Annotated in this window: 189 protein-coding genes, 7 tRNA genes, 6 rRNA genes, 2 pseudogenes and 2 riboswitches (2 of these 206 running past the window's edge); of the genes and pseudogenes, 126 read left to right on the top strand and 78 right to left on the bottom strand. The window is 54.5% G+C overall.

The features are described from left to right. Positions 1-256 carry the 3' portion of an AbrB family protein gene (locus GC090_RS19490; RefSeq protein WP_054688546.1) on the top strand. Its footprint begins 797 nt before the window's first position, so only the last 256 of its 1,053 coding nucleotides appear in the window; its start codon lies beyond the left edge, outside the window; the stop codon is at positions 254-256. On the opposite strand, the gene rarD is transcribed toward GC090_RS19490, so the two are convergent. Both rarD and GC090_RS19480 read right to left on the bottom strand, forming a co-directional pair. Beyond that, entirely contained in the window at positions 227-1,126 is a 900-nt protein-coding gene (gene rarD / locus GC090_RS19485; RefSeq protein WP_054688544.1) for an EamA family transporter RarD, read from the bottom strand. The two genes, GC090_RS19490 and rarD, sit on opposite strands and share 30 nt — an antisense overlap. 119 nt (positions 1,127-1,245) lie before the next feature. Next, a complete protein-coding gene (locus GC090_RS19480) occupies positions 1,246-1,623 on the bottom strand; it encodes a winged helix-turn-helix transcriptional regulator (RefSeq protein ID WP_324020651.1) in 378 nt (125 codons plus the stop codon). Between the two features lie 233 nt (positions 1,624-1,856). Here GC090_RS19480 and GC090_RS19475 point away from each other — a divergent pair, with 233 nt between their 5' ends. Next, positions 1,857-2,330, top strand: a complete 474-nt coding sequence (locus GC090_RS19475; RefSeq protein ID WP_006121456.1) for a nuclear transport factor 2 family protein — start codon at positions 1,857-1,859, stop codon at positions 2,328-2,330. A gap of 53 nt (positions 2,331-2,383) precedes the next feature. On the opposite strand, the gene GC090_RS19470 is transcribed toward GC090_RS19475, so the two are convergent. Then, a complete protein-coding gene (locus GC090_RS19470) occupies positions 2,384-2,854 on the bottom strand; it encodes a thioesterase family protein (protein WP_006121457.1) in 471 nt (156 codons plus the stop codon). 190 nt (positions 2,855-3,044) lie between these two features. On the opposite strand from GC090_RS19470, the gene pldA reads away from it, so the two are divergent. From pldA to rhtC, 3 genes are read left to right on the top strand one after another with little or no spacing between them, the layout of a single operon-like run. After that, entirely contained in the window at positions 3,045-3,920 is an 876-nt protein-coding gene (gene pldA, locus GC090_RS19465; protein ID WP_033737373.1) for a phospholipase A, read from the top strand. A 23-nt stretch (positions 3,921-3,943) separates the two neighbouring features. Continuing rightward, complete coding sequence (gene recQ / locus GC090_RS19460; protein WP_324020650.1) at positions 3,944-5,770, top strand: ATP-dependent DNA helicase RecQ; 1,827 nt, start codon at positions 3,944-3,946, stop codon at positions 5,768-5,770. Between the two features lie 12 nt (positions 5,771-5,782). Next, entirely contained in the window at positions 5,783-6,406 is a 624-nt protein-coding gene (gene rhtC / locus GC090_RS19455; protein ID WP_006121460.1) for a threonine export protein RhtC, read from the top strand. Positions 6,407-6,470: 64 nt separating this feature from the next. Here rhtC and rhtB read toward each other — a convergent pair whose 3' ends face one another. After that, complete coding sequence (rhtB, locus tag GC090_RS19450; RefSeq protein ID WP_033737374.1) at positions 6,471-7,094, bottom strand: homoserine/homoserine lactone efflux protein; 624 nt, start codon at positions 7,092-7,094, stop codon at positions 6,471-6,473. Between the two features lie 114 nt (positions 7,095-7,208). Here rhtB and pldB point away from each other — a divergent pair, with 114 nt between their 5' ends. Further along, on the top strand, positions 7,209-8,201 hold the full coding sequence (gene pldB / locus GC090_RS19445; RefSeq protein WP_006121462.1) for a lysophospholipase L2: 993 nt from the start codon (positions 7,209-7,211) through the stop codon (positions 8,199-8,201). 54 nt (positions 8,202-8,255) lie between these two features. Continuing rightward, positions 8,256-9,056, top strand: a complete 801-nt coding sequence (yigL, locus tag GC090_RS19440; protein WP_033737375.1) for a sugar/pyridoxal phosphate phosphatase YigL — start codon at positions 8,256-8,258, stop codon at positions 9,054-9,056. A gap of 41 nt (positions 9,057-9,097) precedes the next feature. Here yigL and glpT read toward each other — a convergent pair whose 3' ends face one another. Then, on the bottom strand, positions 9,098-10,438 hold the full coding sequence (glpT, locus tag GC090_RS19435; protein ID WP_324020649.1) for a glycerol-3-phosphate transporter: 1,341 nt from the start codon (positions 10,436-10,438) through the stop codon (positions 9,098-9,100). Between the two features lie 357 nt (positions 10,439-10,795). On the opposite strand from glpT, the gene GC090_RS19430 reads away from it, so the two are divergent. Next, positions 10,796-11,659 carry a carboxylate/amino acid/amine transporter gene (locus tag GC090_RS19430; protein ID WP_006121466.1) on the top strand — a complete coding sequence of 288 codons (864 nt, stop codon included), beginning with the start codon at positions 10,796-10,798 and terminating at the stop codon, positions 11,657-11,659. 188 nt (positions 11,660-11,847) lie between these two features. On the opposite strand, the gene GC090_RS19425 is transcribed toward GC090_RS19430, so the two are convergent. The 3 genes from GC090_RS19425 to GC090_RS19415 all read right to left on the bottom strand — a co-directional run bounded on the left by GC090_RS19425 (position 11,848) and on the right by GC090_RS19415 (position 14,594). Next, a complete protein-coding gene (locus tag GC090_RS19425; protein ID WP_033737377.1) occupies positions 11,848-12,327 on the bottom strand; it encodes a YehS family protein in 480 nt (159 codons plus the stop codon). An 84-nt stretch (positions 12,328-12,411) separates the two neighbouring features. Next, positions 12,412-13,329, bottom strand: a complete 918-nt coding sequence (gene metR, locus GC090_RS19420) for an HTH-type transcriptional regulator MetR (protein WP_006121468.1) — start codon at positions 13,327-13,329, stop codon at positions 12,412-12,414. Positions 13,330-13,757: 428 nt separating this feature from the next. Next, the gene (locus GC090_RS19415; protein WP_282498308.1) at positions 13,758-14,594 is read right to left on the bottom strand and encodes a dienelactone hydrolase family protein; all 837 of its coding nucleotides are present in this window, start codon (positions 14,592-14,594) and stop codon (positions 13,758-13,760) included. Between the two features lie 302 nt (positions 14,595-14,896). Between GC090_RS19415 and udp the strand changes: the two genes are divergently transcribed. The 9 genes from udp (at position 14,897) to tatD (ending at position 23,030) form a co-directional block, all read left to right on the top strand. After that, on the top strand, positions 14,897-15,658 hold the full coding sequence (udp, locus tag GC090_RS19410; protein WP_006121470.1) for a uridine phosphorylase: 762 nt from the start codon (positions 14,897-14,899) through the stop codon (positions 15,656-15,658). Between the two features lie 144 nt (positions 15,659-15,802). Then, entirely contained in the window at positions 15,803-17,302 is a 1,500-nt protein-coding gene (rmuC, locus tag GC090_RS19405; protein ID WP_033737379.1) for a DNA recombination protein RmuC, read from the top strand. A 76-nt stretch (positions 17,303-17,378) separates the two neighbouring features. Next, a complete protein-coding gene (gene ubiE, locus GC090_RS19400; protein WP_033737381.1) occupies positions 17,379-18,137 on the top strand; it encodes a bifunctional demethylmenaquinone methyltransferase/2-methoxy-6-polyprenyl-1,4-benzoquinol methylase UbiE in 759 nt (252 codons plus the stop codon). A gap of 11 nt (positions 18,138-18,148) precedes the next feature. Further along, complete coding sequence (gene ubiJ / locus GC090_RS19395) at positions 18,149-18,754, top strand: ubiquinone biosynthesis protein UbiJ (RefSeq protein WP_039339260.1); 606 nt, start codon at positions 18,149-18,151, stop codon at positions 18,752-18,754. Continuing rightward, the gene (gene ubiB / locus GC090_RS19390; protein ID WP_006121474.1) at positions 18,751-20,388 is read left to right on the top strand and encodes a ubiquinone biosynthesis regulatory protein kinase UbiB; all 1,638 of its coding nucleotides are present in this window, start codon (positions 18,751-18,753) and stop codon (positions 20,386-20,388) included. Before ubiJ ends, ubiB begins: the two co-directional genes overlap by 4 nt. A gap of 110 nt (positions 20,389-20,498) precedes the next feature. After that, complete coding sequence (tatA, locus tag GC090_RS19385) at positions 20,499-20,753, top strand: twin-arginine translocase TatA/TatE family subunit (RefSeq protein ID WP_006121475.1); 255 nt, start codon at positions 20,499-20,501, stop codon at positions 20,751-20,753. 3 nt (positions 20,754-20,756) lie between these two features. Then, complete coding sequence (gene tatB, locus GC090_RS19380) at positions 20,757-21,392, top strand: Sec-independent protein translocase protein TatB (RefSeq protein ID WP_324020648.1); 636 nt, start codon at positions 20,757-20,759, stop codon at positions 21,390-21,392. Continuing rightward, a complete protein-coding gene (gene tatC, locus GC090_RS19375; RefSeq protein WP_006121477.1) occupies positions 21,392-22,150 on the top strand; it encodes a Sec-independent protein translocase subunit TatC in 759 nt (252 codons plus the stop codon). Before tatB ends, tatC begins: the two co-directional genes overlap by 1 nt. 97 nt (positions 22,151-22,247) lie before the next feature. Further along, positions 22,248-23,030 (top strand): 3'-5' ssDNA/RNA exonuclease TatD, encoded by a 783-nt coding sequence (gene tatD / locus GC090_RS19370; protein ID WP_006121478.1) that lies wholly within the window; start codon positions 22,248-22,250, stop codon positions 23,028-23,030. On the opposite strand, the gene rfaH is transcribed toward tatD, so the two are convergent. After that, positions 23,027-23,515 carry a transcription/translation regulatory transformer protein RfaH gene (gene rfaH, locus GC090_RS19365; protein WP_006121479.1) on the bottom strand — a complete coding sequence of 163 codons (489 nt, stop codon included), beginning with the start codon at positions 23,513-23,515 and terminating at the stop codon, positions 23,027-23,029. The genes tatD and rfaH overlap by 4 nt on opposite strands. 303 nt (positions 23,516-23,818) lie before the next feature. Between rfaH and ubiD the strand changes: the two genes are divergently transcribed. Further along, positions 23,819-25,303 (top strand): 4-hydroxy-3-polyprenylbenzoate decarboxylase, encoded by a 1,485-nt coding sequence (gene ubiD, locus GC090_RS19360; protein WP_324020647.1) that lies wholly within the window; start codon positions 23,819-23,821, stop codon positions 25,301-25,303. Positions 25,304-25,345: 42 nt separating this feature from the next. Next, positions 25,346-26,047: an NAD(P)H-flavin reductase gene (gene fre, locus GC090_RS19355; protein ID WP_033737387.1), complete on the top strand. Its 702-nt coding sequence runs from the start codon at positions 25,346-25,348 to the stop codon at positions 26,045-26,047. 68 nt (positions 26,048-26,115) lie between these two features. Here fre and fadA read toward each other — a convergent pair whose 3' ends face one another. Continuing rightward, positions 26,116-27,279 carry an acetyl-CoA C-acyltransferase FadA gene (gene fadA, locus GC090_RS19350; RefSeq protein ID WP_324020646.1) on the bottom strand — a complete coding sequence of 388 codons (1,164 nt, stop codon included), beginning with the start codon at positions 27,277-27,279 and terminating at the stop codon, positions 26,116-26,118. Positions 27,280-27,289: 10 nt separating this feature from the next. After that, positions 27,290-29,473 carry a fatty acid oxidation complex subunit alpha FadB gene (gene fadB / locus GC090_RS19345; RefSeq protein ID WP_324020645.1) on the bottom strand — a complete coding sequence of 728 codons (2,184 nt, stop codon included), beginning with the start codon at positions 29,471-29,473 and terminating at the stop codon, positions 27,290-27,292. 185 nt (positions 29,474-29,658) lie between these two features. Between fadB and pepQ the strand changes: the two genes are divergently transcribed. The 9 genes from pepQ to rrf (GC090_RS19300) all read left to right on the top strand — a co-directional run bounded on the left by pepQ (position 29,659) and on the right by rrf (GC090_RS19300) (position 39,288). Beyond that, positions 29,659-30,990: a Xaa-Pro dipeptidase gene (gene pepQ / locus GC090_RS19340; protein WP_324020644.1), complete on the top strand. Its 1,332-nt coding sequence runs from the start codon at positions 29,659-29,661 to the stop codon at positions 30,988-30,990. Then, a complete protein-coding gene (locus GC090_RS19335; protein WP_054634709.1) occupies positions 30,990-31,607 on the top strand; it encodes an IMPACT family protein in 618 nt (205 codons plus the stop codon). The genes pepQ and GC090_RS19335 overlap by 1 nt, the downstream gene beginning before the upstream one ends. Before the next feature lie 31 nt (positions 31,608-31,638). Beyond that, entirely contained in the window at positions 31,639-33,090 is a 1,452-nt protein-coding gene (gene trkH, locus GC090_RS19330) for a Trk system potassium transporter TrkH (RefSeq protein WP_033737393.1), read from the top strand. Between the two features lie 18 nt (positions 33,091-33,108). Then, positions 33,109-33,645, top strand: coding sequence for a menaquinone-dependent protoporphyrinogen IX dehydrogenase (gene hemG, locus GC090_RS19325; protein ID WP_054688524.1), 537 nt, complete (start codon positions 33,109-33,111; stop codon positions 33,643-33,645). Positions 33,646-34,051: 406 nt separating this feature from the next. Further along, positions 34,052-35,593, top strand: a 16S ribosomal RNA gene (locus GC090_RS19320). 73 nt (positions 35,594-35,666) lie between these two features. Beyond that, positions 35,667-35,743: transfer RNA gene (locus tag GC090_RS19315), tRNA-Ile, on the top strand. Between the two features lie 142 nt (positions 35,744-35,885). Then, positions 35,886-35,961 (top strand) — tRNA-Ala (locus tag GC090_RS19310). 202 nt (positions 35,962-36,163) lie between these two features. Beyond that, positions 36,164-39,069, top strand: a 23S ribosomal RNA gene (locus GC090_RS19305). A gap of 103 nt (positions 39,070-39,172) precedes the next feature. After that, positions 39,173-39,288: ribosomal RNA gene (gene rrf / locus GC090_RS19300) — 5S ribosomal RNA — on the top strand. Together the 16S, 23S and 5S rRNA genes with 2 tRNA genes alongside form the textbook arrangement of a ribosomal RNA operon. Positions 39,289-39,545: 257 nt before the next feature. Here rrf (GC090_RS19300) and GC090_RS19295 read toward each other — a convergent pair. After that, positions 39,546-39,680, bottom strand: coding sequence for a hypothetical protein (locus tag GC090_RS19295; protein ID WP_263757183.1), 135 nt, complete (start codon positions 39,678-39,680; stop codon positions 39,546-39,548). A gap of 172 nt (positions 39,681-39,852) precedes the next feature. Between GC090_RS19295 and murB the strand changes: the two genes are divergently transcribed. Together murB and birA are read left to right on the top strand one after the other, a co-directional pair. After that, on the top strand, positions 39,853-40,890 hold the full coding sequence (gene murB, locus GC090_RS19290) for a UDP-N-acetylmuramate dehydrogenase (protein ID WP_324020643.1): 1,038 nt from the start codon (positions 39,853-39,855) through the stop codon (positions 40,888-40,890). Then, positions 40,887-41,846 carry a bifunctional biotin--[acetyl-CoA-carboxylase] ligase/biotin operon repressor BirA gene (gene birA / locus GC090_RS19285; protein WP_006121490.1) on the top strand — a complete coding sequence of 320 codons (960 nt, stop codon included), beginning with the start codon at positions 40,887-40,889 and terminating at the stop codon, positions 41,844-41,846. The genes murB and birA overlap by 4 nt, the downstream gene beginning before the upstream one ends. A 44-nt stretch (positions 41,847-41,890) precedes the next feature. Here birA and coaA read toward each other — a convergent pair whose 3' ends face one another. Then, positions 41,891-42,838 (bottom strand): type I pantothenate kinase, encoded by a 948-nt coding sequence (coaA, locus tag GC090_RS19280; protein WP_006121491.1) that lies wholly within the window; start codon positions 42,836-42,838, stop codon positions 41,891-41,893. Between the two features lie 1,472 nt (positions 42,839-44,310). Here coaA and GC090_RS19275 point away from each other — a divergent pair. The 13 genes from GC090_RS19275 to rpoC all read left to right on the top strand — a co-directional run bounded on the left by GC090_RS19275 (position 44,311) and on the right by rpoC (position 58,606). Next, positions 44,311-44,386, top strand: a tRNA-Thr gene (locus GC090_RS19275). A 7-nt stretch (positions 44,387-44,393) separates the two neighbouring features. Continuing rightward, positions 44,394-44,478 (top strand) — tRNA-Tyr (locus GC090_RS19270). 192 nt (positions 44,479-44,670) lie between these two features. Next, positions 44,671-44,745 (top strand) — tRNA-Gly (locus GC090_RS19265). 5 nt (positions 44,746-44,750) lie between these two features. Further along, positions 44,751-44,826: transfer RNA gene (locus GC090_RS19260), tRNA-Thr, on the top strand. A 106-nt stretch (positions 44,827-44,932) separates the two neighbouring features. Then, on the top strand, positions 44,933-46,117 hold the full coding sequence (tuf, locus tag GC090_RS19255) for an elongation factor Tu (RefSeq protein ID WP_006120578.1): 1,185 nt from the start codon (positions 44,933-44,935) through the stop codon (positions 46,115-46,117). Positions 46,118-46,346: 229 nt separating this feature from the next. Then, the gene (gene secE / locus GC090_RS19250) at positions 46,347-46,730 is read left to right on the top strand and encodes a preprotein translocase subunit SecE (RefSeq protein ID WP_006121494.1); all 384 of its coding nucleotides are present in this window, start codon (positions 46,347-46,349) and stop codon (positions 46,728-46,730) included. A gap of 1 nt (position 46,731) precedes the next feature. Beyond that, positions 46,732-47,277, top strand: a complete 546-nt coding sequence (gene nusG / locus GC090_RS19245) for a transcription termination/antitermination protein NusG (RefSeq protein ID WP_003848088.1) — start codon at positions 46,732-46,734, stop codon at positions 47,275-47,277. A gap of 145 nt (positions 47,278-47,422) precedes the next feature. Continuing rightward, positions 47,423-47,851, top strand: a complete 429-nt coding sequence (gene rplK, locus GC090_RS19240; protein WP_006121495.1) for a 50S ribosomal protein L11 — start codon at positions 47,423-47,425, stop codon at positions 47,849-47,851. Positions 47,852-47,854: 3 nt separating this feature from the next. Beyond that, positions 47,855-48,559: a 50S ribosomal protein L1 gene (gene rplA / locus GC090_RS19235; RefSeq protein ID WP_006121496.1), complete on the top strand. Its 705-nt coding sequence runs from the start codon at positions 47,855-47,857 to the stop codon at positions 48,557-48,559. Between the two features lie 421 nt (positions 48,560-48,980). After that, on the top strand, positions 48,981-49,478 hold the full coding sequence (gene rplJ, locus GC090_RS19230; protein WP_003848098.1) for a 50S ribosomal protein L10: 498 nt from the start codon (positions 48,981-48,983) through the stop codon (positions 49,476-49,478). A 63-nt stretch (positions 49,479-49,541) separates the two neighbouring features. Beyond that, entirely contained in the window at positions 49,542-49,904 is a 363-nt protein-coding gene (rplL, locus tag GC090_RS19225; protein WP_006121499.1) for a 50S ribosomal protein L7/L12, read from the top strand. A 330-nt stretch (positions 49,905-50,234) separates the two neighbouring features. Continuing rightward, complete coding sequence (gene rpoB, locus GC090_RS19220; RefSeq protein ID WP_033737970.1) at positions 50,235-54,263, top strand: DNA-directed RNA polymerase subunit beta; 4,029 nt, start codon at positions 50,235-50,237, stop codon at positions 54,261-54,263. 119 nt (positions 54,264-54,382) lie between these two features. Then, positions 54,383-58,606 (top strand): DNA-directed RNA polymerase subunit beta', encoded by a 4,224-nt coding sequence (gene rpoC / locus GC090_RS19215; RefSeq protein WP_033737967.1) that lies wholly within the window; start codon positions 54,383-54,385, stop codon positions 58,604-58,606. 175 nt (positions 58,607-58,781) lie between these two features. Here the strand turns inward: rpoC and GC090_RS19210 are convergent, their stop codons facing one another. Next, the gene (locus GC090_RS19210; protein ID WP_033737966.1) at positions 58,782-58,967 is read right to left on the bottom strand and encodes a DUF1127 domain-containing protein; all 186 of its coding nucleotides are present in this window, start codon (positions 58,965-58,967) and stop codon (positions 58,782-58,784) included. Between the two features lie 174 nt (positions 58,968-59,141). On the opposite strand from GC090_RS19210, the gene GC090_RS19205 reads away from it, so the two are divergent. Next, positions 59,142-60,680 carry an aminotransferase-like domain-containing protein gene (locus GC090_RS19205; RefSeq protein WP_324020642.1) on the top strand — a complete coding sequence of 513 codons (1,539 nt, stop codon included), beginning with the start codon at positions 59,142-59,144 and terminating at the stop codon, positions 60,678-60,680. A 113-nt stretch (positions 60,681-60,793) separates the two neighbouring features. Here the strand turns inward: GC090_RS19205 and thiE are convergent, their stop codons facing one another. From thiE to GC090_RS19190, 3 genes are all read right to left on the bottom strand, one after another. Continuing rightward, positions 60,794-61,426 carry a thiamine phosphate synthase gene (gene thiE / locus GC090_RS19200; protein WP_324020641.1) on the bottom strand — a complete coding sequence of 211 codons (633 nt, stop codon included), beginning with the start codon at positions 61,424-61,426 and terminating at the stop codon, positions 60,794-60,796. After that, on the bottom strand, positions 61,427-63,349 hold the full coding sequence (gene thiC, locus GC090_RS19195) for a phosphomethylpyrimidine synthase ThiC (protein WP_039343278.1): 1,923 nt from the start codon (positions 63,347-63,349) through the stop codon (positions 61,427-61,429). It lies immediately after the preceding gene. A gap of 86 nt (positions 63,350-63,435) precedes the next feature. Beyond that, a riboswitch (TPP riboswitch) is annotated at positions 63,436-63,535 on the bottom strand. 133 nt (positions 63,536-63,668) lie between these two features. Beyond that, positions 63,669-64,172 (bottom strand): Rsd/AlgQ family anti-sigma factor, encoded by a 504-nt coding sequence (locus GC090_RS19190; protein ID WP_033737958.1) that lies wholly within the window; start codon positions 64,170-64,172, stop codon positions 63,669-63,671. Positions 64,173-64,368: 196 nt separating this feature from the next. On the opposite strand from GC090_RS19190, the gene nudC reads away from it, so the two are divergent. The 6 genes from nudC (at position 64,369) to GC090_RS19160 (ending at position 68,762) form a co-directional block, all read left to right on the top strand. Beyond that, complete coding sequence (gene nudC, locus GC090_RS19185) at positions 64,369-65,139, top strand: NAD(+) diphosphatase (RefSeq protein WP_033737957.1); 771 nt, start codon at positions 64,369-64,371, stop codon at positions 65,137-65,139. Between the two features lie 40 nt (positions 65,140-65,179). Continuing rightward, positions 65,180-66,250, top strand: a complete 1,071-nt coding sequence (gene hemE, locus GC090_RS19180; RefSeq protein WP_039343272.1) for a uroporphyrinogen decarboxylase — start codon at positions 65,180-65,182, stop codon at positions 66,248-66,250. After that, positions 66,250-66,918 carry a deoxyribonuclease V gene (gene nfi / locus GC090_RS19175; RefSeq protein ID WP_033737954.1) on the top strand — a complete coding sequence of 223 codons (669 nt, stop codon included), beginning with the start codon at positions 66,250-66,252 and terminating at the stop codon, positions 66,916-66,918. The genes hemE and nfi overlap by 1 nt, the downstream gene beginning before the upstream one ends. Before the next feature lie 62 nt (positions 66,919-66,980). After that, complete coding sequence (locus tag GC090_RS19170) at positions 66,981-67,571, top strand: YjaG family protein (RefSeq protein WP_006121510.1); 591 nt, start codon at positions 66,981-66,983, stop codon at positions 67,569-67,571. A gap of 188 nt (positions 67,572-67,759) precedes the next feature. Beyond that, on the top strand, positions 67,760-68,032 hold the full coding sequence (hupA, locus tag GC090_RS19165; RefSeq protein WP_006121511.1) for a nucleoid-associated protein HU-alpha: 273 nt from the start codon (positions 67,760-67,762) through the stop codon (positions 68,030-68,032). Positions 68,033-68,099: 67 nt separating this feature from the next. After that, positions 68,100-68,762, top strand: coding sequence for a DUF1481 domain-containing protein (locus GC090_RS19160; protein WP_033737951.1), 663 nt, complete (start codon positions 68,100-68,102; stop codon positions 68,760-68,762). Positions 68,763-68,800: 38 nt separating this feature from the next. On the opposite strand, the gene purD is transcribed toward GC090_RS19160, so the two are convergent. Both purD and purH read right to left on the bottom strand, forming a co-directional pair. After that, entirely contained in the window at positions 68,801-70,081 is a 1,281-nt protein-coding gene (purD, locus tag GC090_RS19155; protein ID WP_324020640.1) for a phosphoribosylamine--glycine ligase, read from the bottom strand. Between the two features lie 16 nt (positions 70,082-70,097). Beyond that, positions 70,098-71,687 (bottom strand): bifunctional phosphoribosylaminoimidazolecarboxamide formyltransferase/IMP cyclohydrolase, encoded by a 1,590-nt coding sequence (gene purH / locus GC090_RS19150; RefSeq protein ID WP_054634702.1) that lies wholly within the window; start codon positions 71,685-71,687, stop codon positions 70,098-70,100. A 634-nt stretch (positions 71,688-72,321) separates the two neighbouring features. Between purH and GC090_RS19145 the strand changes: the two genes are divergently transcribed. The 4 genes from GC090_RS19145 to rrf (GC090_RS19130) all read left to right on the top strand — a co-directional run bounded on the left by GC090_RS19145 (position 72,322) and on the right by rrf (GC090_RS19130) (position 77,368). Beyond that, positions 72,322-73,863, top strand: a 16S ribosomal RNA gene (locus tag GC090_RS19145). A 92-nt stretch (positions 73,864-73,955) separates the two neighbouring features. Continuing rightward, positions 73,956-74,030 (top strand) — tRNA-Glu (locus tag GC090_RS19140). Positions 74,031-74,243: 213 nt separating this feature from the next. Continuing rightward, positions 74,244-77,149 (top strand): 23S ribosomal RNA (locus GC090_RS19135). Between the two features lie 103 nt (positions 77,150-77,252). Continuing rightward, a 5S ribosomal RNA gene (rrf, locus tag GC090_RS19130) occupies positions 77,253-77,368 on the top strand. A 570-nt stretch (positions 77,369-77,938) separates the two neighbouring features. Here the strand turns inward: rrf (GC090_RS19130) and GC090_RS19125 are convergent. Further along, a complete protein-coding gene (locus GC090_RS19125; protein ID WP_006122329.1) occupies positions 77,939-78,157 on the bottom strand; it encodes a YdgH/BhsA/McbA-like domain containing protein in 219 nt (72 codons plus the stop codon). A 583-nt stretch (positions 78,158-78,740) separates the two neighbouring features. Between GC090_RS19125 and GC090_RS19120 the strand changes: the two genes are divergently transcribed. The 6 genes from GC090_RS19120 (at position 78,741) to aceK (ending at position 86,665) form a co-directional block, all read left to right on the top strand. Further along, complete coding sequence (locus GC090_RS19120; protein WP_110268089.1) at positions 78,741-79,811, top strand: ABC transporter substrate-binding protein; 1,071 nt, start codon at positions 78,741-78,743, stop codon at positions 79,809-79,811. Then, positions 79,780-80,538 (top strand): substrate-binding domain-containing protein, encoded by a 759-nt coding sequence (locus GC090_RS19115; RefSeq protein ID WP_324020639.1) that lies wholly within the window; start codon positions 79,780-79,782, stop codon positions 80,536-80,538. Before GC090_RS19120 ends, GC090_RS19115 begins: the two co-directional genes overlap by 32 nt. 138 nt (positions 80,539-80,676) lie before the next feature. Next, a complete protein-coding gene (metA, locus tag GC090_RS19110) occupies positions 80,677-81,606 on the top strand; it encodes a homoserine O-acetyltransferase MetA (protein WP_033738928.1) in 930 nt (309 codons plus the stop codon). Between the two features lie 262 nt (positions 81,607-81,868). Beyond that, a complete protein-coding gene (gene aceB / locus GC090_RS19105; protein WP_324020638.1) occupies positions 81,869-83,467 on the top strand; it encodes a malate synthase A in 1,599 nt (532 codons plus the stop codon). A 17-nt stretch (positions 83,468-83,484) separates the two neighbouring features. After that, on the top strand, positions 83,485-84,786 hold the full coding sequence (aceA, locus tag GC090_RS19100) for an isocitrate lyase (RefSeq protein WP_058702324.1): 1,302 nt from the start codon (positions 83,485-83,487) through the stop codon (positions 84,784-84,786). A 58-nt stretch (positions 84,787-84,844) separates the two neighbouring features. Beyond that, complete coding sequence (aceK, locus tag GC090_RS19095) at positions 84,845-86,665, top strand: bifunctional isocitrate dehydrogenase kinase/phosphatase (protein WP_324020637.1); 1,821 nt, start codon at positions 84,845-84,847, stop codon at positions 86,663-86,665. Here the strand turns inward: aceK and uxuR are convergent. The 3 genes from uxuR to GC090_RS19080 all read right to left on the bottom strand — a co-directional run bounded on the left by uxuR (position 86,623) and on the right by GC090_RS19080 (position 90,497). Beyond that, positions 86,623-87,393 (bottom strand): Uxu operon transcriptional regulator, encoded by a 771-nt coding sequence (uxuR, locus tag GC090_RS19090; protein WP_033738931.1) that lies wholly within the window; start codon positions 87,391-87,393, stop codon positions 86,623-86,625. The genes aceK and uxuR overlap by 43 nt on opposite strands. 207 nt (positions 87,394-87,600) lie before the next feature. Further along, a complete protein-coding gene (uidC, locus tag GC090_RS19085) occupies positions 87,601-88,863 on the bottom strand; it encodes a glucuronide uptake porin UidC (RefSeq protein WP_006121536.1) in 1,263 nt (420 codons plus the stop codon). Between the two features lie 104 nt (positions 88,864-88,967). Next, positions 88,968-90,497, bottom strand: a complete 1,530-nt coding sequence (locus tag GC090_RS19080; RefSeq protein WP_054634679.1) for an MFS transporter — start codon at positions 90,495-90,497, stop codon at positions 88,968-88,970. 586 nt (positions 90,498-91,083) lie between these two features. Between GC090_RS19080 and GC090_RS19075 the strand changes: the two genes are divergently transcribed. Further along, positions 91,084-92,262 (top strand): serine hydrolase domain-containing protein, encoded by a 1,179-nt coding sequence (locus GC090_RS19075; protein WP_033738936.1) that lies wholly within the window; start codon positions 91,084-91,086, stop codon positions 92,260-92,262. Positions 92,263-92,352: 90 nt separating this feature from the next. On the opposite strand, the gene iclR is transcribed toward GC090_RS19075, so the two are convergent. The 6 genes from iclR to pgi all read right to left on the bottom strand — a co-directional run bounded on the left by iclR (position 92,353) and on the right by pgi (position 99,663). Beyond that, positions 92,353-93,183 (bottom strand): glyoxylate bypass operon transcriptional repressor IclR, encoded by an 831-nt coding sequence (iclR, locus tag GC090_RS19070; protein WP_039339083.1) that lies wholly within the window; start codon positions 93,181-93,183, stop codon positions 92,353-92,355. 359 nt (positions 93,184-93,542) lie between these two features. Then, on the bottom strand, positions 93,543-95,633 hold the full coding sequence (locus tag GC090_RS19065) for a YjbH domain-containing protein (protein WP_324020636.1): 2,091 nt from the start codon (positions 95,631-95,633) through the stop codon (positions 93,543-93,545). Continuing rightward, positions 95,633-96,376: a capsule biosynthesis GfcC family protein gene (locus GC090_RS19060; RefSeq protein WP_324020635.1), complete on the bottom strand. Its 744-nt coding sequence runs from the start codon at positions 96,374-96,376 to the stop codon at positions 95,633-95,635. The genes GC090_RS19065 and GC090_RS19060 overlap by 1 nt, the downstream gene beginning before the upstream one ends. Next, the gene (locus tag GC090_RS19055) at positions 96,373-97,020 is read right to left on the bottom strand and encodes a YjbF family lipoprotein (protein ID WP_324020634.1); all 648 of its coding nucleotides are present in this window, start codon (positions 97,018-97,020) and stop codon (positions 96,373-96,375) included. Before GC090_RS19055 ends, GC090_RS19060 begins: the two co-directional genes overlap by 4 nt. Positions 97,021-97,212: 192 nt before the next feature. Next, positions 97,213-97,458, bottom strand: a complete 246-nt coding sequence (yjbE, locus tag GC090_RS19050) for an exopolysaccharide production protein YjbE (RefSeq protein WP_006121543.1) — start codon at positions 97,456-97,458, stop codon at positions 97,213-97,215. A gap of 558 nt (positions 97,459-98,016) precedes the next feature. Next, on the bottom strand, positions 98,017-99,663 hold the full coding sequence (gene pgi / locus GC090_RS19045) for a glucose-6-phosphate isomerase (RefSeq protein WP_006121544.1): 1,647 nt from the start codon (positions 99,661-99,663) through the stop codon (positions 98,017-98,019). A gap of 399 nt (positions 99,664-100,062) precedes the next feature. Further along, a riboswitch (Lysine riboswitch) is annotated at positions 100,063-100,256 on the top strand. Positions 100,257-100,366: 110 nt separating this feature from the next. Between pgi and lysC the strand changes: the two genes are divergently transcribed. Together lysC and panS are read left to right on the top strand one after the other, a co-directional pair. Continuing rightward, positions 100,367-101,719, top strand: coding sequence for a lysine-sensitive aspartokinase 3 (gene lysC / locus GC090_RS19040; RefSeq protein ID WP_006121545.1), 1,353 nt, complete (start codon positions 100,367-100,369; stop codon positions 101,717-101,719). Positions 101,720-101,834: 115 nt separating this feature from the next. Next, a complete protein-coding gene (gene panS / locus GC090_RS19035) occupies positions 101,835-102,767 on the top strand; it encodes a ketopantoate/pantoate/pantothenate transporter PanS (RefSeq protein WP_039339079.1) in 933 nt (310 codons plus the stop codon). Between the two features lie 39 nt (positions 102,768-102,806). On the opposite strand, the gene GC090_RS19030 is transcribed toward panS, so the two are convergent. Both GC090_RS19030 and GC090_RS19025 read right to left on the bottom strand, forming a co-directional pair. After that, on the bottom strand, positions 102,807-104,432 hold the full coding sequence (locus tag GC090_RS19030) for a Na/Pi cotransporter family protein (protein ID WP_006121547.1): 1,626 nt from the start codon (positions 104,430-104,432) through the stop codon (positions 102,807-102,809). A gap of 380 nt (positions 104,433-104,812) precedes the next feature. Continuing rightward, positions 104,813-105,625 carry an alkaline phosphatase family protein gene (locus GC090_RS19025; protein WP_033739245.1) on the bottom strand — a complete coding sequence of 271 codons (813 nt, stop codon included), beginning with the start codon at positions 105,623-105,625 and terminating at the stop codon, positions 104,813-104,815. A 574-nt stretch (positions 105,626-106,199) separates the two neighbouring features. Here GC090_RS19025 and psiE point away from each other — a divergent pair. The 3 genes from psiE to ubiA all read left to right on the top strand — a co-directional run bounded on the left by psiE (position 106,200) and on the right by ubiA (position 108,102). Next, positions 106,200-106,610: a phosphate-starvation-inducible protein PsiE gene (gene psiE / locus GC090_RS19020; RefSeq protein WP_006121549.1), complete on the top strand. Its 411-nt coding sequence runs from the start codon at positions 106,200-106,202 to the stop codon at positions 106,608-106,610. Between the two features lie 83 nt (positions 106,611-106,693). Beyond that, positions 106,694-107,206, top strand: a complete 513-nt coding sequence (gene ubiC, locus GC090_RS19015; protein WP_006121550.1) for a chorismate lyase — start codon at positions 106,694-106,696, stop codon at positions 107,204-107,206. Positions 107,207-107,235: 29 nt separating this feature from the next. Then, positions 107,236-108,102: a 4-hydroxybenzoate octaprenyltransferase gene (gene ubiA, locus GC090_RS19010; RefSeq protein ID WP_191091184.1), complete on the top strand. Its 867-nt coding sequence runs from the start codon at positions 107,236-107,238 to the stop codon at positions 108,100-108,102. A 102-nt stretch (positions 108,103-108,204) separates the two neighbouring features. On the opposite strand, the gene plsB is transcribed toward ubiA, so the two are convergent. After that, positions 108,205-110,631, bottom strand: a complete 2,427-nt coding sequence (plsB, locus tag GC090_RS19005) for a glycerol-3-phosphate 1-O-acyltransferase PlsB (RefSeq protein ID WP_039339074.1) — start codon at positions 110,629-110,631, stop codon at positions 108,205-108,207. 128 nt (positions 110,632-110,759) lie between these two features. Here plsB and GC090_RS19000 point away from each other — a divergent pair, with 128 nt between their 5' ends. The 4 genes from GC090_RS19000 to GC090_RS18985 all read left to right on the top strand — a co-directional run bounded on the left by GC090_RS19000 (position 110,760) and on the right by GC090_RS18985 (position 113,665). Further along, positions 110,760-111,128 carry a diacylglycerol kinase gene (locus tag GC090_RS19000; protein WP_006121553.1) on the top strand — a complete coding sequence of 123 codons (369 nt, stop codon included), beginning with the start codon at positions 110,760-110,762 and terminating at the stop codon, positions 111,126-111,128. Between the two features lie 106 nt (positions 111,129-111,234). Next, on the top strand, positions 111,235-111,849 hold the full coding sequence (gene lexA, locus GC090_RS18995) for a transcriptional repressor LexA (RefSeq protein ID WP_006121554.1): 615 nt from the start codon (positions 111,235-111,237) through the stop codon (positions 111,847-111,849). A gap of 109 nt (positions 111,850-111,958) precedes the next feature. Further along, positions 111,959-113,281 carry an MATE family efflux transporter DinF gene (gene dinF, locus GC090_RS18990; protein ID WP_205953849.1) on the top strand — a complete coding sequence of 441 codons (1,323 nt, stop codon included), beginning with the start codon at positions 111,959-111,961 and terminating at the stop codon, positions 113,279-113,281. 171 nt (positions 113,282-113,452) lie between these two features. Then, on the top strand, positions 113,453-113,665 hold the full coding sequence (locus GC090_RS18985) for a CsbD family protein (RefSeq protein WP_006121556.1): 213 nt from the start codon (positions 113,453-113,455) through the stop codon (positions 113,663-113,665). A 71-nt stretch (positions 113,666-113,736) separates the two neighbouring features. On the opposite strand, the gene zur is transcribed toward GC090_RS18985, so the two are convergent. Beyond that, positions 113,737-114,258, bottom strand: a complete 522-nt coding sequence (zur, locus tag GC090_RS18980; RefSeq protein ID WP_033738958.1) for a zinc uptake transcriptional repressor Zur — start codon at positions 114,256-114,258, stop codon at positions 113,737-113,739. 423 nt (positions 114,259-114,681) lie between these two features. On the opposite strand from zur, the gene GC090_RS18975 reads away from it, so the two are divergent. From GC090_RS18975 to pspG, 3 genes are all read left to right on the top strand, one after another. Further along, positions 114,682-115,953, top strand: coding sequence for a conjugal transfer protein TraF (locus GC090_RS18975; protein WP_033738961.1), 1,272 nt, complete (start codon positions 114,682-114,684; stop codon positions 115,951-115,953). Between the two features lie 99 nt (positions 115,954-116,052). Next, a complete protein-coding gene (gene dusA / locus GC090_RS18970) occupies positions 116,053-117,048 on the top strand; it encodes a tRNA dihydrouridine(20/20a) synthase DusA (protein WP_058702334.1) in 996 nt (331 codons plus the stop codon). Between the two features lie 161 nt (positions 117,049-117,209). Next, positions 117,210-117,476: an envelope stress response protein PspG gene (pspG, locus tag GC090_RS18965; RefSeq protein WP_006121560.1), complete on the top strand. Its 267-nt coding sequence runs from the start codon at positions 117,210-117,212 to the stop codon at positions 117,474-117,476. 181 nt (positions 117,477-117,657) lie between these two features. Here the strand turns inward: pspG and GC090_RS18960 are convergent, their stop codons facing one another. Next, a complete protein-coding gene (locus GC090_RS18960; RefSeq protein ID WP_324020633.1) occupies positions 117,658-118,641 on the bottom strand; it encodes a quinone oxidoreductase in 984 nt (327 codons plus the stop codon). A 96-nt stretch (positions 118,642-118,737) separates the two neighbouring features. On the opposite strand from GC090_RS18960, the gene dnaB reads away from it, so the two are divergent. From dnaB to GC090_RS18930, 6 genes are all read left to right on the top strand, one after another. Further along, positions 118,738-120,144 (top strand): replicative DNA helicase, encoded by a 1,407-nt coding sequence (dnaB, locus tag GC090_RS18955; protein ID WP_006121562.1) that lies wholly within the window; start codon positions 118,738-118,740, stop codon positions 120,142-120,144. 126 nt (positions 120,145-120,270) lie between these two features. Then, positions 120,271-120,762, top strand: a complete 492-nt coding sequence (locus GC090_RS18950) for an Lrp/AsnC family transcriptional regulator (protein WP_039339069.1) — start codon at positions 120,271-120,273, stop codon at positions 120,760-120,762. Between the two features lie 182 nt (positions 120,763-120,944). Beyond that, the gene (locus GC090_RS18945) at positions 120,945-121,559 is read left to right on the top strand and encodes a YitT family protein (RefSeq protein WP_033738971.1); all 615 of its coding nucleotides are present in this window, start codon (positions 120,945-120,947) and stop codon (positions 121,557-121,559) included. A 42-nt stretch (positions 121,560-121,601) separates the two neighbouring features. Further along, positions 121,602-122,795, top strand: coding sequence for an amino acid aminotransferase (locus tag GC090_RS18940; protein ID WP_133745551.1), 1,194 nt, complete (start codon positions 121,602-121,604; stop codon positions 122,793-122,795). A 124-nt stretch (positions 122,796-122,919) separates the two neighbouring features. Then, positions 122,920-123,336 (top strand): secondary thiamine-phosphate synthase enzyme YjbQ, encoded by a 417-nt coding sequence (locus GC090_RS18935; protein WP_033738976.1) that lies wholly within the window; start codon positions 122,920-122,922, stop codon positions 123,334-123,336. Positions 123,337-123,338: 2 nt separating this feature from the next. Beyond that, positions 123,339-123,662, top strand: coding sequence for an MmcQ/YjbR family DNA-binding protein (locus GC090_RS18930; protein WP_006121520.1), 324 nt, complete (start codon positions 123,339-123,341; stop codon positions 123,660-123,662). A gap of 38 nt (positions 123,663-123,700) precedes the next feature. Here GC090_RS18930 and GC090_RS18925 read toward each other — a convergent pair whose 3' ends face one another. Beyond that, on the bottom strand, positions 123,701-124,765 hold the full coding sequence (locus GC090_RS18925) for an NAD(P)-dependent alcohol dehydrogenase (protein ID WP_033738979.1): 1,065 nt from the start codon (positions 124,763-124,765) through the stop codon (positions 123,701-123,703). A 227-nt stretch (positions 124,766-124,992) separates the two neighbouring features. Beyond that, complete coding sequence (uvrA, locus tag GC090_RS18920; protein WP_033738980.1) at positions 124,993-127,821, bottom strand: excinuclease ABC subunit UvrA; 2,829 nt, start codon at positions 127,819-127,821, stop codon at positions 124,993-124,995. Positions 127,822-128,045: 224 nt separating this feature from the next. On the opposite strand from uvrA, the gene ssb1 reads away from it, so the two are divergent. Then, the gene (gene ssb1 / locus GC090_RS18915; RefSeq protein WP_006121517.1) at positions 128,046-128,588 is read left to right on the top strand and encodes a single-stranded DNA-binding protein SSB1; all 543 of its coding nucleotides are present in this window, start codon (positions 128,046-128,048) and stop codon (positions 128,586-128,588) included. A gap of 256 nt (positions 128,589-128,844) precedes the next feature. Here ssb1 and GC090_RS18910 read toward each other — a convergent pair whose 3' ends face one another. Next, positions 128,845-129,417, bottom strand: coding sequence for a DUF1349 domain-containing protein (locus tag GC090_RS18910; RefSeq protein WP_054634664.1), 573 nt, complete (start codon positions 129,415-129,417; stop codon positions 128,845-128,847). Positions 129,418-129,510: 93 nt separating this feature from the next. Continuing rightward, positions 129,511-130,029, bottom strand: a complete 519-nt coding sequence (locus tag GC090_RS18905; RefSeq protein ID WP_033738983.1) for an isochorismatase family protein — start codon at positions 130,027-130,029, stop codon at positions 129,511-129,513. Positions 130,030-130,155: 126 nt separating this feature from the next. Here GC090_RS18905 and GC090_RS18900 point away from each other — a divergent pair, with 126 nt between their 5' ends. Together GC090_RS18900 and GC090_RS18895 are read left to right on the top strand one after the other, a co-directional pair. Beyond that, positions 130,156-130,989 (top strand): AraC family transcriptional regulator, encoded by an 834-nt coding sequence (locus GC090_RS18900; protein WP_054634663.1) that lies wholly within the window; start codon positions 130,156-130,158, stop codon positions 130,987-130,989. Positions 130,990-131,060: 71 nt separating this feature from the next. Beyond that, positions 131,061-132,041 carry a DMT family transporter gene (locus GC090_RS18895; RefSeq protein ID WP_324020632.1) on the top strand — a complete coding sequence of 327 codons (981 nt, stop codon included), beginning with the start codon at positions 131,061-131,063 and terminating at the stop codon, positions 132,039-132,041. A 901-nt stretch (positions 132,042-132,942) separates the two neighbouring features. On the opposite strand, the gene GC090_RS18890 is transcribed toward GC090_RS18895, so the two are convergent. Next, positions 132,943-133,338, bottom strand: a complete 396-nt coding sequence (locus GC090_RS18890) for a transposase (RefSeq protein WP_033738988.1) — start codon at positions 133,336-133,338, stop codon at positions 132,943-132,945. Positions 133,339-133,861: 523 nt separating this feature from the next. Here GC090_RS18890 and GC090_RS18885 point away from each other — a divergent pair. Then, positions 133,862-135,118, top strand: coding sequence for an oligosaccharide flippase family protein (locus GC090_RS18885; protein ID WP_324020631.1), 1,257 nt, complete (start codon positions 133,862-133,864; stop codon positions 135,116-135,118). Between the two features lie 8 nt (positions 135,119-135,126). After that, on the top strand, positions 135,127-136,077 hold the full coding sequence (locus tag GC090_RS18880; RefSeq protein WP_039339061.1) for an ATP-grasp fold amidoligase family protein: 951 nt from the start codon (positions 135,127-135,129) through the stop codon (positions 136,075-136,077). 52 nt (positions 136,078-136,129) lie between these two features. On the opposite strand, the gene GC090_RS18875 is transcribed toward GC090_RS18880, so the two are convergent. Further along, positions 136,130-136,411 carry a YjcB family protein gene (locus GC090_RS18875; RefSeq protein ID WP_006121568.1) on the bottom strand — a complete coding sequence of 94 codons (282 nt, stop codon included), beginning with the start codon at positions 136,409-136,411 and terminating at the stop codon, positions 136,130-136,132. A gap of 244 nt (positions 136,412-136,655) precedes the next feature. Then, positions 136,656-137,081: a superoxide response transcriptional regulator SoxS gene (gene soxS / locus GC090_RS18870; RefSeq protein WP_006121570.1), complete on the bottom strand. Its 426-nt coding sequence runs from the start codon at positions 137,079-137,081 to the stop codon at positions 136,656-136,658. A gap of 155 nt (positions 137,082-137,236) precedes the next feature. Here soxS and soxR point away from each other — a divergent pair, with 155 nt between their 5' ends. From soxR to GC090_RS18850, 4 genes are all read left to right on the top strand, one after another. Beyond that, the gene (soxR, locus tag GC090_RS18865) at positions 137,237-137,722 is read left to right on the top strand and encodes a redox-sensitive transcriptional activator SoxR (RefSeq protein WP_205952488.1); all 486 of its coding nucleotides are present in this window, start codon (positions 137,237-137,239) and stop codon (positions 137,720-137,722) included. 39 nt (positions 137,723-137,761) lie between these two features. Then, a complete protein-coding gene (locus GC090_RS18860; protein WP_033738991.1) occupies positions 137,762-138,427 on the top strand; it encodes a glutathione S-transferase family protein in 666 nt (221 codons plus the stop codon). 345 nt (positions 138,428-138,772) lie between these two features. Continuing rightward, positions 138,773-140,122 (top strand): NCS2 family permease, encoded by a 1,350-nt coding sequence (locus GC090_RS18855; protein WP_033738992.1) that lies wholly within the window; start codon positions 138,773-138,775, stop codon positions 140,120-140,122. Between the two features lie 144 nt (positions 140,123-140,266). Then, the gene (locus tag GC090_RS18850) at positions 140,267-141,919 is read left to right on the top strand and encodes a Na+/H+ antiporter (protein WP_033738994.1); all 1,653 of its coding nucleotides are present in this window, start codon (positions 140,267-140,269) and stop codon (positions 141,917-141,919) included. A gap of 58 nt (positions 141,920-141,977) precedes the next feature. Here the strand turns inward: GC090_RS18850 and GC090_RS18845 are convergent, their stop codons facing one another. Next, positions 141,978-142,880, bottom strand: a complete 903-nt coding sequence (locus tag GC090_RS18845) for a LysR family transcriptional regulator (RefSeq protein WP_039339057.1) — start codon at positions 142,878-142,880, stop codon at positions 141,978-141,980. Positions 142,881-142,981: 101 nt separating this feature from the next. On the opposite strand from GC090_RS18845, the gene GC090_RS18840 reads away from it, so the two are divergent. The 3 genes from GC090_RS18840 to GC090_RS18830 all read left to right on the top strand — a co-directional run bounded on the left by GC090_RS18840 (position 142,982) and on the right by GC090_RS18830 (position 144,805). Next, a complete protein-coding gene (locus tag GC090_RS18840; protein ID WP_039339056.1) occupies positions 142,982-143,407 on the top strand; it encodes a CidA/LrgA family protein in 426 nt (141 codons plus the stop codon). Further along, positions 143,400-144,095, top strand: a complete 696-nt coding sequence (locus GC090_RS18835) for an LrgB family protein (protein ID WP_033738999.1) — start codon at positions 143,400-143,402, stop codon at positions 144,093-144,095. Before GC090_RS18840 ends, GC090_RS18835 begins: the two co-directional genes overlap by 8 nt. 164 nt (positions 144,096-144,259) lie before the next feature. After that, a complete protein-coding gene (locus tag GC090_RS18830; RefSeq protein ID WP_006121584.1) occupies positions 144,260-144,805 on the top strand; it encodes a YfaZ family outer membrane protein in 546 nt (181 codons plus the stop codon). A gap of 67 nt (positions 144,806-144,872) precedes the next feature. Here the strand turns inward: GC090_RS18830 and actP are convergent, their stop codons facing one another. The 3 genes and pseudogenes from actP to acs all read right to left on the bottom strand — a co-directional run bounded on the left by actP (position 144,873) and on the right by acs (position 148,942). Then, positions 144,873-146,528: a cation/acetate symporter ActP gene (gene actP, locus GC090_RS18825; protein ID WP_369974375.1), complete on the bottom strand. Its 1,656-nt coding sequence runs from the start codon at positions 146,526-146,528 to the stop codon at positions 144,873-144,875. Then, entirely contained in the window at positions 146,525-146,854 is a 330-nt protein-coding gene (locus GC090_RS18820; RefSeq protein WP_006121586.1) for a DUF485 domain-containing protein, read from the bottom strand. Before GC090_RS18820 ends, actP begins: the two co-directional genes overlap by 4 nt. 133 nt (positions 146,855-146,987) lie before the next feature. Next, a pseudogene (gene acs, locus GC090_RS18815) lies at positions 146,988-148,942 on the bottom strand (acetate--CoA ligase). Positions 148,943-149,525: 583 nt separating this feature from the next. Between acs and gltP the strand changes: the two are divergent. The 5 genes from gltP (at position 149,526) to GC090_RS18790 (ending at position 155,876) form a co-directional block, all read left to right on the top strand. Then, positions 149,526-150,827: a glutamate/aspartate:proton symporter GltP gene (gene gltP / locus GC090_RS18810; protein ID WP_324020630.1), complete on the top strand. Its 1,302-nt coding sequence runs from the start codon at positions 149,526-149,528 to the stop codon at positions 150,825-150,827. A 160-nt stretch (positions 150,828-150,987) separates the two neighbouring features. Beyond that, on the top strand, positions 150,988-151,899 hold the full coding sequence (gene murQ / locus GC090_RS18805) for an N-acetylmuramic acid 6-phosphate etherase (RefSeq protein ID WP_039339122.1): 912 nt from the start codon (positions 150,988-150,990) through the stop codon (positions 151,897-151,899). After that, the gene (gene murP / locus GC090_RS18800) at positions 151,899-153,323 is read left to right on the top strand and encodes a PTS N-acetylmuramic acid transporter subunit IIBC (protein WP_162286150.1); all 1,425 of its coding nucleotides are present in this window, start codon (positions 151,899-151,901) and stop codon (positions 153,321-153,323) included. Before murQ ends, murP begins: the two co-directional genes overlap by 1 nt. Before the next feature lie 324 nt (positions 153,324-153,647). Beyond that, a complete protein-coding gene (locus tag GC090_RS18795) occupies positions 153,648-155,192 on the top strand; it encodes a methyl-accepting chemotaxis protein (RefSeq protein ID WP_133745486.1) in 1,545 nt (514 codons plus the stop codon). Between the two features lie 474 nt (positions 155,193-155,666). Continuing rightward, complete coding sequence (locus GC090_RS18790; RefSeq protein ID WP_033739003.1) at positions 155,667-155,876, top strand: YdgH/BhsA/McbA family protein; 210 nt, start codon at positions 155,667-155,669, stop codon at positions 155,874-155,876. Positions 155,877-156,244: 368 nt separating this feature from the next. On the opposite strand, the gene sbmA is transcribed toward GC090_RS18790, so the two are convergent. Continuing rightward, positions 156,245-157,492: a peptide antibiotic transporter SbmA gene (gene sbmA, locus GC090_RS18785; protein WP_033739005.1), complete on the bottom strand. Its 1,248-nt coding sequence runs from the start codon at positions 157,490-157,492 to the stop codon at positions 156,245-156,247. A gap of 275 nt (positions 157,493-157,767) precedes the next feature. Here sbmA and GC090_RS18780 point away from each other — a divergent pair, with 275 nt between their 5' ends. From GC090_RS18780 to GC090_RS18770, 3 genes are read left to right on the top strand one after another with little or no spacing between them, the layout of a single operon-like run. Next, positions 157,768-158,499, top strand: a complete 732-nt coding sequence (locus tag GC090_RS18780; RefSeq protein WP_058707829.1) for a gluconate 2-dehydrogenase subunit 3 family protein — start codon at positions 157,768-157,770, stop codon at positions 158,497-158,499. A 2-nt stretch (positions 158,500-158,501) separates the two neighbouring features. After that, the gene (locus GC090_RS18775; RefSeq protein ID WP_006121596.1) at positions 158,502-160,286 is read left to right on the top strand and encodes a GMC family oxidoreductase; all 1,785 of its coding nucleotides are present in this window, start codon (positions 158,502-158,504) and stop codon (positions 160,284-160,286) included. A gap of 11 nt (positions 160,287-160,297) precedes the next feature. Further along, positions 160,298-161,608, top strand: a complete 1,311-nt coding sequence (locus GC090_RS18770; protein WP_324020629.1) for a c-type cytochrome — start codon at positions 160,298-160,300, stop codon at positions 161,606-161,608. A 42-nt stretch (positions 161,609-161,650) separates the two neighbouring features. Here GC090_RS18770 and GC090_RS18765 read toward each other — a convergent pair whose 3' ends face one another. Continuing rightward, a complete protein-coding gene (locus GC090_RS18765; protein ID WP_033739010.1) occupies positions 161,651-163,063 on the bottom strand; it encodes an MFS transporter in 1,413 nt (470 codons plus the stop codon). Between the two features lie 307 nt (positions 163,064-163,370). Continuing rightward, positions 163,371-164,915, bottom strand: coding sequence for a methyl-accepting chemotaxis protein (locus GC090_RS18760; protein ID WP_033739011.1), 1,545 nt, complete (start codon positions 164,913-164,915; stop codon positions 163,371-163,373). 569 nt (positions 164,916-165,484) lie between these two features. Between GC090_RS18760 and yjdN the strand changes: the two genes are divergently transcribed. Further along, complete coding sequence (gene yjdN, locus GC090_RS18755) at positions 165,485-165,922, top strand: VOC family metalloprotein YjdN (RefSeq protein WP_039339045.1); 438 nt, start codon at positions 165,485-165,487, stop codon at positions 165,920-165,922. 104 nt (positions 165,923-166,026) lie between these two features. Here the strand turns inward: yjdN and GC090_RS18750 are convergent, their stop codons facing one another. The 3 genes from GC090_RS18750 to GC090_RS18740 form a co-directional block, all read right to left on the bottom strand. Then, complete coding sequence (locus tag GC090_RS18750) at positions 166,027-166,893, bottom strand: nucleoside-specific channel-forming protein Tsx (RefSeq protein ID WP_006121691.1); 867 nt, start codon at positions 166,891-166,893, stop codon at positions 166,027-166,029. A 274-nt stretch (positions 166,894-167,167) separates the two neighbouring features. Continuing rightward, positions 167,168-168,517, bottom strand: coding sequence for a sensor histidine kinase (locus tag GC090_RS18745; protein ID WP_006121690.1), 1,350 nt, complete (start codon positions 168,515-168,517; stop codon positions 167,168-167,170). Continuing rightward, the gene (locus GC090_RS18740; RefSeq protein ID WP_033739018.1) at positions 168,514-169,173 is read right to left on the bottom strand and encodes a response regulator; all 660 of its coding nucleotides are present in this window, start codon (positions 169,171-169,173) and stop codon (positions 168,514-168,516) included. The genes GC090_RS18745 and GC090_RS18740 overlap by 4 nt, the downstream gene beginning before the upstream one ends. Positions 169,174-169,406: 233 nt before the next feature. Here GC090_RS18740 and GC090_RS18735 point away from each other — a divergent pair, with 233 nt between their 5' ends. From GC090_RS18735 to GC090_RS18725, 3 genes are all read left to right on the top strand, one after another. Continuing rightward, on the top strand, positions 169,407-169,775 hold the full coding sequence (locus GC090_RS18735) for a helix-turn-helix domain-containing protein (RefSeq protein WP_006121688.1): 369 nt from the start codon (positions 169,407-169,409) through the stop codon (positions 169,773-169,775). Between the two features lie 189 nt (positions 169,776-169,964). Next, the gene (locus tag GC090_RS18730; RefSeq protein ID WP_054634654.1) at positions 169,965-170,861 is read left to right on the top strand and encodes a LysR family transcriptional regulator; all 897 of its coding nucleotides are present in this window, start codon (positions 169,965-169,967) and stop codon (positions 170,859-170,861) included. A gap of 109 nt (positions 170,862-170,970) precedes the next feature. Further along, entirely contained in the window at positions 170,971-172,191 is a 1,221-nt protein-coding gene (locus GC090_RS18725) for an MFS transporter (RefSeq protein WP_185200059.1), read from the top strand. Between the two features lie 41 nt (positions 172,192-172,232). On the opposite strand, the gene GC090_RS18720 is transcribed toward GC090_RS18725, so the two are convergent. The 3 genes from GC090_RS18720 to GC090_RS18710 all read right to left on the bottom strand — a co-directional run bounded on the left by GC090_RS18720 (position 172,233) and on the right by GC090_RS18710 (position 177,483). Beyond that, positions 172,233-174,623 (bottom strand): glucose/quinate/shikimate family membrane-bound PQQ-dependent dehydrogenase, encoded by a 2,391-nt coding sequence (locus GC090_RS18720; RefSeq protein ID WP_039339042.1) that lies wholly within the window; start codon positions 174,621-174,623, stop codon positions 172,233-172,235. A gap of 266 nt (positions 174,624-174,889) precedes the next feature. Next, positions 174,890-175,495, bottom strand: a complete 606-nt coding sequence (locus tag GC090_RS18715; RefSeq protein ID WP_033739027.1) for a hypothetical protein — start codon at positions 175,493-175,495, stop codon at positions 174,890-174,892. A gap of 827 nt (positions 175,496-176,322) precedes the next feature. Beyond that, a complete protein-coding gene (locus GC090_RS18710; RefSeq protein WP_006121682.1) occupies positions 176,323-177,483 on the bottom strand; it encodes a Gfo/Idh/MocA family protein in 1,161 nt (386 codons plus the stop codon). A 273-nt stretch (positions 177,484-177,756) separates the two neighbouring features. On the opposite strand from GC090_RS18710, the gene GC090_RS18705 reads away from it, so the two are divergent. Together GC090_RS18705 and GC090_RS18700 are read left to right on the top strand one after the other, a co-directional pair. Beyond that, on the top strand, positions 177,757-178,632 hold the full coding sequence (locus GC090_RS18705) for a glucosamine kinase nucleotide-binding domain-containing protein (protein WP_039339041.1): 876 nt from the start codon (positions 177,757-177,759) through the stop codon (positions 178,630-178,632). Next, the gene (locus GC090_RS18700) at positions 178,629-179,747 is read left to right on the top strand and encodes an ROK family transcriptional regulator (RefSeq protein WP_033739033.1); all 1,119 of its coding nucleotides are present in this window, start codon (positions 178,629-178,631) and stop codon (positions 179,745-179,747) included. The genes GC090_RS18705 and GC090_RS18700 overlap by 4 nt, the downstream gene beginning before the upstream one ends. An 89-nt stretch (positions 179,748-179,836) precedes the next feature. Here the strand turns inward: GC090_RS18700 and GC090_RS18695 are convergent, their stop codons facing one another. Together GC090_RS18695 and GC090_RS18690 are read right to left on the bottom strand one after the other, a co-directional pair. After that, positions 179,837-180,928, bottom strand: coding sequence for an ABC transporter ATP-binding protein (locus tag GC090_RS18695; protein WP_033739035.1), 1,092 nt, complete (start codon positions 180,926-180,928; stop codon positions 179,837-179,839). A gap of 13 nt (positions 180,929-180,941) precedes the next feature. Further along, positions 180,942-181,541, bottom strand: a complete 600-nt coding sequence (locus tag GC090_RS18690) for a GNAT family N-acetyltransferase (protein WP_324020628.1) — start codon at positions 181,539-181,541, stop codon at positions 180,942-180,944. 145 nt (positions 181,542-181,686) lie between these two features. Between GC090_RS18690 and GC090_RS18685 the strand changes: the two genes are divergently transcribed. The 5 genes from GC090_RS18685 to GC090_RS18665 all read left to right on the top strand — a co-directional run bounded on the left by GC090_RS18685 (position 181,687) and on the right by GC090_RS18665 (position 186,518). After that, positions 181,687-181,971 carry a hypothetical protein gene (locus tag GC090_RS18685; protein WP_164482806.1) on the top strand — a complete coding sequence of 95 codons (285 nt, stop codon included), beginning with the start codon at positions 181,687-181,689 and terminating at the stop codon, positions 181,969-181,971. 96 nt (positions 181,972-182,067) lie between these two features. After that, positions 182,068-183,399: an ABC transporter substrate-binding protein gene (locus tag GC090_RS18680; RefSeq protein WP_033739253.1), complete on the top strand. Its 1,332-nt coding sequence runs from the start codon at positions 182,068-182,070 to the stop codon at positions 183,397-183,399. Positions 183,400-183,462: 63 nt separating this feature from the next. After that, positions 183,463-184,335, top strand: coding sequence for a carbohydrate ABC transporter permease (locus GC090_RS18675; RefSeq protein WP_033739042.1), 873 nt, complete (start codon positions 183,463-183,465; stop codon positions 184,333-184,335). Further along, positions 184,335-185,150: a carbohydrate ABC transporter permease gene (locus GC090_RS18670; RefSeq protein WP_039339038.1), complete on the top strand. Its 816-nt coding sequence runs from the start codon at positions 184,335-184,337 to the stop codon at positions 185,148-185,150. Before GC090_RS18675 ends, GC090_RS18670 begins: the two co-directional genes overlap by 1 nt. Before the next feature lie 36 nt (positions 185,151-185,186). After that, positions 185,187-186,518, top strand: a complete 1,332-nt coding sequence (locus tag GC090_RS18665) for a glycoside hydrolase family 28 protein (protein ID WP_033739046.1) — start codon at positions 185,187-185,189, stop codon at positions 186,516-186,518. 1 nt (position 186,519) lies between these two features. On the opposite strand, the gene GC090_RS18660 is transcribed toward GC090_RS18665, so the two are convergent. Then, entirely contained in the window at positions 186,520-187,590 is a 1,071-nt protein-coding gene (locus tag GC090_RS18660) for a tartrate dehydrogenase (RefSeq protein WP_058702348.1), read from the bottom strand. Positions 187,591-187,726: 136 nt separating this feature from the next. On the opposite strand from GC090_RS18660, the gene GC090_RS18655 reads away from it, so the two are divergent. Then, positions 187,727-188,659 (top strand): LysR family transcriptional regulator, encoded by a 933-nt coding sequence (locus tag GC090_RS18655; protein ID WP_324020627.1) that lies wholly within the window; start codon positions 187,727-187,729, stop codon positions 188,657-188,659. Positions 188,660-188,815: 156 nt separating this feature from the next. Continuing rightward, positions 188,816-190,252, top strand: a complete 1,437-nt coding sequence (locus tag GC090_RS18650) for a methyl-accepting chemotaxis protein (protein WP_033739053.1) — start codon at positions 188,816-188,818, stop codon at positions 190,250-190,252. Between the two features lie 136 nt (positions 190,253-190,388). Here GC090_RS18650 and GC090_RS18645 read toward each other — a convergent pair whose 3' ends face one another. Together GC090_RS18645 and yghU are read right to left on the bottom strand one after the other, a co-directional pair. Then, complete coding sequence (locus tag GC090_RS18645; RefSeq protein WP_006121667.1) at positions 190,389-190,682, bottom strand: DUF1330 domain-containing protein; 294 nt, start codon at positions 190,680-190,682, stop codon at positions 190,389-190,391. A gap of 11 nt (positions 190,683-190,693) precedes the next feature. Beyond that, positions 190,694-191,557 carry a glutathione-dependent disulfide-bond oxidoreductase gene (gene yghU, locus GC090_RS18640; protein ID WP_006121666.1) on the bottom strand — a complete coding sequence of 288 codons (864 nt, stop codon included), beginning with the start codon at positions 191,555-191,557 and terminating at the stop codon, positions 190,694-190,696. A gap of 227 nt (positions 191,558-191,784) precedes the next feature. Here yghU and GC090_RS18635 point away from each other — a divergent pair, with 227 nt between their 5' ends. The 7 genes from GC090_RS18635 (at position 191,785) to GC090_RS18605 (ending at position 203,152) form a co-directional block, all read left to right on the top strand. Next, a complete protein-coding gene (locus GC090_RS18635) occupies positions 191,785-192,702 on the top strand; it encodes a fructokinase (protein WP_033739058.1) in 918 nt (305 codons plus the stop codon). 400 nt (positions 192,703-193,102) lie between these two features. After that, positions 193,103-196,189, top strand: a complete 3,087-nt coding sequence (locus GC090_RS18630) for a beta-galactosidase (protein ID WP_324020626.1) — start codon at positions 193,103-193,105, stop codon at positions 196,187-196,189. 50 nt (positions 196,190-196,239) lie between these two features. After that, positions 196,240-197,484 (top strand): MFS transporter, encoded by a 1,245-nt coding sequence (locus tag GC090_RS18625; RefSeq protein ID WP_054688393.1) that lies wholly within the window; start codon positions 196,240-196,242, stop codon positions 197,482-197,484. A 237-nt stretch (positions 197,485-197,721) separates the two neighbouring features. Then, the gene (locus GC090_RS18620) at positions 197,722-199,260 is read left to right on the top strand and encodes a carbohydrate porin (RefSeq protein WP_324020625.1); all 1,539 of its coding nucleotides are present in this window, start codon (positions 197,722-197,724) and stop codon (positions 199,258-199,260) included. Positions 199,261-199,326: 66 nt separating this feature from the next. Further along, positions 199,327-200,697: a sucrose-specific PTS transporter subunit IIBC gene (locus GC090_RS18615; RefSeq protein WP_324020624.1), complete on the top strand. Its 1,371-nt coding sequence runs from the start codon at positions 199,327-199,329 to the stop codon at positions 200,695-200,697. Further along, positions 200,697-202,106, top strand: a complete 1,410-nt coding sequence (locus tag GC090_RS18610) for a sucrose-6-phosphate hydrolase (RefSeq protein WP_033739254.1) — start codon at positions 200,697-200,699, stop codon at positions 202,104-202,106. The genes GC090_RS18615 and GC090_RS18610 overlap by 1 nt, the downstream gene beginning before the upstream one ends. Before the next feature lie 29 nt (positions 202,107-202,135). Next, a complete protein-coding gene (locus GC090_RS18605; RefSeq protein ID WP_033739070.1) occupies positions 202,136-203,152 on the top strand; it encodes a substrate-binding domain-containing protein in 1,017 nt (338 codons plus the stop codon). Between the two features lie 170 nt (positions 203,153-203,322). On the opposite strand, the gene GC090_RS18600 is transcribed toward GC090_RS18605, so the two are convergent. From GC090_RS18600 to GC090_RS18590, 3 genes are all read right to left on the bottom strand, one after another. Then, positions 203,323-203,751, bottom strand: coding sequence for a DUF6691 family protein (locus GC090_RS18600; RefSeq protein ID WP_039339027.1), 429 nt, complete (start codon positions 203,749-203,751; stop codon positions 203,323-203,325). A 15-nt stretch (positions 203,752-203,766) separates the two neighbouring features. Further along, positions 203,767-204,192 (bottom strand): YeeE/YedE family protein, encoded by a 426-nt coding sequence (locus GC090_RS18595; protein ID WP_324020623.1) that lies wholly within the window; start codon positions 204,190-204,192, stop codon positions 203,767-203,769. Between the two features lie 502 nt (positions 204,193-204,694). After that, on the bottom strand, positions 204,695-205,201 hold the full coding sequence (locus tag GC090_RS18590; RefSeq protein ID WP_033739073.1) for a phenolic acid decarboxylase: 507 nt from the start codon (positions 205,199-205,201) through the stop codon (positions 204,695-204,697). 98 nt (positions 205,202-205,299) lie between these two features. Here GC090_RS18590 and GC090_RS18585 point away from each other — a divergent pair, with 98 nt between their 5' ends. Beyond that, positions 205,300-206,178, top strand: a complete 879-nt coding sequence (locus tag GC090_RS18585) for a LysR family transcriptional regulator (RefSeq protein ID WP_324021628.1) — start codon at positions 205,300-205,302, stop codon at positions 206,176-206,178. 72 nt (positions 206,179-206,250) lie between these two features. Here GC090_RS18585 and GC090_RS18580 read toward each other — a convergent pair whose 3' ends face one another. From GC090_RS18580 to GC090_RS18570, 3 genes are read right to left on the bottom strand one after another with little or no spacing between them, the layout of a single operon-like run. Further along, positions 206,251-206,682 carry a GFA family protein gene (locus GC090_RS18580; protein ID WP_039339024.1) on the bottom strand — a complete coding sequence of 144 codons (432 nt, stop codon included), beginning with the start codon at positions 206,680-206,682 and terminating at the stop codon, positions 206,251-206,253. A gap of 37 nt (positions 206,683-206,719) precedes the next feature. Continuing rightward, positions 206,720-207,610 carry a siderophore-interacting protein gene (locus tag GC090_RS18575; RefSeq protein WP_172913037.1) on the bottom strand — a complete coding sequence of 297 codons (891 nt, stop codon included), beginning with the start codon at positions 207,608-207,610 and terminating at the stop codon, positions 206,720-206,722. A gap of 15 nt (positions 207,611-207,625) precedes the next feature. Beyond that, positions 207,626-208,831 carry an MFS transporter gene (locus GC090_RS18570; protein ID WP_324020622.1) on the bottom strand — a complete coding sequence of 402 codons (1,206 nt, stop codon included), beginning with the start codon at positions 208,829-208,831 and terminating at the stop codon, positions 207,626-207,628. Between the two features lie 132 nt (positions 208,832-208,963). Between GC090_RS18570 and iucA the strand changes: the two genes are divergently transcribed. Genes iucA through iutA form a run of 5 tightly spaced genes read left to right on the top strand, consistent with a single transcriptional unit; the run spans position 208,964 to position 216,930 of the window. After that, positions 208,964-210,688 carry an aerobactin synthase IucA gene (iucA, locus tag GC090_RS18565; RefSeq protein WP_324020621.1) on the top strand — a complete coding sequence of 575 codons (1,725 nt, stop codon included), beginning with the start codon at positions 208,964-208,966 and terminating at the stop codon, positions 210,686-210,688. Next, a complete protein-coding gene (iucB, locus tag GC090_RS18560) occupies positions 210,689-211,636 on the top strand; it encodes a GNAT family N-acetyltransferase (protein WP_205952503.1) in 948 nt (315 codons plus the stop codon). Continuing rightward, on the top strand, positions 211,636-213,369 hold the full coding sequence (iucC, locus tag GC090_RS18555) for an aerobactin synthase IucC (RefSeq protein WP_185200045.1): 1,734 nt from the start codon (positions 211,636-211,638) through the stop codon (positions 213,367-213,369). Before iucB ends, iucC begins: the two co-directional genes overlap by 1 nt. 3 nt (positions 213,370-213,372) lie before the next feature. Next, positions 213,373-214,707: an NADPH-dependent L-lysine N(6)-monooxygenase gene (gene iucD, locus GC090_RS18550; protein WP_039339019.1), complete on the top strand. Its 1,335-nt coding sequence runs from the start codon at positions 213,373-213,375 to the stop codon at positions 214,705-214,707. A gap of 27 nt (positions 214,708-214,734) precedes the next feature. Beyond that, a complete protein-coding gene (iutA, locus tag GC090_RS18545) occupies positions 214,735-216,930 on the top strand; it encodes a ferric aerobactin receptor IutA (protein ID WP_324020620.1) in 2,196 nt (731 codons plus the stop codon). A gap of 118 nt (positions 216,931-217,048) precedes the next feature. Here iutA and GC090_RS18540 read toward each other — a convergent pair whose 3' ends face one another. The 13 genes and pseudogenes from GC090_RS18540 to GC090_RS18480 all read right to left on the bottom strand — a co-directional run bounded on the left by GC090_RS18540 (position 217,049) and on the right by GC090_RS18480 (position 230,245). Continuing rightward, positions 217,049-218,122: an acyltransferase family protein gene (locus GC090_RS18540; protein WP_006121637.1), complete on the bottom strand. Its 1,074-nt coding sequence runs from the start codon at positions 218,120-218,122 to the stop codon at positions 217,049-217,051. A 262-nt stretch (positions 218,123-218,384) separates the two neighbouring features. Then, positions 218,385-218,903, bottom strand: a complete 519-nt coding sequence (locus tag GC090_RS18535) for a YagU family protein (RefSeq protein WP_324020619.1) — start codon at positions 218,901-218,903, stop codon at positions 218,385-218,387. Between the two features lie 34 nt (positions 218,904-218,937). Then, positions 218,938-219,636, bottom strand: coding sequence for an L-ribulose-5-phosphate 4-epimerase (gene araD / locus GC090_RS18530; protein WP_039339015.1), 699 nt, complete (start codon positions 219,634-219,636; stop codon positions 218,938-218,940). Beyond that, the gene (locus GC090_RS18525) at positions 219,633-220,493 is read right to left on the bottom strand and encodes an L-ribulose-5-phosphate 3-epimerase (RefSeq protein ID WP_006121631.1); all 861 of its coding nucleotides are present in this window, start codon (positions 220,491-220,493) and stop codon (positions 219,633-219,635) included. The genes araD and GC090_RS18525 overlap by 4 nt, the downstream gene beginning before the upstream one ends. Next, entirely contained in the window at positions 220,490-221,146 is a 657-nt protein-coding gene (ulaD, locus tag GC090_RS18520; protein ID WP_324020618.1) for a 3-keto-L-gulonate-6-phosphate decarboxylase UlaD, read from the bottom strand. Before ulaD ends, GC090_RS18525 begins: the two co-directional genes overlap by 4 nt. Continuing rightward, positions 221,143-222,624, bottom strand: coding sequence for an FGGY-family carbohydrate kinase (locus GC090_RS18515; protein WP_324020617.1), 1,482 nt, complete (start codon positions 222,622-222,624; stop codon positions 221,143-221,145). The genes ulaD and GC090_RS18515 overlap by 4 nt, the downstream gene beginning before the upstream one ends. Beyond that, on the bottom strand, positions 222,621-223,916 hold the full coding sequence (locus GC090_RS18510; protein WP_324020616.1) for an MFS transporter: 1,296 nt from the start codon (positions 223,914-223,916) through the stop codon (positions 222,621-222,623). The genes GC090_RS18515 and GC090_RS18510 overlap by 4 nt, the downstream gene beginning before the upstream one ends. A 14-nt stretch (positions 223,917-223,930) precedes the next feature. Beyond that, positions 223,931-224,398, bottom strand: coding sequence for a NanQ anomerase/TabA/YiaL family protein (locus tag GC090_RS18505; RefSeq protein ID WP_324020615.1), 468 nt, complete (start codon positions 224,396-224,398; stop codon positions 223,931-223,933). Then, complete coding sequence (gene yiaK, locus GC090_RS18500) at positions 224,395-225,408, bottom strand: 3-dehydro-L-gulonate 2-dehydrogenase (RefSeq protein ID WP_033739101.1); 1,014 nt, start codon at positions 225,406-225,408, stop codon at positions 224,395-224,397. Before yiaK ends, GC090_RS18505 begins: the two co-directional genes overlap by 4 nt. Positions 225,409-225,654: 246 nt before the next feature. Then, positions 225,655-226,485 carry an SMP-30/gluconolactonase/LRE family protein gene (locus tag GC090_RS18495; protein ID WP_006121624.1) on the bottom strand — a complete coding sequence of 277 codons (831 nt, stop codon included), beginning with the start codon at positions 226,483-226,485 and terminating at the stop codon, positions 225,655-225,657. A 14-nt stretch (positions 226,486-226,499) separates the two neighbouring features. Next, entirely contained in the window at positions 226,500-227,600 is a 1,101-nt protein-coding gene (locus GC090_RS18490) for an ABC transporter substrate-binding protein (RefSeq protein ID WP_324020614.1), read from the bottom strand. After that, complete coding sequence (locus GC090_RS18485; RefSeq protein ID WP_006121622.1) at positions 227,597-228,697, bottom strand: ABC transporter permease; 1,101 nt, start codon at positions 228,695-228,697, stop codon at positions 227,597-227,599. The genes GC090_RS18490 and GC090_RS18485 overlap by 4 nt, the downstream gene beginning before the upstream one ends. A 22-nt stretch (positions 228,698-228,719) precedes the next feature. After that, positions 228,720-230,245, bottom strand: a pseudogene (locus tag GC090_RS18480) (sugar ABC transporter ATP-binding protein). Between the two features lie 319 nt (positions 230,246-230,564). On the opposite strand from GC090_RS18480, the gene GC090_RS18475 reads away from it, so the two are divergent. Further along, positions 230,565-230,686, top strand: the 5' end (the start) of a protein-coding gene (locus GC090_RS18475; RefSeq protein WP_006121620.1) for an IclR family transcriptional regulator. It continues 691 nt past the right edge of the window; 122 of the gene's 813 nt are visible here — the first part of the coding sequence; the start codon lies at positions 230,565-230,567; its stop codon lies beyond the right edge, outside the window.

Here is a 230,686-nt window from a genome sequence, read left to right as displayed (position 1 = left end):
GTCCATTTTCGGCCTGATGCTGCTGTGTGGCGGACTGGCGTGGATGTTGACGCGCGTACTCCATATTGACCTGATGACCGCCTATCTCGCCACCAGTCCAGGTGGCCTGGACACCGTGGCGATCATTGCGGCCGGAAGCGGAGTGGATATGGCGTTTGTGATGGCGATGCAAACCCTGCGGTTATTCACCATTCTCCTGACCGGCCCGGCAATGGCGCGTTTTCTTTCACGCTTTGCGCAGTCGGCCCCGCGCTGAAAACACGACGGCATCCAGAATGAAGACCAGCAATGCCAGCCAGATAAAGCCAAACGTCAGCATTTTATCCGGCGTGATGGTCTCGCCATAAAACAGCACCGCCAGTAAGAACATCAGCGTTGGGCCAAGATACTGAAAGAAGCCAACCGTCGACAGGCGCAGCCGGGCACAGGCTGCGGCAAAGAACATCAGCGGAATGGTGGTCACAATACCTGCGGCGATCAGCAACAGATTCAGGCTGGCGGGATTGGCGGTAAGATGGCTGGTACTGCTGTCTGCAAAACCAAATAAATACAGCGCGGCCAGCGGAAACAGCCACAGCGTTTCAATCAGCATACCGCTCTGGGCATCGACCTGAATTTTCTTCCTCATGAGGCCGTAAAACGCAAAGCTGAAGGCCAGGCCTAATGCAATCACCGGCACCGAACCAAACTGCCATAGCTGCAAAAGGACGCCAGCGGTAGCGAGCGCCACAGCCAGCCACTGCAGGCGACGAAAACGTTCGCGCAGGAAAACCATACCAAACACAACGTTAATCAAAGGGTTAATAAAATAGCCCAGACTGGCTTCTAGCATATGCTGGTTATTCACCGCCCAGATAAACAGCAGCCAGTTACCGCCCACCGTGACGGCGGTCAGCGCCAGTAGCAAGACCTTTTTGGGTTGGCGCACGACGCTTCTGACCTGCCCCCAACTGCGGCTAAGCGTAATCAACAGCAGCATAAACAAGGCTGACCAGATTACCCGGTGCGTCATGATTTCAGTCGCAGGGACGGCTTTAACTAATTTGAAGTAGGCAGGTGCAATGCCCCATATGAAATAAGCGCCAAGCGCAAAACCTATTCCCTGACGGGTTTGCTGGGTATCCATAAATCATCCTGAAAGTTCGTTCTGTACCAAAAGTCACTGAGAGAAAGCGGCGTGACAGAGGGCCGCAATGTTACCGCAGTCCCCGTCATGTCTGTAGCCCGATCTGGCAACAGGCAGGGTCAGGCTTTGTCCTGCTCACGGGCACGCTGGCGGGAAAGACAAATGGCCTGATGATTGTCATCCGCCCACGCAATCAGTTGCTGCATCGGTTTAAGAAAAGAACGACCTAACTCTGTCAGACTGTACTCAACCCGTGGCGGCACTTCCGGATGAAGAGTCCGCAGGATATAGCCGTCCACCTCCAGCCGTTTCAGCGTTCGTGACAGCACCTGACGAGCGACATCGCCAATATGGCGGTGCAGCTCATTGAAGCGCAGCGTGCGCTCGGCCAGCGCCTCAAGAATCAGCAAACTCCATTTATCGCCAATCCGGTCAAGTACATCCCGAATGGGGCAAGGCTGTTCATAACTGAATGTGTTAGGGGATGACACAGACATGGAAAGGGTTCCTGCACGTAGTAATAGTCACTTTCATGTGACTGAGTCAGCACAAAGTGACGTCTTGTTATCCATTTTGCGCGAATGTACCATCCGCAGCGACAACAGTCTATTTTTGTGACCTGGTGTGATATCAAAACCTGATGGCGCGTCCGGGCCATGCCCGGCACCCTGTATGAAGTAATCCTCTGGCGCGGAGCGGTTAGCGCTGTAACGAATGAGCAAGGAGAAAAATGATGGCAACCTTTCTGAAAACCCTGCTGCTGACGGCAGGTATCCTGACAGCGAGCGCTGGGTACGCCGTGCAACCGAAAGAAGGCCGCGATCTTAACGTGGAAGAGGCCAATCGTGCGCTGGTGATCAACTTTTATAATCAATTTTTCAATCAGCACAAGGTGACAGAAGCGGCCCGGGTCGTGGCGGACGATTACCGCCAGCACAATCCCGGGGTGCCGAATGGCAAGGCACCGCTGGTTAACTTTTTCAGTGATTTTTTCAGCAAAAACCCACAGTCAAAAGCGCGCATCGTTCGCAGTGCAACCGACGGTGATCTGGTATGGCTGCATGTTCACTCGACCAATGGTGAACACGATCGTGGTCAGGCTGTTACGGATATTTTCCGCGTGAAAAACGGCAAAATTGTCGAGCACTGGGATGTGATTCAGGCCGTACCGGCGACCTCAGCGAATACCAATACGATGTTCTGAGGCAGGCAGGATACTGCGTGGCAGGGCCTGAACGGTGCTACGCGTCGATTCGCTTAACCGGTCAGGTAGGTCGCGGTTGCGGTGGCAATGTAAAGGCCCTGCTCATTATGTAATTCTACCCGCGCCACAGAGACTTTATTGCCGGCACGCAGTAAACGGCTGCTGGCAATAAAGCGCTCGCCCCGTCCGGGACGGAGATAATCCACCCGCATATCAATCGTCCCCATACGGGACAGTCGCTGGCGCAGCACGTCTTCACTTATCTGCTCATCACGTGTCAAGGCATGGCTCACGCACACCATGCCCGCGGCGACATCCAGTACCGCTGCTGTTACACCACCATGAAGAATGTGCTGGGCGGCATTGCCCACCAGCATGGTTTTGTTGGCAAAACTGATTTCTGCGTAATCGGGTTCCAGACGATCCAGTTCCAGACCCAGCGCCTGATTAAACGGCATGTGATAAATAAAAATTTCACCGACGAGGCGGCGAGCGTCCTGCTGAGTCAATAGCACGGATGACATGGTGTTTAGTCCTGAACAGCTGGTAATTGAACTGTAGATGTTAATAAGATGTTTATTCTATGCTTCGCTCGACAGGGTTTCCAGTTTAGGAAATCAGCGCTGATGTTCACCCACTTTTGTGTGTAGAATGTCCTGCTTTTTACAACACCCATTCGCTTTTATGAATACGCAGTTTTCATCGGAGAATCCTATGCGTAAGCATCGCGCCTTGCTGGCGGCAATGTTACTTCCTGCTTTGGCGCAGGCGGACGAAGCCACAATTAAACATGTTCACGATGCACCGCAGGTGCGAGGCAGCATCATTGCCAACCTGCTGGAGCAGCACGACAACCCGTTTGTGCTTTATCCTTACGAAAATAATTATCTGCTTTACACCTATACCAGCGACATAAATAAAGAGGCGATTTCCTCTTACAACTGGGCAAAAAACGCACGTAAAGATGAAGTGAAATTCCAGCTCAGCCTGGCATTTCCGTTGTGGCGTGGCATTGTCGGTGACAACTCCGTATTAGCGGCGTCTTATACTCAGCGCTCATGGTGGCAGTTATCCAATAAAAAAGAGTCGTCGCCTTTCCGTGAGACGAACTATGAGCCACAGATTTTCCTGGGCTGGGCGACCGATTACTCGTTTGCCGGCTGGACACTGCGTGACGTTGAGGTCGGTGTGAATCATCAGTCTAACGGCCGCAGCGATCCGACCTCACGCAGCTGGAATCGTGTTTATACTCGTCTGATGGCGCAGAACGGTAACTTCCTGGCCGAGATCAAGCCCTGGTTCCGTATTTCAGAAAGCGCGAATAATGACGACAACCCCGATATCACCAAATACATGGGTTATTATCGTGCGAAGTTAGGTTACGCCATGGGCGACAGTATTTTCAGCGTTGAAGGCAACTATAACTGGAATAGCGGCTACGGCGGCGCTACGCTGGGCTGGAGTTATCCGATCACCCAACACGTTCGTTTCTATACGCAACTGTTTAGCGGCTATGGCGAATCCCTTATTGACTACAACCATCGTCAGACACGCGTCGGTGTGGGCGTGACACTCAACGATTTATTTTAATTAACCATCAAGTCAGGATCACAGTGGCAACCTCGGCAGTTCTTAATCAGGAAGCGTTGGCGCAGCAGGTATTACAGGATACCTTCGGCTACCAGCAGTTTCGTCCCGGTCAGCAGGCCATTATCAATGAAGCGCTGAATGGGCGAGACTGCCTGGTGGTGATGCCAACCGGCGGCGGGAAATCACTCTGCTATCAGATCCCCGCGCTGGTGCGTGAAGGGCTGACACTGGTCGTCTCGCCCTTGATCTCGCTGATGAAAGATCAGGTGGATCAGCTGCTGGCAAATGGTGTTGCGGCGGCGTGTCTCAATTCGACCATGACCCGCGAGCAACAGCAAAACGTCATGGCGGACTGCCGAAACGGAAGCGTAAAGTTGCTCTATATTGCGCCCGAACGCCTGATGATGGATAACTTCCTGGAAAGCCTGGCACACTGGCAGCCTGCGATGCTGGCGGTGGATGAGGCGCACTGCATTTCTCAGTGGGGACACGATTTCCGGCCCGAGTACGGCGCACTGGGGCAGATGCGTCAGCGCTTTCCCGATCTGCCGGTTATGGCGCTCACGGCGACCGCCGATGAAACCACCCGCCTTGATATCGTCAACCTGCTGCATATGCAGGACCCGCTGATTCAAATCAGCAGTTTTGATCGACCCAATATCCGCTATACGCTGGTGGAAAAATTCAAACCCACCGAACAGTTACTGCGTTACGTACAGGATCAGCGGGGCAAGTGCGGCATCATTTACTGCAACAGCCGGGCAAAAGTTGAGGACACGGCCGCGCGCCTGCAGAGCCGCGGTCTCAGCGTGGGTGCCTATCATGCCGGTATCGACAGCGCGCAGCGCGCCCGCGTGCAGGAAGCGTTTCAGCGCGACGATCTGCAAATTGTGGTCGCCACCGTGGCGTTTGGCATGGGCATTAACAAACCCAATGTGCGGTTTGTGGTCCATTTCGACATTCCCCGCAATATCGAATCCTACTATCAGGAAACCGGCCGTGCGGGTCGTGATGGCCTGCCTGCGGAAGCGATGATGCTTTATGATCCTGCAGATATGGCCTGGTTACGTAAATGTCTCGAAGAGAAACAGCCCGGCCCGCTGCAGGACATAGAGCGGCATAAATTGAATGCCATGAACGCCTTTGCTGAAGCGCAGACCTGTCGCCGTCTGGTGCTGCTGAACTACTTTGGTGAAGGGCGGCAGCAACCTTGTGGTAACTGCGATATCTGTCTCGATCCGCCTAAGCGCTATGACGGTCTGGTTGAAGCCCAGAAAGCGCTTTCGAGTATTTACCGTGTCGGCCAGCGCTTTGGCATGGGTTACATCGTTGAAGTTTTGCGCGGCGCGAACAATCATCGTATCCGTGAACAGGGTCACGACAAGCTGCCGGTTTATGGGCTGGGTAAAGAGAACAGCCATGAGCATTGGGTGAGTGTGCTGCGTCAGCTGATTCATCTGGGGTTAGTCACCCAAAATATTGCCATGCATTCTGCACTGCAACTTACCGAAGCGGCCCGACCGGTGCTGCGCGGTGAAGTCCCGCTGATGCTGGCGGTACCACGGCTCATTACAACCAGACCGAAAAGCAGCAGTTCGGCAAAAGTCTACGGGGGTAACTATGACCGTAAGCTGTTTGCCAAACTCCGCAAGCTGCGTAAGGCGATAGCGGATGAAGAGAACATTCCACCCTATGTGGTCTTTAACGACGCCACATTGCTGGAGATGGCGGAACAGATGCCGGTCAGTGCGTCAGACATGTTGAGCGTGAATGGGGTCGGTCACCGTAAACTCGAACGTTTCGGTAAGCCCTTTTTGCTGATGATTAAAGAGCATCTTGATGAAGAGTAAAGAGGCATTACCATGTTGATATTGTTTGGCACGATTGCGTTGGTCCACCTTGTTGCGCTCATGAGCCCCGGCCCGGATTTCTTTTTCGTTTCGCAAACGGCGGCCAGCCGTTCGCGCAAAGAAGCGATGTTGGGTGTGTTGGGCATTACGCTGGCGGTCATGATCTGGGCAGCGGTGGCGTTAATGGGCCTGCATTTGATCCTGCAAAAAATGGCCTGGCTGCATCAAATCATCATGGTCGGTGGCGGGCTTTACCTGTTATGGATGGGATGGCAGCTGATCCGTTCCGCGCGTCAACGTCATAAGCAGCCGGTACAGCAGGAGCCTGTCGTCGATCTGCCAAAGAAAGGCATGAGCTTTATCAAAGGGTTGTTAACCAATCTCTCTAACCCCAAAGCGGTGATCTATTTTGGTAGCGTCTTCTCATTATTTATCGGTAACGATGTCGGTGGGCTGGAGCGCTGGGGATTGTTTGTGTTGATTAGCGTCGAAACCTTTGCATGGTTTTCTCTGGTCGCCGCAATTTTTGCTTTGCCATGGATGCGGGATAAATATCAGCGTGCCGCGAAGTGGGTGGATGGCATGGCGGGCGTACTGTTCGCCGGATTTGGCATTCATCTTATCCTGTCACGCTAAGGTCGCCAGACCGGCTTTATGCGGCCGCCGACAGTATGCTCTGTCGTGCGGCTGCAGGTGTACATCAGGCCATTCGCCTTGCGCTGGCCAGCAGTCCGCCAATCGCAATAAATAATCCCCCGAAAATACGGTTCATCAGCTTCATCTGTTTAGGGCCTTTGATCCAGCCCGCAATGCGCGTCGCTAAGGTGGCGTAACCAATCATCACCACGATATCCACCAGTACGGTGGTTATGCCCAGAACCAGATACTGCAGCATAAGGGGTTGATGAGGAAGGATAAACTGCGGAAACAGCGCGGCCAGAAACACAATACTTTTGGGATTGGTGAGGTTCACCATGACAGCCCGTTTAAACAGGCGACGACGCGGCATCGCTTTTGACATCGCGTTGAGATCAATGGCGCCGGCAGCCCGCCACTGTTGAATACCCAGCCAGACCAGATAGCCGGCACCGGCCCATTTCAGAATCTCAAACGCCAGCAGCGACTGAGAAAACAGCGCGCCAAGACCCACCCCTACCAGGGCGATATGCAGCGCGAGCCCTACCTGCAGCCCGGAGATGGAGGCGACGGCACCACGATAACCGTGGCTGATGCCGGTGCTCATGGTGTTAATCGCGCCTGAGCCGGGTGAGAGGCTCAGAATTGTGGTGGTAAGAAGGTAGGTCAGCCACCATTCGATGGTCATGGGTTGTACTCCCGGTCTCGTCTGAAGTGTGACACAATACGCCAGAATGCTGCGCAGAGCCATGGACATCATGCGGCCGTTCAGACTCTTTTTTTCCGGCAATCAGGAGGGCGGATGAAGCAACACAGGGCAAGCTGGCTGCGACGCGAAAAGGCCTTTGCCGCCTTTGCTACTGGTCCACTGCTTGATTTCTGGCACAGCCGTGAAGAGTGTGAATTCACTGGCGTTGGAAACCTGACATTGCGCTATGTCCGGTTCATTTCACCGCAACATAAACGCGTCATCCTTATCGTGCCGGGGCGCATCGAAAGCTACGTTAAGTATCCCGAACTGGCTTACGATCTTTTTCACTGCGGCTTTGATGTGATCGTGCTCGATCATCGCGGTCAGGGGCGATCGGATCGTCTGCTGGATGACTCTCACCGCGGGCATGTGGTGGAGTTCAGCCATTATGTTGATGACCTCGAAACGCTTTATCTCAAAGAGATTGTGAGCCGTCATTATCAGCAGCGCTATGCACTGGCTCATTCGATGGGCGGCGCGATTTTGACGCTCTTCCTGGCGCGTCAGCCCGGTGCATTTCATGCCGCCGCGCTGGTGGCTCCCATGTTTGGGATTGCGTTGCCGTTACCCGCTTTTCTGGCGCATAAGATTCTTGACTGGGCGGAAAAGCGCCCCGCTGTGCGTGAGGGTTATGCATTAGGCACAGGGCGCTGGCGGGCGCACCCTTTCGGCATCAACCGGTTAACGCACAGCCATGAGCGCTACCGCCGCAGTCTGCGTTTTTATGCGGATGATCCGGCTATTCGCGTGGGCGGACCTACGTATCACTGGGTCAGAGAAGGGATTCATGCCGGGCGCAATATTCTGAGCCAGGTGGATAACATTACGACTCCGTTGCTGGTGCTGCAGGCCAGTGAAGACAGCGTGGTGGATAATCGCTCGCAGGATCTGTTTTGTGACGCGATGGCGGCAGCCGGTCACCCCTGTCAGGGCCGGACACCGCAGGTTATCAGCGGCGCGCGCCACGAGATCCTGTTTGAAAAGGACAGCATGCGCGCCGAAGCGCTCAATACCATCGTCGATTTCTTTTTATCGCAGCATTAGTTCGCAATTTACATTACCGGCTACGGCCAACCGACACCGATACCCGAGGTTTTCATGTACCACATTGTTGTGTCCGATCTGGATGGCACACTGCTTTCTCCCGAACATCGCCTGACCGCCAATGCGCGCGAAACGCTTCAGCAACTGGTCGCGCAGGGCATTCACTTTATTTTTGCCACAGGCCGTCATCACATCGATGTCGGGCAAATGCGTGACAAGCTGGGGATTCCGGCTTACATGATTACGTCAAACGGCGCGCGCGTTCACAATCCGGCAGGGGAGCTGGTTTTTAGCCACAATCTGGACGCGGACATCGCCCACGATCTGTTTGGTCTGCAGTATCATCATCCGGACGTGCTGACGCATGTTTATCGCGACGATGAGTGGTTTGTCAGCCGCTGCAGTCCGGCGGAGAAGGATTATTTTCGCGAGTCCGATTTTCACTATCAGGTTTATGAGCCGGGCATGCTGCCGACGGATGGCATCAGCAAAGTCTTTTTTACCTGTGAAGAACCGGAACACCTTGTCCCTATGGAGCAGGCCATCGAAGCACGCTGGGGCGACAGGGTTAACGTGAGTTTTTCGCTGCCGACCTGCCTCGAAGTGATGGCAGGCGGCGTGTCAAAAGGCCATGCCCTGGAAGCGGTGGCAAAACAGTTAGGCTTTACGCTTAAAGACTGTATTGCGTTTGGTGATGGTATGAATGATGTCGAAATGCTGAGTATGGCAGGCAAAGGCTGCATTATGGCTAACGCCCATCAGCGTCTGAAAGACACCTTACCTGAACTGGAAGTGATTGGCAGTAATGCCCAGGATGCCGTCCCGGAGACGCTGAGAACACTCTATCTGTCGTAATCCGAAAAGAAGGCCGGTAAGCCGGCCTTCTGGCAAAGCCGTTATGCCCTTTTTTGCTTATGCCGGTGCTCGCTGACCATGGTTAACAGCAACAGCACTACCGCCATAACGGCGCCGGCAATCATCACGATGAATCCGCCATCCCAGCCGAAGTAATCGACGGTATAGCCTACAATGGCGCTGGCCGCGACTGAGCCACCCAGATAACCGAACAGCCCCGTAAACCCGGCAGCCGTGCCAGCCGCTTTTTTGGGTGCCAGCTCCAGCGCATGCAGACCAATGAGCATTACCGGTCCATAAATCAGAAAGCCAATCGCGATCATGCAGGCCATGTCCACACCGGGATTGCCCGGCGGATTTAGCCAGTAGATGACGGTAGCAGCGGTAACCAGCGTCATAAAAAACACCCCTGTCGCACCACGGTTGCCGCGAAAGACCTTGTCTGACATCCAGCCGCACAACAGCGTACCGGGAATGCCCGCATACTCATAAAAGAAGTAGGTCCAGGAGGACTTATCAAGCGTGAAATGCTTTACTTCTTTCAGGTAGGTTGGTGACCAGTCGAGGATGCCGTAACGCAGCAGGTAGACAAACACATTTGCCAGAGCGATATACCACAGCAGTTTGTTGGGCAGGACATACTTCATAAAGATTTGTCTGGCAGTGAACTCTTCCTCATGACTTTCGTTGTAATCCACCGGATAGTCGTTTTTATAGGCCTCAATCGGCGGTAATCCACAAGATTGCGGCGTATCGCGCATCAGGGCAAAGGCCAGAATCGCAATGGCGATCGCCCCGAAGGCGGGCATATATAGCGCGGCTTTCCAGTCGTTGAACCACGCCATCCCCAGCAGAAACAGCAGGGGCGGAATCCCGCCGCCGACGTTATGCGCACAGTTCCACACAGAAACGATGCCGCCGCGCTCCTTTTGTGACCACCAGTGGACCATAGTGCGTCCGCAGGGCGGCCAGCCCATTCCCTGAAACCAGCCACAGATGAACAGCAGTACGAACATCACCATAATGCTGGAGGTTGCCCAGGGCACAAACCCCATAATCAGCATTACGGCAGCCGCCAGCGTTAAGCCGGCAGGTAAGAAGACCCGTGGATTCGACCGGTCTGACACCGAACCCATAATAAATTTGGAAAAGCCATAGGCGATGGAGATGCCTGAAAGCGCAAAACCCAGATCGCCGCGTGAGAAGCCTTGTTCAACCAGGTAGGGCATCGCCAGGGCGAAATTCTTTCGAACCAGATAGTAGGCCGCATAGCCAACGAAAATTCCGATAAAGATTTGCCAGCGCAGGCGACGGTAGCGTGGATCGATACGATGATCTTCGACCCGGGGCTGGTGTGGTGCAGGTTTAAAAATACGCAACATAGCGGTGGCCCTCCAGGGCGCATTATGATTTTGATTCCCGGCAGGTTGGGCAAAACTCAAGAAAACGGCGATCAGGATGCGCCATTTCGCGCAGAGAATAGACAGAGATACGTGGCTTTACTGTGATGAATGACAAATCTGTTACAGATTTATGACAATCTGGCGCGAAAAGCTCAGGCCGATGCGCTGATGCGCACATTTTTCTGCTGACAGGATATGCCCGATGAGAAGATAAAAAGTCTGACCGGGAAATTAATGCGTAACTGCCTGGTTAATGCACAGATGTCAACCAGATAAATCTCCCTGCTGTGCGGACATTGTTTACACTGTCGCTCTGTTTATTTCGGGGTTGTTACCGTGCTTTTATTGATTGTTACTACCATTCTGTGGGCTTTTTCATTCAGCCTGATTGGCGAGTATCTTGCCGGTCAGGTTGACAGCTGGTTTTCGGTGCTGATGCGCCTGGCGCTGGCGGCCGTGGTATTTTTGCCTTTCCTGCGCTGGCGCGGCTATCGCCCCTCTACGCTCCTGCTGTATATGCTGGTAGGTATGCTGCAACTGGGCATCATGTATTTACTGAGTTTCGAAGCCTATCTCTATCTGAGCGTGTCTGAATTCCTGCTGTTTACCGTGATGACGCCGCTGTACGTCACGTTGATCTACGACGTGATCAGTCGACGGCCTCTGCGCGCAGGGTACATTTTCAGTGCGTTGCTGGCTGTGGCGGGCGCGGCAATCATTCGTTATGACAAAGTCAGCGATAACTTCTGGTTCGGCCTGTTGCTGGTACAGTTAGCCAATATTTGCTTTGCAGCAGGTATGGTGGGCTACAAACGTTTGCAGGAAACCCGTCCTGTGCCGCAGCACACAGCCTTTTCGTGGTTCTATCTGGGCGCGGTGCTGATTGCGGTGGTGGCCTGGGCCGTCTGGGGCAACCCGCATAAACTCCCGACCACCTCACTGCAGTGGGGCATTCTGGTCTGGCTGGGCGTGGTGGCGTCCGGACTGGGTTACTTTATGTGGAACTACGGTGCTACACAGGTCGATGCTGGCACGTTAGGCATCATGAACAACATGCATGTGCCGGCAGGCTTGCTGGTCAACCTGGCGATATGGCAGCAAAAGCCACACTGGCCAAGCTTTATTGCCGGTGCGCTCGTGATAGTAGCGTCCTTGTGGGTCCATAAGCGCTGGGTGGTCGGTAAGAACAATCAACAGTGAAGAAACAAGGCATCGCCGCGCATCGACGTCAAAAGTAGCAGGCCGCTCAGTCTGTTGCGATCCCATGGCGGACGGGGGGCGCGTCGGCAGAAGGCGAGCAAGACGACGTCTGCTCGCCCGGCAGAGCGGACCGCATTGTTATCCCGGTGCGCTTTCTCCGGCGGGACGAGCGTAAGTCGGCGGCTGGTTTAAGCGGGCTTAACTGGCGCAGGGCGATGAATCATCGTCAGCCCCTTGAGGAAATTACGCAGAATCTGGTCACCGCATTCACGATAGTTTTTGTGATCCGGTTTACGGAAGATCGCGCCAATCTCCGCCTGAGAGACGGTGAAGTTGGCTTTTTTCAGGATATCAGGGATGTCGGTCGTTTTCAGATCAAATGCAATACGCAGCTTTTTCATGAAAATGTTGTTATTCATCTTACGCTCGATGGAAGGCGCAGGGGCATCCTCACTTTTCCCACGGCGATGAAAGATTAAGCCATTCAGGAAATAGCCCATCAGGACATCGGGGCAGGGGCGAAATGCCGCATCCTCATCTTTTTTCAGCCAACTGGTGATATCGGCCTGAGGAACCTCGCACTCCGCTAAGGCAAAAATCGCCACCATTTTGGCATCGTTCAGATCGAGCATATAGCGCACGCTGCGCAAAATATCGTTGTTAGTCATGGTGAGATCGTCTCAAGGTCAGTCAACAGGCTGCGCATTATAGGGGATTTTGCCCGCCGCCGCGCAGCTTTGTCGCTCATGCGGCTAAACGGCTGCAGGATGCGCGGCATTCCTGACAAAAGGCAAATGTTCACAGGCATGCTGACGGGCAAAATGGATAAAGGCTTCCAGCACAGGCTGACGCTGCTCGCCGTCACGCACGGCGGCATAAAGCCGACTCCATAATCCCTCTCCCAGTGTTTTCGTGATCACTAACCCCTGTTTTTCAAAGCTCTCCACTACCCAGTGTGGCAGTGCGGCAATGCCCATGCGCGCCGACACCATCTGAATCATCAACAGCGTGTTATCCACATTTTTCAGTGCAGGACTGATGCCCGCGGGCTGAAGGAAATGACGCCAGATATCCAGCCGCTGACGCTGCACCGGGTAAATCATCAACACTTCGTCGGCCAGTGCGTCAGGGGATATATGTTCGACCTGAGCCAGAGGATGATCGGGTGCCAGCACCAGGCGCACTTCGAAATCGAACATCGGTGAATAGAACAGGCCCGAGCGCGGCAGAATATCGGACGTTAAAACGATATCCAGCTCACCCTGTTGCAGTGCAGGTTGCGGATCGAAGGTCACACCTGATTTAAAATCCATCACCACCTGTGGCCAGCTCTGACGAAACTTATCCAGTGCCGGCGTAAGCCACTGAATGCAGCTATGACATTCAATGGCAACACGAAGCGTAGTCTGTTGCGGCTCATGGCAGGCCTGAAGCGCCTGCTGAATTTGCGGCAGAATCTGTTCCGCCAGCTGCAACAGAATTTCGCCCTGCGGCGTGAAGCGCAATGGCTGGCTTTTGCGTACAAACAGGCGGAATCCCAGCCGCTGTTCCAGATCGCTGAACTGATGTGACAACGCCGACTGCGTCTGGTGAAGCTGGGCGGCCGCGGCGGCCAGCGAGCCGGTATTCCGCAGAGCCTGAAGCGTCCGGAGATGTTTGAATTCGATCATGAGGGTCCTTCACATCGAAACTGAATAATTTGCGCTTGAGAGACATACAGTACCCGCAGAATATAGCGGTGTAAACATCTGGACGGCTAAACGTGACTGGCGATCAGACTGACCCAGGCATTTCTGGAGAATAGCAAATACCAATCCATAACCCTACTCCTGGCTTTTCACGTACAGGTGTGCGGCGCGAGCTGAAAAATGAGTATTTGCTTATCCAAACGGAACGGACCGGAGGGTGACGACATTCACTCAAGAAATAGCAGAAAAAATGAGGCGCGTTATGTTGCTGCAGAACGGCTATGGGACACTCCGCAATCCAGCCTGAAAACCCACCAGGCTTGTGAGCAGGGTTAACGCGGAAAAGCTCTCAGATTTGCGGGTGTTGGATGGCGACGTCGGGAGTTTGGGCGCTTACGCGCCCTTTTTTATCACTCAGTGGATGCGACACCGTACTGCTTAAACCAGACTAACATACGTGCCCAGCCGTCTTTTGCCGATTCGGCATGGTAGCTCGGACGATAGTCGGCATTAAAAGCATGCCCGGCATCGGGATACACAATGATCTCTGCCTTTGCGTTTGCAGCATGTAAGGCCTGGCGCATCTGCTCCACGCTTTCCAGCGGAATGCCGTCATCCTGACCACCATACAAACCCAGCACAGGCGCGTTCAGATCCACAGCAATATCGATAGGATGTTTTTGCTGCTTCATGGTTTTTTCCCCTACCAGGCGACCATACCAGGCCACGGCAGCGCGAAGTTGCGGGTTGTGTGCCGCATAGAGCCAACTGATGCGTCCGCCCCAACAGAAACCGGTAATTCCCATCCGCCGGATATCGCCACCGTTGCGGGCCGCCCAGTTAGCGGCATGATCGAGATCCGCCAGTACCTGGCTGTCAGGCACCTTGCTGACCAGTTCTTTAAACAGCGTAGGAATATCGTTGTAGTCGTTGGGGTCGCCTTCGCGGAAGTAAAGCTCTGGCGCGACAGCCAGATAGCCTTCCAGCGCCAGACGACGACAAATGTCGCGAATGTGTTCATGAACGCCGAAAATTTCCTGCACGACCAGCACAACAGGCAACGGCCCGTCTGCTGACTGCGGTTTCGCGTAAAAAGCCGGAAGATTTTCACCCTGACTCGGAATAGACGTCTCACCGGCGTGGATGGCCGGGCTGTCGGTAATAATGGTGGTCGAAGCCGTGGGCTGAACTGCCGGAGCAAACGCGCCTGCGGCTGATTTTTGTGTCATATTATCGTCGGTTTTCATCGTTATCTCCGTGCAAGCGTATGCGCAATCACGTAACTATAGCCTGGGCATTTATTACTGGTTCCGGGCAATGCGTAACAGAGCTTATAACCTTTAAAATACACTTCTCTTTAACATTCTCATGCTGCCTTCCACATCACCATATGTAGCATTACGGAAGGTCTGAGATAAATGTGTGATATTAATCACTAAAAATTTCACCGAAAATGTAACTTTCATTTTCTTGAGTGAAACCAGTCACACATTTAACCCGTCGGGTAACGTAAAGTGGCGTACTGTTTTTCCTTAACCCGGAGTCTGATATGACACAGTCTGACGTTTTCCATCTTGGCCTGACGAAAGCCGACCTGCAGGGGGCGACACTGGCCATTGTTCCTGGCGATCCGGAACGTGTAAAAAAAATTGCCGGACTGATGGACGATCCCCGGCACCTGGCTTCCCATCGTGAGTTCACCAGCTGGCTGGCTAAGCTTGACGGTAAACCCGTCGTGGTCTGTTCTACCGGGATTGGCGGACCTTCCACCTCCATTGCCGTCGAGGAGCTTGCTCAGCTTGGCGTGCGCACTTTCCTGCGTGTAGGGACAACGGGCGCCATCCAGCCGCATATCAATGTTGGCGACGTACTGGTCACGACGGCGTCTGTACGCCTGGACGGTGCCAGCCTGCACTTCGCACCAATGGAATTTCCGGCCGTCGCCGACTTTACCTGCACAACGGCCTTAGTGGCTGCGGCAGAAGCCTGCGGTGCCAAAACCCATATCGGGATTACCGCCTCATCTGATACCTTCTACCCCGGCCAGGAGCGCTACGACACCTTCTCGGGGCGCGTCGTGAACCGTTTTCAGGGCTCTATGCAGGAGTGGCAGCAGATGGGCGTCCTGAACTATGAGATGGAATCGGCGACGCTGTTAACCATGTGCGCCAGTCAGGGCCTGCGCGCAGGCATGGTGGCGGGCGTGATTGTTAACCGCACGCAAAAAGAGATTCCCGATGCAGTGACGATGAAGCAGACCGAAAGCGATGCCGTCAAAATAGTAGTTGAAGCGGCGCGTCGCTTACTCTAGCCCTTCGTTTGACAGACAGGCCGGCTGTCCGGCCTGTCATGGCCTTGTCTTTACGTCTCGTCTTCCCCCTTCAGTAAATATATCTGGACATTCATACAGTGCGAATTTACCTTTTTCCTCAATAGCCTGACCAGCGGGGAGAATATGGATCAGCACATCATTATCAGCATCTGCCTTGGGCTCGCCGGCCTGGGTGTTGGCTGGATACTGGCGCAAATGCGTGTCAGTCATCAGTTAGCCAGCTTTACCACAGAGCGCCGTCTGCTTAACGAAGCACAACAACGTCAGCAACAGCACATCGAGCAGCTCCAGCAGCAGCTGCAACAGCGCGAACAGGAGTTGAGACAGCTTCATGGATCATTAAGCGGAGCCAATGAGCGCCTGCAACAGCTGGATTACTGGCGTAATGAGAGCGAGCAACTGACACGAGAGCTGCGCAATCAGCTGGAGGTGAACAGCGCGCAGGAAGCCGAGCTGCGTGAAGTGACCATCCGTCTTGAGGAAACCCGTTTTGCAGCGGAAGAGAAGCAGCGCCTGTTGACCAACAGCGAGCAGCGGCTTAGCGCGCAGTTTGAAAACCTGGCTAACCGAATTTTTGAAAACAGCGGTCGCCGCGTTGATGAGCAAAACCGTCAAAGTCTGAACAGCCTGATTGGGCCGTTGCGTGAACAGCTCGATGGCTTTCGGCGGCAGGTTAATGAGAGCTTTGGCGCGGAAGCGCGTGAACGCCATACACTGACCCACGAGATTCGTCAGCTACAGCAACTGAACGCGCAGATGGCCCAGGAAGCGCTCAACCTGACCAAAGCGCTCAAAGGCGACAACAAAATCCAGGGCAACTGGGGCGAGGTGGTGCTGAGCCGGGTACTGGAAGCGTCAGGGTTGCGTGAAGGCTATGAATACGATATCCAGGTCAGCATGCAGAACGAGCAGCAAAGCCGCATGCAGCCCGATGTCATCGTCCGGCTTCCCCAGGGGAAAGATGTGGTGATCGACGCCAAAATGACGCTGGTTGCCTACGAGCGGTATTTCAACGCGGATGACGACATTGAACGTGAACAGGCCATTCAGGCGCATATCAGTGCCGTACGCGGCCATATCCGTTTGCTGGGCCGTAAAGATTATCAACAATTGCCCGGTTTACGCTCACTGGATTATGTGTTGATGTTTATCCCGGTTGAACCGGCGTTTTTACTGGCAATCGATCGGCAGCCAGAATTAATCGGCGAAGCGCTCCAGCAAAATATTATGCTGGTCAGTCCGACCACGCTGCTGGTCGCACTGCGTACCATCAACAATCTCTGGCGCTACGAGCATCAAAGCCGCAATGCGCAGCGAATTGCCGAGCGCGCAGCCAGGCTTTACGACAAAATGCGCCTGTTTGTTGATGATATGAGCGGTATTGGTCACAGCCTTGATAAGGCCCAAAACAGCTATCGTGAAGCGATGAAGAAGCTGGCAGAAGGGCGGGGGAATTTGATCGCACAAACGGAAGGCTTCCGTGACTTAGGTGTAGAGGTTAAACGCGCTATCAATCCCCATCTGGTCGAACGCGCGATGCCCGAAAATGAGCACGACAGTATGCCCGGTAACGACCAAAACGCAGACGAAAGTTGTGAGCGGGTTCGGCACCTCCACGAATAAGCAGGTCGCCAACGTGCCTGACCTCCGTGACTCTGATACACTTCCATAAGTATTGTTTGTGGAGCAGGTAAAACCGATGGCAGATGAATCACAGCAGGAAACTACCCATTTTGGCTTTCAGACCGTCGCCAAGAGCGAGAAAGCCGACAAAGTCGCGGACGTGTTTCATTCCGTAGCGGCGAAATATGACCTGATGAACGACTTAATGTCGTTTGGCGTCCATCGCGTCTGGAAGCGTTTTACCATCGACAGCAGCGGTGTGCGTCGCGGTCAGCGTGTCCTGGATCTGGCCGGTGGAACCGGCGATTTAACCGCAAAATTTTCACGGCTGGTGGGCGAGACCGGGCAGGTTGTTCTGGCTGACATTAACAGCTCTATGCTGAAAATGGGCCGGGAGAAGCTACGAAACCTCGGTATCGTCGGCAATGTCAGTTATGTTCAGGCCAACGCCGAAGCGCTGCCGTTTCCTGACAACTACTTCGACTGCATTACGATCTCTTTTGGCCTGCGTAACGTCACGGAAAAAGAGAAGGCGCTGGCGTCGATGTTCCGCGTGCTGAAACCGGGTGGACGCTTGCTGGTGCTGGAGTTCTCGAAACCTGTTATTGAGCCGCTGAGCAAAGCCTACGATGCCTACTCGTTCCATATTCTGCCGCGCATCGGCCAACTGGTTGCTCAGGATGCAGAAAGTTATCGCTATCTGGCCGAGTCCATCCGCATGCATCCCGACCAGGAAACCCTGAAAGCGATGATGAACGATGTGGGATTTGAAAACACCACCTATTCAAATATGACGGGCGGCATCGTGGCACTTCATCGTGGGTTTAAATTTTAACCATTATGGCCATGACCTTAACCCCCGTCATCACTGCCGGTATTGAAACGGCGCTAAACCGTATTCTCTACCGCGATCGTGGTCTGAAAAGCGCACGTCAGCGTTTAGCAGGCAAGGTACTGATGTTGCGTTTGAGTGAGCTATCCTGGCCGCTGGTGCTGGTGTTCAGTGAGCAACAGCTGGATGTCCTTAGTGACTGGCAGGACAGCAGCGACTGCACGGTCATTACGCAGCTTAAGTCGCTGCCGAAGCTACGCGATCGCCAGCAACTGACGACGCTGATTCGCAGCGGTGAGTTACAGGTCGAAGGGGATTTGCAGGTGGTGCAGCAATTCTCTGCGTTGATGGATCTGGCTGAGCTGGATCCTGCCGAATACCTGGCCCCCTGGATCGGTGATATCGCCGCGCAAGGGATCAGCCAGGGTGCGCAGCGCGCATTTCGCTTGTTTAAAGCAGAAACGCAGCGACGTCAGGATTATCTCGGTCAGGCGTTGACGGAAGAGTGGCGCGTTGCGCCAGGTGCGCTGGAATTTGCCTGGTTCGCTGAGGAAGTTAGCGCGATGGAACGTTCGCTTGAGGCGCTTAATGCGCGTCTGGCACAGCTGGAGGCGAAATGAGTTTTGGAGAGATCCGCCGGTTATATTTCATTATCAAGGTGTTTCTGACATACGGACTTGATGAACTGATTCCCCAAATGCGCATTACTCTGCCGCTTCGGCTGTGGCGGCGGTGCGTGTTTTGGATTCCTAACCAGCACAAACACGAACAGATGGGCATTCGGCTGCGTCTGGCGATGGAACAGCTGGGCCCCGTCTGGATCAAGTTTGGTCAGATGCTGTCCACGCGGCGTGACCTGTTTCCCCCGCAGATCGCCGATGAACTGGCTATTTTGCAGGACCGGGTTGCGCCCTTCGACGGCGTGAAAGCCAAAGCACAAATCGAAGCTTCCATGGGGGCACCGATTGAGTCCTGGTTTGATGACTTCGATATCACCCCACTGGCTTCTGCCTCTATTGCGCAGGTTCACACGGCAACACTGAAATCCAACGGCAAAAAGGTTGTCATTAAGGTCATCCGCCCGGATATTCTGCCGGTGATCAAAGCCGATATGAAGCTGATCTACCGCATCGCCCGTTGGGTACCGCGCCTGCTGCCGGATGGTCGCCGTCTGCGTCCGGTTGAGGTGGTGCGCGATTATGAAAAAACGCTGATCGACGAATTAAACCTGCTGCGCGAAGCGGCCAATGCCATCCAGCTGCGGCGTAACTTCGAAAACAGCCGCATGCTGTATGTTCCCGAGGTTTACTCCGACTACTGCAGCGAAACCATGATGGTGATGGAACGCATCTACGGTATTCCTATCTCCGATGTGGCGACGCTGGAGCAGCATGGCGTTAACATGAAACTGTTAGCCGAACGCGGCGTACAGGTGTTCTTCACACAGGTTTTCCGCGACAGCTTCTTCCATGCAGACATGCACCCTGGCAACATCTTTGTCAGCTATGAGCATCCAGAAGACCCGCAATATATCGGCATCGACTGCGGGATTGTCGGCTCGTTGAACAAGGAAGATAAGCGCTATCTGGCCGAAAACTTTATCGCCTTCTTTAACCGGGATTACCGCAAAGTGGCAGAGCTGCATGTTGACTCTGGCTGGGTACCGGCAGATACCAACGTGGAAGACTTCGAGTTTGCCATTCGTACGGTGTGCGAACCCATCTTTGAAAAACCGCTGGCTGAAATTTCATTTGGTCATGTGCTGCTAAACCTATTTAACACGGCGCGACGTTTCAATATGGAAGTGCAGCCACAGTTGGTGCTGTTGCAAAAAACGTTGCTCTATATCGAAGGGATTGGCCGGCAGCTCTATCCGCAACTGGACTTATGGAAAACGGCGAAACCGTTCCTTGAAGACTGGATTAAAGATCAGATTGGTATTCCGGCGATCATTCGCGCAGTGAAAGAAAAAGCGCCCTACTGGGCAGAGAAACTGCCCGAGCTGCCCGAGTTGTTCTATGACAGCATGCAGCAGCATAAGCAGTTACGTCTTAGCGTCGATAAACTCGTGAACGATTTGAGTGTCCAACGTACACGTCAGCATCAGGCGCGTTTCCTGTTTGGCGTCGGTGCCACGCTGCTGATTAGCGGTACAGCGGTACTCCTCAGCAGGCCTGAGTGGGACCTGTTTCCGGCGGCATTAATGGCGGCAGGTTTTGTCAGTTGGTTAATCGGCTGGCGCAAGACAAACTGATTGTCACTCGCGGCTGAAACGCGGTAATGTCGCTGACTGAGACCCGAATTAACAAGGGTTTAGGTTGTGCTTCATTCCGCAGTTTTTAACAAAAAAATCGAGGCTATCTCATGGGCGGTATCAGTATTTGGCAGTTATTAATTATTGCCGTGATTGTGGTGCTTTTGTTCGGTACCAATAAGTTACGTAATCTGGGGTCGGATTTGGGTTCGTCTATCCGTGGTTTCAAGAAAGCCATGAGTGATGAAGACGACAAAAAAGATCAGCCAAAAGAGCAGGACGCGGATTTCCATGCGAAAACGCTGGCGGACAAACAGCCAATGTCTGCTCAGAAAGACGACATTAAGAACGACAAGCAGGTGTAAACCGTGTTCGATATTGGTTTTGGTGAGTTGCTATTAGTCTTCGTGATCGGGCTGATTGTCCTGGGTCCGCAACGTTTGCCGCATGCGGTTAAAACGGTTGTCGGATGGATTCGGGCGGTCCGTTCACTGGCGGCCAATGTTCAGAGTGAGCTGGCGCAAGAGCTGAAACTGCAGGAACTGCAGGACAGCCTGAAAAAGGTGGAGGAAGCCAGCCACGGCACATTGTCGCCTGAGCTGAAAGAATCCATGGAAGCGTTGCGTAAAACCGCGGATTCAATGAAACGCTCGGTTCAACAGAGCATTGATATCGAAAGAGAAGAAGACGAAGCAAACACCATCCATTCCCCGTTACACCAGACGGGGAGTGACTCGCCGAAACCGGTGACGCCTGTGGCCAGTGAGCAGCAGGCACAGTCACCCGCACACGCACCTTTTGAACCCCATGTCGACGCTGCGGTTGCACCGGCACAGGACAGCAACACGGCGACCACGCCGGTCCCGCCGCGGCCTGCGTCCGGCTATGCCAGTGCTCCGCCGCAATCGCCGGGTCGGACAGACGCACCGCCTGCGGAAAAACCGGGCAACGCCGCGCCGTCGCTCAACCCAGCTTCTCCTCCTTCTGCAAGTGATGAACGATAATGGCCGTTGAAGATACCCAACCACTTATCAGCCATCTGATTGAGCTGCGTAAACGTCTGCTGAACTGCATAATTGCTGTGTTAGTTATTTTTCTGGCACTGATCTACTTTGCTAATGACATCTACCATGCCGTGGCGTCGCCACTGATCAATCAGATGCCAGCGGGTGCCAGCATGATCGCGACGGATGTCGCCTCACCTTTCTTCACGCCGATAAAGCTGACGATGATCGTGTCGGTGTTCCTTGCCGTGCCGGTTATTCTTTATCAGGTCTGGGCGTTTATTGCGCCAGCGCTTTATCGCCACGAACGTAAGCTGGTCATGCCGCTGCTGTTTTCCAGTACGCTACTGTTTTATGTTGGCGTGGCCTTTGCCTATTTCATTGTTTTTCCGCTAGCTTTCGGCTTTTTTGCGAAAACCGCGCCGCAGGGCGTCACTATCGCGACAGATATCACCAACTATCTCGATTTTGTCATGACCTTGTTTATGGCGTTTGGTGTGGCGTTTGAAGTGCCGGTAGCCATAGTGCTGCTGTGCTGGACCGGTATTACCAGCCCTGAGGATTTAAAAAAGAAGCGTCCTTACATCCTGGTCGGCGCGTTTGTTGTCGGGATGCTGCTCACACCACCGGACGTTTTTTCTCAAACTTTGCTCGCTATTCCGATGTACTGCCTGTTTGAAGTCGGCGTATTCTTTTCACGGTACTATGTGGGAAAAGGCCGTCAGACAGAGGATGAGGAACAGAACACCGAATCCTGATGTCGTATTCAGTACACCCGCAGAAGCGGGAAACACAAGCCAAAAACCGCCGTCAGGCGGTTTTTTGTTTAGGATGTTTTTGACAGAGAGTAAAAATATGTTTGATATCGGTGTAAACCTGACCAGCACGCAGTTCGCCTCCGATCGGAAAAAGGTGATTACGCGCGCCCGTGACGCGGGCGTCACCGGCATGTTGATTACCGGTACCAATGCGCTGGAAAGTCAGCAGGCGCAGCGGCTGGCCGAGGCTCATCCGGGTTACTGCTGGTCCACCGCGGGCGTGCATCCCCATCATGCCAGTGAGTGGTCACAAGAGGTCGCGAATACGCTGCGCCGGCTGGCGGAAAAAGCCCAGGTTGTGGCGATAGGTGAATGCGGGCTGGATTTCAATCGTAACCTGTCCGCACATCAGCAGCAGGAATATGCGTTTGACGCGCAACTGGCATTAGCTGCGGAACTGAATATGCCCGTGTTTCTTCACTGTCGGGAAGCGCATGAACGCTTTGCTGCGGTACTTGAGCCCTGGTTGCCCAAATTACCCGCCGCCGTGATTCACTGTTTTACCGGTACCCGGGAAGAGTTAGCGGCCTGCCTGGAAATGGGCTTATCGGTAGGCATTACCGGTTGGGTATGCGATGAACGCCGGGGAATTGCCCTGCGTGAGATGTTGCCGTTGATTCCCGCCGAACGGTTGCTACTGGAAACGGATGCGCCCTATCTGTTACCGCGGGATATGCGCCCACGGCCAACTTCCCGGCGCAATGAACCCTGTTTTTTACCGCATATCCTGCAGCAGGTCGCGAACTGGCGAGGCGAGGAACCAGAGGCGCTGGCAGCCCAGGTGGATCATAATGCGCGCACGCTGTTCGGGCTGCGTTAGGCTTTACGGAATTGTCGGTTATCCACGCTCCGGACAACCTGTTTGTTTAGCAGATTCAGCAACAGGATGGAGCGTGCTTCGCCATCGGGCTCTGAGAAGATAGCCCGCAGACCTTCAAACGTCCCTTCGGTGATGATGACTTCATCGCCGTTTTGCGGCGTTTCAGGATCGATCAGCGTTTGTGGCACATCAGTCTGCAGTGCATCAATAACGACAGCAGGTACGGTGGCCGGCGTCGCGCCAAAGCGCACGAAATGGCTGACGCCACGTGTACTGCTGATGGTTGTGGTGTGAATGGCTTCGGGGTCAAACTCAATGAACAGGTAGTTTGGGAACAGCGGTTCACTTACGGTAGTTCGCTTGCCACGCACAATTTTCTCAAGCGCGATCATGGGGCTCAGGCAATTTACGGCTTGCCGCTCAAGATGCTCTTTCGCACGCAATAGCTGCCCACGTTTGCAATAGAGTAAGTACCAGGATTCCATAACTGCTCCCAATGAATGGACGCTAAGAATAGCAAACCTCCACTCAGAGTTATAGCGCATTGGGGTCTGTTACGCGGCGTTGCCTGGAAAATAAACTAAGATTGTTCTGAATGACGAATGCCATCGCATAAAATGAAAAAATAGCCATTATGCGGTAAGGTTCAGCACGAAAACTAAGCGACATTATTCGTCTGATGGTTGCCCGTGACGGGCAAGATAAGCCATGCGGTGCATAAAGCTCCACACATTCATGTAATCAGCCCTATAATGGCAAATTCACTCTGGCCGGAAAGTTGAAGCCGCATGAAATATCAGGATTTAAGAGACTTTATTGCGCTGCTTGAACAGCGTGGTGAACTCAAGCGTATCTCGCACGTGATCGACCCCGAACTGGAAATGACCGAAATTGCCGATCGCACCCTGCGTGCAGGCGGTCCGGCATTGCTGTTTGAGAACCCAAAAGGTTACGACATGCCTGTACTGTGTAACCTGTTCGGTACGCCAAAACGCGTGGCCATGGGCATGGGCCAGGAAGAGGTCAGTGCACTGCGTGAAGTGGGTGAGTTGCTGGCCTTTTTAAAAGAACCTGAGCCACCGAGAGGTTTCCGCGATCTGTTCAGTAAAATGCCGCAGTTTAAGCAAGTACTGAATATGCCGACCAAAAGGTTGCGCAATGCGCCCTGTCAGGAGGTGGTTTTCAGTGGTGATGAGGTCGACCTGACCCGAATCCCGGTCATGAAATGCTGGCCCGGCGACGCTGCCCCGCTGATTACATGGGGATTAACCGTAACGCGCGGCCCGCATAAAGAGCGACAAAATTTAGGCATCTATCGTCAGCAGGTGATTGGCAAAAATCGCCTGATCATGCGCTGGCTTTCTCATCGTGGTGGTGCCCTGGATTATCTTGAATGGTGCAAGGCACATTCTGGCGAACGTTTCCCGGTGTCCGTTGCACTGGGCGCCGATCCGGCGACCATTCTGGGTGCGGTCACGCCCGTCCCTGACACGTTGTCAGAGTATGCGTTTGCCGGTCTGCTGCGCGGCAACAAGACCGAAGTCGTCAAGTGCCTCTCAAACGATCTGGAAGTGCCTGCGAGCGCCGAAATTGTGCTGGAAGGCTATATCGAACCCGGTGACATGGCACCTGAAGGTCCCTATGGCGATCACACCGGTTACTATAATGAAGTCGACAGTTTCCCGGTGTTTACCGTTACGCACATCACGCAGCGTCATCAGGCGATCTACCATTCTACCTATACCGGAAGGCCACCGGATGAACCCGCCGTCCTGGGCGTGGCGCTGAATGAAGTGCTTGTACCCATTCTGATTAAACAGTTCCCGGAAATCGTCGATTTCTATTTGCCACCAGAAGGATGCTCTTACCGACTGGCGGTCGTGACGATTAAAAAACAGTACGCGGGACATGCCAAGCGCGTGATGTTTGGCGTCTGGTCATTTTTACGGCAGTTCATGTACACCAAATTTGTTATTGTGTGTGATGATGATGTTAATGCCCGCGACTGGAACGACGTCATCTGGGCAATCACGACGCGTATGGACCCGGCACGCGATACGGTATTGGTAGAAAACACGCCAATCGATTATCTTGATTTTGCGTCTCCGGTTTCCGGACTAGGGTCAAAGATGGGCCTCGACGCCACGAATAAATGGCCAGGTGAGACGCAACGAGAGTGGGGCACGCCGATTGTTAAAGATCCGGCCGTTACCGCACGTATCGACGCTATCTGGGATGACCTCGGTATTTTTGATCAACCATCACAGCGTTGATGGTGAGCAATAACCATAAAGACGACCCGACAGAGGGACCGCATGACAACGTTAAGCTGTAAAGTAACTTCAGTTGAGGCGATTACCGACACGGTGTATCGCGTTCGCCTGATTCCGGAAGCAGATTTTAGTTTTCGCGCAGGGCAGTACCTGATGGTCGTAATGGATGAGCGTGACAAGCGCCCGTTTTCATTAGCCTCCACGCCAATGGAAACTGAAATCATTGAACTGCATATCGGTGCCTCAGAGCTGAATCTCTACGCCATGGCGGTGATGGATCGTATTCAGCAGGAAGGGCAAATTGTGGTGGACATCCCACATGGTGATGCCTGGTTGCGTGAAGAGAGTGACAAGCCGTTAATCCTGATCGCGGGTGGCACAGGCTTTTCCTATGTGCGTTCCATTTTACTCACCGCGCTTGCCGAACAACCCAACCGTGATATTGCGGTTTACTGGGGCGGGCGCGAACTGAAGCATTTGTATGATTTGGACGAGCTGGAAGCACTGGCGATTAAGCATCCGAATCTGAAAGTGATTCCGGTTGTCGAACAGCCTGAAGCAGGCTGGCCGGGCCGTTCTGGTACGGTGCTGACAGCCGTCATGCAGGACTTTGCGACCCTGAGTGAGCATGAGATTTATATTGCCGGCCGCTTCGAAATGGCGAAAATCGCCCGTGAACGCTTTTGTTCAGAACGAGGTGCCGTTGAAGCACAAATGTATGGCGATGCGTTTGCTTTTATCTGACGTGACAGCACAAGAAAAAACCCGCCCCTGACAGGCGGGTAAATCTCACACTATAACGTTCCAACGTATTAAACGCGTTCAATAACGGTAGCGATGCCCTGACCCAGGCCAATACACATGGAGGCCAGGCCGAACTGCGCATCGCGACGTTCCATAATGTTCAGCAACGTCGTGCTGATGCGTGCGCCTGAGCAGCCTAACGGATGACCCAACGCGATGGCGCCGCCATTGAGGTTGACCTTGTCATCGAGCCTGTCTGACAGGCCGAGATCGTTGATGCAGGGCAGAACCTGCGCGGCAAAAGCCTCGTTAAGTTCAAAAACATCAATGTCATTTACGCTCAGCCCGGCGCGCTTCAGTGCCAGCTTGCTGGCCGGGACCGGGCCGTATCCCATAATGGAAGGATCGCATCCCACTACTGCCATACTTTTAATGCGTGCACGGGGTTTCAGGCCCTGCTCTCGTGCGTGGCTTTCACTCATGATCAACATGCCCGCCGCCCCGTCTGATAACGCTGACGAACTGCCCGCAGTGACTGTTCCGTTCACCGGATCGAAGGCAGGCCGCAGTGCTGCCAGTCCTTCCAGGCTGGTATCTTCACGGATGACTTCGTCAACGTCATAGCGTTTCAGGACGCCATCGGCATCGTGACCATGCAGCGCAACAATTTCATTGACAAAATCGCCACGCTGCGTGGCCTGCCAGGCACGCTGATGAGAGCGCAAAGCAAAAGCGTCCTGCTGCTCGCGGCTGATATGGTGCATGCGCGCCAGCATCTCTGCCGTTAGCCCCATCATCCCTGCGGCTTTCGCAACGGTACGGCCTAAACCCGGATGAAAATCGACGCCATGGTTCATGGGGACATGCCCCATATGTTCGACACCGCCAATTAAACAGGTCTGAGCATCGCCGACCATGATTGCGCGTGCGGCGTCATGTAAGGCCTGCATTGAAGAACCGCAAAGACGGTTAACCGTTGTCGCCGGAACGCGGTGCGGGATTTCAGCCAGCAGCGCGGCGTTGCGGGCAATGTTGAAGCCTTGCTCCAGCGTTTGCTGCACGCAACCCCAGATAATGTCGTCCAGCGTGGCGGCATTCACCCCCGGATTGCGGTTCAACAGAGCACGCATGACATGCGCGGACAGGTCCTCGGCGCGTACATGGCGAAATGCCCCACCTTTTGAACGGCCCATCGGCGTACGCACCGCGTCAATAATTACCACATTTTCCATTTTGATTACCTCAGGCGCTTCTGAACGCGGCTTCATCGATCGGTTTGACGGCGGGATACCAGCTTTCGTGTTGGCGCGCTTTCTCAAGCAGCAGGGCAGGGAGCGCATACAGCCCACCCAATGACGAATAACGTTTCGCCTGATCCACCACGTTGCCGTTACCCAAAGTGTCGAGATAACGGAAAGCGCCGCCACGGAAAGGCGGGAATCCCAGACCATAGACCAGCGCCATGTCTGCTTCAGCAGGTGAGGCGATAATCTTCTCTTCCAGGCAGCGAACCACTTCATTCAACATCGGCAGCATCATGCGATTCAGAATCTCTTCATCGCTGAATATCCGTTTAGGCTGGCAGGCGGGTTCGAGTAAGGCATCGACCTCTGCATCGGGCACTTTTTTCGGTTTCCCTTTTTTGTCTTCTTCCCAGCGCCAGAAACCCAGACCATTTTTCTGACCAAAACGCTTCGCCTCAAACAGAATATCGATCGCATCGCGATAGTCTTTTTTCATCCGTTCAGGAAAACCGTCCGCCATGACGCTTTGCGCATGATGCGCGGTATCAATGCCCACAACATCCAGCAGCCATGAAGGCCCCATCGGCCAGCCAAACTGTTTTTCCATTACCTTGTCGATCTGGCGGAAGTCCGCACCATCACGCAGCAGCATGCCGAAGGCAGCGAAGTAGGGGAACAAAACGCGGTTAACAAAGAAACCCCGACAGTCATTCACCACCACCGGGGTTTTACCCATTTTACTGGCCCAGGCGACAACTTTACCCAGCGTGGCCTCACTGGTTTTCTCTCCACGGATCACCTCTACCAGCGGCATACGTGGAACCGGGTTAAAGAAGTGCATGCCACAAAAATTTTCAGGACGCTGCAATGCCTGCGCCAGATGGCTGATGGGGATGGTTGAGGTGTTTGACGCCAGAATGGCATCAGCGCGCATATGGGTTTCGGTTTCAGCCAGAACGCTGGCCTTGATTTTCGGATTTTCGACGACGGCTTCTACCACGATGTCGGCCTGGTCGAAACCGGCATAATCGAGAGTAGGCTGAATAGTGGCAATGACGCTGGCCAGCTTGTTTCCGTCTATTTTACCGCGTTCCAGTTGCTTATTCAGAAGCTTACTGGCTTCATTCATGCCCAGCGTCAGCGCCTGCGGATTGATATCCTTCATTTTAACCGGCACGCCTTTCCATGCCGATTGATAGCTGATTCCACCGCCCATAATACCGGCGCCCAGCACGGCGGCCTGTCTGGGCGTGCCGCTTTCACTGCTGCGTTTTTTGGCCAGACTTTTGATGTACTGATCGTTGAGAAAAATACCGACGAGCGCGCGGGCCACATCTGACTGTGCCAGCGGAACAAACGCTGCGGTTTCCAGCTTTAGCGCATCATCGCGGCCCAGCGCTGCTGCCGCTTCAATGGTTCTAACGGCAGTGACTGGCGCAGGGTAGTGTTTCCCCGCCGTTTGCATCACCATGCCTTTGGCTATCGTAAAGCTCATCGCGGCTTCAACGGGGCTGAGTTTCAACGGAGCCAGTTTAGGGGCGCGACGGGCACGCCAGCTGCCGTCGTGGGCGGCCGCTTTTAGCATGGTTAACGCAGCATCACGCAGCTTATCGTTGCTGACAACCGCATCCACCAGACCCAGTTTCAGCGCTTCAACACCGTCAACATCTTTGCCTGCGGCAATGATTTCCATTGCACTGTCGGCACCTAACAGACGAGGAAGACGCACGCTGCCACCAAAACCCGGCATGATGCCCAGCTTCGTTTCCGGTAACCCCAGGCGGGCCGTCGGTGTGGCAACGCGCAAATCCGTGGCCAGTACACATTCACAGCCACCGCCCAGCGCATAGCCCTCAATCGCCGAGATCGTGGGCACCGGCAAATCTTCCAGACGATTGAAGATACTGTTGGCGAAGGTCAGCCACTGGCTCAGTTTCTCTGTCGGCGCATCAAAGAGCGCCAGGAATTCAGTAATGTCCGCACCCACGATAAAGGCGGGTTTTGCTGATCGCAGAAGCACACCGCGCAGGCCGGCATGTTTTTCCAGCACCGTTACCGCATCGCCAAGACTGGCCACGGTTTGCGTATCCAGCTTGTTAACGGAGCCGGGGGCATCAAATACCAGCTCGACAATACCATCGTCCAGCTGGTGAAGAGTGAGGTTAGCGCCTTGGTAGAGCATGTACGTCTCCTGAAACCGCGAAAGGTGATCTGGTCATACCAGATGATCGTGAGTTTGGGAGGGATGTTAATTTTTTGCAAACAGCTCTTTGTTTATTTGCTAACAAGATCACAGCCACGGGGAACCCGGCATCCGGATTTTGCCTGTGATAAACTGCGGCTTTTCCGGACACTGGAGAGGCGGCAATGGATTCACTTAAGAGCTTGTATCACGCGCATATTACGACCTTGCAACAACGTGCTCAGCAGGTATTGGCACGTCATAAACTGGACGCCATGCTGATCCATTCCGGCGAGCTACTCACCGTATTTCTGGACGACCACACGTATCCGTTTAAGGTCAACCCGCAGTTCAAGTCCTGGGTGCCGGTAACACAGGTACCTAACTGTTGGCTGTGGATCGATGGCGTGAACAAGCCGAAATTGTGGTTCTATTCGCCGGTGGATTACTGGCACAACGTTGAACCGCTTCCGCACAGTTTCTGGACCGACGACATTGAGATTATCGGGCTGGCAAACGCGAATGCCATTGGCGATCTCCTGCCTGCTCAGCGCGAAAATGTTGCCTATATTGGCCCGGTCGTCGAACGCGCTGCGCAGTTAGGCATTACGGCAGGCAACATCAATCCTAAAGCGGTGATCGATTTCCTGCATTATCACCGCAGTATTAAAACTGACTACGAACTGACCTGTATGCGTCAGGCGCAGAAAATTGCCGTGGCAGGACATCGCGCTGCCAAAGAAGCGTTTGCGGCAGGTCTGAGTGAATTCGATATTAATCAGGCGTACCTGACCGCGACTGGTCATCGCGATACGGATGTCCCTTACGGCAACATTATTGCATTGAACGAACATGCTGCCGTGTTGCATTACACCAAACTGGATCATCAGCCACCGGCTAAGCGCTACAGTTTCCTGATTGATGCCGGGGCGGAATATCAGGGATATGCCGCTGACCTGACCCGCAGCTATGCCGCACAAAGCGGATCGCTGTATGCCAAAATGGTGGAGGCGATGAATGCGGAAGAGCTGGCCTTGATTGCGACGTTGAAAGCGGGCGTGCGCTACACCGATTACCATCTGCAAATGCATCAGCGCATTGCAAAATTGCTGGTGAAGTTTGATTTGGTCCACGGCATCAGTGAAGAGGCGTTGGTGGCCGAAGACCTGACCGGTCCGTTTATGCCACACGGTTTAGGTCATCCGCTGGGCCTGCAGGTTCATGATGTCGCCGGATTTATGCAGGATGAAAGCGGGACGCACCTGGCTGCGCCAGCGCAATATCCTTACCTGCGTTGCACCCGTGTCATCCAGCCGGGGATGGTGTTAACCATCGAGCCAGGCTTCTACATTATTGATTCACTGCTGGCACCGCTGCGCGCTGGCAAATTCAGTGCGCATTTTAACTGGCAGGCACTGGATGCGCTTAAGCCTTACGGCGGCATTCGCATTGAAGATAACGTGGTTATTCATGCTAATCGCGTTGAAAACATGACGCGCGACCTGCACCTCGCCTGATGGAGGCTTACGATATTCCTGCGCAAGCGCTAAGCGTGAGCGAGGAGACCATCAAAAAGAGCCGGTTTATTACGTTACTGGCGCACACGGACGGTGTCGAAGCCGCGCGGGCTTTTGTCCAGCAGGTAAAACAGGATCATCCGACGGCCCGGCATCATTGCTGGGCCTGGGTGGCGGGCGCGCCGGATGATTCGCAGCAGTTGGGGTTTTCCGATGACGGCGAACCTTCGGGAACGGCGGGGAAACCTATGCTGGCGCAGTTGATGGGGGCGGGCATAGGGGAAATCACCGCCGTCGTCGTGCGTTACTACGGCGGCATCATGCTGGGGACGGGCGGTCTGGTAAAGGCTTATGGCGGCGGTGTCCAGCAAGGGCTGAAACAGCTTGAGCGCCAGCGAAAAGTCCCGGTAAGGTTGTTCACGTTGCAGTGTGACTACGCCCAGTTGAGCGACATTGAGCGTCTGGTGCAGCGCTACGACGGCAGCATTACTGAAAGTCATTATTGCGACCGTATCGCGATGACGCTGGCTTTGCCTTATGGACAAATTGAGGGATTTAAGCAAAATCTGTCAGACTTCAGCCGGGGTGCGTTAACGCTTCTTCCGCTTATACCATGATGTTCTTCTCTTTAACTAAAGGAACGGCTTAATGCATTTTCGCGCCATTACCCGCATTGTCGGTCTGCTGGTGATCCTCTTCTCGGTGACGATGATTGTACCCGGCCTCGTTGCGCTGATTTATCGGGATGGTGCCGGCCGCGCCTTCAGCCAGACTTTTATGATGGCTCTGGTGATTGGTTCATTATTGTGGTGGCCAAACCGTAAGAAGAAAACGGAGCTTAAGCCGCGCGAAGGGTTTCTGATCGTGGTGCTGTTCTGGACCGTGCTGGGCAGCGTCGGGGCCATGCCGTTTATCTTTGCCGAACAGCCGCATCTGTCGGTTACCGATGCCTTTTTTGAATCCTTTTCCGGGTTAACCACCACCGGTGCGACGACGCTGGTGGGGCTGGACTCTTTGCCTAAAGCGATTCTGTTCTATCGCCAGATGCTGCAGTGGCTTGGCGGTATGGGAATCATTGTGCTCGCGGTGGCGATTCTGCCCATTCTGGGCGTCGGTGGGATGCAGCTTTACCGTGCCGAAATGCCCGGTCCGTTGAAAGACAATAAGATGCGTCCGCGTATTGCCGAAACGGCCAAGACGCTATGGCTTATCTATGTATTACTGACGGTGGCCTGCGCACTGGCATTATGGTTTGCCGGAATGCCCGCCTTCGATGCCATTGGGCACAGCTTTTCGACGATTGCTATTGGGGGATTTTCAACCCACGATGCCAGTATCGGCTATTTCCAGAGCGGCACCATTAATACGATTGTGGCCGTGTTCCTGCTCATCTCCGGCTGTAACTACGGCCTGCACTTCTCTTTACTGAGTAACCGCAATCTTCGGGTGTACTTACGCGATCCCGAATTTCGTATGTTTATCGGTGTGCAACTGACGCTGGTACTGATCTGTACGGTGGTACTGTGGTTCCATAATGTTTATGACAGTGGCTGGCAAACGTTGAATCAGGCGTTTTTCCAGGTTGTCTCGATGGCGACGACAGCGGGATTTACCACAGACAGTATTGCGCGCTGGCCGCTGTTCCTGCCGGTTTTGCTGCTGTGCTCTGCGTTCATTGGCGGCTGTGCCGGTTCGACGGGCGGTGGCCTGAAAGTGATCCGCATCCTGCTGCTGTGTAAACAGGGGAATCGCGAACTCAAACGCCTTGTCCATCCCAATGCGGTTTACACCATTAAGCTGGGTAATCGCGCGTTGCCAGAACGCATCCTGGAAGCGGTCTGGGGATTCTTCTCTGCGTATGCGCTGGTCTTCCTGATCAGTATGCTGGCCATTATTGCCACCGGCGTGGATGATTTTTCTGCGTTTGCCGCGGTCGCCGCAACGTTAAACAACCTGGGGCCCGGTCTGGGTGTTGTAGCGGATAACTTCACCTCAATGAATGATGTGGCAAAGTGGATTTTAATTTCGACTATGCTGTTTGGTCGCCTTGAGGTATTCACGTTGCTGGTGTTATTCACGCCAACCTTCTGGCGAGAATAACTAATAAGGATGCAGATGATGAAAGCATTAATTCTCTTTTCGACTCGTGACGGTCAGACGCAAAAAATCGCTTCCGCTATGGCGGAGGCGATTAAGGGCGAGCAAGCGTGCGATGTGATGAATATTCAGGATGCAAACGCGATTGACTGGCAGCAATATGATCGGGTGCTGATTGGGGCTTCAATCCGTTATGGTCACTTTCAGCCCGCTGTAAACGAATTTGTTAAGCAGAACCTGGCCGCATTGCAGCAGCGCGTCAGCGGCTTCTTCTCCGTGAATCTTACGGCGCGAAAGCCAGAGAAGCGGACGCCGGAAACCAATGCCTATACCGTTAAGTTTTTAGCGCAGTCTCCCTGGAAGCCCGATTGCTGTGCGGTTTTTGCTGGTGCACTGTATTATCCCCGCTATCGTTGGTTTGATCGGATCATGATTAAGTTGATTATGCGCATGACCGGCGGCGAAACAGATACGACGAAGGAAGTTGAGTATACGGACTGGGAGCAGGTGCGCGGTTTCGCCAGAGATTTTGCACAGTTACCAGGCAAATCGTACTGAAATAACGCGATCTGGCGAAATTTGAGACGAACAGTAATATTTTTGCAATTAACCCTTGTCAGGCCGCGCGAACTCCCTATAATGCGCCTCCATCGACACGGCACAACGGCTTACGGAATGCGGTGTTGAGAGGGTCAGGCAACTGAGCCGCCGGAGAAAAACTTCTGAAAAAGAGGTTGACTCTGAAGGAGGAAAGCGTAATATACGCCACCTCGCAACAGACGGTTAACCCGCTGGTTGCACTGCTCTTTAACAATTTATCAGACAATCTGTGTGGGCACTCGCAGGATTGATATCCGCGTCTCCGGACGCAAAAAATATCAAGTCTTAAGAGTGAACACGTAGTGAAATTCATTACGACGTTTTCCTTGAGCATCGCTGCACTGGTTGCAGCAAATCAAACTTTAAATTGAAGAGTTTGATCATGGCTCAGATTGAACGCTGGCGGCAGGCCTAACACATGCAAGTCGGACGGTAGCACAGAGGAGCTTGCTCCTCGGGTGACGAGTGGCGGACGGGTGAGTAATGTCTGGGAAACTGCCCGATGGAGGGGGATAACTACTGGAAACGGTAGCTAATACCGCATAACGTCGCAAGACCAAAGTGGGGGACCTCCGGGCCTCACACCATCGGATGTGCCCAGATGGGATTAGCTTGTAGGCGGGGTAACGGCCCACCTAGGCGACGATCCCTAGCTGGTCTGAGAGGATGACCAGCCACACTGGAACTGAGACACGGTCCAGACTCCTACGGGAGGCAGCAGTGGGGAATATTGCACAATGGGCGCAAGCCTGATGCAGCCATGCCGCGTGTATGAAGAAGGCCTTCGGGTTGTAAAGTACTTTCAGCGGGGAGGAAGGTGGTGAGGTTAATAAGCTCATCAATTGACGTTACCCGCAGAAGAAGCACCGGCTAACTCCGTGCCAGCAGCCGCGGTAATACGGAGGGTGCAAGCGTTAATCGGAATTACTGGGCGTAAAGCGCACGCAGGCGGTCTGTTAAGTCAGATGTGAAATCCCCGGGCTTAACCTGGGAACTGCATTTGAAACTGGCAGGCTTGAGTCTCGTAGAGGGGGGTAGAATTCCAGGTGTAGCGGTGAAATGCGTAGAGATCTGGAGGAATACCGGTGGCGAAGGCGGCCCCCTGGACGAAGACTGACGCTCAGGTGCGAAAGCGTGGGGAGCAAACAGGATTAGATACCCTGGTAGTCCACGCCGTAAACGATGTCGACTTGGAGGTTGTTCCCTTGAGGAGTGGCTTCCGGAGCTAACGCGTTAAGTCGACCGCCTGGGGAGTACGGCCGCAAGGTTAAAACTCAAATGAATTGACGGGGGCCCGCACAAGCGGTGGAGCATGTGGTTTAATTCGATGCAACGCGAAGAACCTTACCTACTCTTGACATCCAGCGAACTTTCCAGAGATGGATTGGTGCCTTCGGGAACGCTGAGACAGGTGCTGCATGGCTGTCGTCAGCTCGTGTTGTGAAATGTTGGGTTAAGTCCCGCAACGAGCGCAACCCTTATCCTTTGTTGCCAGCGATTCGGTCGGGAACTCAAAGGAGACTGCCGGTGATAAACCGGAGGAAGGTGGGGATGACGTCAAGTCATCATGGCCCTTACGAGTAGGGCTACACACGTGCTACAATGGCGCATACAAAGAGAAGCGACCTCGCGAGAGCAAGCGGACCTCATAAAGTGCGTCGTAGTCCGGATCGGAGTCTGCAACTCGACTCCGTGAAGTCGGAATCGCTAGTAATCGTGGATCAGAATGCCACGGTGAATACGTTCCCGGGCCTTGTACACACCGCCCGTCACACCATGGGAGTGGGTTGCAAAAGAAGTAGGTAGCTTAACCCTCGGGAGGGCGCTTACCACTTTGTGATTCATGACTGGGGTGAAGTCGTAACAAGGTAACCGTAGGGGAACCTGCGGTTGGATCACCTCCTTACCTGAAGATACCTTCGTGCGAAGTGCTCACACAGATTGTCTGATAGAAAGTCACGAGCAGAAAAAACCTCTACAGGCTTGTAGCTCAGGTGGTTAGAGCGCACCCCTGATAAGGGTGAGGTCGGTGGTTCAAGTCCACTCAGGCCTACCAACTTCGCACTCATGCTGCGTTATGTCTCCGGCTCGCATAGTTCACTATGCTTCGCGGACACACGCCTTGCCTGAGCACGAAGTGCATTTCTCATGAAGTGCACGCAGTTGAGTGGTGGTAGTGGTCTCTGCAGTAACTGTATGGGGCTATAGCTCAGCTGGGAGAGCGCCTGCCTTGCACGCAGGAGGTCAGCGGTTCGATCCCGCTTAGCTCCACCATACTTGCTGTTTTTTCTGACAATACTTCAGAGCGTACCGGCGACGGTGTGCTGCGAAGTATTATGCTCTTTAACAATCCGGAACAAGCTGAAAATTTGAAACGACGCACGTCGTGTTCCTCCGTAATAAGGAACACAGCACGATGCGTTCGGGTCTCTCAAAAGCTCACGACACGCAAGCGCAAAACGCCTGTGGGTTGTGAGGTTAAGCGACCAAGCGTACACGGTGGATGCCCTGGCAGTCAGAGGCGATGAAGGGCGTGCTAATCTGCGATAAGCGCCGGTAAGGTGATATGAACCGCTACAACCGGCGATACCCGAATGGGGAAACCCAGTGTGACTCGTCACACTATCATGCAGTGAATCCATAGCGGCATGAGGCGAACCGGGGGAACTGAAACATCTAAGTACCCCGAGGAAAAGAAATCAACCGAGATTCCCCCAGTAGCGGCGAGCGAACGGGGAGGAGCCCAGAACCTGCATCAGCTTGTGCATCAGTGGAAGCGTCTGGAAAGTCGCAGGGTACAGGGTGATACTCCCGTACACAAAGGTGCATGAGCTGTGAGTTCGATGAGTAAGGCGGGACACGTGGTATCCTGTCTGAATATGGGGGGACCATCCTCCAAGGCTAAATACTCCTGACTGACCGATAGTGAACCAGTACCGTGAGGGAAAGGCGAAAAGAACCCCGGCGAGGGGAGTGAAACAGAACCTGAAACCGTGTACGTACAAGCAGTGGGAGCACCTTCGTGGTGTGACTGCGTACCTTTTGTATAATGGGTCAGCGACTTATATTCTGTAGCAAGGTTAACCGTATAGGGGAGCCGCAGGGAAACCGAGTCTTAACTGGGCGTTAAGTTGCAGGGTATAGACCCGAAACCCGGTGATCTAGCCATGGGCAGGTTGAAGGTTGGGTAACACTAACTGGAGGACCGAACCGACTAATGTTGAAAAATTAGCGGATGACCTGTGGCTGGGGGTGAAAGGCCAATCAAACCGGGAGATAGCTGGTTCTCCCCGAAAGCTATTTAGGTAGCGCCTCGTGAACTCATCTCCGGGGGTAGAGCACTGTTTCGGCTAGGGGGCCATCCCGGCTTACCAACCCGATGCAAACTGCGAATACCGGAGAATGTTATCACGGGAGACACACGGCGGGTGCTAACGTCCGTCGTGAAGAGGGAAACAACCCAGACCGCCAGCTAAGGTCCCAAAGTCATGGTTAAGTGGGAAACGATGTGGGAAGGCACAGACAGCCAGGATGTTGGCTTAGAAGCAGCCATCATTTAAAGAAAGCGTAATAGCTCACTGGTCGAGTCGGCCTGCGCGGAAGATGTAACGGGGCTAAACCATGCACCGAAGCTGCGGCAGCGACGCGTAAGCGTTGCTGGGTAGGGGAGCGTTCTGTAAGCCGTTGAAGGTGTGCTGTGAGGCATGCTGGAGGTATCAGAAGTGCGAATGCTGACATAAGTAACGATAAACAAGGTGAAAAACCTTGTCGCCGGAAGACCAAGGGTTCCTGTTCAACGTTAATCGGAGCAGGGTGAGTCGACCCCTAAGGCGAGGCCGAAAGGCGTAGTCGATGGGAAACAGGTTAATATTCCTGTACTTGGTGTTACTGCGAAGGGGGGACGGAGAAGGCTATATCGGCCGGGCGACGGTTGTCCCGGTTTAAGCGTGTAGGTGTGTGCGCCAGGCAAATCCGGTGCACTTTACACTGAGGCGTGACGACGAGGCACTACGGTGCTGAAGTGATAAATGCCCTGCTTCCAGGAAAAGCCTCTAAGCATCAGGTAACACGAAATCGTACCCCAAACCGACACAGGTGGTCAGGTAGAGAATACCCAGGCGCTTGAGAGAACTCGGGTGAAGGAACTAGGCAAAATGGTGCCGTAACTTCGGGAGAAGGCACGCTGGCGCGTAGGTGAAGGGACTTGCTCCCGGAGCCGAGGCCAGTCGAAGATACCAGCTGGCTGCAACTGTTTATTAAAAACACAGCACTGTGCAAACACGAAAGTGGACGTATACGGTGTGACGCCTGCCCGGTGCCGGAAGGTTAATTGATGGGGTTATCCGTAAGGAGAAGCTCTTGATCGAAGCCCCGGTAAACGGCGGCCGTAACTATAACGGTCCTAAGGTAGCGAAATTCCTTGTCGGGTAAGTTCCGACCTGCACGAATGGCGTAATGATGGCCAGGCTGTCTCCACCCGAGACTCAGTGAAATTGAAATCGCTGTGAAGATGCAGTGTACCCGCGGCAAGACGGAAAGACCCCGTGAACCTTTACTACAGCTTGACACTGAACACTGAGCCTTGATGTGTAGGATAGGTGGGAGGCTTTGAAGCGTGGACGCCAGTCTGCGTGGAGCCGTCCTTGAAATACCACCCTTTAATGTTTGGTGTTCTAACGTGGGCCCGTGATCCGGGCTGCGGACAGTGTCTGGTGGGTAGTTTGACTGGGGCGGTCTCCTCCCAAAGCGTAACGGAGGAGCACGAAGGTTGGCTAATCCTGGTCGGACATCAGGAGGTTAGTGCAATGGCATAAGCCAGCTTGACTGCGAGAGTGACGGCTCGAGCAGGTGCGAAAGCAGGTCATAGTGATCCGGTGGTTCTGAATGGAAGGGCCATCGCTCAACGGATAAAAGGTACTCCGGGGATAACAGGCTGATACCGCCCAAGAGTTCATATCGACGGCGGTGTTTGGCACCTCGATGTCGGCTCATCACATCCTGGGGCTGAAGTAGGTCCCAAGGGTACGGCTGTTCGCCGTTTAAAGTGGTACGCGAGCTGGGTTTAGAACGTCGTGAGACAGTTCGGTCCCTATCTGCCGTGGGCGCTGGAGAATTGAGGGGGGTTGCTCCTAGTACGAGAGGACCGGAGTGAACGCACCGCTGGTGTCCGGGTTGTCACGCCAGTGGCACTGCCCGGTAGCTAAGTGCGGAAAAGATAAGTGCTGAAAGCATCTAAGCACGAAACTTGCCCCGAGATGAGTTCTCCCTGAGGCTCCGAGCCTCCTGAAGGGACGTTGAAGACGACGACGTTGATAGGCCGGGTGTGTAAGCGCAGCGATGCGTTGAGCTTACCGGTACTAATGACCCGTGAGGCTTAACCTTACAACGCCAGAGGCGTTTTGGTTTGAGAGACAGAAGAATTTTCAGCCTTGTTTACCGGATAACGCCGTGCGGCCCGAGGGGGCGGTGCGGCAGACAGAATCTGCCTGGCGGCTGTAGCGCGGTGGTCCCACCTGACCCCATGCCGAACTCAGAAGTGAAACGCCGTAGCGCCGATGGTAGTGTGGGGTCTCCCCATGCGAGAGTAGGGAACTGCCAGGCATCAATCAGGTGAAGAAGCCCCGTACGGAAGTACGGGGCTTTTTTACGTCCGTCGTCCGGGGAGGGCGGGGGCTGCCGGGCCTCTGCGGGCTTCATGGCAGATCTCTGCCGTCGCCTGCCGGTCATCCTCCCTGGTCCGTTTACCTTGCCTCTGCATGTAAAAGGAAAGAATATGTCGTCAGCGGCCCTTTCCTGTCTATGCCTTTTAGCCCATGCTTTGCATCAATCTCTCCAGTGAATAGCTAAACAGACTGCGATCAAACCGCGCTGTTTAAACGTGCGGTTGGCAAAACGGCCTGGATGAAACGGATGCCCACCTCTACAAAGTTCTGCTGATACTTCACAATTGTTCCGCCTGTGTTTTTAGCTGCTTTAAACAACTCACATTCCATCAGCTTCCCCTGTCGTCATGCCCGCGACGGTTTCTGTACACGATTTCTTTCTACCCGTTCAGCGTTCTGAGTGGCTGATATGCAGCGAAAAACGTCTTCGCACGCAAATTCCCTCTCAATCCGTTCATGATGCGGTAAACTACGGCCTGATTAACCCCGTGAAGGCCTTATCATGTCCAGCTCGTATACCTCCTTAAAAGCCGACAATACGCTCGGTCTTGATGTCAGCACACAAATTCGTATTGTCGCCGAAACGCCTGAAGCCATACTTGCGGCATGGCAGATGAGCCAGCGTAACCAGCAACCCTTTTTGATCCTGGGTGAAGGCAGCAATGTACTGTTTCTTGAGGACTTCGCGGGCATTGTGGTGCTCAACCGCATCGCTGGAGTTGAAATACGCGACGAGAATGAGCGCTGGAAGCTGCATGTTGGCGCGGGTGAAAACTGGCATCAACTGGTAAAAATGACGCTGGAAAAAGGGATTTCCGGACTAGAGAACCTGGCACTTATTCCCGGTATGGTCGGCTCTGCACCCATCCAGAATATCGGCGCCTATGGCGTTGAACTGAAAGATGTCTGTGAATATGTAGACGTGCTGAATTTGCAAACCGGCGTCACTGAGCGTTTAAGCCGTGACGATTGCCAGTTTGGCTATCGCGACAGCATTTTTAAACATCAGTACCAGTCGGGCTATACGATTGTTGCCGTCGGGTTTTCATTAACCAAACAGTGGCAACCGGTGCTGACGTATGGCGATTTAAAGACGCTTAATCCGGCGACTGCGAATGCCTGGGATGTGTTTCATGCCGTTTGCCATATGCGACAGAGCAAATTACCTGACCCCAAAATAACAGGCAATGTTGGCAGTTTTTTCAAAAATCCAGTGATTAGTCGGCAGCAGGCCGAAGTATTGCTTAATCACTATCCTGCGATGCCAAATTATCCCCAACCAGAGGGTACGGTAAAACTTGCCGCAGGCTGGTTAATCGATCAGTGTCAGCTTAAAGGCTGTCGGGTTGGCGGCGCGGAAGTTCATCAGCAGCAGGCATTAGTGCTGATTAATGCCGCCAATGCCACGCCAGGCGATATCGTTGCGCTGGCAAAAAAGGTGCGCGCACGCGTAGGTGAGAAATTTGATGTCTGGCTTGAGCCTGAGGTCCGTTTTATCCGGGCACAAGGTGAATGCAATGCGGTTGAGGTGATTGCATGAAAGACCACAGCGTACCGCTAAAGCTTATTGATATCCTGTCAGATGGCGAATTTCATTCTGGTGAGCAATTAGGTGAAACGCTCGGCATGAGCCGCGCAGCAATTAATAAACATATTCAGACGTTAAAAAGCTGGGGCCTTGAAGTGTATACGGTTACCGGGAAAGGCTACAGCTTCCCTGCACCGCTTCAGTTGCTCAATGAAGAGGCGATTCTTGGTCAGCTTTCTCAGCCTGATGTCGCCGTGATACCGGTTATCGATTCGACGAACCAGTATTTACTTGAGCGTATGGATTCACTGCCTTCAGGTGCCGTTTGTGTGGCGGAATATCAGCAAGCGGGACGCGGACGACGCGGGCGGCATTGGTTTTCTCCCTTCGGTGCTAATCTTTATATGTCTATGTACTGGCGTCTGGAGCAAGGGCCTGCTGCAGCGATGGGGCTCAGCCTGGTGATTGGTATAGTGATGGCAGAGACGCTTCAGTCATTAGGTGCGGAGGATGTTCGCGTAAAATGGCCGAATGATATTTACCTCCATGACAGAAAATTAGCAGGCATCTTAGTGGAGTTAACCGGTAAAACCGGCGATGCTGCGCAGATCGTAATGGGAGCGGGCATCAATTTAGCGATGCGAAATGCCGACGCGGCGCAAATCAATCAGGGCTGGATTAATCTGCAGGAAGCGGGCGTAACGCTTGATCGTAATGACCTGGCTGCAACGTTAATCAATCGCCTGCGTGAGGCACTACCTGTTTTTGAACAGGAAGGTCTGGCACCTTTTGTCGCACGCTGGGCAGGCTTAGACAACTTTATCAACCGTCCGGTCAGGTTACTGATGGGCGAGCGGGAAGTTCACGGCATTGCACGCGGCATTGATAATCAGGGTGGTTTGCTGCTGGAACAAGAGGGCGAAATTAAATCCTGGATGGGTGGGGAAATATCGCTGCGTCCCCTTTAAAAGTCTGTAAAGCCTGCTTTTAAGGCAGGCTTTATTGTCGTAACTTATTTTCTCAGGCGGACTTTTTCAACCGCATGATTACCACTTTTGGTCATAATCAAGCTGGCTCTTTCACGTGTAGGAAGAATATTCTCTTTCAGGTTCAGCCAGTTGATCTCTTTCCACAGCGATCCCGCGATCTTGATGGCCTCATCTTCAGGTAACTGTGCATAATGATGAAAATAAGAGTCGGGATCGGTGAAAGCGCCCTGGCGAAATTTCAGAAAGCGATTGATATACCAGTGCTGTAAAAGATCTTCTTCCGCATCGACATAGATAGAAAAATCGACAAAATCAGAAACAAATACGTGGTGCGGATCGTGAGGATAATCCATTCCACTTTGAAGAACGTTTAAGCCTTCCAGAATTAAAATATCGGGTTGTTGCACCACTTTATCCCCATCCGGAATAACGTCATAAATGAGATGGGAATAAACGGGCGCCGTCACCTGCTGGGCGCCAGACTTAAGGTCTGACACAAACTTAACTAACCGATGCATATCATAAGATTGAGGAAACCCTTTTTTCTTCATGAGACCGCGCTCTTTTAGTACCGAGTTCGGATGAAGGAAGCCATCAGTTGTAATTAACTCAACCTTACGGTGCTCAGGCCAGCGGCTGAGAAGCGCCTGTAAAACGCGAGCAGTCGTACTTTTCCCCACCGCAACGCTACCAGCAATACTGATAATGTAAGGGATCTTTTGCCCGTCTGTGCCCAGAAATTGTTCCAGAACAGCCTGGCGACGCACATTCGAACTTATATAGAAATTCAGCAAGCGTGAGAGCGGCAGATAGATTTCGGCCACCTCTTCAATAGAAAGGTCTTCGTTTATCCCTTTTAACTGAGCAATTTCATCCTCTGCCAGCGTCATGGGAACGGAGTCGCGTAATGACGCCCATTGTTCACGGGTGAACTGTAAATAAGGCGTGGTGAGTGATGTCGTTTTATCCATAAGTATACATTTGACTGCAGATTCAAACCAATCTGTACATTTTCACCGAAGATTACTCGGGCACGGTAGCGTAATGAATTGCGGGTCACAGAGTTATTAACGAGAACAATGGGCTGGAGGGTACCACCAGTATAGCTTTTAAAAGAAGTAAAAAATAAACGGGGATAAGCTTTCGTCGGCGCCTCCGCAATTTTAACAAATCCTTGATCAAGAGGCTTGATCTCTGTAATTACAGCATGCGATGTGACAGGTAAATCTTTAGCCCGGTGGGTAGCACTGATCAGGGCACGTGAACGGGCCTCCGCTCATTATCGTATGGTTCACTTAGCCAGCAGCCGGTTAACGAGCGGGTCTTTCATGATCGCGCGTGCAACGAATCCGTGGCTGTCTGTTACTTTATGCCGGACGTTAAGCCGCAAATAAGGTGCGTGTCAGGCGCGTCACTGTTTTGGGGCGTGCTTTCATTCCCCAGATCATTTGTCTGAACATCCACACCGCACTTTATTGCCTTCAGAGACCAGTCTGCCCCAGGCACGGATACCTTCTGTACTCTCTTTCCCGTGACGAATAACCCTTACCACGACCCTTTCTCTGCCCTCGCATGGCGTGTGCATCAAATACCGTTGCTGCCAACATAAGGCCGCCACAGGCTTTGTGGTGTGCTTAAGCTGTCTGAGGGCCGAAGGAGAGAAGAAGCGCTTCAATCCGCCTGACCGGGTTTCTATGCAGGTTGAACCGGGAGGCACAGCGCGTTCTGACAACAGAAGGGACAAACATAATGACTTTCGGCGGCGTTCCAGTTGGTCGCAGCCGTCATCGGTGCGGACAGGGTGGAATCTGCACATCAAGCATCGGGCCGTTCTCATGTGTCATGTGACTTCTCTGTTGTACGTAGGCAGTACCTGTTCATATGCAACCTCGCTCATCTTCACCGCGTCGACATCAATACACATGCACTCGCGCGCCTGTCAGGCCAGTAACCGAACAGAGCAGCGCTGTCGGCCACAGAAAGCATACAAGCAATGCCTGATTCACGCGTATTGAAAGCGATTATTGTGCCAGTGTCCATTCCCACCTCTTTAGGTGCCAGTACGTTTTCTCTGCAACCCTGTCAACTTAACATCACTCATCGCTTACCCTGTGGTGACGTTTTTGCACAAACAAACCGATATCCACAAACAAAAACCGGCTGTCGATGGAAAACACCGGGCAATAAATAAGCAATCGAGACGAATTTTGCAGGATCAGCAAAAAAAGGGGGCGTGAAAAAAGCCATCCACCAAAGAATGAAATCGTGAAGACCCAATCCAGGGACAGAAGATGACGCGAAAATTTGACCAATAATTGGATGTTATTTCTGCAGAATAGGGGTAAATTGCGATGCTTTGCACAAATAGTAAGCGATAGAACAAAAACAGTGATTTTTTTGTTGCATCCTTCAGCCGACCTTCCTAGAATGCGCGTCACTTGATGCCGGCTTAGCTCAGTTGGTAGAGCAACTGACTTGTAATCAGTAGGTCACCAGTTCGATTCCGGTAGCCGGCACCATCAAGTAGGTGGGATTCCCGAGCGGCCAAAGGGAGCAGACTGTAAATCTGCCGTCACAGACTTCGAAGGTTCGAATCCTTCTCCCACCACCATCTCGACCCTCGGGTTGAGAACAGATAAACAACCTGTTTATCTGGCAGGTGAGTCACTTCTTCTCACCCTGAATTCAGATTGGGTGTAAGCTCAGTCAAAGTCAGCCAGCTTCGCTGGCAGGCTAAGAGTAATGGGGGACTTCCCCTGTTATTCACAAGCTACAGAAAGAACAGGTAGCCGAGTTCCAGGATGCGGGCATCGTATAATGGCTATTACCTCAGCCTTCCAAGCTGATGATGCGGGTTCGATTCCCGCTGCCCGCTCCAGATGTGCTGATATGGCTCAGTTGGTAGAGCGCACCCTTGGTAAGGGTGAGGTCCCCAGTTCGACTCTGGGTATCAGCACCACTTCCTTTATCTCCCTCCTGATTTTCTCTGTAACTCCTTGCAGTCAGGCAATGCCTGGTTAATGTGACGATATCTTTGATATATCCGTGTCTTAGAGGGACAAGCGATGGCTAAAGAGCAATTTCAACGTAACAAACTGCACGTAAACGTGGGCACCATCGGTCACGTTGACCACGGTAAAACCACCCTGACTGCAGCAATCACCACCGTTCTGGCTAAAACCAACGGCGGCCAGGCGCGTGCGTTCGACCAGATCGACAGCACCCCTGAAGAAAAAGCACGTGGTATCACCATCAACACTGCACACGTTGAGTATGAAACCCCGTCTCGCCACTATGCACACGTTGACTGCCCGGGCCACGCCGACTATGTGAAAAACATGATCACCGGTGCTGCGCAGATGGACGGCGCGATCCTGGTTGTTGCTGCGACTGACGGCCCAATGCCGCAGACCCGTGAGCACATCCTGCTGGGTCGTCAGGTAGGCGTTCCTTACATCATCGTGTTCCTGAACAAGTGTGACATGGTTGATGACGAAGAGCTGCTGGAACTGGTTGAGATGGAAGTCCGTGACCTGCTGTCACAGTACGACTTCCCGGGCGACGACACTCCAATCGTTCGCGGTTCAGCACTGAAAGCGCTGGAAGGCAACCCAGAGTGGGAAGAGAAGATCGTTGAGCTGGCTAACCACCTGGACAACTACATCCCGGATCCGGTTCGTGCTATCGACATGCCGTTCCTGCTGCCAATCGAAGACGTATTCTCAATCTCTGGCCGTGGTACTGTAGTAACCGGTCGTGTTGAGCGCGGTGTTGTTAAAGTCGGCGACGAAGTTGAAATCGTGGGTATCAAAGATACGGCGAAATCAACCTGTACCGGTGTTGAAATGTTCCGCAAACTGCTGGACCAGGGTCAGGCAGGCGAAAACTGTGGTGTTCTGCTGCGCGGTATCAAGCGTGAAGACATCCAGCGTGGTCAGGTTCTGGCGAAGCCAGGCACCATCAAGCCGCACACCAAGTTCGAGTCAGAAGTTTACGTTCTGTCTAAAGACGAAGGTGGCCGCCATACTCCGTTCTTCAAGGGCTACCGTCCACAGTTCTACTTCCGTACCACTGACGTGACCGGTTCAGTAGAGCTGCCAGAAGGCGTTGAAATGGTTATGCCAGGCGACAACATCAAAATGGTTGTTACCCTGATCCACCCAATCGCAATGGACGAAGGTCTGCGCTTCGCAATCCGCGAAGGTGGCCGTACCGTTGGCGCGGGCGTTGTTGCCAAAGTTATCGCTTAATTACCGATAATATTTGACGCAATGCACATGGAAAGGGCATCATTTGATGCCCTTTTTGTACGCTGTTTTATAGAACCTGACTCATCAGTGATTTTGCACCATAATCATTGCTGAGACAGGCTCTGTTATGCGGCGCTGGATACCGAGTTACGCCCCAAAAGCTCATTCGGTTTGGATGCCTCGCGATGCGGGGCAGAATAGTTTCTGAATTATTGTGGCAGGTTGGTTTATGAGTGCGAATACCGAAGCTCAAGGGAGCGGGCGCGGCCTCGAAGCGCTGAAATGGGTAGTGGTAGTCTTATTACTGCTTGCGGCGATCGTAGGTAACTACCTCTATCGTGATGTGACGTTACCTCTGCGTGCGTTGGCTGTTGTTATTTTGATTGCAGCAGCAGGCGGCATTGCGCTTTTAACGACCAAAGGCAAAGCGACCGTAGCCTTTGCACGTGAAGCAAGAACCGAAATGCGCAAGGTTATCTGGCCAACCCGCCAGGAGACACTGCATACCACGTTAATCGTTGCCGCGGTCACTGCCGTGATGTCACTGATTTTGTGGGGGCTGGATGGCATTCTGGTCCGTCTGGTATCGTTTATCACTGGCCTGAGGTTCTGAGATGTCTGAAGCTCCAAAAAAACGCTGGTACGTCGTGCAGGCGTTTTCCGGTTTTGAAGGCCGCGTAGCACAGTCGCTGCGTGAGCACATCAAATTGCACAACATGGAAGAGCTGTTTGGCGACGTCATGGTGCCGACTGAAGAAGTGGTCGAGATCCGTGGTGGTCAACGCCGTAAAAGCGAACGTAAATTCTTCCCAGGCTACGTTCTGGTTCAGATGGTAATGAATGATGCCAGCTGGCACCTCGTTCGCAGCGTGCCACGCGTAATGGGTTTCATCGGTGGTACTTCTGACCGCCCTGCGCCAATCAGCGATAAAGAAGTTGATGCGATCATGAACCGCCTGCAGCAGGTAGGTGACAAGCCACGTCCGAAAACGCTGTTCGAACCGGGCGAAATGGTACGCGTCAACGATGGTCCGTTTGCCGACTTTAACGGCGTGGTCGAAGATGTCGATTATGAGAAGAGTCGTCTGACTGTTTCGGTCTCCATCTTTGGACGTGCAACACCTGTCGAACTCGATTTCGGTCAGGTGGAGAAAGGCTAACCTTTCTTTCACTATTTGGCTGTTGCAGCAGGCGCGAAATTAAACTATAATTTCGCGCCTTTTGTTTTTATGCGCTGGCAACAGCGTGTAAATCGTTACCACGGGGAGCCTTTTAAAGGCGCTATAACCCAATTGAGGAATTATCATGGCTAAGAAAGTACAAGCCTACGTCAAGCTGCAGGTTGCAGCTGGTATGGCGAACCCAAGTCCACCAGTTGGTCCAGCTCTGGGTCAGCAGGGTGTTAACATCATGGAATTCTGTAAAGCGTTTAACGCCAAAACAGAATCACTGGAAAAAGGCCTGCCTACTCCAGTTGTTATCACCGTATACAGCGACCGTTCTTTCACCTTCATTACCAAAACGCCTCCGGCTGCCGTTCTGCTGAAAAAAGCAGCGGGCATCAAGTCTGGTTCTGGTAAGCCGAACAAAGATAAAGTCGGTAAAGTGACTCGTGCTCAGGTACGTGAAATCGCAGAAACTAAAGCTGCGGACATGACTGGTTCTGACGTTGAAGCGATGACTCGCTCAATCGAAGGTACTGCTCGTTCCATGGGCCTGGTAGTAGAGGACTAAGAAATGGCAAAGCTGACCAAGCGCATGAGCGTTATTCGCGACAAAGTTGACGCGACTAAGCAGTACGATATTGCTGAAGCAATCGCATTACTGAAAGAGCTGGCTACCGCTAAGTTCGTAGAAAGCGTAGACGTTGCTGTTAACCTCGGCATCGACGCTCGTAAATCTGACCAGAACGTGCGCGGCGCGACCGTTCTGCCACACGGTACAGGTCGCTCTGTACGTGTAGCCGTCTTCACCCAGGGCGCAAACGCTGAAGCTGCTAAAGCAGCTGGCGCTGAGCTGGTAGGTATGGAAGATCTGGCTGAGCAGATCAAGAAAGGCGAAATGAACTTTGACGTTGTTATTGCATCTCCAGATGCAATGCGCGTTGTTGGCCAGTTAGGCCAGGTTCTGGGTCCACGTGGCCTGATGCCAAACCCGAAAGTCGGTACTGTAACCCCGAACGTTGCTGAAGCGGTTAAGAACGCTAAAGCAGGTCAGGTTCGTTATCGTAACGACAAAAACGGCATCATCCACACTACCATCGGTAAAGTGGACTTCGATGCTGACAAACTGAAAGAAAACCTGGAATCTCTGCTGGTTGCGCTGAAAAAAGCAAAACCTGCTCAGGCGAAAGGCGTGTACATCAAGAAAGTCAGCATCTCTACCACCATGGGCGCCGGCGTTGCCGTTGACCAGGCTGGTCTGAGCGCAGCGGCAAACTAATTGCTGCTTGAAACGGGCGAAAAATTCACCTAGAATCTTACGCCCGTTGTTCTGCATTCATGCAGATGTCATCGTGAGTAAGTCAGATTGTGCGAACGCAGCGACTGAGTCAGTCGCCTGAAACACAGTAAAGTGTTCAGCAGGCCTTATAAAGGCTGTCAGTGCAGGGCAATCTGAGCCACGATGTACAGCCGAATTTTAGGTTGGAGCCAGGCCTTATCCTGGCCTCCGTCCAAGACCGCAGGAGCTGCACATCTTTGGATGTAATGCTTAATACCCTGCGTAGACGGTGACAGAACCAAAAGAATTTTTCTTTACTGGATTCTGCTCACCGTGTAATAGCGCTTATTTTCCTTCGGGCGAATAAGTGAAGTGAGTTCCGGGGAAATCCATCCCCGGTCAAATCCAGGAGCTAAAGCTAATGGCATTAAATCTTCAAGACAAACAAGCGATTGTTGCTGAAGTCAGCGAAGTAGCCAAAGGTGCGCTTTCAGCGGTTGTTGCGGATTCTCGTGGCGTTACCGTTGATAAAATGACCGAACTGCGTAAAGCAGGCCGTGAAGCTGGCGTTTACATGCGTGTTGTTCGTAACACCCTGCTGCGCCGCGTCGTTGAAGGTACTCAGTTCGAGTGCCTGAAAGACACGTTTGTTGGTCCGACCCTGATTGCATATTCTATGGAACACCCGGGCGCTGCTGCTCGTCTGTTCAAAGATTTCGCGAAAGCGAATGCAAAATTTGAGGTCAAAGCTGCAGCCTTTGAAGGTGAGCTGATCACGGCGGCCAATATTGACCGTCTGGCAACGCTGCCGACCTACGAAGAAGCACTGGCACGTCTGATGTCGACCATGAAAGAAGCCGCTGCCGGCAAACTGGTTCGCACTCTGGCTGCTGTTCGCGATGCAAAAGAAGCGGCTTAAGGCCTCTCTTTTCTTCGTACTTGCTAACGTATAAACTTTTTCTGATTCTTAGGAACAATTGTTATGTCTATCACTAAAGACCAAATTCTGGAAGCCGTTGCCGCTATGTCCGTAATGGAAGTAGTTGAGCTGGTTTCTGCTATGGAAGAAAAATTCGGCGTTTCTGCTGCTGCTGCTGTAGCTGTTGCTGCTGGCCCAGCTGAAGCTGTTGAAGAGAAAACTGAATTCGACGTTATCCTGAAAGCTGTTGGCGCGAACAAAGTTGCAGTAATCAAAGCCGTTCGTACCGCAACTGGTCTGGGCCTGAAAGAAGCCAAAGATCTGGTTGAAGCAACTGGCGTGATCAAAGAAGGCATCAGCAAAGATGACGCAGCTGCACTTGAAGCTGCTCTGAAAGAAGCTGGCGCTGAAGTTGAAGTTAAGTAAGACAACCCTCGGGTTGCAGTCTGAGTAATATCAGACTGATGGCTGGTGACTTTTTGGTCACCAGCCTTTTTGCGCTCCAGGGCCTCAATGGGGTTTCGCACTGTTTGTCCATTGTTGCTCTTCAATATCTTTCTCTATCGACGACTTAATATACTGCTTTCCTGTGCGGGTTCCCTGCCCACGCTGAAGCAATGAAATGATTTAAGCGTGATAGAAAGAGGTATTGCACACACTGCCGGGCAGTGCGTGAATCAAACAAAATCGTGTTGCATGAACTGTCCTGTCAGGACGGACAGCGTGGGTCGACTTGTCAGCTAGCTGAGGAACCCTATGGTTTACTCCTATACCGAGAAAAAACGTATTCGTAAGGATTTTGGTAAACGTCCACAAGTTTTGGACATACCTTATCTCCTTTCTATCCAGCTTGATTCGTTTCAGAAGTTTATCGAGCAAGATCCAGAAGGTCAGTACGGACTGGAAGCTGCCTTCCGCTCTGTATTCCCTATCGCGAGCTACAGCGGCAACTCTGAGTTGCAGTATGTCAGCTATCGCTTAGGTGAACCTGTCTTTGACGTGAAAGAATGTCAGATCCGTGGCGTGACCTACTCGGCACCGCTGCGCGTCAAACTGCGTCTGGTGATCTATGAGCGCGAAGCGCCAGAAGGCACAGTAAAAGACATTAAAGAACAAGAAGTCTACATGGGTGAAATTCCACTCATGACAGACAACGGTACCTTTGTTATCAACGGTACTGAGCGTGTTATCGTTTCTCAGCTGCATCGTAGTCCTGGCGTATTCTTTGACAGCGATAAGGGTAAAACCCACTCATCGGGTAAAGTGCTGTATAACGCACGTATCATTCCTTACCGTGGTTCATGGCTGGACTTCGAGTTTGACCCGAAAGACAACCTTTTCGTCCGTATTGACCGTCGTCGTAAGCTGCCGGCCAGTATCATCCTGCGCGCACTGCATTACACCACTGCTGAAATCCTCGATATCTTCTTCGAGAAAGTGGTGTATGAAATCCGTGACAACAAGCTGCAGATGGAACTGGTGCCAGAGCGCCTGCGTGGTGAAACCGCGACCTTCGATATCGAATCGAACGGCACGGTCTACGTTGAGAAAGGGCGTCGCATCACTGCGCGTCACATTCGTCAGCTCGAAAAAGACGGTATCCAGCACATTGAAGTGCCTGTTGAATATATTGCAGGCAAAGTGGTCTCTAAAGATTATATCGATGAGAACACCGGTGAACTGATTATCGCAGCGAACATGGAGCTGTCGCTGGATCTGCTGGCCAAGCTGAGCCAGGCGGGTCACAAGCGTATCGAAACGCTGTTCACCAACGATCTGGATCACGGCCCTTATATCTCCGAGACCCTGCGCGTCGACCCAACCAACGATCGCCTGAGCGCGCTGGTTGAGATTTACCGCATGATGCGTCCTGGTGAGCCACCTACGCGTGAAGCAGCAGAGAACCTGTTCGAGAACCTGTTCTTCTCTGAAGATCGTTACGATCTTTCTGCTGTCGGCCGCATGAAGTTCAACCGTTCATTGCTGCGTGATGAAATCGAAGGTTCAGGTATCCTGAGCAAAGAAGACATCATCGAAGTGATGAAAAAGCTGATCGACATCCGTAACGGTAAAGGCGAAGTGGACGATATCGACCACCTCGGTAACCGTCGTATTCGTTCAGTGGGTGAAATGGCGGAAAACCAGTTCCGCGTCGGCCTGGTCCGTGTTGAGCGTGCAGTGAAAGAGCGTCTTTCTCTGGGCGACCTCGACACATTGATGCCTCAGGACATGATTAACGCCAAGCCTATTTCGGCGGCGGTGAAAGAGTTCTTTGGTTCAAGCCAGCTGTCCCAGTTTATGGATCAGAACAACCCGTTGTCAGAGATTACGCACAAGCGTCGTATCTCTGCTCTCGGCCCGGGTGGTTTAACCCGTGAGCGTGCCGGCTTCGAAGTGCGTGACGTACACCCAACGCACTACGGTCGTGTCTGCCCAATCGAAACCCCTGAAGGTCCGAACATCGGTCTGATCAACTCCTTGTCTGTATATGCGCAGACGAACGAGTACGGTTTCCTGGAAACCCCTTATCGTCGCGTGATCGACGGTGTGGTTTCTGATGAAATTCATTACCTGTCTGCCATTGAAGAAGGTAACTATGTCATCGCTCAGGCGAACACCAATCTGTCAGAAGAAGGTGCGTTCGTTGATGACCTGGTGACCTGCCGTAGCAAAGGTGAATCGAGCCTGTTCAGCCGCGATCAGGTTGACTACATGGACGTTTCGACCCAACAGGTCGTTTCCGTCGGTGCGTCACTGATCCCGTTCCTGGAACACGATGATGCTAACCGCGCCCTGATGGGTGCGAACATGCAACGTCAGGCCGTTCCTACACTGCGTGCCGATAAGCCGCTGGTAGGGACCGGTATGGAGCGCGCGGTTGCCGTTGACTCCGGTGTTACCGCTGTGGCGAAACGTGGCGGTACCGTTCAGTACGTTGATGCATCACGTATCGTTATCAAAGTTAACGAAGACGAAATGTATCCGGGCGAAGCGGGCATCGACATCTACAACCTGACCAAATACACCCGTTCTAACCAGAACACCTGTATCAACCAGATGCCATGTGTATCTCTGGGCGAGCCAGTTGAGCGTGGTGATGTGCTGGCTGATGGCCCGTCTACCGATCTCGGTGAACTGGCGCTGGGTCAGAACATGCGCGTCGCGTTCATGCCGTGGAACGGTTACAACTTCGAAGACTCCATCTTAGTCTCCGAGCGCGTGGTGCAGGAAGATCGCTTCACGACCATCCACATTCAGGAACTGGCCTGTGTGTCTCGCGACACCAAGCTGGGGCCAGAAGAGATTACCGCTGACATCCCGAACGTGGGTGAGGCTGCACTCTCTAAACTGGATGAATCCGGTATCGTTTACATCGGTGCGGAAGTGACCGGTGGCGACATTCTGGTTGGTAAAGTGACGCCAAAAGGCGAAACCCAGCTGACACCAGAAGAGAAACTGCTGCGTGCGATCTTCGGTGAGAAAGCGTCTGACGTGAAAGACTCTTCTCTGCGCGTGCCTAACGGTGTTTCGGGTACGGTTATCGACGTTCAGGTCTTCACCCGCGATGGCGTGGAAAAAGACAAACGTGCGCTGGAAATCGAAGAGATGCAGCTGAAGCAGGCGAAGAAAGACCTGTCTGAAGAGCTGCAGATTCTGGAAGCGGGCCTGTTCAGCCGTATCCAGTCTGTCCTGATTTCTGGTGGCGTCGAAGCAGACAAACTGGACAAGCTGCCGCGTGAGCGTTGGCTGGAACTGGGTCTGACTGACGAAGCCAAGCAAAACCAGCTGGAACAGCTGGCAGAGCAGTACGACGAACTGAAGCACGAGTTTGAGAAAAAACTCGAAGGCAAGCGTCGTAAAATCACACAAGGCGATGATCTGGCACCAGGCGTGCTGAAAATCGTTAAGGTTTATCTGGCCGTTAAACGTCAGATTCAGCCTGGTGATAAGATGGCAGGTCGTCACGGTAACAAAGGTGTTATCTCGAAGATCAACCCAATCGAAGACATGCCTTACGATGAGAACGGTACGCCGGTCGATATCGTACTGAACCCGCTGGGCGTACCTTCACGTATGAACATCGGTCAGATCCTTGAGACGCACTTAGGGATGGCAGCGAAAGGTATCGGCGAGAAAATTAACGCGATGCTGAAGAAGCAGGAAGAAGTCGCCAAACTGCGCGAATTCATCCAGCGTGCTTACGATCTGGGCACAGATGTGCGTCAGAAAGTTGACCTGAATACCTTTAGTGATGACGAAGTTCTGCGTCTGGCTGAAAACCTGAAAAAAGGTATGCCGATCGCCACGCCGGTGTTTGATGGTGCGAAAGAGAGCGAAATCAAAGAGCTGTTAGAGCTCGGCGGTCTGCCTTCTTCCGGTCAGATTACCCTGTTTGATGGTCGCACTGGTGAGCAGTTCGAACGTCAGGTAACCGTTGGTTATATGTACATGCTGAAACTCAACCACCTGGTTGATGACAAGATGCACGCACGTTCTACCGGTTCCTACAGCCTCGTTACTCAGCAGCCGCTGGGTGGTAAGGCACAGTTCGGTGGTCAGCGCTTCGGTGAGATGGAAGTATGGGCACTGGAAGCATACGGTGCGGCATATACCCTCCAGGAAATGCTTACCGTTAAGTCTGATGACGTTAACGGCCGAACCAAGATGTATAAGAACATCGTGGATGGCAACCATCAGATGGAACCTGGCATGCCAGAATCGTTCAACGTACTGTTGAAAGAGATTCGCTCGCTGGGTATCAACATCGAGCTGGAAGACGAGTAACCCTCAGTAGCAGGCTTCGGCCTGTAAGCGCAGGGTTAACGCGCTCGCATTTGTACTGGTTATGGGGCGTTCAATTTCGGTTGGACGCCCCTGAGTCTCACTCCGACGGGAGCTAATCCGTGAAAGACTTACTTAAGTTTCTGAAAGCGCAAACTAAGACCGAAGAGTTTGATGCGATCAAAATTGCGCTGGCTTCGCCAGACATGATCCGTTCATGGTCTTTTGGTGAAGTTAAAAAGCCGGAAACCATTAACTACCGTACCTTCAAGCCAGAGCGTGACGGTCTTTTCTGTGCCCGTATTTTTGGACCGGTAAAAGATTACGAATGCCTGTGCGGTAAGTACAAGCGTTTAAAACATCGTGGCGTAATCTGCGAGAAGTGTGGCGTAGAAGTTACACAGACCAAAGTACGTCGTGAGCGCATGGGCCACATTGAGCTGGCATCACCGACTGCGCACATTTGGTTCCTGAAATCACTGCCATCGCGTATCGGCTTGCTGCTGGATATGCCGCTGCGTGATATCGAGCGCGTGTTGTACTTCGAATCTTATGTTGTGATCGAAGGCGGCATGACTAACCTGGAAAAACGTCAGATTCTGACGGAAGAGCAGTACCTTGACGCGCTGGAAGAGTTCGGTGACGAATTCGACGCGAAGATGGGTGCAGAAGCTATCCAGGCGCTGCTGAAAAATATGGATCTGGAGCAAGAGTGCGAGCAGCTGCGTGAAGAGCTGAACGAAACCAACTCCGAGACCAAGCGTAAAAAACTGACCAAGCGTATCAAGCTGCTGGAAGCGTTCGTTCAGTCTGGTAATAAGCCAGAGTGGATGATCCTGACCGTTCTGCCGGTTCTGCCGCCTGATCTGCGTCCGCTGGTACCGCTGGATGGTGGTCGTTTCGCTACGTCGGATCTGAACGATCTGTATCGTCGCGTGATCAACCGTAACAACCGTCTGAAACGCCTGCTGGATCTGGCTGCGCCAGATATCATCGTACGTAACGAAAAACGTATGCTGCAGGAAGCGGTTGATGCCCTGCTGGATAACGGTCGTCGCGGTCGTGCGATCACCGGTTCTAACAAGCGTCCTCTGAAATCTTTGGCCGATATGATCAAAGGTAAGCAGGGTCGTTTCCGTCAGAACCTGCTCGGTAAGCGTGTCGACTACTCCGGTCGTTCTGTTATTACCGTTGGTCCATACCTGCGTCTGCATCAGTGCGGTCTGCCGAAGAAAATGGCACTGGAGCTGTTCAAACCGTTCATCTACGGCAAGCTGGAACTGCGTGGCCTGGCCACCACCATCAAAGCCGCGAAGAAGATGGTTGAGCGTGAAGAAGCTGTCGTTTGGGATATCCTGGACGAAGTCATCCGCGAACACCCGGTCCTGCTGAACCGTGCACCAACGCTGCACCGTTTAGGTATCCAGGCCTTTGAACCGGTTCTGATCGAAGGTAAAGCCATCCAGCTTCACCCGCTGGTTTGTGCGGCCTATAACGCCGACTTCGATGGTGACCAGATGGCTGTTCACGTACCGCTGACGCTGGAAGCCCAGCTGGAAGCGCGTGCGCTGATGATGTCGACCAACAACATTCTGTCACCGGCGAACGGCGAGCCAATCATCGTTCCTTCACAGGACGTTGTACTGGGTCTGTACTACATGACCCGCGACAAAGTGAATGCCAAAGGTGAAGGCATGGTGCTGACCGGCCCGAAAGAAGCTGAGCGTGTTTATCGCGCTGGCCTGGCCGAGCTGCATGCGCGCGTTAAAGTGCGTATCACTGAGTACAGCAAAAACGAGCAGGATGAGTTCGTTGCGAAAACCAGCTTGATCGACACCACCATTGGTCGTTCGATTCTGTGGATGATCGTACCGAAAGGTCTGCCTTTCTCCATCGTCAACCAGGCGCTGGGTAAAAAGGCTATCTCTAAAATGCTGAACACCTGTTATCGCATTTTGGGCCTGAAGCCGACCGTTATCTTTGCTGACCAGACCATGTACACCGGTTTCGCCTACGCCGCCCGTTCAGGTGCGTCTGTTGGTATCGACGACATGGTTATCCCAGCCAAGAAAGTGGAAATCATCTCTGAAGCCGAAGCCGAAGTGGCCGAAATTCAGGAACAGTTCCAGTCTGGTCTGGTTACCGCCGGCGAACGTTACAACAAAGTCATCGATATCTGGGCTGCCGCGAACGAGCGCGTAGCGAAGGCGATGATGGAAAACCTCTCAACCGAGACCGTGATTAACCGTGACGGCGAAGAAGAGAAACAGGTTTCCTTTAACAGCATCTTTATGATGGCCGACTCCGGTGCGCGTGGTTCTGCTGCACAGATTCGTCAGCTGGCCGGTATGCGTGGTCTGATGGCTAAGCCAGATGGCTCCATCATTGAAACGCCTATCACCGCGAACTTCCGTGAAGGTCTGAACGTACTTCAGTACTTCATCTCGACGCACGGTGCACGTAAAGGTCTGGCAGATACCGCACTGAAAACCGCGAACTCCGGTTATCTGACGCGTCGTCTGGTTGACGTTGCGCAGGATCTGGTTGTTACCGAAGACGACTGTGGTACACACGAAGGCATCATGATGACGCCAGTCATCGAAGGTGGCGACGTGAAAGAGCCACTGCGTGAGCGCGTTCTGGGCCGTGTAACGGCAGAAGACGTTCTGAAGCCTGGCACGGCTGACATTCTGGTTCCACGTAACACACTGCTCGATGAGCACTGGTGTGACGTGCTGGAACTGAACTCAGTCGACAGCGTGAAGGTGCGTTCGGTCGTAGGTTGTGAAACCGACTTTGGTGTGTGTGCGCATTGCTATGGTCGCGACCTGGCACGTGGTCACATCATCAACAAAGGCGAAGCAATCGGTGTTATCGCGGCACAGTCAATCGGTGAGCCGGGTACACAGCTGACGATGCGTACGTTCCACATCGGTGGTGCGGCATCTCGTGCGGCAGCTGAATCCAGCATTCAGGTGAAGAACAAAGGTACCATCAAGCTGACCAATGCTAAGTCGGTAACGAACTCAGCAGGCAAGCTGGTGATCACCTCGCGTAACGTTGAACTGAAAATGATCGACGAATTTGGCCGTACGAAAGAGAGCTATAAAGTTCCTTACGGTGCGACCATGGCGAAAGGTGATGGTGAGCAGGTTGCTGCGGGTGAAACCGTTGCAAACTGGGATCCGCATACCATGCCAGTTATCACAGAAGTGGGCGGTTTCATTCGCTTCACCGACATGATCGACGGTCAGACCATTACGCGTCAGACTGATGACTTAACAGGTCTGTCATCGCTGGTGGTTCTGGACTCTGCAGAACGTACCTCAGGTGGTAAAGATCTGCGTCCGGCACTGAAAATCGTTGATGCCAACGGCAATGATGTTCTGATCCCAGGTACCGATATGCCTGCTCAGTACTTCCTGCCAGGTAAAGCGATTGTACAGCTGGAAGATGGCGTGAAGATCAGCTCGGGTGATACCCTGGCGCGTGTTCCGCAGGAATCTGGCGGTACCAAGGATATTACCGGTGGTCTGCCACGCGTTGCTGACCTGTTCGAAGCGCGTCGTCCGAAAGAGCCAGCAATCCTGGCGGAGATCAGCGGCATCATCTCCTTCGGTAAAGAAACCAAAGGTAAGCGTCGTCTGGTGATTACACCGCTGGATGGTAGCGATCCGTACGAAGAGATGATTCCGAAATGGCGTCAGCTGAACGTGTTCGAAGGTGAACGTGTTGAGCGCGGTGACGTGGTTTCCGATGGTCCAGAGTCACCACATGACATCCTGCGTTTACGTGGCGTGCATGCGGTTACCCGTTACATCACTAACGAAGTGCAGGAAGTTTACCGTCTGCAAGGCGTTAAGATTAACGATAAGCACATCGAAGTCATCGTTCGTCAGATGCTGCGTAAAGCTACTATCATGAGCGCGGGCAGCACCGAGTTCCTGGAAGGTGAGCAGGCTGAATTCTCTCGCATCAAGATCTCTAACCGTGAACTTGAAGCGAACGGAAAAGTTGGCGCAACCTTCGTACGTGACCTGCTGGGTATCACTAAAGCGTCACTGGCAACCGAATCGTTCATCTCTGCAGCATCGTTCCAGGAAACTACACGTGTCCTGACCGAAGCGGCAGTAGCAGGCAAGCGCGACGAACTGCGCGGTCTGAAAGAGAACGTGATCGTGGGTCGTTTGATCCCGGCCGGTACCGGTTACGCTTATCACCAGGATCGTATGCGTCGTCGTGCGGCAGGCGAAGTGCCAGCTGCACCGCAGGTGACTGCTGACGAAGCATCCGCAAGCCTGGCGGAGTTACTGAACGCGGGTCTTGGCGGTAACAACGACGAGTAATCGTCAAACGCCTGATAAAAAACCCTGCTCCGGCAGGGTTTTTTTTTGCCTGCTAGATCAGGCTGTCTTATACAGGCGGCACCGGCATTCATAACGCGTGCTGTCGTGAAGAGTGTTTTTCGAAGTCCGTCCTGTTAACGAATTCGATTCACGCCTATTTGCAGGCGAGCCGTAATTAAAAGCGTTTGTTGATATCGCTTCTCTTTAACCCGATATCTTTCAGCGCACTGTCGCTCAGTCTGCATAAAATCATGCGGGTTTCGCGCCGACACTGCCAGCGACGAAAATGATGCCAGATAAAGCGAAACAGGCTGAGTGAAACTGCAAAGGGTTTAGCGCTACGATTTTCCTCATATCCCATGATCCTGCCCTCAGTAAGTAACCTGAGAAATATTTTCATGCAGATACAATTTCCAATACAGATGCACCCGAAGCAATTATTTAACATACAGATTGCCGTCAGCGTGGACTGAATGGTAGAAATACAGGCTGTCTGTACTGTTTTGTCGGGTCATCAACCTGGCTGAGGTCAATCATGACGCGCTATCAACATTTAGCCACATTGCTGGAAAAACGTATTGAACAGGGGTTGTACCAAAGTGGCGAGCGCCTGCCCTCCGTTCGGAGTTTGAGCGTCGAACATGGTGTCAGCATCAGCACGGTACAGCAGGCCTATTATCTGCTGGAGCAGAAACAGCTGATTATTCCGCAGGCGCGTTCCGGGTATTTTGTGGCACCGCATAAGGCGATGCCACCCGTTCCGGCCTTAACGCGTCCGGCGCAATATCCGGTGGAAATTACCCAGTGGGATGCGGTGCTTGACCTGCTTAACAGCCGCCGGGAACAGGATGTACTGCAACTGGGCAGCGGTATGCCGGATTTAACGCAGTCCACACTGAAACCTCTGTGGAAGGCGTTTAGCCGTCAGGCGCAGCAGCAGGAAAGCACGCTGCTGAATTACGACAACCTTTACGGTGTCGCCCGGCTGAGAGAACAAATTGCCCGGTTGATGATCGACAGCGGCTGCCAGCTGACCTCAGAAGATATTGTGATTACCACAGGCTGCCACGAAGCGCTGTCAGTGTCCGTGCGCGCAGTATGCCAGCCCGGCGATATCATTGCGGTCGAATCGCCGTCATTTCACGGCATCATGCAGACATTACGTGGATTCGGCATTCGGGCCATTGAGATTCCGACCGATTCTGTAACGGGAATCAGCCTTGAAGCGCTGGAACTGGCCTTTGATCAGTGGCCGATCAAAGCGGTCGTCGTCGTCCCTAACTGCAACAATCCTCTTGGCTTTATCATGCCCGAAAAGCGCAAGCGCGCACTGCTGAGTCTGGTACAGCGTTTTGATGCGGCGATCATTGAAGACGATGTTTATGGTGAGCTGGCCTGGGAGTACCCGCGGCCTTCATCCATTAAATCTCTGGATACAGAAGGACGCGTATTGCTGTGCAGCTCGTTTTCCAAAACGCTGGCACCGGGTTTACGTGTGGGCTGGGTGGCGCCCGGACGCTTCCGCGATCGTGTTTTGCATATGAAATACATTGTGACAGGTTCTACCGCCACTCAGCCTCAGCATGCCGTAGCTGACTTTATCCAGCAGGGCCATTACCAGACGCATCTTCGGCGGATGCGCCAGGTTTACCAGCGCAATTACGACACCTTTTCCTGCTGGGTAAGGCATTACTTCCCTTGCGGTATCTGCGTCACGCGGCCTCAGGGCGGTTTTTTGATGTGGATTGAATTGCCTGAGGCATTTGATGCGGTGCAGCTCAACCACGAATTACGCAAATCAGGGATCCAGATTGCCGTAGGCTCGCTGTTTTCGGCCTCCGGAAAGTACCGTAACTGTCTGCGCCTGAATTACGCCTTGCCCGCAAGCGGTAAGATTGAACAGGCACTGGCCTTGACCGGTAAGGCTGTCGAGCGGGCGATGGCCGCCTGTGCGCATCAGCCGTCGGCTGATCTATCCGCCGTTATCGATATCATCGCTTCAGGTAGTGAGAAGCAGGGCCAGAAAGAGGAGGGAACTGGCCCTGGTCAGGCCATCCCGGCTGGACGTCAGTGAATTTAAAGGACAGAAAAAAGCCGCGCCAGTCGCAATGTTCATTGCCGTGCGCGGCTTTCCAGTTTTTATCTGCCTGTTGCGCAAAGTGTGCGTTTATCTGCGCGACACGGCGATTAATGCCCGGATTCGGGCTCAACAAGCCGTAACAGCTCGCGCGTGGCCGCCCGCCAGTCCTCTGCCTGCGTAATGGCGCTCACCACGGCGATACTGCCGACACCGGTTTCCAGTACCGCCGGAACGCGATCAATGCTGATGCCGCCAATCGCCACGGTAGAGATCCCCTGCAACCGACTCAGATGGCGTTTAAGTTCAGACAAACCCTGCGGAGAAGAGGGCATCACCTTCGTCTGAGTCGGAAAGATATGTCCCAGCGCAATGTAGGAAGGACGCAGCGCCAGCGCCCGATCCAGCTCAGCATCATCGTGCGTGGAAATGCCCAGGCGCAAGCCTGCGTCCAGAATGCGCTGCACATTGGCCACGGCCAGATCTTCCTGCCCCAGATGAACGCCATAAGCCTTATGCTTAATCGCCAGCTGCCAGTAGTCATTAATAAACAGGCGCGCCTGGTAACGCTGACCTGTTGCGATAGCCTGGATGATGGTGGGTTCAACGATCTCATCTGGCAGATCCTTAATCCGCAGCTGAATCGTGCGCACCCCGGCATCCAGTAAGCGTTCGATCCATTCGACGCTGTCGACCACCGCATACAGCCCTAATCGCGGCGCGGTAGCGGGAAAGGCGTTCATTTACTCCTCCTTAATCGCTGTGGCGGGATGATAGAGTTCACCGCCCCGTTCACGGAAATGATCAGACATCTGCGCCATGCCAACCTCAATAGTCTGCGCTTCCGCTTCCTGTCTGGCAGCATAGTCACGCACTTCCTGCGTGATCTTCATTGAGCAAAACTTAGGGCCGCACATTGAACAGAAGTGGGCGACTTTACCCGATTCCTGTGGCAACGTTTCATCGTGATAGGCCCGGGCTGTATGAGGATCCAGCGCCAGATTGAACTGATCTTCCCAGCGAAATTCGAAGCGCGCTTTCGACATGGCGTTGTCGCGGATCTGCGCCCCCGGATGGCCTTTGGCCAGATCGGCAGCATGCGCGGCGATCTTGTAGGTGATTAATCCCTGTTTCACATCCTCTTTGTTTGGCAGGCCAAGATGCTCCTTCGGCGTGACGTAACACAACATCGCGCAGCCAAACCAGCCAATCATGGCGGCACCGATGCCAGAGGTAAAATGATCGTAGCCCGGCGCAATGTCGGTCGTCAGTGGGCCCAGAGTATAAAACGGCGCTTCATGGCAATGTTCCAGCTGCTCTGTCATGTTGCGACGGATCATCTGCATCGGGATATGGCCGGGGCCTTCGATCATCACCTGTACGTCATATTCCCAGGCTATTTTTGTCAGTTCACCCAGCGTGTGCAGCTCAGCGAACTGTGCTTCGTCGTTGGCGTCCTGAATCGATCCGGGGCGTAATCCGTCGCCCAGTGACAAAGCGATATCGTAGGCTGCGCAAATTTCACAGATGTCGCGGAAGTGTTCATAGAGAAAGCTCTCTTTGTGATGAGACAGGCACCACTTCGCCATAATGGAGCCACCACGGGACACAATACCGGTCAGGCGTTTTGCAGTCATGGGAACGTAGCGCAGCAGCACACCCGCATGGATAGTAAAATAATCCACGCCCTGTTCGGCCTGCTCCAGTAACGTATCGCGGAAAATGTCCCAGTTCAGGTTTTCAGCCACACCGTTGACCTTCTCCAGTGCCTGATAAATCGGAACAGTGCCGATGGGAACAGGACTGTTACGCAGAATCCATTCACGGGTTTCATGAATATAGCGTCCGGTCGACAGATCCATGACCGTGTCCGCGCCCCAGCGTGTGGACCAGACCAGCTTTTCTACTTCTTCTTCAATAGACGAGGTCACCGCTGAGTTACCAATGTTGGCATTCACCTTCACCAGAAAGTTGCGTCCAATGATCATCGGTTCGGATTCGGGATGGTTGATATTGGCCGGAATAATGGCGCGGCCAGCGGCCACTTCCTGGCGTACAAACTCGGGGGTAATGTTTTCGGGCAGATGGGCACCAAAGCTGTGGCCCGGATGCTGTTGCAGCAGTACCTCACCACGAATGCGCTCACGGCCCATGTTCTCCCTGATGGCGATGAACTCCATCTCTGGCGTGATGATTCCCCGACGCGCGTAATGTAACTGGGTCACACAGCGGCCGGCTTTAGCACGGCGCGGCGTTGGCAGATGTTCAAAGCGCAGGTGATCCAGTCCGTCATCAGCCAGTCGCTGCTGCGTATACGCCGAGCTAATCTGCGTCAGTTTTTCGCTGTCGTCGCGCTCTTCAATCCAGCGAGCACGCAGTTTATCCAGTCCGCGATGCACGTCGATTTTTGCTGCCGGATCGCCATAGGCACCGGCGGTGTCATAAACCGGCACAGGCTCATTTTCCTGGTAAACGGGCTCATCTTTACTGCCGCCGGTCAATGTAGGGCTAAGCTGGATTTCGCGCATGGGGACACGAATGTCGTCACGACTGCCGGTCAGCCAGATACGTTTTGAGTTGGGAAAGGCACTGCCACCCTGCAGGGAATCAATGAATTCCTGTGCCTGAGCACGTTGTTCGCGACGGGTCGTTTTCGTAGTAGACATAGCAATATTCCAGTAAGTGGGAAGGTTGCTTGTCCGGAGTTCGGAAGGAGTAACGGCACAGCGGGCACCCTGAGTGCGGCGTACCGTAAAAATTTACTCTTGTTCCCTTCGCAGGTTCTAACCTGATCAGGTTCCGCGGATCCCGAATTAACGGTCTCAGCCCAATGGGCACTCCGACAAGATTTGGTTTAACGGTTAATCAGGTCCCGCAAGGACGTGCAACCGTCAAACCCTGACTAACATAAAACAGATGTTTTAAAGCCCACTCAGCATAAGGGGGCTTTTTATGAATCACAAGTTATTTACATTTGCGGCCCTGTTAAGCAGGGCGGGCAATTTCACTGTCGTTCGCCACAGGCGGAGTCAGGTGATTGTCCCATGCCATTTGGATAAGCTTGTCTTCAAGGGTAAAGCGCGCTTCAAGAGCTTCGCCGACTTCTGACAAGGCGTGCTGAAACGTCACATAGTTGTCGTCGTCGATGGCCTGTTGCAGGTGGCCGTCATACAGCTGCATCAACTGCTCGGTATTGGCTTCCAGCGATGGGTAAATCTGCGCGGCAGCCAGCAGCGGACTGGTGCCGTCCATCTCTGCAATCAAACGCTGGTAAAGACTAAAGTGACCAGATGAAAGATAATCGACCAGCGTGTGACAAAAGTTATCCAGTGCCTGCTCGTCCAGGCGAGTCAGCGCTTCTTTTTTCGGCTTGATGCCGACCAAATGGTAATAAGAAACCAACAGCTGGCGGCGAGCTGCCAGCCATGAATCTACCAGTTCATTACTGCCACCTACGCGTTGGGTCAGAACGTCTAACTGGTTAAGCATAGTTAACTCCGTATGCGTTATGCACCTTCATATTTCAGATTAGCGATGCGCCAATTGCGCTTGTTTTCCGCGAACCTGTCGGGATAAATAAGCGTGCTGTCGTCTTGCAACCAGAATTATTTGGGTATAGTTGTTCATCTACACACTTAACATCGGGACTTCAGCGTGCGGGTTGACGCTAAGGATGACGAAATAAATGCAATGCGAAATTTCAAGCGTAGACGCTGGATGGTGGATTGTCAGTAGTGAACAGAAAATTTGGTTACCGCAAGGCGATTTACCTCACGGAAACGCACAGCAGTTTGGCCTGACCGGGCACCAGGGGCGCGTGATTGGCGAATGGCAGGGAGAGAAGGTCTGGCTGATTTGTGAAACGCGTTCGTCAGATATGTTGTCGTTGCGCCAGTTACTCAACGAAGATCCGGGCCTGTTTCAGCTGGCCGGGCGCGGGGTGCAGTTAGCGGAGTTTTACCGATCCCATCGCTGGTGCGGCTATTGTGGTCATGAGATGCACGCCAGTAAACGCGAATTTGCCTGCCTGTGTAGCCATTGCCGTGAACGTTATTACCCACAAATTGCGCCCTGTATTATCGTTGCTATCCGCCGTGGAGATGAGATCCTGCTAGCCAACCATGCGCGTCATCGTAATAACATTTACACTGTGCTGGCCGGGTTCGTTGAAGTCGGTGAGACCATTGAACAGGCGGTTGCACGCGAAGTGATGGAAGAGAGCAACGTGCGCGTGAAGAATGTCCGTTATGTCACTTCCCAGCCCTGGCCTTTCCCGCAGTCCTTAATGATGGCCTTTATGGCGGAGTATGATGGCGGCGACTTACAGCACGACGGTAAAGAGCTGTTGGATGCCGGATGGTTCCGTTTTGATGCGCTGCCTTTACTGCCTCCACCTGGCACCGTTGCCCGTCGATTAATTGAAGATACCGTTGCCCTCTGCCGCGCTGAGGCGTGAGAGTGCTACACTACTCGCTTGATACCGAGAGAGTCCTGACATGAGTGAACTGAAGAACGACCGTTATTTGCGCGCCCTGTTACGCCAGCCTGTCGATGTTACCCCCGTATGGATGATGCGCCAGGCCGGACGATATTTGCCGGAATATAAAGCCACGCGTGCCCAGGCGGGCGACTTTATGTCGCTGTGTAAGAATGCCGAGCTGGCCTGCGAAGTCACCCTGCAACCATTGCGTCGCTACAAGCTCGATGCGGCCATCCTCTTCAGTGATATTCTCACCATTCCTGATGCGATGGGATTAGGGCTGTACTTCGAAACGGGGGAAGGTCCATGCTTTTCAAACCCCGTAACCTGCCGTGCCGATGTCGATCGCCTGCCTGTTCCCGATCCTGAACAGGAACTGGGTTACGTGATGAATGCCGTACGGACCATCCGTAAGAACCTTAATGGTGAGGTGCCCTTAATTGGTTTTTCAGGCAGTCCGTGGACGCTGGCAACCTATATGGTAGAAGGCGGCAGTAGCAAGGCCTTCACCAAAATTAAAAAAATGATGTACGCCGAACCTGCCACATTGCATGCCATGCTGGATAAGCTAGCCGACAGCGTTATTCTCTATCTCAACGCTCAGATCCGCGCCGGGGCGCAGTCAGTCATGGTGTTTGACACCTGGGGCGGCGCATTGAGTGGCCGCGATTATCGCGAATTCTCGCTGTATTACATGCATAAAATCGTCGACAGCGTACTGCACGAAAACGAAGGCCGTCGTGTGCCGATCACGCTGTTTACTAAAGGCGGCGGTCAGTGGCTTGAGGCCATGGCTGAAACAGGCTGCGATGCACTGGGCCTGGACTGGACTATCGACATCAGTGAGGCCCGCCGTCGTGTGGGGCATAAAGTCGCCTTACAGGGCAATATGGATCCCTCCATGCTGTACGCACCACCGGCCCGTATCGAGCAGGAAGTGGCCAGTATTCTGGACGGTTTCGGCAAAGGTGAAGGCCACGTATTCAATCTGGGACATGGTATCCATCAGGATGTACCGCCAGAGCATGCCGGCGTCTTCGTTGAGGCGGTGCACCGCCTTTCCCGCCAGTATCATCAGGAGTCATAATGGATATTGCTGCACTTCGTGCGGAGCAACAACAGCGTGCCGCAGACGTCGTGCGGCAGGACGATTTTGATGTGCTGCCGCCACGCTTTATTGGTGGCGCAGACGTCGGGTTTGAACAGGAAGGTGCGGTCACGCGCGCGGCGCTGGTTATTCTCGAATACCCGTCGCTGAAGCTGGTGGAGCATCGTATCGCGCGCATCGAGACGACTATGCCGTACATTCCTGGCTTTCTCTCTTTCCGGGAATATCCCGCCTTGCTGGCGGCATGGAATATGCTGGAGCAGAAGCCTGACCTGTTGTTTGTCGACGGTCACGGCATTTCGCATCCGCGTCGGCTCGGTGTGGCGTCACACTTTGGACTGATGGTCGATGTTCCCACCATCGGTGTCGCCAAAAAGCGTTTGTGCGGACGGTTTGAGCCGCTGGACGAGACTCCCGGCAGTCGCCAGCCGTTAATGGATAAAGGGGAGCAAATTGGCTGGGTATGGCGCAGCAAGGTACGCTGTAATCCGCTGTTTGTGGCCACCGGGCATCGCGTCAGCCTGGACAGTGCCCTCGATTGGGTTGAAAAGTGTACTCAGGGCTACCGTTTACCGGAACCGACGCGCTGGGCAGATGCTGTCGCATCACGCCGACCTGCATTTCTGCGCTGGCAAAACGCGCTTTAGCACTGTTTGTAGGGCGCTTTTGCGTTACACTGCGGCCAGCGAAACGAATAAGAGCTCTGTGTATGTTACAAAACCCTGTGCATTTGCGTCTGGCAAAGCTGGAAAGCTGGCAACATCTGACGTTTATGGCTTGCCTGTGCGAGCGCATGTATCCTAATTACATGGCCTTTTGCCAGCAAACTGCGTTTGCCGATCCTGCGCTTTACCGCCGAATTCTCGATCTGATTTGGGAAACGCTGACGGTGAAAGATGCAAAGATCAACTTCGACAGTCAACTGGAAAAGCTCGAAGCTGCGATTCCGGATGGCGATGATTTTGAGGTCTACGGCGTGTATCCGGCCATCGATGCCTGTGTGGCATTAAGTGAAGTGCTGCACGCCCTGTTAAGTGGCGAAACGCTTGAACATGCGATTGAAGTCAGCAAGACCTCCATCACCACCGTGGCCATTCTGGAAATGACTCAGGCAGGTCGCGAAATGACCGATGAAGAGCTGCGGGAAAACCCGGCTGTCATCGACGAATGGGACCTGCAATGGGAGATTTTTCGCCTGCTCGCAGACTGTGAAGAGCGAGACCTTGAATTGATAAAAGGTCTGCGATCCGACCTGCGCGAGGCGGGAATTAGTAACATCGGTATAAAAATTCAGCAATAAGGCGAGAAAACGTGACTTCAGGCCTTAATTAGCGCGCCTGGAGGCTTCACATCAGCCCCCTGTCTGGTCTACATTTGGGGGGCTGAAAATTGTGGCTATCGGTGCGTGCAGGCTGAAGAGTGCCCGAAGTTGGCTTTTCCCTCGCACTCGTTGCTTAGCAAGCGATAAATACACTTTAAGGATAACTTATGAACAAGACTCAACTGATTGATGTGATCGCAGAAAAAGCTGACCTGTCTAAAACCCAGGCCAAGGCAGCGCTGGAATCTACTCTGGCTGCAATCACTGAGTCTCTGAAAGAGGGTGATGCTGTACAACTGGTTGGTTTTGGTACTTTTAAAGTGAACCACCGCGCTGAGCGTACCGGTCGTAACCCACAGACTGGCAAAGAAATCAAAATCGCTGCGGCAAACGTACCTGCATTCGTGTCTGGTAAAGCTCTGAAAGACGCCGTCAAGTAAGACGTCGCATAGCGGTAAAGTTTTAAACAGGGGCGATTTCGCCCCTTTTGTTTAAGGGCCAGCCACCATGACTACGCTGCTTCAGCGCTTTTCCGCCCTGCTTCTCTCCTCACTGATTATCGGGTGCAGTTCCACCCCCGACATTCCCGCCTTTTCCGCCAGTGGTTACCTGGCCGACCGTGGCAGTGTGCGTATCTGGCGTAAGAATACGGATCATCAGTCTGTGCATATTCGTACGCTGTACAACCCGTTTAACAGCGAAAAAAGCGAAACGACAGACTACCGCTGGCTGGGCGATCATCTGGTCAGCGTTGAGCGTCAGGTGAAAGGCGCGCCTCCCGACGATGTCACCCTGCGATTTGACCAGAATGGCAGTCTTAACTTTATGCAGCGCCAGCTTGCTACTCAACGTGAAGCGGTCAGCCCTGATACGGTGGAACTTTATAAGTTTGACGCGCAACGTATGCGGGACGTCAGCGATGCGCTCTTAAGCGGTCGGGTGTTTCTGAAGCAGGGGCACTGGGCAGGGGGCAATGTCGTGGAGACCTGTGACGGTCAAAAGGTGACGCCAGCGTTTGACAGTGAGGCATGGCAGACGCTCACGCATTACCGCCGTCATTCCGCTGGTCCCTTGATGGTTTCATGGCTGGAAGCGCCGGAAGGCGTTCAACTGTTGCGGGTCAGCCACAAAGATGAATGTGCAGATGAGCCGAAAGAGGCGGATTTCTGAGACATGAAAAAGGGGCACAACGTGTGCCCCTGTCATCGTTACTGGCGACCAATGGCGCGATAGCCGATATCGCGGCGGCAGAAACTGCCTTGCCAGGAAATCGGCTGAGCAAGCGCATAAGCGCGCTTCTGCGCAGCGGCAACGTCATCGCCTAACGCGGTGACGCACAACACACGTCCACCGTTAGTCAGTACGCGGTCGCCTTCCAGGCGTGTACCGGCATGGAAAACTTTGCCGTCAGCCGCTTCTTCCTGCGGCAAACCGTGAATCTGTTCGCCGTTCGCGTAGGGGCCAGGGTAGCCGCCAGCCGCCAGCACCACACCCAGCGAAGGGCGGGGATCCCATTTTGAGTCTTTTTGATCGAGCTTGCCTTCACAGGCAGCCAGACAGAGATCCACCAGATCCGATTGCAGGCGCAGCATAATGGGCTGCGTTTCCGGATCGCCGAAACGGCAGTTGAATTCGATCACTTTTGGCTGACCGGTCTTATCGATCATCAGCCCGGCATATAAGAAGCCTGTGTAGACATTCCCTTCTGCTGCCATGCCACGTACGGTTGGCCAGATGACCTGGTCCATGACGCGCTGGTGGATTTCATCCGTCACCACTGGTGCAGGAGAGTAAGCGCCCATACCGCCGGTGTTTGGCCCTGTATCCCCATCGCCGACGCGTTTGTGATCCTGACTGGTGGCCATCGGCAGGACATTCTCGCCATCGACCATCACGATAAAACTGGCTTCTTCACCGTCCAGGAACTCTTCGATCACAATACGGTGCCCGGCGTCACCAAAGGCGTTGCCCGCCAGCATATCCTGCACCGCGTTTTCGGCTTCCTGCAACGTCATGGCCACAATGACACCTTTACCGGCAGCCAGGCCATCGGCTTTGATGACAATGGGCGCCCCTTTTTCACGCAGGTAGGCCAGCGCAGGGGCGACCTCGGTGAAATTATGGTATTCGGCAGTGGGGATGTTGTGACGTGCAAGGAAGTCTTTCGTGAACGCTTTCGAACCTTCCAGCTGTGCGGCAGACTGAGTCGGACCAAAGATTTTTAAGCCGGCGGCACGGAATGCATCCACCACGCCAATCACCAGCGGCGCTTCGGGTCCAACGATAGTGAGATCGATCTGTTCACGTTGCGCAAAGGCAAGTAATGCCGGGATATCTGTTGGAGAAATATCGACGTTCTGTAAAGCCCGTTCCAGCGCCGTACCTGCATTACCAGGGGCGACAAAAACGGCCGTTGCCAGCGGCGACTGGGCGGCTTTCCAGGCCAGGGCATGTTCACGTCCGCCGTTACCGATGATTAAAATTTTCATAAAACGCTCCACAGAATTAATGACGGAAGTGACGCATATCAGTAAAGATCATGGCAATACCGTGTTCATCGGCAGCTGCAATCACTTCGTCGTCGCGGATAGAGCCGCCTGGCTGAATGACACAGCTCACGCCCACGGCTGCAGCGGCATCAATACCATCACGGAATGGGAAGAACGCATCGGAAGCCATCGCAGAACCTTTAACTTCGAGACCTTCATCACCCGCTTTGATGCCCGCAATTTTGGCAGAATAGACGCGGCTCATCTGGCCCGCACCTATGCCAATAGTCATATTGTCGCGTGCATAGACAATGGCGTTGGACTTAACGAATTTAGCCACTTTCCAGCAGAACAGAGCATCACGCAGTTCCTGTTCAGAAGGCTGACGCTTGCTGACGACACGCAACTGGCTGGCATCGACCATCCCGAGATCGCGATCCTGAACCAGCAGACCACCATTCACCCGTTTGAAATCCAGCGCGGCGACACGGCCCTGCCATTCACCACATACCAGTACACGAACGTTTTGTTTCGCCGCCGTGATTTTCAGGGCCGCTTCGGTCGCCGAAGGGGCGATGATCACTTCAACAAACTGCCGGCTGATAATGGCCTGTGCGGTCGCCTCGTCCAGTTCACGGTTAAACGCAATAATACCGCCAAATGCAGAGGTAGGATCGGTCTGGTAAGCGCGCTCGTAAGCCGCCAGAATGGACTCGCCGACGGCCACGCCGCAAGGATTAGCATGCTTTACAATGACGCACGCGGGCTCAGCGAATTCTTTTACGCACTCCAGTGCTGCATCGGTATCCGCAATGTTGTTATAAGACAGTGCTTTGCCCTGCACCTGCTCGGCGGTAGCGACAGAGGCCTCCTGTACATTTTCTTCTATATAGAAGGCGGCATCCTGATGGCTGTTCTCGCCATAACGCATATCCTGCTTTTTAACGAAGTTAAGATTGAGGGTGCGTGGGAAGCGTCCTGCCGGCTGCTCAGTTTCACCATGGTAGGCGGGAACCATGCTACCGAAGTAGTTGGCGATCATGCTGTCGTACGCAGCGGTGTGTTCAAACGCTTTGATTGCCAGGTCAAAACGGGTTTCCAGCGTCAGTGAGTTTTGGTTAGCGTCCAGCTCGGCGATGATGGCCGGGTAGTCGCTGCTCTTTACCACAATCGCCACATCTTTGTGGTTCTTGGCCGCCGAGCGCACCATGGTTGGGCCACCAATATCAATGTTCTCTACGGCATCTTCCAGTGAGCAGTCTGGCTTCGCGACGGTTTGTGCAAAGGGATAAAGGTTAACGACCACCATATCGATAGGGTTGATAGCGTGCTGCGCCATTACCGCATCATCTTGTCCGCGACGTCCCAGAATGCCGCCATGGACCTTCGGGTGCAGTGTTTTAACGCGTCCATCCATCATTTCCGGGAAACCGGTGTAGTCAGACACTTCGATGACGGGGAGCCCTGCCTCTGCCAGCAGACGTGCGGTGCCGCCTGTAGAGAGCAGCTCAACACCACGTTGGGAGAGTGCCTGAGCAAATTCGAGGATGCCGGCTTTATCAGAAACACTGAGCAGGGCGCGGCGTAAAGGACGAGGTTGTTGCATGGTGGTTTTATCCCTTGGCTTTGATTCGCGTAAATAAGAGCGTTACATCAAGTTTGCGAGCTTTCTTCCTCTTTATAGAGAAGTGAAAACGCGAAAACTTCAGGTAACGCCCCGAAAAGGGGCATCCATAGCGTTGCGGGGGCATTGTAGCGAAAACGTTTGCGTGATGCTCGTCTAAATTTGTACGTAACAGGAATGTGGATAACTTTGTGTGTAACTGCGTATAAGGCGGGCTTTTGCTGTGGAATGCAGCGAACAGTCATTTTTATTGAATTTAGCCCTTGTCAGCCTGCGAGAACTCCCTATAATGCGCCTCCATCGACACGGCACAACGGCTTACGGAATGCGGTGTTGAGAGGGTCAGGCAACTGAGCCGCCGGAGAAAAACTTCTGAAAAAGAAGTTGACTCTGAAGGAGGAAAGCGTAATATACGCCACCTCGCAACAGACGGTTAACCCGCTGGTTGCACTGCTCTTTAACAATTTATCAGACAATCTGTGTGTGCACTCGCAGGATTGATATCCGCGTCTCCGGACGCAAAAAAAATATCAAGTCTTAAGAGTGAACACGTAGTGAAATTCATTACGACGTTTTCCTTGAGCATCGCTGCACTGGTTGCAGCAAATCAAACTTTAAATTGAAGAGTTTGATCATGGCTCAGATTGAACGCTGGCGGCAGGCCTAACACATGCAAGTCGGACGGTAGCACAGAGGAGCTTGCTCCTCGGGTGACGAGTGGCGGACGGGTGAGTAATGTCTGGGAAACTGCCCGATGGAGGGGGATAACTACTGGAAACGGTAGCTAATACCGCATAACGTCGCAAGACCAAAGTGGGGGACCTCCGGGCCTCACACCATCGGATGTGCCCAGGTGGGATTAGCTGGTAGGCGGGGTAACGGCCCACCTAGGCGACGATCCCTAGCTGGTCTGAGAGGATGACCAGCCACACTGGAACTGAGACACGGTCCAGACTCCTACGGGAGGCAGCAGTGGGGAATATTGCACAATGGGCGCAAGCCTGATGCAGCCATGCCGCGTGTATGAAGAAGGCCTTCGGGTTGTAAAGTACTTTCAGCGGGGAGGAAGGTGGTGAGGTTAATAAGCTCATCAATTGACGTTACCCGCAGAAGAAGCACCGGCTAACTCCGTGCCAGCAGCCGCGGTAATACGGAGGGTGCAAGCGTTAATCGGAATTACTGGGCGTAAAGCGCACGCAGGCGGTCTGTTAAGTCAGATGTGAAATCCCCGGGCTTAACCTGGGAACTGCATTTGAAACTGGCAGGCTTGAGTCTCGTAGAGGGGGGTAGAATTCCAGGTGTAGCGGTGAAATGCGTAGAGATCTGGAGGAATACCGGTGGCGAAGGCGGCCCCCTGGACGAAGACTGACGCTCAGGTGCGAAAGCGTGGGGAGCAAACAGGATTAGATACCCTGGTAGTCCACGCCGTAAACGATGTCGACTTGGAGGTTGTTCCCTTGAGGAGTGGCTTCCGGAGCTAACGCGTTAAGTCGACCGCCTGGGGAGTACGGCCGCAAGGTTAAAACTCAAATGAATTGACGGGGGCCCGCACAAGCGGTGGAGCATGTGGTTTAATTCGATGCAACGCGAAGAACCTTACCTACTCTTGACATCCAGCGAACTTTCCAGAGATGGATTGGTGCCTTCGGGAACGCTGAGACAGGTGCTGCATGGCTGTCGTCAGCTCGTGTTGTGAAATGTTGGGTTAAGTCCCGCAACGAGCGCAACCCTTATCCTTTGTTGCCAGCGATTCGGTCGGGAACTCAAAGGAGACTGCCGGTGATAAACCGGAGGAAGGTGGGGATGACGTCAAGTCATCATGGCCCTTACGAGTAGGGCTACACACGTGCTACAATGGCGCATACAAAGAGAAGCGACCTCGCGAGAGCAAGCGGACCTCATAAAGTGCGTCGTAGTCCGGATCGGAGTCTGCAACTCGACTCCGTGAAGTCGGAATCGCTAGTAATCGTGGATCAGAATGCCACGGTGAATACGTTCCCGGGCCTTGTACACACCGCCCGTCACACCATGGGAGTGGGTTGCAAAAGAAGTAGGTAGCTTAACCTCCGGGAGGGCGCTTACCACTTTGTGATTCATGACTGGGGTGAAGTCGTAACAAGGTAACCGTAGGGGAACCTGCGGTTGGATCACCTCCTTACCTGAAGATACCTTCGTGCGCAGTGCTCACACAGATTGTCTGATAGAAAGCTGAAGAAGCAAGACGGCTGCGAAGCCGAGACACACGTACGTGTCCCCTTCGTCTAGCGGTTAGGACTCCGCCCTTTCACGGCGGCAACAGGGGTTCGAATCCCCTAGGGGACGCCACTTGCTTGGTGACAGGTGAAAGGTGTCTCCACGAAGTATCTCAAAACTGGCCTCAGGGTCACGTTTGAGATATTTGCTCTTTAACAATCCGGAACAAGCTGAAAATTTGAAACGACGCACGTCGTGTTCCTCCGTAATAAGGAACACAGCACGATGCGTTCGGGTCTCTCAAAAGCTCACGACACGCAAGCGCAAAACGCCTGTGGGTTGTGAGGTTAAGCGACCAAGCGTACACGGTGGATGCCCTGGCAGTCAGAGGCGATGAAGGGCGTGCTAATCTGCGATAAGCGCCGGTAAGGTGATATGAACCGCTACAACCGGCGATACCCGAATGGGGAAACCCAGTGTGACTCGTCACACTATCATGCAGTGAATACATAGCGGCATGAGGCGAACCGGGGGAACTGAAACATCTAAGTACCCCGAGGAAAAGAAATCAACCGAGATTCCCCCAGTAGCGGCGAGCGAACGGGGAGGAGCCCAGAACCTGCATCAGCTTGTGCATCAGTGGAAGCGTCTGGAAAGTCGCAGGGTACAGGGTGATACTCCCGTACACAAAGGTGCATGAGTTGTGAGTTCGATGAGTAAGGCGGGACACGTGGTATCCTGTCTGAATATGGGGGGACCATCCTCCAAGGCTAAATACTCCTGACTGACCGATAGTGAACCAGTACCGTGAGGGAAAGGCGAAAAGAACCCCGGCGAGGGGAGTGAAACAGAACCTGAAACCGTGTACGTACAAGCAGTGGGAGCACCTTCGTGGTGTGACTGCGTACCTTTTGTATAATGGGTCAGCGACTTATATTCTGTAGCAAGGTTAACCGTATAGGGGAGCCGCAGGGAAACCGAGTCTTAACTGGGCGTTAAGTTGCAGGGTATAGACCCGAAACCCGGTGATCTAGCCATGGGCAGGTTGAAGGTTGGGTAACACTAACTGGAGGACCGAACCGACTAATGTTGAAAAATTAGCGGATGACCTGTGGCTGGGGGTGAAAGGCCAATCAAACCGGGAGATAGCTGGTTCTCCCCGAAAGCTATTTAGGTAGCGCCTCGTGAACTCATCTCCGGGGGTAGAGCACTGTTTCGGCTAGGGGGCCATCCCGGCTTACCAACCCGATGCAAACTGCGAATACCGGAGAATGTTATCACGGGAGACACACGGCGGGTGCTAACGTCCGTCGTGAAGAGGGAAACAACCCAGACCGCCAGCTAAGGTCCCAAAGTCATGGTTAAGTGGGAAACGATGTGGGAAGGCACAGACAGCCAGGATGTTGGCTTAGAAGCAGCCATCATTTAAAGAAAGCGTAATAGCTCACTGGTCGAGTCGGCCTGCGCGGAAGATGTAACGGGGCTAAACCATGCACCGAAGCTGCGGCAGCGACGCGTAAGCGTTGCTGGGTAGGGGAGCGTTCTGTAAGCCGTTGAAGGTGTGCTGTGAGGCATGCTGGAGGTATCAGAAGTGCGAATGCTGACATAAGTAACGATAAACAAGGTGAAAAACCTTGTCGCCGGAAGACCAAGGGTTCCTGTTCAACGTTAATCGGAGCAGGGTGAGTCGACCCCTAAGGCGAGGCCGAAAGGCGTAGTCGATGGGAAACAGGTTAATATTCCTGTACTTGGTGTTACTGCGAAGGGGGGACGGAGAAGGCTATATCGGCCGGGCGACGGTTGTCCCGGTTTAAGCGTGTAGGTGTGTGCGCCAGGCAAATCCGGTGCACTTTACACTGAGGCGTGACGACGAGGCACCACGGTGCTGAAGTGATAAATGCCCTGCTTCCAGGAAAAGCCTCTAAGCATCAGGTAACACGAAATCGTACCCCAAACCGACACAGGTGGTCAGGTAGAGAATACCCAGGCGCTTGAGAGAACTCGGGTGAAGGAACTAGGCAAAATGGTGCCGTAACTTCGGGAGAAGGCACGCTGGCGCGTAGGTGAAGGGACTTGCTCCCGGAGCCGAGGCCAGTCGAAGATACCAGCTGGCTGCAACTGTTTATTAAAAACACAGCACTGTGCAAACACGAAAGTGGACGTATACGGTGTGACGCCTGCCCGGTGCCGGAAGGTTAATTGATGGGGTTATCCGTAAGGAGAAGCTCTTGATCGAAGCCCCGGTAAACGGCGGCCGTAACTATAACGGTCCTAAGGTAGCGAAATTCCTTGTCGGGTAAGTTCCGACCTGCACGAATGGCGTAATGATGGCCAGGCTGTCTCCACCCGAGACTCAGTGAAATTGAAATCGCTGTGAAGATGCAGTGTACCCGCGGCAAGACGGAAAGACCCCGTGAACCTTTACTACAGCTTGACACTGAACACTGAGCCTTGATGTGTAGGATAGGTGGGAGGCTTTGAAGCGTGGACGCCAGTCTGCGTGGAGCCGTCCTTGAAATACCACCCTTTAATGTTTGGTGTTCTAACGTGGGCCCGTGATCCGGGCTGCGGACAGTGTCTGGTGGGTAGTTTGACTGGGGCGGTCTCCTCCCAAAGCGTAACGGAGGAGCACGAAGGTTGGCTAATCCTGGTCGGACATCAGGAGGTTAGTGCAATGGCATAAGCCAGCTTGACTGCGAGAGTGACGGCTCGAGCAGGTGCGAAAGCAGGTCATAGTGATCCGGTGGTTCTGAATGGAAGGGCCATCGCTCAACGGATAAAAGGTACTCCGGGGATAACAGGCTGATACCGCCCAAGAGTTCATATCGACGGCGGTGTTTGGCACCTCGATGTCGGCTCATCACATCCTGGGGCTGAAGTAGGTCCCAAGGGTACGGCTGTTCGCCGTTTAAAGTGGTACGCGAGCTGGGTTTAGAACGTCGTGAGACAGTTCGGTCCCTATCTGCCGTGGGCGCTGGAGAATTGAGGGGGGTTGCTCCTAGTACGAGAGGACCGGAGTGAACGCACCGCTGGTGTCCGGGTTGTCACGCCAGTGGCACTGCCCGGTAGCTAAGTGCGGAAAAGATAAGTGCTGAAAGCATCTAAGCACGAAACTTGCCCCGAGATGAGTTCTCCCTGAGGCTTCGAGCCTCCTGAAGGGACGTTGAAGACGACGACGTTGATAGGCCGGGTGTGTAAGCGCAGCGATGCGTTGAGCTTACCGGTACTAATGACCCGTGAGGCTTAACCTTACAACGCCAGAGGCGTTTTGGTTTGAGAGACAGAAGAATTTTCAGCCTTGTTTACCGGATAACGCCGTGCGGCCCGAGGGGGCGGTGCGGCAGACAGAATCTGCCTGGCGGCTGTAGCGCGGTGGTCCCACCTGACCCCATGCCGAACTCAGAAGTGAAACGCCGTAGCGCCGATGGTAGTGTGGGGTCTCCCCATGCGAGAGTAGGGAACTGCCAGGCATCAATCAGGTGAAGAAGCCCCGTACGGAAGTACGGGGCTTTTTTACGTCCGTCGTCCGGGGAGGGCGGGGGCTGCCGGACCTCTGCGGGCTTCACAGATCTCTGTTGCTGCCTGACCGGGCGCGCGGAACCGTTATGCCGGAACCCTCCGTCGACTGTCAGCCCATTCTCATCCCGTTTATAGCAACGCGATGAAACGATGGCTTATGACGTATTTCCGCCTCCTTTCCTGAATTTAAATATTGTCGTGAAACAGGGTAAGCCTGCCATCATCCCGACGTTATGACATCCGATCTCTTTCAATATCAAAACCAGTAAATCAAACGAACGCGTCACCCCTGCCGTGATCCAAGAAACGGTTATGTCTGTGCTTAACGTGACTTTGGGCGCATTCGTTTTACTGGAAGAAAAGATGGGACGTACAGGGGCTAAATACTGGTGATTTAATTATGTGTTAATGCAGGGAAATATACGTCGGCACGGTAAGATATGAATAAAAAAGTTTGAAAAGCCGGTAATTAAAGCGCCGGGAGGCGTTTTAAAACCGGCTTTTTATTTCACTTACTGACATTATTTATATAATTCAGCGGTGACGTGTGCGTAGTTATTCGTGTCAGCACTAATCACTTTAAAATGCTCGCCCTGCTGTTTAGCCTGTCTGGCGATTTTAGAAACCGCGCCATCCAGCGTTAACGAGGTGGCAGAGACCGTTTCTGCGGCGAAACAACCAAAAGACATCAGTGTCAATGCTACAGCCGCAGCGGCTGATGATACTTTATTGATTTTCATAACATTACCCCTTGATTCCGGTTGATGAAGGAGTCTGTCTGGCTCCGTTAAAATCAAATTAGCAAAAGGAACGCGATCTAAAATTAACGTCGTGTGCTCTAATTAATATCAAGCTGATAAGATTAATTGCAGTGTGTAAAAGTGAATATCATCAGGTTAACTGTGTAGGGATTTAATACGGAAATAACATATTTCAACAATCGGGACGTTATTTTGAAATGACATTTCCAGGCCCTAATCATGAGTAAACAGGTTAAATGCACCAGGATAAAGCGTATTTGCTGAGTACGCACCAATTTACCGATTTATTCTCATCTTTTGTAGTTTGTCTCAGCTAAAAACATGACCTCTTAAGTGGATATCAGCATGCAGAGCGATGTCAGGGCATACGCGCATTTCAGGGTCAGCAAACCGAACCAATGGGCTGGCGCTGTCTGTCAGGCGCGCCCTGCATCGAAAACGCCACGACACCGACAGTCATCCCTGCCACGCAAACCCGCGACAACGACAGGCGCATCCACTGTTTACCTTGTCGCGGTGCATCGCTATATAATCAAATACATTACGATACAGGGGACCCTCATTGAAAATCAGACCGAATCACCTCGTCTTTACAGGCTTACTTATCTTTACCGCATGGAACAGCTACGCCAGCCGCATCGTGACCGATCAGCTTGGTCGTAACGTTACAATCCCGGATCGGGTTGATCGCGTAGTTGTGCTTCAGCACCAGACGCTGAATCTTCTGGTGCAGTTAAATGCGACAGATAAAATCGTAGGGATACTGGCTAACTGGAAACAGCAGTTAGGGGACAATTACGCAACGCTGGTGCCTGAGCTGACGCATAAAGCAATGCTGGGTGATTTGACCCATGTTGATCTGGAAAAGCTAATTGCACTGCATCCACAGGTGGTATTCGTCACCAACTATGCGCCGAAAGAGATGATTGACCAGATCTCCGCACTGGGCATTCCTGTACTGGCGATTTCACTGCGTCACGATGACGCCGGGCAGCAGGGCGAAATTAATCCCAGTATGCAAAATGAAGATAAGGCCTACGATCTCGGGATAAAGGAAGGCATCACCCTGATAGGTGAGGTGGTGAACAGGCAGCAGCAGGCCAAAGCTCTCATCTCAGCAGCCTTTGCGGGGCGTAAAGAGGTGACTGATCGTCTCCACGATCTCCCTGAACAGCAGCGTGTACGCGCCTATATGGCCAATCCCAGTCTGACGACATACGGTGCCGGGAAATATACGGGGCTGATGATGGCCCATGCTGGCGCACTGAACGTGGCAGCATCGACTATTCAGGGTTTCAGGCAGGTCAGCATGGAACAGGTGGTGGTCTGGAATCCGCAGGTAATTTTTGTGCAGAACCGCTATCCGCAGGTTGTTCAGGCGATTCAGCACGATCCGCTCTGGCAGACCATTGATGCTGTCAAACATCACCGTGTCTGGTTGATGCCTGACTATGCCAAGGCATGGGGCTATCCGATGCCAGAAGCCATAGGGTTAGGTGAACTGTGGATGGCGAAAAAACTCTATCCTGACAAATTCCGCGATGTGGATATGCAGCAGCGGGCCGACCGCTGGTATCGCCGCTTTTACCGGACCGCCTATCATGAAACCTCTCCAGATTCTGGCGGCCGGTAGTCTGCGCGATGTGTGGCCGGTGCTGGTTGCCGCGTTCAGCGCGGAATACGGCATAACGACACAAACACATTATGGCCCGGCTGGTTTACTGCGTCAGCGCATCGAACAGGGTGAAGTCGGTGACATATTTGTTTCGGCCAACCTGCAGCATCCCACAAGCCTGTCGCGACAAGGTCTGGCAGAGGACACCGGTCATTTCATCGATAACAGGCTGTGTCTGACTGCCAGGCGGGAGGATGTCTCTGCAGAAGACGACTGGCTGTCATTACTGCAACGTGATGATTTACGGCTGGCAACCTCAACGCCTCTGTACGATCCCTCAGGGGATTACACGTGGCAGTTATTCGAAAACATTGAACAGCGATATCCCGGTCAGGGCAGCCGAATCCGGAACAAAGCAAATGCCCTGGTTGGTGGCCCGGACAGTCTGCCTGTTCCTGTTGGCAGACTGGCAGCCCAGTGGCTCATTGATGAAGGCTACGCTGAACTCTTTATTGGCTATGCCAGTTATGCGCCCCGCCTGAGACATCACCAGTCCCTTCTGGTGCTTAATATTCCCCCTGCTTACAACGTACGGGCGCAATACGGCTGGGCCACTCTTTCACCCTCCGCCATACCGCTTGCCGCCTTCCTCCATACAGATGAGGCACAGCGTATTTTGCGGCGTTACGGTTTTTTGCCACCGTATGGTTCCAGAAAGCCCGCACAAGGTAAAGCCTGTCTCTGACCCACCAGTGCGGGCTGTAACAGTGCCTTGAAACTTTTTCACCTGTCGATATGCAGACTCGACATTTAGCAAAAGAGCCGTTATCTTTGGCTGTCTGGATGTCTAAACGTATATATGGTTACAAGAGGTGATTAAGTCATGCCAATCAGGGTTCCCGATGAATTACCGGCAGTGAATTTTTTACGTAACGAAAATGTCTTCGTGATGACGTCGTCGCGCGCCAGTGTTCAGGAGATCCGCCCACTTAAAGTTCTGGTACTTAATCTGATGCCTAAAAAGATTGAGACCGAAAACCAGTTCCTGCGCTTGCTCTCTAACTCACCTTTGCAGATTGATGTCCAGTTGCTGCGTATCGACAGCCGTGAATCGCGTAACACACCCAGCGATCACCTTAATAATTTCTACCGTAACTTTGAGGACATCCAGCACGATAACTATGATGGCTTAATCGTTACAGGTGCGCCGCTGGGCCTGGTTGAATTTAACGATGTCGCCTACTGGCCCCAGATACAGCAGGTGCTGGCGTGGGCGAAAGATCATGTTACCTCGACCCTGTTTGTCTGTTGGGCTGTACAGGCAGCACTGAATATTTTGTATGGTATTCCTAAACAAACCCGACAGACGAAACTTGCAGGCGTATTTGAACATCAGATTCTTCATCCCCATGCCTTACTGACGCGGGGATTCGATGATAATTTTCTCGCTCCGCATTCGCGTTATGCGGATTTCCCCACTCAGCTGATCACCGATTACACCGATCTGGAATTATTTGCTGAATCGGAACAAACCGGTGCCTACCTGATGGCAAGCAAGGACAAGAGGCTGGTGTTCGTTACGGGTCACCCGGAATATGATGCGTTAACACTGGCGGGAGAGTTTCAGCGCGACTATGACGCAGGGCTGAACCCTGACGTGCCGTACAATTACTTCCCCCACGATGATCCGCAGCGTCATCCACGCGCCACATGGCGTAGCCATGGAAACCTGTTGTTTTCAAACTGGCTGAACTATTACGTCTATCAAATTACGCCGTTTGATCTGCGCCATATGAATCCGACGCTGGAATAAGCGCACTTTCATTACAACTGAACCGTGTTAGCTGGCTGGCAACACGGTTTTTTTTCGTCCTTAAAAAGCTTTGAAAGGCATTACCTAAAGGAAAGTAAAAATAAAACCATAAATTTCAATGATATAAATATAATATTTAATTAAAATGGAAATAGTTTTTGATTTTAAATTTAAAATACATATGCTCTGATCCTGTAGCTCACTAATCACCCTATTTGTGGATCGACCATGTTGATCTGCCTGTAAACAGGAGAGAGCAAGCATGACAGACTCAGTTATTACCCACGAATTACACTTCCAGAAGCCCTTTTATCATCTTGAAAAACAGCTACTTACTGAAGAGGTCGTCGCGTTTTTACAGGATCTGGTTATCCGTTTTGCCCCCCAACGCGATACGTTATTAGCGGCGCGACAGGCACGACAAGAAAAGTACGATGCCGGGTCGTTACCTGATTTCGAAATGGAAACGGCTTCCATCAGAGAGCGAGAATGGACGATTCGCGGTATTCCCTCGGATTTACGGGATCGTCGCGTGGAGATTACCGGACCGCCGGATCGCAAAATGGTAATTAATGCCCTGAATGCGAACGTAAAAGTATTTATGGCTGACTTTGAGGACTCCCTGGCACCGAACTGGGAAAAGCTGATGGAAGGGCAGCAAACCCTGCGTGAAGCCGTGGCTGGCACATTGTCTCATACCAGCGAGACAGGCAAGATCTACCAGCTTCGCGCCGATCCGGCTGTCCTGATGTGTCGGGTACGCGGACTGCATCTGTCAGAGAAACATGTCAGCTGGCAGGGCAATGCCATTCCTGGCGGACTGTTTGATTTTGCACTCTACTTTTTTCATAACGTCACGAATTTCCTGGCGAAAGGTAGCGGTCCCTATTTTTATCTGCCTAAAACGGAAAGCTGGCAGGAAGCGGCCTGGTGGCGAGAGATCTTTAGCTTCGCTGAGGATCGTTTTGATCTGGCGCGAGGCACAATTAAAGCCACAGTCTTAATTGAAACGCTGCCCGCCGTGTTTCAGATGGACGAGATTCTGTGGAATCTGCGCGATCATATCGTAGGCCTGAACTGCGGGCGCTGGGATTACATTTTCAGCTACATCAAAACATTACGGGAACATGAAGATCGGGTTCTCCCTGATCGTCAGTCCGTGACCATGGCTCAGCCTTTTCTGGATGCTTACTCGCGGTTGCTGGTTAAAACGTGTCATCGCCGCGGTGCCTTTGCTATGGGCGGTATGTCAGCGCTTATTCCCAGTAAAGACAGCGCACGTAATCAGTGGGTGTTGCAGCGCGTCAGGGAAGACAAGCAGCGCGAAGCCAGTAACGGACATGATGGCACCTGGATCGCACATCCAGGCCTGGCCGATACCGCAATGGCGGTGTTTAACCAGGCGCTGGGCGATCACCCCAATCAGCTTCATGTTCTGCGCCACGAAGACGCTCCGGTGCAGGCCGAACAGCTTCTGGCGCCCTGCGAAGGCGATCGAACGGAAGCAGGGATGCGCGCCAATATCCGTGTGGCATTGCAATACCTCGAAGCCTGGATTAGCGGCAACGGCTGCGTTCCTATTGACGGCCTGATGGAAGATGCCGCCACCGCCGAAATCGCCCGTACCTCTATCTGGCAATGGATCCATCACAAGAAAACCCTGCGCGATGGGCAGCAGGTCACGGCGTCGCTGTTTCAGCAGTTGCTCAACGATGAGTTGCACACGCTGCAGATGAATCTGGGTGATAAGACGTTCAGTTCAGGTCGTTATGAGGAAGCAGCGCGATTAATGGCGCAAATCACTACCGAAAACGAACTGGTTCCTTTTCTTACTCTGCCGGGCTATCGCCTGCTTCCCTGACATAAGGAGTGGTTGCCATGACACGTACACAACAGATTCAGCAACTCGAACAAGACTGGCAGGAAGCACGCTGGCAGGGAATTACCCGCCCTTACAGCGCACAAGATGTTATCTCGCTGCGCGGTTCAGTTCTGCCAGCCTGTACGCTGGCCGAGCGGGGTGCCGGTAAACTCTGGTCATTACTTAATGGCAGCGCGCGCAAAGGTTACGTCAATAGCCTCGGCGCTTTAACCGGCGGTCAGGCATTGCAGCAGGCCAAAGCCGGAATAGAAGCCATATACCTCTCTGGCTGGCAGGTAGCCGCCGATGCCAATCTGGCGGGGCAAATGTATCCCGATCAGTCGCTGTATCCGGTGAACTCGGTGCCTGAGGTTGTCACCCGGATTAATCAGACCTTTCAACGTGCCGATCAGATTCAATGGGCCAACGGCATTGAACCGGGCGACAGCCGCTTTATCGACTATTTTCTGCCCATCGTGGCGGATGCCGAAGCGGGCTTTGGTGGCGTGCTGAATGCCTTTGAACTGATGAAGGCGATGATCAGCGCAGGGGCCGCAGCGGTCCACTTTGAAGATCAACTTGCGGCCGTGAAGAAATGCGGCCACATGGGAGGCAAGGTACTTGTACCTACCCAGGAGGCCGTACAGAAACTGGTTGCTGCACGCCTGGCCGCCGATGTGATGGGTGTTCCCACCATTCTGCTGGCGCGAACGGATGCCGATGCCGCTGACCTGATCACCTCTGACTGCGATGACTATGACCGTCCGTTTATCCGTGGCGATCGTACCGCGGAAGGCTTCTACCGCACTCATGCCGGCATTGAGCAGGCTATCAGCCGCGGTCTGGCTTATGCGCCTTATGCTGACGTGCTGTGGTGTGAAACGTCGACGCCCGACCTGGCGATGGCGCAGCGCTTCGCCGAAGCCATCCATGCCCGCTTTCCCGGTAAACTGCTGGCTTACAACTGTTCGCCTTCGTTTAACTGGAAAAAGAACCTCGACGACAGCACCATCGCGGCCTTTCAGCAGGCGCTCAGTGAGATGGGCTATCGCTTCCAGTTCATTACCCTGGCCGGTATTCACAGCATGTGGTTCAACATGTTCGACCTGGCACAGGCTTATGCTCAGGGCGAAGGCATGCGTCACTATGTTGAAAAAGTCCAGCAACCAGAGTTCGCTGCCCGGGAGCGGGGGTACAGTTTTTCCTCGCATCAGCAGGAAGTGGGCACCGGCTATTTCGATCAGGTCACCACGATTATTCAGGGCGGTCAGTCCTCCGTTACGGCCCTGACCGGATCGACCGAAGAGCATCAGTTTTGAGTGAAGTCTGTGTCTTTCCCGCCCGGTAACTGTGGGCGGGCTTTTTCAGGAGTGGATTATGCCGCCACGTGAATCCCTAATCGCGCACACCATTCTGCAGGGCTTCGATGCGCAGTATGGCCGTTTTCTTGATATTACGGCGGGTGCTCAGCAGCGTTTTGAACAGGCTGAGTGGCTGGCCGTACAGCAGGCTATGAAGGCACGAATTCATCTTTATGACCACCATGTGGCGCTGGTTGCCGATCAACTGCGCGCACTGAACGGGGCGGCGCACTGGGACGATGCTTTTTGGCTGAAGATCAAAAACCACTATGAAACCCTGTTACCCGGTTATCCGCGTTATGAAATTGCTGAAAGCTTTTTCAATTCCGTTTACTGCCGGCTGCATGGTCACCATGCATTACAGCCGGAACGGTTATTTATCTTCAGCTCGCAACCGCCTGCGCCACAACGTCAGGTTTCGCGTCCACTGGCGCGAACCTATCGGCCCGATCGGGGCTGGCAAACACTGCTGCATGAGGTGCTACGCGATGTGCCTTTGACGCTGCCCTGGCAGGATCAGGCGCGCGATGAAGCCTGGATCGTGCGCCATTTGCATGAGGCGTTCTCTTCCGCGCAACTGGCACAGGGCTGGCTGGACGTCTGTTGTGAGCTGTTTTACCGCAACAAAACCGCCTGGATCGTGGCTCGCCTGCATCTGCCCGACGCTATCCTGCCATGCCTGTTGCCGGTTCAGCGCAGCGAGCAAGGTGAATTGTGGATCGATACCTGCCTGACGGATGTGAACGAGGCCAGCATCGTGTTCGGCTTTGCCCGCTCGTACTTCATGGTTTATGCCCCATTACCCGGCGCGCTGGTCGCATGGCTGAAGCCTGTCTTACCGGGTAAAACGCTGGCAGAACGTTATATGGCCATCGGCTGCCAGAAACATGGCAAAACGGAAAGCTACCGGGAATATCTGCAGGCGCTGGAGCAAACGGATGCCGCCTTTGAGATTGCGCCAGGCATCCCTGGCATGGTGATGCTGGTCTTTACGCTGCCGGGCTTTGATCGGGTGTTCAAAGTCATCAAAGATCGCTTTGCTCCGCAAAAAGAGGTCACGGAAGAGCAGGTAAGGGCCTGCTATCAGCAGGTTAAAGAACATGACCGTGTGGGACGCATGGCTGACACGCAGGCCTTTGAACAGTTTGCGCTGCCGCTCGCACGTATTACGCCGGCACTGCTGGTGGCATTCCAGAATACGATTGCCGGAAAAATGCGTATTGAAGGCGATCGCCTGATCATCAGTCATCTGTGGCTGGAACGTCGTATGCAGCCGCTTAACCTTTTTCTGGCTGAGGCCAGCGACAGCCCGCGTGCTCAGGCCATTGAAGAATATGGCAACGCGATCAAACAACTGGCTGCCGCTAATATCTTTCCCGGTGATATGCTGTTTAAAAATTTTGGCATCACCCGTCATGGACGCGTGGTGTTTTATGACTACGATGAGATTCGCCCGATGCAGGAACTCCATTTCCGTGACGTGCCTGCGGCGCGTTACGAGGAGGACGAGTTAAGCGCCGAGCCCTGGTACAGCGTTGGGCCAGATGATGTTTTTCCTGAAACCTTTCGTTATGCCCTGTGCAGTGAGCCGAAAGTCGGTGCGCTGCTCCAGCAACGGCATCCGGAACTTTTTGACGCGGGCTGGTGGCGCGCCCAGCAGCGGCGCATTGCGCAGGGGCATATTGAGGATGTTATTGCCTGGCAGCCCGCCCAGCGCTTCTGTGTGCGCTATGGCAGCAGGCTTGCATCGCGGCATAAAATCCCAGAGCACCCCGACCAGGAACGGGAACCGCTTCAGCCGTCACTCTTTGCCAGCGGCCAGGAGTCAAACAGATAACCATCAAAGTCGAGATCGTCCACGTTGGAAAATTCCAGTAAACGCTGCTTCACATTTTCCAGATGCTGCCACATAGCCAGCTTAGCGGCGCGGGCATCTTTTTTGATCAGCGCGGCAAGAATTTGCCGGTGATCGACCAGCCACGCTTTACGATATTGGGTATCGCCAAGATGGCTGTGCAGCTGAATCCACATAGGGTTGTTTTCGCGCCACTGCCATGACTGGCGAAATACGTCGACCAGCATACTGTTATGCGTGGCTTCAGCGATGGCCAGATGAAAGTGCATATCACCTTTTTCCGGGTTTCCCAGCGAACACGAGGTCAGCTCGCGTTCTTCCAGCAGCAAAGCCTGACGCATTTTGATGATGTCCGCCCGTGTCGCCTGCAGGGCGGCAAACTCCGCGATATTGCTTTCCAGCAACTGTCGCGCCTGAAGCTGCTCAAACGGGCCGGCATCGTTGTGAAAGGAGGGATTTGCCTCACTAATACGGCATGGAGAGTTGTGCGCTGTGACGTAAATACCGGCTCCCCGTCTGACTTCGATCAGCCCTTCGATTTCCAGCATAATGAGCGCCTCGCGAACGACGGTGCGGCTGACGTTAAGCATGCCAGCCATTTCACGCTCGGGTGGCAGGCGCCCGCCCGGGCGATAGGGCGTTTCCACAATGCGCTGCCGGATTTTTGCGGCGACTTGCTGATAAGGACGTTGCTGAGAGACAGATCTCATAGTGATGCTCCCGTCAGATACCGTTGCGGCAAAAATTTTACCACCTCACGATCGGGATAACAGGGTTCAGCGCACGTTAAGATAAGCAGGCTGACGCGTTGGCACGCTGTTTTATTCTTTATTTAACAATAAATTGCGAGAATAATTAAAAGCGGCATCAAGAGATGCCACTTTGGAAACATACAGACTACTTCATCTGATGATTTGTTACTTCAGCATGAAGTCATATTGCATACCGGCTTTCACATCCCAGTAATTGAGCCGGTCACCCAGTGAGCTACCGGGGCGCTTCTCCCTGGCTCTGTCGGCGGCAATATACATGTTCAGGCCTTTAAACGGGCCCTCTGCAACGTTGTACAGGATCGCGCCCATCAGGCCCACTCCGTTGATTCTGGTATGGCGCTGTTTGTCTTCATAACCGTGAGTAAGAATCGGGCCCAGCATAACGCCGACGTTCGGGGTGAAGAAATATTGCCCGCCAAGCTGAACAGACAGCATGCCTTCTTTATTGCGATCAATACTCAGCGAGTCGGGATAGCCAATATCCGTATAGATAATGCGACCATCAATATCATGGGTAAGCTTACCCACGGCACCAAATAACCGGGCATTCGCAAACGAATAGGTTAATCGCCCGGAAATCAACGCCGTCTCGTGGTGATAACTGAGAGGCTTACTCATCCCCTCAACCTGACCATAAAAACCCATCAGCTCCCATTTGAGTGCGCGATCGTCAGCAAAGGCATAGGTTTTTTCGACGATGCTTTGCACCTGAGTCGATACATCTTGTTGATAAGAGGCACCCAGTGAATACCGCGAAGAAGCATCGTGCCAGGATCCCACCAGATAGCCGCGGCTCCGATGGGGATGGTATTTCCCTGTTGTGCTGTTAATCACGCCTTCATCACGCACGCCCGTGGCAGAGTCGACATAATAGAACGCGCGCTTACGCCACATTGACCAGAATTCCAGATTCTCTGTCGCCTCAAAGTGGGCCAGCGCACCTTCAGAAATTGTCTGTATCGTGCGTGACGAATTATCGGCGATCAACGGGATGCGCCAGGGCAGGCTGCCGTAACCATAATCCGTCCCAAACCGCCCGAGCGTCAGGCGAAGATTCTCTGCCGGTTTAAGTTTGACCGCGCCAATGGCCACACCAAAGCTGTCGTGGCCGTCCAGATAATAGCGGGTGCTCCAGCCGGCGTTTGCACCCAGCTTGTACACATAATACGCTCCCGCGCTCACGCCGATGACGTCATTGTAATAGCGCGTATTCACATCAATCAGCCCACCCTGTACCCAGGCGTAAATATGACGATCTGAACCCGCGCTGGGTTTGTCGGCCCGCCGAAAATCGTTTTTCAGACGAATGCGCAGGCTGTCCTCATCGTCATTAATCGCGGCAGCATAAAGCGGAGAGGACGGGAAAAACAGGCTGACAAGCAGAATGCAAAATAGGGCAATTTTCATCACGTATCCATACCGTATGTGAACAGAGCCGGATGACGTCGGGCCGGGCGGTTATCTGCATGCCTTGCGTTTTACCTTTCCTGACCCGCGTCAACCCGACCAGATTAAGGCCGGGTGCATTTATCCTGTTGCCAGACCTGCTCGTAGTCGTAGCCCGTCAGGGCTTTCACGACCTCTTTGGTTTCGGGTGTGCAGTCGGCTTTATCGCCGCCTGCCTTGAGGCGATCAATTTCATTCACCAATACCCGATGCGTTTCGCGTGTCAGTTTAAATTTGAAGGTCATATATAAACTGATCAGTAACAGACCGCCGGTGCCGAAGACCAGGAGCCCGGTAATCGCATTGAGCGCACTTTCCGGTTGAATTAACTGGCCTTTAACAAAATGATTGTGTTCCAGTACCGCACCCACCACCATAATGGCGACGGCCACGGTACTTTTTCGCATCAACGTCATGACGCCAGCAAAAACGCCTTCGCGCCGCTGACGCGTGACCATTTCATCCACATCGGGAATAAAGCTGTAAATATTCCAGGGGATAAAGTAAAGCCCCGCACGGCCAAAACCCAGCAGGACAAAAATGAGCGTGGTCAACCACCATGACGACACTGCCGAATGGCCGATAAACATTAAAATCAGATAACCCAGCACACCTAAAATACACAGGTAGGAAATACGCATGGCGTAGGCGGGCCTGACATTCAGTTTATCCAGCATAAACATGAAAAGCAGCGTGGAAGGAATGGAGACGGACGTCGCAATGGAAAGATAGGCCGACGCGTTGGCCGCATCCAGATTTAAACCGTAGACAACAAAGTAAACGAAGACAGCAATAAAAATATCCAGTGCAGTAAATGAAGAGATATAGATAATTAAATGTTGTCTGAATATTTTTATTTTGAAGGTTGTCATTAACTCGACAAACATATTTTTCAGGTGGCTCAATAATCCGAGGCTGGGACCCGTATTGCGCCGTTCAAACTCTTCCGGGTTCATATCTTTTGACTCCCAGGTACAATACCAGGTAATCAACACCACAATAAAGAACAGGCAGGAAAACATAATACCGGTGTAGGTATAGGTCAGCGCCGAATCCTGGCCAAAATACTGAATCACAATGCCCGGCACCGAAGCGGTCAGGAAGGTTCCTACCTGAGAAAATGTCAGGCGGATGGCGGCCATCCGTGTTCTTTCACCAAAATCATTGGTCATCTCTGCCGCCAGGGTTTCCCACGGTACCAGCACCATGGCAACCAGCAGTTCTACCGCCAGGTAGGTGCCAAGGTAGTACCAGTAGTTCATGTCGCTGACCCAGACCAGCGCGTAAACAAACATCATTGGCGCGCTGATGAGCAGGAAGAAGCGACGGCGACCAAAGCGCTTACCGAGCCGGGTACTGCCGAATTTATCGGTGATATATCCCATCACCGGACTCAGAATGGCATCAATAATACGGGCAATAGCAAAAATTGAGCTGGCTTCCAACATTGAAAGCCCACAAAACGTCGTATAAAAAAACAGTAACCATGTACCGATTAAAGCCATGGACCCACCGCCAAAAATATCGGTAATGCCATAGCCAATGGCGGTGCCTGTCCCCACTTTTCTGCGCACGGGCTGTGCTAACGTTGTCATAATATTCCCTTAATAAAATCGGAGTGGCGCTCAGACGCATTCAGGTGTCGTATAAGCGTGAAAAAGTAATGCGAACTTTTAAATAAAGCCCTAAAGAATAAACAACGCGGGTGTGTGTTTGCGTTGTCAGTCTTTAATGCAGGTGAGTATTTTTTGTTAAATAAATAGTGATTTTTAACGCCGTTATTTAGCATGGTAAATTTTGGTTGACCAGAATAATGCCCCGCTCTGTGTTCTCTAAAAGGCGCGCTGTTATTTGTACTGATGCGTTAATACGCGTATTTTCGGCGTAGAGCATGGTAATCATTCTGCCCTTTTAAAAAAAAGAGGTCGGTCACAAATACTATGGATGCCGATAAGGTAGACTCAAATTCCCTATTGGTTGACCAGTTGAAAATGGGAGGGAGTTATTATGTAAGGCGTGTGTTATTTAATGATGAGATGTTATCTAGTTTAACTATTGTGGTTTGGTTTTTATTTTTCATTATTAAATTATCTAAGTGAATACATTCTTTAAAGATTAAATATTGCCTGAGATTGGATGTTTTATCTTTCTCATTACTTCTGATTAAAAAAGGACTTCATTATGTTTTATTTTACCTCTGGACTCTCTCCTGCCCCGGCAAAGTTCGAAGCCGCAATGGATGCGGTTATTGATCATGCGATTAATAGCCAGCGTGTTGTGGGTACCACAGTGATGGTGGCTCAGGCGGGAAAACTGATTTATCAACGGGCGGCGGGGTGGGCGGACAGAGAGCAAAATAAAGCCATGTCTGTGGATGCGATATACCGTCTTGCGTCACTCACCAAACCCATTGTCAGCCTGACCGCCATGCGCCTGATCGAGCAAGGGGATATCACACTGGACGACGATATCACCCGCTGGCTTCCGGATTTCCGTCCCTGCCTTGAGAACGGTGAGCCAGCCACTATCCGGGTGCGGCATTTGCTGAGCCATATGTCAGGTTTACGCTATCGTTATTCCGCCCCGGCGGATTCGCTTTATCACTCACGCAATGTGTCAGACGGCATCGACTATCAGCCCGGACTCACCCTGGAAGAGAATCTGCAGCGCCTTGCGGGCACCCGGTTACAGTTCCGTCCCGGCACCGGCTGGCGTTATTCTCTGGGCATCGATGTCCTCGGTGAAATCATGGTGCGGGCGACCGGTAAAAGCCTGCCAGAACTGGTGAATCACCATATAACGAGCCCACTGGGGATGGCAGACACGCTGTTTAGCGTCAGAGACGCGTCGCGATTAACCACGGTCTACACGGACGACAACCCGGTGCCTTCAGTCATGCGTGATAATCAGCAGATCCCTTTCGGTGAAGGCACCGCGATTTTTAGCCCCGGCCGTATTCTCAAACCCGATGCCTGGCCGTGCGGCGGCGGCGGTATGGCAGGAACGGCCCTCGATTTTATGCAAGTGCTGGAAACCGTCCGGCGTGAAGGCGCGCCGCTAATCACGCGTGAAAGTTTTGACTACATGACGCAGGAACACGTGACGGCAAACTGGGCTACGCAGGGGCCGGGATGGGGATTTGGTGTGGGCTGGGCACTGCTGGTGGATCCGGATGCTGCCCTGTCGCCTCAGTCAGCCGGTACGCTGTCGTGGAGTGGAGCGTATGGACACACCTGGTTCGTGGATCGTCAAAACGCGCTGTGCGTGGTCGCCATGACCAATACCACACCGGAGGGGGTGAATGGGCAGTTTCCTGTGATGGTGCGTGATGCCGTCTATAAAGGTTTACTAAGCGCCTGATATGACAGGCCATCAGCCACTGGCGCGCTGGATCGCGCCAGTGATCTACGCGTCGATTTCCGGACTCGCGCACGGCGCGAAGCCCGTTCCTTAACGACCGCTGTAAGCCTGGGTAACCTGGCGCGCTTCCCGAATGACCAGCGCGCCCAGTTCGGTAATGCGATCGTCAGTCATGCGGGCAATTGGACCCGAAATCGACAGCGCAGCAAAAGGCTCGCCGTGTTCGTCATAAATGGGTGCCGCCACGCAACGCAAGCCGAGCGCATGCTCTTCGTCATCGAAAGAAAATCCACGGGTACGTATTTGTGCCAGGTTAGTTTTCAGGCTCTGCGGAGACATCAGCGTATTGGGTGTGTAGTAATGCAGGCCCTTCTGGTGCAGCAGCGCGGTCACTTTGTCGTCGCTGAGATGGGCAAGAAAGGCTTTGCCCGCTCCGGAAGCATGCATGGGCAGCTTGCCGCCGATCGGTGCGGACATGCGCATGAGCTGCGTGCACTGTACCTGGTCAATAATGACCGCCTGGAAGTCGCTCAGGTCCAGCACCGCCAGATTGACCGTTTCGCCCGAACTCTCCATCAGTGAACGTAACACCGGATGCACCAGCGCCAGCAGGTTGCGGCTCTGCAAAAAACTGCTTCCAACCACAAACGCATGCGCGCCGATTGTCCAGAAACCCAGATCGCCCACCTGGCGTACAAAGCCCTGCTGCTGCATTGTGGTCAGCAGACGATGGGTGGTCGAGTTTGGTAAACCCGCCTGTTGTGCCAGTTCGGTAAGTGCCACGCTACCCTGTGAACTGGCGATCAACTCCAGCAACGTCAGCCCCCGTGTCAGTGACTGAACCTGACCGCCAGCCGGAGCGGGAGGTGCCGACGTGCTGCGAGGTTTTTTACCGCGTTTGGCGGCAACAGGCGTAGCCATAGAGTCTCTCCTTTCACATAGTGGAAACCATTTTCGTTTTAATCACCGTAAATGCAAACGCTGGTGCGCTGGTCAGACCTGCTCTCCGTCTCCGCAATCCGCCGGGCCTGGCCGGATGTGAAGGCACACGCTGGAATGAAACCTGTGGGGGTAATTTGCGATGTGGTCAGGCGCGTCAAGGTGAGGCAGATATTTTAGTCATCCTGCCAGCCGCTATGTTGCGGTGGCGCAAAGCCAGCGCGATCGGGTGGAAGATTATGCGGCTGTAAAAACACGTTGGTGAGCGGCGTGGCGCGCGGGCCTTTCAGCTGAGGACGACGCAGACAAAAAAGAAGGCAGCCCGCAGGCTGCCCTCTTTATCAGTTGAACCGCGCATCGCGATCCGAGGTCATGTCATACAGCTGGTACTTGCGTCCCAGCATCTGACCGCCATCGCGGGTGAGCGGAACCCAGTTAATCTGCGCACGGCCACGCGTTGGCGTCACGGTAAACAGATCCATTGGGATGGAAATGTAGAAACCTTTCGTAAAGTCGCCTTCGCCGTACTGCTGAGAGGAGACATTGGTTTTGGTCGCATAGACGCCGACCATGACGCCGCTGTCGAAGCGTTTAGAGACATCCAGCGTGACGCCTTTATCCTTCGCCAGATACTGGCCGATACTGGCCTTAACCAACACATCTTCCGCAAACCACGGCCGCCAGTAACCTGTCAGGTTGCCGGTCGGGGCTTCGTAATGCGTAAACCGCATCATGTCGTTCCAGTCACGCTGGCGCACATAGTTGGCGTATACGCCCACCGCCCAGTTGCTGTCCACCGGACGATAAAGCACTTCGCCCCCGACACCACCGTACATGGTTTCCAGATAGCCGCCATAGACCTGGCCGTAGAAACCATTGCCCAGATAATCCATGTAGTTAGCCTGCAGATCGTTGACGTAAACGTTGTTCTCAACGTAGTCACGAATATGCGTACGCACGCGGGGCAGGGTGGAATCGGCGGGGGCACCGTTGTAATTGAATTTGTTATAGTTATTTGCCACGTTAGCAAACAGGCTGCCACTGACCAGCAGATGATTGGTCAGCCAGTAATCGACGTTGCCCATGACGCCGACCTGATACAGATAAAAGCTCTCCGGGCCGCCGACAGACTGATTGAGTACCGGAGACAGACCGTAATCCAGGCGATCTTTGCGAATAAACATCCCCTGCTCGGTCTGACCCGGATCGACCGGATTTTTGCGTACCTGCTGCAGAGATTGCTCATGTCCTAACGGGTAGCCAGTCAAATCATTACGCAGGCTGGCAACGGACGTTTCTGTCGTCACCTGCGGCATATTGAAGCGCGACTCTGTGACGTTAATCGTATCGATGCCGTCCGGCAGGTTGTTCATGATGATACGATTGGCGCGGTCGACCCCTTCGCGGGTATCGCGATATTTGGTCTGCTCGCCCGATACATACAGCGTATTGCCTTTGGTCTGGATTTTCGGGCCCGCCAGGCCTGCGTCGTACTTCAGCGCAGACAGCTGATTGCCTGTCACCGTGGTCTCCAGCAATTTCGGCTGCGGATGCGGATCATAGGCCGGTTTAGGGCTGTCGATATGATCCTGATGCATATCGTTAAAGTTAGTCCGGATGGTAAAGCCGAACATAAAGGTATTGCCGCGCTCATAGCTGGCATTGATATCCGCCCAGTCAGTTACGCGGTAGATCGCACCGACGTTAACTTTACTGCGCTGCGGCAGGCGTCCGGCAAAATCATCTTTATAATCATTGCCTTCATATTCCACTTTCAGGCGCAGCGGCTGCCACGGCGTTTGGTATTCAATACCGCCGAACAGGGCAGAAGGGCCGTGAAACATCTGAGAACCGTTAATCGAGCCAGCCTGTCCTACGCCCGGGCGCTGACAGAAGCTGTCGCTGTAAGAGCAGAAGGGGTTGGAAACGGTTCCGCTGTTACCCAGATAGCCCCAGCCAAAGCCCAGCGTAAAGTCAAAGGGCCCCCAGGCTTTGGTGGCGACCAGATATTCACTGTCAAATAAGCCGGTACCGCCAAGATCGCGCGTACCGAACGAGACTTCAGGTAACCAGTATCCTTCCTGCCACAACCGCAGTTTCAGATCGAAGGCTTTATCTTTATAGCTTTGATTACCACTGAAACTCTCTACCGCACTGTAACGTCGTGTCCGCACATCCGTGTAGCGCACAGTCGTTTCCAGCCAGGGGAAAAGCTGTAATGAGGCGGAATAGTAGCGATACTGGTCATTATCGCGGAAGTTAAGGCTGAATTCGCCTTCTCTTGCCATTCGCGCAGTCGGTACCTGCATCAGCCCTACGCCGCCGAAATCAGACTGCGACGGCGTGACGGGCGCCTCATACATTTCCGCCTGCGCCTGGCAGGCGCTTGCTACTGAAACAGCCAACAGGCTGAGAAGATAACGTTTTTTCATCAGTCTGGTATCCGGTGAGTCAGAACAGAAACAAGGCGGCTATTCAGATCGTCAAAGGCGCCTGGCAGGGTCCATGAGGAAAAGCCCACAAAAATAATGCTGCCAGGTTCAGGTTCGACATGGCGATGGTTCCAGTAAGCAATCGGGACGTTCTGCGTCGTTCCGTCTGGCGCAATCACAACCGCGAAATTGCGTTCTGCGCCGGCCAGCCGTGGATGGTCACGCAGGTATTCCCGCACGGACTTGCCCGGTTGCCAGGCTTCGCGTCCGGCTCCGGCAATCGCGCCCAGCAGCAGCACATGATGACTGGGCTGAGTGAGATAGAGATCATAACGCCCGTCCAGGCGGCGGTTGTCTGCTGAATGCAGCCGGATGCGATCAGGATCCAGCGTGACGAACTGACGGCCCGTCACCTTCATGTTGCTGAACTGCCGAATCACCGCGTCAATGGCGGCGGCTTGTTCACCACTGCTGTCGGCCCGCCAGGTACGCAGCGCGGCCAGGGCCTGCTGATACTGCTGCCGGGCCTGGGCTGTCGCTTCCTGCTCAGCAATCACGGCCCGTCGCCAGTCGGTTTGGGCCATTAATGCGGGCTGCGTCACCAACTGCGCCAGATTTTCGACCTGATTGAGCTGCACGCTGGCGGTGTCCTGCGGGGCATGAACGGTAACCTGACCTGCGGCACGGGCACCCAGACTGGTAAGCAGACTCACGCCTGCCAACAATAGCGTTATTTTTTTCATGATTTCGCCGGCTTCAGAATGGTGATTTCAACAGGGAAGGTATCGGCAGCAAGCATCTGTCGGGATTGCACGACCTGACCGCTGCTGTTATCGATCCAGAACGTGTTTTGCCACTCATGGCCAAGGCTGTCGATACGTAACGCCTCATGCCAGACGCGGCAGGGGATGCGGTTTCCGGCAATCGTCAGAACTTCATCATCGCCACGCTCGAAAGTGGAACTGACGGTGGCGCTCTGGAATTTGCCCTGCCCGGTCCACTGCACAATCCGCGTCCAGTGCTGGCCGTTGGTCAGCGACAGGCCTTTCGCCAGCGGATCCTGTTGCAGGTTACTGACGTTCATCAGGTTGTCGGGCAGGCCCAGCGTTTTAATCAGCCTGCCGTGGGCCGTTACCAGCATGGACTGGTCACGCGTAATCCATTTTTGCTGGCCGTTTTCGTTGTAACCCAGCACGACAAAAATGCGTGGGCCGTCATTAATGCGTGCATACAGGCTGGCGTAGGGCAGCGCATCAATTTCCTGAGGCGTGACAGTGACATCTTTTGGCCCTTCGATGGCCATTATCACCGTCTGTTCGAGTCCTTTTTGCGTTTGTGTACAGGCCTGCAGCAGCAGGCAAACGAGCAGCAGCGGAAGTTGGCGCACAATGTGTCCCTGATAAATGATGCCAAAGTAAAAATAACCACACGAATGTGTGGTTATGATTAATGCTCCCATACCTCTGTTCTTTCAGCTGCCGACACGCTGGCGTCCTCGTCGCAACACACTCACCTGCGTAAATGCATCACGACTCACACGTTCGCGGCCTTGCTGCAGCCTAAAGAATCAGGGTACCCATCAACGTGTGGTGCCCGTTGTGGTCGTGGTAGTTGTACCCGTATTTGCCCCGTCACCACCGCCAGAAGCGGCAACGCCGAGTCCTACTAACGCGCCGAGCACGCCGATACCTACAGCGGTAGTCGTACCTGCGGAGATTGTCCCCGCCTGTGCGCCTGCTGCGGCACCAGCTTCTTCCGGTGCCGCATAAGCGCTGGAAGAGACGGCGACGAGTAATGCCAGACCGGCAATCATGCGTTTTTTCATAACAACACCTACATTGGTTGAATGAAGGATTGCTATCCAACACATTCGCGAAACAGAATAAACGGTTATCGCAAACCGAAGGACAGACCCATTATGGGCGCGTCCAGTATAGGGCAACAAAATACCAGAGTTGAGTAGTCTTAAAACCTGGTAAATGACGCGTAAAAAAACGGGGCAAATTAAGCGGATTCAGCGTTAACTTATTTTAAATTGGTGGATTTACCGTGAAAGGCCGGATATTTGTCTGTGAGTAAGAGGAAAGCAAAGCGGTTTCTACTTATTTAGTATCTTTTGGTACGGAATGAGAATAATCGGAATTACCTGAATAAGCGTAAAATCCAATCACCTTATAAAACAAGAGGTAAGAAGCATTGGCTTACCGTTTTAGATCCGGTTTTTAGTAGGGTGATGCGCTCTGCGCAGCGCGAGGTTCAGAATTGCCGCAGTGCATTTTAAGAATTTTCCAGTCTGCCAGCAGGCTTTTCAGATAAAAAGCAGCGTGCCCGATCGTGATGACAAAAAAAAGGCGGCCGGCAGGCCGCCTCTGTCACTATACGATTAGCGCCATTTCTTGTAGCAGTTAATTAAGGCGTTAGTCGAACTGTCATGACTGGTAATATTACTGTCATCTTCCAGCTCCGGCAGAATACGGTTAGCCAGCTGTTTGCCTAATTCCACGCCCCACTGGTCAAAAGTGAAGATATTCAGAATTGCCCCCTGGGTGAAGATCTTATGCTCGTAGAGCGCAATCAGCGCGCCCAGGCTGAATGGCGTGATTTCGCGCAACAGAATTGAGTTGGTCGGGCGGTTCCCTTCAAACACTTTAAACGGCACGATGTGCGCGACAGATTCCGCCGATTTACCCGCATCAGTAAATTCTTTCTGCACCACTTCGCGTGACTTACCAAATGCCAGCGCTTCGGTCTGAGCAAAGAAATTCGACAGCAGCTTAGGATGGTGATCGGCCAGGGCATTGTGGCTGATGGCAGGTGCAATAAAATCGCAAGGTACCAGTTTGGTGCCCTGGTGAATCAACTGATAGAACGCATGCTGGCCGTTGGTGCCGGGTTCACCCCAGATAATCGGGCCCGTCTGATAGGTCACCGGCTGGCCTGCGCGATCAACGTACTTCCCGTTCGACTCCATATTTCCCTGTTGGAAATAGGCTGCAAAACGGTGCATGTACTGATCGTAAGGCAGGATAGCTTCGGTTTCCGCGCCAAAGAAGTTGTTATACCAGATACCAATCAGCGCCAGCAGAACGGGGATATTCTTTTCGGCTGGCGTGGTAGAGAAGTGCTTATCCATGGCATGCGCGCCACTCAGCAACTGCTCAAAGTTCTCAAAACCAATCGACAGAATAATGGACAGGCCAATGGCCGACCACAGCGAATAGCGGCCGCCGACCCAGTCCCAGAACTCGAACATATTGTCGGTATCGATACCAAATTCGCCCACGGCTTTAGCATTGGTAGAGAGCGCAGCAAAGTGCTTCGCAACGTGTTGTTGATCGCCGGCTGTTTTCAGGAACCAGTCGCGTGCGCTGTGCGCATTGGTCATGGTTTCCTGGGTGGTAAAGGTTTTTGACGCCACCAGAAACAGCGTGGTTTCGGGGCTGAGGTCTTTCAGCGTTTCGGCGATGTGCGTGCCGTCAACGTTGGACACAAAATGCATGTTCAGGTGGTTTTTGTACGGGCGCAATGCCTCAGTCACCATAAACGGCCCCAGATCGGAACCGCCGATACCAATGTTTACCACATCGGTGATCGGTTTGCCGGTGTAACCTTTCCAGTCACCGCCAATAATGCGCTCGGAGAAGCTTTTCATTTTCGCCAGCACCGCGTTGACTTCAGGCATCACATCTTTGCCATCCACCTTGATTGGCGTATTGCTGCGGTTGCGCAGGGCGACGTGCAGGACGGCGCGATCCTCCGTCCGGTTAATCTTTTCGCCCGAGAACATGGACGCAATCGCGCCGCTTAAATCGGTTTCTTTTGCCAGGGCCAGCAGTTTATCGAGCGTCTCCTGCGTGATGCGGTTTTTCGAAAAATCTACCAGCATCTGGTCGTCAAAGGTGGCTGAGAATTTAGCAAAACGATCGGCATCCTGGGCAAACAGGTCGGCGATTTTCGCCGTTTTCATCTGTTCATAATGCTCTTGCAGCGCTTTCCAGGCTGCGGTTTGGGTCGGATTGATATTTTTCATGGCAACACTCTTGTTGATATTAAGAACCGTCATTCCATCGGGGTCGCATCGTACCCGGTTAGCATTTCAGTATGACCACAGTTGCAACTGAAAGGAAAAACTTTGTCAGTGCGATGGTGTCAGCGCACGAATACAGCCCGTTTCGCAGTGGATGATGCGGCAATCATTCGGACTGTTTCCATGGGCGAAAGGCTGAAAAGTATGGCGCAACGGCAGCCCACGAACATTGTGCCGCATCAGAATGTGACGACGTTGCTGAAGCCATTTAGCACTGTAGTCGCAGAGATTAGGCAAAATTTGTTATCCGGTGCGCTCTGCATGAAAAATTGTCCCGTGACGGTCATTGACAGCAGGGCCAGAAATCGCTAAATCTATGCGCGCTACTTGCGCACCTGTGCGCAAGCCAGAAGAGGCGCGTCGACCAGGCAGTGTGTTGGAGGAACCGTATCCAGAGATAACACATCAGGGGGAGCGACGCCGAGGTGGTCAACATCACGGTGTGTTGGCTGTCGGCTACAGGGGCTGAATCCCCTGGGTTGTCACCAGAAACGTCCACAGTCGGACGTTTCGCAAGGTGGAGCGCTTCTGGGTGACTCGTCTATTCGATTTTACCCGTTTCTGCTCTTTCCTTGTGCTTAGGCTGAATTACTGTTTCTCATCTCTTAACGGGTGAGGGCAACGTATCCTGACACGAGGTCATACAATGTCTCTGAATCTGAATGTAGCGAAATTTGGCGGTACCAGCGTTGCCGATTTCGATGCCATGAACCGTAGCGCCGATGTGGTGTTGCAGGACAGCAATACCCGGCTGGTGGTGCTTTCTGCCTCTGCAGGCATCACCAATCTGCTGGTCTCCCTTGCCGAAGGTCAGGAGACATCGCAACGCGCGGCGCAGCTCGATGATATCCGCCGCATTCAATATGCCATCATCGATCGCCTGAACAATCCAGACGTTATCCGCGATGAAATCGACCGCATTATCGACAATATCGGCATGCTGTCTGACGCCGCCGCTCTCGCCACCTCCAGCGCCTTAACCGACGAACTGGTCAGCCACGGCGAACTCATGTCGACTCTGCTGTTTGTCGAGATCCTGCGAGAGCGCGGGGTCAATGCGGAATGGTTTGACGTGCGTAAAGTCATGCGCACGAACGATCGCTTTGGCCGTGCGGAGCCTGATGTCGCCGTACTGGCCGAGCAGGTCAGTGTGCAGTTGCAGCCGCGCATTGCCGCCGCTCTGGTGGTCACGCAGGGCTTTATCGGCAGCGAAGAAAAAGGACGCACCACGACGCTGGGCCGCGGCGGCAGTGATTACACGGCCGCACTGCTGGGTGAAGCATTAAACGCTGCGCGCGTGGATATCTGGACAGACGTGCCGGGCATTTACACCACCGATCCGCGTGTAGTCCCTGCGGCTAAACGTATTGATGAAATCACTTTTGAAGAAGCGGCTGAAATGGCCACTTTTGGTGCCAAAGTTCTGCATCCTGCCACGCTGCTGCCCGCTGTCCGTAGCGACATTCCGGTGTTCGTCGGCTCCAGTAAAGATCCTGCAGCAGGCGGTACGCGCGTGTGCAATGAGACGGCGAATCCGCCGCTGTTCAGAGCGCTGGCGCTACGTCGCAAGCAAACCCTGGTCACGTTGCACAGCCTGAATATGTTGCATACGCCGGGCTTCCTGTCTGAAGTGTTCAATATCCTGGTGCGTCACAACGTGTCAGTGGATCTGATTACCACCTCGGAAGTCAGCGTCGCGTTGACGCTGGATACGACCGGCTCGACTTCAACCGGCGACCATCTGCTGAGCCAGGCGTTGTTAACCGAGCTCTCATCCCTGTGTCGGGTGGAAGTAGAGGAAAACCTGGCGCTGGTGGCCATAATCGGCAATGAACTGTCGAAAGCCTGTGGGGTAGGTAAAGAGGTGTTTGGCGTACTTGAGCCCTTTAACCTGCGCATGATTTGCTACGGAGCCAGCAGCTATAACCTCTGCTTCCTGGTGCCAGGTGACGATGCGGAAAGTGTGGTGCGTACGCTGCACCACAACTTGTTTGAATAAGCGCCGCTGACATCAAAAGAAAGCCGGACCCTGTCCGGCTTTTTACTGACCGGCTGTGATGCCGCCGGACATCATTCCACGCACGTCGCTGATTTTGCTAAAAGGATGTTTGTTGATGCTTGCCACCTTAACCCGTCTGTTCCCCCTGTGGGCCGTCCTGTTGTCTGTCGCGGCTTACTACTCGCCCACCACCTTTCTGGGTATTGGCCCGTGGGTCGCGTATCTGCTGATGCTGATTATGTTCGGTATGGGCGTCACGCTGAATATCAATGATTTCAAACGCGTCTTAACCCGTCCGGCGCCGGTGCTTGCAGGTACATTCCTGCACTATCTGGTGATGCCCCTGGCGGCATGGGCGCTGGCAAAACTGTTTAACATGCCGCCCGATCTGGCTGCCGGGATGATTCTGGTGGGCAGCGTTGCCAGTGGAACCGCCTCGAACGTGATGATTTATCTGGCAAAAGGCGATGTGGCGCTCTCGGTGACCATCTCCTCGGTGTCCGCGCTGGTTGGTGTGTTTGCCACGCCGCTGCTGACCCGTTTTTATGTGGATACGCATATTCAGGTTGATGTTGCCGGTATGCTGCTGAGCATCATCAGGATCGTCGTGATCCCTATCGGGTTAGGGTTGATCATTCACCACACGTTTAACGGACTGGTTCGTCGGGTAGAACCTTATCTTCCCGCTTTTTCAATGGTGTGTATTCTGCTGATCATCAGTGCTGTGGTCGCCGGTAGCCAGAGCTTTATTGCCTCGGTTGGCGTGATGGTGATCGCCGCCGTCATGTTACATAACGCCATTGGTCTGCTCGGCGGTTACTGGGGCGGCAAGCTGTTTGGCTTTGATGAATCTACCTGCCGCACGCTGGCGCTGGAAGTGGGCATGCAGAATTCAGGGCTGGCGGCGACGCTGGGTAAACTGTATTTCTCGCCACTGGCTGCACTGCCGGGGGCGTTGTTTTCCGTCTGGCACAACCTTTCCGGTTCCCTGCTGGCGGGCTACTGGTCCGGTAAGCCCACAGATAAAAAGCCGTCATCCCGTCCCTGAGAGACACAGTGCGAAGGCCAAACGGCCTTCGCACTTTCTTTAGTCATAATCCCGCTCATCGTCAGGCTGCTCCAGAACCGTGTAAGCGACCGCGCAAAACAGCGAGTTCAGACGCTTCATATCGCCCAGCAAGCCCAGGTGCAGCGAACTGGTTTCAATGCTCTGAATGTTCTGCTGATGTAACCGATCAACATGCGAGTGTGAATAGCGGCGTATTTTCAGGCGAAAGCGGTGTTTGGCGCGGCGTAGCCGCTTAGCGCTGGTAACATCGTGAGATAAAAATACCGACAGGCTCAGCCGTAGATTCGCGATAAGCTGCTCATGCAAGGCTTCCAGCTCTTTCAGGCCCTCGGGCGAAAAGGTTCGCCGGGCAGCCAGAGATTTATCGGCGACGTCCCCGCTCATGCGCTCGATAATGTCACCGGCCTGCTCCAGATTCAGCGACATTTCTATGATTTGCCCCCAGCGGCGGGAATCCTCCTCTGATAAATCCTCTTTCGGCATGCGCGCCAGATAGAGTTTGATGGCGGTATACAGGACATCCACATCATCATCCAGCCGCCGTACCGTGCGTTCTGCCCGCGACTCGCCGCGCACCACCTGCAGAAACGTATCCAGCATCTGCTCCAGCACGTCGCCCATACGCAACGCTTCGCGCGCAGCATTCACCAGCGCCAGAGCGGGCGTATCCAGCGCGCTGCTGTCAAGGTGTCTGGGTTTTAGCGTGACGTCACTTTCGGCATCGTCCGCTATCAGTCGACGGCACAGGCGTGCCATCGCATCGGCAAAGGGCACCATGATAATGCAGCGAAACAGGTTGTAGAAAACGTGAAAGAAGATCACCAGCTCTTCGTCATTAACGGGCAGTTTATCCAGCCAGCCCGCTACGGTTTCAACAAAGGGCAGAATTATTACACAACCCGTCAGCTTAAACAGAAAGCTGCCCATTGCAACGCGTTTACCGGCCGCATTGGATCCGCTGCCGTTAATAACCGCCAGTAAGCCGCTGCCCAGGTTCGCGCCGATTACCAGGCACAGGGCCACCTTGAAGGCGATCACGCCTGTGGCGGTCAGTGTGGCGGTAATCAGCACAGCGGCGAGACTGGAGTAGCTGATAATGGCAAAGACCGCTCCGAGCAGAGCGTCCAGCATTACGTCACCGGTTAAACTGGAAAACAGAACCTGCACGCCAGCCGCCTGGGTAATCGGTCGGGCGGCTTCAACAATCAGCTGTAGCGCCAGCAGAATTAACCCCAGACCTATGCTGGTCCGGCCAAGCTGACCTGCCCGGCTTTGTTTGCGACTCAGGAAGAAAACCACGCCAAAAAAGATAAACAGCGGGGAAAGCCAGGAGAGATCGAATGTCAGGACGCGCGCCATAATGGCCGTACCGACGTCAGCGCCCAGTATCACTACCAGAGCGGGTGTCAGGCTGACAAGATTTTGAGCCACAAACGAGGTCACCAGCAGCGTGGTGGCATTACTGCTTTGCACCAGCATCGTTACGCCGATACCGGCAAGAAACGCCATCGGCTTCTTTTCCACGCTGCGACTGAGCACCCGGCGCAAATCGGCCCCGTAGACGCGCATAATGCCGGAGCGCGTAATGTGCGTGCCCCAGACCAGAAGCGCAACGGCAGACAGTAAGTTAAGCAGGGTTAACACGTAACGTTGCTCCTCAACCATCAGGCTTACGGCATGACAGATTGCCAGCCTGATGGAGAGCGCAATCTGCGAACATGGCTGCCGGACGTTGCGAACTTTTTTCCAGTGTTTTAAATGACCTGCGCAGCGTCGGCCCCTTTAAATGTAGACCACTCTGCGGATACCTCACGACAAATCCGGCTGGCCTCAGGCGGACCTTTCCCGCCGCGCGCGGCCGGTGCGCTTTTTTCTGTGGTCAGTGAAGGGCATGGCGACAAAGTCAGTACGGCAGGTGATCAGCGGAATAACGGCAACAGAAGGACGGGTTGTGCCGTTCGTCCAACCCGCCAGACCCGGGGCGGCGGTTTACTGTATTCCTGCCGCCAGAAACGGGAAGAGGGTCAGAGCGAAACCTGTGCCAGCAGATCGTGATGCACCGGCTTATCATGAGGAACGCCGAGCAGTGTACACAGCGTGCCGCAGAGATCGGTTTGTTGCAGTTCCAGCCCAGGCTTTAGCGAGAATCCGTCACCAAAGACAAACAGGGGAACGGTCGTTTCCTCCGGCAGCATGCCACCATGTGAGCGGTCGTCGTTCATGCCGTGGTCGGCGGTCACCATTACCTGATAGCCTTCTGCCAGCCAGCCAGGCATCCATTGCGACAGGTAACCATCCGCCATGCGTGCCCGGTTACGATACTGGGGCGAGGACAAGCCATGTTGATGACCGGCATAATCGATATTCATCGGATGGATGAGGAGGAAGTCCGGGTTGTGCCGCAACCTCAGGCTCTCGGCATCTTCAAACAGGTGCGAATCGGGGTAACTGTCGTCAACGTAAAAGTGCCCGAACTGGACAGGCAGGGCCGGCGCTTCGGTATGACGATCGCGCGCGGGCTCGAAAGGGCTGCGGTTGTAAAGTTCACTGATCCAGTGATAAGCCGCTGCGGCGGTGGTCAGGCCCGCATCACGCGCATAGTGAAATACGCTCTGTTCGTGACTCAGGCGGTTTACCCCGTTGTGGATGATTCCACTTTGTACAGGCGCAACACCGGTCAGAATGCATTCATACAGCGGACGCGACAGAGAAGGCAGTGCACAGGTGAGATGATAATAATGCCCTTTACCTTGCGCACATTCTGCGTGCAGATAACCCATCGCATGATGGGCAACGTGATGGCTCAGGCCGTCCAGAATCACCAGAATTGTTTTCATGTTGTCCTCTCTTGCTGCGGCGTCTTCACGCCACAGGGGGCGTTTGTCTGCGTCTCTGACGTCGGGCTGTTTTAACGCCGCCAGCGCAACGCCGTCCGGCCGCATCTTAATAGTTGAGTAAGTGCACACTAACCTGACGTAATCCCGTAACCGTTAATGCGGAACAGATTAAGCCTGGCCGGGCATGAACGCCGCTGTTGGCTGCGCGGAGGCCAACGCAACGTGCCGCCTCAGGACGCTTATCCATTGAGTCGGGTATGGAAGCGGGCGCTAGCTGACTGCCGGGGTTGAAAAACCGAGCCAATGTAAATGTCGGATGTGAAAACCGTATGACAGGACGGCACGACGGAGTGGGTCTGCCAGCCGATATGATCGGTCTGTCCGGTTGGCTTTCATCAAAAGACAGGTTCGTACGGTCCCGGCGGTATAACCCAGGATGCCGGGGCTGGCATTCCATCGCGCAGTCTGGTGATTTGAAAGACGCTGTTAAGTAAGCCTGACGGCTATATTGTGATTTACGTCACACTAAAGCATGATAATGCCAGAAAACATCCCTTTATTTTCGAGGCGTGAAATGAGTGATAAAAACCCGATAGCACAAAAGATAGCGCGCCTGATGCAATGGGTGCTGAATGCAGGATTGCTGATTCTGGCGTTCATTTTAATGGTCTTCCTGGGCAAAGAGACGGTCCATTTAGCCAATGTCCTGTTCAGCACGGGCGAGCAGGCGTCCTCCTATCTTCTAATCGAAGGCATCGTGATTTACTTCCTTTACTTTGAGTTTATTGCCCTCATCGTGAAGTACTTCCAGTCGGGTTACCATTTCCCGTTACGCTACTTCGTCTATATCGGCATCACGGCTATCATCAGGCTGATTATCGTCGACCACAAAAATCCCTTTGATACGCTGTGCTACTCGGCTGCTATTCTGCTGCTGGTTATCACCCTGTGGCTGGCAAACAGTAACCGGCTTAAGCGCGAATAACCTCGCGTTTGCATGACGGACGGGTGTGCCGTGAATCGCTCTGCGCTAAACTACCTGCCTGAAAATTTTTGGGGGAAAGTGTCATGACGCAAGACCCGCTCCGTTTATTACGTTCACTCAACTGGCTGGCGCTGGACGGTGCTGCTCTGTCGCCATCACTTCGTGACTGGCTGATGGAGGAGGACTCTATGACCAGGCGCTTCGAACAGCATTGCCAGAAGGTCAGGGTGGAGCCCGTTCGTGAAGGGTTTATCCACGCTGACGAATTAGGTGACGAAGGTGCGCTGTTACCCGCTGATCAGCGCTTCTGGCTGCGTGAAGTGATCCTGTATGGCGACGAACAACCCTGGCTGGCGGGACGCACGCTGGTGCCTGAAAGCACCCTGAACGGTCCCGAAGCGATGTTGCAGCAGCTCGGAACGCGACCGCTGGGACGTTACCTGTTCTCCTCTTCAACCCTGACCCGCGATTTTATCGAGCCCGGTAACGTTGAATCGCTGTGGGGACGTCGGTCGCGCCTGCGTTTATCGGGGAAGCCCCTGCTGCTAACCGAATTATTTTTACCGGCGTCGCCGGTTTACCGTTACCAGGGTTAAGGATTTGACCTGTGCAAAACAGACAACAAATGACCAAATGGCAGGCTTACAGCCGCCTCATGCGAATTGATAAACCTATTGGCACACTGCTGCTGCTGTGGCCGACGTTGTGGGCGCTGTGGCTGGCTAACAGGGCGATGCCGCCGTTACCGGTACTGATCGTGTTTGTCGCGGGCGTATTTGTCATGCGTGCAGCTGGCTGTGTGATCAACGATTATGCTGACCGCAAAGTCGACGGCCATGTGGAACGCACAAAGCTCCGGCCACTGGCCAGCGGTGCCGTTACGGCGAAAGAGGCTAAAATGCTGTTTGTGGTACTGGGGCTGATCGCGTTTGGCCTGGTACTGAGCATGAACCTGATGACGATTATGCTTTCTGTTGTCGGGCTGGCGCTCGCCTGGGTTTATCCTTTTATGAAGCGCTATACGCATTTGCCGCAGGTGGTCCTGGGCGCCGCATTTGGCTGGGCAATTCCCATGGCCTGGGCTGCTGTTAGTGAGTCCTTACCTCTGGTTTGCTGGCTGGTATTTCTCGCCAACATTTGCTGGACGGTGGCCTACGATACGCAATATGCCATGGTGGATCGCGAGGACGACCTGAAGATTGGCGTGAAGTCCACAGCCATTCTGTTTGGCCAGTACGACAAATTGATTATCGGCCTGCTGCAACTGGCGACGCTGGGGCTGATGGCGCTGGTAGGGACACGGCTGCATCTGAATGGGGCGTTTTACTGGACGCTGTTACTGGCGGGCGGTTTATTTGTTTATCAGCAAAAACTGATCGCAAAGCGCGCGCGTCAGGCCTGTTTCCAGGCGTTTCTGAATAACAATTATGTAGGGCTGGTGCTGTTTCTCGGCGTGTTAATGAATACTCCGCCGTTCTCAAACCTGTTGTAGGGCAGGCACCGAACGTAGCGCCAGTGCGATGCACAGTGTGAGGTTCAGTAAGCAATAAAAAAGGCGACCAGTCAGGTCGCCTTTTTTTGTCATGCCAGCACGTTAGCTGTGTGCAACGGCGCTCTCGATGGTCATACGGACATCGCTGGTGACCAGTTCTGCCAGAATGTGCCAGGTCGCCAGCGTCTGCGCCACATCCGCATCGCCACTGTCGCTGATATAGCCTTCATCGCGCAGGGTCAGTACCAGTGTAGAGAACACCGCTTTATCGAAAAACTCAGGCGCATTGATGCCATGCAGTACGCTCAGACGCTGGGCCAGCGTACGGCTCTCTTTTTCCAGCGTGCCGCGGTTGATGGTGGGCTTGGCGCTGAGAATCGAGAAGGTGATGGCGTAACGTTGCAGCGTTTCACGCACACCGGCAGCCAGCAACTGCAGCGTACGGTAACGCGCCGTGTTGAACGACAGCAGACCTGCCTCAACGGTAATCAGTCCCTGGCGCGCCAGCTCCTGGCATAAGTCAGCCAGCAGCTGCGGCAGCTGATCGTTGCCCCAGCGCAGGAACAGCTCGCTCTTCAGCATGGGGTAAATCAGGCTGACCTGGCGCAGCAGTTCAGCTTCGCTCAGGTTACGGTGCTGCTGGATGATGGCCGCAATCAGAGAGGGCATCACCAACATATGGTGGATGTTATTCCGGTAATAGGTCATCAGTACCGCCTGCTCGCGCGGCAGAATAATGATGTCGCCAATGCTGTCCTTCTCACTCTCAAACTTGTTCATACTCAGCGCGTGATCCAGCAACGCTTCCGCAGACATGTCAGGCAAAGTGGCATCCGGCGAGTAGGGCACATTACGTAATAACTGGGTATAGCACTCCAGCTGCTCAATCAGCTGTTCACGGGTCAGTGAACGCTGGCGGGAAGCGAGCAGTGCCGTTACGCACAGGTTCATGGCGTTCGCGGCACCGGCTTCATTAATACGTACCATGATGGTGGCGGCGATATCATTGGCCGTTGGCGTTAACCAGCCCGGACGTTGCGCTTCAATGGGATCGATAGACTCACGCCATTCCGGTACGCGCTTGTTCAGATAGTTGATCAGCGGCAACGGCTCACCAAAGTTCACATAACCCTGGCCCAGGTTGCGCAGCTTACGCAGGCCGCGCACCATCTGCATAAAGCCTTCTTTCTCTTTTGCCGCACCGCGTAGCTCTTTAGCGTAAGTACCAACTTCCATTACATGTTCATAACCGATGTAAATGGGCACTAACGTGATAGGTCGCGTGCCGCCGCGCAGCATGGCCTGCAGCGTCATAGAGAGGGTGCCGGTTTTCGGATCCAGCAGTCGGCCGGTACGTGAGCGTCCACCTTCCACGAAATACTCGACGGAATAGCCGCGGGTAAAGAGCTCGCCAAGGTATTCACGGAACACGGTTGAATAGAGCTTGTTGCCTTTAAAGGTACGACGAATAAAGAAGGCACCCAGACGACGGAAAATCGGCCCGGCAGGCCAGAAGTTCAGGTTAATCCCTGCGGCAATATGCGGCGGAACCAGGCCCTGGTGATATAGCACATAAGACAGTAGCAGGTAGTCCATATGGCTGCGGTGGCAAGGCACATAAACAATTTCATGGCCGTCCTGCGCCAGCTGACGTACCCGCTCACCGCCGTTAACGTTGATCCCCTGATAGAGTCGGCTCCAGAGCCAGCCCATCACGCGGTCGGTGATACGAATCGCTTCGTAGGAAAAGTTGGCCGCAATTTCTTCCATCATTTCAATGGCGTTTTGCTGCGCTTTCTCATGGGAGATTTTCTTGCTACGCGCCTCGTCTTCCACAGCTTTTTCAATCGCCTTCGACTGCAACAGGCGATTGAATAAATCCTGGCGAGCCGGCAGGCGCGGTCCCACCGCAGCCAGGCGCTGACGGGCAAAATGGATGCGCGCTACGCGAGCCAGCTTCTGCGCAATCGACTTGTCGGTACCGTGTTCGGTCGCCATACGACGCAGGGAGACCGTGGGCGAAAAACGCACAAAACTGTCGCGGCCATGCCAGAGAACGGCAAAGAATTTTTGAATGCCGTTAAGGAGCCGCAAATGAGGCGGATGATCGTCGCCCTGGACTTCCCGACCTGGCGCACGGCCAAACATGACTGAAACCGGTAACATCTGAACATCAAGTTCAGGATTGCTGCGGTGCAGATCAAGATACTCGTGGAAGATTTTGACCGATTCAAGGCTGGGCACGAAATAGGGGAACACACGCGGACCGTCATTAATAAAGACATGACGCGGCAACAGGGCGCCGTCTATCTCCAGCGGAATAAGCGGATCAGGCAGATCGTGCCGGATACACTGCGCGCGTAAAGTCAGGAGATCGGCCTTTGAATCATAAGGCAGGACATACATAATAGGCCGGGTAGGATCCAGCCCATGTTCGGAGACGGGATCAGCCGGAATGGCCTTACTCTTTACCAGAAATGAAAGGGGTAAGTTCAGCAATTTATAGAAAATTTTACGCCAACCTGACATAGACAACATGAAGCCTCTTGTTAGCAAAGCGGCGCAAGCATATCAGAACGCGCAGCAAAAATCTGTGACAGCGACAATTGTGCGCTGCCCGGTATTGACGTCAATCCTTTGAAAAGAGTTCCTTTATCATGACAAATAATGTCACCGGCATTACCCGGATTGTGAAAGCGGCTGGCTACTCATGGCAAGGTCTTCGCGCCGCCTGGCAGCATGAAGCTGCCTTCCGCCAGGAAGCCGTAATTTCACTGGCGGCAATTATCCTGGCCTGCTGGCTGGATGTCGATACTATTTCGCGCATCCTGATGATTGGCGCGGTCATGCTGGTGATGATTGTTGAAGTTCTGAACAGCGCCATCGAAGCGGTGGTGGACCGCACAGGGCAGGAACGTCATCCTCTTGCCGGCCGAGCCAAAGATATGGGATCGGCCGCTGTTTTGCTGGCAATAGTACTGGCCCTGTTCGTTTGGGGAACGCTACTTTGGTCGCATTTGCGATAAGCATTCCATCTCCCGTCAAATTACTGATTTTGGCCTGACTTTTGGTTTCCATTTCACCAATACCTGTATATACTCACAGCGACTGTATAAACAACCAGGGGGCGGGATGAAAGCATTAACCAGCAGGCAGCAACAGGTCTACGACTTGATTCGCGACCACATTAATCAAACGGGCATGCCGCCTACGCGTGCAGAAATTGCTGCGCAACTGGGCTTCCGCTCACCTAACGCGGCAGAAGAGCATCTGAAAGCGCTGTCGCGTAAAGGCGTGATTGAAATCGTCTCTGGTGCGTCCCGCGGTATCCGTTTGTTAATGGAAGAAGAACCTTCAGATGGCCTGCCACTCATTGGGCGCGTTGCGGCGGGTGAGCCGTTGCTGGCCCAGGAACATATCGAAACCCACTACAAAGTGGATCCAGACATGTTCAAGCCCTCTGCCGATTTCCTGCTGCGCGTTAGCGGCATGTCAATGAAAGACATTGGCATCATGGATGGTGATTTGCTGGCCGTGCATAAAACGCAGGAAGTGCGTAATGGTCAGGTGGTGGTAGCGCGCATTGACGACGAAGTCACTGTGAAGCGCTGGAAAAAACAGGGATCAGTGGTGCATCTGTTACCTGAAAATACGGATTTTGAGCCTATCATTGTCGATACGCGTGCGCAGTCGCTGACGGTTGAAGGTCTGGCGGTTGGCATCGTACGTAACGGTGAGTGGTTATAAATCCTCTTAAGGTTGGCTCTTTACGTCAACCTTGACGTTACCCAGTCTGCCCCTGTTTTGCCGCTGTGGGTTCATTTGCAACACCAGCGGCGCATTGCACGGACGTTACATGCGCTTCCTGACAGCTACCGATAAAAAACTGTGGCGGCTGGCGCTGCCCATGATCCTGTCAAATATCACCGTTCCTCTGCTCGGCTTAGTCGATACAGCCGTTATTGGCCATCTCGACAGCCCGGTTTATCTGGGCGGCGTTGCGGTCGGGACGACCGTTACCAGTTTCATCTTCATGCTGCTGCTTTTTCTGCGTATGAGCACGACAGGCCTGACGGCTCAGGCGTTTGGCGCGGGCGATAAAACGGCGCTGGCGCGCGCATTGGCACAGCCCCTGATCATTGCCTTACTGGCCGGCAGCCTGTTTATTGCCCTGCGTCATCCCGTGACGGCATTAACAACCCGCTTTATCGGCGGAGAGGCCGCCGTGCTTGAGCAGGCTGCGCTGTTTATCCATATTCGCTGGCTCAGTGCGCCCGCCATGCTGGCTAACCTGGTGATTCTGGGCTGGCTGCTGGGCGTACAGTATGCCAGAGCGCCGGTTATCCTGCTGGTGGTGGGCAACGTTATCAATATTCTGCTGGACCTCTGGCTGGTGCTGGGGCTGCACTGGGGCGTCGCCGGGGCTGCAGCCGCGACGGCTATCGCGGAATATGCGACGTTGCTGGTCGGGGCACTTATGGTCTGGCGCGTGCTGGCGCTGCGTGGTATCACGCTGCACAGTCTGGTCCATAGCTGGCGTGGCGATATCCACCGCCTGCTGCGCCTGAATCGCGATATCCTGCTGCGTACCTTACTGTTACAGCTTTGCTTTGCCTCTCTGACCGTGCTGGGAACGCGTATCGGACCTGATGTGGTGGCGGTAAATGCCATCCTGCTGATGTTCATGACGTTTACCGCCTATGCGCTGGATGGCTTTGCTTACGCCGTCGAAGCCTTTGCTGGTGAGGCACACGGCGCAAAAGACGGCAGCAGGTTGCAACTGGTATGGATTGCTGCCTGCCGTCAGGCCCTGTCAGTCGCGCTGTTTTTCTCCCTGGTCTATGCTGTTTGTGGCTATCAGATCGTGGCTCTCCTGACATCGATTCCCGCACTTCAACAGGCGGCTGACCGCTTTCTGCCGTGGCAGGTTGTCATGCCGCTGGTTGGCGTCTGGTGCTATCTGCTGGATGGCATGTTTATTGGTGCGACCCGCGGAAGAGAAATGCGCAACAGTATGGCGATTGCCGCACTGGGCTATTTCCTGACGCTGTTAACCGTGCCTTTTATCGGTAATCACGGTCTATGGCTGGCGATAGCCGTTTTTCTGGCGCTTCGCGGCCTGTCACTTTGGCTGGTCTGGCGCAGGCACTGGCGCAATGGCACCTGGTTTAGCGCCTGAGCAACTTGCCTGAAATATGACGCAGGCTACATAAAATTTTCATTTTTTCCGGCAAAACTGAAATTAGCTACTACAATTATCTTTGAATGGCGCTATTAAACAGCGCTTTATATCGTAATTTTGCCTGATGGCAAAATAAAACGAAATCGAAGGATGACGTGGAGGTCTGCAATGAATAAAGACGAAGCGAGTGGTAACTGGAAACAGTTCAAAGGAAAAATGAAAGAGAAATGGGGCAAGCTGACCGATGATGACATGCAAGTCATTGAAGGTAAACGCGATCAGCTGGTCGGCAAAATTCAGGAACGTTACGGCTACGCGAAAGATCAGGCGGAGAAAGAAGTAACGGACTGGGAAGGTCACAACAAGGATTACCGCTGGTAATCACGTTATTCAGGGATGCTCCTACCCGGGCCGGTACGCTCATGCCGGCCAGACCGCACAAGGATGTGCAATTAACTTCGTTTACTGCGTTTCTTCCCGTCAGCCTGATGGTCATGATCACAATGTTCATGCTGTTCACAGGCTTCAACTTCCGCACAGTTTTCACATAACCCGTGCGCCTCTATCACGCTATGCCGTAGGACAAAGCTTGCCTCTTGCGCCAGCGATGCGATGATTTTTTCTGCGCCCTGCGCCTGCTTTTCCGTGACCACTGCACAGCGATCGCAGACCAGCATCACCGATGTATGGGCGGGTGCGTCGAAATGGTGACACATCACATAGCTGTTATTGGACTCGACGCGGTGGATAAAACCCTGCTCAAGAAGAAAATCCAGCGCACGGTAGACGGTAGGAGGCTTGGCCTGGGGCTCACTGACACGCAACTGATCAAGCAGGTCATAAGCACTGATCGATCCTGGCTGTCCGGCCATCAACCGCAGGACCTCTGCGCGCTGGGTCGTCAGGCGTACACCGCGCTGTAAACACAGTTTCTCAGCCTGGGTCATGATTTGCTCTGGCGTCATGGTTGACATGGAATTTCTCCGTTTGACAGGTGATGTTATCTTATCACATTAATGATACGTACGATGCACCTTGCCTGTCTGCACCTCCTCCCTTTATCCGTGCTTATCTGTTCCTTACGACTTTGCGCCCGTCTGCGATGCCAATATATGTCAGAATGTTTGTAAATATTTTTTCCTTTTGCTTTACATCTCACTGAGTTAAGAACTAATGTTTAAAAGTTCTTAATAAAGTGCTGGTCCCGGCCTCCTTCTTTTAACGCTTTTTGGACGGTAACCAGACATAACGGATCGAAAAATAATCAATCAATGGAATTGCGCCACTATTTACTCTGAATTCACAGCAATAAAGCGTTAGCCATCCTCCACAATGGGGCTAACAAACTATTCGGTCGTTAATGTTTTAACGGCAATTTTTCAGGTGATGATAAGCAAATGGCAAAATTAACCGTCCCACGTTCCGTTCTGGTTTTCCCTGCAGTGTTTAATGCTCTGGTTTTTTCATCATCCGCGCTGGCCGCGGGAACCTGGTACGATGCCCGTAACGATGCAATGGGGGGAACGGGCGTGGCGTCCTCTACCTACGGGTCTGCCGTTTTAGCTAACCCGGCGTTAATGACCAAAGCAAAACCCGATGACAACGTCAGCATCATTTTTCCCAGTGCGGGCGCGCAAATTACTGATAAAGACAAGATGGTCGATAAGATCGATAACATTACTGACACGGTAAATCGCTATCAGGATCTGTTTGATAATGCCTCGACGTTAGAGCTGCTGCGCCGTATTCCTGAGATACAGGCTGCGTCAGGGGATCTGGCTAATACGCTCAGAGATTTACGCGGTAACAAAGCCAACGCGACAGCAGGTGTCGCGATTGCAGTCACCGTTCCGAATGAAACGCTGCCTTTTGCCTTTGTCACCAAAGCCTATGGTACGGCGCATGTCCGCGCGAATGTAAAAGAAGGCGATATCGTTATTTTACAAGGCGTGGCTGACGGAACGTTTGCCGGTATTCCTGGCGGTGTATTTGGTCTGCCTAATGTACAAAACTTGCTGGGCTCCAGCGCGAACGGGCTGGCTGCGCTGAATACCGATTATGGTATCGCCGTTGCCCATGAGTTCACGATTGCCGGCCATCCGGTGTCGATTGGTGTGACGCCTAAGCTGCAAAAGACCTGGCTGTATAACTATTCCGCCAGCGTTTATAACTACGATAAAAACGATTTACGGGATGGCCGCTACCGCAGCACCGAAAGCGGGTTCAACGTTGACGCCGGCCTGGCGACGGTATTCGCAGAAAACTGGACATTAGGCGTGACCGGACAGAACCTGGTATCACGTGACCTGCAAACCAAAGAGGTGAATGGCTATCAGGATACCTATGAAATCCGTCCATTAGTGACGGCGGGTTTAGCCTGGGATAAAGGGCCGGTAACGCTGACAGGCGATGTTGACCTGACCGAAACGCACCGTTTCAAATCTCAGGAAAACAGTCAGTATGCAGGCGTGGGCGCGGAATATCGCGTACTGGACTGGTTACAGTTACGCGCCGGTTATCGCGCAGATATGCGTTCCAACGACGAAAATGTGGCGACCGCAGGTTTTGGGCTGTCACCATTCAACAATTCTGTGCATCTGGATCTGGCAGGCTCGGTGGGGCAAAACAATACCTGGGGTGCCATGGCGCAACTCGGATTTAACTTCTGATTCCGTGCCATTAACGGGCGGGCGATACCTTGTCGCCCGCCCTTATGCTATCCTTGCGCAGAATATCATCACTGTTAACCACCGGATCGACTGCGCTTCATGACCGACACTTTTTCCTCCCAACGCTTCTCTGTTGCTCCCATGCTCGACTGGACAGATCGTCACTGTCGCTATTTCCATCGTCTGCTGACCGGCGATACGCTTCTGTATACCGAAATGGTCACCACGGGAGCCATTATTCACGGTAAAGGCGATTATCTGGCCTTTAATGAAGAGGAGCACCCGGTCGCGTTACAACTGGGCGGCAGCGATCCGGCTGCACTGGCGCAGTGTGCGGCGCTGGCTGAACAGCGCGGTTACGATGAAGTTAACCTCAATGTGGGTTGCCCGTCAGATCGTGTTCAGAATGGCCGCTTTGGTGCCTGCCTGATGGCGGAAGCCGGGCTGGTCGCTGACGGCATTAAAGCGATGCGTGATGTGGTGGATATTCCGGTCACGGTCAAAACCCGTATCGGTATCGATGAACAGGACAGCTATGCCTTCCTGACCGATTTTATCGGCACTGTGGCAGAGCGCGGTGGCTGCGACACCTTTATCATTCATGCGCGCAAGGCATGGCTTTCGGGTCTGAGTCCGAAAGAAAACCGCGAGATTCCACCGCTTGATTACCCCCGGGTTTATCAGTTAAAGCGTGATTTTCCACAACTGACGATTGCCATTAACGGCGGCGTGAAAACGCTGGAAGAGGCTAAAACGCATCTTCAGCACCTGGATGGTGTCATGATGGGCCGCGAGGCCTATCAAAACCCCGGCATCCTGGCGCATGTCGATCGGGAAGTGTTTGGCCGGGAACAGCCTGCCGCTGATCCGGTGGCGGTGGTGCGCGCCATGTACCCTTATATTGAAGCCGAGCTGGCAAAAGGCACGTACCTTGGCCATGTGACGCGCCATATGCTGGGGCTGTTCCAGGGGATCCCTGGCGCGCGCCAGTGGCGTCGTCACCTTAGCGAGAATGCCCATAAGCCCGGTGCCGATGTGCGGGTACTGGAGGCTGCATTAGCGCTGGTCGCCGATAAGATCCCTCAGGAAGCCTGATACAGTTAAACCAGCCAGCCGGCTGGTTTTTTTTCACCATAATCTGGTGAATCTCGCCACGTTGATTTTGCATACTTCATACTTAACTCATCACTATCAACAGGTTACTTGTTGGCATGGTTCTTGTAATACGTAACGTATTCATCGTGAGGAGTGAACAAATGGACATTATTTTTGTATTCGGTTTCTTCCTGATGCTGTTGCTGACTGGCGTGTCCTTAATCGGCGTCATTGCTGCCCTGGTCGTGGCCACGATCGTGATGTTTGTCGGCGGTATGGTGATGCTGATTGTGAAGGTGCTGCCCTGGCTACTGCTGGCCGTGGCCGCAGTATGGCTCTATCGGCGCTTTTTCACTGACGAAGACACTCGCCAGCGCGTCCTGTACAGGCGCAGGATCCGCAGGCTGGAGCGGAATGGCAGGGGATAAATGTGTGCGTGATCACACAGTGAAAAATTGGTGCTCAGAATATTAACAACAATCATACTTTTTACTTATGTTTTCTGTCAGGATAGCTGTCGTTGATTCATAACATATTCATCGCTTCTGCCCCTACATCAGTGCGAATGAAAAATAAAAGAAGGGCTTCCTGCGGGAAGCCCTTTTTACATCAGGGAATCAGCAGGCTCGATCCCTGCGTCGCGCGGCTCTCCAGTAACTGGTGAGCGCGGCTGGCCTCTTTCAGTGCAAATTTTTGCTGCTCGGGCACATCGACCTTAATGGCGCCACTTGCCAGTAAAGAGAATAATTCTGCACTGGCCGTTTCCAGCTCCTGACGATTGGTGATGTAGCCGAACAGGGAAGGACGGGTAACAAACAGCGAGCCTTTCTTATTTAAAATGCTGAGATCAACATTGGTCACCGGCCCTGAAGCATTCCCGAAGCTCACCATCAGTCCCTGACGACGCAGGCAGTCCAGCGAGGCTTCCCAGGTCGCTTTCCCCACAGAGTCGTACACCACGCCAACCTTGTTGCCGCCGGTCAGCTCACTGACCCGTTGTGCAATGTCCTCTTGCTGATAATTAATGGTGGCCCAGGCTCCCGCGTTTTTGGCCAGTGTCGCCTTTTCGGCGGAGCCGACGGTGCCGATCAGATGGGCGCCGAGCGCTTTTGCCCACTGGCAGGCAATCAACCCCACGCCACCCGCCGCGGCATGAAACAGAAAAATTTCGTCGGCTTTGAGCTTATAGGTCTGTCGTAACAGGTACTGCGTCGTCAGGCCTTTCAAAAAACTGGCGGCAGCCTGCTCGAAACTGATGGCGTCGGGTAACAGCATCAGACGGTCTTCCGTCACGTTATGCAGCTCGCTGTAAGCCCCGAGTGCGGCCTGGCAGTACACGACGCGATCGCCGGGTTTGAAACGCGTGACCGCCGATCCCACGCGGGTGACCACACCCGCCGCCTCGGTGCCCAGACCAGAGGGAAAATGACCTGTCGGATACAGCCCGCTGCGCACGTAAGTATCAATATAGTTAATGCCAATCGCGCGGTTTTCGACCTGGATTTCATTATCGGCGGGATCGGCAGGCTCAAAATCAATCCAGGTCAGGACATCCGGGCCGCCGTGTGCGTTGAACTGAATACGCTTTGCCATGCTTACTCCTGTGATTGTTTCATCATGAAGGTGAGGCACGCCCCTTAACTGAGGTATACTTGCGCGTCCCCACAGAAGATCGGTAATGCATTCACTATGGCAGGAAATAAACCCACCAACAAATCGAACGAAACGCAGGATCGCCAGTTAGAAGGCGTGAAAATGCCCCCGCATTCGCTGGAAGCGGAGCAGTCGGTGCTGGGTGGGTTAATGCTGGATAACGAGCGCTGGGACAACGTGTCCGAACGCGTCGTGGCAAATGATTTTTTCAATCGCTCGCACCGTCTTATTTTCTCTGAGATGCAGCGCCTGCTGGAAAACAGCAAACCTATCGACCTGATTACGCTGTCAGAATCGCTGGAAACGCGCGGCGAACTGGAGATGGCCGGCGGATTTGCTTACCTGGCTGAGCTGGCGAAAAACACGCCCAGTGCGGCGAACATCGGCGCTTACGCGGATATCGTGCGTGAACGTGCGGTCGTGCGCGAAATGATCGCCGTGGCGAATCAGATAGCCGATGCCGGTTATGATCCCCAGGGGCGCAGCAGTGAAGACCTGCTGGATTTTGCCGAGTCGAACGTATTTAAAATCGCTGAGGCGCGGGCTAACAAAGACGATGGCCCCAAAAACATCGAACAAATTCTGGAAGCGACGGTTTCACGGATTGAGTCGCTGTTTCAGACGCCGCACGATGGCGTCACGGGCATCGATACCGGTTATCAGGATCTGAATAAGAAAACGGCCGGGCTGCAACGCTCAGACTTAATTATCGTGGCCGCACGTCCCTCAATGGGTAAAACCACGTTCGCCATGAACCTGTGTGAAAATGCGGCGATGCTGCAGGACAAACCGGTACTGATTTTCAGTCTGGAGATGCCCAGCGAACAGATCATGATGCGTATGCTGGCCTCCTTGTCGCGGGTTGACCAAACCCGTATTCGTACCGGTCAACTTGACGATGAAGACTGGGCGCGCATTTCCGGCACGATGGGCATTTTGCTGGAAAAGAAGAATATGTATATCGATGATTCTTCTGGCCTGACGCCGACCGAGGTCCGTTCCCGCGCGCGTCGCATCTATCGTGAAAACGGTGGCCTCAGTCTGATCATGATCGACTACCTGCAGTTGATGCGCGTGCCCGCATTGTCAGATAACCGTACGCTGGAAATCGCCGAGATTTCCCGTTCATTAAAAGCGCTGGCAAAAGAGCTTAACGTGCCCGTGGTGGCGTTATCTCAGCTGAACCGCTCACTGGAGCAACGTGCCGATAAACGTCCCGTAAACTCGGATCTGCGTGAATCGGGTTCGATCGAGCAGGATGCTGACCTGATCATGTTTATTTACCGTGACGAGGTTTATCACGAAAACAGCGACCTGAAAGGGATCGCAGAGATCATTCTGGGTAAGCAGCGTAACGGCCCGATCGGTACCGTACGCCTGACATTTAACGGTCAGTGGTCACGCTTTGATAACTATGCAGGCCCGCAGTACGACGACGAATAATCCGTCACTGACCTGCCATGCACGATCTGTGCATGGCAGGCAGGACCGTGCAAAATAGTGTTGGACAACGTCGCAGTGAATCGGGTTATCTGTAGCAAAGCGACACTGACACGCGACGGAAACAGCATGACGCACGTAGACGATTACGATCTAAAAATCCTTACTCTGCTCCAGTCTAATGGCCGTTTGACCAATCAGGAACTCAGCGATTTGGTCGGTCTTTCTGCTTCACAATGTTCACGTCGGCGTATCAATCTTGAACAGGCCAACCTGATTCTTGGCTATCACGCACGGCTGTCGCCGGACGCGGTGGGACTGGGCATTGTCGGACTCATTGAAGTGCGGCTCATTAACCATACCGCTGACTATGTCGACAGCTTCCATCGCATGGTGGAACAGGAAGACGCAATTATTGATGCCTATAAAACCACCGGTGATGCCGACTACCTGCTGAAAGTCGCCGTGGCCGATTTGGCCTCACTGAGCGCGGTAATCAGCCAGCTTTTAGCCGGTCACCAGAGCGTTTCCCATGTCAAAACATCGGTGGTACTGGGCAGACTCAAAGAGAACGGATTAATGATGGGCGAGCAGCAGGCTGTGCGCCAAAAAAGAGCATAATGCGCGCAGGTGGTGCATGATGTGGCGGAATGATGCGTTTTTTATGCGTATTTGAGTCGGGCAATGCACAATCGACCTCCCCGGCGGGGCAGTAAACCCGGTAAGACGCTTATGCCTGAGCGCCTGCACAGGCTGGCGCAGTTATTGCATTGGTGCTGCATCATTCGCACTGAGACTGCTTTATGGACAACATTGTACAACCCGCCGATATTCCTCACTCTCGCCTTGAAGATGCGCTGGCTATCCTGCTCGGCACCTTAATGGTCTCGTTTGGTGTGCTCATGCTGAAGCAGGCAGGCGCATTGACCGGCAGCACGGCTGGGCTGGCATTCCTCATCAGCTATCTTTCGCCCCTGTCATTTGGCAGCGTTTTCTTTGTAATCAACCTGCCGTTCTACTGGCTGGCTGTGAAGCGAATGGGCTGGGAATTTACGCTAAAAACCTTTTGTGCCGTGGGGCTGGTGTCGCTTTTTACCCATCTTCATCCCCTGTTTATGCATTTTTCCACACTGAATCCTTTTTATGCGGCATTGTTCGGTAACGTCATCATGGGGATTGGGTTTATAGTGTTGTTTCGCCATAAAGCCAGCCTGGGCGGGATCAATATCCTGGCGCTCTGGCTGCAAGACCGTTTCGGCATTCGCGCCGGTAAACTGCAAATGGCGGTCGATACCTGCGTGGTGCTGGCCTCGCTGTTTGTCGTCAGCCTGCCGATGTTGCTTGCGTCCATTGCGGGCGCGGTGGTACTGAATATGATCATCGCAATGAACCATCGTCCCGGGCGGTACAGGGTTTAATCGCCCTTTTTTATTTCAAGAACAATCATGGAGATCTGCACCGTGTTCCAGAACGTTGATGCCTATGCTGGCGACCCGATTTTGTCGCTAATGGAAGCCTTTAAACAGGATCCGCGCGAGCATAAAGTGAACCTGAGTATTGGGCTTTATTACAACGAGCAAGGCATCATCCCTCAGCTGCAGGCGGTGGCTGATGCTGAAGAGCAGTTACGTGCCGAACCGCAGCAGGCTTCGCTCTATCTGCCTATGGAAGGATTAAATACCTACCGCAACGCGATAGCGCCACTGCTGTTCGGGGCCGATCATCCCGTATTAAAAGCGGGCCAGATCGCCTCGATTCAGACCCTGGGCGGCTCAGGTGCGTTGAAAGTCGGTGCGGATTTCCTGAAGCGTTATTTCCCGCAGTCCAACGTCTGGGTCAGCGATCCGACCTGGGAAAACCATATCGCCATCTTTAACGGTGCCGGTTTCGAGGTGAAGACCTATCCGTGGTATGACCCGGAAACCAACGGCGTACGTTTTGATGCCTTCCTGAGCACGCTTAAAACCCTGCCAAAGCAAAGCATCGTGCTGCTGCATCCGTGCTGTCATAACCCAACCGGGGCCGACCTGACCAATGCGCAGTGGGACGAAACTGTTGCCGTGCTGAAAGCACAGGAGCTGATCCCGTTCCTGGATATCGCTTATCAGGGCTTTGGTGCTGGCATGGAAGAGGATGCGTACGCGATGCGTGCGGTTGCTGCGGCAGGTCTGCCTGCGCTGGTCAGCAACTCCTTTTCAAAAATCTTCTCGCTGTATGGCGAGCGCGTCGGTGGCCTGTCTGTGGTATGTGACAGCGCTGAAGAGGCCAGCCGCGTATTAGGTCAGCTCAAAGCGACCGTCCGCCGTAACTATTCCAGCCCGCCAAACTTCGGCGCACAGGTTGTGGCCCGCGTGTTAAACGACGCTACGCTGAAAGCTAACTGGCTGGCCGAGGTCGAAGCCATGCGGTTGCGCATTATCGACATGCGCCAGGCGCTGGTACAGGTGATGAGTACGGCGCTACCCGGTAAGAACGTCGACTACCTGTTGAAGCAGCGCGGGATGTTCAGCTACACCGGCCTGAGTGCGCAGCAGGTGGACCGCCTGCGTGAAGAGTTTGGGATCTACCTCGTCGGCAGCGGCCGTATGTGTGTGGCAGGTCTGAACAGCAAAAACGTGCATCAGGTCGCGGAAGCCTTTGCGGCAGTAATGTAATTCCGCACACAATCTTCCCCGGGCCGCCAACCTTGTTGGCGGCTTTTTTATTTTTACGGATCGGGTTTACCTTTGCGCCACATTCTGCACACTTAACTGTGTCTCACAGATTCAGGAAAAAAGTATGTGGTATCAACAAACGTTGACCTTAAGCGCAAAATCGCGAGGTTTTCACCTCGTAACGGAAGAGATTGTGCAACAGTTGCCCGCACTCCGTGATATCCACACCGGATTACTCCATTTGCTGTTGCAGCATACGTCGGCCTCATTGACGCTGAATGAAAACTGCGATCCGACAGTGCGGAGCGACATGGAACAACACTTTATGCGCCATGTCCCGGAAGCGGCTCCTTATCAACACGATTACGAAGGCCGTGACGACATGCCCGCCCACATTAAGTCGTCCACGCTGGGCGTTTCACTGATGCTACCGGTGCAGCGTGGACAGCTGGTACTGGGCACCTGGCAGGGCATTTGGCTGGGGGAACATCGTATTCATGGCGGAGCCCGACGTATTGTGGCGACCTTACAAGGGGAATGAGTATGAATAATTCGGACTTACTGACGTACTGCATGAGCAAACCCGGCGCAGAGCAGAGCGTTCACAGCGACTGGAAAGCTACGCAGATCAAGAGCAACGGCGTGCTGTTTGCCATGGTGCATGAAGTCAAAGGGCGTCCGGCGGTGTCGCTCAAATCCTCGCCCGCGCTGGCTGAACTGATGCGGGATGAGCACAGCGATGTGTTTCCCAGTGAACATCTGAATAAATCACACTGGAACACGCTGTTTTTAGACGGCACGCTGAAAGATTCGCAAATTTACTATCTGGTGGATGCCTCTTTTCAGCAGGCAGATACCGGGCGGTAACGGCCCTTTCCCGGCGTGGGAAAGGGCACAGGACAGGATTACGCCGCCGCGTTTTTACGCAGCGTATCGATATCAATGACAAAGCGATATTTTACATCGCTCTTCAGCATACGTTCGTAAGCCTCGTTGATCTGATCCATGGCGATCAGCTCAATATCTGACGTGATGCCGTGTTTGCCACAGAAATCCAGCATCTCCTGGGTTTCAGCGATACCGCCAATCAGCGAGCCAGCGATGCTGCGGCGTTTAAAGATCAAATTGAAAACCTGTGGCGCGGGATGATCGTGTTCAGGCGCGCCGACCAGAGTCATATTGCCGTCACGCTTCAGCAAGGTGATAAACGGATTAAGGTCGTGTTGCGCCGCCACTGTGTTAAGAATGAAGTCAAAACTGTTGGCATGTTGCGCCATCTGGTCGGCATCTTTCGAAATGACCACTTCGTCTGCGCCCAGACGTTTTCCGTCTTCGATTTTTGACGGCGAGGTGGTGAATAACACGACATGCGCGCCCATCGCGTGAGCAATTTTTACACCCATGTGGCCCAGGCCACCCAGCCCCACGATCCCGACTTTTTTACCCGGGCCGACATTCCAGTGACGCAGCGGTGAATAGGTGGTGATACCGGCACACAGCAGCGGTGCCACACCGGCCAGCTCCAGGTTTTCTGGAACACGCAGCACAAAGCTTTCATCCACTACCATAGAGGTGGAGTAACCACCGTAGGTGATAGCCCCTGTCTGGCGATCCTGACCGTTATACGTGCCGACAAAGCCATTTTCACAGTACTGCTCCAGACCTTCCTGACAACTTGGGCAGCTGCGGCAGGAATCAACCATACAGCCAACGCCGACCAGGTCGCCGACTTTGTACTTCTGCGTCTCGGGGCCGACTGCGGTCACGCGGCCAACAATCTCGTGTCCCGGAACCACAGGAAAAATGGTGTTTTTCCACTCATTGCGCGCCTGATGCAAGTCAGAATGACAAACGCCACAAAACAGCACGTCAAGCTGTACGTCATGAGCACGAAGCTCACGCGGTTTGAAATCAAACGGTGCCAGTTTGGACTTTGCATCCTGAGCAGCATACGCATGGGTAATGTTCATGGTGTCTCCAGTTAAAGTGTGTCGTGATTTTTCGAACAACGCCGCAGCATAACGCGCGCAGCAAGAAGGTGACGCCAGGGGCGTACCAAAGGGGAACGAATTAAGGATAGTCAGGGGAGGGAAAAGCGTATATGCCTATATGTGTCTGAATCTTGCCTGATCCTGCATTTTTCAGGGTAAATTGTGCAATCCCTGTAAGAAGGCCCGCGTGATGCGGGCCTGCAATTTTATTTTTTCAACAAGGGCTTAAGGAAGCGGGCCGTATGTGATTTTTCACATTCGGACACGGTTTCTGGCGTGCCTGCCACCAGAATTTCACCGCCGCCACTGCCGCCTTCCGGCCCCAGGTCGACAATCCAGTCCGCCGTTTTCACGACGTCGAGGTTGTGCTCAATGACCACGATGGTGTTGCCCTGATCGCGCAGTTGATGCAGCACTTCGAGCAGTTGCTGGATATCGGCAAAATGTAACCCGGTGGTGGGCTCATCCAGAATATACAACGTCTGTCCCGTGCCGCGCTTCGACAGCTCACGCGCCAGCTTGACGCGCTGCGCTTCACCACCGGACAGGGTGGTGGCCGACTGACCCAGGCGGATATAGGACAATCCAACGTCCATCAGCGTTTGCAGCTTACGCGCCAGGGCAGGAACGGCATCAAAGAACTCACGCGCTTCCTCGATCGTCATTTCCAGCACTTCGTGAATGCTTTTGCCTTTGTATTTAATCTCCAGCGTTTCACGGTTATAGCGTTTGCCTTTGCACTGATCGCACGGCACATAAATATCCGGCAGGAAGTGCATTTCCACTTTCAGCACGCCGTCGCCCTGACAGGCCTCACAACGTCCGCCACGCACGTTAAAGCTGAAACGGCCTGGGTTATAACCACGTGAACGTGATTCAGGCACGCCGGCAAACAGTTCACGAACCGGCGTAAAAATACCGGTGTAGGTGGCCGGGTTAGAGCGCGGCGTGCGGCCGATGGGGCTCTGGTCGATATCGATGACTTTATCGAAGTGCTCCAGACCGGCGACATCGCGATACGGTGCTGGCTCAGCAATGGTGGCCCCGTTCAGCGCGCGCTGGGCAATCGGGAACAGCGTATCGTTGATCAGCGTCGACTTCCCTGACCCGGAGACGCCGGTGATGCAGGTAAACAGGCCAACAGGCAGCGTTAAGGTGACGTCCTTCAGGTTGTTACCGCGCGCGCCCGTAATTTTCAGGACCTTCGAGGGATCGCCTTTCACACGCGTTTCAGGCACGGCGATTGCGCGTTTGCCGCTGAGGAACTGACCGGTCAGCGAAGCCTCTTCCGCCATAATCTGCTCAACCGTACCTTCCGCGACGATAGCGCCGCCGTGCACGCCCGCGCCGGGACCGATATCGATCACGTGGTCGGCGGCGCGAATCGCGTCTTCATCGTGCTCGACCACAATCACGGTATTACCCAGGTCGCGCAGGTGAATCAGCGTGCCCAGCAGGCGCTCGTTATCGCGCTGGTGCAGGCCGATTGACGGTTCATCCAGTACGTACATCACGCCGACCAGACCGGCGCCAATCTGGCTTGCCAGACGGATGCGCTGGGCTTCACCGCCCGACAGTGTTTCTGCAGAACGCGACATCGACAGGTAGTTCAGGCCGACATTGACCAGAAAACTCAGGCGATCGCCGATCTCTTTCAGCACTTTTTCCGCGATTTTAGCCCGCTGACCACTGAGTTTCAGATTTTCAAAAAACGCCATGGCATGACCGATGCTCATGTCTGAAATGGTCGGCAGCGTGGTGTTTTCGACATAGACGTGGCGCGCTTCACGACGCAGACGCGTGCCTTCACAGCTGGCGCAGGCGCGATTGCTGATAAATTTCGCCAGTTCTTCGCGTACCGCTGAGGATTCCGTCTCTTTATAACGGCGCTCCATATTGTTCAGCACGCCTTCGAACGGATGGCGACGCACGGAGGTGTCGCCACGGTCATTAATATATTTAAATTCAATCGTTTCTTTGCCGGAACCGTACAGAATGACTTTCTGCACGCTGTCCTTGAGGCTGTTAAACGGCGCTTCTATATCGAAGTCGAGATGATCGGCGAGTGAGCGCAGCATCTGGAAGTAATAGAAGTTACGACGGTCCCAGCCACGGATGGCGCCGCCTGCCAGCGACAGCTCTGCATTTTGCACTACGCGATCGGGATCGAAATATTGCTGCACACCCAGACCGTCACAGGTCGGGCAGGCACCGGCGGGGTTGTTAAACGAAAACAGGCGCGGTTCCAGCTCACTCATGCTGTATCCGCAAACCGGACAGGCAAAGTTCGCGGAGAAGAGCAACTCTTCTGCCGCGCTGTCGTCCATATCGGCCACAATCGCGGTACCGCCAGAGAGTTCCAGCGCCGTTTCAAAGGATTCCGCCAGGCGTGTCGCCAGATCATCGCGGACTTTAAAGCGATCGATAACCACTTCAATGGTGTGTTTTTTCTGCAGTTCCAGCTTAGGGGGATCGGAAAGATCGCACACTTCGCCGTCGATCCGGGCGCGGATGTAACCCTGCGTCGCCAGGTTTTCCAGCGTTTTGGTATGTTCACCTTTGCGATCTTTCACGACCGGTGCCAGCAGCATCAGACGGCGACCTTCGGGCTGTTCAAGCACCTGATCGACCATCTGGCTCACTGTCTGAGCAGCCAGCGGGACATCATGATCCGGGCAGCGCGGTTCACCCACACGGGCAAACAGCAGGCGCAGATAATCGTGAATCTCCGTAATCGTGCCTACCGTCGATCGCGGGTTATGCGAGGTCGACTTTTGCTCAATGGAGATGGCCGGCGACAAACCCTCAATATGATCGACGTCCGGCTTCTCCATTAAAGACAGAAACTGGCGCGCATAGGCAGAGAGCGACTCCACATAGCGGCGTTGACCTTCCGCATACAGCGTATCAAACGCCAAAGAGGATTTACCGGACCCGGAAAGGCCAGTAACCACAATGAGTTTGTCGCGAGGGATGGTCAGGTTGATGTTTTTCAAATTATGGGTGCGGGCACCACGAACTTCGATCTTATCCATTCACCTTTCCCGGATTAGCTGCACTCACCGCGCCCTGTGACACGGCCAGAATAAACGCATCATTATGGCACAAAAAATAGACTGAATAAATATCCAGTAGTTTTTTGCTTTTTTCCGGCGAATGATTAAAAATGGAACACCGCTCGAAACTGGGAAACCAGGCGCGGGACGTGTTAGAATTGATCGTTTAGAGTTGACGTAATCATTCATCGGGAGACAGCAACATGGCCAGTCGTGGCGTTAACAAAGTGATTCTTGTCGGGAATCTGGGTCAGGATCCGGAAGTACGTTACATGCCAAATGGTGGCGCTGTCGCCAACATTACGCTGGCTACCTCTGAGAGCTGGCGCGACAAGCAGACCGGTGAAAATAAAGAGATCACCGAATGGCACCGTGTCGTGCTGTTTGGCAAACTGGCGGAAGTGGCGGGCGAATACCTGCGTAAAGGTTCTCAGGTGTATATTGAAGGCCAGCTGCGCACCCGTAAATGGCAGGATCAGGGCGGTCAGGAACGTTACACCACGGAGGTGGTTGTCAACGTGGGCGGCACTATGCAGATGCTGGGTGGACGTCAGCAGGGCGGTAACGCGCCAGCAGGCGGCGGTCAGGGCAACAACAACGGTTGGGGCCAGCCTCAGCAACCGCAGCAGGGCAATAACAACCAGTTCAGCGGCGGCGCACAGTCTCGTCCGCAGCAGCAGCCCAGCGCTCCGGCCAGCAACAATAACGAACCGCCGATGGATTTTGACGACGACATTCCGTTCTAAGCCGTCTGTCAGTCTCTGTTGCAGAAAGCCCCATCACCGGGGCTTTTTTGTTTTGTTGGGGATGTCTGGTTTAACTCTGCACCACTTCCCGCCTTTCACGCACATCCTGGCGTGGTTTATCCAGCGCCGGCACTGGAGGCGCGATGACCCGGCATGACCTGGCCGAAATAGATGGCCTGTATCCTGAAAGCCCGGGCAAGATCGGGCACGGGCGACAAAAAACATGTCATCACATCTCTGGACGACGCGCCCGCCGTTAACTTAAATCATGCAGTGCTTTATCCAGCGGCGGCGTCAGAAGCATGTCGCGGAAGGTGACCGCCAGACCGGCACGCTCCGGCGTGCAACACATAGCACCTATCCTGAGCGGACCGGGTGGAAAATAGCTCAGACGTAATAAAGGCCACGTCTGTCCGTCTGCCGAATACTGCAGTCTCAGGCTGTCACCTTTGCGCGTCAGCCGGAGCCAGAACGCTCGCGGATCGCCAGGAAATATCCCCGTTGCCCAGTCGGAATGGCCGAGCGTCAGCACGCTGCCAATGGCGGGCGCACCATCGTTATATTCAATTCCTGCTTTTAGCCAGTGCTGTGCGTCGCGTATCAGCATCAGTCCGGCCTGATCGTACAGCGTGGTAAAGTCTGCGCAGATTTTGAGCTGAAAAGTCATGTCGCCGTCCACCTCCGTGGCAAAGACATGGCCGGAAAAGCGCTCAAACCCGTACCAGGTCTTGTGCCAGAAATCGGTCTTATCATCGGTGGTGACCTGTAGCGTACCGTTCTGGCACTGCCACGTTGCAGGCTCATTGATCCAGGCAAACGACTCAAACATAGCGCCTCCAAAATCGGCCATAACTGGCCGGGCTGATGCGACTCAGGATGAAGAAAGAGTCAGATGGTCTGATACGGATGAAAGTGTGATCGCTTAACGCCACCCGGCCAGCACGGTATCGGTATCGATCACGCGTGGTACGTTACCCGGAAGACTTAAGCCCGCCCAGACTTCATTATGCTGGCCAATTAACTGTTCCGCACTGGCACAGGTCCGGTCGGCGGTGGTATGGGCGTCAGCGGCGACGGTGATGCGATAGCCCAATCCTGCGCCGACCTTGATGGTGGTGTCGACGCAGTAATCGGTGGCACACCCACAAATAACAAACTCATGAATAGCCAGCTCACTCAGCAGTGAGGCCAGGGACGTCCGCCAGAAACTGTCGCAGGCTGTCTTGGTAATAAAGTGCGCATTCCGGGGTTGAGCCATCTCGGGTAACAGCGCAAAGGCCTGGCTGCCTGGCACCATGTCGCCTTCGCTGTGCTGAATAAACAGCGTAAGATCAGCCTGTTCGATGAGGCGGTTAATCTGCCTGACCCGGCCAGCCCGATCGAAACGCGGCGTGGTGAATACGCCATTTTGCATATCAACTACCATTACAACACGCTGCATGATGTTTCCTCGTCAGTACACCTGTTAAGCAGTGTCATGTATTCAACCGGGGATGACAATCTTTGCATTTCATCCCCTTTTAACGGCATGCTTGCAGATTCTGCCAACCGGATAAGGAGCGATAACGTGGAAGGCGTTCCAGCTGTTTTTCCCTGTGAAAAAGATCGTGCGCTGTTTCGGCAGTTGCCTGAACTGCCGGGCGTGGAACTTTACCAGGCGCATATTTCCCGTTATGCCTTTGCTCCGCATACGCACGAAGCCTTTGGCATCGGCACCATCGAGGCCGGGGCACAGCGCTTCCGTTACCGCGGTACGCACTACACTGCCCCTGTCCATTCTCTGGTCATGATGAATCCTGATGAGCTGCACACCGGGGAGTCGGCCTGCGAAACGGGCTGGCGTTATCAAATGATCTACATCCAGCCTGACTGTATGGATGAGCTGAGTGGCGACCGTGGCTGGTGGTTTGGGGATGCGCTGCGAACGGACGTGCGACTTGCGCAGCCTGTGTCGCAGTGTCTGGCGGCGCTGTGGCAGGCCGATACGGCCCTGGCGCGTTATAGTCTGCTGTCAGACCTGCTGGTGCGCATCCGTCCACAGGCCCGTATGGCCTCAGCGCGTAAAGTCGATGCCAGACACCGTTTTGATGATGTGCGCGACTACCTGCGCGCCCATCTTGGAGAGCCGGTCAGGCTGGACACGCTGGCGGCATTAGCGTCGTTATCACCGTGGCATTTTTTACGCGCCTTCCGCGATCATTTCCATGTCACGCCCCAGCAAATGTTAATGGCTTACCGGCTTTATGAAGCCAAACAGATGCTCGCCAGGGGTGAGGCCATAGCCAGCGTCGCGGCAGCGGTAGGCTTGACCGATCAGGCGCATCTGACCCGTGCGTTTACCCAACGTTACGGCATTACACCGGGCCGCTATCAAAAGCAGATCGCGCCACACAGGTCCTGACCGCAATTTGCTACAAGGCATGCTTACCTGTTTGGTTCACACTGAAGCAAAAAGACAGACAGGAAAAAGCCATGTTGACAGGAATAATGTTTGCCCTTGCCGCAGGCATGATGTGGGGGCTGATTTTTGTTGGACCGGTCATCGTCCCGGATTATCCGGGCGCGTTGCAGTCAGCCGGGCGCTATGTCGCGTTTGGCCTGGTTGCGTTGCCGCTTGCCTGGCACGATCGTTTCCGACTGCGCCAACTGAGCGCCGCCCACTGGCGGGAAGCATTAAAGCTGTCGCTGGTTGGCAATCTCTTCTATTACGCGTTTCTCGCCAATGCGATTCAGCGAACGGGGGCTCCGGTCTCCACGATGATCATTGGTACCTTACCGATCGTCATCGCTGTCACTGCAAACCTCTGTTATGACCATCTTGAAGGACGGCTCTCATGGCGACGGCTTATCCCGGCACTGCTGGTGACGGGCGCAGGCCTGGTTTGCGTTAATGCGGCGGAATGGCAACTCCAGGGGGCAACGCTCAACGGCCAGCGTTATCTGACCGGCATTGCCCTGGCGGTGATGGCGGTGGTGTGCTGGACCTGGTATCCGTTGCGCAATGCGCGCTGGTTACGCAACCATCCTCAGCTCAAGGCCGCGACCTGGGCCACCGCGCAGGGCATTGTGACCTTACCGCTGGCACTCATCATGTATGCGCTGGTCAGCATACAGCTGGCGTGGCAACAGCCTGATTTTGCGCTGCCTTTCGGCCCCCGGCCTTTGGTGTTTATTGCATTAATGCTGACGATTGGCCTGCTGTGCTCATGGGCCGGAACGTTATGCTGGAATGCGGCCAGCCAGCGACTGCCTACCGTATTGATGGGGCCACTCATCGTCTTTGAGATTCTCTTTGGCTTGCTATGGACGTTTATCTGGTATCAACACTGGCCACCTGTTCTGACAATGATCGGTATTGTTTGCCTGATCGTTGGCGTGATTTGGGCGATGCGCATCAAGCCACAACCCCGCGTGACCGCCCTGAACAGGAAATCATCTGAACGTCCCGGATAATGAATAATTACTGGGAGTGATATTCACGCTTTTTCGGATTATACCGAGGTGTAAAACGGCGAAATAAAGCCGCCTCGGTAATCTGCCGGGTTTAAATCTTCCTCAAAACCGCCACTCAGCCATGCCGTATTTATCCACACAGGCGGCTTCCGCCCCATTAACAGCAAGACAATCGCACATATTGTTCAATAAATAGCCAGGAAATGGCTGAGTAAAGCGCGTTTATTCCTCAAAAAGCGGACAGATGAAGGTGAAGCGCTAACCCGCACCCAGCTTTTATGTTTAAAAAACGGGGAAAACATACCGTTTGGCTAAGAGAAATCCTTATCAGAAACCACCTTTTACTTCAGGCAGCCTTAATTTCAGCAGAATCAGACTGCGCTTCGCTTATATTTACTGTTTAACAGCAGACATCAATAGCAGGCAGAAATAGTTATCAATTGTGTGCTACCGGATGAAAGTGTTAAGTATCAATAAACTGTTAATCTGAGATTATTCTGGGCCATTTTTATCTTTTTATGCGATTACGCATAATCCGACGATCGGCAAAACATTTCTCAGGACCAGTCGGTGCTAAGGAAATGTACGGAGAAATCAAAATATGATTACTGGGATTAAACGAAAAAGTGGAACAGCGGCAGTTTCTTTTAGACGAGCTAATGAAAAAAAAGGAAGTCCAGTCTCACCGAAATGAGACTGGGGGGATAAAAGTGGTGTAGATTGAGAGACTTTTGCTGTTGTAAATCAATTTTACCGCAAAAAAGGAAGCGTAACCGCAAATCCATTCATTAATTACGGACTGGGCGAGGCGCGCCATCCTAATGTCCTGTTAAATGCTCTTCATCTCTTCTGGTAAGAACAAATCTCAGCGAGGTAGCTATCAAAAGCAATGCTCTCAGTATTAACGGTTTTCTGATCCCGTTGGGTAATGGTAAACACTACGGCTAATATCCAGCAAACGGCAGCTGCGGCGGGTGCCGACATCGAATGTGTCCTGCAGGAAGTTGACGGCCTGACGCTTCTCGTGCGTAGTAAAGAAGTTCTTCAGAACGCTTTGCAGCATCTCCTTGTCGGAATGAAGTGCGTGCAGTTCGCGCGTCAGTAACTGAACCTTTTCTTCCAGCTCCTTGATTTTTCTGCCTTCTTCCGAGGCTAACCCAGAAAACTTCTTCTTCCAGCTATAGAAGGTTGCCTCAGAGATGCCAAGCTCTTCACAAATCTCTTTAACCTTAACGCCCGATTCAGAAGCTTTAATGGCATTTGTGATTTGATCTTCGCTATATCGTGACTTTCTCATAAATGCTCTTACCTTTCTTATCAATTAATGGATGAGGATTACTTTATTAACCTTTGGTACTGTAAAAGTGTGTGGAATGCCGTGTTTAAATACGGACGTTAAATTACGTGGGTTAAATTAAGATATTTAGAATAAATATCATCATGGGATAAATCTTATTTTATTCTGATCGGGATGCCGCGCCTTCCTGGTATGGGTTTTTTGATATAAATTCATCGCACCCCAAAGATAAAAAATGACTGTAATTTGGCTGGTTGACGCCTCCGCATCCGTTTTATTCAGGAATGACGGTTTTTGTTAACATTAATGATTTCATTTTGAAATCGTTTCCAGTAGTCGGCATTCGTGCCAGATATAATCAGAATTCTCCTGAATTCTTTCATTAAAATATAATCGGATTCTCATTTTCGAGCCGGGTTGGCTTGATGATTATCATTTCGCTTTGAAATTTAAGCGCTTATTAATTCGCCCACGGATGGGCGTGCCGAAGCGGTAGATGTTGAGTATTACTAAGGAACAGTCGATGAAATTTAGCGTAATGTCTAATGCCGCCTGGATGATGTCTGAAAAGATTATCTCCGTCTTTGGCGTCATTTTCGTGACGTCTTACGTGGCTAAGTCCTTTGGCCCAACCCTATTTGGGCAGATGGCGTTTTCAACATCGTTATTTGCCATGGTGCAAACCATAGCCCTATTTGGCACTGAAACTATTTTGTTTAAACGTGTCAGCAAAAATGCCACCAAAGGTTTGCGCTTAATGCGTATTGCACGTACTTTGCGTATGGTTTTATTACTTATTACCTCGGCACCAGTGTTAATTTGGGTCTGGTACAACATGCAGGAAAATTTCCTGGCATTTGCGCTGGCTTCATTTGTTGCCTCTGTTTTTGTCACGCAGGATACGTTTAGCGTTTATAACAATGCACGTCTGGCATCAAAGCTGAATACCGTGGCGAATGCCGTCGGCATGCTGGTGAGTTTTGCGTTGAGTTTCACTATTGCCTGGCTACGCCTGAATCCGCTGTGGCTGACATTGTCAGTTATCACGGTAACGCTGGTGCCGTATGTCATTAAACGCTACTGCTTTTACCAACAGCATCAGGAGCAATTTCCCCCGCGGGAAACACGCACCCTGTATTTGCGTTATCTGCTGTATACGGGCTTGCCATTGGCCATTTCCAGCATTTTTATTTCTGTCCAGGTCAAAACCGCGCAGATGTTTTTGGCCGGCATCGCCTCGGCGCGCGAGCTGGGTTTATTCGCTGCTGCCAATACGATTGCAGCGTCCTGGATTTTTATTCCCGTGGCGCTGATTACCTCCTATTTCAGCGAGATTTTTCGTGCGCGTGGAGACGAAGCCGTCAGGCTGACGGCCCGACTCAATGGCTACGTGATGGCCGTGTCGCTGTTGATGTTGTTTATCGTCGCGTTGTGGGGTGAGCACATTATTGTGGCGTTATATGGCCCGGCCTACAGGCAGTCAGGCAACCTCATCACGCTGTTATCCCTGGCGACCAGTTTTTCGGCAATGGGAACCGTCGCGTACCGTTTTATGGTGAAAGAAGGGGGCTTTGATTATTTACTGAAGAAAATCATTTGTCTGGTGCTCATCAGCATCCCGCTTTCCTGGTGGCTAATTCAGGGCTACGGCATCATGGGGGCCGCCTGGAGCGTTTTTCTGTCTGAGCTCCTGTCCCTCACCGTCATGAATTACTTCTTTAAACGCGGCGTGATTCAAAAAATTCAGGTTTCCTCACTTAACTACAAAACCTACAAATGAGGTCAAATATGCTCAGGTTGAAGCAAGAGCTCAGAAGAAGTTTGCAGTACTTTATTAAGAAGATGCCCTGGACTTATCAGGATCGTATTTATTACTTCCGCAAGTTCAGAAAGCTCCCGAATCTGCGTGAGCCCAAGGTCTTCAACGAAAAAGTGCTGTATCGCAAGTTTATCCATGGTGATTACCAGCTGTATGCGCGCCTGTCCGATAAGTATTCGGTGCGCGACTATATTGCGGAAAAGATCGGTAATGACTATCTGATTCCGTTGCTCCACGACACCACCGATCCCACCACGTTGAATGATCTTACGCGCTGGCAGGGCACGGTTATCAAACCGAATCATGCTTCAAACATGGTAGAGATCGTGCTGGAAGAACCGGATGCGCTTCGTAAGCAGCAAATCATTCATAACTGCTATTCGTGGTTAAAAACCGATTTCGCCAACGAAGCGCGTGAGATCCACTATCGCTATATCAAGCCACGTATTCTGGTTGAGCAGTATATTGGTGACGGTAAAAGCGCGCCGGTTGATTACAAGTTTCATATGTTCAATAAGCGCGATGGCAATTTTGAGTATGTTCTTCAGGTCATCTACAACCGCTGTCAGCCTCAGCTTTCGATGAATTTTTACGTTAATAACCTCTCCGAGGCTTACCATAAAATTCGCGATACCGGCCTGGATGTTTCCCCGATCATGCCCTCACTGGAGCGGGCACTTGCCCTGAGCAAAACGCTGGCCAGTGACTTTGACTACGTGCGAGTCGATTGGTATATCCACGACCAGCACATCTATTTTGGTGAACTGACGTTTACGCCTGGCGCAGGCATGGTAACCGGACTGGATCGTGGCTTAGACAAGATGATGGGTGAAATGTGGATTCAGGAACGTCGCGGAACGCAGAGACCGGACGTTGACGTACAGGATGTCGCCATTCCTGTCATGTTGAAGAAAATTTGACTTTACACAGCAATATAAAAAACCCCGCTTTGCGGGGTTTTTTATTGGTCATTCAGGGCATTGGCCAGTTCGCAGGCGCACGGCTCATCATGTCAATGAACACTTCTTTAGAGACGCTCAAAAAATGGTGCACGTTTTCCATGCTTAGCGTGATGCCCATTAAACCGGTCACAAACCAGCACGACAGACCAACGCCCACGCCGCCACAGAGAAAGGCCATGACATGATGGCTGTCCTGGCGAAGGCGGGTTTTCAGTGTACTGGCGAAAAACATCATTACAGCGCTCAGCAATTCCCAGCGCATAACAAGAAAACTGGTGGTTAGGGTAGCCATCAATTTTGACCTCAAAATCGGAAAGGACGCCTGACTGTCTGCGAACATCACGTCGGCGGAAAAGTCTGTCAGGTGGGGCTCTTTCGTCGGCAACAAACGTCATAATGTGATGTGGGTCACATTATATCATCTGGTTCTCAATTTTTGTACAGAATTTGTTTGATTTGTCAGCGCAGTGTCAAGCCAGCGGAAGGGTAAAAAAGAGGGGATAAAGCCGTGCGCCCGATCGGGCGCACGCGGGCTGTTAATTAAGCGGACAACATTCACCCGTTGTACGCTGCGTAAAGCTGCTCATCGTTTCCCCACAGTCAAAGCTCAGCAGGCGTGGACGCTGAACCGCCTGGCGACGCATATAGTGACGATACGCCGTAGGCGTCTGGGAAAACTGGCGGCGAAAGACCCGTGAGAAGGTCTGCTGCGAATCGTAGCCATACTGCATCGCAATATCGAATACCGGACGCTGCGTCTGACGCAGCGCTTCTGCGGCCAGCGTCAGCCGGCGTTCGCGGATATAACCACCCAACGTCTGTTTCGTTACGCTACGGAACATACGTTGCAGGTGCCATTTCGAATAACCGGACTTCGCGGCCACCTCATCGATTGACAGGCTTTTATCCAGGTTCTGGTCAATCCAGTGGGTCAGTGAATGAATGATCTCTTCTTGTATCATGGCCTCATCCTTCTGGTGAATGTCCCCGTCACCGTGCATGCCGCAGTTTGTGAGGCTGATAATCAGCCTGCAGGGGGCGTGACGTCGTCAGGGCGGGTGTTGTTCTGATGGGAAAGGAGTATAATTCCTCAAGTTAACTTGAGGTAAAGTGCCAGATGAAAAAAGATCGCAATTATCCAAAACCGGTGCTGACACCTGGGGAAGTCGCGCGGCGAAGCGGCGTGGCCGTGTCAGCGCTGCATTTTTATGAAAGCAAAGGGCTGATTTCCAGCACGCGCAATCCCGGTAATCAGCGGCGCTACAGCCGTGATGTCCTGCGCCGTGTGGCGATCATTAAAATTGCCCAGCGCATCGGCATTCCGCTCGCCAGCGTCAGCGACAGTCTGGAAAACATGCCTGCGGATAAACGCATGTCTGCGCAGGACTGGAGCAATCTGACGCAGCACTGGCGGGATGAACTGGATAAGCGCATCGAAACCCTGACGCGCCTGCGTAACGACCTGGATGGCTGCATTGGCTGCGGCTGTTTATCCATGCGTGACTGTCCGCTCCGTAACCCCGGTGATCGGCTGGGACAGCAGGGATCAGGTGCGGTCCTGCTGGATCCCGAGCAGGATGGTTCTCTGCACAAGGTGAAGTGACGTCTATACTGTCTGCATATTCACTCGCAGGGAATCATGATGATTACTGTTCACCATCTGGAACAATCTCGTTCGCACCGCGTGCTGTGGATGCTGGAAGAGCTGGAAGTGCCTTATCAGGTTAAACGTTACCAGCGTGAAGCCTCCATGCTGGCACCGGAAGCACTGAAAAAAGTGCATCCCTTAGGCAAATCGCCGGTTATCACAGATGGCAATCGGGTGGTGGCGGAGTCCGGGGCCATACTGGAATACCTCGAAGAAAAGTACGACAGCGAGAAGCGATTACAGCTTACCGACGAAGAGGCGCGCCTCCAGGCGCGTTACTGGTTACATTACGCTGAAGGTTCCCTGATGCCGCTGCTGGTCATGAAGCTGGTGTTTGGCCGGCTGGGCAGCGCGCCCGTGCCCTGGTTGCTGCGTCCCGTGGGTGCCGCGCTGGGGAAAGGCGTACAAAAAGCCTGGCTGGACAAACAGCTCCACGTCCACAGGCAAATGATCGAAGATCATCTCTCGGCCAATCCCTGGTTTGCCGGTCAACGATTCAGCATCGCCGATGTGCAAATGAGCTTTCCTGTTCTGGCGCTGAGCCAGCGCGCCGGCTTGCACAATGCGCCCGCCACGCAAAAATGGTTAACCACCGTTCAGCAGCGCGCCGCATGGCAACGGGCCATCCAGCAGGGCGGTGAACTCACTCTGCCGGGCTGAGGCGATGCGCTCTGATGACGCCGTCCGGCGTCATCTCTCTTCCACCAACATCCTCTTTCATCGACCGGCCACGCTGCCTGCAAGAATGTTACTGGCAGGTTTCCAGCACGTTCCTGATGTTACTAACCTGATCTTTATACGCAGTAATTCCCTCTGAACGGTTGAAAAGCGGCGGTTAAAGACCGGATAATCTGCCCCCTTCAGTCTGGTGGTGCTTGTTACACCCGTTCTGCGTGGCGAAGTAAACGTTTGCCTTTTGTCGGTTGCCCGTGGGTAAAGACATATTCAGGGAATGCAGAACGGTGACCGCGTGAATTACACAATAAAAATTTTTGAGGCTTAACTATGTCAATTGAATCACGCCCGACCAGTGGAAGACTGGATGCCTGGTTCGCCATTTCGGCCCGTGGCAGCAGCGTGCGACAGGAAATCCTGGCCGGGCTGACGACCTTTCTTGCCATGGTCTATTCGGTGATCGTGGTCCCCGGTATGCTGGGTAAAGCGGGGTTCTCTCCTACGGCGGTGTTTGTTGCCACCTGCCTGGTGGCAAGCTTCGGGTCAATCCTGATAGGGCTGTGGGCCAATTTACCCATGGCGATTGGCTGTGCAATCTCGTTGACGGCCTTTACAGCGTTCAGTCTTGTACTGGGTCAGCACATCAGCGTGCCGGTCGCGCTTGGCGCTGTGTTCCTCATGGGGCTGCTGTTTACGCTGATTTCCACCACCGGGATTCGCGCCTGGATCTTACGCAATTTGCCCATGGGCGTCGCACACGGTACGGGCATCGGGATTGGCCTGTTTTTACTGCTGATTGCCGCTGACAATGTGGGGCTGGTGGTCAGAAACCCTGGCTCAGGTTTACCGGTGGCGTTGGGGCACTTTACCTCCTTCCCCGTCCTCATGTCTTTGCTGGGGCTGGCGGCGATTTTTGGTCTGGAGAAGCGCCGGGTGCCTGGCGGTATTTTGCTGACGGTCATCGTGATCTCTGCTCTCGGCCTGGCCTTCGATCCCGCCGTCCGCTGGCAAGGGCTGTTTGCGCTGCCGAGCCTGCGTGATGCGCAGGGGACATCGCTGTTTTTCAGCCTCGACATTATGGGCGCGTTGCAGCCTGCCGTCTTGCCCACCGTACTGGCGTTAGTGATGACGGCGGTATTTGATGCGACCGGCACGATTCGCGCCGTGGCCGGGCAGGCCAATTTACTCGATAAAGACGGGCAGATTATTAACGGCGGACGGGCACTGACCACGGATTCGCTGAGCAGCCTGTTTGCCGGACTGGTGGGCGCATCGCCTGCCGCGGTATATATTGAATCGGCGGCCGGTACGGCGGCAGGCGGTAAAACCGGCCTGACGGCAATCGTCGTGGGTCTGCTGTTTCTGGTGATTCTGTTTATGTCTCCGCTGGCTTATCTGGTACCAACCTATGCGACGGCACCCGCCCTGATGTATGTCGGCCTGCTGATGCTGAGCAACGTCGCTAAAATCGACTTCGCCGACTTTGTCGATGCGATGTCGGGCCTGCTCACCGCAGTCATTATTGTCCTGACCTGTAACATTGTTACCGGCATCATGATCGGTTTTGCCACCCTGGTAGTTGGCCGACTGTTTGCCGGTGAATGGCGTAAGTTAAATATTGGCACGGTCGTGATTGCCGTTGCGCTGGTGGCTTTTTATGCCGGAGGCTGGGCGATCTGACTGTCTGACCGGACGTGCAGCCGTGCGTCCGGAATTTTCCGCTTTTTCCTCACCGAAGCACACGTAGCTTTTTCCGCGCTTGCCAGTTTGTTTTACACTTTATCTTCACGTTGATTCAAAGATAACAACCCGCCTAAGGAAAGCATGGAAATCTTTTTTACTATTTTGATCATGACGCTGGTGGTGTCGCTCTCTGGGGTCGCCGCGCGTATCTTGCCTTTTCAAATCCCGCTGCCGCTGGTGCAAATTGCCGTTGGTGCGCTGCTGGCCTGGCCCACGTTTGGGCTGCATGTGGATTTTGACCCGGAATTATTCCTCGTCCTGTTTATTCCGCCGCTGCTCTTTGCCGACGGCTGGAAAACACCGGTCAGCGAGTTTCTGCACTATGGCCGGGAAATCCTTGGCCTGGCGCTGGTACTGGTGTTGATCACCGTCGTCGGTATCGGCTACCTGATTTACTGGACCGTGCCGGGCATTCCGCTTATCCCTGCGTTTGCGCTGGCCGCCGTGCTCTCACCCACCGATGCCGTGGCCCTTTCTGGTATCGTCGGTGAAGGCCGCATTCCTAAGAAAATCATGGCGATTCTGCAGGGCGAAGCCTTGATGAACGATGCCTCTGGCCTGGTTTCACTGAAGTTCGCCGTCGCGGTCGCGATGGGCACCATGGTATTTAGCTGGGGCGGTGCCAGCGTAGAGTTCCTCAAGGTGGCGCTGGGCGGCCTAGTGGCTGGGGTTGCGGTCTGCTGGCTTTACGGGAAGTCGCTACGTGTGCTGAACCGCTGGAGCGGCAGTGATGACGCAGCCACACAAATTGTTTTGCTGTTACTGCTGCCTTTCGCCTCTTATCTGATTGCTGAGCACCTCGGCGTATCCGGGATCTTAGCCGCCGTCGCGGCCGGGATGACGATTACGCGCTCTGGCATTATTCGTCAGGCACCGCTGACGATGCGCCTGCGCGCCAACAGCGTCTGGCATATGCTGGAATTTGTGTTTAACGGCATGGTGTTCCTGATGCTGGGTCTGCAACTGCCCTCTATCCTGCAAAAATCCATCGCCGAGGCCAATGCGGATCCCAATGTGGATATCTGGATGATTTTTGCCGATATCGTGCTGGTCTATGCGGCGTTAATGGTGGTGCGCTTCGGCTGGTTGTGGATTATGCAGCGCTTCAGTAAACGGTTGCTGAAAAACAAGCCGTTAGTGTTCTCCTCGTACTCACTGCGTGAACTGTTAATCGCCTCCTTTGCGGGCGTGCGCGGTGCGATTACGCTGGCCGGTGTGCTGTCGATCCCGCTGTTTCTGAGCAACGGCAATCCTTTCCCGGCCCGTTACGAACTGGTGTTTATCGCGACCGGGGTGATTCTGTTCTCCCTGCTGGTCGGCGTCATTATCCTGCCCGTCCTGCTGCGCGGCGTCGAAACACTGGATAAAAATGCGCATCGCCATGAAATACAGCATGCGAAGGCGGTAATGGCGGGGGCGGCGATTGAGAGTCTGCAAAAAATGGAAGCCAGGCTCGAAAAAGAAACCGATGAAAACATCGATCCAGAGCTGCTAAAAGAGGTAAGCCTGCGCGTGACCGGGAATCTGCGCCGTCGCGCCGAGGGCAAAAATGACCTTGAACATGCCCTGTTTGCCGAAAATCTGGAGCGCCGTTTCCGTCTGACCGCGCTCCGTGCCGAGCGCGCGGAGGTCTATCACCTGCGTGCCACCAAGGCGATTTCGAACGAGACCATGCAAAAATTGCTGCACGATCTGGATCTGCTGGAAGCGCTGTTAATCGAGAAAGAGGCGTAACTCGCCGCCGCTTTCGGGCCCAGCCTGCTTCGCCGTGCGGCGGTGAGCAGGCGGGGCATCAGACAGACAGGCGGGGTGCATCATCGGGCCAGTGGGCCCGGCAACAGGCGATCCACGCCTGCGCACTGCGCGACAGATAACTTCCTTCCCGCCAAATCAGCCCCAGATGCCACTGAAGTTCAGACGCCAGCGGCAGCCACAGTAACGACTGCTTATCTAAACGCTGACAAATGGGTTCCGGCAGAATGGCCAGGCCCATCTCTGCCTGAACCATGGCGGCCAGAAAATCCCACTGCCCGCTTCGGACGGCAATCGTGGGCGTTATTCCCTGACGCTGAAACGCCTGCATCAACTGCCGGTTCAGTGAAAATTCTTCGTTAAAGATAAGCAGCGGATGCGCCGCCAGCTCAGAGAGTGAAAGCCGGGTGCGACGTAGCCAGGGCGCCTTACGCGGCAGCAACACACAGAGCGGATGGCGCATAAGGGATAAGGTGGCGAGGGGCAGTTCGGGATCGACCGGGAGCGCCGTCAGGGCGATATCCAGTGTTCCGGCCAGCACGGCTTCCTGCACCGTCAGCCCGCCAAATTCAGCAATGTTGAGTTCCACGCCCGGATAGCGGCGGCGAAACGCGGAGACGGAACCGGCAATCTGCATGCCCACCATTGGGGGAATACCGAGGCGCAACTGGCCGGTTTTCAGATCGTTAATATCGCCTATCTCTGCCTCAAGCTGATGAAACTCTTGCAGAATCGCCAGACCGCGTTGGTAGACCGCCTGACCGCTGTCCGTCAGATGCAGGCGGCGACCATCACGCAGAAGTAAGGCACAGCCCAGTTCCTCTTCTAACTGGCGCACCATTTTGCTGATTGTCGGCTGCGTCACGAACAACGCCTGTGCAGCCCGGGTAAAGCTTTGTTGGCGGACGACCTCGGTAAAGTAACGCAGGGCGCGAACGTCCATAACTATTCCCTTTTGGCATGATTTGGATAATTTTAATTCATTTCTTTCACCCCATGCAGCAAATCTATACTGGACGCATTCATTCCAGAGGGGAAAGACAAATGGCACTGGCCTTGCGTCGCCTGAACGTCAGCCACATAAACCGGCTGAGCGTGCCGGTACAACTGGCGCTCTACATCTCGCTGTTTATCGCCAGCGAACAGTTGGTGAACTGGCTGCACTTGCCGCTGCCAGCCAACGTGGTAGGCATGCTCCTGCTGCTGTTGCTTATCGCGCTGCGTATTTTACCCCTGCGCTGGGTAAAGGCCGGGGCAAGCTGGTTGCTGGCAGAGATGCTACTGTTTTTTATCCCGGCGGTGGTTGCGGTCATCAACTACGCGGACCTGCTGCAGGTGGACGGCTGGCGAATTTTTCTGGTGATTGCGGTCAGTACCACGCTGGTGCTGGCGGCAACGGCGCTGGTTGTGGACCGGCTTTATCGGTTTGAAGTGGCGCGCGCGGCGCGTAAGAAGAACAACGATGCCTGATTTGCCGATCAGCCTCCTGTGCGCGGCCGCCACGTTAGTGATCTACTACGTGAATAAACGGCTGTATCGCCGCTGGCCAACGCTGCTGCTGATGCCGTTGATCATGACGCCCATGATTCTGGTGCTGCTGTTGCTGGTCACCCATATCAGCTGGCAAAACTACATTGCCGAAAGTCACTGGTTGCTATGGCTGTTGGGGCCCGCCACGCTGGCGTTTGCAGTGCCCGTGTACGAAAACATGGACGTGATAAAACGCCACTGGTTATCGCTCAGCGCCGGTGTACTGACCGCCACCACGGTATCGGTGTGCAGCTCGGTGTGGCTGGCGCGTTTGCTGAGTTTGCCCGAAAGCCTGCAACGCAGCCTGGCGGTGCGCTCCATTACCACGCCTTTTGCCCTGGCGGCCGCTAAACCCATGGGCGCACAGCCCGATCTGGTGGCGCTGTTTGTGGTCATTACTGGCGTATTTGGCATGGCGGTCGGCGACGTCCTGTTTTTACGCATTGCTATCCAGCAAAGCGTGGCGAAAGGGGCTGGATTTGGGGCCGCCTCCCACGGTGCGGGCACCGCGCGGGCTTACCAGCTGGGCCAACAGGAAGGCGTCGTGTCCAGCCTGGTGATGATGTTATCCGGCGTGGTTACGGTGATTCTGGCACCGTTAATCGGGCACATTATGTGGGCACAGTAAGGCGGCAGACGGCACAGCGGTGCCCGCCGTCACTGGCCAGCTGACGGACATGATTGTCATGAATGACATCACTTTTTACGTAAAGCTTTCCAAATAAAGTTGTCACCTCGTTTCAGGCTGCTACCCTTGAGGCGGAATTATTGGACCCCTCATGGAGTAGAATCATGTTTAAACAACTTGTCACAGGAAGCGCGCTGAGCGTTATGTTGCTGAGCGGCGCTGCGCAGGCTATCGAAGGCAGCGTGGATGTGGGCGAGCACAGTACGAATCTCAATCTCGGACTGGGCACCACGTCACCGGGCCTGTTCCTGAATGGCAACTGGTTACGTAGCGATCATGACGGAAGCACCTACGGTGCAGGACTGGGTTACAACGTTGATGTTGGCGATTTGCGCCTGGCGCCAACCGCAAAGGCGATTTTTACCCATCCTGAAGACGGGAAAGACGGATTTGCGGTGGCGCTGGGCGGCAGCGCGCAGTACAACATCAACAGCATGTGGGGCTTATTCGGTCAGTACTATTACGCACCAGAAGGCCTGACTGACCACCTGGACAGCTATCAGGAGGCAAGCGGTGGTGTGAGCTTCACGCCTGTTTCTCTGCTTAACCTGCGCGTCGGTTATCAGTATATCGAGCTGAATAACAAAGGTGGCCGTAAAGATAACGTACTGGTCGACGGTCCGTACGTCGGCGCGTCACTGCGTTTCTGACAGCGGTCTGAGAAAAAGGGCAGCGACCTGGCGGTGGCTGCCCTTTTTTTATTGCAGGCACTACAGATTAGTGTGCTTTACCCTGCTCAATACCTGAACCCGTCTGGGAACGAATAAACTGTGCCCGGAAACGGGAGCGTTCTTCTGCGCCCTGCGGTGAATGGTCGGTAATGGAAAACAGCCAGGTGCCAATAAAGGCGATGGCAATGGAGAACAGCGCCGGATATTCATAAGGGTAAATGGGGGAAGCATGTCCCAGCACCTGTACCCAGACCGTGGGGCCCAGGATCATCAGCACCACTGCCGTGATCAGCCCCAGCCAGCCGCCCACCATCGCACCTCGTGTGGTGAGCTTTGACCAGTACATGGACAGCAGGATAATCGGGAAGTTACAGCTGGCCGCGATCGAGAAGGCCAGCCCCACCATAAACGCGATGTTCTGCTTCTCAAACAGAATGCCCAGCGCGATGGCTACTGCGCCCAGCACCAGCACCGTAATTTTCGATACCCGCAGTTCGTCGCGCTCGCTGGCCTGGCCTTTACGGTAAACGCTGGCGTACAAATCATGCGACACCGCCGACGCGCCAGCCAGGGTCAGGCCCGCCACCACCGCCAGAATCGTGGCGAAAGCGACGGCGGAAATAAAGCCCAGGAAGGTACTGCCGCCCACGGCGTTAGCCAGATGCACTGCCGCCATATTGGTGCCGCCAATCAGCGCACCCGAAGCATCTTTAAAGGCCGGGTTAGCTCCGACCAGTAAAATGGCACCGAATCCGATGATAAAGGTCAGGAAATAGAAGTAACCCATAAAGCCGGTGGCCCAGAAAACGCTTTTACGCGCCTCTTTCGCATCGGCGACGGTAAAGAAACGCATCAGGATATGCGGTAAGCCCGCCGTTCCAAACATCAGCCCCAGCCCCAGCGACAGGGCAGAGATCGGGTCTTTAACCAGCCCGCCAGGCTGCATAATGGCCGCCCCTTTTGGATGCACTGCCATCGCCTCAGTGAACAACGTATTAAAGCTGAAGCCGGTACTTTTCATCACCATAATCGCCATAAATGAGGCACCGAACAGCAGCAGAACGGCTTTGATGATCTGGACCCAGGTCGTCGCCAGCATCCCGCCAAACAGCACGTACAGCACCATCAAAATGCCCACCAGAATGACGGCGATATGATAGTTCAGACCAAACAGTAACTGAATCAGCTTACCGGCACCGACCATCTGCGCAATCAGGTAAAGCGCAACCACCACCAGTGAGCCGCAGGCGGACAGGGTGCGAATGGGCTTTTGTTTGAGGCGGTAAGAGGCAACATCGGCAAAGGTATACCGGCCTAGGTTACGCAGACGTTCAGCAATCAGGAACAGGATCATCGGCCAGCCGACCAGAAAACCGAGCGAATAGATTAAGCCGTCATAACCCGAGGTATAAACCAGCGCAGAAATCCCCAGAAAGGAGGCGGCAGACATAAAGTCACCGGCCATCGCCAGCCCATTCTGGAAGCCGGTAATATTGCCGCCCGCCGTATAATAATCGCTACGCGAGCGGGTTCGCTTTGACGCCCAGTAAGTAATACTCAGCGTCGCACCGACAAAAATGACAAACATCACAATGGCCTGATAATTAACGGCCTGCTTCTGCACCGCCCCGGTAATCGCATCGGCGGCCAGGGCGGAAAAGGGCAGGAGGGCGGCCAGCATCCACAGCATAAGACGCATCATGGTTTTACCTCGCGGAGGATAGCTTTTGTCAGGCGATCAAACTCGCCATTGGCGCGCCAGACATACACGCCGGTCAGTAAAAAGGAGATAACGATCAGTCCCACGCCAATCGGAATACCGCGCGTCACGTTGGTACCGGCATGCAGCGGCGTACCTAACCAGCCGGGAGCAAACGCAATCAGCAGAATAAAGCCGACATAGAGCACCAGCATGATTAGCGACAGCAGCAGGGCAAAGGACTGGCGCTTATGGACCAACTCCTGAAAGCGCGGATTTTTTTCAATTTGTTGGTAGATTCTTTCCTGTTCGGGCAGGGCATCGTTCATCACATTATCTCCAGAAGCTTGCAGGCGTGGACCTCACGCAACGGCGTGAATGCGTTATATTTTTTGTGACTACAGAAACACACTACGTAGGGAAGCGGTGGCGGAAAGCCTGATGCTTTCCGCCGGCGTGGTATTACGGCAGGGTGATGGATTGTTTCTCTTCAAGCAGTTTCTCAACGACGCCAGGATCGGCCAGCGTGGAGGTATCGCCTAAATTACTGGTATCGCCTGCGGCAATCTTGCGCAGAATACGGCGCATGATTTTGCCGGAACGGGTTTTTGGCAGCGAATCCGTCCAGTGCAGCACATCGGGCGTGGCAATCGGGCCAATCTCTTTACGCACCCAGTTACGGACCTCGGTGTAAAGCTCCGGTGAGGGCTCTTCCCCGTGATTCAGGGTGATATAGGCATAAATAGCCTGGCCCTTAATGCTGTGCGGAATACCTACCACGGCCGCTTCGGCAATTTTCGGATGCGACACCAGCGCGGATTCGATCTCGGCGGTGCCCAGGCGGTGCCCTGACACGTTCAGTACGTCATCCACACGGCCGGTAATCCAGTAGTAGCCGTCCTCATCACGTCGCGCGCCATCGCCGCTGAAATAGGCGTTTTTAAAGGTCGAGAAGTAGGTCTGCTCGAAACGTTCATGATCGCCAAACAGCGTACGCGCCTGACCTGGCCAGGAATCCGTGATCACCAGATTACCTTCACAGGCGCCGTCCTGAGGATTGCCTTCGTTATCCACCAGGGCAGGCTGGACGCCGAAGAACGGCGTGGTCGCCGAGCCGGGTTTCAGCACGGTGGCACCCGGCAACGGCGTAATCATGAAACCGCCGGTCTCTGTCTGCCACCAGGTATCGACAATCGGACACCGGCTGTTGCCGATTTTTTTGTGATACCACTCCCAGGCTTCCGGGTTAATGGGCTCGCCCACTGAACCCATGATACGCAGGCTGCTACGGTCGGTGCCCTCAATCGCTTTATCCCCTTCCGCCATCAGCGCGCGGATAGCGGTAGGCGCGGTATACAACAGGGTCACCTTGTGCTTATCAATCACCTGGCCCAGGCGGGCTGGCGTCGGCCAGTTTGGCACGCCTTCAAACATCAGCGTCGTGGCCCCACAGGCCAGGGGACCATAGAGCAGATAGCTGTGGCCGGTGACCCAGCCCACGTCCGCCGTACACCAGTAAACGTCATCCTGATGATAATCAAAGACAAATTTAAAGGTCGTGGCGGCGTAAACCAGATAGCCCCCCGTGGTATGCAGTACGCCTTTAGGCTTACCGGTTGAACCGGAGGTGTAGAGAATAAACAGTGGATCTTCGGCCTGCATTTCGGCGGCAGAGTGGTTGGTGCTGGCGTTCTGCATCAGCTCATGCCAGTGCCGATCGCGTCCTTCAACCCAGCCGACATCTTTGCCGGTACGTTGAAAGACCACCACGTTTTTCACGCTGTTCACATTGGGATTTTTTAATGCATCATCCACATTTTTCTTCAGTGGAATCGTGCGGCCCGCACGTACGCCTTCGTCGGCTGTCACAATCAATGATGCGCTGGAGTCGATCACCCGGCCCGCGACGGCTTCCGGTGAGAAGCCGCCGAAAATGACGGAGTGCACCGCCCCGATGCGAGCACAGGCCAGCATCGCGACGGCGGCCTCGGGCACCATGGGCATATAAATCGCCACGACGTCGCCTTTTTTGACGCCAAGCAGTTCCAGCACATTGGCAAAGCGGCATACATCAGCATGAAGCTGACGGAAGGTCAGGGTTTTGCTTTCACTGGCATCGTCGCCTTCCCAGATAATGGCGGGATGATCGCCCCGGGTAGCCAGATGGCGATCCAGGCAGTTGGCGGCCAGATTGAGCGTGCCGTCTTCATACCAACGAATTGAAATATTGCCTGGCGCAAATGAGGTGTTTTTGACTTTGCTGTAAGGTTTTATCCAGTCGAGGATTTTACCTTGTTCCCCCAGAAGGTTTCTGGATCGGTAACAGACTGCTGGTACATCGCCTGATACTGTTCGGCCGTAATCAGCGCGGTTGCTGCGATATTTTCTGGAACAGGATAGTTATGATTTTGGCTCATGGCGATTCTCCTTGAAGATGTTAATCATATGTCAATCAATAGTTAAGTGAAGCAGAGCAACAAGATTTGTTTCTTTTTTGCGCCATAGATCACGCGTTAACCTTGTTGACATAAAAACGTCGCAAAAGAATGAAAAACGCGCTAACGCCATGCAAAAGATAGGGATTTAGATTGCAACATTTTGTGTCTTGCGCTGTTTAAAAAAGCAGCGAACGAACCGCGTAGCGTTTGCCCACAATCTGAATAGCTATGCGAAAACTTATCGAAAGTTTACTTTTCATAACAGCAGGTTAGGAATAAATAGCCGCATCAGCATTTTATGCTTAAGAGATGGTTAAGTTTTAATCGAAGCCACCAAGGGTTGCATTTACTGCAGCGAAAATGGTACTTATCTCGCCCCTGATAATCAGGTATCAACTCAGACCGCGTCTGAAATGGGTTTAGAAATCATCGCATCGCAATGCGGGACGCTGTCTAAAACACCCTCTACTTTACCGGGCTTTTTGCTCACTTCCCTGTGTGTATTGTCTTCTGCACCTTCGCAGTAGAGAGAAACGGGTTTTGACTGAGGAAATTACGCGTTATGAAAGGTTTTAAAATCAGCCTTGCGTGGCAGATTCTGATAGCACTGGCGCTCGGCATCATCGTGGGTGCCGTATTGCATAATCAGCCAGATGATCGTGAATGGTTAGTCAATAATATTCTCAGCCCGGCGGGCGATATCTTTATTCACCTGATAAAGATGATTGTCGTGCCTATCGTGATTTCATCCCTGATTGTCGGTATAGCCGGTGTTGGTGATGCGAAAAAGCTGGGTCGTATTGGCCTCAAAACCATTGTGTACTTTGAAGTGATTACCACCGTTGCCATTGTGGTCGGGATTACCCTGGCAAATGTGTTTAAGCCCGGCACTGGCATTGATATGTCTACGCTGGCAACGGTGGACATCTCTAAATATGAAGCCACGACGGCGCAGGTACAGGAAGGGACGCACAGTCTGGTTGCGACCATCCTTTCTTTGATCCCGCAGAACATCTTTGCCGCGATGGCGAAGGGTGAAATGCTGCCGATTATTTTCTTCTCGGTCCTGTTTGGTCTGGGGCTGTCGGCCCTGCCCTCCGAACAGCGCGATCCGCTGGTCAACCTGTTCCGCGGCGTGTCTGAAACCATGTTTAAAGTGACGCATATGATCATGCGCTACGCGCCAGTGGGCGTGTTTGCTTTGATCGCCGTGACGATTGCTAACTTTGGTTTTGCCTCGCTGTGGCCACTCGCGAAGCTGGTGTTGCTGGTCTATGTCGCTATCCTGTTCTTTGCGTTTGTGGTGCTGGGGGCGGTAGCACGCTTCTGCAAACTGCGCATTACTACGCTGATGCGCATTTTAAAAGACGAGCTGATCCTGTCCTACTCGACCTCCAGTTCTGAAACCGTGCTGCCACGCATCATGGAGAAGATGGAAGCTTACGGTGCACCAAAAGCCATCACCAGCTTCGTCGTGCCCACCGGCTACTCGTTTAACCTGGATGGTTCAACGTTATACCAAAGTATCGCCGCGATTTTCATCGCGCAGCTGTACGGTATCGACCTGTCACTGACTGATGAAATCATCCTGGTGCTGACGCTGATGGTGACCTCTAAAGGGATTGCAGGCGTGCCAGGCGTTTCGTTTGTCGTCCTGCTGGCGACGCTTGGCAGCGTCGGTATTCCGCTGGAAGGACTGGCGTTTATTGCTGGCGTTGACCGCATCATGGATATGGCCCGTACCGCGCTGAATGTCGTGGGTAACGCCCTGGCGGTGCTGGTGATTGCCCGCTGGGAAAACCAGTTCGATGCAGAGCAGGCGAAAGCGTATGAATTGCAGTTACGGACGCAAACCGCGCCTTAATGCGGATTAGCAAATCAAAGGCTCAACGATGGTTGGGCCTTTTTTTTATTCTGTCTGGCTGCACCGCTCACGGCGCCACAAAAAAGCAGCTGGAAAGGATGAATTTTTCATTCGCTGTGTTAAAAATATCAAGAATAAATTATTCCTGTGGAGAACAAGCGTGAAAATCGATCTCAGTCAGATGGTCACGGAAGGGCGCAATCCGGCCAGCCTGAATATTGACGAAATGAGCACGGAAGCGATGCTTCGCGTCATTAATGATGAAGATAAAAAAGTCGCGCTGGCCGTTGAGGCTATTGTGCCGGCTATCGCCCGCGCTGTGGATATTATCTGCGCCGCCTTTCAGGCCGGTGGGCGACTGATATACGTGGGCGCGGGCACCTCCGGCCGCCTGGGGATCCTGGATGCAAGTGAATGCCCACCAACTTTTGGCACACCGCGTGAGCAGGTGACTGGCCTGATTGCCGGGGGCCATCAGGCCATTTTGCAGGCGGTGGAAAACGCTGAAGATAATGTGGCGCAAGGCGCGCAGGATCTGAAAGACATCCACTTCAGCCAGCAGGACGTGCTGGTGGGCATCGCCGCCAGTGGACGCACGCCTTATGTTCTGGGCGCGCTCGAGTACGCCCGGCAATGTGGAGCGACGACGGTTGCGCTGACCTGTAATCCGCACAGCAAAATGGCCGACGTCGCCGATATTGCCCTGACGCCCGTGGTCGGGCCTGAAGTGGTGACGGGCTCATCACGCATGAAGGCGGGGACCGCACAGAAGCTGGTCCTGAATATGCTGACGACCGGCGCGATGATTCGTACAGGCAAAGTCTTCGGCAATCTGATGGTGGACGTTGAAGCCACGAACCAGAAGCTGGTACAGCGCCAGGTCAATATTGTGATGCAGGCTACTGATTGTGACGAAGCCTGCGCCAGTGCCGCCCTGGCGGCCTGCGGCGGGCACTGCAAAACCGCCATTCTCATGGTGCTGGCGGAACTGAGTGCTGATGAGGCAAAAACGTTGCTGACCCAACATCAGGGCTTTATTCGTCGGGCGCTACAGGCTGCGGGAGCACGCTGATGGCGGACGTGACCGATGCACTTCTGCACGCTATCGTGCAGGCAGCAGGCGGCGCAGACAATATTGCCGTTTGCGGCCATTGTATGACCCGTTTACGCCTGACGCTGAAGCAGAATCAGGCTGACATCGCCCGGCTGAAAGGTTTGCCTGGCGTGCTGGGTGTCATCAAGGGTGACGATCAACTGCAGATCGTGCTCGGTCCCGGCAAGGCGCAAACGGCGGCGGAACGGATGCATTTGCTGCTTTCACAGGGGGCACCGAATCTGCAACAGGTGGCTGCGCAACAAAAACAGCAGATAAAGGCCAGACAGACCCGCGCGGTGCATCAGTTTCTGGCACGTTTCGCCACCCTTTTCACACCGCTCATCCCCGGCTTTATCGCCGCAGGTTTACTGCTGGGATTCGCCACGCTGATTGAGCAAAGCCTGCACCTCAGCACGCCGGGCGCACATCCTGCAGGCTTACTGCACACCGTGGCCTATATGAAAGTGTTCAGTAAAGGGTTATTCACCTTTCTCAGCATCCTGATTGGCTATAACGCGCAAAAAGCCTTTGGCGGCACCGGCGTAAACGGGGCCATTATCGCCTCGCTGTTTCTTCTGGGCTATGTGCCCGATGCGAAGGTCGGCTATTACAGCGGCATGGACAGCTTTTTTGGTCTGGCTATCGATCCGCGTGGCAACATTATCGGTGTGCTGCTGGCCGCGATGTTTGGTGGCTGGCTTGAAAGGCAGTTGCGCAAGGTCATCCCGGATAACCTGGATATGATTCTTACCGCCCTGTTAACCTTATTAATCACGGGCGCGCTGACTTATCTGCTCATCATGCCGCTCGGCGGCGAGCTGTTTAAGGGAATGTCGTGGTTGTTTATCCACCTCAATAACAACCCCTTCGGCTGCGCCCTGCTGGCTGGGCTGTTTTTGATCGCCGTGATGTTTGGCATTCATCAGGGGTTTATTCCGGTCTATTTTGCGCTGATGGAAACCCAGGGATTTAATTCACTGTTCCCTGTTCTGGCTATGGCCGGTGCCGGTCAGGTGGGGGCCGCACTGGCGCTCTGGTGTAAAGCGGAAAAAGGCGCGTTGTTGCGCACCCAGATAAAAGGCGCCATCGTGCCCGGCTTGCTGGGCGTGGGTGAACCGCTGATTTATGGCGTCACGCTACCGCGGCTCAAACCCTTTATTACGGCCTGCGGCGGCGGGGCAGTGGGCGGATTTTTTATCGGTCTGGTGGCCTGGCTGGGGCTGCCGGTCGGCATGAATACGGTGTTTGGTCCTTCGGGTCTGGTCACGCTTCCGTTAATGACCTCGCATCAGGGCATTTTTGCTGGCATGGCCGTGTACCTGGGCGGTTTGATCGTGGCCTGGGTCAGTGGCTTTGTACTGACGTGGTGGTTTGGCTTACGGGATGTCGATTTAAGCTGAATCCATAAGGAATGCGCTATTAACCCGTCAAGCGGTACGGTAAGACGTTAGTCTCACTGCGGATGTCACGCGCCGGGCGCGGGTGGGATGGTGCTGCGCGCTAATCAGTTGCGTTAAAGTAAATCGTTAAAATGTAATGGGTTAAAAATCCCCGTGAGTAAACGAAGCCGCTACTGAGCGGCTTTTTTAATGCAATAAATTAACGCGTAGCACTAAAGTGTAAATGCGCCACTGCCGAAAACATAAAAAAAGGTAAAGCTTACCTTTCACGTGCTTTCATCCATGCTTCTGGTGCAAGTCTGACTGGTACTATCAAGGACTCCTATGCGCAACAACCAACCTGTTTCTCAGCGTGAATATGTGTATGACGATCATGCCACACTGATGACAACGACCGATCTCAACAGCTATATCACCTATGCCAATGATGCATTCGTTGAAGCCAGTGGCTTTTCATCTGATGAGGTCAAAGGGCAGCCGCACAATATGGTGCGTCACCCGGATATGCCACCCGAAGCTTTTGCCGATATGTGGGCGACGTTAAAACAGGGCGAACCCTGGACAGCGCTGGTGAAAAACCGCCGCAAAAACGGGGATCACTACTGGGTGCGGGCGAACGCGATTCCGGTGGTGCGCAACGGTCAGGTGCAGGGTTATATGTCGGTGCGGACGAAGCCATCCGCACAGGACGTGAAAGCCAGTGAAGCACTCTACCGTGATTTTCGTGAAGGTCGCGCGCAAGGCCGCCGTTTTCACAAAGGATTAATTGTCCGCAGCGGCTGGCGCCGCCTCGGCTCGATCTTAAAAACGCTGCCACTGCGCTGGCGCATCCGTACGGCGCTGCTGGCTTTACTGCCGCTGTCCGTCGCAGGCGTCTGGGCGCTGGGAATGGCACCGCTGGCGTTGAGCGGATTTGCGGGCGGCATGGCCGTTCTGTTGCTGCTTGCCAGCCTGTGGCTGGAGCAGCAAATTTCCCGTCCTGTTGAGCGCATGTGCAAACAGGCACTGCGCGTGGCCACCGGGGCCAGTCACCAGGTGGAGCAGATGGACCGCATTGACGAGGTGGGGCTGACGTTGCGCGCCATTGGACAGCTAGGGCTGATGTTCCGCTGGCTGGTGGACGATGTGAGTGGCCAGGCGATTAACGTGCTGAGCGCCAGTGACGCCATCGCCCGCAGTAACAATGAACTGAGCCGCCGGACCGAACAGGCCGCAGCGAACGTGCAGCAAACGGCCGCGACCATGAACGAAATGACCGCCACCGTGAAGAGTAATACGCAAACGGCCCAGGAGGTGAATTCGCTCTCCGTCAATACCAGCGATGCGGCAAGCAAAGGTGGCGAGGTGATGAAAGAGATGATGAGTATGATGGCGGATATCGCCGACAGCTCAGAACGCATTGCCAGCATCACCAGCGTAATCGACAGCATCGCGTTCCAGACCAATATTCTGGCGCTGAACGCCGCCGTTGAGGCGGCACGCGCGGGTGAGCAGGGTAAAGGCTTCGCCGTTGTGGCTGGCGAAGTACGCAGCCTTGCACAGCGCAGCGCAAAAGCCGCCAGCGAGATTAAAGCGCTGGTGGAAACCAGCGCCAGCCGGGTCAGTTCAGGCAACGAGCACGCCGGTGCTGCGGGACATACCATGCAGGATATTGTGCAGCAGGTGCAGAACGTCACTTCGCTCGTTGCCCAAATCAGCGCGGCCACGGCGGAACAGGCGACCGCGCTCAGTGAAGTCAGCACGGCGGTAGAAGATCTGGACGATATTACCCATCAAAACGCCGCCCGCGTTCAGGAAAGCGCAGAAGCGTCGGGCCGTATGACCCATCAGGCTAACCGTCTGGTGGAAGCGATCAGCGTGTTCCGCTAAGTTTTGACCGGCCTGCCACCGGATGGTGTTGTGCCATTCGGCGTGATCACGCTCTTCGCGCGCAGGGTGCGAACCGTGATCATGCCGTCTGGTACGGCATGATCGCTAAGAGGCTTTCCCGTCCTAATCGTCTCTTCTGCTGCCCAATTGCTTACCCTCAGCCAATATCCCATCACGGCCTGACTCGTCTCAGAGCATCACGGCGTAACGCCTGTCTTTGCCGTCTTGTGACATAACAGCATAGCGCTGGGCGAAAGTCGTCAGGCGCACAGGTAGTCATTAATACTGCCTGCTATGCAAGGTGTAGTCATTTAACCTTTCGTGTTTAAACAGCGCTAAACGTGCTTTTCATTTTCAGTTTTATTGAATGATATGAGCAAAACCCTCTGCTTTTTCTTGTGCGATATTCGTCCTATTATGCTTTCACACAAGGCATGTAGCCTTATCTAAACGAAAAAGACCGAGGAATTGACCATGAAAACTATCAAAACTTTTGCTGCTTTAATCGCCCTGACTATTCTGCCTGTTGCGGCTTTTGCACAAACTGTGACGGCGACCGGCTCAACACTGGACAGCGCAGAAGCGAAAATTGCTGCTCAGGCGCAGGATGCTGGTGCTTCCTATAAGATCACCGAAGCGAACACCAACAACGGTGTGCACATGACGGCTGAGCTGTATAAATAAGCCTTGAACGTCTGTGCTGACAGGACGCCTGATGGCGTCCTGGCTCCGTTTTTAGCGAAACAGAACCTGTCACTTTACCGCCTCTACTCCGCTTTCCTGCATCATTCTGTCCCATCCGGCCTGTCTCTTTGACCAACAGATCGTTCGCTTAACCGTTCAGCCTTTGCCAGAAAAGCCCCTTGTATGCGCGCCATCATCCCTCAATGCTGCGCGTACCGGCGATAACCCGGGCGCGGATGTCGTCCTGAACGGACAACACCGCGGCATCATGCGCAATGAATGGCAGGAGAAGGAAAAGGAAAGTGGGGGAGACAATGCGGAATCGACCGCTGGTCGCCTGCGGCAACTACCCCAGGCGACCAGAAAGGTTATGACACCTCTTCAGAAGCGTCGTGCATCATTTCATCGTGCGGCACATCGTCCAGAATCTGTTCAAAACTGCGCAGACGTTTATAGATCGACATTAACTCGACCAGGGTGGACCACGAGGTAATGAGGTACTGGAACGATCCCCGAACCTGGTCAAACACGTTGGTGATCTGGTTCAGCAGGCCCAGCGTAATGGCACCGGCCACAATAGACGGGAACAACAGGAACAGCCCGAACACGTTATCCACCTGCAGATAAAGGATGCGGCTGATATTGAAGTAAAGATAGTGAAAATAGAGACGGAAATAGTTAATCCGCACATTGTGGAACAGCACTTTTACGGTCGGCGGCGTGGCGCGATCGGCGTGATCTTCGCCGTAAACCAGCTCTTTACGATAAGCCGCTTCAACGCGCTGGTTACGGAACTCCAGGCCGGGAAGCTTAATGCCCACCAGCGCCAGCAGCGCCGTACCAAAGAGTGACCACAACACCGCCGCGATCACCAGCGCATAGGGGATGCTGCCCAGAATCGGGATACTTTTTACATGATGTGAAAGCGCCACCAGAACGGGTAAAAACGCCACCAGGGTCATAATGGCCTGAATGAAACTCACGCCCCAGCCTTCCAGCGTGGTAGCAAAGCGCATGGTATCTTCCTGCACACGCTGTGCCGCGCCTTCAACGTGGCGCAGGCGCTGCCAGTGATGCATATAGTAATTATTCATCGCAGTGCGCCAGCGGAATACCCAGTGGCTGATGAAAAAAGCATTCATCACGCCAATGACCACCGCAATCAACGCGATACCCAGGAAGGCGATGACCTGAGCATAAAATTCGGCAATCTGTACCGAACCGGCTTTCGTCAGCGCTTTTTGAATTAAATCGTAGAACGGGCCATACCAGGCATTGACGGCCACGCCAACCTGGACGCCAAACCAGGTCACAAAAATAATCAGCGCGGAGCCCCAGACCGACCAGCGCTGCCAGGGATGGTTATCAATGATGCGCCACGCAAGAGCGAACAGGGCAACCATCAGCCAGTAATAGCCATAGAACCATAACTCACCCGGCGCAATAAAGCGCATCACCGTCGTGGGCAGGGGCTGCCTGATGGCGGCCTGAAACGCAGGCCAGAAATGGGCCGGTAAATCGCTGGCAAAGCCAAACCAGGCAAAAATCGCCAGTAAACTCCAGATGGCGGCCGAACTGAAAAACGGCCCAGGTCGTGGAAAGAAAGACTTAAACATAGGTACTCCGCTGTTGTGTAATCGCTTTTATAACGTCTTAACGGCCATCTGTCTGTAGCCTGTTGTTTCTGAACATGACATTGACAACTTATATGTTAATGAAATTGTGCTTTTTTGTTTCCTTAAACTAAGTATTTGTCGGTAATGGTGTTACACTTAGCGCCACTGTTACCGGTAACAGCTTGTTGTACCCGAAATCCGCAAATAAAAACCACTACAACGCGCATTCACTTCTCTTTTTCGTACCGCAGTTGATGCGGTGATGAGGCAATGTCATGTCAGACCAGAAAAAGGGTCATTCACGCAGGGATTTTTTGCTGAAGACCATCACCCTGGCGCCCGCAGTGGCGGTAGGCAGCAGCGCATTGGGTGCCTTTTCTGCACCCGCTCAGGCACAGGCCGCAACGCCTGCCGAAAGCCAGGTCGCCCGAGACTATCAACCCAGTTGGTTTACTGCCGAGGAATTTGCGTTTATCAACGCTGCCGTGGCGCGGCTGATCCCCGCCGATGAACGCGGTCCGGGCGCGCTGGAAGCGGGCGTGCCGGAGTTTATCGATCGCCAGATGAATACGCCTTATGCCACCGGGGCCAACTGGTATATGCAGGGCCCCTTTAACCCGGATCTCCCCAAAGAAATGGGCTATCAGTTGCCGCTGGTACCGCAGCAGATTTACCGTCTCGGCCTGGCCGACGCCGACCAGTATAGCCGGCAGCAGTACGGTAAGGTCTTTGCCCAACTGAACGCTGAACAGCAGGATGCGGCGCTTCAGGCGATGGAGAGCGGCAAGGCCCATTTCAGCCAGCTCCCCGCCAACGTGTTTTTCTCTTATCTCCTGCAAAACACTCGTGAAGGCTTCTTTAGCGATCCGATCCACGGTGGCAATCAGGGCATGGTGGGCTGGAAGCTCATCAACTTCCCTGGCGCCCGCGCCGATTTTATGGACTGGGTAGAGCGCGGTGAACGGTATCCGTTCCCGTCAGTGTCGATTCGTGGAGAGAGAAGCTGAGCATGGCAAATGAATTAAAGAAAGTGGATGCCGTGATTGTCGGCTTTGGCTGGGCAGGGGCCATTATGGCCAAAGAGCTGACCGAGGCCGGTCTGAATGTGCTGGCACTGGAACGCGGTCCGCATCGTGATACCTATCCCGATGGATCCTATCCACAGTCGATTGATGAACTGACCTATAACATCCGAAAAAAGCTGTTCCAGGATCTGTCCAAAAGCACCGTCACTATCCGTCATGATGCGTCACAGACTGCCGTGCCGTATCGCCAGTTAGCAGCTTTCCTGCCGGGCACCGGCACCGGTGGCGCAGGACTGCACTGGTCAGGTGTACATTTTCGGGTCGATCCGGTTGAGCTAAAACTTCGCAGCCACTATGAGGCGCGCTACGGTAAAAAGTTTATTCCTGAAGGGATGACCATTCAGGATTTCGGCGTGGACTATCAGGAGCTGGAGCCATTTTTTGATAAAGCAGAAAAAGTGTTTGGCACCTCCGGTAGTGCCTGGAGTATTCAGGGTAAGGTTGTCGGCAAAGACAAAGGCGGTAACCCGTTTGCGCCCGATCGCTCTGACAACTTTCCGTTGCCCGCGCAAAAGCGCACCTGGTCAGCACAGCTGTTTGCCCAGGCCGCCGAGTCAGTAGGCTATCATCCTTACGATCTGCCCTCGGCGAATACCTCAGGTCCTTATACCAACACCTATGGCGCGCAGATGGGACCATGCAACTTCTGCGGCTACTGCAGCGGTTACGCCTGCTATATGTATTCCAAGGCCTCACCCAATGTGAATATCCTGCCTGCGCTGCGTCAGGAGCCAAAGTTTGAGCTGCGCAATAATGCTTATGTGCTGCGCGTCAACCTCACGGACGATAAGAAACGCGCTACCGGCGTCACCTATGTAGACGCGCAGGGGCGTGAACATGTGCAACCGGCAGATCTGGTCATCCTGTCAGCCTTCCAGTTCCACAATGTCCACTTAATGCTGCTGTCCGGCATTGGCCAGCCTTACAACCCGATCACTAACGAAGGCACGGTCGGACGCAACTTTGCCTACCAGAACCTGTCGACGCTGAAAGCGCTGTTCGACAAAAACACCACCACCAACCCGTTTATTGGGGCAGGCGGTGCCGGTGTCGGCGTGGATGATTTCAACGCCGATAACTTTGACCACGGGCCGCACGGTTTTGTCGGTGGATCGCCATTCTGGGTCAATCAGGCGGGCACCAAACCCATCTCGGGTCTGCCCACCCCGCCGGGAACACCTAACTGGGGTAGCCAGTGGAAGGCCGCCGTTGCCGATACGTACACGCACCACCTTTCTATGGATGCCCATGGTGCGCACCAGTCTTACCGCGTGAACTATCTGGATCTGGACCCGAATTATAAAGACGCCTACGGTCAGCCACTGCTGCGTATGACGTTTGACTGGCAGGAAAATGACATCAAGATGGCGCAGTTTATGGTGGGGAAAATGCATAAAATCGCCGAAGCCATGAACCCGAAAATGATCATTGGCGGGGCTAAAAAACCCGGCACACATTTCGACACCACCGTCTACCAGACCACCCACATCAGCGGCGGGGCGATTATGGGTGAGGATCCTAAAACCAGCGCGGTTAACCGCTATCTGCAAAGCTGGGATGTGCCTAACGTCTTTGTGCCTGGCGCATCGGCGTTTCCTCAGGGACTCGGCTATAACCCCACCGGTATGGTGGCGGCATTGACTTACTGGTCAGCGAAAGCGATTCGCGAGCAGTATCTGAAAAACCCAGGCCCTCTGGTGCAGGCATAAGGATGATGGCGATGAAAAACGGCATTTTAGCCCTGATTCTGGGCGGTATTTCCTTTGTTGCCCTGGCCGATGAGAGCACTAGCGAACTGATAAAACGCGGCGAGTATCTGGCCCGCGCGGGCGACTGTGTCGCCTGCCACAGCAGTGAAGGCGGCAAGCCCTTCGCAGGTGGCTTGCCGATGGCCACGCCGATTGGCACGATCTACTCAACGAACATCACGCCGGATAAATCGACCGGGATTGGTGATTACAGCTACGATGACTTTCAGAAAGCCGTGCGGCACGGTATTGCGAAAAATGGCGATACGCTCTATCCCGCCATGCCTTATCCCTCTTATGCGGTGGTCAGCGATGAGGACATGAAGGCGCTGTATGCCTACTTCATGCATGGCGTCGCCCCTGTCAGTCAGGCCAACAAAGCGAGCGATATCCCCTGGCCTCTGTCGATGCGCTGGCCGCTGGCGATCTGGCGCAACCTGTTCGCACCGGATGTAAAAGCGTTCCAGCCTGCCGCGCAGGAGGATCCGACGCTGGCGCGAGGCCGTTATCTGGTAGAAGGGCTGGGTCACTGCGGTGCCTGCCATACGCCGCGTAGCGTGACCATGCAGGAGAAAGCGTTAACCAACGCCGACAGTAACGATTATCTGGCGGGCAGCAGTGCGCCGATTGATGGCTGGACCGCCAGCAACCTGCGCGGGGACAACCGTGACGGCCTGGGCCGCTGGAGTGAGGATGACCTGCGCCAGTTCCTGCGCTATGGCCGTAACGATCACACCTCAGCCTTTGGCGGCATGGTGGATGTGGTTGATCACAGCCTGCAGCACCTGACGGATGACGACATCACGGCGATTGCCCGTTACCTGAAGTCGCTGGGTGCGAAAGATCCGCATCAGGTGGCTTTTAGCGTGGATGACGCGACCGCGAAGGCCTTATGGAAAGGCGATGACAGCCAGACAGGCGCTGCGGCCTATGTCGACAGCTGTGCGGCCTGCCATAAAACGGACGGCAGCGGTTATACACGCTTTTATCCCGCGCTGCGCGGCAACCCGGTGGTGATGGCGGACGATCCGACCTCGCTGATTCACATTGTGCTGGTCGGAGGCGAGCTGCGTGGGGTGAAGGGCGCGCCGTCAACGATTACCATGCCTGCCTTTGGCTGGCGTCTGAACGATCAACAGGTCGCGGACGTGGTGAACTTCATCCGTCACAGCTGGGGCAATAACGTACCGGGAACGGTCACCGCGAAGCAGGTGGCTGACCTGTGCAAGGATGTGAAAGATCGTCAGGGCAGTGCAGATATCAAGGTGTTAGAAGGCAAGTAACACGTACGTTGCAGCCTTCCCCCACCGGGGAAGGCTGCACGATCAAATATTTTCCAGCGTCACACCGCGCGTCTTAGGACCAAAAACGCCCACCGACAGCATCACCATCAGCATGCTCAATACAATAAAGGCGATGACGCCATGCGTACCGGTGTGCTGCAAAATCACGCCGATCAGAAGACTGCTAAAGGCGGTCGATAACCGACTAAAGGAGTAGCAAAAACCTACTGCTCGGGCGCGGATAGCGGTCGGGAAAATCTCGGTCTGGTAAGCATGATAACTGCAGGTCAGCCAGGCATTAGAGAAGGTGATCAAAAATCCGCATATCACCAGCAACACCGGGTTCGTCTGCAGGGCAAACAGCGTACCAAACACCACTGTCATCAGCGAAGAAAGGACGATTTGCCATTTATTCTCAAGCTGGCTGGTAAAGCTGCCACAAATCAACGAGCCGATGGGATAGGCCAGCGTGATAAAAAAGGCATACAGCAGGCTATGGGTAATGGACGTACCCTGCCCGGACAGCAGCGCAGGCAGCCAGTTACCAAAGCCGTAGAAGCCAATCGCCTGGAAGAAGTTCATTATCACCAGCATCAGGGTGCGGTTACGGTAGCGCGGAGCCCAGATGTCGCGGAAGCGGCTTTTCGTGTCAGAGGCTGCCGCAGGCTGTGAGTGCGTCAGGTGTTGGCCGGGCACGATGCCGCAGCGTTTTTCCATGGCCGACATCACGGCATGGGCGTCTTCATGCCGTCCCTGCTGGGCCAGCCAGCGGGCGGATTCCGGCAGGTTTTTACGCACCAGCCAGATAATCAGCGAGCAGACAGCGCCCGCGATGACCACCCAACGCCAGCCCTCCAGGCCCAGAATATGTTGCGGCATCAGCCACCATGACATGAGCGCCACTGTTGGCACCGATAAAAACTGAATAAAAAAGGAGAAGGCAAACGCCCGGTTACGCAGATGCGTGGGCACCCATTCGCTCAGGTAGGTGTCGATGGTTACCAGTTCTACGCCCAACCCAATACCGACCAAAAAGCGACACAGAATCACCATCTCTGCGCTGTGCTGAAACGCCATCAGTAACGAGAAAAATCCGTACCAGGCTAACGCACAGATAAAGGTCAGCCGACGGCCAAACCGATCGGCAAAAGGCGTAAGCAAACTGGCCCCCACAAATAAGCCCAGAAAGGTCGCCGACGCAAATGCGGCCTGATCGGTAATGCCCAGAATACCGGCGCTGCCCGCATGGAAAATGCCGGCGGCCAGTAACCCTGTGCTGATATAGCCGGTTTCAAACAGATCGTAGAGTTCAAAAAAGCCGCCTAACGCCAGTAGCGAGATGAATCGCCACAAACCGCCAGAAGAGGGCAGCGCGTCAATGCGCCCGGCTAAGCTGGTATGGGCAGTCGACGAGGCAGACGTCGGTGCCATCCCTGAAGTCAAGGCTGGTGTCATTTAGAGTAAACCTCATGTAAGGATGATGGCCATTCTCACTACAGGCAATAATCGCTTTGAAACAGGTGCCCGTTCGCGAGCAGGAAGCAGCAGAATAATCAATTCTCTGATTCTTGCCGATAGGAATAGTGGTGAATTTTTAACAGGGCAGAGTCCAGTTATGGCTGGATCGGATGGGCGGTCAGCGTTCTGACGCGGTGCAGAGAGAAATAAGGTCAAGTCAGATGCGATAACAGCCAGTCAGGTGTCGATACCACCTGACAGACTTCCCTGCCCGCCCCGCTTTTTTTCCGGGGCGGGCAGGCGATTAGGCGTCAGCCAGACGGAACGCCGACACGGAATGCGTCAGGTACTGCGCCTGCTCCTCCAGCGACGCGGCCGCGGCGGCCGATTCCTGCACCAGTGCGGCGTTTTGCTGGGTCACGCTGTCCATTTCGGTCACCGCCTTTTCAATCTGGCTAATACCATGATGCTGCTCATTGGAGGCCGTCGAAATGTGATCCATCAGAACGTTGACCCGGCCGACCGAGGCAATAATCGCATTCATCGCTTCACCGGTCTGGCTGACCTGATCGGAGCCGACCCGGATTGTCGCCACCGATTCTGCAATCAGTCCTTCAATTTCTTTTGCCGCCACCGCACTGCGCTGGGCGAGATTGCGTACTTCGCCCGCTACCACGGCAAATCCGCGACCTTGCTCACCGGCTCGCGCGGCTTCAACGGCCGCGTTCAACGCCAGAATATTGGTCTGGAACGCTATGCCGTTAATGACGTTGGTGATGTCTTCGATTTTTTTCGAACTCTCGTTAATTTTTGACATGGAAACGATGACCTGCTGGGACACGTGTTCGCCGCTCTCCGCATTCTTCACGGCTTCGCTGGCCAGACGGCAGGCTTCAAAGACATTGTCCGTATTCTGTTTCACGGTCGCGCCCAGCTGCTCCATACTGGCGGCCGTTTCGGTCAGGGCTGCGGCCTGCTGTTCCGTGCGCGAGGCCAGGTCAACGTTGCCGCTGGCAATTTCCTGCGAGGCGAAAGAGACCGCCTGGGTTGCCTGGCGGACGCGGGTAATAATGCCGGTCAGCGCGGTACGCATGCTTTCCATAGAGGTCATTAACTGCTGAATCTCGCTCTTTGAACCGGTGTTGACCGGCACCGGTTTGTCCAGAATTCCTGCGGCAATCTGGCTGCAGTGGGCTTTGGCGTGATCAAGCGGCGATAAAATATAGCGTCTGACAAAGACCAGTATGGCCACGATAATGGCAAGAAACAGCACACCAAATACGACTAACAACAGGATCCCAGAGGAAAAGTTGCTCTGGGCATCCGTATTGAGCTTCTTCGCAAAGGCTTCATGTTGTGCCAGCACCTTGTCCAGGACAATTTCATACTGGCGATCCAGGCGCACGACGTTTGCGATCTGGTTTTTAAAGCGCTGCTGGTCCCCGGCCTCGGCCGCTGCGATTAAAGGCTGAATGCCCTGATCGCGGTAGGCCAGGTAAGCCTGACGATAGCGTTCTGCTTCCGCTTCTTCTCCCGGAATACGTGGCGCGTTCAGATAAGCCTGGAAAGCGGCATCGGCTTTAGCGGCAACGCTTTTTACGCTGTCCAGTGAAGCGGCGCCCTGCGGGCCACCATTCTCCGTCTCTTTCATGTACTCCATCAGACGGACGCGTAAGGTACGACTGTGGTTGATCGGGTCAATCACCGACAGCACCACACGAATTTCTTTATTCACGGCATTAAGTGACGCGTTGCTGCGGGCCAGTAACCAGATGCTGACGGAAATACTGATAAGAAAAAGAATTAACAGAAAAGACAACACCAACAGTGATGATTTTTTTAACGACATAACACAGTCCTGAACAGGGGGGATTATGGACAGATATATCGGCATCCTGGGGCTAAATATTTAGCTGGAACGCACCGAAATAAGCACAGAATTAAGTGCATAAAACATAAGCGAAATAATGAACCAACTGATTCACTATTATCAGGTTGACGTTTCGCTTGCCGCTTCGGTTATTTCATGCGTTAACGCCGGCGGTATGGTTTTCAGGTCCACTAATAGGTTGAGTCAACGAGGAAGTGCAAAGCAGGAAAGTGCGCTTGTCAGCATTTGTCTGAACATTTCATTTATTATTTATTTTAAGTTATTGTAATTTAAGGTTTAATTTTAATCCTTGCAGTAGTAAATAAAGGTGACTATTGCCTGTGAGATAATATGGTTATTAACACGTAAACATTATTAGCGTACCAGGCATTGATTTAATTGAAAAAACGGGGGAGACGTCTCAGGCGATTGGGTAAATCCTCTGAAAGGAGATTCTTTGCGCCGTTATGAATCCTCTTCTCTGCGCTGTCGTCTACACTTATTACTTCTTTATAAGGAAGTTTCTACTCACCTGTATCGAGGTAATAATGCAAGTATGTCCTTATTTGTTTCTCTATGGTCGCTGTGAAGAGGCGATGGAATTCTATTTGCAGGCAACAGGTGGACAGCTGCTGCAAAAAATGACGTTTGGTGATATGCCGGAGCAGGGTGAACAGATTGGCGACCAGTCTGCACCCCCGTTGCCACCTGAAAAAATTATGCATGCGCATCTGCGTATCGGGCAGGGCGAACTGATGATGAGTGACGGTAATCCTGACCAGCCACCGGCGTCAGAGCACGCAGGCTATGCCGTCAGTCTGGCGACCACGGATGCAGAACAGGGTAAAGCCTGGTTTGAAAAGCTGTCGGCAGGCGGGAAAGTGACCACACCGTGGCAAAAAACTTTCTGGTCTGATGGCTTCGCCATGTTTATTGATAAATTCAATATTCCGTGGCGCATTAACGTTGTTAAATCAGACGAGTAATTTGTCGGTGATGCCGTTCAACGGCGTTGGATGGCGCATACAACAGCGGCCTTCCCAGGGGGAAGGCCGCCGTCAATTACCGTGCCTGTCTTGCAACAAACTGATCAGAAGTTATAGCCAGCCACCAGATAGTAACCCCAGCCCGTTGATTTAATTTCAGACGCGCTGCTGCCAAAACCTAACTCCTGACCGTCTCCCCACTGACCGCCGTTATGGAAGTAACGCGCCACAGCAGAGAAGTGCCAGTGCTCGTAGCCCAGTGACAGGATATGACTGGAGGCGATGGAATTACTGGTACGGATCGGCCCGGTCTTATCACGCAAGTCTGAGCCCCAGTCGAAGTTGGTAAAGCCTACATAGCCCAGGTTACCACCCCACAGTGTGGTGATTGGCACGAAATACTTCACCTTAAAGCGATAGCCGTCCCAGCTGTCTTCGTTCGCAGCACCGTAGTTTTCCCACTGGTACTTGGCATAGACGTTCAGTGACAGACCGATATCGCTGTGCGTATCGATGTCGGTGCCCAGGCCCATGTACCAGGTGTTCTGGCGGTTTGCGCTGTTACGGCCCATATCGTAGATATAGTTGTTGGCAAAATACCACTCTTTAAACGGACCGAAAGCCAGGCTGGTGCCGGTCAGTTTATCAATAGAGAAACGCGGTTCGATTTCCATGAACAGCGGTGAACCGTGGTCGAAAATACCGTTGGCGTTGTTGTTACCTACGCCAAAGAAGTTTGGCAGGTCAACGTAGCCGTAAAAATCAAACCAGTCTTTTTTGGCGAACGCTTCGTATTCCAGATAGACATCGTTATTGAACTGGGGCCCGAAGCGGGTGTGGTAACTGCCCACCACGTTGACGCTCTGATGCCACCAGTCGGAAAGGTACTGGGGATCGTTTTCTGCAGCCTGCACTGCACCGTTCAGGGAGCCTGCCAGCAGGGCACCTGCAACTAACGTTTTAAATTTCATTATATTTGACCACTGGTTTTCATACGCAAGACAATCGTTTGCGTGCTGTTTGGAAATCAATCCCAAAGGTTGGGCAGTAATGTACTCAGGCCGCCTGTTTTAGTTAGCGTAGCGTGCCTGTAACAGAGAGATAGAAAATAGCTTTTGATCACATTTGTCAAAATGTGTTGCATAACAATTCATCATAATTGTGATGATTGTCACAATATAGGGTTGTGGCGAACGGAACCGGGCAACCGTTTACGTTGTCGGGTTCCGAATCGATCGGCAGGAATCAGGGAAAGGTAACGCGCACCTGAAAACCGCAGCGCAGGCCTTGTGCGTCCCGACAGTTGGCAAGGGCAACGTCGATATGGTGTTTCTGGGCGACGCTGCGCACGATAGACAGACCTAAACCGCTGCCCTGCGCTTTAACGTCGGGTGAACGGGCAAAGCGATCGAATGCGCGTTCAAGAAAGGATTCCGGTACACCCGGACCGTTATCAACGATGTCGACAACGGTTTGTCCCGCCACACGATGCAGCAGCACATCGACCATGCTGCCTTCAGGCGTATGTAACATCGCGTTGCCAATCAGATTATCAAACAGGCTGCGAAGTTCGGAACGCCCGGCCTGCAGTCGATAGTGCGTGGTGCCGCTAAAGCCAATGTCGATACCGCGTTTATCCGCCACAACCATGAGCTGTTCAATACTCTCTTTCAGCACATCTTCCAGATCGATATTTTCGAGGTGCGCGACGACTGACTGATCTTCCCAGCGCGACATATTCAGCAGTTGAGTGACCAGATGGCGCGTGCGGGTCACACCTGATTCCAGTTGAGCGAACTGACGGCTGGCCTCGCCGGGTTGAATGTGCTGACGCAGATTTTCCAGTTGCAGCGTGACGGCGGTGACTGGCGTCCGCAGTTCATGAGCGGCATCTTCCATAAACTGACGTTGTGAAGACCAGGCGGCACGCAGTTTATCCAGTAAGGAGTTGTAGGCCTCAACCAGGGGCTGAATTTCGTCGGGCAGCCGTTCCGGCGATACGCTGTGGGGATGGTGCGCATCCTGGGCGGCGATTTCTCGCGAGGCAACGCGCAAATCCCGGGTGATCTTGCGCACGACCAGCCAGATGACCAGCAGCGACAGCGGCATCATCAAAATCAGCGGAATAATCGCCGACAGCGCCCGTCGCACCATCATCTCTTTCATGTAGCTCAGGTTCAGCATGACCTGAATAGTTTTAATCTCACTGCCTGGCTGACCGGAACGGGTGTAAATACGCCATTCACAGTCGCGGCAGTCACCTATCTGCACGTCTTTGTAGCCATTTTCCGGCTGTAAGGGCGCATGCAGCTCTGGCCATGAGCTGGATCGTAACCGGCCCTGCGCATCCCACAGCTGAATGACAAAGGCACTTTTGATCTTATGCGCAGGCGCAATCACCGGCATCAACGGGGGGATTTCACGGTTAACGGACCATGCATCGGCCAGCTTGGCGAGTTGTTCGTCCTTAATGACGCCAACCATTTCGCCGTAGCAGTTAAAAAAATACCAGGCGACGCCACCAATCATCAGTAAATGAATCAACAGCAGGGTACTGAGTAATTTATTTCGTAATGAACGCATAAAGATTTTCATATTGCCGGTACTCGCCAGCCCAGCCCACGCACGTTGCGAATCACATCATTATCCAGCTTGCGCCGCATCCCGTGGATAAGAACGTCCACGGCATTGCTGCTGACTTCTTCGCCCCAGCCGTAGATACGGTTTTCCAGCTGTTCACGTGACAGAATGGCACCGGGCCGCTCCAGCAGAGCATAAAGCAGGGCATATTCCCGGGCGGTGAGCTGTTCACGCTGCCCTTTGTACAGGACTTCGCGGGTCAACATATCCAGTTGAACATCGCCGCTGCCCAGCACCGAATCGGCAGAACCATGGTGGCGTCGGGTGATCGCGCGCATACGGGCCATGACTTCCTGCAGATCAAAGGGTTTGAGCAAATAGTCATCTGCCCCGTAATCCAGGCCCTGCACCCGCTGAGCGACCGTGTCGCGTGCGGTCAGAATTAATACCGGTGTGGCATCACCGCGCCCACGTGCGCGTCTGAGCACCTGCAACCCGTCGTCGCGAGGCAGACCGAGGTCAAGCAGCACGCAACTGTAACCGCCTTCGCTCCAGGCATTGTGCGCATACACGCCATCGCGTACCCAGTCGACAGACCAGCCCGCGGCTTCCAGCGCCTGCTGTAAATTGGCACCGATCATTTCATCATCTTCAACCAGCAACACGCGCATGGATGACGTCCCCCAGAAAAATGATCCCAGTGTAGCGCTGGATTATTAGCGCAGAATTATTGCTGTTACCAGCCTCAGCACTCTTACCGCACTGGCCGGGAAGGCGACAAAACCTGGCGTCGGTGCAGGCATGGATCGCTTTGCTAATTCTGCGCTAATTTTCCGCTAATTAAGGGATAAATTTAGCGCGCTAAAGTGTGTTCCTGCACATCTGCTTTAACCAGGAGAACACCATGAATCAGCGCGAGTTTATTCGTAGTTTGCTGGAATGGATAGAAAGCAATTTAGGACACGATCTGCATCTGGACGAAGTCGCCCGCCGGGCGGGCTATTCCCGTTGGCACTTACAGCGTTTGTTTCGCCAGCACACCGGTTTCTCACTTGCCGAGTACATCCGCCAGCGCCGCCTGACCGAATCGGCCCTGACGCTGCTCAACAGCAATGAAGCGATCCTGCAGGTGGCGATGAACTACGGCTTTGATACGCAACAGGCCTACACGCGCACCTTTAAAAACTATTTTATGATGACGCCCGGCCAGTTACGACGCCAGCGCCGTGTTGAACCGGATCGCTTGTTGTTTCCTCTCGCCATGGCCAGTTAGTCTCTGTATGGACATTGCCATCCTGATCGCTTGTGGCAATGTCCATACATCGCCCGCGCGATGTTCTGCCTCCTTTCCGTCGTAATGTTGTCAGCTTTCCTGACGTTCCTTTATGCTTAACGCCTGATACATGGCGCGCCTGCCATGTTGCACCCGGCGGCAGCGTGCCGCGATGTCCGCAGGAAGCCCATGAATAACAGCGATAACCTCATCGCCATGATGGTGTTTGCACGCGTGGTTGAATTAAAAAGCTTCACAGAAGCCGCGCGCGTACTCGGCGTGTCAAAATCCCACATCAGTCGGGAGATCGCCGGACTGGAACAACGGTTGGGGATCCGTTTACTGCAGCGCACCACCCGCAGGATGACCCTGACCGAATTAGGCCAGGCTTACTATCCCTATTGCGTGCGCATGCTGGATGAAATGCAGCGGGCAGAGGCGTTTGTTCAGGAGACGCATCAACATCCCGTTGGACATGTGCGCCTGCAGGCTCCCGTTACCTTCGGCTGTCAGTGCATCGTTCCCATCCTCAATCGCTTTCTGCGCGGTCATCTGCACATCAACGTCGACCTCAGCCTGACGGATAACAACGACGAGACGATGGGCGAAGGCGTGGATGTCGCGGTTATCATCCGCGCTCATGCGCCACGTCAGGGCAATTTCCGGGTACTGAACGATATCCACTGGGGGCTGTATGCCGCCCCGGCTTATCTGGCGCAGCATCCTGCTATCTCGCATCCTCGCCTGTTACCGCGCCATGATTTATTGATGTTCCACGGTCCGGCACATACGGCTGCGCTGCCTTTTCGCCGTGATAAACAGCGCCTGGCGGTGGATGTCCGCAGCCGCTTTCGCGCTAACAACAGCATGGCTTTGCTGAATGCCGCGCTGGCAGGCACGGGTATTGCCTATTTGCCTTCGTACATGGTGCAGGAAGCCTTGGCGCAGGGCACGATTGTGCAGGTGCTGTCAGAGTGGCAGATGGATCGCTTGCAGAGTTACCTGCTGGTGCATCAGGACAGTCTGGCGGTTTCCGCGGTCAATCTGCTCTGTGATGTGCTTATCAGCCAGCTCAGTGGTCGCTGATTGTTGCAATACAGCAACAAACTATGCCAGCAGACAAATATCCCGCCCTCACTGTTGTTGTCTCGTGACCATTGGTAGCCTGAATCCCTGAACATAAGGGGGATATCGCATGGCAACCGCGTCGGAAGCACCTGACTCTGAACACTGGCAACGCAACTTGTGGGTTTGCGTATTCGGCTCCTTTACCACACTGGTAGCGATGACGCTTCTGCTGCCGTTTTTGCCGTTGTATGTGCAACAGCTTGGCGTCAACACGCCCGCTGCAATTGCGCGCTGGTCGGGCATCGCCTATGGTGCCACCTTCTTCAGTGCGGCCTTAACCGCGCCGCTGTGGGGGAAACTGGCCGATCGCTACGGACGTAAGCTGATGCTCATCCGCGCCAGTCTGGGTATGGCAGTAGCCATGGCGCTGACGGGCATGGCGACGGCGGCCTGGCAACTGGTGGCGCTGCGTTTACTGGCGGGATTACTGGGCGGTTATGCCTCCGGTTCGACCATTTTGATTGCGGCACAAACGCCCAAAGCGCACACCGGATGGGCTCTGGGTGTGCTGGCATCCGGCATGATGGCCGGTAACATTGTTGGTCCGCTGCTGGGTGGCGTCCTGCCGCCGCTGATAGGGATCAGAGCGACCTTCTGGCTGATGGGGGCGATCATCTTTGTGGCCTTTCTGGCGACGACCTTTTTACTGAAAGCGCGGCCGCCGGTGCGAAAAACCGACCAGGAGCTGTCTCAGCCGGTTGACGACCCGTCGCCGCACAAGCTTGTTAACGTCAGGCTGATGTGGCTCTCAGGCATGCTGCTGATTTTTGCCAACATGTCGATTGAGCCGATCATTACCCTGTATATCGGCCAGTTTTTACATGAGCAGCATGCCATAACGCTGATGTCGGGTGTGGTCATGGCGGCAGCCGCGCTGGGCAGCATTCTTTCCGCGCCTTATGCCGGCAGGCTGGCCGACCGTATCGGCCACTGGCGCGTACTGAGTGGCGGATTGCTGAGCTGTGCGCTGTTACTCATTCCGCAGGCGTTTATTACCGACGCCTGGCAACTTCTGCCTCTGCGCTTTTTGATGGGGCTGGCGCTGGGCGGATTGATGCCCTGTATTACCGCCATTATTCGTCACACTGTTCCGGCCACGCAGGTGGGGCGGATGCTGGGCTATTCCACCTCGGCGCAGTATATCGGGCAGGTAACGGGGCCGGTGTTCGGCGGGTTTATTGGCGGCGCATGGGGCATGCGGCCCGTCTTTCTGGCGACCAGCCTCGTGGTGGGCGTGTGCGCCTGGCTAAACTGGCGGCAGGGCAGAAAGGGCGGAAGGTCGGCATAAAAAAGGCGGACCGGAGTCCGCCTTGTTTTTACAGGTTCAGGTTATTTCTGGTCCGGCAGTGCATAGGCAATGACATAATCGCCCAGTTTGGTACCAAATGAACCATGGCCACCGGCAGCAATCACGACGTACTGCTTACCGTTAACTTCATAAGTCATTGGTGTCGCCTGACCGCCTGCTGGCAGACGCGCCTGCCACAGCAGCTCACCGGTATCGGTGCTGTAAGCACGCAGGTAGTTATCGGCCGTTGCGCCAATAAAGAACACTTTACCGGCTGTGGCGACCGGGCCACCCAGCATTGGCATACCCATTTTGAATGGCAGCGGCACTGGCGCACTGTCACGAACGGTACCAATACGTTGCTTCCAGACGACCTTATTGGTTTTCAGGTCAACCGCCGATACATAACCCCATGCAGGCTGTTTACAGGGCAGACCAAACGGTGACAGGAACGGATTCAGTTCCACGCCATACGGCACGCCGTACTGCGGCTGAATACCGGTTTCGGTACCGGAACCGCCTGTTGCGCCGGCTGGTGGCTCTTCCGGGTTACCCGGTCCGCGCGGAATCAGCTTGGACACAAACGGCAGTGCCATTGGGTTGGCAATCGCAATCTGACGATGCGGATCGACCGAAATCCCGCCCCACTCAAACATGCCCAGGTTACCCGGGAACACCAGCGTACCTTGCTCAGAAGGCGGGGTGAACGGACCTTCATAGCGCAGGCGTTTGAAGATCACGCGGCACACCAGTTGGTCGTACATCGTGGCGCCCCACATGTCCTTGTCCGTCAGATTCTGTTTTGGACGGAAGGTCAGTTCAGAGTAAGGCTGAGTCGGAGAGACGTGGTCGCCTTTTGCGGCACCCTGCGGAACCGGGGTTTCGGGGGCCGGTACAACGGTTTTACCGGTACGGCGGTCCAGGACGAAAATGTTCCCGGTTTTCGCTGGCGCATAAATCACCGGCACGGTGTTACCGTCTTTATCGGTAATATCGGCCAGCGTCGGCTGCGACGGCAGATCCATGTCCCACAGATCGTGATGCACGGTCTGATAAGACCACACCAGCTTACCGGTGGTGGCATTCAGGGCCAGGACGCTGCTCGCATAACGCTCCTGCTCTGGGGTGCGGTTACCGCCCCAGATATCAGGCGTTGTCACGCCCATAGGCAGATAAACGATATCCAGTTTCGGATCGTAGACCGCAGGTGCCCAGGAGTTCGGCGAGTTCATGGTGAACGTGTGTTCATCCGCCGGAATCGCGTTGGGATCTTTCGCACCCGGATCAAATACCCACAGCAGTTTGCCTGTATTAACGTCAAAACCACGGATAACGCCGGATGGCTCACGGGTTGAGAAGTTATCGGTCACCGCACCCGCCATCACGATGGTGGTGTCGGTAATCACTGGCGGAGAGGTCGGCTCATACATGCCAGGCGTAGTGACCGGCTGTTTGTGCTGAAGATCCAGCTCACCGTTATTACCAAAGGCCGGGCAACGTTCACCGGTTTCCGCATCCAGTGCAAACAGGCGACCATCGTTCACAGGCAGGTAGATACGACGCGAGCACAGCGCAGGCTGCGTATTCGCGGCATCTTTAGCTGCCGGGAACTCGTGGTAGGACACACCACGGCAGGTAACATGCTGGAAGGTTGGGTCAGTTTTCAAACCGGGATCAAATTTCCATTTCTGCTTACCCGTTGCCGCATCCAGGGCGAACAAAATCTGGTGAGGTGAGCAGAGATACAGCGTGTCGCGGATTTTAATCGGCGTCACTTCATCGGTGATTTCACCGGGATCGCTCGGCTTTTTCATATCGCCGGTCTGGAACTGCCAGGCAACCTGCAGCTCTTTCACGTTATCGTGATTGATCTGCTTCAGCGGTGAATAGCGTGTACCTTGCTGATCGCGTGCATAAGCTGGCCAGTCAGCATCGGCAACATTGCTCAACGGCTGAGCCTGCGTCGCCGTATCTGCTGTGGCAGGCACGGCGCCGTTAACAACCTGCGGATCGTTAAAGACGGCATAGGCTAATACGACTGCACTGGCCACCAGGGCAACCGCCATCGCACTCAATGGGCCTTTGCCTGGACGATAAAAGACCCGGTAAACAAAAGGCAACACCAGCCAGACGCCAAAAATGACCAGGACATCGGTGCGAGGTGCCAGCGCCCAGAAGTCAGTACCGACTTCCCAAACGCCCCATGCCAGGGTCGCCAGCAGCAGTAATGCATAGACCAGCAGCGCAGCACTGTTTCGACGCCAGAGCAGAAAAGCGGTAAGCAGCATAGCTGCACCACCAATGATGTAGTACCAGGAACCACCAATCGTGGCTAACCAGATACCACCAATTAACATGAACGCACCCGTTAGCACGGCGAACAGCACCGTTAAAAAACGGACCACGCTAAAGGATGAGGAGTTTTTCCCCATAATGTTGACCTCGTTTCGTTGCCATAAAACACAAGAAAACAATCAGATAGATTGTTTTCAGTCATAAAGTACAAAAGTTAAAGGCATTCTTAATTAGGCTCTTCCGTTAAGCTCGATGATCCAGATGTGTTAAATGTTATAGCAAAATTGGTATGAGTTTTGATTTTTTTGGCTTAAAACTCTTAACAACGCACCTAAGGCAACACTTTAGAAGGGGTTAATGGTTCATCTCGATATGATCCATTACTAATCGAACGCAGGAAAGGTTAAAGCGTAAAAGGAATGAGATCGCCCGATAAACGCTGTAATTGCCAGCCGCTGATGTTCACGGCTGCGAGTTGTTCTGCGCTTAACGTTGGATCATAACCGCGGACGAATATCTCGGCCCCTTTTTCCCTTAACGATTCAATTAAGAAAGGAAAACTAAATTTCCGATAGTTGTCATTAAAGAAGGTTTCACTCAGGACAATTGCGGAAAAGGGAAAAGATTCGACTAAATGCCACTCTGCGCCAGGCGGTGCGAAATCAAAAAGCCAGAAAGCATAGGTGTTAATTAATTCCAGTAATCTTTCCCGGTAAAGCAAAAGACTGTGATAATTAATACCAATACGCACCCGTGAATCCTGCAAAGGTAAATAACGCGCAGGCTGATTCATCCATTCCTTTAACTGGCGATCGCACAGCGGAATAATCATTAATGCTGCTTCAGTTGCAAGGTGATTGTGTAATGAAATAATGTTGTCGTCATTAAGTATCATTTTCTCAGGACGTGCAAAGTCCGCATTGGGAAGATGATAGCAAATACCGGCCACCTGGCTCGTGACGTGATGAATAGGCTCAGTAATATAAGGGTTATATAAGCTATTTTTCATTATCTCTTCGAAACGTTTTTTATGTTTGCTGTGCGTTATATTTTTTCATTAACAAAGTGAAGTACGGCAATGAATATACGCTATTCTGTTGGCAAACACATTATCTCACTCTTCTTATTAGGCATTCATTTAACTTTATATGACATCTAATTATAACGTTGAATGGTTTTTCCAGACGTGATTACTGCACGCATGTTAATTTAGCAACACGCGATAACTTTACGAAATCGGGAAAGTCCGCAGTTAAGATTCACAGAATAAACTGTCGTGTTTTTGCCTGACTTACCGCTTCGGTTATGGCTTTATTTTCTCCTGGCTAAAGTTAGCAGCAGAGTTATCGGTTTTTTTTATCGTTCGCACGTAATTATGATTGTGATAATCGTGACAGAAAACGCGACCAGATTGCTAAATAGCGGGACGAATTGAGGGGCGTACGAAACGGTATGGCACGCCGGACAGGGCGGGTACAGGCATTGTCCTCAACGCCCGAAGAAACCGGGCTGTGGCTGACTGGTCCCTGACGCCGCAAGGCGCGTGCAGCGCCGAATGGCCTGCTTACAGGAGCCACTCTGAATGTGGCTCCTGTAAGCAGGCAGCCACACTGGCGCGCCTCAGCGTGAACCTGATGAAGGCGTCGCAGGTGCGGAGCGTCGTTCACGCACAGGCTGTCAGCAACCTTTCGTGTCGGCGGGCAGGCTGGTAAGAAACGGTACGTTTCCCTTTGCCCTAAAAAAAAACCGGCCCAGAGGGCCGGTTTGAGTGAGGTACCAGTCAGTGATGCTAGCGATCAACCTGATGCTCTCGGGGGAGAAAAGATCAGGAGGGAACTAAGGCGTTCCCGTTTTTCCCAGGTTGGCGTCAAAATTTTTCCAGCTTTCGGTCAGATCGATGACGCTGCGGGTTTTGCGCGCTTCGTCAATCTTAATGGCCGTCAGGCCCGCTTCCAGTGCATCGATCACAGAAACTTTTAGCGGCGTGCCCTGCTTAATATGTTTCACGATCTCTTCAGCCATCAAGGCATCAGCCCCGTAGTGGCCATCATAGGCATTACCGTTGTAAATGGTTTCAACCTCTTTTTCGCCGGTACGTGCGTTGTGTACGCGGAAATAGTTACGGACAAAATCGCCCTCGGCCATGCCGTCAGTCCCGATCACGCAGAAGCGACGGAACTCGTCCGGGACATTCAGGTTGGCGTGAAAGGCGAGCGTCGCGCCACTGGCATATTCAATCAGGGCCGTCTGGTAATCGACGATGTCCGCATCGCTGTCAAAGACCGCGTCGGTACTCGCCCAGCCACTCGGTTTAGTATGGTAAATCTCAGACTGCGCATTCACTGCGCCCTGCGGCGCATGTTGCGGTGTAAAGGATTTGCGTCCACCAAAGCTGGCAACCCGCACAGGACGTTCCTGCATTAATCCCTGATAGAGATCGATGTCGTGACAGCATTTTTCCAGAATATAGGGGCCGGCATATTTTTCCAGCCTGCGCCAGTCGCGCTGAAAGAACGCGCCATGGTAAGGCTTGATATGCTCAGTGGCTTCAATTGAGGTAATTTCACCCAGTCGACGATCGTCCCGTGCGGCCAACAGATCGTGGTACAGCGGCGAATAACGCAGCACCAGCCCAACCAGGATTCGGTCTTCACCGTACTGGCGCACCAGTCTTGCCATCGCCATCGTCTGTTCTTCATTGATCACGACAGGCTTTTCCGTAAATACGGTATAACCTGCTGCCAGCGCCTGCGTGACATGCTCAAGATGCATAAAGTTTGGCGAGCCCACCAGCAACAAATCAAAGCCGCCGTGCTGCAGCAGCGCGTCAATGGAGTCAAACGCCTTGCCGGGATCGATACCAAAACTGTGCAGATTCGGCAGCCCGGCAGGTGCGGGATCGCAATAGCCTACCAGCGAAAATGCGGGATCGGCTTTGTGAAACTCTTTAACCACGTGAGAAAGGCGAAAGCCGAGACCAATAATGCCTACTTTCATGGGAAACCCCTGATCCTGAGTTCTGACAACGGTAATCACGCCGCTGACCGGACGTTATGGTTGAGATGCTGACCACCAACTTATTACGATGGAAAAAGTAATGTCAATAACGGGTTGTGTGATTTGCGTACGTATTTTTTGTTATTTAACTGATTTTAAATAAAAAATAGTTATTGTTTTTTCCCTATATTTATTTGTTATTGCGATTTAAGTTTTTTTCACCTATCGTTCGCAGATTACAGAATAGAGATGAGTTAAGGCGGGAGGAAGCGCGTGCAATCACACTATCTCCTTGGTATTGATGGCGGCGGCACCCAGTGTCGCGCACGGTTAACCGACAGCGAGGGCACGCTCCTGGCCCAGGCTGTGGGCGGTCCCGCTAACGTCTGGTCCCAGTTCGATGCCGCACTGAACAGCGTTGAACAGTTAATCGCGGCGGTGCTGTCTCAGGCCGGCCTGGCCCCCGAGGCGCTGTCTCACACGTCGCTGGTAGCCGGTTTAGCAGGGGCCAATGTGGCCTCCGTTCAGGCACGTCTGGCACAATGGCAGCCCGACTGTGCGGCCCTGCAGGTCGTCAGTGATGTGGAAATCGCCTGCGCCGGTGCGCATGCTGCGGCACCGGGCGCGGTCTTTATTACCGGCACCGGGAGCCAGGGCGCGGCATGGGATGGCGAACGCTTTACGCTGCTGGGCGGCTGGGGATTTGCGCTTTCCGACCAGGGATCGGGCGCTGAGCTTGGTCGACGGGCACTGCGACTGGCGCTGCTGGCGCATGAAGCCATTGTTGAACGTACCGCATTGACGCACAGCCTGATGGCGCGTTTTGATCACAGCCCGGAATCCATGCTGCTGTGGACGCGCGATGCCATGCCGGCCGACTGGGCGCGCGTGGTGCCCGAGGTTTTCGCCGCGGCACATGCAGACGATCCTCATGCGACCGTCTTACTGCGGCAAACCGCTCACGATATTGGTTTGATGGTGAATCGTCTTTCCGCCATCAGTCAGGGGCAGGTTGCGTTAATGGGCGGGCTGGCAACCCCGATTTTGCCCTGGCTGGCAAGCGATGTGCAGGCTCGCCTGGTCGCTGCGCAATACGATGCGCTGGACGGCGCATTAATGATGGCACGATCAAATCTGAGGACTTTATGATCGCTCCCAACGTCACCGCGCGCATTCTGCGACTGATTGTGGAACATGCGCCCATCAGTCAGTCTGACCTGAAGGTTCGCAGTGGACTCAGTATGTCGACCGTTTCTCAGGCGACCAACCGCCTGCTCGCCCAGGGAATTGTGCAGGAGCTTGGCCTGCGGCGGGTGTCAATGGGGCGGCCTAAAACTTTGCTGGGGCTGAATCCCGATCGCGCCAGCGTCATCGGAATCCAGCTGAATGCCGAACGTAACCTGATCGTCATGACGGATCTCAGCGGCAATTTGCTGGGGGAACAGCAGATGCCTGCGGGCGCGATCACGCCGCGTCAGTTAGGCGACGCGCTGGCCAGGTTTTTACGCGGTGTTGAAGAAAAACACGTCGGCGCGATTGGCCTGGCCCTGTCCGGCTTAGTCGATGCCGAAAACGGCTACTGCATTCGGTCTAAAGTTCTCGACTGGGAAAATGTCCCCATTGCGCAGCTACTGGAAACGCGCTTTTCTCTGCCGGTCTTTATCGAAAACGATGCCAACGCGATGGCGATGGCAACGATGGTCTTTGGGCAACTGGGTCATGCACAGTCTGCCGTTATCGCCACGTACGGCAAAGGCATCGGTGCGGGCATCATTCTCAACCGGCGACTGTACCGTGGACGGCACGGCAAAGCGGGCGAAATTGGCAATGGCCTGGTCGGTGATGGCTCGATGCGCCTGCTGGAGGATGTGGCCTCGTCCCGCGCCATTCTGCAACGTGTGGCGCAGGATGAGGAGGGCGGTCCGTTAACGCTGCAGGCGCTTGATCAGCGTCCGACGGCCGATGTGTTGGCGGCGCTGGAAGAGGCCGGTCGTGAGCTGGGAATTTCACTGGCAAACCTGTCGGTCGCCTACGATCCGGATATCGTTTATCTGGCTATGGAGCCGCATATGGCCTCGCGTATTCTTTTAGACCATATCACCCAAAGCTTTCAGGCCTATCGTCTGAAGCTTACGCCTCATATGACACCGCTGCAGTTTCTCACCGAATCCAACCGGATGTGGGCCCTGGGCGCGGCGGGTTTCGCCGTGAACATGCTGCTCGACCTGCTGGCTGCACAGGCAGACGAAGAACCGGTGACCTGACGAGGGGCGCGCAGGCCGCTGGTATGATGATGCGGCCTGCACTGGTGAAGCTGGAAAAGTCATCTGACGGCGCCGGGGCGCCATCCGGTTTAGCGCAGACGCTGCCCCTGCTCATCAAACAGAAGGCAGTGATCGGTTGACAGTCCCAGCCTGACCGCCGTCCCCAACTCACGTGGCTGAGCCTCACGTTCTTCTACCACCAGCATCTGTTCAATGCCCACATCCAGATAAAGGTAGCTGGTATGGCCCAGCATTTCGGCAAAGGACAGCGTTCCGCTAAATTGCTGTGCAGATGGTGTGGCGGCAGCGGGCTGAATATGTTCAGGGCGAATGCCCAGCGTTACGCGCTGACCTTCATGGCAGGGCGCCTCAATCTTCAGTACCAGCTGCGTGATGGCCAGATCAGGGACGGTTAACTGCACTTCGCCCTGACGCGTCGCCGTAATCTCAGCTCGCAGGAAATTCATCTTCGGTGAGCCAATAAATCCGGCCACAAACAGGTTGTCGGGATCGCTGTACAGGCTCAGCGGCGCGCCCACCTGCTCAATCTTGCCTTTACGCAGCACGACGATGCGATCGGCCAGCGTCATTGCCTCAGACTGATCGTGAGTAACATAGATCATGGTATTGCCCAGTGAGGCATGCAGACGGGCGATTTCAATGCGCATCTGCAGACGCAGTTCGGCATCCAGGTTGGACAGCGGCTCATCAAACAGGAAAATGCGGGGATGACGAATGATGGCCCGGCCAATGGCGACGCGCTGGCGCTGACCACCGGACAGTGCGCGCGGCAGGCGGTCTAACAGTTCTGTCAGGTGTAAGCGCGCGGCGGTCTGTTCAATGGCCTGGGCAATCTCCGCTTTTGATTTCTTCATGACCTCTAACGGATACGCCAGATTGCCGCGCACGGTCATATTGGGATAGAGCGCGTAAGACTGAAAGACCATGGCAATGCCGCGTTCGGTGGCAGGCTGGCGGGTCATGTCTTTGTCGTCGATGAGCAGCTTTCCGTCCGTAATCTCTTCCAGTCCGGCGATCATGCGTAGCAGGGTGGATTTGCCACAGCCGGAAGGTCCGACAAACACAACAAACTCGCCGCTGTTTATGGTGAGATCGACCCCGTGAATCACCCCGATGTTGTCATAGGACTTCTTAACGTTCTGTAAGCGCAGGCTGGTCATAAGCTTCCCCTGATCAAAGTAACTGGCCCATATAGATGGCGTTGCTGCGCAGGATATGGCTGAATCCCAGGCATTGATAAAACGCGCAAACCTGCTCATTTTGCAGGCTGACGCCCAGATGGACACCGCGCACATCCGCGTTGCGCAGGGCTGCCAGTTCATGTTCGATCATCCTGCGTCCCCAGCCGCCCGCCTGAACGGGCGGCAGAAGATTGATATGCAGATGGGCAGGCCACTGCGTCACCAGCGCCTGTGCGGCAGGCTCAGGCTGACGGATACTGTCAAGGATCTTGCTGTCGTAAGGGGCGACAGGTGTGCGATCGCGGTATTTCTCCTGCAGCCGGGGCCACCAGTCGCGTGCAAGCTGCGCTTCAAAGGCGACGGTATCCGGTGTGGCAACGACATATCCCATCACCTCACCGTCAACCTCCAGCACAAAGGCAAAATCCGGGGCAAAGCGTGCATAGGGCACCGCAAAGCGCTGCCCGGGATACTCAGGGTCGGAATAGCAGTGACTGGCATCTTTTCCAGCATTGGCCGTTTCCAGACAAATACGGTAGAGCGCGGGATAATCCGACGCGGTCGCCGGACGAATGACACCTTGATTCACCATCGTCATTTCTCACAGGTCAGTCATTGAACAATCTCACGTTAATGAAAGCTGACTTAGTTTTCAAGATGGAATAATTACCGTGCTGTCAGTGGGCTTCCCGTTATGCCCGCGCTCTGCCTGACCAGACCAGTCTCCGTGCGCCCTTGTGGCGCGCTACCGCAAGGCCTGCGCGGATTACCCGTTTAAATTAAAAGTTAAAAATGTGAGCGTCATAGGATTTTCATATTTTTTATCAGCAGGTTATTACGTCATTTTGGCGGTGGATTATTGTGCTGCTGCGGAAAAGATCAGCATGAATATTACGCTGCATTTCTTTTTATCACCCCGCGCTTATTCGGATAAGCGGTCTGCCAGGTTGATTTTTTGCGCAGGCTCACAACCTGGCAATTCCGCCGGCCCGGTGTTTGACTTTATTTTTTTATTAAAGTAACTATGGATGAGAAGGTGAGTTATGCGGCTTCAGTCTGCGGGAGTGCAGACCGTGTGAAGAAAGGATGCCCGTCCTCTATTGGAGAAAGTGAGCATGATGTCTGATTCCTCAGTTCGTTCGTTCCGTTTTCGCACGTCGGTTCGTAGCCTCCTGGCGGCGGGCTTGCTGATGGGCAGCGTTGCGCATGCCGACAGCAAAGTCACGCTGAATGAGTGGGATATCTATACGTATCCTCAGCAAACGGCGGCAGTCGATGAAGGCATTAAAGAATTCACTCAACAAAACCCCGGCATCGTCATTAATCGCTCCGTGCACTCTTTCGAAGATACCCGAATTCCCCTGAAGCTGGCGTTAACCGCAGGTGAAGGGCCGCAGATCGCACAGGTGAACCAGGGCGGCGGCGATATGGGATCGCTGGTAAAAGACAAACTGCTGCTGCCGCTGGACAGCTATGCGGCCGAGTACGGCTGGACCAAACGCTTCCCGGACTCCATTCTGAAGCGTAACCGCTGGTCTGACAGTGGTCAGTTTGGCAGCGGTAAGCTGTACGGTGTTGCCAGCCTCGGTGAAATGGTCGGCCTGTATTACAACAAAGCGCTACTGGATAAAGCCGGTATTGCGGTGCCGAAAACCCTGAGCGAGCTGGAAGCCGCCATGGCAAAACTGAAGCAGCAGGGCACGCCGCCAATGATGTTAGGTCTGCTGGACGGCAATATGGGTCAGCAACTGCTCAGCACCTTGTGGGAAGCGCAGATTGAAAGTCACGATCGTAAAGCGCTGGATGACCTGATTTATGACGTGGGCGGCACGTTCAAAGATGAAAAGCTGATTAAGGCCGCCACGATGATGAAAGGCTGGGCCGATAAAGGTTACCTGTTCCCTGGCTATCAGGGCATTGGCCACGATGATGCCGCCACGCTGTTCCAGAACGGTCAGGCGGCTTTTCTGGTCAGCGGCACCTGGTATCTGGGCCAGTTTAAAGACAATAAAGATATTCACTTTGCCGCGATGCCGGCGGGTGAGGGTGTGAAGCAGCCGTTGATGGTCGGCGGGACTGACCTGGCCTTCTCGATGACCAGCATGGCAAAAACCAAAGCGCAGCAGGATGCCTCAGCCAAATTTATCAACTATATGGTGTCAGACAGCATGGCAAACCGCTGGCTGAGTGTGGGCTTCCTGCCCGCCAGCACCAGTAAAGACGCAAAAATCCCGGCCGACAATCCGCTCTTAGGCGAGGCCTATCAGGTCTGGCTGACGCTCAATGCCTATGACGGACTGGGTCACTATGTGGACTGGGCCACCCCGACGATGAACGCCGAACTCAATCAAAACGTACAGCTGCTGCTGGCGGGACGACTCACGGCGAATCAGATGGTCACTAACTTCGATAACAACTATCAGCGTTATATAAAAACCCTGAAACACTAAGCCGGGTGCCCGGCAGCATATCTGCCGGGCCTGAATGTCGATCTCACTACGACGAGTACGGTTATGTTGAATCAAAGCAGTTGGCGCAATTTTCTCTATCTTCTTCCAGCCGTGCTGGTTTATGGACTGTTTCTGTTATTGCCGCTGCTGGCGTCACTGGGAATCAGTTTTACCGAATGGGATGGCATATCCATGCCGGTTTTTGCCGGCGTCGCTAACTACCTGCGCATGTTCAGCGATCCGGTGTTCTGGATTGCGCTGGGCAACAACGCCATCCTGATGCTGTTTTATACGCTGCTGCCGATCAGCGTCGGACTCCTGCTATGCAGCTTTTTGTATGAAACCCGCAACAATACCGAGCGCAGCGTGCTGCGGATTCTGTTCTTCCTGCCCTATATCATGCCGATGGCGGTGCTGGGCGTGGTCTGGCGCTGGCTTTATAACCCGGCATTTGGCCCGATCGATCAGTTCCTGCGTGCTGTCGGTTTACCGCAGCTGGCAATGTCGTGGCTGGGGGATTTTACCTGGGCACTGCCTGCCGTGGGCATGGTGGCCACCTGGTACTTCTTTGGCTTCTGTCTGGTGCTGTTTATGGCGGGTCTACAGCGTATGGACCCGTCCCTGCTGGAAGCGGCCGATCTGGATGGCTCGTCGCGGCGGCGTAAGTTTATGCGCATCACGCTGCCGGGCCTGCGCCCGGAGTTGCGTATCGCGCTGCTCCTGACAGTGATTGCCAGCTTAAAAGCCTTTGATCTGGTTTATGTGATGACCCAGGGCGGGCCGGGCACTTCCACGATGGTCACCAATATCTTTATGTATAAGCAGGGTTTTGATCTGCACTACTTCGGCTATGCCTCATCGGTCGCCGTATTCAGCATGGTGATTGTGCTAGGGATTAACTACCTGATTCATCTGGCCCTGAAGGAGCGTTACTGATGAAAAGCACTCCGGTTATTTCTCGTGCGCTCATCTGGGTCGTGGCGTTGCTGACCATCATGCCGTTTCTGATGGCGTTTATGACCTCATTTAAGACTCAGACAGAGCTGTTTCAGGGCGTGTTTACGCTGCCCGCATCCCTGAATATCAAAAATTACGTGACCGCCTGGCAACAGGGGCATTTTAACGTTTACTTTATGAACTCCGTGCTGGTCGTGATTCCGGTGGTGCTGTGCAGTATTTTGCTGGGTATTCTGGCCGGATTTGGCTTTGCCATGCTGAAAATTCCCGGTAAAAAGCTGGTGGCGGCGATGCTGGCGCTGGGCATGGTATTACCAAGTGAAGCCTTTATCATTCCGCTGTATCACGAACTGCACTGGATGGGATTAACTAATACCACTCTGGCCCTGATCCTGCCGCAGATTGCGCTCTCGTTGCCCTTTACGACGCTGATGATTGCCAGCGCCTTCCAGCAGGTTCCGAAAGAGCTGGTTGAAGCGGCCGTGATGGATGGTGCGTCGCGCGTCAAAATCCTGTGGGGCATTTTAGTCCCGGCTATCTGGCCGACGATCTCCACGCTGGCCTTGCTGCTATTTATCTGGACGTGGAACGAATTTCTTATCCCGTTAATTCTGGTGAATAAAGACGAACTGCGTACCCTGCCGATTGGCATGATGTTTTTTCAGAATAAAAACACCATCGATATCCCGGTACTGATGGCAGGGGCGATGATCGTCATTATGCCGCTCATTCTGGTGTTCCTGTTCTTCCAGCGCAAATTCATCAGTGGCGTGACCGAAGGCGCGGTGAAATAACCCCACCAGGTCACACTTCACGACGGAGGCCGAAAAATGGATCTTTCTCTTGCTGATTTTCATCCGGCAGCGGACGGTGAAACGCCGGACACGCAGGCACTGCAACGCGCGATCGATCAGATTGCTGAAGCGGGCGGCGGTCGGCTGACGTTGCCACCGGGGCGTTATCGCAGTGGCAGCCTGAATCTGCCTTCCAATTTTGAGCTGCATCTGGCCGCCGGGGCGGTGCTGATTGCCAGCCGGCACCTGGCAGATTATCAGCAATGGAAGACGCTGAGCAGTGCTGAGAAATCGCATAACGTCCTGCTGTATGCGTTGGGGCAGCGCAATCTGACGATCAGTGGCAAAGGCCGTATAGAAGGCGACGCCGAAGCCTGGTTTGCGGCAGAGGCCGACGAACAGGGCTATCGCATGCCCAGGGCAGACAGACCGCGCATGATCGTCTTTGAGGACTGCGAGCAGGTGACGCTCAAGGACTTTACCCTGTTCCAGGCCCCAATGTGGACGGTGCACCTTGTCAGCTGCCGCCATGTACACATTGACCATCTGACCATTGATAACGCCATGACGCTGCCCAACACGGACGCGCTGGATATCGACAGCTGCGAGGCCGTGTTGATTAGCAACAGCTATTTCAGCGCCGCTGACGATGCGATTTGCATTAAAACGACCTTGAAGCCTGGCAGCCTGCGCCGTCCGGCCCGGCGCATCGCGATCAGCAACTGCCTGCTGCGCAGCGACAGCTGCGCGATTAAAATCGGCACGGAAACCTGGGATGACGTCGAAGATATTACCGTGACCGGCTGCAGCCTATTTGATTCCAACCGCGGCATTGGCATCGTCTCGCGGGACGGCGGTGCGATACGGCGCGTCCTGTTCAGTCACATCACCTTTCACTGTCACCATGTTGCCGCCTGCCACTGGGGCAAAGCCGATCCCCTGTTTATTTCTGTGCGCACGCGCGATCCGCAGGTGCCACCAGGGATCGTTGAACAGGTTCAGTTCAGCCATCTCAGCGGTGTGGCAGAAGGGGCGATCAACCTGCATGCGGCGCAGCCGGGTTGGATCCGCGACATCGTCATCAGCCAGCTACAGCTGCGTCAGACAGTCGCGCAGGGCGTACAGGGTCAGTTCGATGTTCGGCCGCCCTGTAATCCGGACTCACCGACCGGGATGGGGCTGGACAACGCGTACCGGGTCGATGTGACCACGGGCGAGGCGTACGGCGTGGAGCGCTATCCGGGCGGGCTGCCGGGCCTGTTCGCGCGCGGCGTTGAACATTTGCACCTGCATCACCTGGCGATTCAGCGGCCTGAGCCACTGCCTCCAGGCTGGCATCCGGACAGCGTAGTGCTGCTGGCGGAGTAACTTACAGCGCCGCTGCGATAGCGTCGCCCAGTTGCTGTGTATTGGCGCTGCCGCCCAGGTCGCGGGTTAAGTGCTCGCCTGCGGCCAGCGTGCGTTCGATGGCATCCAGCACGGCATCTCCTGCCGCCTTGTAGCCCAGATGCTCCAGCATCATCGCACCACACCAAATCTGACCAATCGGGTTCGCGATGTTTTTACCGGCGATATCGGGCGCGGAACCGTGTACCGGTTCAAACAGGCTGGGGAAGTTGCCTTCCGGGTTAATATTGGCGGACGGCGCGATGCCGATGGTGCCGGTACAGGCAGGGCCCAGATCTGACAAAATGTCGCCGAACAGATTGCTGGCCACCACGACATCAAACCAGTCGGGATGCAGAACAAAATTCGCGGTCAGAATATCAATATGATACTTGTCGACCTTAACGTCAGGATAATGCGCCTGCATTGCCTGAACGCGGTTGTCCCAGTAAGGCATGGTGATGGCGATGCCGTTTGATTTGGTGGCAGAGGTCAGGTGTTTTTTAGGCCGACGCTGCGCCAGGTCAAAGGCAAACTTCAGGATGCGGTCAACGCCCACCCGGGTCATCACGGTTTCCTGAATGACCACTTCTCGTTCTGTGCCGGGGAACATCGTGCCGCCGACGCTGGAGTACTCACCTTCCGTGTTTTCGCGCACGACGTAAAAGTCGATATCACCGGGATGCCGGTTGGCTAACGGCGCTTTCACGCCGGGCATCAGGCGGACCGGACGCAGGTTAACATACTGATCGAACTCACGACGGAACTGCAGTAACGACCCCCACAGAGAAACGTGATCCGGCACGATATCGGGCCAGCCGACCGCGCCAAAATAGATCGCATCAAAGGTTTTCAGCTCAGCAAACCAGTTATCAGGCAGCATTTTGCCATGCTGTTGCCAGTATTCCGCGCTGGCATAATCGAACCACGTCCACTGCAGCGGAATATTAAATTTCTCTGCTGCGGCATTCATCACGCGAATACCTTCTGGCATCACTTCCTTACCAATGCCGTCACCGGGAATCACGGCGATACGATGAATTTTCTCTGTCACAGGGTACCTCTGAGGTTGATGTTGTAGGGGCCCGTCAGTGGGTGAAGGCTGTCGATATGCAGCTTGATTAATGATCGGGCATCGGCGCAGTATAACTCTCCACCTGAGGTAAATAATTAGCCTGGAAGTTAATCCCATGTTGAGTCAAAGTAGAGAATCACGCACATCCAGTGATGACTTAGTGTTCTTTCTGCGCGTCGCTTCTCTGGACAGCTTAACGGCGGCGGCGCGCGAGCTGGGATTATCGCTGGCGGCCGTCAGCAAACGATTAAGCCAGCTGGAGCAGCGGCTGGGCGTACAGTTACTGCGCCGCACCACGCGCAGGCTGGAGCTGACGCCGGAAGGGCGGCGCTATCTGGACGGTGCACGTCCGCTGCTGGAGCAACTGGCGGCACTGGAAGAGGCGGTCAGTGGTGAAACGACGCAGTTACGCGGCACGCTGAACATCAACGCCTCCTTCGGCTTTGGCCGTCGCCATATTGCACCCTGCGTGTCAGCTTTTGCCGCCCTCCATCCTCATCTGGCCCTCTCCCTGCAGCTCAGCAGCCAGCCGCTGAATTTTCTTGATGCGCATGTGGATATTGATATTCGCGTAGGCGAGCCGCCGGATTCGCGGCTGATCGCCCGTAAGCTGGTCCAGAATCCGCGTGTGCTGTGCTGCTCGCCAGGCTATGCGGCGAAGCACGGCCTGCCAGACAGTATCCGTGCGCTGGCGCAACATAACTGCATTTTACTCAGGCAACATGACAGCGACTTCGCTCTGTGGCGCTTAGTCAGCGGCGCTGAGAGCCTGAGCCAGAAGGTGCGCGGTAATCTGGTGACCAACGACGGGGAAGTGGCGATGCGCATGGCGCTGGATGGTCATGGTATTTTGCTGCGCTCATGGTGGGACGCAAAACACAGCATTGCGGCGGGGGAATTGCTGCATGTTCTGCCTGCCTGGCATGCGCCCGATGGCGATATTTTTGCCGTCTGGCAGGCGCAGCGGCAGCCGCCAGCACGCATCTCGGCGTTTGTGACTTTTCTGCAGGAAAATTTGCAGATGGATGCATCGTTAACGAATCTGTGAGGTTTTGAAAAATCGCCCTCAGTTATGCATTACCCGCCATAAAGTATTTACGGTACGCGTCGATACCAATCTTAGGTGTCTGCGCCCGTTGCGCCGACCAACTCTGGGCACGCCTCAGGTCTGAGGCGCGGTGCAACCTCTGGTGGATGCGTACCTATGAATACAGATTTAACCCGCGTCGGGGAGGGGGTTTCCCCTCAGCGTATTGCGAAGCAGGCCGACAGGCTGATTGTTATGCTGTGCTGGGCCCTGGTAGTGATTTCCGCTATCGTCGGCAGTCTGTATCAGTCAACGTGGCTGGCCATAACCGTGGGTACCGCGCTGGCGCTGGTCGCCACGCTGGTGGGATGGCTGGCAAACGGAACGCTGTTTTCCCGACTCTGGCTGGCCTTCACGCTGATTGGGTTTGCGGGGCTGCTGATTCAGTTGGGCCGGGGCGAAACCGAGTTTCACTTTTCGGTGTTTGTTTTACTGTCGGTCTTGCTGGTTTACCGCGACAGCCGACCGCTTCTGATGGCAGCCGCGACGGGCGCGGTGCATCACCTGGTATTCAACTATCTGCAGGAGCACGATCGGTTTGGCATCGTGGTCTTTCACCATCCAGGTCTGGAGATGGTGCTGTTTCATTCACTGTTTGTGGTGGCGCAAACCGCGATGCTGGTGCTTATTGCCCGGCAGATGGCTGCGGATTTGCGCGCCTCCAGCGAAGTGGCGCAACTGGCTGCCCGCATTAACCGCGAGCCTGGTTGCCTGACGCTGTTTGCGGACAGTCAGCAGAGCGAAACGCCCTTTGCCCGCACCTTTAGTCAGACGCTGGGGACGATGCGCGGTACGTTAAATCAGGTCAGCCACGGCGTTGCGGAACTGCTGCAGGAATCAGACAGTATGCTGTCTCGTAATGCCGCGCTGTCACAGCGCACTGACGAGCAGGCGCAGGCGCTGGATGTTGCGACCAGTGCAATGTCACAAATCAGCGTGGCGGCAAGTCTTGCGCGGGACAAAGCGCAAACGGCCTGCGATCTGGCCCGGGAAACCCGCCAGGTCGCCAGTAAAGGCCAGGAGAATATTCAGCAGGCCATGCACTCAATGGCCCAGATTAATGTCGAGTCGGGGCGGGTAAAAACCATTCTTGAACTGATTGACGGCATTGCCTTCCAGACCAACATCCTGTCGCTGAACGCCTCGGTGGAAGCCGCACGAGCCGGTCAGGAAGGACGCGGATTCGCAGTCGTTGCCAGTGAGGTGCGTACCCTGGCGTTACGCTGTGAGAATGCGGCACGGGAAATCCGGCAACTGATGGATGCCTCCAGCTCCAGCGCCGGTCAGGGCACCGTTCAGGTTGACCAGGCCGCGCAAACCATGCAGGCCATTCACGTAAGTATCGACAGCCTGTCACAGCTGGTAAGTGAACTCTCTGAGATGAGTGTCCAGCAGAATCAGAGCATTGCGCAGATTCAGCAAAGTATTAGCAGTATCGATCACAGCGTGCAGCATAACGTCAAACATGTGACCGAAACGCTTCAGGTTGCGCAGCAGCAACGGCAGCAGGCAGGCGCGTTGCAGCAGGCGATTTCGCTGTTTCGTTTTAGCTGATTAAAGACAGGGGAACCATCCCGGGATGAGGTTCACAAGGGCAGGGGTTACGTTGGCTGGCTAAGTGGGCAGCCGCCGGCCTGCGGGTCCGTCAGGATGACGTCGTGATCCGCAGGACGACAGCGGCCCCTGGCCGTTAGCTGTCCACGCCTTTCACTAACAGTACACGGTAGTTGGCGCCTTTCAGGCGATGCTGTTTCGCCGCCTGATATTCCGGACTGTCATACCAGGCATGCGCCGCCTCAGTCGTCGGGAACTCAATAATCACAACGCCTTCGGCTTCAGGCCCTTCCAGCGTTTCCAGTTCGCCATAGAACGCCAGCGGTTTGATGGGATGGTCACCCCGTGCTTTGCCCGCTTTTTCCGCGTAGGCAGCCATTTCATCCTGATTCAGGGTGTTATCACGAATAAATACGACATATGCACTCACTGTCTTTCTCCTCAGGCCTGCTTGTCTTGGGTTTGGGTATCAAAGTCCGATGCATCATGGCGTTCACGCAGCTGGTCGGCGGGATCGCCCATCACGCGGTTAACTTTGCGACCACGCATTACAGCCGGACGTTGGGCGATCTCTTTGGCCCAGCGCACCACATTTTTATAGGACTGAAGATCCAGGAATTCGGCCGCGTTGTACTGGTTGTACAGCACCATGCTGCCGTACCACGGCCAGGTGGCGATATCAGCAATGGTGTAGTCATCACCGGCCAGATAGCGGTTATTGGCCAGCTGACGATCCAGAACGTCAAACTGACGTTTGGCTTCCAGTGAGAAGCGGTTAATGGCGTACTCAATTTTCTCTGGCGCGTAGTGATAGAAGTGACCAAAACCGCCGCCCAGATAAGGGGCAGAGCCTTGCAGCCAGAACAGCCAGTTCAGCGTCTCGGTGCGCTTCGCAATGTCTTTTGGCAGAAAATAACCGTATTTCTCTGCCAGATAGAGCAGGATATTACCGGATTCAAACACCCGAATCGGCGGCGTGGCAGAGTGGTCACTCAGGGCCGGGATTTTGGAATTCGGGTTGATATCAACAAAGCCGCTGGTGAACTGGTCGCCTTCGCCAATGTTAATCAGCCAGGCATCGTACTCCGCATCATTTACGTTCAGCGCCAGCAGCTCCTCCAGCAGAATGGTGACTTTCTGGCCGTTTGGCGTACCAAGGGAGTAAAGCTGCAAAGGATGTTTACCGACCGGCAGGGCTTTTTCATGCGTTGGGCCTGCGGTTGGGCGATTTGTTTTGGCGCCGTTACCTTTGGCTTCCGGGTCCCACTTCCAGACTTTAGCGGGCTGATAGTGTTGTTCAGACATGATGAGGTTCGCCTTTTTGTGTTTGGAGTGTCATGAGTGTAGCAGTTGCCAGCACGCCGGTTTAACCCTGGTGGCGGTGACTTTGTATCGCTTTACTACAATGCTTAAGGCAATTGACCGTCAGCCCTGTGTCTGTTTTCTCTGCCTAAATCACATTGATGACGGCTGAGCATTGCTATGCTAAAACGGTTTAGTAAAATTTAGCTATAGCTGAGCAGGAGAGAACGATGACAGCGCGAGTCTGGTGTCTGGGTGACGCCGTGGTGGACCTGCTTCCGGACGGACCGGGGCATTTAATTCAGTGTGCAGGCGGCGCGCCCGCCAATGTGGCCGTCGGCATTGCCCGCTTGCAGGGCAAGAGCGGATTTATCGGCCGGGTCGGGGACGATCCCTTTGGCCATTTTATGCAGCAAACGCTGGCCAGTGAGCAGGTTGAGACGGCGTATATGACGCTGGACAGCGCGCATCGCACGTCAACGGTCGTGGTCGCGCTCGACCATGAGGGCGAACGCTCTTTTACCTTCATGGTCCGGCCCAGCGCAGACCTGTTTCTTGAACAAGGCGATCTGCCGCCGTTTCAGCCGGGCGAGTGGCTTCACTGCTGTTCCATTGCGCTGGCCGCCGAACCGTCCCGTTCCACGACCTTTACGGCGATGCAGCGGATAAGCGAAGCCGGGGGATATGTCAGCTTTGATCCCAACATTCGTCACGACCTGTGGCGCGATGACGCGCAGTTACGTGACTGTGTGAACCGCGCGCTGCAACGGGCAGATGTGGTCAAGCTGTCGGAGGAAGAGCTGGCCTTTCTGACCGAAGAGACGCAGGGCGGTGACAGCCTGCAGATGCTGGCAGAACGCTATGCGATCAGTCTGCTGATGGTCACCCAGGGCAAAGCCGGCGTAAAAGTCTGGCACCAGGGTCAGCATTATCACTATCCCACGTTGCCCGTGGTGAGCGTGGACACCACCGGTGCCGGTGACGCTTTTGTCGCGGGGTTATTGTGGGGACTGGCAGAAAAAGGCCTGCCCACCAATGAAACGGAGCTGGCGGCATGCTTAACCAGCGCTCAGCAATGTGGCGCACTGGCGACGACCGCCAAAGGCGCGATGACGGCGCTGCCCTATCGTCATCAGATTGCGGGCTAATGCCCACTGTCGCCGCGCGCAGGCCCGCCCGGCGGGCAGCAGAACCCATACGGGGCAGGTGACCGTTGGCGGAACGCCCAGATGCGCGCGTTCCGTCACCCTGGCGACCACGACGGATTACGCACCCGAACCTGCCCCCCTTCTCCTGCCGTATCATTTCACCGCGTTGTGCTGGCCTTATCAGGTTTCCGGCTGATTTCACTGACCTGTGACGGCTTCGACGTTGCCTGACCGCGCCCGCTTTGTCCTGCTTCGCCAGGCCCCCGACGCTACGTTATGCCCGAATGCGCTTTGCTGTGAGGCAGTTCACTCATTCGCCTTTCCCTGCTTTACAAGCGCTGACCTGGCTCGTAATGTCATTTTTATGTGAGCGGATAACAATTTTACGCAGGAGAGTAACATGGCCCTGGAGAGAGATTCACTGGCTGCCGTACTGGCCCGGCGCGACTGGGAAAACCCTGGCATCAGCGAACGTAACCGGCTGGAAGCCCATCCCCCTTTTTGCAGCTGGCGCAGTGCAGAAGCAGCGCGTGAGAAGCATCAGTCAGCGCATGTTAAATGTCTGAATGGCGAGTGGCAATTTGCTTATTTCACCGCGCCCGAGGCCGTACCGGAGAGCTGGCGGACGCAGGATCTGGCCGAAGCCGCGCCGATAGCCGTGCCGTCGGTATGGCAGATGCAGGGTTATGATGTTCCCATCTATACCAATGTCACCTATCCCATCCCGGTAAATCCCCCCTTCGTTCCCACTGAAAACCCCACAGCATGTTATTCGCTCACATTTAATGTGGATGCCGGGTGGCTGGTGTCAGGACAAACCCGAGTGGTATTCGACGGTGTGAATTCAGCGTTTAATGTGTGGTGCAATGGCCACTGGGTTGGCTATGGTCAGGACAGTCGTCTGCCCTCGGAATATGATCTGACGGAGTACCTGGTCAGGGGTGAAAACCGTCTTGCCGTCATGGTGTTACGCTGGAGCGATGGCAGCTACCTGGAAGATCAGGACATGTGGCGCATGAGCGGCATTTTCCGCGATGTCACCCTGCTGCACAAACCGGCCACCCATATCCGCGATCTGCGTATCCGCACACATTTCAATGACGATTTCAGCCGTGCCCGGCTGGACGCCGAGGTGCGCGTCGCCGGCACGCTGGATGACGACTTACAGGTGAGCATACAGCTCTTTGCAGGCACTGAATTGGTGGGGGACGCGACATCGCCACTGGGCAGTGCGATCGTTGACGAGCGCGGCGCCTGGAACGATCGGACAACGCTGTCCCTCCGCGTGAACAATCCTGCGCTCTGGAGCACGGAAACGCCGCATCTCTATCGGGCGGTGGTGCAGTTGCACCGGGCGGACGGTACGCTGATTGAAGCGGAAGCCTGCGATGTGGGATTCCGTCACGTCAGTATTGAGAACGGCCTGTTGTTACTCAATGGCCAGCCACTGCTTATCCGCGGCACCAACCGTCATGAGCACCATCCTGTCCACGGCCAGGTGATGGATCGCGATACGATGGTGCAGGACATTCTGCTGATGAAGCAGAATAACTTTAATGCCGTGCGCTGCTCCCATTATCCCAATCATCCTCTGTGGTACAGCCTGTGTGATTATTACGGGCTGTATGTGGTGGATGAAGCCAATATCGAAACCCACGGCATGGTGCCGATGAATCGCCTGAGTGACGATCCGGCCTGGCTGCCCGCGATGAGCCAGCGCGTTACGCGCATGGTGCAGCGTGACCGCAATCACCCCTGCATTATTATCTGGTCTCTGGGCAATGAATCAGGCCATGGGGCCAACCATGATGCGCTCTATCGCTGGCTGAAAAGCGAAGATCCGTCCCGTCCGGTGCAGTATGAGGGCGGCGGCGCCAACACGGCGGCCACTGACATTATTTGCCCGATGTATGCGCGCGTCGATCAGGACCAGCCGTTCCCGGCGGTGCCAAAATGGTCGATTAAGAAATGGCTGTCGATGCCGGGCGAGCAGCGGCCGCTGATTCTGTGTGAATACGCCCATGCGATGGGCAACAGCCTGGGCGGCTATGCGAAGTACTGGCAGGCCTTCCGTCAGTATCCCCGCCTGCAGGGCGGTTTTGTCTGGGACTGGGTCGATCAGTCTTTAATTCGGTACGATGAGAACGGCGAAGCCTGGTCCGCTTATGGCGGTGACTTTGGCGATACGCCCAACGACCGTCAGTTCTGCATGAACGGGCTGGTTTTTGCCGACCGGACGCCGCATCCGTCGCTGTATGAAGCGCGCCACGCACAGCAGTTCTTCCAGTTCAGCCTGCTGCCCGGCAGTGAGCGCACGCTGGAGGTCACCAGCGAATACCTGTTCCGCCATAGTGACAATGAAATTCTGCACTGGTCCGTGGCCCAGGACGGTAATCTGCTGGCGACAGGTGAGGTCACGCTCGACATCGCACCGCAGGGCCGTCAGCGTATTACCCTGCCCGCCATGCCACTGCCAGAATCCGCAGGGCAATTGTGGTTAACGGTGCGCGTAGAGCAGCCGCAACCTACCGCCTGGTCCGAAGCCGGACACATCAGTGCCTGGCAGCAGTGGCCGCTGGAGACGATTCTTGATATCGCGCCTGCGTCTGTGGCCGCCAGCGCCCCGGTGCTTGAGCGCAGCGAAGACCGCTTTAGCGTAGTGGTGAATAACCAGCGCTGGGCGTTCAGTCGGGAGCAGGGCGTACTGACGCAGTACTGGATTGATGAAAAAGCACAGTTACTGTCGCCGCTGACGGACCAGTTCACCCGCGCGCCACTGGATAACGATATCGGTGTCAGCGAGGCCACCCGTATCGATCCCAACGCCTGGGTTGAGCGCTGGAAAGCGGCGGGGCATTACCAGGCGGACGTTATCACCCTGCAGTGCAGCGCGGAAACGCTCACCGATGCCGTACTGATTACCACCGCGCATGCCTGGCAGTTCCAGGGCAAGACCCTGTTTGTCAGCCGCAAAACATACCGTATCGATGGCTTTGGTGAGATGCAGGTGACGGTCAATGTCGAGGTCGCCCGCGATACGCCGTATCCGGCCCGCATCGGGATGTGTTGCCAGTTAGCGGAGGTGGCTGATCGGGTGAACTGGTTAGGTCTGGGTCCCCATGAAAACTACCCGGATCGCCTGACCGCGGCCTGTTTTGATCGCTGGGATTTATCGCTGGACGACATGTACACGCCGTATGTCTTCCCCACCGAGAACGGCCTGCGCTGTGGCACGCGTGAACTGCGGTACGGTGTCCATCAGTGGCGCGGTGACTTTCAGTTCAACATCAGCCGCTACAGCCAGAAACAGCTGATGGACACCAGCCATCGTCACCTTTTGCAGCCTGAAGCAGGCACCTGGCTCAACATTGATGGCTTCCATATGGGCGTCGGCGGCGATGACTCCTGGAGTCCGTCGGTGTCCCCTGAATTCCTGCTTAGTGCCGGACGTTATGGCTACCAGTTTACCTGGGGGCAACAAAAGTAACTTAGCGGGCAGGCTCCGGCCTGCCTGACTCTCGCATAAGGAAGTCCGCTATGTACTATTTAAAAAATACTAACTTTTGGTTGTTTGGCCTTTTCTTCTTCTTTTACTTTTTCATCATGGGTGCCTATTTCCCGTTCTTCCCCATCTGGCTGCATGATATTAATCACATCAGCAAAGGGGACACCGGCATTATCTTCGCCAGTATTTCGTTGTTTTCGTTACTGTTCCAGCCGCTGTTTGGGCTGCTGTCCGACAAACTCGGGCTGCGCAAACACCTGTTATGGGTGATCACCGGCATGCTGGTGATGTTCGCCCCTTTCTTTATTTATGTATTTGGCCCGCTCCTGCAGGTGAATATTCTGGCGGGTTCGGTTGTGGGCGGTATTTATCTGGGCTTTATCTACAATGCGGGGGCACCTGCAATTGAAGCTTATATTGAGAAAGTCAGTCGCCGCAGCCATTTTGAATTTGGCCGGGCCCGTATGTTTGGCTGCGTTGGCTGGGCACTGTGCGCCTCTATCGTCGGCATCATGTTCACCATTAATAACCAGTTTGTTTTCTGGTTAGGCTCTGGCTGTGCCGTGATCCTGGCGCTGCTGCTGTTCTTTTCACGCACCAGCAATTCCTCATCTGCCACGGTGGCGCAGGCCGTGGGGGCGAACCAGTCCGCGTTCAGTCTGAAGCTGGCACTGGAGCTGTTTAAGCAACCCAAACTGTGGTTTTTGTCGCTATATGTTGTGGGCGTTTCCTGTACGTACGATGTATTTGATCAGCAGTTTGCCAACTTCTTTACCTCGTTTTTTACGTCGGGTGAGCAGGGCACGCGCGTCTTTGGTTACGTCACCACGCTGGGCGAATTGCTGAACGCCTGCATCATGTTTTTTGCGCCGCTCATCGTTAACCGTATCGGCGGCAAAAATGCCTTGTTGCTGGCGGGCATGATCATGTCTGTGCGCATTATGGGCTCCTCTTTTGCCACCACGGCGGTGGAGGTGGTGATCCTGAAAACATTACATATGTTTGAGATCCCTTTCCTGATCGTCGGCTGTTTTAAATACATCACCAGCCAGTTTGAGGTGCGCTTCTCCGCCACGATTTATCTGGTGTGCTTCTGCTTCTTTAAGCAGTTAGCGATGATTTTTATGTCGGTACTGGCGGGCAATATGTACGAAAGCATTGGCTTCCAGGGCGCGTATCTGGTGCTGGGCTGTATCGCACTGGCCTTCACGCTGCTTTCCGTCTTCACGCTCAGCGGGCCAGGGCCGCTGACAGCGTTACGTCGGCAGCCTGTCTGACGCACAATTATCCCCTTAACACTGGGCAGGAGACTGCCCATTGCTTTGTCCGCGCTCCCGCTTTTTGCCGCTTCCTTTCCCACCACATCGTGTCGTTTTGCGAACTGACTCACAATCATAAAAACGGTTTAGCAAATTGCTTTGCCTGGAAATCCGGCGATCAATATTATCCAAAACCTAAACCGGTTTAGCAAAATGACAACACCACGACCTGAACCTTTCTGGAATGGCAAAACGATGAGAAAAAAGAGACTTGCTGCAACCGTTGGATTGTTGCTCTGCGCAGGCCCGGCTCTGGCTGCGGAACCGAGCATGAGCAGTATCGAAGCCCGGCTGGCTGCGCTGGAAAAGCGCCTGCAGGCGGCTGAGCAGCGTGCTGACGCCGCCGAACGTCGCGCAAACGCCGCAGAAAAACAGGCCGCTTCAGCAGAAAAACAGGCCCAGCAGCTTGCCAGCGCACAACAGCAAACCCAGGCCACTGCCACCCAGGTGGAACAGCGCACGGCGAAACTGGAACAGAAGGCGAGTGATGACGGGGGCTTTGAATTTCACGGCTATGCGCGTTCTGGCTTATTAATGAACAGCTCGGCGGCCAAAACGCAGGGCGGCCCGACCGTGACGCCGGCAGGGGAAACCGGTGGGCATGTCGGGCGCTTAGGCAACGAACCGGATACCTATGTCGAACTGAATCTGGAACATAAACAAACGCTGGAAAACGGGGCGACCACCCGCTTTAAAGCCATGCTGGCCGACGGTCAGCGGACCTATAACGACTGGACGGCCGCCAGTAGCGATCTCAACCTGCGGCAGGCGTTTGTGGAACTCGGTCAACTGCCCACCTTTACGGGCGCGTTCAAAGACACCACCGTCTGGGCGGGGAAACGCTTTGACCGCGACAATTTCGATATTCACTGGATCGACTCCGACGTCGTGTTCCTCGCCGGGACCGGTGCCGGTATTTACGACATGAAGTGGAGCGATCAGGCTCACAGCAACCTGTCGCTCTACGGGCGCACCTTTGGTGATATCGAAAACAACGATAACACCGCACAGAACTACATTCTGACAGCCAACAACTATTACGGCCCGTTCCAGCTGATGCTCAGCGGTATGCGCGCCAAAGACAATGACGATCGGCTGGACGTGAATGGCCTGAAAGTGAAAGGCGATGCTGCGAATACCGGTCTGCATGCCCTGGTGGGGCTGCACAACGACAGCTTTTATGGTCTGCGTGAAGGAACGGCGAAAACCGCGCTCTTGTATGGTCACGGCTTAGGTGCAGAGGTCAAAGCCATTGGGTCCGACGGCGCATTGCTGCCGGATGCGGATACCTGGCGTCTGGCCAGCTACGGGATCACCCCACTGGGCGGCGGCTGGCATATCGCTCCGGCGGTGCTGGCGCAGAGCAGTAAAGATCGTTACGTCAAAGGCGACAGCTATCAGTGGGCGACCGCCAACATGCGCCTGATTCAGGGGCTGACGGAGAATTTCGAAATGCAGTACGAAGCCACCTATCAATATATGGATCTGCGTCCGGAAGGCTTCAATCAGCGTAGCGCAATAAGTGGTAACTTCTACAAACTGACCGTTGCGCCTACGTTGAAAGCCAGCAACGTAGGGGAATTCCTGAAACGTCCGGAAATTCGCCTTTTCGCCACCTGGATGGACTGGGATCACCGACTGGACAACTATGCGCGCGGCGATGCGTTTGGCGGCAGCGGCTTTGAAGCCGGCGGTGAATGGAACTTCGGCGTACAAATGGAAACCTGGTTCTGATCGGGCGGCCCTGTAGGGCCGTTTCAACCGGGTTGACAACATTACACGACAACACAGAGGTTTTTTATGGATTTTGTACAAATCTCCCGCGCATTACTGCCGCTGCTGGGAGGCAAAGAAAATATTGCCAGCGCAGCCCACTGCGCAACCCGACTCCGGTTGGTGCTGGTCGAGGATGCCAAAGCGGATACCGCCGCGATCGGTAAAATCGACGGTGTGAAGGGCTGTTTCCGCAACGCGGGCCAGCTGCAGGTCATTTTTGGGACTGGCGTGGTCAACAAAGTCTATGCGGCGTTTGTGGCGGAAGCGGGCATCAGCGAGTCCAGTAAATCGGAAGCGGCCGACATTGCGGCCCGTAAGCTCAATCCCTTCCAGCGTATCGCCCGGTTGCTGTCGAATATTTTTGTCCCAATTATTCCGGCGATCGTTGCCTCCGGCCTGCTGATGGGCCTGCTGGGCGTGGTCAAAACCTATGGCTGGGTTAACCCGGAAAACGCCCTGTATATCATGCTGGATATGTGCAGTTCGGCGGCGTTTATCATTCTGCCGATTCTGATTGGCTTTACGGCGGCCCGTGAGTTTGGTGGTAACCCGTTCTTAGGCGCTACGCTGGGCGGTATTCTGACGCATCCTGCGCTGACTAATGCCTGGGGCGTGGCGGCCGGTTTCCATACCATGAACTTCTTTGGTATCGAAGTGGCGATGATTGGCTACCAGGGCACGGTCTTTCCGGTCCTGCTGGCCGTGTGGTTTATGAGTCTGCTGGAAAAACAGCTGCGCCGCATCATCCCGGATGCGCTCGATCTGATCCTGACGCCCTTCCTGACAGTGATCATCTCTGGCTTTGTGGCACTGCTCATCATTGGCCCGGCCGGGCGCGCATTGGGGGATGGTATCTCCTTTGTGCTCAGCACCCTGATTGCCCATGCAGGCTGGCTGGCCGGATTGCTGTTTGGCGGGCTGTATTCCGTTATCGTGATTACTGGTGTGCATCACAGTTTCCACGCGATTGAAGCTGGCTTGCTGGGTAACCCGTCTATCGGCGTCAATTTCCTGTTGCCGATATGGGCGATGGCTAACGTGGCACAGGGCGGCGCATGTCTGGCCGTGTGGTTCAAAACGCAGGATGCCAAAATCAAGGCGATTACTTTACCCTCTGCGTTTTCTGCCTTGCTGGGCATTACCGAAGCGGCCATCTTTGGTATTAACCTGCGCTTCATGAAGCCCTTCATCGCCGGCCTGATCGGGGGAGCCATCGGCGGTGCCTGGGTGGTGTCGATGAAAGTGTATATGACGGCGGTGGGCCTGACGGGCTTACCCGGTATGGCGATCGTTCAGGCCAGTTCGCTGCTGAATTATATTATTGGTATGGTTATCGCCTTTAGCGTCGCCTTTGTGATCGCCTTCCTGCTGAAATACAAAACGGACTCTGAATGATGGCTAACAACACTCTGCTGCCCGCCATGCTGAAGGCGGTAATGAAAGGCCAGCCTAAAGCACGCGAGGACAGCCACTATCCGGGCTGGCACCTGGCGCCGGTCACCGGGCTGCTTAACGATCCCAATGGGTTTATCCATTTCGACGGGCACTATCACCTGTTCTACCAGTGGAACGCCCTGGGCTGTGAGCATAAGCATAAATGCTGGGGCCACTGGCGCTCTGCGGATTTGCTGCACTGGTCGCATGAACCTGTCGCGTTGCTGCCAGACGAAGAGTACGACCGGAGCGGCTGCTATTCAGGCAGCGCGGTAGACGATAATGGCACCTTAACCCTGTGTTATACCGGCAACGTTAAGTTTGCCGACGGCTCCCGTACCGCCTGGCAGTGCCTGGCGGTGCAGAACCCTGACGGGGGATTCGATAAGCTGGGGCCGGTGCTTCCCCTGCCGGCGGGCTACACCGGCCATGTTCGTGATCCGAAAGTCTGGCGTCATGGCGCACACTGGTACATGGTGCTGGGCGCGCAGGACAAGCAGCTCAAGGGCAAAGTCCTGCTACTGCGCGGAAGCGATCTGCGCCACTGGGAAAACCTCGGCGAAATTGCCGGTAGCGGTCTGGGTGGACTGGGTGAAGCCGGTTATATGTGGGAATGCCCGGACATGTTCACCCTGGGAGAATCGACGTTTTTGATCTGCTGTCCTCAGGGCATTGAACGGGAAGAGAAACGCTTTCTGAACAGCCATCCCTGCGCCTGTCTCAGCGGCACGCTGGATTATGAAAACGCCCGCTATACGCACGGGGGGTTCACTGAGCTGGATGCGGGGTTTGAATTCTATGCGCCGCAGACCACGCTGACCGAGGATGGTCGTCGGCTGCTGGTGGGCTGGATGGGCGTCCCGGACGGGGAGGAGATGCATCAGCCTACCGTGAAATTCGGCTGGATTCATCAAATGACCTGTATCCGGGAACTGAGCGCGCGCGACGGTAAACTGTACCAGCAACCGGTGGCGGAACTGCAGGCGTTGCGCGGCGAGACGCAGCGCTATCACGGCAACGCCAGTCAGGCTCCGTTACTCGCTGCACAACGGCTTGAGCTGATGCTGGAATCAGGCGGCGGGATCACGCTGGATTTCGCCGGTTCACTGCTGCTGACCTGGCATGCGGATGCATTGTGCCTGGCGCGCCGCAGTCTGGAAACCGGCGAATGGCTTTACCGCCACTGGAACGGGCGGGCGCACAAACTGCATATTTTGTGTGACCACTCCAGCGTAGAGATTTTTATCAATGACGGAGAAGGCGTGATGAGTAGCCGTTACTTTCCCACGCATCCGGCGGAGTTACGCCTGCGCGGTAGCGCAGAAGTCACGGCCTGCTACTGGTCGTTACGATCCTGCATGGTAGAATAAGCCCTTGTTTCCTTAACCGAAGCACCGTCGTGAAAAAAACAAAGCGCGTTACCATCAGTGATATCGCTGCGCTGGCCGGGGTGTCAAAAGCCACGGCCAGCCTGGTGCTTAACGGACGCGGTAAAGAACTGCGCGTGGCGCAGGAAACGCGTGAACGCGTCATGGCCCTTGCTCAGCAACATCACTATCAGCCCAGCATCCACGCGCGTCTGCTGCGTGAAAATCGCAGCCATACGTTGGGGCTGGTGGTGCCTGAAATCACCAACTATGGTTTCGCCGTGTTTTCTCACGCGCTGGAAAACCTGTGCCGTGAAGCGGGTCTGCAACTGCTGATCTCCTGCACCGATGAAAATGCCAGTCAGGAAACCCTGGTGGTCAACAATCTGGTCTCGCGTCAGGTGGATGGTTTGATCGTCGCCTCCAGTCAGCAGAGCGACAGCGACTACCTGAAGCTGAGCGAGCAACTGCCGGTCGTGCTGTTTGACCGCCACGTAAATAACAGCAGTTTGCCGCTGGTGATAACGGATTCACTAACGCCAACTGCCGAGCTGGTAGAACGTCTGGCGCGCGCGCATCCTGATGAGGTTTATTTTCTGGGTGGGCAGCCGCGCCTGTCACCGACGAAAGATCGGCTGGCTGGCTTTATGCAGGGCCTGGCGCGGGCGGGCGTCACGCCGCGACCGGAATGGATTATCCAGGGCAACTACCACCCCAGCAGCGGCTATGAGATGTTTGCCGCGCTCTGTGCGCGGTTAGGCAGGCCGCCGAAAGCCGTGTTTACCGCCGCCTGTGGCTTACTGGAAGGGGTTTTGCGCTACATGAGCCAGCACCATTTGCTGGAGAGTGATATCCATATCGCCAGTTTCGACGATCACTATTTATATGACTCGCTGTCACTGCATATCGATACCGTAGAGCAGGATGTGCCGCGCCTGGCGCAGGAGTGCTTTTCGGTCATCACGCAAATGATTCAGGGGCAGGACCTGGCGGAGCGGCAGATCGTTTTGCCCGCCAGGCTGCGCTACCGCTCCTCGCTGGCGGGGTGATCCGGTTCAGCGGCAGGCCACAAGCGTGGTTCAGGTAACCGATCCCGTGCTGCCGCCACTCCGTTTCTCCATCAGGGCAAGATTACGGACAGGGCTCACGAAACGGGGACGGTATCAGGCCGTGCTTCGCCATGTGGCCATCTGAACGTTTTCATGATGGCCAGTTGGGATTACTGACCACGCGATAACGTGCGGCTGTCGAGCCACTCAAAAAGCAGCATACCTGCCAGCATCGCCAGGACAAAGACAATGCCTTTGAGCACGCCGCCGCCGAGCAGGACCAGCGCCGGGCCGGGGCAGATGCCCGCCAGTCCCCAGCCGATGCCAAACAGGGCCGCGCCGCTGATGAGCCGTTTATCCAGTGTGCGGTTGCCAGGCAGATAAAACGTTTCCTCAAAGACGGGCCGCTTGCGTCGGGAAGCCAGCCAGAACGTTACCAGCCCGGCGATAACCGCGCCGCCCATCACCAGCGCCAGAGAGGGATCCCAGGCGCGGGTAATGTCCAGAAAACCCAAAACCTTCGCCGGATTCGCCATGCCGCTGACGAGCAAACCCGTGCCAAACAACAGTCCACTAAGCAGAGAAAATAAAACGACCATCGTGCCTCCTGATGTTTACCCGTGACCCATCATGCCGACGGTAAGCATGGCGGTTAACATAAAGACCAGTGTCGCCACCAGTGAGCGCGGCGACAGTCGCGATAAACCACAGACGCCGTGACCGCTGGTACAGCCCGAGCCCAGGCGCGCGCCCAGGCCCACCAGTAAGCCGGCCAGCACCAGGCGTACCCATGAGGCGTCAATGTCGATAGCGGGCAGCGCGCTGAATAACTGAAACACCAGCGGTGACAACACCAGGCCCGCAATGAACGCGAACCGCCACGGCTTGTCAGCCGACTGACGTTTCAGCAGGCCGCCCAGAATGCCGCTGATACCGGCGATGCGGCCACAAAATAGCACTAACAGACCCGCCGCTGCCCCAATCAGCAGGCCACCTGCCAGACTCTGAATCGGCGTAAAATGGTCCAGATCGATATGCATTACCGTTGACTCCTTGTGCTCTGCCAATGCGTGCTTTAAACACGCCCTGTTCCAGCTAGCGTTCACCGTCGCTCTCAGGTGAACGACCGCGATTGCGCTTTACCTGCAACGCCATGCGCCTCAGCGCAAATAACGTGGTCGCGCTGCGGTGGCCGGGCAATATCTTCTGCTGACGACTGTCACAGGCTATTTTCACACAGCTGACGAACTGTGCTTACCGGCTTTTAAAGCAGGATGACGGCATCTGCCGTCTTTATCAATCGGCTTCGTGTGAGGCACATAAAAGTTCTGTGCACAGATCTGTTTTGCGCCAGGTGTACGGGGAGAGGGTACGGACAGAGGTGGGTGTCCGGACAGGATAAAAGAGGCGTGATAAGGGAAAGGAACCGGTCAGGGATAACCGCCAGTAAAGATCAACCGGGCCGTTTTGCATTGGCGGAATTGTATTGCTGTGTGCGTCTTGGTGAACAAAAAGGGGCTTAGCCCCTTTCCTGCCTGGTGACTATTTTAAGTTTTCAGGGAAATTCGCCGGCAGCTCGCTTGCCGCGCAGGCAATCACGTCTTCGTTATTTTTTCCGGCATCCCGTACAAAGGTAATCGTGGCAAACTCATCGATCACTTCAATTGGGTAGGTTGGGCCCGCATCGCGGTATTTCGCCATTTCGTCAAGATGGTCGTTCTGGAAACAGACGGTACGTTCAGGATTATTGATGACCCAGCGTGGGAAGAAAATGGTGCCGTGGAACAGCTTGTCGCTCATGTTGGCAATCAGGCTGACGCTGGTGCCGGTAGGTTCGGTCCAGGACACTTTATAGCTATTTTCCGCGACTCTGACGATATAAACGTGTTGGTCTTTGACCCAACGATTACCCACCATCCCGCTGTGGATACGATAATCAATGGTGTCTTCGTTTTTAATGTACAGCTCATAATTCCAGCCGTTGTCGTAGGTATAAACCAGATGTTTACCTGTGAAACCGTCAAGATTGTGTTTGTCGAAGCTGCTCATCTTTCGTTCTCCTCTGTTGGTGAACCCAGCTTAGTCATTCACTTTATGAATTAAAAACGCTAATTTATGATGAAAACCATTCAAAAAATGGATTGATGATGCATAAAACCACGCTGGAACAATGGAGCCTGCTGGATAAAGTTATGAAAGAAGGCAGCTTTGCAAAAGCCGCCGACCTGACCAACCGCAGCCAGTCCTCAGTCAGTTACAATCTTGCCATGCTGCAACAGCGTATTGGCATCACCTTACTGCACATTGAGGGGCGCAAAGCGGTACTTACGCCCGCCGGTGAATTGCTGCTGGCGCAGGTGCGGCCGCTTCTTAAGGCGTTTCATTCGCTGGAGGCGTATGCGGGCGCCATACGCAGCGGCGTCAGAACCAAACTGGATCTGGTGGTGGACAGCATCTTTCCGCGCCGCCGCCTGTTCGCTGTCCTGAAAACCTTTCAGCAACGCCACCCACACACGCAAATTAATCTCACCGAAGTGCTCGAAACCGATACCGATTATGCTGAGGCCGATGTGATGGTGGTAACCCAGCGTCAGGATATGGCCGGGCGGGGCGAGTGGTTGATGAACGTGGATTTTGTCGCGGTGGCGCACCGCGATCACCCCTTGCATCAATGCGGCGTAGACCTGGATGAGGAACAACTGGCGCGGTATCCGCTGATTCGCATTGCGGATCGCGAACATTTTACAGTGCAGAATGAAAGCAGCAGTGGCGATTACTGGTCTTTCTCAACCATTGACGCGGCGGTAGAAGCGGTAATGCATCAGGTGGGCTATGGCTGGATTCCGCAGGAGCGCATCCGTCACGAACTGGCACAGGGCATCCTGAAGATATTGCCGCTTCGGCATGGGGTGCGCCGCGCCACCACGCTGCATCTGCTGATTAAAAAAGACATTATCATGCTGGATCCGCCCATCGCGACCTTGCTTGACCTGTTGAAAACGGCACCGCAAACGGACGTACTGTAACGGGCGCCACGGGCCGGGCAGACGATCCGCCACGGCACAGCTTTCGTGCGCCAGTTACGCGGCGGACTGGATTTACGGTGTGACGTGCAGGGCGTGAAGCAGGGCATCCAGCGAGTCAGGAGCCTGCTGATGGCGGTTTTCAACCGGATGACCGCTCCACGACAGGGCATCGTCCAGGCAATAGTCGCCGGCGCAATGCAGATCAAGATCGTCATCCAGCAGGCCAATCGGCAGCCAGATCAGCGGCCGGTCACGTAAGTCGTTCGGCACGGTGGATCCACAGTTCCTGCAGAAGTCATTGCGGTATCCCTGCGGGCGACGCCAGCTGGCGATAAAGGTTTCACCGGCCAACCAGCGAAAGTGGTCTGCATTAACGATCGTCGCCAGATTATGGCCCGTGCCGGTCTGGCGACGACACAGCGAACAGTGGCAGCGGTAAAAATGACTGGGCTTTTGTGTCAGCCTGAATACCACCGTTCCGCATAAACAACGTCCTGAAATCATGCTGGCTTCCCTGAATAAAATGCGCTTAAGAAGACGCTTAGTGTGCCCGCTTTTTGGCCCAGTACGCCATAAAGTTAATCGCTTCGCGATCAACGCCGCGCTCGCCAATCAGATGGCGACGCAGCAGTTTCACGACGGTCGATTCGGCGGCCACCCAGCCGTAAAATTCATTGTTGCGCGCCTGCGCACGATCCCACAGTAACTCACCGTCTTCCTCTTCCTGCACGGCCTGCTGCTGGCCGCCATCGGGTACGCTGACCTGGGACTGAATTGCCGCGATCAGGCATTCACCATGTGAAGCAAACGCAGGTTTGCGGGGCAACCACACAATGTCGGCAAACGCGTACGCCTGTAAATCGACGCAATCCTCAGCATCCGGCACCTCAAAAAAAGCCTGAACCCGGGGCGGATGGGGCTGGCGGGCCAGCGATTCCAGAATGCCTTTCGCGGCAGGCAAGGCGGTTTCATCGGCAATCAGCAGCGCATTGCGCAGGCCGTCTGGCGGCGTCCATTCATAGCCACCGCTGTCGGCCTCAAAAGCCGCATTCGGCGCAACGATTACCAGGCTGTCGCCCGGTTTCGCGTTGATGGCCCAGGCCGAGGCCGGACCTTCTGTACCGTGGCTGACAAACTCAATGGTCAGCTCCTCACGTTGGACATCCAGGTGGCGCAGCGTATAGGTGCGCAGCAGCGGCCGCTGCGCTTTGGGCAGCGACAGAATCGTCTGGTACCACTCATCGTTATTGGGCAGGTCGGGCAGGCTGCCATCTTCGGCAGGCAGCAAAATCTTAATCCGCTGGTCGGGCGCATCCGATTTCATCTGTGCCACGTCGGGCCCGTTAAACACCAGGCTCAGCATCGAAGGTGAAAGGTGATGTTTGCGGGCCAGTTTGACCTCAAAAAGGCGGTAAGCAGGGACGTCAGCCATCGTCGTTCCTTGTGGTTAATGAGCCGATAAGGCTGATCGTGAACGCCAGATCAGCCCCGACAGGGCAATAAAGAGCATGGCGGCAGTGAGTGCGGCGGCAATCAGCGCGGCTTCGCCGTGCGAGTGCGTGATCACTGGCACCAGAAGGGCACACAAGCCATAGCCCAGCGTATGGCTGGTGGCGATCCAGCCAGCTCCGGCGCCGTCTGCCAGCGTGTCGTTGAGCAGCAACTGATAGGCGGGTGTGCCGAGCGCTGCACCGAACGACATCACGGCACAGCCGACATAAAACAGCCAGAGCGGCGTGGTCAGCATCATGCCCAGGCCCAGCGCCATCAGGATCCCGGCGCTGATTAGCAGTGAAAGCGGCGTCAGTAACTGCGGACGCAACACCAGAAACTGCGCACTCAGCGACGCGATGGCGGCAACGCTCAGCAGCCAGGCAACCTGATGGCTTATCGCCGCCGTCTGCCCGGCAAATTGTCGGGCCAGCGCCGGAGACAGCCCCAGTTGCATCAGGCAGACGGTGGCCGCCAGCAGCAGGGCGCATAACAGGTAGGGCAGGCAATGAGGGCGCAGGCGGGCGTTTTTACGCGTCACCGCTGGCTGCGGGGCCGAACGTTGTAACGGCAGCAACAGCGCCAGCGCCAGCAGCGGCGCCACCACCAACAGCGCCAGCGGGGCCAGCGGATGAATCACCAGCATTCCGGCTGCGCAGAGGGGGCCAAAAAGTCGGCCACAGCTCAGGCCGGAGCTGATGGTCGCCAGCGCCGTCATGCGCTTCTCTTCGCCCGCCCGGTGCAGCGCCCATACCTGACAGGCGGGCACCATGGCCGATACCATCAAACCATAAAAAACCCGGGCAATAATTAATATGCCTAATCCAATCGGTGCGCTGACGGCCTGCACAGACAGCAGCGCACAGCCCAGACCGAGCAGCAAAAAGCTGGTGCCGTAACCGGCCAGCGACCACAGGACCACCGGTTTACTTCCCTGACGGGCAATCTGCTTTCCCCACCACGGCGACGCGGGCAAAAACAACATGGAGCCGAGCGTTAACAGTCCTGCCCACACCGACAGGCTCAGGCTGGTCTGAGCAACCAGCACCGGAATCGCGACCAGCAGGCCATTTTGTCCCACACCCAGCAACCCGGCGCTGATGGCTAAAGGCCAGTTTGCTAACGCTTTTTTTTGCGTCATGGCCAGTTCAGGAGATGTCACGATGTTGCTAACCCGTATCTTTGTTGTATGTATTTGTAAAATTTATTCTGCCAATTCTAACAATTGTCGTTGATAATGAGAACTGTTATCGGCAGAATTCGCATTATCATAACGACTGGAAATTGTTTGATAATGATACAATCAACGCATGACGGGGCCTGGGACGTGGCGGCACAATGCTTCCTGAACGCCCTGATCCGTGAAACCAGGGACTGGCAGTTGAGCCAGGGTGACCCCGCCGAACTGACGATCCCGTTGGATGAACAGCAGACCTTACACTTTAAGGTGGCTTACTTTTCTCCGACGCAGCACCACCGTTTTGTCTTTCCGGCCCGGCTGGTGACGCAGCGTGGCAGCCAGCCGGTGGCGTTTGAAACCGTCGCCAGGCTGATTGTCGATAAGTTACAACACCAGCACGCGCTGCCCGTCGCAGGCTGCGAGGCGTTTTACCAGCGCGTAATGCAAAGTCATGCCCACACCCGCGAAGCGGCGGCGTCCCGTCATGACTGGTGCGGCCTGCGCGAAAACGCACTCAATTTTGCCGAGGCCGAACAGGCGCTGCTGGTCGGGCACGCTTTCCATCCTGCCCCCAAATCGCACGAACCTTTCACGCCGCAGCAGGCCAGACGCTACCTGCCCGATTTTGCCCCGCATTTTCCGCTGCGCTGGTTCGCGGTGGATAAAGACTACCTGGCGGGCGACAGCCTGAAACTGAACTTACAGCAGCGCCTGACGCGTTTTGCGGCCGAGAACGCACCGCAGCTGCTGCATGCGCTGACGGACCAGCGGTGGTTATTCCCGCTGCATCCCTGGCAGGCGGACTATTTGCTGCAGCAGAGCTGGTGTCAGCAACTGATGGAGAAAGGAGTGCTACAGGATCTGGGTGAGGCGGGAACATCCTGGCTGCCCACCACGTCATCACGCTCGCTCTATTGCGCGACCAGTCGTGACATGATCAAGTTCTCGCTGAGCGTGCGACTCACTAACTCCGTCCGCACTTTATCGGTGAAAGAAGTCAAACGCGGCATGCGGCTGGCGCGGCTGGCGCAGACCGCGCGCTGGCAGGCGATGCAGGCGCGTTTCCCGACGTTTCGTGTGATGCAGGAAGACGGCTGGGCCGGGCTGCGTGATATGCAGGGCACGATCAGGGAAGAGAGCCTGTTCGCCCTGCGTGAAAACCTGATTGTCGACCAGCCGCAGAGTCAGACCAACGTGCTGGTTTCCCTGACGCAGTCCGCGCCGGACGGCGGCGACGCACTGCTGACGGCGGCGGTTAAGCGCCTGAGCCAGCGCCTGCGTATCAGCGAACAACAGGCCGCCCATGCCTGGGTGGACGCATACTGCCAGCAGGTGCTGAAACCGCTGTTTACGGCCGAAGCCGATTACGGACTGGTGCTGTTAGCGCATCAGCAAAATATCCTGGTGGAAATGGCACAAGACCTGCCGGTTGGCCTGATCTATCGCGATTGCCAGGGCAGCGCCTTTATGCCGCACGCCGCAGGCTGGCTGGATGAGATTAGCGAAGCGCAGGCAGAAAACGTCTTTAGCCGCGAACAGCTGCTGCGCTATTTCCCCTATTACCTGTTAGTGAATTCCACGTTCGCGGTCACGGCGGCACTGGGCGCGGCGGGCATGGACAGCGAAACGCACCTGATGGCGCGCGTACGTGATGCGCTGTCTGCGCTGCGTTGCGAGGTCACGCACACGGACTGTCTCGATTACGTGCTGGAAAGTCCGCACTGGAATGTGAAAGGCAACTTCTTCTGTTACCTGCACGATCACAACGAAAACACCATCGTCGATCCGTCGGTAATCTACTTCAACTTCACCAATCCTCTTCTGTCCCAGGTGCGCTAAATGTCTCAGGCAACGATTGTTCACAGCGGCCACGGTTTGCGCTGCGAGAAGTCTGGTAAGGCCCTGAATCTGGGCTGGGGACAGGACAACAGTGCAGTCCTGCATTATACCGGCCCGCTTGCCGAAGGCTGGTTGCGTGATGCGCTGGATCAGATGTTTATCGCGGCTCCGTCGCTTTCCGCCATTGTGTTGCCCTATGCCGAATGGCGGGAAGAGCCGCAGGCGCTGGCCCTGTTTGCCGCGCTGAAAAGCGATATCGTGCACCGCGAGGCGTTCTGGCAACTGCCGCTGTGGCTGTCCACGCCGCGTCAGCAGGCGTCCGGCGAGATGGTCTTTGATGCCGAACGTGAGATTTACTTCCCCCAGCGTCCGCCGCGTCCTCAAGGCGAAGTCTATCGCCGTTACGATCCGCGCGTGCGCCGGACGCTGAGTTTCCGCGTGGCCGATCCTGCGCGGGATGCCGAGATGTTCACCCGCTGGATGAACGATCCGCGCGTGGATTATTTTTGGGAGCAGAGCGGATCGCTGGCGGTGCAGACCGCCTACCTGCAACGCCAGCTCACCAGCAGCTATGCCTTTCCGCTGATTGGCTGCTTTGATGATGCGCCTTTCAGCTACTTTGAAATCTACTGGGCCGCCGAAGACCGTATCGGACGCCACTACAGCTGGCAGCCGTATGACCGCGGCCTGCACCTGCTGGTGGGCGAATCGCAGTGGCGCGGACCGCACTATGTACAGAGCTGGCTGCGCGGTATCAGCCACTACCTGTTCCTGGATAACCCGCACACCCAGCGGCTGGTGCTGGAGCCACGCGCTGATAATCAGCGCCTGTTCCGTCATCTGGCACCTGCGGGCTATGCCACCGTTAAAGAGTTCGACTTCCCTCACAAGCGCTCTCGCCTGGTGATGACCCGGCGTGCCCGCTTCTTCAGCGAGGTGGGCCTGTGATGAATCCGCACGCATGGGAAACCGTGAACCGTCAGCTGGTGGCGAAAATGCTGGCCGAGCTGGAGTACGAGCAGGTCTTTCAGGCCCAGGCGCAGGGCGATAACCGTTACTGCATCAGCCTGCCGGGCGCTGAGTGGCACTTTACCGCCGAACGCGGCATCTGGGGCTGGCTATGGATCGATGCGCAAAGCCTGCGCTGTGCGGATACGCCGGTACTGGCCCAGACCCTGCTCTGCCAGTTACAGCCGGTGCTGTCGATGAGCGATGCCACGGTAGCGGAGCATATGCAGGATCTCTACGCCACCTTGCGCGGCGATCTTCAGCTTATGCAGGCGCGTCAGGGAATGAGCGCGGACGCGCTTATCGATCTGGATGCCGACCGCCTGCAGTGCCTGCTCAGCGGCCATCCCAAATTTGTTTTCAACAAAGGCCGACGCGGCTGGGGACTGGCGGCACTGGCGCGCTACGCCCCGGAATACCTGAACACGTTCCGCCTGCACTGGCTGGCGGTTCAGCGTGAGCATCTGGTCTGGCGCTGCGACAGCGCGCTGGACATCCAGCAACTGCTGCATGCCGCGATGGATGACGGCGAATACGCCCGGTTCACCGAGGCCTGGCAGGCACAGGGACTGGACGACAGCTGGCTGCCGTTACCGGTTCATCCCTGGCAATGGCAGCAAAAAATCGCACTCGATTTTGTCGCGGATCTGGCCACTGGCAAAATGGTCTCGCTGGGCGAGTTTGGCGATCGGTGGCTGGCACAGCAGTCACTGCGCACGCTGACCAATGCCAGCCGTCAGGGCGGACTGGATATCAAACTGCCGCTGACGATCTACAACACCTCCTGCTATCGCGGCATTCCTGGCAAATACATCGCGGCGGGCCCGCTGGCCTCGCGCTGGTTACAAAATGTCTTCGCCACTGATGCAACGTTGCAGCAAAGCGGGGCGGTGATTTTGGGCGAACCGGCCGCAGGCTATGTCGCTCATCAAGGTTACGCCGCGCTGGCCGAAGCCCCCTATCGCTACCAGGAAATGCTGGGCGTGATTTGGCGCGAAAATCCTGCGCGCTGGCTGCATCAGGACGAAACGCCGATTCTGATGGCGACGTTGATGGAGTGCGATGAGCAGGGACAGCCGCTTATCGGTGCCTACATTGCCCGCTCGGGCCTGAGCGCCGAGGCCTGGCTCAGTCAGATGTTTCGCGTGGTCGTCGTGCCGCTGTATCACCTGCTGTGCCGTTACGGCGTGGCGCTGATCGCGCACGGACAAAATATTACTCTGGCGATGAAAGACAGTATTCCGCAGCGCGTCCTGCTGAAGGATTTTCAGGGCGACATGCGGCTGGTGAAGGACGATTTTCCCGAGATGGCCTCTCTGCCTCAGGCGGTCCGTGACGTCACGGCCCGCCTGAGCGCGGACTATTTGATTCATGACCTGCAAACCGGACATTTTGTCACGGTTCTGCGTTTTATTTCGCCGTTGATGGCGCGCCTTGGCGTACCCGAGCGGCGCTTTTACCAACTGCTTGCCGCAGTGTTGAGCGATTACATGCAGGCGCACCCGCAGCTGTCGGCGCGCTTTGCGCTTTTCTCCCTCTTCAAGCCACAAATCATTCGCGTCGTGCTGAACCCGGTAAAGCTCACCTGGCCCGATCAGGATGGCGGGAGCCGTATGTTGCCCACTTACCTGGAAAATCTGCAAAACCCGCTGTGGCTGGTCACCAAGGACTGAATCATGACAAACACTGTTGATTTTATTGGCATCGGTATTGGCCCGTTCAACCTGAGTATCGCGGCGCTGGCACACGAAGCCGAGGGTTTTACCAGTGCGTTTTTAGACAGTCGGCCGGATTTTGCCTGGCATCCCGGCATGCTGGTGCCGGACTGCCATATGCAGACCTCGTTCTTAAAAGATCTGGTCTCGGCAGTTGCGCCCACCAGCCCGTTCAGCTTTGTGAACTATCTTGTGAAGCGTAAGAAATTCTACCGCTTTATGACGGCAGAGCTGCGAACCGTATCGCGGGATGAGTTTTCTGACTATCTGCGCTGGGCCGCCGAGGGCATGGATAATCTGCACTTTAATCACACGGTGGAGCGCATCGAGTTTGACGACACGAAACAGCGTTTCGTGATTCACAGCCATGACGGTGAGCGCTACGCACGCAATATTTGTCTTGGTATTGGTAAACAACCCTATCTGCCGCCGTGCGTCAACCGCATCAGTGCGACCTGTTTCCACGCCAGTGAGATGAGCCTGCGCAAGCCCGATCTGCGCGGCAAACGCGTTGCCGTAATCGGCGGAGGGCAGAGCGGTGCCGATCTGTTCCTGAACGCCTTCCGGGGAGAGTGGGGTGAACCGGCGAATGTCAGTTGGGTGTCGCGCCGCAATAACTTTAACGCGCTGGATGAAGCGGCCTTTGCCAATGAATATTTCACCCCTGAGTACGTATCCAGCTTTGTCGGCCTGAGTGAGAAGGCGCGCCAGACCATGCTGGATGAGCAAAAGATGACTTCGGATGGCATTACGGCAGCGTCGCTGCTGACGATTTATCGCGAGCTGTATCATCGCTTTGAGGTGCTGGGGCAGCCGCGCAATGCGCATCTGCTTCCCAGCCGCTCGGTGGTGGAACTGACCCGCCATCAGCAATGCTGGCAGTTGCAGTTACAGCATCAGCTCGATCAGGGTTATGACCTGATTGAGTGCGATGTGGTGATTTTTGCCACCGGTTATCGCCCGGCGTTGCCCGAGCTACTGTCACCGCTGATGAGCCGCCTGACCATGAAAGACGAGTGCACGTTCAGCGTGCGCGAAGATTTCACGCTGGAGTGGAACGGACCCAGGGACACTAACATCTTTGCGGTCAACGCCAGTATGCAAACGCACGGCATCGCTGAACCGCAACTCAGCCTGATGGCCTGGCGTTCCGCCCGTATTCTGAATCGCGCGCTGGGGCGTGATTTATTCGATCTCAGCACGCCGCCTGCCCTGATTCAGTGGCGCAGCGCGAGCCGGGAAAAACCGCAGCAGGGTGCTGCATCCACTCAAAACTATACCGAGTCCTTGGGGTAAACCTTAACCTCGCATGCAGGAACGACGATGAAGACTAAAAACAAAAATATCTGGCTGCTTAATCCGCTGTTATTAGCCATGATGGCACCGGCGGTGGCACAGCAAACCAGTGAGAATGAAATGGTTATCTCCGCCAGCCGTACGCACCGCACCGTGGCGGAAATGGCACAGACCACCTGGGTGATTGAAGGGGCCGAACTGGAGCAACAGGTCCAGGGCGGAAAAGAGTTTAAAGATGCGCTGGCACAACTGGTACCGGGCCTGGACGTCAGTAGCCAGGGCCGCACCAACTACGGTATGAACATGCGTGGCCGCGCAATTGTGGTGCTGGTGGATGGCGTACGTCTTAACTCCTCGCGTACCGACAGCCGTCAGCTGGATTCCATCGATCCGTTTAATATCGATCATATTGAAGTGATCTCCGGTTCCACCTCGCTATACGGCGGCGGCAGTACCGGTGGCCTGATCAATATCGTGACCAAAAAAGGCCAGCCAGGGACCCAGTTCGAGTTTGAAACCGGCACCAAAACCGGATTCAACAGTAGCAAAGACCATGATGAACGCGTGGCGGCTGCCCTCTCCGGCGGCACCGATCGTGCCTCCGGACGCCTGTCCGTTGCCTACCAAAAGTTTGGCGGCTGGTATGATGGCAAGGGCGATTCACTGCTGATGGACAATACCCAGACGGGCCTGCAGTATTCCGATCGTCTGGATATTATGGGCACCGGCACGCTGGAGATTGATGACCACCAGCAACTGCAGCTGGTCACGCAGTACTACAAAAGTCAGGGCGATGACGATTATGGCCTCTATCTTGGGCGTAACTTCTCCGCAGTAACGGGCGGAGGCACCGCGTACACCCGCAAAGGGCTGAACTCCGACCGCCTTCCCGGCACCGAACGCCATCTGGTCAGCCTGCAGTACTCCAATACTGATTTTCTTGGTCAGGAGCTGGTGGGGCAGGTTTACTACCGGGACGAGTCACTGGCGTTTTATCCGTTCCCCACGGTGTCCGGCGGACGCGTCACCAGTTTGTCCTCCTCAGAGCAAAACACCGATCAGTACGGCGGTAAGCTGGCGATCACCAGTAAGCCGGTCGATGGGCTGCAGCTGACCTACGGCGTAGACGCCGATCATGAGCGTTTCAGTTCCAACCAGATGTTCTTTGATCTGGGCCAGTCGGCCGCCTCGGGCGGGCTGAACAACCAGAGCATCTACACCACGGGCCGTTATCCGGGTTATGACATTACTAATCTGGCGACCTTCCTGCAGTCCAGCTACGACATCAATGAGACGTTTACGCTGAGTGGCGGTGTGCGCTATCAGTACACCGAAAACAAGGTGGATGATTTCGTCGGTTACGCTCAGCAGCAGGCGATTGCCAACGGTACCGCGCGCTCCGCCGATGCGATTCCAGGCGGCTCTACCGATTACGATAACTTCCTGTATAACGCCGGTATCCTGATGCATATCACGGCGCGGCAGCAGGCCTGGTTTAACTTCTCGCAGGGCGTTGAGCTGCCCGATCCAGGCAAATATTACGGGCGCGGCACCTATGGCCGGGCGGTTAACGGCAATCTCCCGCTGACCAACAGCGTTAATGTGGATGCCAGCAAGTTGCAGGGCATCAAAGTCGATTCATGGGAACTGGGCTGGCGCTATACCGGCGATAATCTGCGTACGCAACTCAGCGCCTATTACTCGCTGTCAGACAAGAATGTGCAGCAGAATCAGGACCTGACGATCAGCGTGGTTGACGATAAGCGCCGCATTTACGGGGTGGAAGGGGCCGTGGATTACTTTATCCCGGACACCGACTGGAGCACCGGAGCGAACTTCAACGTGCTCAAAACCGAGTCCAAAGTGGATGGCAGCTGGCGAAAATATGACGTGAAAGTGGCCAGCCCGTCGAAAGCGACCGCCTATGTTGGCTGGTCGCCGGATCCGTGGAGCCTGAAGGTGCAGAGCACTACCTCGTTTAATCTCAGCGACGACGCGGGCTACAACATCAACGGCTACACCACTGTTGATTTCATTGGCAGCTATGAACTGCCTGTCGGCAAGCTGAGCTTCAGCGTGGAAAACCTGCTGGATCGTGATTACACCACGGTATGGGGCCAGCGCGCGCCGCTGTACTACAGCCCGACCTATGGTTCACCGTCGCTGTATCAGTACAAAGGCCGGGGACGGACGTTTGGTCTGAACTACTCCGTGCTGTTCTGAGTCGGTATTCTTGCCCGGTGTTGCGCCGGGCAAGCCTCACGCCCGCGTGCCCGTTTTCCTGGCAGCGTCTTGAGTACAACAAACACAGTGACCGGTTCAGGCCACTGTGTTTACCGGATTACGAACTGCGATGCAGCGTCAGCGGGGCAGACAACCAGCGGGCGACGCGCTTACCTGCTTTGATGGCGGGCTTTTCAATGTAGAAAAACATTACCGACGCCAGCGCCACGCTGGCGCTGACCGACAGTACGAAAATCATAAGGTTATCTGTCCAGGCTTTATCTGCCAGGCTGTTCATCAGCAGTACCATGAGCGGATAGTGGATGAGATACAGCGAATATGAGATATCCCCCAGGAAAATCAGCGTACGGTTGTGACCGGTGTCGGCACGGTAGCTCAGCATCACCGTCATGATCATGATGGCGGCGGCCAGCCAGAAACCGCCGTGCAGGCCAAAGGGCTGAGGTCCTGTAATCAGGGCGGTAATGACCGCCAGCACCAGCCCTGCCTGAAGCAGTCGGCGCATTCTGTTATCCAGTTCCGGTAGCTTACGCTTCACCAGCAATTCTGCCAGCAGCATCCCCAGGATGAACTCCATACAGATAGTGTTACTGATTAACTTAATCCACGCCTGCCACCAGTGCGTCACCGTCAGATGCGGCGAAACCTGGGAGGAAAAGTTAAAGCTGCCGTTGTAGTAAAGCTGAAATCCCACACTGGAGACGATGAAAATCAGTGCACAAAGGTAGCTGCGATAGCGGTAGTTGATGCACATCGCTACGGTGAAAACGGCGTAAAACAGGATCTCGTAAGACAGCGTCCAGGGCGGCCCTAACGCGCTGAATCCAAACGTCGGTCCGGCGCTGCTGTAATCCTGCAGACAGAAATAGAGCGCACAGGACATATCATGAAGAGAGCGATCGTGATACACCACCGCGAAAGACAACAGCCAGACGACAAAGAAGACCGGCCAGATGCGGAAAAAGCGTTTCACCATGAATGAGGTCGGGGCTTCGTTAAACTGATGGGTAATGAAGGTCATGATGAAGCCGCTGATAATAAAGAACACGTCCACGCCCAGCGCGCCTGGAATGTGTCGGGTCCAGTGACCCTCTAACAGCGATGAGTTGTGCGCCAGTACCACAAGTAACGCAGCAAGGCCGCGCAGATACTGGATTGAGACGATTTTCATGAATGTTACAGCCTGTCGGTTGACTCATTAGCGGCAGTCGCGCGGGCGAGCCGATACGGTTAAGCGTAGGCCGTATTGTAAAAATGACTTAACAATGGTCAACCGCCGTTTATCGGGCAGAAAAATACATTTCAAAACGATAGCGTATTTTTGCTGAATAAAGCGCGGCGATCGAGGCTGTTAGGCGCACAAGGAGAAAAGTGCGCCATCAGGATTTCAGAGGGTTCTTAACCAATATTGATAACTTACATGCGCAACAGACTCATGCAGCACGGCGCGGCGATACGTGTCCACCCAGGGCGCGCCGAAAGATTTCTATCGTCCACATCCACAGAATATGTCCCAGCGTTTCCGAGGCAATTTCCGCCAGCGGCAGGTGCCATAAGGGTGGTGCCCAGCCGTTTATGGGCAGGATCACGGCGTGAAATGCCACGGTAATGATCAGGGCGAACGCCACGCCCTGACCCAGCGTAATGATCGGGATAATCTCGGCCAGGGCGCAGTAGAGCAGGGCAAAGAAAATCGAGAACAGATGATGAACACCGGCCACGCCCCAGTTCACCACATGACCGGAATAGTGATAGACCAGGTTGCTGACGTTGATTCCCATATCCTGGAACATCTCCGCGGGGGGAATTGCCCTGTCCGGCGTTCTGGGCGGAAACGGATTCTCCGTGCCCCATTTGACAAAACTGGCGACGTTACCGCCCCAAAACCCTGCCCACAGCGCCGCACCGTAATGCCGATCGGCCGGGGACGTCAGATAAAACCCTGTTTTCATTTTTCACCGCTCCCGCTGAGTAAAAAGAAGAGAATTACTGGCCGTAATAGGCGTTTGCTCCATGCTTTCTGAGAAAGTGTTTATCCAGTAACGGCTGCTGCATTCGGGTGATATCAGGCGTCAGCTGGCGGGAAAAAATCCCCATATAGGCGATTTCCTCCAGCACGACTGCGTTATGCACGGCATTATCTGCGTCTTTCCCCCAGGCAAACGGCCCGTGAGCATTAACCAGCACGGCGGGAATGGCCGTCGGGCTGATGCCGCGTGAGCGGAAGGTTTCGATAATCACTTCGCCGGTATTGTGCTCGTAATCGTGAGTAATTTCGGCCTCCGTCATCAGTCGGGTGCAGGGAATGGCACCATAGAAGTAGTCAGCGTGCGTGGTGCCCCAGGCTGGCAGGTCCTGGCCCGCCTGCGCCCAGATGGTGGCATGACGCGAATGCGTGTGCACAATGCCGCCGATGTCCTCAAAGGCCCGATAGAGCGCCAGATGGGTGGCCGTGTCCGATGAGGGCTTTTTCGTGCCCTCCACCACGCGGCCGCTTGCCAGTTCCAGTACCACAATATCGTCCACCGTCATGCCGTCGTATTCCACGCCGGAGGGCTTAATCGCCATCAGCCCTTGCGCACGATCGACGGCGCTGACGTTGCCCCAGGTAAACGTCACCAGATGGTGGCGCGGCAGCGCCAGGTTTGCCGCCAGCACCTGCTCTTTCATCATGGCAATGCTCATAGTAAGCCTCCTTCCTGCATTTTCTGTTCAATCCAGCGCCGTGCCTGTACGATCTCGGCAACCGGCTCCTCGGCTTTCTCGGTCCACATCTCAATCAGGAACGATCCGCGATAATTCAGCGCTTTGAGCGTGCGAAACACGCCAACGAAATCCACGCAGCCTTCACCAAAGGGCACATCGCGGAACTGCCCCGGTGAATGGGCGGTGACCGGTTGGGTATCTTTCAAATGAATGGCGGCGATGCGATCAATGCCCAGCGTCAGTTCGGCAGTCACGTCATTGCCCCAGGCGCTGAGATTGCCCACATCCGGATAAACGGAAAACCACGGAGAAGCCTGCTGCTGTTCCCAGGCTTTCCACTTGCTGATGGCGTTCATGAATTCGGTATCCATGATCTCTACCGCCAGCATCACCTGCGCCGCTGCTGCGCGCTGCACTGCGCGTGACAAGCCCTCGGCAAACCGCGCGACCGTGCCTGCATCATGCGGTTCGTAGTAGACGTCATAGCCCGCCAGTTGAATCGTGCGGATCCCCACATCTTTCGCCAGCTGGATGGCCTGATCGATCAGATCGTCTGCGCGCTGGCGGATCGCCGGATCGTGGCTGCCAAAGGGAAAGCGGCGATGGCCGGACAGGCACAGGGAAGGAATGGTGACGCCGGTTTCGATGGTCGCGTTGACCAGCGACAGGCGCTGCTCTTTGCTCCAGTTCAGCCGGTCCAGCCGTTCATCGGTTTCATCGACCGACATTTCCACAAAATCAAACCCGCAGGCTTTGGCCAGCGCGAGACGTTCTGGCCAGGTGAGATTCGCAGGCAGGGCTTTTTCGTAAATCCCTAACGGGTGCAGGCGTTTCATACTGTCCCCCAATGGCGGCCAATGGCCCGGTGAAATGCGGTGGCGCATGCAATGCCGTTCTCGCCATCGCTCAGGGCGCGGCCGGCAATAAACGCCTTCACATCGATATCGCGAAACTGAGAAAGGTCATCCGGGGTGATACCGCCCGTGACGGACAGGGCAAAACCCAGGTCTGATAAGGCTTTCATGGTATCCAGATCGTGCTGATTCCACTGTTGCCCGCTGGCCTGTGCGTCCCGTCCACGGTGATAAATAGCCTGGGTCAGACCCAGCTTTCGCCACTGCCGGGCATCATCCAGCGTCCAGTTGCCAAACAGTTCGATCTGAATATCCCCCTGGTACTGCTGCGCCACCGCCAGCGCGCTGGCAAAGGTTGCCAGCGGCGCGGCACAGATCACCGTCATCCAGTTAGCCCCTGCCGCAAAAGCCATCTCCGCCAGGGTGCCGCCGGCATCCGCCACTTTGTAATCCGCGACCAGCGTTTTTTCCGGATGCTGCTGGCGCAGATGACGTACGGCCTCAACACCGCAGCTCAGGCACAAAAGCGTACCGGCTTCGATAATGTCGACATGCGGATGCAGTTGCCGGGCGGTACTGAGCGCGGCATCCAGCGTGGTGTGATCCAGCGCCAGCTGGAGTAAGGGCAGGCTCATGGCAGGTCTCCCTGGGCGTCACGCAGGACGCGAATCAGATGTTGATAACGCTGATACTTTTGCTGGTAGCGGTCATAGCACGTGCTGTCCGGTTGCCAGCACACGATGTCAGGGGCCAGGGCCTGCTGGGCCGCCTGCAGTGAGGCATAAGCCCCGGTGCCGGTTAACGCCACCAGCGCCGCGCCCAGACAGCCGCTCTCACTGATCTGCGGAACCTCAACCGTCAGGCCGCTGGCATCGGCAAACATCTGCATCCAGGGCGCAGAGCGCGTGGGCCCACCGCTCAGACGCAGGGCGGTAACCTGAGGAAAACGTTGCAGAATACGGTTGAGGTGCGTCAGATGTGAGAACACCACGCCTTCGTAGATGGCCTGAACCAGATGGGCGCGCGTGTGACCTGCCTGCAGGCCAAAAAAGCTGCCGTGCAGATCGGCACCGGCATTGGTGCCATACAGGAAAGGCAGAAACAGCACACTGCTGCTGGCGGGCGCCAGCGCTGCTACCCACGCATTAAGCTGGCTGTAGTCCTTAATGCCCCACTGGTCACAAAACCATTCCAGATTGGCCGCCGACGTCGGGCTGGCCTCATGGATAAGGTACTGGCCCTCAATGGCATAACGACCATAAACGTAGGGATAGTCTGCTTCATCGCTGATGCAGTTGGTAATGCCGCTGGTCACTGACCAGGTTCCCATCACCGCGTTCAGGCGCGTCGCATCATTCAGGCCCGCGCACAGCGCTGTTGACATCACATCGAACAGGCCGCCCACGACGGGCGTACCGGGCAGCAGACCGCATTCGGCAGCGGCCCCGTCGGTGACATAGCCCGCAATCTGCGTCGGGCCGATAATCGGCGGCAGTGCCGATATTATCTCCGGGATACCTGACATCTCTGCCAGTACAGGCGACCAGTCGGCTGCCTGCATGTCATACAGATTGGACTCAGAGATATTGGTTTCTTCGCATGCCCGCTCGCCGGTCAGACAGAAACGCAGATAGTCATGGGCCATCATGACGCTGCCAATCGCCGCATAGCGCTGTGGCTGATGCAGCTTGATCCAGCGCAGCAGCGATACCGGGTGGCCGGTCCACAGCGTTTGTCGGGTCAGCGGATAGAGTTTCTGTGGCAAGCCTTCCCGTTGCCACTGTTGCACAAGGCTCAGGGCGCGGCGGTCGGAGGAGAGGATGCCGTTGCCCAGCGGGCGGTGCTGTTTGTCCAGCAGAAACAGCCCCTTACCCTGTGCGGAAATGCCCATACCGGCGACCGACGCCGCATCCTCGCCGCTGGTGGTCAGCACCTCACGGATGACGGCTGCCGCCTGTTGCCACAGCAGCGTCATATCGCGTTCGGCATAACCCGGTTCCGGTACAACAACCGGCAGGTTTTGCCGGGCGACGGCCAGCTCGCGGCCCTGTATATCGTACAGCCCGGCTTTAATAAAGGTGCCGCCACAGTCCAGTCCCAGCCAGCGTTTCATAATGCCTCCTGTTGAGGGGAATCGCAGCGTGCGGGCAACGTCATCGCCAGCAGGGCGGCAATCGCCAGTGAAATGGCAAGGCTGTAAACCCCGGTATCCCGGCTGTAAAACGCCATCAGAATGCCCACCATGTAGGGACCGCAGAAGCCGCCCAGGTTGCCCAGCGCGTTGATCAGGCCGCGCGCGCCGCCAGCCACCTCGGCATTAAACAGGCGCGGCGGAATACTCCAGAACACGCCCGCCGCAGACTGGATAAAGACGCCACAGCCCACCAGCGCCGCGTAGGACCACCAGATATGCGCTTTCAGTAACACCGACAGCGCCATGCACAGCGCAAAGCCGGCCAGCGGCAGCGCCACGAACAGCCTGCGCCGTCCGGTCGCGTCCGACAGAACAGAAAACAAAAACATGCCGACGATCGCCCCGACGTAGGGCAGAATGGCCAGAAAGCCCACCTGCTCCACATTACCGTGCGTCAGTCCTTTCAGGATGGTGGGCAGCCACAGCGTGTAGCCGTAAATGCCGGTCTGATAGAAGAAATTGACCAGAATCAGCCGCCACATAACCGGTTCGCGCATCACGCGCATCAGCGAGGCGTTGCGCACGTTCTGCCCTTTGATCATCAGCTGTTCGTTATGCAGCGTGGTGATGAGATAGTGTTTTTCGGCTGGCGAAATCCATCTCGCTTCCTGCGGGCGGTTACTGATCGTGAAATGCCACAGGGCCATCACGACCAGAGATAACGCGCCTTCCACGTAGAACAGCATGCGCCAGTCCCAGCCGGTAATGATCCAGCCTGAGAGCGGAGCCGTGATGATCCCGGCGATCGGCACAAACATGATCACGATGGCATTTGCGCGACCGCGCTCCGCATCCGGGAACCAGTTGCCGATCATCGTCAGCACCACCGGTAACATGCCGCCTTCGGCGATCCCCAGCGCAAAGCGCAGCGCCAGCAGCTGATACTGGCTGGTGGCCATGCCGGTCAGTATGGAAATCACCGCCCAGGCCAGCAGCGACCAGCCAATAAAGCGTTTACCGTTGCCGTAAACGGCCAGCCTGCCGCCGGGCACCTGCAGGAACAGGTAGCCAATGAAGAAAATGCCGCCTGCCAGTCCGGCCATCGAGGCGCTGATGCCCAGTTCAGCATCCATGCCGCCCGGCATCGCAAAGGCGATGTTGACCCGATCCATATACGAAATGATGCAGGTAATCAGAATCGGCGGAATGATCCGCAGCCAGCGCAGTGCAGGGACCTTTTCATGATTGACAGCGCTTGTAGTGATGCTCATCGTGACTCCCTGCCTTACACCAGATCGCGCGTGGGGATCTTCACCACGACTTTGCGGATCGGACCGGGCTGACTGACCGCGCAGTTAGGACGATGAATATCCTGAGGAAAAAATACGGCGAACGTGCCGGGCAGCATCCGTACCCGGGTTTCATCGGGGGCATGTTGATAAAAAACGATGTCGCGTTCGCTGTCATAAGGCTGATGCACCGCCAGATCCAGCGGTTGTGTGGCGACGCCGATCACTTCTTCGCCTGCCACCAGATACTGCACGTCGATGTGATAGCGGTGCGCCTCCGGGTAATTCTCTGCGGCGGGAACCGTGTGAAGATCTAACACCTGTACGACCCAGCCGGTTTCTTCGTCCTGATAACGGCCGGCGGCCATGTTTGCCAGATCATGACCGGCGAGGTAGGCCAGGGCATGAGCAATCGCGGCGGGATAGTGACGGGGATCGGTATTGGCAAGGTGTCCGGTAATCATGATGCCTTCTCCTGTAGCGCCTGAATGCGCGCCCAGACGCGCTCATCAACCGGAATACCCAGGCGTTCGTTTTCTTCACGCAGTGGCGGGAATTTGTCACCCGGCAGGCGAATCGCCTGTGTGCTGTCAGCCGGTTCCGCACCGGTGATGGATGCGCGAATACGATCGAGTTTTTGCTGGCGGGTTTCGCCCGGAATGAGCCGATCGACGTCGATGGCGATAAACACCTGAGAAATGCCAAATTCATCGCCGTTGTCGTGAGTGACTTCAGTCACGGAGGCGCCGTTAGAGAGCAGGGTGGCCAGCATATCCAGCACCACAGACAGCGCTGAGCCTTTCCAGTAACCCATTGGTAAAATGCGGCGGTTTTTTTCCAGCGTGGCCGGATCGCGGGTGTAGTTGCCCTCATCATCAAAGCCGCCATCGACCGGCAGGCTTTTCCCCGCCAGGCGATTCACTTCCAGCATGCCGTAGGAGAACATCGACATGGACATATCCACCATCGTAACCGGCTCGCCCGGTACCGCGATAATCAGCGGATTGGTGCCGATCGCGCAGCTTTTTGCGCCCCAGGGCGGCATTACGGCAATGGAGTTGGTCCAGCAGATGCCGACAAAGCCCTTTTCCGCCGCCTGCCAGCCATAGCTGCCACCGCGCATCCAGTGATTGGCATTGCGTAAGGCCACCAGCCCAATGCCGTGTTCCGTGGCCAGCGCCATCGCGCGCTCCATCATGCTATGGGCGGTGATATTGCCAATGGCGCGTTGCGCATCCCACTGCTCAATCGCACCCAGCGACAGGACTTTTTGCGCATCCGCATCGGGAATAATGTGGCCGGCATCCAGTTGCTGAATAAAACGCGGGAAGCGGTTAACGCCATGGGAATAGACGCCGTTAAGACTGGTTTCAGTAAACATGCGCGCGCAGGCCTCGGCTTTGGCCTGAGGCACGTTGCGGCTGAGGAGTACGCGAAGAAACTCCTGATACAACTGCTGATAGCTGATTCTCATCTGACTGATACTCCCCGCGTCTTATTTCATAATGTGGAATGTCATTTCAACTAAATGCTATGGGGAAAAATGCAGCGAGTCAAAGAAATGACTCAAAAATTATTTCATTTAAATCAACAGGATGTAATTAATTCTGACTTCTGTGATCTTGGGCTTTTTTGCCCGATTCCGGCCACAGTCAGGCCGGTCAGCTGAGAGACAGCTGACCTGTTTTGCTCTGCTTTTCGCCCTGCCTGTGCAGGGGCGTTAGCGCAGCGTTACCCGGTAGAGTGAAGTGTTGGCTGTGATATAAAGTTCATCATTATTCGGTCCGCCAAAGGTGCAGTTGGATACCGTTTCAGGAATCGGGATTTTGCCTTTACGGTTTCCGCTGCTGTCGAAAATAATCACGCCGTCAGCGCAACTACAGTAAATATCGCCGTTGGCATCCACACAAAATCCGTCCGGGAAACCGGGTGAGACATCGGCAAAAAATTGCCCTGCAGACAACGTGCGACCGTCCACCTTATAGGTGCGCAGCTCATGGCGGCCGAGCGTCGGGAAATCCACCACCGACATGTCCGCCACGTACAGCACGCTTTCATCAGGCGAGAACGCCAGCCCGTTTGGCCGCTGCAGATCGCTGGCGGCAATGCTGAGCTGCCCGCTTTCCGGATCAAAACAGTAGAGATAGCAACCGATCACCTGGCTGGGAGCCAGGTAACCCTCGTGATCGCTGACGATCCCGTAAGGCGGATCGGTAAACCAGATGGTGCCGTCGGAGCGGATCGCCAGATCGTTAGGCGAGTTAAACCGCTTGCCCTCGACTTTATCCACCAGCACGTTCACCGTACCGTCTGTTTCTGTCCGGCTGATAGCCCGGCGACCGTGTTCGCAACTGACCACGCGTCCCTGATGGTCGCGGGCATTGCCATTGGCATAGTGAGAATGATGACGCCAGATACTCAGCTCGCCATTGCGCTGCCAGCAGTACATACGGTTGCCTTTGACATCGCTAAATACCACCCCATCCAGCGCCGGTAACCAGACTGGGCCTTCGGCCCAGGTGGCAGGGGAGCACAGTTTTTCTACCTGCATGATGCTGGCCTCCGTTACTTCACGCCCCAGATAGCTTTGTAATGGTCCTGATAGCCGTTTTCCGGATCGTAGTGGTTCTGCGGTCCGCCATCCCGGCTGATATTTTCCGGTGTAATCAGGTGCGCAGGCGTGACATAGCCTGACGGGGGCTGTCCGGCGAAGGCGCGGTTGAACTCATCCAGCAGTTGCCAGCCATGCAGTTTCAGCGGTTCAGCGACGGTCGCGACCTGGCTTTCACCATTGCGAATGCGCTGGAAGGCCGACACCGAGCCGTCGCCTGCCGAGATGTTATATGGCGCGTTTTTGCCACCTTTCCCTGCGGTTTTCAGCGCGGGTGCCATAAAGTCAAAATAAAGGTCATTAATCGCCAGCGAGTACTGCCAGCGGTCACCGTACTTCTGTAACAGGCTAAAGGTCAGCGACGGCATACGGTTAGAGGTATCGGCCAGCGGCGTGTCAATAAAGTCGATGACTTTACACTCGCTGCACTTCTCAATTTCCTGCTTCATCGCATTGGCTTTATCCAGCGCGATTTTGTACAGCGAGTCGGTGAAGATAATCACCTGCGCTTTGCCGCCTGACTTCACAATGGCGTACTGCGCCGCCAGACGGGCAACCTCATTAGAATCGGACGTAATGTTATCGGTGATCCCGTACTGCTTAATCGGGCCCGGCTGAGGCTCTGCGTGCCAGGCCATCAGCACGATTTTTTGCTGCAGGGCTTTTTTCAGCGGCATTTTGGCGACGTTCGGGTTCCAGCCGCCGATAACGATACCGTCAGGGCGCTGGGCAATCGCCTGATTCAGCGCCGCCAGTTGATCTTTGACAGAGCCTGCGCCGTCCAGCGTATCCAGCGTCCAGCCAGCCACTTTCGCCGCTTCGCTCAGGCCTTGCTGAACGCCCTGCACACCGCCGTTTTTCATATCCGAGGCGATAAAGATCAGTTTCTTTTTAGGCTGTAGCGTTGGCCCGGTCGTCGGACCGTCCCAGGTCGTGGCGCTGGCCGTCGCTTTGGCCACGGCCGCTGTCGCCTGATCGAGATAGCTGTCTGCATGGGCTGGTAAGGTGGCGACCAGTATGGCGATGAGAGAAAGACCAAATACCGGATTTTTCATAATGAGTTCCCTGGTGTGATGGTTTTTTGCTGTGAGTCAGGTGTGGTCGCCGGCGTGCTCTGACTACGCACGACGGCTTTTTGATTCAACATACGGCGGCGCTGAGCGTAGCCGGCCAGCGTAATCGACAGCAGCAACGTGGCACCGTTAAACAGCGGTTCCACCCAGAACGCGCCGCCAAACTGCTGAATACCGGCAATCCCGATAGCCAGGATAGCGATGCCGACCACGGTGCCCCAGACGTTTACCCGTCCCGGACGAATGGTGGTACTGCCCAGAAAAGCCCCGACCAGCGCAGGCAGCAGGTAATCCATCCCGACGCTGGCCTGGCCGACGCCCTGTTCCGCCGCAATCAGCACCCCACTGAAGCCGGTGATCACACTGGAGGCGATAAACGCGCCGATCACGTATTTATTCACGGCAATACCGTTGAGGCGCGCGGCGACGGGGTTACCGCCCACGGCATACATGCACCTTCCCAGTGGCGTGTGCTCAGTGATCAGCCACAATACCAGCGCCAGGCCCAGCACATAGAAGGCACCAATCGGAATGCCAAACACTTCGGTACTGTGCAGCGCACTAAAGGCATCCGGTAAGTCACCAACAATTTGGCGACCGCCGGAGTGCCACAACGCAATGGCATACAGCACCGTGCCGGAACCGAGCGTGGCGACGAAGCTGTCGATATCCGCCAGCGCCACCAGAATGCCGTTCAGCAGGCCATACAGCGCCGACAAGACCAGCACTGTCAGCACCGCCATCTGCCAGGAAAAGCCGTATTCCACCTGAAGCGTAATGGCCAGGATGTGCCACAGCACGATCCCGAAACCGACGTTCAGGTCGATTTTGCCCACAATCATCGGCAAGGTGGCGGCCAGCGCCAGCAGGGCGATTTTGGCCTTACTGGACAGAATGGCCTGCACGGTGAGCAGGGATGCGAAAGTCGGGGACAGTACCGAAAACAGTAACGCCAGCAGCACACATAACAACAGTAATCCGTAGCGGGTGACGACCTGCATCGACCACGGCGCAAAACCATGCTGAGCAAGGCTGACCCGTTGTTCAAGTGCAGTAGATTTCACCGAGGTTTTAGACATAGCGTTTCTCCTGACTGCCTTTTCAGACGGTAGCGAAGGGGGCAGCAGAGCTGGCTGAGGCCAGCTCCAGTAAATTAGCAAAAGTGACCTGTTCGTTTTTCAGTTCACCCACTACCTGGCCCCGGTTAAACACCAGCGCGCGGTTACAGATATGCGCGATTTCCTCCAGGTCATTCGAGATCACCAGCACTGCCACGCCGTCTGCCAGCGCTTTGTTGAGCAGGTGATAAATTTCTTCGCGCGCGCCCACGTCGACGCCCGCAGTGGGATCTTCAAGAATCAGCAACGGGGCATTGAGGTGCATCCAGCGTGCCATCACCACTTTTTGCTGGTTGCCACCGGACAGGGCGCTGATATCCAGATCCACGTTTTTAGGGCGCACGTCGAAAAGCTGCACTTTCCACCAGCTGGCACCCACCTCCGCGCGGCGACCATAATGGGACATCACCCGGTGCCCGCTCGCGCAGGGGTTGAGAAACAGGTTTTCACGCACGCTCATCGACATAACCAGACTTTCACCGGTGCGATCGCCTGCCACAAACGAGATGCCTGCCGCCATAGCCTCGCGAGGCGATCGGGAATGGCAGGGCTTGTCGCGAAAAATGACCTGGCCCTGGGTAGCCTGTTTCAGGCCAAACAGCATCCGGCCAATCTCTTCCTGACCGGCACCACGCAGGCCGGCCAGCGCCAGCATTTCGCCGGGTTGCAGACTGAACGAGACCGGGCCCACTTCATCGATGCAGAGCTGATCCAGTGACAGCACGGGCGGACGCCCCTCAGGCAGCACAAGGCGCTGATTGCTTTCCAGCGCTTCGCCGACAATCATTTCAACCAGATCGTGCAACCTGTAGTCTGCCGTGTTGCCCTCTGCGACGCGTTTACCGTCCCGCATCACACAAATGCGATCGGCAATTTCAATCACCTCATCCAGACGGTGAGTCACGTAAATCATGCCGACGTTGCGACTTTTCAGGCGTTCTATCACGCTAAACAGATGCCGTACGTCATTGGCGGGTAACGAGGCGGTCGGTTCGTCCAGTACCAGTACTTGCGCGTTGACGGCCACCGCGCGGGCAATGGCCAGCAGCGATTTCTCCGTGCGTGACAGTTCAAATACGCGGGCATCGGGATCGAGCTGAATACCGACGTCTTCCAGCGCTAAACGTGCCCGTTCACGCACGGCCCGCCAGTTAATCAGGCCCAGGCGACGGTTGAAGCCCATGATCAGCGCCATATTTTCCGCCACCGTCATCCACTCGATCAGCCCCAGATCCTGATGAATAAAGGCGACAGGTTGGCTGGTGGCGGTTTTTAGCGCGGCCGCTGAGGGGATGGGGTTGCCATTAAAGGTTATCTGGCCTTCGTCGCTGGTATAAACGCCGGCCAGTACCTTGATCAGCGTCGATTTACCCGCACCGTTTTCACCTAACAGCGCGACCACTTCGCCCGGAAAGACATCCAGGCTTACGTCATTGACGGCAGGGTTCCCCCGAAACGTTTGGTGATATGGCTTAGTGTCAGGACCGGTTTATCCGGGTTAGTTTGCATTCCAGCCTCCCGTGACGCCTGGTGAGTAGTGGCAGCAAGCGTGGTGACGCGCTCTTGCTGATTTCAACATGTGAAATACTATTCCAAAAAATACTATCCCTGAAAATGCGGAAAAGCAAAGAAGCGAGGCGACTATTTCCTCATTAGAAACATAGGGTTAAAATATTGTTTTGAAATTGTGATGAACAGCGCAATTCCTGCCAGGCGGAATGCGATCGCCAGGCCACACTAAAAAAGCGAAAGATTCCCAGTTGTTATGCCATGAGTTAACATCATGCGATAGTGCGCTCAGGAAGTCAGAAACGGAGAGGATCGGCGGATGGTGGGTAAAGTGGATAAAGCGAAGGAAAATAAAAACGATAAGCCGTTGGGAACACAGAGTCTGTTTCGTGGCCTTCAGTTAATTGAGTTACTGAGCAATTTCCCGAACGGTTGCCCGCT

Source organism: Pantoea sp. JZ29, from assembly GCF_035190385.1.
In the GTDB taxonomy this organism is placed as follows: domain Bacteria; phylum Pseudomonadota; class Gammaproteobacteria; order Enterobacterales; family Enterobacteriaceae; genus Pantoea; species Pantoea stewartii.
This window is presented reverse-complemented; position numbering and strand designations above follow the sequence as displayed.

Excerpts from the sequence above, each read along its gene's own strand:
- GC090_RS18670 (WP_039339038.1), top strand. The coding sequence starts at position 184,335 with ATGAAAAGCACTCCGGTTATTTCTCGTGCGCTCATCTGGGTCGTGGCG.
- iucB (WP_205952503.1), top strand. The coding sequence starts at position 210,689 with ATGTCTCAGGCAACGATTGTTCACAGCGGCCACGGTTTGCGCTGCGAG.
- rfaH (WP_006121479.1), bottom strand. The coding sequence starts at position 23,515 with ATGGAATCCTGGTACTTACTCTATTGCAAACGTGGGCAGCTATTGCGT.
- thiE (WP_324020641.1), bottom strand. The coding sequence starts at position 61,426 with ATGAACGCCTTTCCCGCTACCGCGCCGCGATTAGGGCTGTATGCGGTG.
- rpoB (WP_033737970.1), top strand. The coding sequence starts at position 50,235 with ATGGTTTACTCCTATACCGAGAAAAAACGTATTCGTAAGGATTTTGGT.
- aceK (WP_324020637.1), top strand. The coding sequence starts at position 84,845 with ATGCCGCCACGTGAATCCCTAATCGCGCACACCATTCTGCAGGGCTTC.
- GC090_RS18930 (WP_006121520.1), top strand. The coding sequence starts at position 123,339 with ATGAATAATTCGGACTTACTGACGTACTGCATGAGCAAACCCGGCGCA.
- GC090_RS18750 (WP_006121691.1), bottom strand. The coding sequence starts at position 166,893 with ATGAAATTTAAAACGTTAGTTGCAGGTGCCCTGCTGGCAGGCTCCCTG.
- purD (WP_324020640.1), bottom strand. The coding sequence starts at position 70,081 with ATGAAAATTTTAATCATCGGTAACGGCGGACGTGAACATGCCCTGGCC.
- fadA (WP_324020646.1), bottom strand. The coding sequence starts at position 27,279 with ATGGAAAATGTGGTAATTATTGACGCGGTGCGTACGCCGATGGGCCGT.
- pldA (WP_033737373.1), top strand. The coding sequence starts at position 3,045 with ATGCGTAAGCATCGCGCCTTGCTGGCGGCAATGTTACTTCCTGCTTTG.
- GC090_RS18595 (WP_324020623.1), bottom strand. The coding sequence starts at position 204,192 with ATGCATATCGATCTGGACCATTTTACGCCGATTCAGAGTCTGGCAGGT.
- uidC (WP_006121536.1), bottom strand. The coding sequence starts at position 88,863 with ATGAAAATTGCCCTATTTTGCATTCTGCTTGTCAGCCTGTTTTTCCCG.
- GC090_RS18790 (WP_033739003.1), top strand. The coding sequence starts at position 155,667 with ATGAAAACTATCAAAACTTTTGCTGCTTTAATCGCCCTGACTATTCTG.
- GC090_RS18820 (WP_006121586.1), bottom strand. The coding sequence starts at position 146,854 with ATGAACGATGCCCTGCCCGAACAGGAAAGAATCTACCAACAAATTGAA.
- dnaB (WP_006121562.1), top strand. The coding sequence starts at position 118,738 with ATGGCAGGAAATAAACCCACCAACAAATCGAACGAAACGCAGGATCGC.
- GC090_RS19170 (WP_006121510.1), top strand. The coding sequence starts at position 66,981 with ATGTTACAAAACCCTGTGCATTTGCGTCTGGCAAAGCTGGAAAGCTGG.
- yjdN (WP_039339045.1), top strand. The coding sequence starts at position 165,485 with ATGCAAGTATGTCCTTATTTGTTTCTCTATGGTCGCTGTGAAGAGGCG.
- yiaK (WP_033739101.1), bottom strand. The coding sequence starts at position 225,408 with ATGAGAATCAGCTATCAGCAGTTGTATCAGGAGTTTCTTCGCGTACTC.
- soxS (WP_006121570.1), bottom strand. The coding sequence starts at position 137,081 with ATGATACAAGAAGAGATCATTCATTCACTGACCCACTGGATTGACCAG.
- iucD (WP_039339019.1), top strand. The coding sequence starts at position 213,373 with ATGACAAACACTGTTGATTTTATTGGCATCGGTATTGGCCCGTTCAAC.
- tuf (WP_006120578.1), top strand. The coding sequence starts at position 44,933 with ATGGCTAAAGAGCAATTTCAACGTAACAAACTGCACGTAAACGTGGGC.
- GC090_RS18610 (WP_033739254.1), top strand. The coding sequence starts at position 200,697 with ATGGCTAACAACACTCTGCTGCCCGCCATGCTGAAGGCGGTAATGAAA.
- GC090_RS18845 (WP_039339057.1), bottom strand. The coding sequence starts at position 142,880 with ATGGACGTTCGCGCCCTGCGTTACTTTACCGAGGTCGTCCGCCAACAA.
- actP (WP_369974375.1), bottom strand. The coding sequence starts at position 146,528 with ATGATGCGTCTTATGCTGTGGATGCTGGCCGCCCTCCTGCCCTTTTCC.
- GC090_RS18620 (WP_324020625.1), top strand. The coding sequence starts at position 197,722 with ATGAGAAAAAAGAGACTTGCTGCAACCGTTGGATTGTTGCTCTGCGCA.
- metA (WP_033738928.1), top strand. The coding sequence starts at position 80,677 with ATGCCAATCAGGGTTCCCGATGAATTACCGGCAGTGAATTTTTTACGT.
- lysC (WP_006121545.1), top strand. The coding sequence starts at position 100,367 with ATGTCTCTGAATCTGAATGTAGCGAAATTTGGCGGTACCAGCGTTGCC.
- GC090_RS19335 (WP_054634709.1), top strand. The coding sequence starts at position 30,990 with ATGGAGGCTTACGATATTCCTGCGCAAGCGCTAAGCGTGAGCGAGGAG.
- pepQ (WP_324020644.1), top strand. The coding sequence starts at position 29,659 with ATGGATTCACTTAAGAGCTTGTATCACGCGCATATTACGACCTTGCAA.
- GC090_RS18875 (WP_006121568.1), bottom strand. The coding sequence starts at position 136,411 with ATGGCTACCCTAACCACCAGTTTTCTTGTTATGCGCTGGGAATTGCTG.
- GC090_RS18575 (WP_172913037.1), bottom strand. The coding sequence starts at position 207,610 with ATGGCTGACGTCCCTGCTTACCGCCTTTTTGAGGTCAAACTGGCCCGC.
- GC090_RS18615 (WP_324020624.1), top strand. The coding sequence starts at position 199,327 with ATGGATTTTGTACAAATCTCCCGCGCATTACTGCCGCTGCTGGGAGGC.
- GC090_RS18510 (WP_324020616.1), bottom strand. The coding sequence starts at position 223,916 with ATGAGCATCACTACAAGCGCTGTCAATCATGAAAAGGTCCCTGCACTG.
- ulaD (WP_324020618.1), bottom strand. The coding sequence starts at position 221,146 with ATGAGCCTGCCCTTACTCCAGCTGGCGCTGGATCACACCACGCTGGAT.
- GC090_RS18585 (WP_324021628.1), top strand. The coding sequence starts at position 205,300 with ATGCATAAAACCACGCTGGAACAATGGAGCCTGCTGGATAAAGTTATG.
- ubiA (WP_191091184.1), top strand. The coding sequence starts at position 107,236 with ATGACCAAATGGCAGGCTTACAGCCGCCTCATGCGAATTGATAAACCT.
- rplL (WP_006121499.1), top strand. The coding sequence starts at position 49,542 with ATGTCTATCACTAAAGACCAAATTCTGGAAGCCGTTGCCGCTATGTCC.
- GC090_RS18690 (WP_324020628.1), bottom strand. The coding sequence starts at position 181,541 with ATGGTGAATCAAGGTGTCATTCGTCCGGCGACCGCGTCGGATTATCCC.
- pgi (WP_006121544.1), bottom strand. The coding sequence starts at position 99,663 with ATGAAAAATATCAATCCGACCCAAACCGCAGCCTGGAAAGCGCTGCAA.
- trkH (WP_033737393.1), top strand. The coding sequence starts at position 31,639 with ATGCATTTTCGCGCCATTACCCGCATTGTCGGTCTGCTGGTGATCCTC.
- GC090_RS18630 (WP_324020626.1), top strand. The coding sequence starts at position 193,103 with ATGGCCCTGGAGAGAGATTCACTGGCTGCCGTACTGGCCCGGCGCGAC.
- GC090_RS18650 (WP_033739053.1), top strand. The coding sequence starts at position 188,816 with ATGAATACAGATTTAACCCGCGTCGGGGAGGGGGTTTCCCCTCAGCGT.
- birA (WP_006121490.1), top strand. The coding sequence starts at position 40,887 with ATGAAAGACCACAGCGTACCGCTAAAGCTTATTGATATCCTGTCAGAT.
- GC090_RS19000 (WP_006121553.1), top strand. The coding sequence starts at position 110,760 with ATGACAAATAATGTCACCGGCATTACCCGGATTGTGAAAGCGGCTGGC.
- thiC (WP_039343278.1), bottom strand. The coding sequence starts at position 63,349 with ATGTCTACTACGAAAACGACCCGTCGCGAACAACGTGCTCAGGCACAG.
- GC090_RS19415 (WP_282498308.1), bottom strand. The coding sequence starts at position 14,594 with ATGAAAACCGACGATAATATGACACAAAAATCAGCCGCAGGCGCGTTT.
- rhtB (WP_033737374.1), bottom strand. The coding sequence starts at position 7,094 with ATGACCATCGAATGGTGGCTGACCTACCTTCTTACCACCACAATTCTG.
- iucA (WP_324020621.1), top strand. The coding sequence starts at position 208,964 with ATGATACAATCAACGCATGACGGGGCCTGGGACGTGGCGGCACAATGC.
- iclR (WP_039339083.1), bottom strand. The coding sequence starts at position 93,183 with ATGGCTACGCCTGTTGCCGCCAAACGCGGTAAAAAACCTCGCAGCACG.
- GC090_RS18765 (WP_033739010.1), bottom strand. The coding sequence starts at position 163,063 with ATGACACCAGCCTTGACTTCAGGGATGGCACCGACGTCTGCCTCGTCG.
- GC090_RS19125 (WP_006122329.1), bottom strand. The coding sequence starts at position 78,157 with ATGAAAATCAATAAAGTATCATCAGCCGCTGCGGCTGTAGCATTGACA.
- GC090_RS18635 (WP_033739058.1), top strand. The coding sequence starts at position 191,785 with ATGACAGCGCGAGTCTGGTGTCTGGGTGACGCCGTGGTGGACCTGCTT.
- ubiB (WP_006121474.1), top strand. The coding sequence starts at position 18,751 with ATGAGTTTTGGAGAGATCCGCCGGTTATATTTCATTATCAAGGTGTTT.
- GC090_RS18885 (WP_324020631.1), top strand. The coding sequence starts at position 133,862 with ATGAAATTTAGCGTAATGTCTAATGCCGCCTGGATGATGTCTGAAAAG.
- GC090_RS19065 (WP_324020636.1), bottom strand. The coding sequence starts at position 95,633 with ATGAAAAAACGTTATCTTCTCAGCCTGTTGGCTGTTTCAGTAGCAAGC.
- GC090_RS18710 (WP_006121682.1), bottom strand. The coding sequence starts at position 177,483 with ATGAAAGTAGGCATTATTGGTCTCGGCTTTCGCCTTTCTCACGTGGTT.
- panS (WP_039339079.1), top strand. The coding sequence starts at position 101,835 with ATGCTTGCCACCTTAACCCGTCTGTTCCCCCTGTGGGCCGTCCTGTTG.
- hemE (WP_039343272.1), top strand. The coding sequence starts at position 65,180 with ATGAGTGAACTGAAGAACGACCGTTATTTGCGCGCCCTGTTACGCCAG.
- GC090_RS18675 (WP_033739042.1), top strand. The coding sequence starts at position 183,463 with ATGTTGAATCAAAGCAGTTGGCGCAATTTTCTCTATCTTCTTCCAGCC.
- rhtC (WP_006121460.1), top strand. The coding sequence starts at position 5,783 with ATGTTGATATTGTTTGGCACGATTGCGTTGGTCCACCTTGTTGCGCTC.
- rmuC (WP_033737379.1), top strand. The coding sequence starts at position 15,803 with ATGGATCAGCACATCATTATCAGCATCTGCCTTGGGCTCGCCGGCCTG.
- aceA (WP_058702324.1), top strand. The coding sequence starts at position 83,485 with ATGACACGTACACAACAGATTCAGCAACTCGAACAAGACTGGCAGGAA.
- GC090_RS19470 (WP_006121457.1), bottom strand. The coding sequence starts at position 2,854 with ATGTCATCCGTGCTATTGACTCAGCAGGACGCTCGCCGCCTCGTCGGT.
- GC090_RS18925 (WP_033738979.1), bottom strand. The coding sequence starts at position 124,765 with ATGAACATTACCCATGCGTATGCTGCTCAGGATGCAAAGTCCAAACTG.
- araD (WP_039339015.1), bottom strand. The coding sequence starts at position 219,636 with ATGAGCATTGCCATGATGAAAGAGCAGGTGCTGGCGGCAAACCTGGCG.
- GC090_RS19480 (WP_324020651.1), bottom strand. The coding sequence starts at position 1,623 with ATGTCTGTGTCATCCCCTAACACATTCAGTTATGAACAGCCTTGCCCC.
- murP (WP_162286150.1), top strand. The coding sequence starts at position 151,899 with ATGGCGGACGTGACCGATGCACTTCTGCACGCTATCGTGCAGGCAGCA.
- murB (WP_324020643.1), top strand. The coding sequence starts at position 39,853 with ATGTCCAGCTCGTATACCTCCTTAAAAGCCGACAATACGCTCGGTCTT.
- GC090_RS18700 (WP_033739033.1), top strand. The coding sequence starts at position 178,629 with ATGATCGCTCCCAACGTCACCGCGCGCATTCTGCGACTGATTGTGGAA.
- GC090_RS18720 (WP_039339042.1), bottom strand. The coding sequence starts at position 174,623 with ATGGGGAAAAACTCCTCATCCTTTAGCGTGGTCCGTTTTTTAACGGTG.
- GC090_RS19025 (WP_033739245.1), bottom strand. The coding sequence starts at position 105,625 with ATGAAAACAATTCTGGTGATTCTGGACGGCCTGAGCCATCACGTTGCC.
- iucC (WP_185200045.1), top strand. The coding sequence starts at position 211,636 with ATGAATCCGCACGCATGGGAAACCGTGAACCGTCAGCTGGTGGCGAAA.
- GC090_RS19075 (WP_033738936.1), top strand. The coding sequence starts at position 91,084 with ATGTTTTATTTTACCTCTGGACTCTCTCCTGCCCCGGCAAAGTTCGAA.
- fre (WP_033737387.1), top strand. The coding sequence starts at position 25,346 with ATGACAACGTTAAGCTGTAAAGTAACTTCAGTTGAGGCGATTACCGAC.
- zur (WP_033738958.1), bottom strand. The coding sequence starts at position 114,258 with ATGTCAACCATGACGCCAGAGCAAATCATGACCCAGGCTGAGAAACTG.
- uvrA (WP_033738980.1), bottom strand. The coding sequence starts at position 127,821 with ATGGATAAGATCGAAGTTCGTGGTGCCCGCACCCATAATTTGAAAAAC.
- GC090_RS18935 (WP_033738976.1), top strand. The coding sequence starts at position 122,920 with ATGTGGTATCAACAAACGTTGACCTTAAGCGCAAAATCGCGAGGTTTT.
- GC090_RS18505 (WP_324020615.1), bottom strand. The coding sequence starts at position 224,398 with ATGATTACCGGACACCTTGCCAATACCGATCCCCGTCACTATCCCGCC.
- GC090_RS19190 (WP_033737958.1), bottom strand. The coding sequence starts at position 64,172 with ATGCTTAACCAGTTAGACGTTCTGACCCAACGCGTAGGTGGCAGTAAT.
- iutA (WP_324020620.1), top strand. The coding sequence starts at position 214,735 with ATGAAGACTAAAAACAAAAATATCTGGCTGCTTAATCCGCTGTTATTA.
- GC090_RS18960 (WP_324020633.1), bottom strand. The coding sequence starts at position 118,641 with ATGGCAAAGCGTATTCAGTTCAACGCACACGGCGGCCCGGATGTCCTG.
- tatD (WP_006121478.1), top strand. The coding sequence starts at position 22,248 with ATGTTTGATATCGGTGTAAACCTGACCAGCACGCAGTTCGCCTCCGAT.
- GC090_RS18485 (WP_006121622.1), bottom strand. The coding sequence starts at position 228,697 with ATGTCTAAAACCTCGGTGAAATCTACTGCACTTGAACAACGGGTCAGC.
- GC090_RS18855 (WP_033738992.1), top strand. The coding sequence starts at position 138,773 with ATGTCAATTGAATCACGCCCGACCAGTGGAAGACTGGATGCCTGGTTC.
- soxR (WP_205952488.1), top strand. The coding sequence starts at position 137,237 with ATGAAAAAAGATCGCAATTATCCAAAACCGGTGCTGACACCTGGGGAA.
- GC090_RS18725 (WP_185200059.1), top strand. The coding sequence starts at position 170,971 with ATGGCAACCGCGTCGGAAGCACCTGACTCTGAACACTGGCAACGCAAC.
- GC090_RS19210 (WP_033737966.1), bottom strand. The coding sequence starts at position 58,967 with ATGGGATATGAGGAAAATCGTAGCGCTAAACCCTTTGCAGTTTCACTC.
- GC090_RS18525 (WP_006121631.1), bottom strand. The coding sequence starts at position 220,493 with ATGAAACGCCTGCACCCGTTAGGGATTTACGAAAAAGCCCTGCCTGCG.
- GC090_RS19295 (WP_263757183.1), bottom strand. The coding sequence starts at position 39,680 with ATGGAATGTGAGTTGTTTAAAGCAGCTAAAAACACAGGCGGAACAATT.
- rplK (WP_006121495.1), top strand. The coding sequence starts at position 47,423 with ATGGCTAAGAAAGTACAAGCCTACGTCAAGCTGCAGGTTGCAGCTGGT.
- hemG (WP_054688524.1), top strand. The coding sequence starts at position 33,109 with ATGAAAGCATTAATTCTCTTTTCGACTCGTGACGGTCAGACGCAAAAA.
- nfi (WP_033737954.1), top strand. The coding sequence starts at position 66,250 with ATGGATATTGCTGCACTTCGTGCGGAGCAACAACAGCGTGCCGCAGAC.
- ubiJ (WP_039339260.1), top strand. The coding sequence starts at position 18,149 with ATGACCTTAACCCCCGTCATCACTGCCGGTATTGAAACGGCGCTAAAC.
- GC090_RS18950 (WP_039339069.1), top strand. The coding sequence starts at position 120,271 with ATGACGCACGTAGACGATTACGATCTAAAAATCCTTACTCTGCTCCAG.
- purH (WP_054634702.1), bottom strand. The coding sequence starts at position 71,687 with ATGCAACAACCTCGTCCTTTACGCCGCGCCCTGCTCAGTGTTTCTGAT.
- ubiD (WP_324020647.1), top strand. The coding sequence starts at position 23,819 with ATGAAATATCAGGATTTAAGAGACTTTATTGCGCTGCTTGAACAGCGT.
- nudC (WP_033737957.1), top strand. The coding sequence starts at position 64,369 with ATGCAATGCGAAATTTCAAGCGTAGACGCTGGATGGTGGATTGTCAGT.
- GC090_RS18895 (WP_324020632.1), top strand. The coding sequence starts at position 131,061 with ATGTTGACAGGAATAATGTTTGCCCTTGCCGCAGGCATGATGTGGGGG.
- rarD (WP_054688544.1), bottom strand. The coding sequence starts at position 1,126 with ATGGATACCCAGCAAACCCGTCAGGGAATAGGTTTTGCGCTTGGCGCT.
- GC090_RS19475 (WP_006121456.1), top strand. The coding sequence starts at position 1,857 with ATGATGGCAACCTTTCTGAAAACCCTGCTGCTGACGGCAGGTATCCTG.
- GC090_RS18910 (WP_054634664.1), bottom strand. The coding sequence starts at position 129,417 with ATGTTTGAGTCGTTTGCCTGGATCAATGAGCCTGCAACGTGGCAGTGC.
- GC090_RS18780 (WP_058707829.1), top strand. The coding sequence starts at position 157,768 with ATGTCAGACCAGAAAAAGGGTCATTCACGCAGGGATTTTTTGCTGAAG.
- GC090_RS18655 (WP_324020627.1), top strand. The coding sequence starts at position 187,727 with ATGTTGAGTCAAAGTAGAGAATCACGCACATCCAGTGATGACTTAGTG.
- GC090_RS19160 (WP_033737951.1), top strand. The coding sequence starts at position 68,100 with ATGACTACGCTGCTTCAGCGCTTTTCCGCCCTGCTTCTCTCCTCACTG.
- GC090_RS19205 (WP_324020642.1), top strand. The coding sequence starts at position 59,142 with ATGACGCGCTATCAACATTTAGCCACATTGCTGGAAAAACGTATTGAA.
- GC090_RS18860 (WP_033738991.1), top strand. The coding sequence starts at position 137,762 with ATGATTACTGTTCACCATCTGGAACAATCTCGTTCGCACCGCGTGCTG.
- gltP (WP_324020630.1), top strand. The coding sequence starts at position 149,526 with ATGAAAGGTTTTAAAATCAGCCTTGCGTGGCAGATTCTGATAGCACTG.
- GC090_RS18740 (WP_033739018.1), bottom strand. The coding sequence starts at position 169,173 with ATGCGCGTGTTGCTGGTTGAAGATGATGAAATGATCGGTGCCAATTTA.
- GC090_RS18535 (WP_324020619.1), bottom strand. The coding sequence starts at position 218,903 with ATGAAAACAGGGTTTTATCTGACGTCCCCGGCCGATCGGCATTACGGT.
- GC090_RS18945 (WP_033738971.1), top strand. The coding sequence starts at position 120,945 with ATGGACAACATTGTACAACCCGCCGATATTCCTCACTCTCGCCTTGAA.
- dusA (WP_058702334.1), top strand. The coding sequence starts at position 116,053 with ATGACCGACACTTTTTCCTCCCAACGCTTCTCTGTTGCTCCCATGCTC.
- fadB (WP_324020645.1), bottom strand. The coding sequence starts at position 29,473 with ATGCTCTACCAAGGCGCTAACCTCACTCTTCACCAGCTGGACGATGGT.
- metR (WP_006121468.1), bottom strand. The coding sequence starts at position 13,329 with ATGATCGAATTCAAACATCTCCGGACGCTTCAGGCTCTGCGGAATACC.
- hupA (WP_006121511.1), top strand. The coding sequence starts at position 67,760 with ATGAACAAGACTCAACTGATTGATGTGATCGCAGAAAAAGCTGACCTG.
- GC090_RS18590 (WP_033739073.1), bottom strand. The coding sequence starts at position 205,201 with ATGAGCAGCTTCGACAAACACAATCTTGACGGTTTCACAGGTAAACAT.
- GC090_RS18880 (WP_039339061.1), top strand. The coding sequence starts at position 135,127 with ATGCTCAGGTTGAAGCAAGAGCTCAGAAGAAGTTTGCAGTACTTTATT.
- GC090_RS18580 (WP_039339024.1), bottom strand. The coding sequence starts at position 206,682 with ATGATTTCAGGACGTTGTTTATGCGGAACGGTGGTATTCAGGCTGACA.
- dinF (WP_205953849.1), top strand. The coding sequence starts at position 111,959 with ATGCGCTTCCTGACAGCTACCGATAAAAAACTGTGGCGGCTGGCGCTG.
- GC090_RS19115 (WP_324020639.1), top strand. The coding sequence starts at position 79,780 with ATGAAACCTCTCCAGATTCTGGCGGCCGGTAGTCTGCGCGATGTGTGG.
- psiE (WP_006121549.1), top strand. The coding sequence starts at position 106,200 with ATGAGTGATAAAAACCCGATAGCACAAAAGATAGCGCGCCTGATGCAA.
- GC090_RS18745 (WP_006121690.1), bottom strand. The coding sequence starts at position 168,517 with ATGAAAATCTTTATGCGTTCATTACGAAATAAATTACTCAGTACCCTG.
- aceB (WP_324020638.1), top strand. The coding sequence starts at position 81,869 with ATGACAGACTCAGTTATTACCCACGAATTACACTTCCAGAAGCCCTTT.
- GC090_RS18665 (WP_033739046.1), top strand. The coding sequence starts at position 185,187 with ATGGATCTTTCTCTTGCTGATTTTCATCCGGCAGCGGACGGTGAAACG.
- ssb1 (WP_006121517.1), top strand. The coding sequence starts at position 128,046 with ATGGCCAGTCGTGGCGTTAACAAAGTGATTCTTGTCGGGAATCTGGGT.
- GC090_RS18695 (WP_033739035.1), bottom strand. The coding sequence starts at position 180,928 with ATGACCAGCCTGCGCTTACAGAACGTTAAGAAGTCCTATGACAACATC.
- lexA (WP_006121554.1), top strand. The coding sequence starts at position 111,235 with ATGAAAGCATTAACCAGCAGGCAGCAACAGGTCTACGACTTGATTCGC.
- GC090_RS18495 (WP_006121624.1), bottom strand. The coding sequence starts at position 226,485 with ATGCAGGTAGAAAAACTGTGCTCCCCTGCCACCTGGGCCGAAGGCCCA.
- udp (WP_006121470.1), top strand. The coding sequence starts at position 14,897 with ATGACACAGTCTGACGTTTTCCATCTTGGCCTGACGAAAGCCGACCTG.
- GC090_RS19425 (WP_033737377.1), bottom strand. The coding sequence starts at position 12,327 with ATGACTAACAACGATATTTTGCGCAGCGTGCGCTATATGCTCGATCTG.
- uxuR (WP_033738931.1), bottom strand. The coding sequence starts at position 87,393 with ATGAGATCTGTCTCTCAGCAACGTCCTTATCAGCAAGTCGCCGCAAAA.
- GC090_RS18890 (WP_033738988.1), bottom strand. The coding sequence starts at position 133,338 with ATGAGAAAGTCACGATATAGCGAAGATCAAATCACAAATGCCATTAAA.
- GC090_RS18975 (WP_033738961.1), top strand. The coding sequence starts at position 114,682 with ATGGCAAAATTAACCGTCCCACGTTCCGTTCTGGTTTTCCCTGCAGTG.
- GC090_RS18600 (WP_039339027.1), bottom strand. The coding sequence starts at position 203,751 with ATGGTCGTTTTATTTTCTCTGCTTAGTGGACTGTTGTTTGGCACGGGT.
- GC090_RS18850 (WP_033738994.1), top strand. The coding sequence starts at position 140,267 with ATGGAAATCTTTTTTACTATTTTGATCATGACGCTGGTGGTGTCGCTC.
- ubiE (WP_033737381.1), top strand. The coding sequence starts at position 17,379 with ATGGCAGATGAATCACAGCAGGAAACTACCCATTTTGGCTTTCAGACC.
- pldB (WP_006121462.1), top strand. The coding sequence starts at position 7,209 with ATGAAGCAACACAGGGCAAGCTGGCTGCGACGCGAAAAGGCCTTTGCC.
- GC090_RS18625 (WP_054688393.1), top strand. The coding sequence starts at position 196,240 with ATGTACTATTTAAAAAATACTAACTTTTGGTTGTTTGGCCTTTTCTTC.
- GC090_RS18730 (WP_054634654.1), top strand. The coding sequence starts at position 169,965 with ATGAATAACAGCGATAACCTCATCGCCATGATGGTGTTTGCACGCGTG.
- rplA (WP_006121496.1), top strand. The coding sequence starts at position 47,855 with ATGGCAAAGCTGACCAAGCGCATGAGCGTTATTCGCGACAAAGTTGAC.
- GC090_RS18840 (WP_039339056.1), top strand. The coding sequence starts at position 142,982 with ATGGCACTGGCCTTGCGTCGCCTGAACGTCAGCCACATAAACCGGCTG.
- GC090_RS18735 (WP_006121688.1), top strand. The coding sequence starts at position 169,407 with ATGAATCAGCGCGAGTTTATTCGTAGTTTGCTGGAATGGATAGAAAGC.
- yjbE (WP_006121543.1), bottom strand. The coding sequence starts at position 97,458 with ATGAAAAAACGCATGATTGCCGGTCTGGCATTACTCGTCGCCGTCTCT.
- GC090_RS18540 (WP_006121637.1), bottom strand. The coding sequence starts at position 218,122 with ATGAAAATCGTCTCAATCCAGTATCTGCGCGGCCTTGCTGCGTTACTT.
- ubiC (WP_006121550.1), top strand. The coding sequence starts at position 106,694 with ATGACGCAAGACCCGCTCCGTTTATTACGTTCACTCAACTGGCTGGCG.
- pspG (WP_006121560.1), top strand. The coding sequence starts at position 117,210 with ATGGACATTATTTTTGTATTCGGTTTCTTCCTGATGCTGTTGCTGACT.
- GC090_RS18490 (WP_324020614.1), bottom strand. The coding sequence starts at position 227,600 with ATGAAAAATCCGGTATTTGGTCTTTCTCTCATCGCCATACTGGTCGCC.
- GC090_RS18835 (WP_033738999.1), top strand. The coding sequence starts at position 143,400 with ATGCCTGATTTGCCGATCAGCCTCCTGTGCGCGGCCGCCACGTTAGTG.
- coaA (WP_006121491.1), bottom strand. The coding sequence starts at position 42,838 with ATGGATAAAACGACATCACTCACCACGCCTTATTTACAGTTCACCCGT.
- GC090_RS18680 (WP_033739253.1), top strand. The coding sequence starts at position 182,068 with ATGTCTGATTCCTCAGTTCGTTCGTTCCGTTTTCGCACGTCGGTTCGT.
- GC090_RS18905 (WP_033738983.1), bottom strand. The coding sequence starts at position 130,029 with ATGCAGCGTGTTGTAATGGTAGTTGATATGCAAAATGGCGTATTCACC.
- GC090_RS18775 (WP_006121596.1), top strand. The coding sequence starts at position 158,502 with ATGGCAAATGAATTAAAGAAAGTGGATGCCGTGATTGTCGGCTTTGGC.
- plsB (WP_039339074.1), bottom strand. The coding sequence starts at position 110,631 with ATGTCAGGTTGGCGTAAAATTTTCTATAAATTGCTGAACTTACCCCTT.
- secE (WP_006121494.1), top strand. The coding sequence starts at position 46,347 with ATGAGTGCGAATACCGAAGCTCAAGGGAGCGGGCGCGGCCTCGAAGCG.
- yghU (WP_006121666.1), bottom strand. The coding sequence starts at position 191,557 with ATGTCTGAACAACACTATCAGCCCGCTAAAGTCTGGAAGTGGGACCCG.
- rplJ (WP_003848098.1), top strand. The coding sequence starts at position 48,981 with ATGGCATTAAATCTTCAAGACAAACAAGCGATTGTTGCTGAAGTCAGC.
- glpT (WP_324020649.1), bottom strand. The coding sequence starts at position 10,438 with ATGTTGCGTATTTTTAAACCTGCACCACACCAGCCCCGGGTCGAAGAT.
- GC090_RS18795 (WP_133745486.1), top strand. The coding sequence starts at position 153,648 with ATGCGCAACAACCAACCTGTTTCTCAGCGTGAATATGTGTATGACGAT.
- GC090_RS18715 (WP_033739027.1), bottom strand. The coding sequence starts at position 175,495 with ATGAAAAATAGCTTATATAACCCTTATATTACTGAGCCTATTCATCAC.
- tatC (WP_006121477.1), top strand. The coding sequence starts at position 21,392 with ATGGCCGTTGAAGATACCCAACCACTTATCAGCCATCTGATTGAGCTG.
- GC090_RS19080 (WP_054634679.1), bottom strand. The coding sequence starts at position 90,497 with ATGACAACGTTAGCACAGCCCGTGCGCAGAAAAGTGGGGACAGGCACC.
- nusG (WP_003848088.1), top strand. The coding sequence starts at position 46,732 with ATGTCTGAAGCTCCAAAAAAACGCTGGTACGTCGTGCAGGCGTTTTCC.
- GC090_RS18830 (WP_006121584.1), top strand. The coding sequence starts at position 144,260 with ATGTTTAAACAACTTGTCACAGGAAGCGCGCTGAGCGTTATGTTGCTG.
- GC090_RS18515 (WP_324020617.1), bottom strand. The coding sequence starts at position 222,624 with ATGAAACGCTGGCTGGGACTGGACTGTGGCGGCACCTTTATTAAAGCC.
- GC090_RS18770 (WP_324020629.1), top strand. The coding sequence starts at position 160,298 with ATGAAAAACGGCATTTTAGCCCTGATTCTGGGCGGTATTTCCTTTGTT.
- yigL (WP_033737375.1), top strand. The coding sequence starts at position 8,256 with ATGTACCACATTGTTGTGTCCGATCTGGATGGCACACTGCTTTCTCCC.
- GC090_RS18985 (WP_006121556.1), top strand. The coding sequence starts at position 113,453 with ATGAATAAAGACGAAGCGAGTGGTAACTGGAAACAGTTCAAAGGAAAA.
- sbmA (WP_033739005.1), bottom strand. The coding sequence starts at position 157,492 with ATGTTTAAGTCTTTCTTTCCACGACCTGGGCCGTTTTTCAGTTCGGCC.
- GC090_RS18760 (WP_033739011.1), bottom strand. The coding sequence starts at position 164,915 with ATGTCGTTAAAAAAATCATCACTGTTGGTGTTGTCTTTTCTGTTAATT.
- GC090_RS19060 (WP_324020635.1), bottom strand. The coding sequence starts at position 96,376 with ATGAAAAAAATAACGCTATTGTTGGCAGGCGTGAGTCTGCTTACCAGT.
- tatA (WP_006121475.1), top strand. The coding sequence starts at position 20,499 with ATGGGCGGTATCAGTATTTGGCAGTTATTAATTATTGCCGTGATTGTG.